The following is a 230686-nucleotide window of genomic DNA, read 5'->3' as shown; positions in this document are numbered from 1 at the left end:
CCATTTATATTTCTAACAAAGAAAATAAGGTACAGCTTATAAAAAGAATTACTGCTGGCGAACTTATACCAGAACTAGTTACATTAAAAGGTTCTATTTTTTCTGAAATAACTCTTAATAGGTTTATTGAAGAAGAAATGCGTCATGGTCGTTTTGATGTAAAAACACAAACGAATAATAGTTTAAAAAATTCTTCAGAAGGCGAACGCAAAAGGGCACTACTAAATCATATTTTAACTGAAAGTAATCCTGATTATATTATTTTAGATAATGCTTTTGATTGCCTTGATATTAACGCTCAAAAACAAATTAAAACTCGTCTTGAAGAATTAAGTTGTACAACAAGTATAGTACAAATAACTACAAGAAAAAGAGATATTTTACCTTTTATTGATGATGTTTTTACTTTAGAAACTGGCGTTTTTAAGGCATTTAAAAGTCATGGTGATTTAGTAGAGAGTTCCAAAAACTATTTTATTGAGGCGTTACCAAAACCATTAATTTTAAATTTAAATGTATTTAACCCGTTAATTAGTTTAAAAAACGTCACTATTAAATATGGAGACAGGCCTATTTTAAACAGTATTAATTGGGACATAAAACCAGGCGAATTTTGGCAATTAATTGGACCTAATGGATCTGGAAAAAGCACTATTTTAACGCTTGTTTCTGGCGATAACCCAAAAGGCTATCAGCAGGATATGACTTTGTTTGGTATAAAAAAGGGTAGTGGCGAAACCGTTTGGGATATTAAAAAAAACATAGGGTTTTATTCCTCAGAAATGTTGCGTGGTTTTAAAAGAAAAGATACTCTTGAAAGTATGATTATTTCGGGGTTTCTAGATTCTATAGGACTTTATAAATACCCTACAGATAGACAAATTAGTATCGCTCATCAGTGGTTGAAACTTTTAAATATGTATCATATTAAAGATAAAAGTTTCCAATTCTTATCAAGCGGACATAAAAGACTCATCTTACTGGCAAGAGCCATGGTTAAGCATCCTCCTTTACTTATTCTAGATGAACCCATAAACGGATTAGATGATCATGATACTAAAATGTTTTCAGAATTAGTAAACAAAATTGCTAAAGAAAGTAAAACGGCTATAATTTATGTGTCTCACAGGAAAGAGGAACATATAAAACCCGATTTTATTTTTGAATTAACACCTGGCAAGAAAGGCTCTACAGGAAAAATCAATAATAGTTTTTCAATAAACTAATTGGTTGATTTTTAAATTTCGTTTAACGGCGTTTATGTATATGGAAAGTTGGAAGTTTGAGTGGGAGGATTTTTCTAAGGAAAATCAGAAGCAATCATACAAAAACAACTAACGTTGGTTAAGCACAAAATAGCAATTTTTTATATATTATGCTGTAAGCAGTTTTTATTTTTTATCAAATAGTACTTCTCCCAATTTTAGTTGAACTTTACCATTCTTTATTTCTTTTGAAAGTGTTGTTAAGTTCATTCCTTTCCCATTCCTAAGATATTCGAGAATTATATTATTAGAAGGTAACTTCGCATTATTACCTGCTATTTTTTTGAAATTTTCGGTTTCTATTGAACTCCATTTCCCAGTTATAATTCTTATTCTGTCTGAGTCAGAAACTTTTATTTTAGCTGTAAAATTCTTTTTAAATTTTATTTCAAGAATATTGTCAGCAATTGATTTTTTTGAACTTTTTGAATCTGTTTTTTTAATCCAAGTCCCAATAATGTCATTTTTGTCTTTTTCAGTATAATAAGCATCAAAGTCTTTTTTAGATTGAGTATTATCAAATGATTTGGGTTTAAATGATAAGATTGTCAAAACAAAAATTAAGATTGTCAATAGTTTAAAGTTTTTCATTGATATGTTTTTGAATTAATTGCTTACAAAGACTTGATATAAAAACGTTTCAATATTTTGCACCTAACGCTAAACGAAGTTATACTTTTTTTCTGATAAAGTCAATTAGCTATAACAATCTATAAAACAACTAAACGGCTGGTCTAATATCTACTTCAACTTTCATTTTGTTTTCACCAGAACTATATATAACACCTTTTAGTGGTGGTACATCATAATAATCGCGCCCATGGGCTACAATAATGTGTTGATTTTTTGGTATTTGGTTGTTTGTAGGATCAAAATCTAACCAACCAAATTTTGGAATATACATAGAGAACCAAGCATGTGAAGCGTCAGTTCCAATTAGTTTTTCCTTTCCTGGTGGTGGCAAGGTTTCAATATAACCACTTACGTATCTTGCGGGTAAACCTACCGACCTTAAGCAGGCTATTCCTATTTGCGCAAAGTCTTGGCAAACTCCTTTTTTCTTTTCCATAACCTCTTTAATAGGAGTGGCAACATTGGTAACTTGCGTGTTAAATTCAAAATCTTTAAAAATGCGCTGCATGAGCTCGAAAGCTGCTTCAAAAACGGGTCTATCTGGTTTAAAAGAAACACTGGCGTATGCTTTAATTTCTGGCGATATTTCTGCAATAAGCACAGACTCTAAAATATACTGTCTAACCTCTAAAATCTCAGGGTCTATACGCTTCATTTCTAGTAAAACTTCCTGTAAGGTGATGTTTTTTCCAATGTCTGAAGTATAAATATCTGGCTGTAATGTAACGTCTCTTAAAACCTTACTTTTTGCTGTTACTTTTAGCTCTTTATGAAATTGTTGTATTGAAAAGCGCGTAATGGTGTTACCAAAAAAATCTGTTTTCTCCGAAATTTCAGTGGGTTCTGGGCTAATTTCTAATTGGTAATCTACTACATTTTGTCCTAAAAAACTTTTTGGTTTTATAGTTGCTATATTATGGCAGAATGTTACACCATTTTGATATTTGTAACTGGTTGTATGAGACAATTTATAGATCATTATTGTAATGGGAAATTCTGATTAACCAACTGTGTTTGTTGGTAAGAATGATTAAAATAAGTGTCTGAAACTGAAAGTGATGTTTTATGAAGTAAATCACTTAGCTTTGATAATGAATATTCTAAGCTTTCTCTTATAAATGTGTTATTGTTTACTTTAGTTAAAGTATCAATATCTAAACTTTGTACTATATTATTTATTTCAGCAATAAGTAATTGGCATTTAGACATGCCGTTGTTTGATTCAGATTGTGGTAATTGATTAATATCCTTCTGAATTCTTGCTAATTGATAGGTTAAAGACCTCGTGTATTTTTTATCTAGAATAATTAAATTAATAACATTATCAATATTTAAATAAGAACGATAGCTATAGCGGTAAATATTTAAACTTTCGTGGCTAGTTAATAAGGCTTCTAGCATTTCATACTCCAGTTGCTCGTCATGTTTAACTACAATAAGTGCTCTACATTTTTCTATGGTTAAACTTGCTTGCTCCATTTGCAACCCAATAAAATATAGTAATAGTCCTTGGTCTACTAAAATACTTTCTTCAATTAAGCCCATAAAAGCAATAAGCTTGGTAATTATATTATCAAGAAGTTTTACAAGAGCAGAAATGGAGTGTTCTTTATTTTTATCGTACTTATTCCATAGTTTTTTTATACCATCAAAAACGCGCCACATATCTTTAGACCATAAATTACGTAACGAGTAATAGGAGTTTGTAAAACTCATTAAAGTTTGCCCTAAACTCCCCATTCTTTTTTCATCAAAAATTAAAGAATTAAATTCTTTTAAGGGGTTTTTAAAAACGGCTTCTTTTCCTTTTCCAACAAAACCCGGTAGGGTATGGGTTATGGTTGTAATGGCTTCAAATATATAGTGTAAACTTTCCTCTTCAGTTTTGTTATTACTGTATTTTAAACTGCTCATGCGGTTTAAACTCATACGTAATAATCGGGATGTAATTAATGCTCTACCTAAATATCTTCCAGACCAAAATAGGTTTTCTGCTGTGTGACTTGGCAAATCATTTATATCAGATATGGTTGTATTCTTGGTAGATTTATCCCATGAATAATTTTGAACAATATCTTCTGGTTGGTCTGTAATAACCCAAAAATCTTTACTAATACCACCTCTTTGGTTGGAAACACGAAGATTTTCTCTTTCGGCAGCAACTCTAACTAATCCACCAGGCATTACACTATAGCTGTCGTCTTTAGCAATTGCAAATGTTCTACAAGCTACTTTTCTAGGTTCTAATTTACCATTTACAAAATCTGGAGCGGTGGAAAATGATATTTTCTCTTGCGCAACAAAATTATATGGTCTTGCATTAATTTCTTGTTTTAAAGTTGCTAGTTCTTTTTCATTTAAAAATTCACAAAAAAAGATGCTTTCTCTGTTAGACCTATCAATACGTTTTACAACAAACTCTGATAAATTGCTTAAAACATGATGACGTTCTTTAGTTTGACCACACCACCAGGAAGCAATTTGAGGTAATATTAATTCTTCATTCAAAAAGTATTTACAAATATTACCCATAAATGGAATTAATCCTGAATTTTCTAAAATTCCACTTCCTATTGGGTTTACAACGGTAACGTTTTGTTGCCTAATTACATCTAATAACCCAGCAATACCTAAATACGAATCTTCTCTTAGTTCTAAAGGGTCCATGTAAACATCATCAACACGTCTTAAAATAACATCAACTTGTTTAAGTTTCTTTAAGGATTTCATCCAAACTTTTCCATTCCTAACAACTAAATCGTTTCCTTTTACTAAAGGATAACCTAAAAAGGATGACATATAGGTATGCTCAAAATAGGTTTCGTTATGAGGGCCAGGAGTAAGAATAACAATATTGGGATTGCTGACATTTCTAGGACTCGAATTTTTCAACATTTGACTGTAATCTTGAAAAAAACTAGCAGATTTTTTTACATTAATATTACTTAAAATATCAGGTAAAACACGCTTAGTCGCTACTCTGTTTTCTAGCGCATAACCCATTCCTGAAGGGGCTTGTGTGCGATCGTTAACAACCCACATACGACCATCTGGACCTCTAGCTAAATCTGCCGAATGAATTAATAAATTCTTAGTAGTATTGTATTGAATTTGGTCGCATTGTCTTAAAAAACCACGATGTGCAAATACAATTTCGTGTGGTATAATGCCATTTTTTATAAGTTCGCGCTTGCCATAAATATCTTTTAAAACAAGGTTTAAAATTTCTGCACGCTGAACAATTCCTTTTTCAACATCTTGCCATTCTTTTTGATGAATTAAAAATGGAACTATATTTAAATCCCAAGTGCGATGAAGCCCTTTAGGGTCGTTGTATACGTTGTAAGTAACCCCATTTTCATCCATTAACCAATTCATCTGGTTTTGGCGCTCAATAAGTTCTTCTGATCCTAATTTGGTAAGATTCTGCAAGAGCATATCCCAGTCTGGGTTTACACTCATATTATCTTTTAAAACTTCATCATAATCTCTTTTTTTAGAGAAATAATTCTGAAATAAAACGTTAGAATCTGTTGTCATTTAATACTTTTATTTTTTCCGCAAATCTAATGTATTTGGGAATTCAAAATTGATTGGATACTCTTTATATTTAAATTTTCTTAAACCTTGTTGTGGTTCAACATTTCTTACAGGAATATCTGTATCTAAATTAGTTTCTTGTATGGCTTCAATTTCACCTTGTGAATGCCCGAATTCCCAGAAACGATTAATACGTCTTGATTCAGCTTCGTAACTGTTTACAGGATATGTTTCATAAGAACGGCCACCCGGATGTGCTACAAAATAAGTGCAACCGCCTATAGAACGTCTGTTCCAAGTGTCTACAATGTCAAAAACCAATGGGGTGTCTACACCAATAGTTGGGTGTAAAGCAGAATATGGGTCCCATGCTTTGTAACGTACACCAGAAACATATTCACCTTTTACAGAAGTGTTTTTTAGATGTACTTTCGTGCCGTTACAGGTTAGCACGTATCTATCGTTATTAAAATTTGAAACTTTTACTTGTAAACGTTCTAAAGATGAATCTACGTATCTGGCGGTTCCTCCTCCAGTCATTTCTTCACCTAAAACATTCCAAGGTTCAATTCCAGCTCTTAACTCTAAATGAATATCGTTTATTTCAACCATGCCATGTAATGGGAAACGGAATTCGAAAAATGGATCAAACCAATCTTCTTTAAAACGATAACCAGCTTTATTAAGTTGCGAAACAATATCTTTAATATCTTCTCTTACGTAGTGTTCAATTAAAAATTTATCGTGTAATTCTGTACCCCAACGGACTAGATTATGCTCATAAGGTTTTTTCCAAAACCAAGCAACTAGTGTTCTAACCAATAAGTTTTGCATTAAACTCATTTGTGCATGTGGTGGCATATCAAAAGCACGTAATTCTAAAATACCTAAACGTCCAGACGAAGAATCGGGTGAATATAACTTATCAATACAAAATTCTGCACGATGCGTATTTCCTGTAAGATCAGTTAGTAAATGCCTAAACAATCTGTCAGTAAGCCAAAACGGAACATCACCATCTTTTGGTATTTGACTAAAAGCGACCTCCAATTCGTATAAGTTTTCCATTCTGGCTTCATCAATTCTTGGAGCTTGACTTGTGGCACCAACAAAAGCACCAGAGAACAAATAAGATAATCCAGGATGGTGTTGCCAAAAGGTTAGTAAACTTCGTAATAAACTAGGTTTACGAAGTAGCGGACTATCAGCAGGTGATGTACCTCCAAGTGTTACATGGTTTCCGCCACCAGTACCAGTGTGTTTACCATCTAACATGAATTTTTCTGTTCCTAATCGTGATTGTTTTGCTTCTTCGTAAAGCGCAAACGTATTTTCAACAAGTTCATCCCAGTTTTTAGCAGGATGTACATTTATTTCAATAACACCTGGATCTGGTGTTATTTTAAGAGATTCTAATCTATGGTCTTTTGGAGCGCTATATCCTTCTAGAACAACAGGGATTGATAAATGTTTTGCAGTGGCTTCAATTGAGGCTAATAAATCTAAAAATATTTCAGCGCTATCTAAAGGTGGTAAAAATAAATATAGTTTGTTATCTCTTATCTCAGCACAAAGAGCTGTTCTTATGAAATAATTGTTTTCAGACGGCTTTAGTTTTTTACCAATAAAATCATAATATCTGTTATTTGCTATTTTTCTGTAACTTGGAAAACGTCCTTTTACACTAAATTGATCGGGGTCATATTTTGGTAGTTCTTCATATGATGGGTTTTCAATAAGTGAATTTAGCGGGAGACGTAATCCAACGGGTGAATTACCCGGTGTTAAAAAAATATGATTTCTTCTAAAAGTCCATTCGCTAGTATACCATCTTTCAGCAGAATTGTTTAATGGCAATACATAACCGATAGCTTTTGATGTGCCTTTTTCTAATATTTCGCCTAATTTTTTTCTAATTAGAGCATTGTCTTTATCTTCTTTTGGGTCTATATCTACTGGCATTTTGCCTTCTTCCCAAAGGAAATAAAAAGCATCTTCATAAGTAGGTAAAATAGTTTTATTTGTAATCCCTAAATACTTTGTAAGTGTTTCTAAAAAGAGCTTATCTGCGTTTTCTGGAACTTTAGGATTCTCAGCAAATAAAGAGAAAAGTGTTTTGTCGTGCCATATATTTCTTCCATCTTTTCGCCAGCATATTTCCATTCCCCATCTTGGTAGCGGTTCTCCTGGATACCATTTACCTTGGGCATTATGCAAAAAGCCTCCTTTTCCAAATTTTGAAAATAAGCGTTTTGTAAGGTCTGCGGCTAGTTCTCTTTTATGTTCGCCATCTGCTGCTGTGTTCCATTCTGGCGATTGCATATCGTCTATTGAAACGAAAGTAGGTTCTCCACCCATAGTAAGCCTTACATCTCCTTTTTCTAATTCTTTTTCAACTTTAAAGCCTAATTTGTAAATCTCGTTCCATTGTTCTTCTGTATAAGGTTTTGTAACTCTGGGAGATTCTAAAATTCGTTTTACAGAGTTTTCAAAAAAGAATTCGGTTTCACATTTATCAGTCATACCTGAAACTGGAGCAGCACTTTCAAATGAAGGCGTACAAGCTAGAGGAATATGTCCTTCACCAGCTAATAAGCCCGATGTGGCATCAAAACCAATCCATCCTGCACCTGGTAAATATACTTCTGCCCAAGCATGTAAATCTGTAAAATCTTCTTCTGGACCAGACGGACCATCTAACGATTTTTCATCAGATTTTAATTGTACTAAATATCCAGAAACAAATCGTGCTCCAAAGCCTAAGTGGCGCATTACTTGAACAAATAACCAAGCATAATCTCTACAGGAGCCATTTTTTCTATTTAGAGTTTCCTCACAGGTTTGAACACCTGGATCCATTCTAATATTATAATTTAAATAGTCGTATATTTTTCTATTAATGTCTATTAGAAAATAGATGGTTTTTCTTGGAGTAAAATCTATAGTTTTTATAAAGTCTTTAAGTAATTTGCCATTATCTGTTACTTCAAGGTATGGGACCAGTTCTTTTTTTATAGTGTCTTTATACTTAAAAGGAAACTCTTCCGCATATTCTTCAACAAAAAAGTCGAATGGATTTATAGTTTTTAAATCGGCAATAATTTCTACATCAATTGTGAGTTCTTTTGTCTTTTCAGGAAAAATTAAACGCGCTAAATAATTACCAAACGGATCTTGTTGCCAATTAAAAAATTGGTTTTCTGGAGTAATTTTTATTGAATATGCTTCTATTGGAGTTCTGCTATGTGGGGCAGGACGTAATCTGAATATGTGGGGTGATAGGTTTACAGCTCTATCATATTTATATTTTGTTTTATGTGAGATTACTACTTTTAAAGCCATATAGTTTGCTTGTTATTATTGATTTTTAGAAAGAAAATAGTTCTTATAAAAATAAACTAATTTTTCGGGTTAATAGATTGATGATTATAAAATTAAGGAGCGAAATTTAAATATTGGTAAGACTACAAATATTGACAGTTTAAAATAATAATATGATTAAATTAAGCTTCAAATAATGTAATATTAGTAACTTAATTTTTGGTCTGTTTGTTATGATTAACTATTGTAAACTCTATTTTCTTGCTCATTAACTCTAATAAAAGTAGTTCGTTTTGTTAGCTCTTTGAGTAAAGATGCACCAACATAGGTACAAGTGCTTCGTAAACCTCCTAAAATATCTTGTAACGTATTTTCTACATCACCTTTAAAAGGGACTTCAACAGTTTTACCTTCACTTGCTCTATAATCTGCAACGCCTCCAACATGTTTTTCCATAGCTGTTGATGAACTCATTCCATAAAATTTCCGATACGGTTTACCTTGTTTTTCAATAACTTCACCACCACTTTCTGAGTGTCCTGCTAGCATTCCACCTAGCATTACAAAGTCTGCTCCTGCACCAAAAGCTTTGGCAATATCTCCGGGTGTTGTACAACCACCATCGCTTATTATTTGTCCGCCTAAGCCATGAGCCGCATCTGCACATTCTATAATTGCAGAAAGTTGCGGATACCCAACCCCTGTTTTAATTCGCGTGGTACAAACTGAACCGGGGCCTATTCCAACTTTTACAATATCAGCACCAGAGAGAAGTAACTCTTCAACCATTTCTCCAGTTACCACATTCCCTGCAATAATTACTTTTTCTGGATAGAGATTTCTAGTGTGTTTAACAAAATCGGCAAAGTGTTCTGAATAGCCATTTGCCACATCAATACATATAAATTTTAAAGATGGATGAAGCTTAATTATAGAAGCCAATTTTAAAGAATCTTTTTCGCTTATACCTGTGCTTACAGCTACATAATTTTCAAAACCTGTTGATGCATTTGAAATAAAAGTTTCCCAATCTTTTATAGAGTAATGTTTATGTATGGCTGTAAATAGTTTTTTATTAGATAATGCTTTAGCCATTTCAAAAGTACCAACAGTATCCATATTCGCTGCCATAATAGGTATTCCAGACCAAGTGGAAGGGCTATGTAAAAATTTAAAATGACGCTCTAAATCAACTTCAGATCTACTTTTTAAAGTAGAACGCTTTGGGCGTATCATAACATCTTTAAAGCCTAATCTTATATCATACTCTATTCGCATATATTCAAATTATTTATATTTAAAAGTACAATTTTACAATTTTAAAATCATTATTTTTCTCATATTTATAACTTATTAATAGACCATAATTGTTCTTGTTAATTTACATAATTATGGATATGTTTGTTTTAAATATTAAACCTTAATGAGTTTTTCGCTAAAGTCAATAAAAAAAATAAAGAAAAGACGCTTACTTTCAATCTTTATTTTTATTTCTATTGTGGCTACTCTTGTATTAGCTTATAGCTTTCTTGAAAAGAAAATTAGTTTAGAAAAAACTGCACTCTCCTTATTTATTATAGTTATTGCTCAAATTCTTGTTCTTCAATATTTTTTTAAGAATCAGATGAAGAATAACTTAATTAAATCTAATTTATACAAACGTATTAATGAGTTGAATGATAATTTAGATGCGTTAAATGAAGTATCAGATCAAAAATCAATTTACTTATCTAGTATAAATCACGAAATTCGTACGCCACTTAATACCGTTCTTGGAATGCTTAAAATGCTTAAGCAAAGTGATTTAGAGGTTAATCAAATGACGAAAGTTGATATAGCTGAGTATTCTTCTAAGTATTTGTCGCAACTATTAAATATGGTATCTAATAATGCTGATATAAATACTGATAACGTTAAGTTGAATGAGTTGGCAATGGATTTAAAGTCTGATTTATCAGAGCTGTTTAAAGTTTTTGAGTATCAGGCTTGGGAAAAAGAACTAGACTTTGAGTTTAAATTTTTGTCGGATAGAAAATCTAATTTTTCTCTTATTGGAGACTCAGTTAGAATTCAGCAAGTACTATTTAACCTGGTAAATAACGCCATAAAATATACCAATTCTGGTTATGTTAGTGTTATAGTTGACCAAACAGTTGAAATTGAAAAAGACCAAGTTGTAACTTTTTATGTAAAAGATAGCGGCATTGGTATTTCTGAGGAAGTTGTAAAGCACTATTCTTCAAATGTTAAAATGTCAAAATCTTCAGCTATTAAAGATTATGTTGCAGGAGGTTTGGGTTTATCTATTTCTAAAAAATTAATTGAGCTCATGGGTGGTGAGTTAAAGTTAGAAAGTAAAGAAGGAGAAGGTTCAACTTTCTATTTTAGTTTGCATTTAAAGAAGACGCTTAATGTAAAATCGGAAAATTTAGAAATAGCACCAATTTTGCAAGAAAAATTCAATATTCTAGTTGCTGAAGATAATAGAATGAATCAAAAAGTAATTAAGTTTTTACTTGAAAAACAGGGAGCCGATTGTACTTTTGCTAAAAATGGATTAGAAGCTGTAGAGCTCTACAAGATTCTGGATTTTGATATGATTTTCATGGATATTTATATGCCAGATATGGATGGATATGACGCAACAAAGGCCATTAAGGCAACAGAAAAGTATAGCAATAATAAAACACCAATTATAGCTGTTTCTGCTAGTGCTTTTGAAGAAGATATTGAAAGTACTAAACGAGCTGGAATAGATGAGTTTTTAGCAAAACCAATAGACGTTTTAATACTTAAAAAAATATTGGTTAAATATTCTCAGAAGGAAAATAATCCTGTATAAAACTCACTTAACAGCAATCATACTAATTTCTACGTTTACATCTTTTGGAAGTCTAGCCACCTGAACAGTTTCTCTAGCAGGAGCTGTAGCTGTGTTAAAATAGCTCTCGTAAACTTGATTTATTTCTGCAAAGTCATCCATGTTGCTTATAAATATTGATGATTTTACTACATTTTCAAAGGTCATTTCAGCAGCCTCCAAAATAGCACTTAAGTTAGTCATTACTTGAGCAGTTTCAGATTTAATATCATCAAGAATAAAAGTTTCAGTTTCAGTATTAAAAGGAATTTGCCCAGAAATATATAAAGTATCGCCGCTTAAAATAGCTTGGTTATATGGACCAATGGGTGCTGGAGCCTTAGGAGTTGTGATAATTTTTTTCATTTTACGAGTTATTATAATTGAATATCTGGTTGCCTTCTTTGTTCGTATTTTAAATCTTGAAGTATACTAGATTTTATTCCAATAAAAAAGTTCCAAGAACTACGTGTACTGAATGGTACCCAACTAAAATTCATTCGCCAACTTAATAAATCTCTTTCAAATCGTAATTGTGTAAACGTAAAACCTGCGTCTTTTAAATCGTATCCAGAAGAGCCTCCTATAGACCATTTATCTGATAACTGAATATCTCCAGAAAACATTATAGAATGTGAAGAAATCTGGTTTTGACGCCTGTTGTTGGAATAGTTAACAGCATAGGCTATACGCAAGCTCCAGGGGACTTTATAGTTATATAATTCGCTTGGTACATCATCTTCATTATCTTTGTCTCTGTTTATTTGTTGATTTGCAAAATCTTCAGAGACTCCAAATAAATCATCTGCACGACCACCACTTCTCAAATTTTCGTCAATGCCTCTATCTTTATCTTTGTTCTTATCTCCTTTTTTACTTGATAAAGACCAACTGGCGTTAAGGCTTGCACTAGTAAGTCTAAATAAGCTACCTCCATTGTCTATATTGAATTTATCAATTTTGTTATTATTATTATCTAAAGCATATGGATCTAGAGTAGCACCAAAATTGATGCTTAATTTATCTTTAAATAGTTGTGTACTACCATTCATTCTTACAGGGCTCCATTGTAGTGAGTCGCCTGCAAAATTATAAGCAGTCGAGAAGTTTAAATTGTTTAAAATAGTTATCTTTTTTGGCTCGGTAGCAGTACTATCTCTATCTCTAACTTTGGCTTCAATATTATTAGATAAAGAAATGCCCATAGAACTTGAGAAATTTCTATTCGGCACACCAAATATACTTTCTTCAAATCGAGTAAAATCAACATCTTCAGTGGTTAATCCATCAGCGCTTACAATTTCAAAAGTATCGTAGTATTTATCGAATGATGGATTTATATTATAACTTATAGATGGACGCATAATATGCCTTATGGCTTTAATTTTAGCATCTTTGCCCTCTTTTTCAAAGTTGAATAATCCGTAAATTGTAGTACCTAAACTCGTGCTAAAGTTGTAGGTTCTAAAGGAGTCAAACCCATTTACAGTCTCTGTTACAACCTCGCGTGCAACTGGGTCGAACGTTTTATCAACAGTTTTAAAGGTCCAAACTTCGTTATAATTACTACTTGCTGTTAAGCTAAAGTATTTAAATAGCTTAAAGTTAGTGCTTAATGGGATATTATGTTGAAATCCAGCTTTGGCATCATCAAACATTTCTTTTTTAAAGAAAAGAGAATCTGTAGTCTGAATTCTATTCTCACCTCTAACGTTATATTGTAAGTTTACGTTTTGGATAATACCTTTTTTTGTACCCGTTTTTGATGCAAAAGGAAAAACTCTACCAACACTACCTTGAAAAGTTGGCAGCGTCATATTAATTTGTTCAGTACTTGTATTTTGAGAGTGAGTAGCAGTTAAACTAAAATTAACTTGTGGCTCACCTTGAAATGTTTTAGAATAAGATACTGAAGACGCTAAAGTGTTATTTAAAAAGGCTCCTGTATTTATTTGATTTAATGAAGACCTATAGTAAGTGCTACTTCCTAAATTAACAGATGCAGAAAAACGTGAACTTGGATTAGCTTTTGAATCTTGACTGTGAGACCACCTTAAATTATAAATAGTGTTTTTTGCATAATCAGGAAAACCACGTTCGCTAGTTATTAAGTTTTCATATCTAAACCCTAAATTTCCTCTATATCTATATCGTTTATTATAGGTGCTTTCTAGTCTCAGACCATAACTTCCATTAGTATAATAATCACCTAAAACAGCTAAATCTATATAATCGCTAATAGCAAAATAATAACCACCATTTTGTAGAAAATAACCGCGGTCGTTTTGTTCTCCAAAAGTGGGTATTATAATTCCAGAAGTGTGTGTTTCTGTTTGAGGAAAGAAACCAAAAGGCAATCCTAAAGGCGTAGGAACATCATAAATGAATAGATTTGCTAAGCCCGTTACAATTTTTTTACCTGGTACTATTTTAGCTTTTCTAAGTTTTATATAGTATTCCGGATCTTCAAGGTTTTCAGCAGTGGTATACTTTGCATTTTTTAAAAAGTAAACAGAATCATTTTCCTTTTTTGTAATTGTGGCTACAACAGTACCTTCTCCTTGTTCTGTTTTGGAGTTATATATAAGCGCTTTTTTACTTTCTGTGTTAAAAATAATGGAATCCGGTTCAACAATATTATTACCTTGTGTAAAAACAGGTTTTTGGTTGTAAGCTCCTGTGGTATCTACTATTCCCTTTGCATAAACTGTGTTTTTTGTATAGTCGATAACAATGCTTCCAGCGGTAATATTCATATCGCCATAGTCAATCTTTGCTTCATTATATAAATATAGTTTCTGTTTTTTATTGCTAAACTTGGTGTAATCAGTAGCACTGTAAACAACTATATTCTCTAGAATTTCTTTCTTAGGCTTAATAGAGTCTGTTAAGGTAGAATCTTGACTTTTTTCAGAGATTACAGGGTCAATTAAAGTGTCAGCTTTTATAAGAGTCGTTTCTTTAACAACAGGTTTAATAGAATCCTGCTGTTTTTTGATGTCTTGAGCGAAGCTAAACGTGTTAATAAACACTGTAAAACTTAATGCAAAAAGTATTTTAAAGTTGTTTGTATGCAACGCTTTTAAATGTATTTTTGTAAAAGTATGGCTCGGTTTTTGAAAAGTCAAAATTACATATATTTTTCTGTGATTGATTTATTAATCAATTAAAAATTTAAAATTAAAATAAACCGAGTTTTTTAGTCGTTAAAATCTCAATATTAAAACTTTTTTTAATTAAGAAAGAAACGATTAAAGAAATTATGTTATATCTCATGAAAACGAACACAATATTACTTTTCGTATCCTTTATAATAGTATTAACATTTTCTTCATTTACAGAAAATGAAAATATTGATAGAAAAGAGAAGTTTATTGTTGTACTTGATGCTGGACATGGTGGGAAAGATCCTGGGAAGCCATCAAAGTATGGATTTAAAGAAAAAGATATAGCTTTAAAGATAGCTCTAAAGATTGGAGAACAACTTGAGAAAAACCCAAATATTAAAGTTATTTACACCCGGAAAACAGATGTTTTTATTGAATTAAAAGATAGGCCAAAAATAGCAAATAATGCAAATGCTGATTTATTTGTTTCTATTCATTGTAATGCACATCATACCCAAGCTTATGGGACAGAAACTTATGTTTTAGATATTGGTAATACTAATCGAAACTTTGAGGTTGCTAAGGCAGAGAATGAGGTTATTTTTTTAGAAGATGATTATGAAAAACATTATGAAGGGTTTAATCCTAATTCACCAGAATCTCTAATTGGAGTAACTTTAGCTCAAGAAGAATATACAGATCAAAGTATAATGTTAGCAAGCTTAATTGAAAATAACTTTGTAAACATTTTAAAACGTAAAAGCAGAGGTGTTAAGCAGGCTAGCTTATGGGTTATTCATCAAACAGCAATGCCAAGTGTTTTAATAGAAACGGGATTTGTAACAAATAAAAGTGAAGGTGCTTATTTGAATTCTAAAAAAGGACAAAATGAAATAGCTCGCGAAATAGCCAATGGAATTTTAGAATACAAAGTTAGTATAGATAAAAATATATCAAATCATTTTTTTGAGGATATTACTACTGAATCTTCAGTCGCTGGTGAAGATGAAATTGTTTTCAAAATACAAATCTCGGCAAGTTCCAAAGCACTTGATTTAAAACCTTATAACTTTAAGGGTTTAAATGATATTTCAAGAGTAAAAGAAGGCGGACTTTATAAATATTTTTATGGGCGCACTTCAAATTACGACGATACAAAAAAGCTAACTGAAGAAGCAAAGAGTAAAGGTTACAACAGTAGTTTTATTGTAGCATTTAAAAATGGCGAAAAAATATCGTTAACTGATGCTTTAAAAACAACCGAAAATTAGATAGATTCTTCTTTAAATTTATTTTAAATTTGTTAATCTAATACATACAGTTTGAAAATATCTAAAGAAATCAAAGTTGCAATACTAGTACTTTCAGGAATTCTACTTTTTATTTTTGGGTTTAATTACTTAAAAGGTCAAAATATACTAGGGTCTTCAAGAACTTTTTATGCCGTATATGATAATGTTGAAGGTTTAGCAGCATCAACACCAGTAACTATTAATGGTTTGCCTGTTGGTAAGGTTATTGAAATTGGCTTTAAGGGAGATGGTTCGGGAAAACTTCTAGTAAAACTTTTGGTAGATAGTGAATTTCAGTTTTCAAAAAACAGTAAAGCAGAACTTTATGAAACAGGGCTAATTGGAGGAAAAGCTATAGCCATAATACCTGCTTTTGATGGCGCTGAAAATGCTATTAATGAATCCTATTTAGATGGTGGTGTAAAAGCTGGTTTAAGCGAATTAGTAAACCAAAGACTTACACCTTTACAAGAAAAAATAGAAAAAATGATGCATAGCGCAGATGAACTTCTTGTAAATTTAAATGACGTTTTTGATGATAATACCAAGAGTAATATCAAAACAAGTTTAGGTGATTTAAAAACAATTATTAGTAATTTTAAGGAAACATCAAAGTCAATTGATGTATTGGTAGTGAGTAATAAAGATAAGCTAGATAGTACTTTATCTAATGTTGATAACATATCCTCTAATTTGTCAAAAATATCAGATTCCATAGCTGATGCCAATATTGGGAAAACAATTAAAAACTTGGAATCTACACTCCAAAATTTTGATAAGATTCTTATTGGATTGGATAAAGGAGATGGCACTATTGGGAAGTTGCTTAAAGACGAAGCTTTATACAATAATTTACAAAACGCTTCAAAAGAAATGGAAGAACTTCTTAGAGATATAAAACTTAACCCTGTTCGCTACAGACGTATTTTATCAAAAAAGGAAATTCCTTATACAAAACCAGAATCTAACTAATAACTAAATGAATTATATTCCTAACATCATTTTTCTAATTATTCTATTAGCTGGAATTGGCTATTTTACTAAAAATGTAAAAAGACTAATTCGAAATATAAAATTAGGTTTAGATGTAGATGTTAGTGATAACAAGCCACAGCGATGGAAAAATATGGCATTCATTGCTTTTGGGCAAAGCAAAATGGTACGTAGACCAATAGCTGGAATTCTTCACCTTATTGTTTATTTAGGGTTCATAATAATTAATATTGAAGTTCTAGAAATTATCATTGATGGTATTTTTGGTACACATAGAATAGGTTTAAAAGTATTATCAGAACCTGTTTATGGCTTTTTAATAGGCTCTTTCGAAGTTTTAGCCGTATTAGTTTTAGTTTCAGTGATTCTTTTTTGGACACGCCGAAATATTATAAAGCTAAAACGCTTCTGGAAAAGTGAAATGACAAGTTGGCCAAAAAATGATGGTAATATTATTCTTTATTTCGAAGTAGTTTTAATGACGCTTTTTTTAGTAATGAATGCTACAGATTTAGATTTTCAAGCCATGAATTATGGTAACGTTATAAGCCAATACATATCACCATGGTTTTCTGGATTACCTGACAATACCCTGCATTTTATTGAAAGAGGTGCTTGGTGGTTGCATATAATTGGAATTTTAATTTTTCTAAACTACCTGTATTTCTCTAAACATTTGCATATTTTACTAGCGTTTCCTAATACATATTATGGTAAATTAACACCTCAAGGAAAATTTAACAATGTTGAAGCCGTAACTAAAGAAGTTAAAATGATGATGGATCCAAATATTGATCCTTTCGCAGCTTCACCAGAAGATTCAGAAAGCGAGGTTCCTGCAAAATTTGGAGCTAGCGACGTTCAAGATTTGAGTTGGGTTAATTTACTAAACGCCTATACATGTACTGAATGTGGACGTTGTACCAGCGAGTGTCCTGCAAACCAAACAGGTAAAAAATTATCACCTCGAAAAATCATGATGGATACCAGAGATCGATTAGAGGAAGTTGGTAAAAATATAGATGCTAATAAAGGTGAATTTAAAGATGACGGGAAACAACTTTTAGACAATTATATAACTCGTGAAGAGTTATGGGCATGTACTTCATGTAATGCTTGTGTAGAGGCTTGTCCGGTTAGTATTGATCCACTTTCTATTATATTAGAAATGCGTCGTTATTTGGTTATGGAGCAGTCTGCTGCACCAGTAGAGCTTAATAACATGATGACAAACATAGAAAATAATGGAGCACCATGGCCATACAATCAGATGGATAGGCTAAACTGGAAAAATGAATAACTCTATAGTACTTTTTCTACTTTTATTTTCTTTGGGTTTTTATAACGTCCATGCTCAAAGTTATAGAAAAGATTCTTTACAGTTTAAAATTTATACTATTACCACGTTTAAGGATTCTAAAGTAAAAGACGTTGTGTTAGATAAGGTTTTTTGTGATTATTGTTCAAATTCTCAATTAATTGCTTTAGGTCAATTAGGACTAAAACAATCTAATAAACTAATAAAGAAGCCAAAAAATAGAATGGTAAATGGAAAAAACCGATTAGCCATTTATTTAAGAATATCAAAGAAAGATTTTGCTAACTTTAAGCAAAAAGATTCAGTTAATTAACCATTAACTTAACAACAATAAGAAGTTAAATTATACAGATAAAGTATGAGCGAATTACTAAAAGTACCAACCATGGCCGAATTTATGGCACAGGGCAAACAACCAGAAGTATTATTCTGGGTAGGTTGTTCTGGTAGTTTTGATGATAGAGCAAAAAAAATAACAAAAGCATTTGTTAAACTATTAAATAAAGCGAATGTTGAATTTGCTGTTTTAGGCACAGAGGAAAGTTGTACAGGAGACCCTGCAAAGCGTTCAGGAAACGAGTTTTTATTTCAAATGCAAGCAGTTACAAATATTGAAGTTCTTAATGCTTACGAAGTAAAAAAAATAGTTACTGCTTGTCCTCATTGCTTTAATACCATAAAGAATGAATATCCAGAATTGGGAGGAAATTATGAAGTAATGCATCATACACAATTTTTAAAAACCTTATTGGATGAGAGACGTTTAACCATTGAAGGAGGAAAGTTTAAAGGTAAACGTATTACATTTCATGACCCTTGTTATTTAGGGAGAGCCAATAATGTATATGAGGCACCAAGAGAATTAATTCAAAAATTAGAAGCCGAATTAGTAGAAATGAAAAACTGTAAGCGTAACGGGCTTTGTTGCGGAGCAGGAGGTGCGCAAATGTTTAAAGATGCAGAAAAAGGAGATAAAGAAGTAAATATAGAGCGTACAGAACAAGCTCTGGATGTAAAACCAGAGATTATTGCAGCAGGATGTCCGTTTTGTAATACGATGATGACTGATGGAATAAAAGCCAAAGAAAAAGAAGGTGATGTTGAAGTTATGGATGTCGCAGAACTTATTGCTAATGCACAAGATTTATAAAATTTCACCATGTTAAAAAAATTGCCACTTTTATTATGCTTATGTCTTGTTGTTAATGTTTTTGGTCAAGACAAAACCAGAGAAGAAATTATTCAGCTTATGGCTGAAGATACTTGTGAATGTATTAAAAATGATACGGCTTCTTTTAGGCCTGATAAATCGATGAGTCAAAAGCAAGTGGCTTTAGGATTATGTTTACTTAAAAGTTATAATAAGCGAAAAGCAGAATCTGAAACCATGAAAAATGATGGTATGGATGATTTTGAAGCACTAGGAGAAGAAGTCGGAATCCAAATGGTATCAGTTTGTGGTGTAGAATTTATGGCTATTTTTAGCGATGAGCAATTAGACGAATTTATTGATGAATCTGAAGAACCCGAAGCTAATATACCGCTTCCACCTGCCTCAAAAAATGAAGATGATTTACAATTAGAAGCTCAATTAACCTCTCTTAATAATGACGTAGTTTCATATTTTCAAGTTAAAGATGCATTTGATAAAACACATACTTTTTTAATAAAAGAACAGTTTGAAGGCTATAAATTATTAAAAAAATCTAATTACAATAAAATATTTAACATTTATTATAAAGAGATTAATATGTTCGATTTAAGCGAAAGTAAATATGTTAAGAAAAAGGTTGTTAAGTATCTAGAAAGTAGAGATTAAAGAATCATGTTAGTAGATTTCAATACATTACCCGAAGATTCTCGAGTTTGGATTTACCAAGCCAATCGTTCTTTTACAGAACAAGAACTTGAAGAAATAAAATTAAAATTAAATGTATTTATAGAAAACTGGACAGCTCATGGTAGCGACTTACAGTCTGGTTATCTAATTAAATATAAGCGTTTTATTATTTTAGGATTAAATCAAAACCTTAATAAGGCTACAGGTTGTTCTATTGACGCTTCAGTACATTTTATTCAGCAATTAGAAAAAGATTATAATGTTGATTTAATGGACAAAATGAACGTGTCTTACAAGCAAGGCGAATATGTCGCCTATAAATCATTAACCGATTTTAGAAAAATGGCAAAAGACAAAGCCATATCTAAAAACACAATTGTATTTAATAATTTAGTAACAAATATTGCTGAGTTTAATGAAAATTGGGAAGTTCCAGCTAGCGATAGTTGGCACAGTCGTTTTGTTAAATAAGTTGTTTATAATCTAAGTTTTTAAATTCCAAAAAAATTTTCATATCTCAAATAGAATAATGATTTTTACAGCTTACTAAAGTGAGTTGAAAATTATGGCGAACGATATTTTTTTATTAAATATTTCTGGGCAAGATAAACCTGGGTTAACATCAAGTTTAACAAGTGTTTTAGCAGAGTATGGTGCAAAAGTTTTAGACATAGGTCAAGCAAATATTCACGATACGCTATCTTTAGGAATATTATTTAAAATTCAATCTGGAAAAAAATCAGCTGCCGTATTAAAAGATTTACTTTTCAAAGCTTACGAACTGGGTATTACGGCTAAATTTAATCCTATTTCGCTTGAAGACTACGAAAAATGGGTAGGACTGCAAGGAAAAGATAGATACATCATTACTATTTTAGGAGAAAAACTAGCTGCTGAACAAATATCAGAAGTTACAAAAGTAATTTCTGAAAAGAATTTAAACATAGATTCTATAAAACGTCTTACAGGGCGTTTATCGCTTATTAAAGAAGTTGAATATCCAAGAGCATCAATACAATTATCTATTAGAGGACGAATTGATAATAAATCTGAATTCACGGAAAAGTTCATGCAAATTTCACACGATTTAGATGTTGATATTGCATTCCAAGAAGATAATATCTACAGAAGAAACAGGCGTTTAGTTTGTTTTGATATGGATTCTACATTAATCCAAACTGAAGTTATTGATGAATTGGCAGAATTAGCAGGTGTTGGTGATGAAGTCAAGGCTATAACCGAATCTGCAATGCAGGGCGAAATAGATTTTAACGAAAGTTTTAAAAGGCGAATGAAGCTTTTAAAAGGCTTGAGTGAAGATGTTCTGCATAATGTTGCTGTTAATTTACCTATTACTAAAGGCGCAAGAAGACTAATTGACACCCTTAAAAGCTACGGCTTTAAAACTGCCATATTATCTGGTGGTTTTACCTATTTTGGGCATTATCTACAAAAAGAACTAGGTATTGATTATGTATATGCAAACCAATTAGAAATTAAAGATGGAGCATTAACAGGAAATTATCTTGGGGAAATAGTTAACGGTGAAAAGAAAGCAGAATATCTTAAAGAAATTGCTGAGAAAGAAGGTATTGATATCAGTCAAACTATAGCGGTTGGAGATGGTGCTAACGATTTACAAATGTTAAATCTAGCAGGATTAGGTATAGCTTTTCATGCAAAACCAAAGGTAAAAGACAATGCGCAAAGCTCAATATCTAGTATTGGTTTAGATGGTGTGCTTTATTTGTTAGGATACCATGATAGACACATCGATTTGATACAATAGGTTATTTTTAAATAAGTTTAATTATATATTCTGTATTAAGAAAGGTTAAAACACCAAACTGAATTTGATTAAACTCAAATTCAGTTTGGTGTTTTAGTTTATTCATTTATTAATAAAGGTGCTTTTCCATCAGTAATAATAACTTTACTATTTGGAGATTGCGAAAGTTTATTAAATGCCTCAATACTTCTAAGTTTAATAATTTCTTCAGTTAATCCTTCGGCAAGTATTTTTTGTGAGTCTCTTTCTGCAGTTGCCTCTATTATTTTTCTATCGGCTTCTAATTTTGCTTGTTGAATAATAAATTCCATACGCATGGCGTCTTGTTCCGCTTGTAGTTTCTGTTCTATGGAACTTGCTAAACCTCTTGGTAATTGTATACTTTTCATAAGCACTGCAATCAATTCAATGCCATCAGCTTGTTTTTCTAAATTAACTAACATCTTAGCTTTAATTTCTTCTTCTATTTTTGCACGCATTCCTGAGTGCATATCTTTTGCATAAAATTGTGCGCATACATCGGAAGAAGCGGACCTAAACACACTAGTAATTATAGACTCATAGCCTTGTCCTAAATTTTCTAGTATACTAGGTATTTTATCTTGTTCTAAACGATAAAGAATTGAAATTTCAGAATTTACACTTAGTCCTTCCTTAGTGGGTAAACTAAGAATAAGTTTAATATTATTTGTTTGTGTAGATTCTTTAATAACTCTACTTGTAAACGGATTGTAGAATATGGTTCCTTGTGTAGAAATAGTTTTAGAAAACTTTCCTAAAGTTTGTTTTACACCAGCTTCACCTGGCCTTACTACAGCACAACTAGAGCTTAATACTACTAGTGCGATTAAATAAATAAATTTCTTTTTCATAACAATTTTTTTAGCAGATTAAATTATTTTAATTTCATTTACTGTTTTTTTTTGAGTGCAAATTATCAATTATCTAAATTTTACAGCTGTATTTTTATTTATTGGTATTTAGAAAGCTGATACTTTACTTTTATCAAAATTAATCAAGTTTTTGCATATATTTTTATTAATATTTATAATGATATTTATAAATATTATTTATGATTATTTAATAATATTTGAGCTTTTTGTTTTGACAAAATAATTTCAAATTCTAAAAAAGGTAGAAAGGCTTATTGTAAAATAATTTTGTTTATAATCTTCTTATAAATCTATCTTAAAGGCTTTTTATCTTCTACTTAAAAGTATTATTTTGGCATGGTTATTACTATTAGTTTAGTTAATTACACAAAGTTCAATTTATTACATTCTATGCGCCACATCTATATAATTGTATTATCTTTTTTCATTACTGTAAATTTATTTGCTCAAACTAATAAAAATCCACTCCTAACGTCTGATTTTCAAGAGCAAAGAAAATGGGTTGATAGTATTTATAATGCTATGACTTTAAAAGAAAAAGTAGGCCAACTGTATATGGTTCAAGTGATGTCTAACCAAGATTTAGCTACTAAAAAACAGGTTTTAAATTTAATAACAGAGCATCATATTGGTGGTATTATTTATTCTAACGGAGGTCCTGTTAGGCAAGCAAAGTTGAATAATGAGTTACAATCACTATCTAAAACCCCGCTTCTTATTGGTATGGATGCTGAGTGGGGATTGAGTATGCGCCTAGATTCTACCTATGCATTTCCTTGGAATATGACTCTAGGAGCAATTAAAGACAATAAGTTAATTGAAGAAACTGGAAAAAAAATAGGAGAACATTGTAAGCGTTTGGGCGTTCATTTTAATTTTGCTCCAGTTGTAGATATTAATACAAACCCAAACAATCCAATTATAGGTAATCGATCTTTTGGAGAAGATAGAGATAATGTTACCGAAAAAGCTTCGTATTTCATGAAGGGTATGCAAAGCGCAGGTGTTTTAGCAAATGCAAAACATTTTCCTGGGCATGGTGATACAGAACAGGATTCACATTACACATTACCAACAATTGGCTTTGATGAAAAACGTATTGATTCTGTTGAGCTTTATCCTTATAGAAGACTCATAAAAGAAGGTTTGTCAAGTGTTATGGTAGCGCATTTAAATGTTCCTAAATTAGATTCTACAGGGTTTCCCTCATCATTGTCAAAACATATTGTAACAGATATTTTAAAAGATTCTTTGGGGTTTAAAGGCTTAATTTTTACTGACGCTTTAACAATGAAAGGTGCTGCAGATTTTGACGAAACAGGTGATATTGATTTAGCCGCATTTAAAGCCGGTAATGATGTTATGCTCATGTCTGAAAACGTTGGCATTGGTGTTTCTAAAATTATTCAAGCATATAATAAAGGCGAGGTTAGTGAAAAAAGATTAGAACATTCAGTAAAAAAGATACTCCAAGCAAAATATAAAGCTGGATTGGCAAATTATGAGCCAATTGGTATTTATAATTTAGTTGAAGATTTAAATAGGCTTGAAGACGATGTACTATACGAAGAGCTAATTGAAAATGCAGTTACTATTTTACAAAATATTAGAGGAGTATTACCAATACGCCAATTAGAAACAAAGAAAATAGCTTATGTAAATTTAGGAAAAGCTTCTGGAGATATCTTTTTCAATGAATTGAAAAAGTATACTAAAGTACACAAGATATTATTTGATAATATTGATGATTTAGAAGGTAAATTACAACCTTATAATACCGTAATTGTAGGATTGCATCATTCGAATAGAAGCCCTTGGGAATCCTACAAATTCTCTGATAAAGAACTTGTATGGTTAAATGAAGTATCAAAGACACATACTGTTATTTTAGATGTTTTTGTTAAGCCTTATGCGTTAATGGATTTGAAAGAAATTGAGAATATAGAAAGTATTGTAGTAAGTTATCAAAACAGTAAAATAGCTCAAGAAAAATCGGCACAACTTATTTTTGGTGCGTTTGCATCAAAAGGTGTTTTGCCAGTTTCAGCAGGAAGTTTTTTTGTTGCAGGAGAAGGGATTCCATCTTTCGGAATTAAACGTTTAGGCTATACGCTTCCAGAACGCGTAGGAATGAGTTCTGAAAAATTAAAAAAAATAGACTCCGTAGCACAATATGCGGTAAACCAAAAAATGACACCGGGTATTCAATTATTAATTGCCAGAGAAGGAAAGGTTATTTACAATAAAAATTTTGGAAAGCACACTTACAAAGGCAAAGAAAAAGTATCATTTGATGATATTTATGATGTTGCTTCTTTAACCAAAATATTAGCTACACTACCTCTTTTAATGGAATTAGTAGAGCAAGGCATTGTGTCTTTAGATGATAAGCTTTCTGATATTTTACCTGAATATAAAGAGTCAAATAAAGCAAACATTACAATAAAAAAAATGTTATCTCATTATGCAAGATTACGACCATGGGAACCATTTTATTACAAAACATTAGATACCATTACAAAACGCCCAAGTAAAAAGTATTACAGAACAGAACGTAGTAATGAATTTAATATTGAAGTTTCTAAAAACCTTTTTTTGCGCTCTGATTATATGGACTCCATACCCAAAATTATAAAAGATTCAGAGTTACTTGATCGTTTAAGATACCGATACAGCGACTTTCCTTATTACATTCTAAAGAAATTTATTGAAGGTCATTACGACAAAACACTCGATGAAATTGTTCAAGACCGTTTTTATCAATCATTAGGAGCGAATTATACAACTTATAACCCTTACAAAAGAATAAGTAATAAGAAGATTGTGCCAACAGAAGAAGATGATTATTACAGATATCAAAAAGTACATGGTTATGTTCATGATATGGGAGCTGCCATGCAAAATGGTATTGGAGGGCATGCAGGGGTTTTTAGTAACGCAAATGATGTAGCAAAAATCATGCAAATGTATCTTCAAAAAGGATTTTACGGAGGTAAACGTTATTTGAAAACTCAAACAGTTGATAAGTTTAATACATGTTATTTCTGTGAAAACGATAACAGAAGAGGTGTGGGGTTTGACAAACCGCAACTAGGAGATGAGGGCCCAACATGCGGTTGTATATCTATGACAAGTTTTGGGCATTCTGGTTTTACAGGCACTTATGCCTGGGCAGATCCTGAGGAAGAAATTGTTTACGTTTTTCTAGCAAACAGAACATACCCAAATGCTGGAAAAAATTTATTATTAAGAGAAAATATAAGAACTGAAATACAGCGTTTAATTTACGAAGCGATAGAAGATTAACAATTTATGAAAATAGGTATAGTTTGTTACCCAACATTTGGAGGAAGTGGTGTAGTAGCTACAGAACTCGGTTTGGAACTTTCCAAGCGAGGTCATGAAATTCATTTTATTACTTATAATCAACCAGTACGATTAGAGCTTTTAAGTAATAATGTACATTACCATGAGGTAAACGTTCCAGAATATCCTTTGTTTCATTACCAACCATATGAACTAGCTTTATCTAGTAAATTGGTGGATATGGTTAAGCTTCATAAAATAGAAATTCTACATGTACATTATGCCATACCTCATGCTTATGCAGCTTATATGGCTAAGAAAATGTTACAAGAAGAGGGGATTTATGTTCCCATAGTTACTACATTACATGGTACTGATATAACCCTTGTAGGTAGTCATCCGTTTTACAAACCTGCTGTTACATTTAGTATCAATAAGTCTGATGCTGTTACAACGGTTTCGCAAAGTTTAAAGGATGATACCATGCGCTTGTTTGATATAAAAAATAATATATCAGTAGTTCCTAACTTTATCGATTTAGACAAATATAATCATGGTTTTACAGATTGCCAGCGAGGTATGATGGCAAATGATGATGAAAAAATAATTACCCATATTAGTAATTTACGCCCGGTAAAGCGTGTACAAGATGTTATTGAGGTATTTTATAATATTCAGAAAGAAATGCCTGCAAAATTGATGTTAGTAGGAGAAGGACCTGAACGTGAAAAAGTCGAAAATCATTGTCAGAGACTAGGAATTTTGGAAAAAGTTATATTCTTTGGAAGAAGTAACGAAATAGACAAGATTTTATGTTTTAGTGATTTGTTTTTATTACCATCACAAACTGAAAGTTTTGGTTTAGCAGCGCTAGAGGCAATGGCGTCTGGAGTTCCTGTTATTTCAAGTAATACGGGAGGAATACCTGAAGTTAATATTCATGGTGTTTCTGGTTACTTAAGTAATGTAGGTGATATTGAAGACATGAGTAAAAACGCTATACATATATTAAGTAATCCTGAATTATTAGTAGAATTTAAAAATAACGCTAGAAAAGAATCTTTAAATTTTGATTTGCATAATATTGTTCCAAAATATGAAGCAATTTATGAAGATACCATGGCTAAGTGTATGGTTTTGTAGATTTTTAAAATGGATTCTAATGTAGATTTAACTATTTGTAATTAAGTGAATTCCACATTAATTCAATCAATTTATTTCCTTGTTCGTTGTTAATAGATGTATCCATAATCATGGTCATTATTAAAATTCCTTCATCCTTTTTTCCAATAGTAGCTACTTCATAAATATTTGTTTCATCTTTATAAGTTAGAATAGCTTTGTCTATATTTAAGGTTTGTTCAGATTTTAACTTTCTCTCATAATCTTTTCTTTCTAATTTAAATCCATAATTAATACTTTCTTTAGTAATTTCATTAATCATCATTTCATTTAAAAAAGTTGGGTTGAAACCTTCGTACTTTTGAATTAAAATCCCCGAACCTTCAGCTGTCATTAGCATAATTTGTTCTACTCCTTCATCTATAATTGTTTTAGAAACTTTAAAATCACTAGGATATTGAAAGTTGAAGAGCGAATCATCGTATACTAGTATATCTTTAGATTTAAATGTAATATTTAAACTCTTATTATCTATTTCTAAAGTGTAAGTACTATCTAATGCTATCTCCAATTCGGTATCATTAATTTTAACAATATAATCTTCTTGAGAGTAGGTGTTTATTGTAACAAAGAATAAAAGTAGGTATGTAAGTTTCATGAAGTATTTTTTAATAATTCATCGTAAATCTATATTTTTTATTTGAATTAGGAGCAAAAAAAAAGCGTATTTAAACGCTTTTTTTTTAAAATTATAATATTAATTTATGTTCTCTTTAATTGTTTTTGAATTTTTTTAATGGCCGATTCTATTGATTTTTCAGGTTCAATAATATTGTATTCGCCCCAAAATTCTGGGTCGGAGAAACCTGAAGTTTTGTCTATTAGTATGGTTGTAGGTCTAATTATATTTTCTTTTACTTTGGCAAATTTTGTATTATTTATTTCCCAATCAGTAATAGCCATTTCACTATTTAATGTATAAACGCTATTAAATAATTTACCTTTCCAATTTACTTTAAAGGTTAATGATATGTTACTGTAAGCGTAATGCCATTTTCCATTTTGCGTTCTGTAATTAACCATGTACTTTGTTTCAGTAGGGTAAACATCAACTTTACGAGGTTTTTTTCTAATATACATCTGGCTAGATAATTCCTTATTCTCAACATTTAAACTATAAGCAGCGCTTGTTAAGGCTAAAGTTTTAGAGTCTATGAATAGTTTACCAAAGTAAAGAGGTGTAGTTATATTTTCTTTTTGTTTAAAATTAACAACATAAACCATATTATTGTTGATTTGAGTGGCTTCTCCAAAGCTAAAATTGTACAGGTCCATGTCTTCAGCAGTAAAAATAAATTCTCGGTATTTAATAATGTCTGTGTAAAGATTACTAAAAGGACCTCCTTGAAGTTTCATTGCTATGGTATCTAATCTAGAATAATCAGTGTTTTTTCTAGACTTTATTAATTCTATACCGTCTCTTTTGTAACTATTATAAGGACTTTTATGTATTTGAACAACAGCTTCAGATAATGATGCATTTCTGCGTCTTTTCTTTATCGTTTCTCTGTAAAACGCTGTCATTAAAGTTTTATCGTTGTTGTATAGAGAGCTTTTCTTTTTAAGAGTTTCTAATACTAGAGTTTTTGCGTTTTTGTAAGTGTCTATCTCAACTTCACTAAGTTGAGTAATGGCCTGTTCTAATTTTATTTTAATACCATTTGTAAGACTAGAAATTGAAACTTCTTTTTTTTCATAACCAAGTCGAGAAATAACTAATACATCTTTAGAAGAAGTATTTGGTATTTTTAAAATAAATTCACCATCAGAGTTTGTAATTGTACTAACATTAGAATTGTTAATTACTAAATCTGCAAATGCTAGTGGAGATTTATTTTTGCTATCAACAACTTTTCCTTTTATTTCTGTGAAGGGAGTTGCCTCAGACTGTGCACTTAAAATGTTTACATTACCTATTATCGATAGGCAAAATAGAAACAGTGTTAGTAAATGGGACTTATTTTTCATAGTTTTTTATTTTATAAATTTTAACATGCTACTAAAGATACAAAAAAGCTAGTAAAAAAGAGAAAAGTATATGTTAATTTTAGTATTAAAATATTGTTTTTTAGTTGTTTATGATTTGTTTTACTTCAATATGGTGCCCTATAATAGTTAGATATTTCATATTAGTTTTTTGTAACTTAATTTAATATTTTTTTAAACTTTTTAGCATAGAATAGTAATGTTTATAGAATTTCACCTTGTATTATATGGACAAAAGGGGGACATAGTCTATTTTTTTTAGTTTATACAATTTATATTAATAGATTAGTAAAACTTAAAACCAAAAAATAACCAATATTTCAATTTTTACTTTTCATCTTTATTTTTATCAGTTTTTAGATAAGTTACAAAGACTAATAGACTTCTGGATTTTAGATTAAATCAGCATTCAGAATCAAGTTAGAGTTACAAACTACTCATTAAAGTTTAGAGATAATTGATTGTTGAAATATTTATTAATGATATGAAGAAACTATTACTTAACTCTTTTATTTTTTTATTCAGCATTGTAAGTGTTAGCCAACAACTTTATATGGAAATTGGTAGTAATGTTTCTGAATTTGATTATAGAAACTCACAGGGGAATCCTCTTAATAATTTGTTATCACAATCCAAATCTTATTTTGGAATGGGTTACAGAAAGGTAATTAATAATGAAAAGACTTTATTTCTATCTCTGGGAGCAACTTATAATAGTTATGGCGCCATTGGTAGTGAGAGTAGTGTAGATAATTATTTTGAATGGGATATAAGTTACTTAGGTTTAAAAGCAGGATTAGGTTTAAAAATGTTTGAGTTAACAGATTTATCTTTTTATGCAAAAGTTTCAGTAGCATCAGAGTTTTTAATAAGAGGCAATCAAACTATAAATAATGATGTTTTTAATTTGGTAGGAGAAGAAGAATTTAATAATAATATATTCTTTGTAAGAGGTGGTATAAGTATGCAATACCCAATATCCAACAGTACTGCTATTTCTGCTAATTACACTTATGGTAGATCAGTGCTAATTAATAGCGGTGTAAGTGCCGAAAAGCTAAATTTAGTAGCGCACCAATTTGGTATAGGTTTCATCATAAATTTACCGTCATGTTATTGCGATTTTTAATACAATAATCAGTTTTTAGATGCGATTTTAGGCATGGACAAAAGTAGGACAGCCATTGTAAGTGCCTAGTAATGTATTAAATTTAGTTAAAGCAAAAAAATTATAATTAATTATTGATTAGAATAAGTTAATGAAAAAGTATTCATTTTTAGTAATAATATTTTGTTCGGTGTTTACAATACAATCACAGGTTGATGGTGATTTAAAAAAATACACAATAAAAAGCTCTAGTTTAGGCTCTAGTGGTTCGTCAAATACATTTTCAACATCTAAAGGTAAATATTTTGTTAGTCAAAGTATTGGACAATCAAGTGTTATTGGTACGTCCTCAAAAGCTGGTTATTATTTAAGACAGGGTTATCAACAACCACCATTTAAAATCAAAATAGTTAATCAGTTTAATAATAACAGTTTACAAGCCAAAGTTTACCCAAACCCATTTAAAGAGTCTATTTCCATTTCTTTTACTGATTTAGTTAAAAGTGACATCTTAGTTTCCGTTTTTGATGTAAGTGGGAAGTTGATATATTCTGAAATATTTTCTGAAGCACAACGTATTGAATTGAATCTTAGTGATATTCCTCAAGGAACATACATTTTAAAACTCGCATCTAACACTAAATCATTCAACTCGAAACTTATAAAAATATAGTATTAAAACACAAATAACCATAATTATGAAACCACTACTAACCATTGGATTATTTCTTTTACTAGTAATTGAATCATTTGCCCAAACTGATGGTATAAATTACCAAGCTATTATTATTGGTCCGGATGCATTAGAACTACCAGGAATAGATTCTGAAGGCAACTATTTACCAAGTACTACTGTAGATATAAGATTTACAATTTTTGATTCTGGTAATGCAATAGAATTTCAAGAAGTACAGACTACAACAACTGACGAATTTGGAAGAATAAACCTAATAATTGGAGATGTAGAGCATGACGATTTTGAAAAGATTAGTTGGGATGGAACCCCTAAAGATTTAAAAGTGGATATTGACTTTAAAAACGGCAATAATTTTGTTGATATGAGCCGAGAAGTACTCACGTTTGTTCCTTATGCGTATCATCGAAATATAACAGCTACTGGAACATTAGATGTGGATGATGACACATTTTTAAATCGAGAACTTACTGTTAATGGTCCAACTAATTTAAATAGTACACTTACTGTAAACGATGGAAATGAGACCTATTTAACAGGAAGCCTAGTGGTTGATAGTCTAGCCAATTTTAATTCTGGACTAAATGTAAATAATAAGAGTACTGTAAATTTATCTGGAGCTTTAATTGTTGGAGATTCCTTAACAGGCCCACCTAATTGGGATGTTGATGCTCCAACCATACTTAATGGAAGTTTAGATGTAAAAGGTGCATCAACTTTTGGAGCTTTAAAATCTGAAACTCTAGAAGTTGCTTCTAGCACAGAGTTAAATGGTGCTGTTCAAATAAACTCTGAAGGAAATCAAGTTAAAATAACGTCTACTTTAACAGGTCCAGATTTAGATATAAATAATTATCCTTTACTGGTAGAAGGTGGTAATCAAGGTATAGCGATACGAGTGAACGTAAATGGAGCTAGAAATGCTAATAATTTTATGTCGTTTTGGGATGAAACATCTGTAGACCAACAACCATATGAACCAACACTTTTAAATGGAGCTATACGAGATATGTTTGATTTATTTGGTGTAGATGACACAGGAATATTTGACGGTTTTAGTCAAAATGCTGAACCTGGTGCAAATACAATATCTGGTATAAGATTACCAAATCCGCAAGGACCAATGCTTTGGGGAAGAATTGAAGGTGAAACTAATCCAAGTGAGTTTTCTAATAATGCTGATTATAATCTAGATCAATTAGGCTCTGTTTACGATTTTGTTGATGGAACTTTAGATTTAGCATGGGAATTAACAGATCTATCTAAGGCAACTTTTAGAGTAACTGCCGCATCTACCAGTAGTACGTTTTGTGCAGGTATTGGAGGCTGCTTTACGGTTCCAATACCATCATTAATTATTTCAGAGTCATCTTCGTTGGCTTTACAAATATTAAAAGTTACAGCTGCGACACTAAATCAAGTTTTTGCATCATATACCTTAAATACATTTTATGATAATAAAAATAGATATCGTGGTGTATCATATGCTTCTGGTGCAGGCGATTATGCTGAATATTTACTCAGAAAGGATGTTGGTGAAAAAATGTCTTATGGAGATATTGTAGGTGTTAATGGAGGTAAAATATCAAAAAATACTTCCGGAGCAGAACGAATGATGGTTATATCTTATAAACCTGCAGTTTTAGGTGCGCTACCCAATGAGAGTCAAGAACAGTTTTTCGAAAAAGTAGCTTTTATGGGGCAAGTTCCAGTAAAAGTAATTGGTATTGTAAATATAGGAGATTATATAATTCCTTCTGGAGGGAACAATGGGTTGGGTATAGCAATATCACCTGAAAATATTACTGCAAAAGACGTTAAAAATATTGTAGGTGTAGCTTGGGAAGCTTCTGAGAACGAATTAAGCTATAACCTTATAAACACTGCAGTTGGCATAAATAATAATGATAATAATCCAATTGTAGAAAAATTAGAAAAACAAGTTTTTGAGCAACAGAAACAATTGAATAATCTTAATGATTTGTTATTAAAAACGATTGAAAGATTGGAAGCGATTGAAAATGGTGAAACCTTAAATGAGTCTGACACTCACACAGTACGTCATTATGAAAATTCGAAAGAGAACATAGATGATTACGGACGTAAATATGAAATACAAGAAGGGTTTATTTATTATGAATTATCAGATAATGATATAGAAGAAGCATTAAAGCTTGCAGAAAAAACTCTAAAAGATGTTGGTGCAAGTAAAATGGAGAATTTTATAATGAAAAAAATAAAAGAAGATTCTGAGTTTAAAGAGAAATTTGTTTCAAAGCTAAAAGATGCATTTAAAACTCAAGTTCATTTCCATAAAGAAGTTAACGAAAAAACTGGATATTAATATTTATTAGAATGTATTGAAAAGTAAAGCAATGAAGAATAATATTCTCATTTTAGTTATATTATTTGTGCCCTATTTTATAGTAGCACAAACAACAGCTATACTTGATGCTAATTTTGAGGATTACCTAGAAACTCATGATGCTAATGGTGGTTTAGTTGATGTTGGTGATGAAAACAGTATGGGAGATGGTATAGCAGGTAATAATTTGGTATTAACAAATAGAATAGACAGTGTTACGCTGCTTGTTATTGATAATTTAAATATAAGCGACTTAACAGGAATTGAAAGTTTTGTTGGTCTAGAAACATTAATATGTTCTAATAATAATATACAAAGTATTGATGTTTCTAATAATACTAGTTTAATATCATTGCTTTGTGGTTCTAACCGGTTAGCAACCATAAATATTTTATCTAATAGCAACCTTGAGGTTTTAGATTGTTCTGAAAATCTAATTTCAGGGTTAAATGTTTCGAGTAATACAAACCTAAGAGAAATTACATGTTCTAACAATAGAATTACTGATATAGATGTTGGTTTAAATACAGATTTAGTATCATTAACAATTTCAAATAACAGACTAAGCAGTTTACTTGTTGGTAATAATATAAATTTAGAAAATCTTTTTTGCGCATCAAATCAAATCTCAACTTTAAATCTATCAGCAAATACCAGTTTAAAAGTATTAGATGCTTCGAATAATTTAATTTCAAGTTTAGATTTAAGCTCAATTAATACTGTTATTTGTCCAGACCCGCAAACAAACCCCGAAACTATTTGTCAAGGTGGTGCTACAATAAATGTGTCTAATAATAAATTAACATCTTTAGTTGTAGCTAACGGTTTTAACGATTTAGTAACATCATTTAAATCTGAAAATAATCCTGATTTATTTTGCATTCAAGTAGATGTTGGCTTTGCCCCAAATGCTAATTGGACGAAAGATGATTGGACGTATTATGGCGAATCCAATTGTCTTGATATTTACACTTATGTTCCAGATGATAATTTTGAAGCTTACCTTGAATCCAATGGATTGGGAGATGGCATAAATAACAACAATTTAGTATTAACGTCTGCTATTGGTAGTGAATTGGCACTCAATATTTCAAACCTAAATATTGAAGATTTAACAGGAATTGAAGATTTTAATGCTTTACAAACACTTAATTGTAGTGATAATAATTTAGATGAAATCAATATCTCGAATAATATAGCTTTAATAAATTTTAATGGTTCAAATAATAATTTAATAAGTTTAGATTTAAGTGGTAACGTTGGTTTAAGTATTTTAGATATTTCATTTAATTCGCTATCAGATTTAGATATAAGTACTAATCTCTCTATCAGTAATTTAAACTGCTCTAATAACAATATACAGTCATTAAACCTAAGTAGCCTTAATGCTTTAACAAATTTTAATTGCGACTCCAACACATTAGAAGTTTTAAATATTCAAAATGGTCAAAATTTAAATCTTACCAATTTTAGTGCTATCAATAACGCAAACCTATCTTGTGTCGAAACAGATACTGGTGCTGTACCTGTTGGTGTAACTTGGGCTATTGACGTAACAGCATCTTATGCGATTAATTGTGGTACTTACGTTCCAGATGATGCTTTTGAGAATTACCTGGAAATTAATGGGCTTGGAGATGGTATAGCAAATAATAATTACGTCTCAACAGCAAGTGCTATTGCTTTTGCAGGCACTTTAAATGTTGCAGGTTTAGGGATTTCTGATTTAACAGGTATTCAGGATTTTACTGCGTTAACAATATTAAATTGCTCTAATAACAATATTATTGAACTAAATCTAGTCGCAAATACAGCACTAACAAGCATCACATGTAATAGTAACGCTTTATTAGAGTTTGTTGATATTAGAAATGGTAACAATACTAATTTAACCGTGTTTGATACTTCCAATAATACTAATTTATTTTGTATTAATGTTGATACTGCTGTAATAGGTAATATTCCAGGTAGTTGGGTTAAAGACCTCAATGCTAGTTATAATGATGATTGTGTAAATAATAGATATACAGCCATTCCTGATAATAATTTTGAACAAGCTTTAATTGATTTAGGAATTGATTCTGGAGCTATAGATAATCAAGTTTTAACAGCTAATATTGAGTATCTTAATTCATTAAATATAAGCGGAAAAAATATTGAAAACCTTGAAGGAATTAAAGCATTTTTATCATTAACAGAATTAGATTGTAGTAGTAATTACTTAGATGAATTAGATGTTAGTGGTATGATTAATTTGGAAAATCTTTTCTGTGGTTCAAATTATTTTTTAACCAATAATACAGCTAATACTGTTGGGTTACTAAATACTTCTGGCACAGATAGTTTAACAAAACTATTCTGTGCAAATAATAATTTGGCTGATTTGAATATAGCGTTAAATACCAACTTAGAAGAACTCGATTGTTCAAACAATAATTTATCGTTTTTAGATATTAGCAACAACAATAATTTGATAGAAATTAATTGTAATAGTAACCATATATCTAATTTTATTACCACAACGGTTGCCAACAATTCATTGAGTAAAATAAGTTGTTCTAATAACAGTTTAAATTCGCTATTAGTAACAAATTATTCTGCATTAACCACTTTGAATTGTAGATCTAATACGTTAGCGCAACTTGACATTACATCTAATGGTGCTTTGGAAGTTTTAGATTTTTCAGATAATGATTTAACAGATATAAATTTATCTGGTAAAACCAATTTAATAGCAGTTTCTGGATCACAAAATGAATTAACCGATGTAGACGATTTACTTTCACCTGTTCTTGAAAATTTAATATTAGACAGCAACCAAATTAGTCAATTAAATGCTGTTGTAGCTAGTTTGCCAACAATTAAATATTTGTCGATAGGCAACAATCAATTAATTGATTTAAATGTTAGTTCTAATACTAATTTAATAGAACTTAACGTACGTGACAACCAATTAACAAACTTGCAATTACCACTAAATTTAAATCAACTTAAAACATTTAATTGTAGTAATAATCAAATTACAGGTGATTTTGATTTATCAACTATGGGTACTGGCGCATGTCCTGCTCAAAATCAAAATAATCCTTTAGATTTTTGTCCAGATTCAATAACTATTAATGTGTCTGATAATCAGTTAGAATTTGTAAATATTCAAAACGGTATAAATACTAATATTTCAAATTTTAATTCGTCTAATAACCCAAACCTAACATGTGTTCAGGTTGATGATGTTAATAATATAGGTGCAAACTGGTTTAAAGATGCTGCCACGGAGTATAGTTTAGATTGTAAATTTGGACAAACCTACGTGCCCGATGATAACTTTGAACAAGCTTTAATTACACTAGGTTACGATTCTGGCACTTTAGATGATTATGTTTTAACTGCAAATATTGAGGTTTTAACTAATTTAAATATTAGCGGACAAAATATATCAGATTTAACAGGAATAGAAGATTTTACAGCGTTGCAGAATTTAGATTTTTCTAATAATACAATCAGTTCAGTACATTTCTCTCAAAACCCAAATTTAATTCAAATTAACGGTTCTAATAACGCATTAACTGGTTTAGATTTAAGTAATAGTACTAATGTTATTGATGTAAATATAGCTAACAATATATTCACAGAATTTGATGCGAGTTTAATTCCAACGCTCCAAGTTTTCAATTGCAATTCTAACCAAATTATAGATTTAGATTTTCAGCAAAATACTGCAATAACGAGTATAAGTTGTCAATCTAATCTTTTGGAAAGTTTAAACTTAAAAAATGGTCAAAACACAAACCTAGCCAATTTAAATGCACAAAATAACACAACGTTAACCTGTATAGAAACCGATACTGGAGCTGCACCTGCTGGGGTTGCTTGGTTAAAAGATGGATTAGCAAATTATTCAATGGAGTGTTATTATGGCGAAACCTATGTACCTGATGATAATTTCGAACAGGCTTTAATAGATTTAGGTTACGATTCTGGTGCGTTAGATGATTATGTTTTAACGGCAAACATTGAAAATATTTCAACTTTAAATATTAGCAATCAAAATATTTTGGATTTAACTGGTATTGAAGACTTTTTAGGTTTATCAAGCTTTAATTTTGAAGACAATAATGTTACAGATGTCGATTTAAGTACTAATACACTTTTAACTAGTTTAAATGCTTCAACTAATGCTATATCTTCTATCGATTTGTCTTTAAATACAAATTTAAGGTCTCTTAATATTTCAAATAATAGTTTATCTCAAATTAATTTAAGCTCAAATACAGCATTAATAACTTTAGATGTTTCGGCTAACATGTTAGCTGAGTTAAATGTTGACGCTTTGGTTGATTTAATAACTTTCGATTGTTCCGAAAATCAATTGGATATGTTAAGCGTTGTTTTAAATTCTAATTTGGTGAGTTTGTATTGTCAATCTAACTTATTTGTTAGCGATCAATTGAATATTCAAAACGGTAACAATCAGAATTTAAACGAATTTAATGCAACAAACAACCCACTTTTAAGCTGTATTTTGGTAGATAATCCGGTTGAAGTTATTTCTAATACAAATGGAGATTACAATAATTGGTTTAAAGATAGTACAACAAATTATCAGTCTGTATGTGATGATGCTGATAATGATGGTGTAGCCAATACAGATGACCAATGTCCGAACACACCTTTTGGAGATGCTGTAGATTTGTTTGGTTGTAGTGTGTTAAATATACCAAACAATAATTTTACCATATTACTTACTGGAGAAACGTGCTTAAATAATAATGATGGAAAAATTAATATTAAAACTCTACAATACCAGAATTATACCGCTAGTTTAACCAAAGACGATTTTTCTAAAACTTACAATTTTACTAATGAGATAGATATTCTTAACCTTTTAGCTGGTACTTACAGACTTTGTATAACTATTGAAGAGTTACCTAGTTTTGAAAGTTGTTATGATATAGTAATAAGCCAACCAGAACCTTTACAAGTTCTAACAGGTAAAAGCAGTGGGCAAAAAGTATCTATTAGCTTGTCTGGGAGTAGTAGTTATAACATTAATTTTAATGGCTTAAAATTTACAACATCAAAACCCTCAGTCTCATTAAGTTTACAAAACGGATTTAATAGTTTAAAAGTTACTACAGATAACGAATGTCAAGGAGTTTACGAAGAAAATATTTTAATTTCAGATAACGTTTTTGCGTACCCTAATCCATTTCAAAATAAAGTTAATATTCATTTAGGGGATATTGATAAAGAACAATTTTCAGTAAGTATTTATTCTTATTTAGGGCAAACGGTTTATTCAAAAACTATAACTAAACAAAAGACAAATAATATAGATGTCGATACAAGTAATTTGTCTTCAGGAATCTATACTGTTTTTATAAAAGACAAGTCTTCAACATCAACATTTAAAATCGTAAAAAAATGAAACGTTTTATATATATAGTCTGTTTGTTTTTTTTAATTTTTGCTTGTAGTAAATCTTCTGTTGATGACTCAAACCCAGAAGGAGAAAATCCTGATGGAATAGATAACCCATCGATAGATAATAGCGTTGAATTGTATTTTCCTCAAGAAAATATGTTGTGTAATTTAGGTACAAATGTAACACCAACTGAAAGTACAGTTAAATTTGAATGGAAGGCTAACGACGCAGATAATTATAAAATAACTATTGAAAATTTGTTTGATGGAAATATTATTACCCAAGAAACCACTACAGATACCATACCAATAGTTTTGCAACGTGCTACACCTTATAAATGGTTTGTAGAATCTCAAAAAGGATCAAAAACCCAAGTCAGCGAAATATGGCAATTTTACAATGCTGGTCCTGGCGAACAATCTTATGCGCCATTTCCAGCAGTTATAAACTCACCTGTAATGGCTGCTTCAATACCTAGTACTAGCTCCGTAACCTTACAATGGACAGGTAGTGATGTTGACGATGATATTGCTGGATACGACATTTATATTGGTAATAATTCTAATCCTCCATTATTTTCAAGCGATTTAAATACTAATGAATTGGTAGTTACTGTATCTTCAGGTATTTACTATTGGAAAGTAATAACCAAAGACGCTTTAGGAAACACTTCAGATTCAGGAGAGTTTCAATTTGAAGTATTGTGATTTTACTTTTCTTTATAACTCTTAACGTATTTTTTAGAATGATAAAAATGGAATAACTGTATATTTACATAATTTTTTAATTAAATATGCATCAAAATTATATTCCGTTTCGCGATACTGGTTACTTTTCATCTTTAATTTGTAACTATTTAGATGAAAAATCAGAATTAAAACCGTTTTATAATCGTTTTCCTAATCTTAATAGCTTTAAAGATCAAATAGAGGAGAAACAAAAAATTTTTTCTACGCAATCTAGAACTGTTTTAGTTGAAAGTTTAAACAAACAATATCAGAATATTGATGCTTCAAAAAGTACACTTCAAAATATTGAATTATTAAAATCTAATAATACTTTTACAATTACCACTGGGCATCAACTTAATTTATTTACTGGCCCATTATATTTTCTCTATAAAATTATTTCTGCAATAAACCTATCCAAGCAATTAAAGGAAATAAATCCAAAATACAATTTTATACCTGTGTATTGGATGGCAACTGAAGATCATGATTTTGAAGAAATTAATTATTTTAATTTTAAAGGAAAAAAAATACAATGGAATAAAGATGCTCAGGGTGCTGTAGGTGAATTATCAACTAAAGGATTAGAACCTGTTTTTGATTTATTTTCAAAAGAATTAGGCAACACCAAAAATGCTAGCTATTTAAAGCTATTGTTTAAAGATGCATACATAAAACATGATAATTTAGCTGATGCTACACGGTTTTTAGCAAATGTATTGTTTAAAGAATATGGTTTAGTAATTATTGATGCCAATGATGCCAAGTTAAAAAAGGAGTTTGCACCTTATATGGCAGAGGAATTGCTAAATAACACGTCTTTTAAAGAAGTTTTAAAAACAAACGATAAGCTGTCTAAAGATTATGGAATTCAAGTGAATCCTAGAGAAATTAACTTGTTTTATTTAAAAGAAAATTTGCGAGAGCGTATTGTCTACGAAGATGAGGTTTATAAGGTACTAAATACCGATATTTATTGGAGCTTGAGTGAGATACAAAAAGAGCTCTTAGAGCACCCAGAGCGTTTTTCGCCAAATGTTATTATGCGTCCTTTGTATCAAGAAGTTATTTTGCCAAACCTATGCTACATTGGTGGAGGTGGAGAGTTGGCGTATTGGTTTCAGTTAAAGCAGTTTTTTAATAAAGTTGAAGTGCCATTTCCTATTTTACTATTGAGAAATTCGGTTTTAATTCAAACAGAAAAGCAATTTGAAAAACTAGAAAAACTGAATATTTCTAGTACAGATATCTTTTTGAAAAGAGATGCTTTTATTAATAGTAAAGTTAGAGAGATTTCAAACATTGAAATTGATTTTTCAAAACAAAAAAACCATTTAGTAAACCAGTTTGAAGAGCTATATGAAGTTGCCAAACAAACGGATAAATCCTTTTTGGGAGCTGTAAAAGCACAAGAACTAAAACAGCTAAAAGGATTGGACAAATTAGAGAAACGTTTGCTAAAGGCACAAAAAAATGCGCTATCAGACCAAGTGTCTAGAATGACAGAGCTTCAAAATGAATTATTTCCCAATGGTAGTTTACAAGAACGCAATGCTAATTTCTCCGAATTTTATTTGGAATATGGCGAGCAACTAATACCTAAACTTATTCAAAGCTTAGAACCATTAAAAGGCGAGTTTTTGGTGTTAACAATTTAATACAAAAAAAAGCAAAGGCTATTCGTCATTATAAAATCAATTGTTACTTTTGCGCATGCAACACGATAAGGTATTAATTTTAGACTTCGGATCGCAATACACACAGCTTATTGCACGTCGAGTTAGAGAACTTAACATTTACTCCGAAATACACCCATTTAATAAAATTCCAAAAAGCTTAGAAGAATACAAAGCAGTAATTCTATCTGGTAGCCCAAATTCTGTAAGAGGTGAAGATGCATTGCATCCAGACTTATCAGAAATTAGAGGAAAAAAGCCTATGCTTGCAGTTTGTTATGGCGCCCAATATTTAGCTCATTTTTCTGGAGGAGAAGTTGCGCCTTCAAATACCAGAGAATACGGTAGAGCGCATTTGTCTTTTATTCAAAAGGGCGAACCATTTTTTGCAAGTATTTCTGAAGGCACCCAAGTTTGGATGAGCCATAGCGATACTATTAAAGCTTTACCAACGGGAGGCGTTTTATTAGCTAGCACTAATGATGTTGATAATGCCGCTTATAAAATTCAAGGTGAAATAACTTATGCTATACAGTTCCATCCAGAGGTTTATCATTCAACTGATGGTAAACAATTGCTAGAAAATTTTCTGGTAAATATTGCCGGTATACATCAAGATTGGACACCAGATTCTTTTGTTGAAGAAACGGTTGAAGCTATACAAGCTAAAGTAGGAGGCGATAAAGTGGTCTTAGGACTTTCTGGCGGTGTAGATTCTACAGTAGCAGCAGTATTACTAAATAAGGCTATTGGAAAAAACCTCTATTGTATTTTTGTAAACAATGGTTTATTACGTAAAAATGAATTTGAGAGTGTTTTAAATCAGTATGAAGGTATGGGTTTAAATGTAAAAGGCGTTGATGCTTCAAATAGATTTTTAGATGCCTTAGCAGGAATAGAGGAACCTGAGAAAAAACGTAAAGCTATAGGAAATGCTTTTATTGAAGTATTTGATGACGAAGCACATAAATTAGAGGATGTAAAATGGTTAGCACAAGGCACCATTTACCCAGATGTTATAGAAAGTGTTTCGGCCACGGGCGGTCCTTCAGCAACTATTAAAAGTCATCATAATGTTGGTGGTTTACCAGATTTTATGAAGCTTAAAATTGTAGAGCCGCTTCGTGCTATTTTTAAAGATGAAGTAAGACGAGTTGGAGCTACTTTAGGTATAGACCCTGAATTACTTGGTCGTCATCCATTTCCTGGTCCAGGTTTAGGAATTCGTATTTTAGGTGATATCACAGCCGAAAAAGTGCGTATGCTTCAAGAGGTAGACCATATTTTTATTAAAGGTTTAAAAGAATGGGGACTTTACGATAAAGTTTGGCAAGCGGGTGCCATGTTACTACCTGTTAACAGCGTTGGAGTAATGGGTGATGAACGTACTTACGAAAAATGCGTTGCACTTAGAGCTGTTGAAAGTACGGATGGTATGACTGCAGATTGGGTAAACTTACCTTATGAGTTTCTTCAAAAAACATCAAATGATATAATAAATAAAGTTAAAGGCGTTAATAGAGTAGTTTACGATATTAGTTCGAAACCACCTGCAACTATTGAATGGGAATAGAAAATGTGTCTTTTTAATTTTTTTGTGTCTCATTTAAGGTTGCTTGTTATTTTTGTTTTGGCATACTATGTGCTTTAGTAAAATATATAAAATGATGCTTGGTGCATCCTTAAAGTAATAATTTAACGTATATATTCATTATAGTAGGTTTAGTTTTTAAAAGAACATCACATGAATAAATTTTTATTAGTACTAATTTTAGTCTTTGTTTTTGGTTTAAACTCAGCTAATGCCCAAAACTTTAGCACACATCAAGTAAAAGAAGGTGAAACTATTGAGGCTATAGCAAAACGATATTTTGTAACACCATTCGATATTTACAGTTTAAACCCAGATGCTAAAAAAGGACTAAAACCTAATACTATATTAATTATTCCTATTTCAAAATCTAAACCTCCTAAAACAACTATTACTAAAGAGTTACAAGGTTTTAAAACACATAAAACTAAACGAAAAGAAACATTATTCGGCATATCTCAGCAATATGATGTCTCTCAAGATGATTTAAAAAAATACAACAAATTTTTATATGCCAACACGCTAAAAAAAGGAGATAAACTTCAAATACCAATTTTTAAAATAACAGAAGTTGTTGAAGAAAATGAAGCTACAAAAACTTACACCGTTTTACCTAAAGAAGGAAAATGGCGAATAGCTTATAAATTTGGAATTACTTTAGAAGAATTGGAAATATTAAACCCAGAAATGGGTGATGTATTAAAAGAGGGACAAGAAATTTTGGTACCTAATATGGAAGATGAGGATACAAAAGAAGTTGACGAGCAATACAGTTATTACAAAGTTTTACCAAAAGAAGGCTTTTACCGTTTAAAACTAAAATTAGGTTTAGACCAAGAACAGTTGGAAAGTTTAAATCCCAGTTTAAAAGAATTAGGATTAAAAAAAGGAATGATTTTAAAAATACCATACTCCAATCTTGCAAACGGTATTATTCAAGCAGATTCTAACAGAATTAATCTTGCAGATAGTATCTCAGATTTTAGTACAAAGAACATTGTAGTTATGCTGCCTTTTAGGTTAAATCGAGTAGATTTTTCAACTGAAGATGACACAAAAAACAGTGTTAAAAAAGATCCTTATTTAAATGTGTCTTTAGATTTTCATTCAGGTGTTTTAATGGCTATAGATTCGCTTAAAACTTTGGGGGTTTCGTTAAAAGTAGATGTGCATGATACAAAATATCAAGTTAGCGAAGTTTCTAAAATAATAGATGATAACGATTTTGAAAATGTTGATGCTGTTATTGGCCCCTTAACTCCAGCAAGCTTTAAAAAAGCAGCTTCAGAATTACGTAAATATAATATTCCAATCATATCGCCAATTGGTAAAAATTTACAGTTGCACGACAATGTTTTTCAATCTAGACCTTCAGATGATTTATTAAAAAGCAAAATTGTAAATTTTGTTAGAACAGATACGTTAGCAAGCAATATTGTTATTATTTCCGACTCAAAACATGAAGACGTTTCAAATAGTTTAAAACGTGAGTTTAATTATGCGAAACAAGTATATTCTAATAAAAACAAGAAAAGTGGCGAAGATGAGTTTTTTGTAACAAAAGAAGATATTGAAACCAATATAATGCCGGGAAATAATATTGTGTTTTTAGAAACCAAAAACGGAGGTTTTGCATCAAATGTAACAAGTATTTTAGCGTCTTTAATTCAAGAAGAAAATAAAGAAGAAGAAAAAGAAAAAATTGATATTATTTTGGTAACTACAAATAACAATTCAGCTTTTGAAAGTAGTGAGGTTTCCAACGAACATTTATCAAAACTTCAGTTTCATTTTGCAACAACATCCAAAACTTATACTGATAATGATGCTTTTGTAAAAAAATATAAAAGTTTATACAATATTACTCCAGATAAAAGTGCTGTAAAAGGTTTCGATTTAACTATGGATGTTGTTTTACGTCTAGTATCGTCAGAAGATTTGTATTCATCTGTTACTAAGGCACCATTAACTGAGTATGTAGAAAATAAATTTGCTTACAAAAAGAAGCTCTTTGGTGGTTATTATAACGATACTGTTTATTTAGTAAAATATGATGATTTAACTATTGTTGAAGTAAAACAATAAGGTTTAAGGGTTATTCGTTTTATTACAAAAATAACCTTTAAGTGTCAAGAATATTTCTTTTAATATTATGTCTTCTTCCTTTTCAAAAAGATGAACCTGTTTTATCTTGGAATGAGTCTTATAAATTAACATGGGCAGATTTTAGAGGCTTGCCAAATAATCAAGTTAGTGCTGCAGCAGTAACCGCATCTGGTATAACTTTTGGATTTTCAGTTAGAGAAACAAATTCGGTTCCTGTTAGTTTTACAACAGAGGTACATGCACATTTTTATCCAGAAAAATCATGGTATAAACCTAAATTAGCAGATGCACATGTTTTAGGGCACGAGCAATTGCATTACGACATTACAGAATTACACGCACGAAAATTTAGAAAGGGAATTAGCCAATTTAAAGTGTCTAGTAGTATTAAAAATAATTTAAGAAGCCTTCATAAAACCATAAATAAAGCGTTGGCTGAAATGCAAAATAGCTATGATGCTGAAACAGATTACTCTAGAAATAATACTGCACAATTAAAATGGAAGCTTTATATTGAGCGTGAACTTGAAAAATTATCAGAATTTAAATCCTTAAATTAAGTTTTGCTTCCAAATAAAGATTTTTTAATAAAATTGGCGCATACGAAAATGCCCTACGGTAAATATAAAGACCGTTATTTAATAGATTTACCAGAATATTATGTGGTTTGGTACAACGCTAAAGGGTTTCCTAAAGGTAAATTAGGCGATATGCTTAAAGAGGTTTACGAACTAAAATTAAACGGTTTGGAAGATTTAATTAGGAATATCCAGAGGCAATATCCTAAATGAGTTTTTTGAGCTATCGTTTAACGACTTGATATGAAATCGTTTTAATGTTTTATATCTAAATGTTAAACGAAGGTAGCAGAAATTTTTTACAAAGTCAATGTTTAAAGCCCTTTTTAGTCTATGCTATTTTAATAAAACCATTGTTAATAACTACAATTTAAATAACTAAAAAACAATTCCGAAATAACTATTTAAATTTTGTAAATTTGCCTGCGTTTACAAGCGCAACATGACAACTACAGCAAAATATATTTTCGTAACTGGTGGTGTTACATCTTCTTTAGGAAAAGGCATTATAGCCGCTTCTTTGGCCAAATTATTACAAGCACAAGGTTACAGAGTTACCATTCAAAAGTTAGACCCTTACATTAACGTAGACCCTGGTACCTTAAATCCTTACGAACATGGCGAATGTTATGTTACAGAAGACGGAGCAGAAACCGATTTAGATTTAGGGCATTACGAGCGTTTTTTAAATGTACCAACAAGTCAGGCCAATAACGTAACCACAGGTAGAATTTACCAAAGTGTTATTGAAAAAGAAAGACGTGGTGAGTTTTTAGGTAAAACAGTACAAGTTGTTCCTCATATTACAGACGAAATAAAACAGCGTGTTCAAATTTTAGGAAACTCTGGCGATTACGATATAGTAATCACAGAAATAGGAGGAACTGTAGGAGATATTGAGTCTTTACCATACATAGAAGCTGTGCGTCAATTACGTTGGGATTTAGGTGAAGATAATGGTATTGTTATTCATTTAACACTGGTGCCATATTTGTCAGCTGCTGGAGAATTAAAAACAAAACCCACACAGCATAGTGTAAAAACACTAATGGAAAGTGGGGTACAAGCCGATGTTTTAGTTTGTAGAACAGAGCATCATTTACCAAAAGATTTACGCCGAAAATTAGCTTTATTTTGCAATGTAAAGGAAGATGCCGTAATACAATCTATTGATGCATCAACAATTTACGATGTACCAAATTTAATGCTCGATGAAGGTTTAGATAAAGTTGTGTTAAACAAATTAAACTTAAAAAGTTCGAAACCAGATATTGATAGATGGAATCAGTTTTTAAAGCGTCACAAAAATCCAAAAACAGAAATTACAATTGGGCTAATAGGAAAATACGTTGAGTTACAAGATTCATATAAATCAATTTTAGAAGCTTTTATTCACGCAGGTGCAGAAAATGAGGTAAAAGTAAATGTGGAGTCTGTACACTCAGAATATATTAATGCTGATAATGCCAAATTAAAACTTGGTCATTTAGATGGTGTTTTAGTTGCACCAGGTTTTGGAGAACGCGGTATTGAAGGAAAAATTGATGCTGTTAAGTATGTTAGAGAAAACAATGTGCCATTTTTTGGAATTTGTTTGGGTATGCAAATGGCAGTTATAGAATTTGCAAGAAATGTTTTAAAAATAGAAGATGCAGATTCTGCCGAAATGAATCCAGAAACAAGCAATCCTGTTATAGATTTAATGGAAGAGCAAAAGTCTGTAACACATAAAGGAGGTACCATGCGTTTAGGAGCTTGGGCTTGCGATTTAAAAAAAGGAAGTGCTGTTAGAGACATATATAAAGCAGAAAATATTTCTGAGCGTCATAGACACCGTTACGAATTTAATAGTGATTATAAAACGCAAATTGAAGAAGCTGGTATGAAAGCAACAGGACTAAATCCAGATACAGGATTAGTTGAAATTGTTGAAATACCAGAGCATCCTTGGTTTGTTGGCGTTCAATATCACCCAGAATATAAAAGTACAGTTGCAAATCCTCACCCCTTATTTGTAGCTTTTGTTAAAGCAGCCTTAAATCACAATAAAAAAAGTAGAGGTGTCAGTATGGCACAAAATTAAAATTGGATAGCTTATTGATTAGCTAAACACATTACTGCCTGTGCGGTAATGTTTTAATTTACACTAACAACCAATGGAAGAAAAGAAATTAGATATCAATTCGATAATAGGGTTTGTACTCATTTTCGGAATTTTAGCTTACATGCTATGGCAAAATCAGCCATCACCAGAAGAACTTGAAGCTCAAGAAAAAGCTAAGCAAGAACAAGTTGAGGCAGAAAAAAAGGCTAAAGCAGCAGAAGATGCAAAAGTTACAACAGCTGAAGATTTTTATCCTGAAGGTATATCAGATTCACTTAAACAAATAAGTCTAAACAATAAATTAGGAGCATTTGCATTTTCAGCAATGCAATCTAACAATGAAGAAACTAGTGTAGAAAGCGATTTATTAGCGCTTACCTTTAGCAATAAAGGAGGGTATCTTACTGAAGTGAGATTAAAGCAATTTGTTGATTATGATTCTATTCCAATTTATTTAATAAAAGATAGTAATGCATCTTTTAATATTAATTTTGGAACCACAGATAGCAGAATTTTTAATACCAAAGATTTACCGTTTGTACCTCAAGTTACTAAAAATGGTAGTGTAACAGTTATTTCTATGAAGCTAAAAGTTTCTGAAAGCCAATTTCTAGAGTATCGTTACGAACTTAAAGATGGTGATTATATGATTGATTTTGCTGTTCGTTCACAGGGACTAAGTAATATCATTAATAGTTCACAAGCCATTAATCTAGATTGGAAATTAAAAGGTTACCGTCATGCAAAAAGTATTTCTTACGAAAATAGGTATACCGATGTGCATTACGATTATGAAGGAGGAAAAGCAGATTACACCAGAGATGGAGAAGATGATATTGAAGATGTAGCTTGGATTGGTTATAAGCAACATTTCTTTTCTTCAGTGTTATTAACAGATACGCGCTTTAAAAATGTAAAAGTAAAAACTGAGAATTTAGTACAAGAGGAAACGATAGATACCGTATTTACTAAAAGCTTCGCAACAACAATTCCTTTAGAATTACAAGGTGGTGAAATCAATCAAGCTATGGATTGGTATTATGGGCCAAGTGATTTTAAAGTTTTAAATACCTACGACAGAAACCTTGATGAATTAGTACCGTTTGGATGGGGACTTTTTGGTTGGATAAATCGTTATGTTTTCATGCCATTATTTGGTTTCTTAGGAGGTTTTATGCCTTACGGAATAGCTATTGTAGTAATGACAATTTTAGTAAAAATCTTATTATCCTTTGTACAGTATAAACAATTCCTTTCTCAAGCCAAAATGAAAATTTTGAAACCAGAATTGGATGCCATTAGAGCAAAGCATAAGGATAATAAAATGAAAGCGCAACAAGAAACTATGGCGTTGCAAAATAAAGCAGGAGCAAGCCCTATGGCTGGATGTTTACCGGCTTTAATACAACTTCCTGTGTTTTATGCACTGTTTCAGTTTTTCCCTTCAGCGTTCGACTTAAGACAAAAATCATTCCTTTGGGCAGACGATTTATCATCTTATGATGTTATAGCTAACTTACCTTTTAATATACCATTCTATGGTAATCACGTAAGTTTATTTCCGTTATTAGCATCTATAGCTATTTTCTTTTACATGCGATTAACTACAGGTCAAAATATGCAGTCGCAGCCGCAGCAAGAAGGTATGCCAGATATGGCTAAAATGATGAAATACATGATGTATTTCTCACCAATAATGATGTTATTCTTCTTTAATAATTATGCCTCTGGTTTAAGTTTATATTATTTTATTTCAAACTTAATTAGTATCGGAATTATACTTGTAATTAAGAATTACATTCTTGATGAAGATAAAATTCATGCTCAAATTCAAGAGAAAAAGAAACAACCAAAAAAGCAAAATCGTTTTCAGAAGAAAATGGCTGATATGATGGAACAGGCTGAAAAGCAAAAGCAAATGCAGCAAAAAAAGAAAAAGTAATTTAAATTATAAAATACAATACAAGCTGTCAAGAATTTTTTTGGCAGCTTTTTTGTTATAAGAAAATTTAAATAATAACGTTTAAAAAACATAAATTCATAAAAACATAATTTTTAAAATGAAAACTATATATAATTTTCTATTCCTACTAAGCTTTAGTAGTATCATTTTTGCTCAAGAGGTAAATCAATTTGATAGCAATGGAAAACGTGATGGTGTATGGAAAAAAAACTTTGAAAACACCAAAGTTTTAAGATATGAAGGTGCTTTTAAAAATGGAAAAGAAATAGGTTTGTTTAAGTTTTATAAAAACATTAATAAAAAGGCAGTATTAACAGCCACAAAGCAGTTTAATGAAAATGACAATATAGCTCAAGTTAAATTTTACACCTCCAGAGGTAAGGTAATTAGCGAAGGACAAATGGATGGTAAAACGTATGTAGGTACTTGGAAATATTATCAAAAAAATACAGAGCAGTTATTAACGTTAGAGCATTTTGATGCTTCTGGTAAATTAGAAGGTGAGCGCTTGGTATATTATAAAAACGGACAAATTGCAGAAAAACAAAACTATAAAAATGGAAAGCTAGATGGTTTAGCTTTATGGTATTCTGAAAGAAATATTGTTTTAAAAGAGTTTTTATATGAAAATGGGGAATTGCATGGTATTTCAAAGTTTTATAATCCTAAAGGTGAATTAATAGTTGAAGGTAAATACAAAAGAAGTAAAAAAGACGGTGTTTGGAAATATTATGAAAATGGAACATTGAAAGAAGAAAAAGATTATACTTACGTTCCTAAATATAAAAAGAAGAAGTAATAAACAAAAAAGCTCCTCAATTTCTTGAGGAGCCTCTTTTTCATAGACAATTATAATCAAGTGATTATTGACTGCCTACAATCAACAAACCAAACTAATCTTTAATTACTACTTGGTAATAATACAGCGTCAATTACATGTACTACACCATTTGTTGCGTGTACGTTTAATAAACTAGCTATTAATCCTGCTGCTGGAGTTGTTCCAGCTGCATCTTGCACTGCTAAATTTGCTAAATCAATAGTAACATTTTGTCCGTTTAACATTCCAATCATGGCGTCTTGTGTTAAATCTGTAGAGAATGCATAAGCACCATCAACAACATGATGAGTTAATATACCAGCTACAGCTGCTGGATCTGTAGCGTTTATTGCAGCTTCGTCTAAACCAGCAGCTAAAAATGCAGCGTCAGTTGGAGCGAAAACTGTGTAAGAATCATCAGCACTAGCAAAGAAATCTGCTAAGTTAGCTCTAGATAGAGCAGCTGCTAATAATGTAAATTCAGCAGGGTCACCACCAGCAAAACCTGCAACTATTTCGTTAATAGTTTGTGTAGGTGGTAATAATGTTCTGTCAATAACATGAACAACTCCGTTAGAACCTGTTATGTTTGTTGCTGTAACAGTTGTTGTTCCGTTTATTGAAACATCATCTCCAGCATTAGTTATGTAAATATCTCCTCCTAAAGTTTCCACTTCATCAGATGTTCCTGTTGTAACTGGCAACATATCTGACATAATAGTACCGTCAATAACGTGATAAGCAAGTACTGCATCAGCACCATTAACATCAGTTACACCAGCAGCTTCAAACGCAGCATTTGTAGGTGCAAATAAAGTTAAGCCATTATCACTTGGTCCATTACCTAAAAGAAGACTTAATATGTCTGTATTTGCAGCTTCTACAGCAGCAATTAATGTTGTAAAGTTTTTGTTAAAATAAGCTGGAGCTACAATAGTCCCAACTATTGGTAATATAGAAGGTGGTACCATTACACTGTCGATAATGTGCACAACACCGTTTGTTGCTAAACCATCTACTTGAGTTACTTGTGCATTTGCTATAAATACACCATTAGCATCAGCAACAACATCAGCATCCTCACCATTAGCCATAGTAATAGTTCCTGTTGTAACAGAAATTGCCGGTAAAGCTGCAGTTGTGTAAACATGATATTGTAAAACATTTTTTAATACGTCTTCTGGAATATCATCAATAGTTTCTTGACCAACTGCTATTCGTAATGCTTCAAAAGCGTCATTATCAGGAGCAAAAACTGTAAAAGTTCCAGTATTACTTAGTAAATCAACTAAATCTGGATATTTTACAAGTGCACTAACTAAACTAGATAGTTGTGGAGTTGCTTGCGCCAATTCAACTATGCTAGCTGTTGGTACAAATTCAATAATTTCATCATCATCGTTACATGATGTTACTAAAATCAATCCTACAAAAAGGAAAGAAAAATTTCTAAGATTTCTAAGTAATTTCATTTTTTGTTATTTATTAGTTATACTTTGTTCAACAAAAGTAAGTATAAGTTAAACATAAATCCAAATTTTGTTTAATAATTTTAACAAAAATTTAAACAAAAATGTATTTCATCGGTTTTTTACTCTATCTAATTATTATTAAAATGGTACTATAATATGTATCTTTGTACCTTAATTTTTAATAATGAAGCGAGTTATTATTGGTCTTTCAGGTGGTGTAGACTCTAGCGTTGCAGCTTATTTACTAAAGCAGCAAGGTTATGAGGTTATTGGCTTGTTTATGAAAAATTGGCATGATGACTCTGTTACGATTTCCGACGAATGCCCTTGGTTAGATGATAGTAACGATGCCATGTTAGTTGCAGAAAAGTTAAACATTCCATTTCAAACAGTAGATTTAAGTGAGGAATATAAGGAGCGTATTGTTGATTATATGTTCCATGAATATGAAAAAGGTAGAACACCAAACCCAGATGTACTTTGTAACAGAGAAATTAAGTTTGATGTTTTTATGAAGATAGCTTTAGAACTTGGTGCAGATTATGTTGCAACGGGTCATTATTGTAGAAAAGGAGTTATTGAAAAAAATGGTGAGACTATATATCAGCTCTTAGCTGGAGTAGACATCAACAAGGATCAATCATATTTTTTGTGTCAATTATCGCAAGAGCAATTATCAAAAGCGTTATTTCCAATAGGTGAGTTAACTAAACCAGAAGTAAGGGCACTAGCTACAAAGTTAGATTTGGTAACCGCTGAAAAAAAAGATTCTCAAGGTTTGTGTTTTATTGGTAAAGTGAAATTACCAGATTTTTTGCAACAACAACTTAAACCTAAAGAAGGTGTCATAGTTGAAGTCCCAAAGGAACAGGATGTTTATAATTCTATTGAAACTAAATTTAATACAATAGAAGAAAAACTAGAATACTTATCTAGAAAAATTGATTATAAAGTAGATTTTGGTAAAATAGTTGGTAAACACCAAGGCGCACATTATTTTACAAAAGGTCAACGAAAAGGTCTAGCAGTTGGTGGTACAATAGAACCACTATTTGTTATAGATACTGATGTTGAAGAAAATGTTATTTATACTGGTCAAGGAAAAGAACATCCTGGATTATATAAAAAAGCATTATTTGTTAGTAATGAAGAATTGCATTGGGTACGAGAAGATTTAACACTACAAGTTGATGAAACTTTACCAGTAAAAGCCAGAATTCGTTATAGACAAGCTTTAGAAAATGCAACATTATATAAAGTGGATAGTGGTATGTATATAGAGTTTGAAAACATGCAATCTGCAATAACTGAAGGTCAGTTTGTTGCTTGGTATATTGAAGATGAACTTATTGGTTCGGGAGTTATCTCATAATTTATTTAGTTGTTATTTCATGGAAAATAGAATATGTAAATTATTCAATATTAAGTATCCTATTATTCAGGCAGGAATGGTTTGGAATAGTGGCTGGCGATTAGCATCTGCATCAAGTAACTCAGGAATACTTGGCCTTATTGGGGCAGGGTCTATGTATCCAGAAGTATTAAGAGAGCATATAAAAAAATGTAGAAAAGCTACCGATAAACCTTTTGGGGTTAATGTACCTATGTTATATCCCAATATCCAACAGATTATGGATATTATTGTTGAAGAAGGTGTAAAAATTGTTTTTACATCAGCAGGAAACCCTAAAACATGGACATCTTGGTTACAAGAAAAAGGCATTACAGTTGTTCATGTGGTGAGTAGTGTGAAATTTGCACTAAAAGCGCAAGATGCAGGAGTTGATGTCATAGTGGCCGAAGGCTTTGAAGCTGGAGGACATAATGGAAGAGACGAAACTACAACTTTAACGCTAATACCCATGGTGAAAGAACAAATAACCATTCCATTAATTGCAGCAGGTGGTATAGCAACAGGTAATGCGATGTTAGCAACTATGGTTTTAGGAGCTGATGGTGTACAAATTGGAAGTCGCTTTGTTGCCAGTGATGAAAGTTCTGCACATAATGACTTCAAGAAGGTTGTAGTAGATGCAAAAGAAGGCGATACACAATTAACACTAAAAGAGTTAGCACCAGTTCGGTTAATAAAAAATAAGTTTTATAATGAAGTCCAAGACTTATATAAAACATCACCAACAATAGAGGAATTAAAAAATCTATTAGGAAGGGCAAGAGCTAAAAAAGGAATGTTTGAAGGCGATTTAGAAAATGGCGAATTAGAAATTGGACAGATATCTGGATTAATCCATGACATTAAGCCTGTGTCTAAAATTGTTGAAGATATAATACTAGAGTTTGAAGAAGCTAAAGATGATATCAGTTTACTATAGTTAAAAATAGGATACAAATCAGTTATCAATTGAGAGCATTTAATTTTATTTTTTCAACATATAAAAATGATTGAGGTTAATGAAAGCTAGCGAAATATTATTATATTTAAAAAAAGAAAATGAAAATCTACTTACTTATAATATTTATGCTTATAACCTTCGCTGGGTATTCTCAGAATTATTATTTGGCGGATGAGGATAGCAACAAAACGATGATAGCTGACATTATTAAAGCAGCCATTACAGAAGGAAGAATAAAAGAAAAACCTTTGATAGTTGTTAATGAGAGAGTTCTCTATGAGAAAGAACTAGATAACTTCGATTTCTTCAAATCGGATATTGTAGTTCTTGAAATTATAGACAAAGGAGATAAACAAATGGCCGGATTCTATGGTGAAAAGGCTTTAAATGGAATACTGTTTATAGAAACAAAGCGGTTTGAGAGATTAGACGAAGTTACTATTTATGGTAAGAGTGTCCTTTTTATCGTAGATGGTAAGGAAGTTTCTCGTAAGAAATACCACAATATATTAGATCCTGATAATGATGGAAGGGCTGACCCTGGTATTCTTGAGTCAATCAGCGTCTTAAGAAAAAAGAAAGACATAGCTAAATATACTCCTAAAAATTACCAGACTGTAGTTGTTGTTGGAACTAGAAAAAATTAGATTATAGAACTTGATTTTAAAAAAGCTAAACGGCAAATCCAGAAAATTTAAAAAGCAAAAAGGAGGAAATTAATTTCCTCCTTTTTTATTGAAACGGTAAGCTATAATTTATTAATCCCTACATAAAATAAAAAGCTCAAAGTGTTTCTGTGCTACCTGTTCTTATTGAGAATACCCTTTTAAGGCGCTGCGAATGTATAAAAACATACTAATAAAATCATCATTAAAAATGTATATTTATTAACATTTGTTAATTTAATGCAAACTATTAAAAGTAATAGGTTTAAAAAAAGCATAGAGTTACTTTTGCAAAATGCATTTAACCAACTATACTAAAGAGTTTAAATACAATTGGAAACTAGCTGCACCAGTAATGTTAGGTATGTTAGGGCATACCTTTGTGAGTTTTGTAGACAATATTATGGTTGGGCAACTAGGTACGGCAGAATTAGCTGCGGTTTCTTTAGGTAATAGTTTTATGTTTATAGCCATGTCTTTAGGAATTGGGTTTTCTACTGCCATAACACCTTTAATAGCTGAAGCAGATTCAGCCAAAGATTTTGCAAAAGGAAAATCGTCTTTTAAACACGGTTTGTTTTTATGTACTGTTTTAGGTGTATTATTATTTTTGATGGTGTTTTTCGCAAAACCACTAATGTATTTAATGAAACAACCTATTGAGGTGGTTGAGTTAGCAATTCCATATTTAAACTTTGTAGCGTTTTCATTAATTCCGTTAATTATATTTCAAGGATTCAAGCAATTTAGCGATGGCCTTTCTATGACAAGGTCTCCTATGTACGCGACTTTGCTGGCAAATATCATCAATATAATTTTAAACTATTTATTAATTTTTGGAAAATTTGGTTTCCCCGAAATGGGCATAGTAGGAGCAGCATATGGAACATTAGTATCAAGAATTGTAATGGTATGGTATTTATGGTTTTTATTAAAGTCTAAAGAAAAATCGAAAGCATTTGTAACCAATATTAAATTTTTTGTCCTTAATAAAGTAATGCTCAAAAAGATTATAAATCTAGGAGCACCAAGTGCCATGCAAATGTTTTTTGAAGTCGCTATTTTTACAGCTGCTATTTGGCTTAGTGGTTTACTTGGTAAAAACCCGCAAGCAGCAAACCAAATAGCCTTAAACTTATCGTCCATGACTTTTATGGTTGCTATGGGTTTAAGTGTGGCATCAATGATTAGAGTTGGTAACCAAAAAGGTCTAGAGAATTATTCCGAGTTACGCAGAATTGCTTTTTCTATATTCCTTCTAGGAATTATATTAGCAACATGTTTCGCAATTATGTTTTTTGTATTTAATGAAACCTTACCAAAATTATATGTGGATTTTGATGATGCAGAAAACCTAATTGATAACACTGAGGTTGTAGGTATAGCATCAAAATTATTAATAGCTGCTGCCTTTTATCAAATTAGCGATAGTATTCAAGTTTTAGTTTTAGGAGCTTTACGTGGCTTACAAGATGTGAAAATACCAACTATAATAACGTTCATATCATATTGGTTAGTAGGTTTTCCAATTAGTTGGTTTTTAGGGAAACAAGATGCTTATGGTAGTTTTGGGATTTGGTTAGGTTTATTGGCTGGTTTAACTACAGCTGCAATTTTATTGTATATTCGATTTAACTATTTGACTAAAAAGTTAATTTTGTCAAACAAAATAACAGATAAATGACTTTACCAAAATTTATATTAGGCGATAATACAGAATACCCAAATGCTATTTTCGTTATTCATACGGAGTTTCCAAGATTTATAATTAACCTTGAAGATGATGAAGTAGAGTGGTTTGAAGACTTTGATGCTGAAGACCAAAAGGAATTAAATTCTGAAACTGAAAATGCAATTAAATTAGCCACTGAGTTTTATGATAATGAAGTTGCTAAATATGAAGAATAATATATTATGATTGAGCAACTTCTAAATTACGATACAGAACTCTTCTTGTTTTTAAATAATTTAGGTTCTGAAACTTGGGATAACTTATGGTTAATAATCACTAATAAGCTTACGTTTATTCCGCTATATGCATTGTTGTTATTTTTACTTTATAAAAAATTTGGACTAAAATCTATGTTAGTTTTTGTTGTAGTTGTTGCCTTAATGATAACTTTTACAGACCAAATCACTAACGTTTTTAAACGCGGTTTTCAGCGTCCAAGACCTTGTGGAGAAGCTGATTTAATAGATCAGATGCGTTTTATTGCTGTACGATGTGGAAAATATGGCTTTTTCTCAGGACATTCATCAAACTCCATGGCAGCTGCCGTATTTGCAGGCTTAATGCTAAAACCCTATTTTAAAAACTTAATATTTATTTTACTTTTTTGGAGTGCGGTTGTTGCTTACAGTAGAATTTATGTAGGTGTGCATTATCCTATTGATATTTTATGTGGAATGACCTTCGGAGCGATTTCCGGGTTCATTTTTTATAAACTTGCTAAATATCTTTTACAGAAATTTATTGAGGTCTAGCAAATAATTTGCTGCTTCAAACGGCGTAGTTTTATTAGCTTCTATCTGATTTAGTTTAGCTACTAGCTCTTTTTTAATTTCTGGACGATTAAAAAACTCAGATTTTAATTGTTCCTCAATAGTTTGAATTAGCCAAAACTTATTTTGTTCACTTCTTCTTTTATTAAAGTAACCATTTGCGGTAGTTAGTTTAACAAATTTTAAAACTAAATTCCAAATACTATCAATTCCTTCATTATTTAAAGCACTGCATAGTGTTACTTTAGGTTGCCATGTTGAAGGTTTTAATGGATAAAGATGAAGCGCTCTATTAAATTCTACTTTAGCTAGTTTTGCTTTTTTTATATTGTCTCCATCAGCTTTGTTTATAGCAATAGCATCTGCCATTTCTATAATACCACGTTTTATACCTTGTAATTCATCACCAGCACCAGATAATTTTAAAAGTAGAAAAAAATCAACCATACTATGAACGGTAGTTTCACTCTGGCCAACACCAACTGTTTCAATAAGTATAACATTAAAACCTGCAGCTTCACATAAAATAATGGTTTCTCTGGTTTTGCGTGCAACACCACCCAAAGAATCTCCTGATGCAGATGGACGAATAAAAGCATTATCATCCTTCACCAAATCTTCCATCCTAGTTTTATCACCTAGTATACTTCCTTTTGTAAGCGAGCTAGTGGGGTCTATAGCTAATACGGCAACGCGCTTGCCTATTGAGGTTAAATGTTTTCCGAAGGCTTCTATAAAAGTACTTTTGCCAACTCCCGGTACTCCAGTAATTCCTATACGAATAGATTGGTTTGCATACGGTAAACAATTTTTAATAATCTGTTTAGCAGTATTTGAGTGATTAGGATTTTTACTTTCTATTAAAGTAATTGCCCTACTTAGGGCAGTAATATTTTTTTTTAAAATAGCAGAGGTTAAGGTTTTTACATCTACTTTTTCTTTCCTTTTTCTTTTTACGTTTTTAATAGACTTTTCGTTGGTGATTTCTGATTGAGAAACACCTTTTTGTTCTTTTAAAGCCGATTTTTTTTCTTTTGCCAAAACTTAGTTTATACTATTTCAAAGGCACAGAAACTTTGGTGTCATCCCAAGCCATTGTTAAAAATAAATTATCTGTAGAGTTATCAAAAGCAATAGTAAATTGTTCCACATTTGAATTTAATTTTTCTACTGGCACGTCAATTTTTAAGGCATCATAATTGGGGTCCCACATGGGTTTCATTTCATTATCTACACCCCAAGAATATTGTTTAGAGTTAAAAATTACAGTCCAAATACTGTCTTTAGGTACGGTCCATAATGTATACTTTCCTGCTGGCAGAGGCATGCCATCTACCTCTAATGTTTCATTGGTCTCAAAAGTAGTAGCTTCATTAGCACCTGTTCGCCATACTTGATTAAAAGGCACTAAAGCTCCAAATATTTCTCTGTCCTTTTTTGAAGGTCTGTTGTAAAATACTTTTAATTTTAAATCATTCAGCTCAAACTTCACGTTGTCTTTTGGACTTAAACGAGAAGCAAAAATGTTTTCAACAAAAACGGAATATAATAAAAGACCTAGTGCTATAATGGATAAAAAAATTAAAACACGTTTTAAGAGGGTATTCATAGAAAGCAATTAAATTTGGATATAAAGATACTTTAAAAGTAACTATTACTAAAAAGCAAACGTTCATTTATTTGATAATGTTATTTAGAAAAAAACTTTTTTTGCAACACTTCATTTTTTTTGTCGTCTTTTAAACGAACTAACCAAATACCCAATAAGATTTTTATATTAGGTATTTTAAACCAAAAGTAAAATTAGCATGTTTCAAGTTGACATTATTGAAAAATGTAAACAAAACAATAGGATGGCACAAGTGCAGTTATACAACCAGTACTGCGACGGTATGTATGTTGTTGCCAAACGATTTTTGAAAGATGCTGCTGACGCTGAAGATGTTGTTCAAGAAGCTTTTATTAAGGCTTTTTCTAAACTTCATCAATATAAAGCTGAGGTTACTTTTGGCGCATGGTTAAAACGTATTGTGGTTAATAAAAGTATTGATTTCTTAAAATCTAAAAAACAACAACTTGTTGATTTAGAGGAGGTGCACCTAAAAGTAATTGATGCTAGTACAGACGACAAATGGTTGGTAGATGATGCTATTACATTGATAGATGTAAAAGCAGCAATTAACAAATTACCAGAAAAGTATCAATATGTTGTGATGCTTTATTTAATTGAAGGCTACGACCATCAAGAAATCTCAGAGATTTTGAGTATTTCAGAGGTCGCTTCCCGAACACAATTATCAAGAGGTAAAGTAAAATTAAAAGAACTGTTAACACTTAAGAGAAATGGCGCGAGATATTAGAGAATTATTTAAAGATGATAAAATGGCTTATGAAAAAATGCCAGAAAATCATCAAGAAAGATTTCTTAAAAAACTTGATGAAGCTCTACCTGAAGCATCTAAAAAGACTAAATATAGTTGGTTTAGTATTGCAGCTAGTGTAGTTGTTTTGTTAGGTTTAAGTATTGGTTTGTATAATTTTTTACAAGTTAAACCAGATGTTTCGCCGGCTGTAGCAGCTGTAAATGAAGCTAATACAAAAACTCTTGGAGATGTGTCGCCAGGTTTGAAAAAGGTTGAAGATTACTATTTGGCTAGCATTAATTTAGAGCTATCTAAAATAAAGCCAACAGACGAAACTAAAGATCTTTTTGATGGTTATTTATCTCAACTCAATGAGTTAGATAACGAATACCAGCGTTTATCGCTTGAGTTAACAGAGGCAGGTCCAACAGAATTAACCGTTAACGCTCTTATTGACAATTTAAAATTTCGTTTAAATCTGTTATATCGTTTACGATCACAGTTAGAACAATTAAGCACTTCTGATTCTATTGATGAGGAAGAAAATGAATTCATCTAAAAAATCAAAAAATGAACAATACAATTATAAAAATTAAATTATTCGTCTTAAGTTTTCTTATTACAGGTAGTTTGTTAGCTCAGAATAAGTTAACCAAATTATCTCAATCTATTAAAGTAGATAAAGATGTTACTATAGACTTAAACACCAGTTACACCAATATTATTTTTGATACTTGGAATAAAGGTAATGTTGAAATTGAGGCTTATATAGAAGGTGAGGAGTTAAGTAAAGAAGAATTAGAAGACGCTTTAAAATCTTGGGATATAGATGTAGATGCATCAACAAATAAGGTCTCAATATCTACAAAAGGAAGTAGAACACACACTTGGGTTTCTGGGCATAATCAAGGCGATACAGATGTTGTTAAAGCGGTATTAGAAGAACTTAAATTCGAGTTAGCAGATTTATCTGAAATGAATTTCGATTTTCACTTTGAAATGCCAGAACTTCAAGAATTTCCAGAAATGCCTGAGCTACCAGAACTACCTGAAATGCCGGAATTACCAGAATTGCCTGAAGGTGTTAACAAAATTATCTTTGATTACAGTGCCTACAAAAAGGATGGCGATAAATATTTAGAAGAATATTCTAAACAATTTGAATCTACTTTTGGGAAAGAGTATGCTGAAAAAATGGAAGCATGGGGCGAGAAATTTGGAGAAGAGTGGGGTGAGAAGTATGGTAAACAAATGCAGGAATGGGCAAAGAGATTTGAAGGTCAGTTCGATAATGAAGAATTTGCCAAAAAAATGGAGTTATGGGGAGAGCGTTATGCAAAGCAAATAGAGCAGAAGGCTAAATTAATGGAAAAGCAAGTTGAGCGTAAAAAAATGCAAAAAGAACTTTTGGCTAAAAGAAATGAAGAGCGTGCAAAAATGCGCAAGGAGCTAGCAGAAAAGAGAGAGAAGCACATGCATGAACGTGAAAAATTAACTCGAGAAAGAAAGGTTTTAATCGAGAAATTAATGCACAATAAAACACACTCTAAAGTAAAGAAAACGATTAAAATAAAAATGCCAAAAGGAGCTAAATTAAAAGTTAATGTTCGCCATGGCGAGTTAGAATTTGCTTCTAATGTAGATAATTTAAGAGCAGATTTATCACACTCAAAATTTACAGCATATAGCATTAATGGGAGTTCTACTTCCATTAATGCTTCTTACACTCCAATTTATGTAACTAACTGGAATTTAGGTGAATTAAATCTAAAATATGTTAAAAAGGCTAATTTAAGTCAAGTAAAAAGCCTGGTTTTAACATCAAATTCTTCAGATGTTACCATTGATAATTTAAACGGTAATGCACTTATTGACGCGAGTATCGGGGATTTAAAAATCTTGGAAATTGATGATGCATTTACTAATTTAAATGTAGTTCTTCAAAATTGTGACGCTGTAATCATGCTTCCTAAAGTAGATACCAATTTTCAGTATAAAGGATTACGCTCAAGATTATCTCATCCTAAAAAAACTTCAAAAGAGAATGTATCTTCTTTCACTTTAAACGATTCAAGTGCAGGAAAAACAATTGCTATAAATGCTAAATATAGTAATGTAATTACTAAATAATTTAGATTGTTTGCTTCAGTTTAGTGCAAAAAAAAAACGCCTTAGAAAAGGCGCTTATTTTTTTTATTACTATCCTGTTTTAGAATTGATACCTAATACTAAAAGCGATATCAAAATCTAAATCGTCTGTAAAATCTCCAAAACCTAATTCAGGTCTAAAATCTAACGATAGCAATAAAGGAATATCAAAATTATATTCTATACCAATATCACCCGCTGCAAAAAGAGCTGTTTCACTTTCTCCATCTAAAATATTTTTTCCATCAAAAGATGCAATTCCTCCACCAGCACCAACATACCAGTTAAAAGATCCATCTAAAGGAAATACCCATTGGTATAATCCAGTTAGCTTAAAGGCATTAAAATTGTTGCCATCTCTCCAACCAAAATCAACTTCTAAACGATTATTGTCACCTAATGCACGTTGGTATGTTACTTCTGCACCTAATCCGTCACTATCCCCTAAACGAAGTCCGATAGCATTTTCAGAAATTTCTTGTGCACTCGATACAAATACAAAGCCTAATAACGCAAATGATAATAAAAATAATTTTTTCATAAATTTTATAGTTTTAGTTCATTAATATATACGGTCATTTAAATAAAAAAGACCATTTCTAAATATTGAATTTACTTTTACAAAAATAACGCCAAAATTGTATTTATATTTACCATTATAATAATTTTTATCAATGTCTCTAAAAGACTTAAAGCAAAAACTTTCGGGAGAGTTACATGATGATGATTTAATGAAATCGTTATACGCAACAGATGCTTCTGTTTACAGAATGTTGCCAATAGCGGTTGCTTACCCTAAAAATAGAGCTGATTTAAAACTACTTATCAATTTTGCAAAAGAGCATAAAACATCTTTAATACCAAGAACTGCAGGAACATCTCTAGCAGGTCAATGTGTTGGAAAAGGAATTGTTGTTGATGTTTCAAAACACTTTACTAAAATTATAAGTTTTGATGAGCAAGCGCAAACTGTAACCGTTGAACCGGGTGTTGTTAGAGACGAATTGAATAATTATTTAAAGCCTTTCGGGTTGTTTTTTGGACCCAATACATCAACATCAAATAGATGTATGATTGGTGGTATGGTTGGGAATAATTCTTCTGGAACAACCTCAATTCAATATGGTGTAACCCGAGATAAAGTTTTACAATTACAAACTATTTTAAGTGATGGAAGTGAAGTTGTTTTTAATGAATTAACCCTTGATGAATTTCAAGAAAAAACCAATAAAACGTCATTAGAAGGAGATATTTATAGTACAATTTTTAATGAATTGAAATCAGAATCAGTTCAAAAACAAATTGAAGACAATTTTCCTAAACCAGAAATACATAGAAGAAATACTGGTTATGCCATAGATGAGCTGATTAAAACGCAAGTTTTTTCAAGAAAAAGTGTACCATTTAATATGTGCAAATTACTTTCTGGTAGTGAAGGCACTTTGGCTTTTACAACACAAATTACCTTAAAATTAGATAAGCTCCCTCCTGAAAATTCTATAATGGTGGCAGCACATTTTAATAGTATTGAAGACTGTTTAAAAGCTGTAGTTCCTGTAATGAAACACAATTTATATAATTGTGAAATGATGGATAAAACCATTTTAGATTGCACAAAACACAACAAAACTCAACAAGAAAATAGACAGTTTATAGTTGGAGATCCGCAAGCTATTTTGATGTGCGAAGTAAAAGCAGATTCTTTAGAAAAAGTTGAGAGTTTAGCTGAAAAATTATTAACAGACCTTACTGAATCTGGTTTAAGTTATGCCAACCCAACACTTAAAGGGGTAGATGTAAACAAAGCAAATAACTTACGCAGTGCGGGTTTAGGATTACTAGGAAATATTATTGGAGACAAAAAATCGGCAGCCTGTATTGAAGATACCGCAGTTGCTTTACCAGATTTGGCAACTTACATTCAAGAGTTTACGTCTCTTATGAAAGCGTACAAACAAGATGCTATTTATTATGCACATGCGGGTGCTGGCGAATTACATTTACGTCCTATTTTAAATTTAAAGAAAAAAGAAGACGTTACTTTATTCAGAAAAATAACAACTGATGTTGCTGTTTTGGTAAAAAAATATAATGGCTCAATGAGTGGTGAACATGGCGATGGTATTGTTCGAGCTGAGTTTATTCCGATGATGATTGGTGAAGCTAACTATCAAATTTTAAAGCGAATAAAAAAATCTTTCGACCCAGATAATATTTTTAATCCAGGAAAAATTGTTGATGCATTTCCAATGGATGAGTCTTTACGCTACCAGGCTAATAGAGAAGAACCAGAAATTGAAACGTTATTAGATTTCTCAAAATCTCAAGGTATTTTGCGAGAAACAGAAAAATGTAACGGCTCTGGTGATTGTAGAAAACTTCCAGAATTTAGTGGTACAATGTGCCCAAGTTATAGAGCCACCAAAAACGAGAAAGATACCACTAGGGCAAGAGCAAATGCTTTACGAGAATTTTTAACCAATTCAGATAAATCGAATAGGTTTAATCATGATGAATTAAAAGATGTTTTTGATTTATGTTTAAGCTGTAAAGCTTGCGCCAGCGAATGTCCGAGTAGTGTAGATGTAGCGAGCTTAAAAGCAGAGTTTCAATACCAGTACCAAAAAGAAAACGGTGTAACGTTGCGCACAAAGTTATTTGCATACAATAATAGGCTAAATACTTTTGCAAGTAAGGCACCAAGAATTGCAAATTTTTTATTTTCTAATGCTTTTACAGCATCAATTTTAAAAGGTTCTTTGGGAATTGCCAAGGAACGTAGCTTACCTCTAATTTCAAAAAAAAGTTTAGTCTACAGAGCTAATATTTCAAATATTAAAGATGTTTCTAGTGCCATAAAAACTGTTTATTTTTTTGATGATGAGTTTACTAAATATCTTGACTCTAGTATTGGACTTGATGCTATTTATCTTTTAAAAGCCTTAAAATATAATGTTATAGTATTAAAAAATGTGGAGTCTGGTCGTACATTTATATCAAAAGGTTTATTGGAAAAAACTAAAGATTTAGCAAATAAAAATATTTCAATATTTAAAAATAAAGTTTCAAAAGATACACCACTAATTGGTATAGAACCTTCAGCGATTTTAACTTTTAAGGATGAATATTTAAAATTAGCAGATGATAAAACTGCTGCGGAATCCATTTCAAAACATACTTTTTTAATTGAAGAATTTATTCAGCAAGAAATAGCGTTAGGTAATATCACTTCAGAACAATTTACTTTAGAGCACAAAGCTATTAAGTTTCATGGGCATTGTCATCAAAAAGCTATGGGGAATCAACTCTCAAGTTTCTCAGTTTTAAATTTACCCAAAAATTATAAAGTGACCATAATACCCAGCGGTTGTTGTGGTATGGCGGGTAGTTTTGGTTACGAAAAAGAACATTACAATATAAGCATGCAAATTGGTGAACAAACGCTTTTTCCTGCTGTAAGAAAGGCAGAAACAGATACTGTTATTTCAGCAAATGGAACGAGTTGTAGACATCAAATTAAAGACGGTACCAATCGTTATGCAAAACACCCAATTACAATTCTTAAAGAGGCATTAATTTGATTTTTTTAAATTTTGATCTACAATAGTAATAGCAGCAATTAAATCCTGCATTTCAAAATCTTCATCTGTCTCATTTACTATAAAAGGTGCCAATTTATCATTGTTGTAATTGTATATTTTCCAGCGCTTAAACTGGTACTCTAAGGCTGTAAAGTTTTCAACCCAATCACCAGAGTTTAAATACATGGTTCTACCGTATTTATTGTCTCGATATTCCATTTTGGGTTGATGTATATGTCCGCAAATAACAAAATCATAACCGTTTTCAATAGCTAAATCAGAAATTATGGTTTCGTAATCATTAATATATTTTACGGTACCTTTTACGCTGTTTTTAATCTTTTTAGACAAAGAATAGCGCTCCTTTCCTCGTTTTTCTAACTGCCAATTATAAAGTTTGTTTAAAAGCGTTAAACAGTCATAGCCATAACCACCAAGTTTAGCTAACCATTTAGCATTTTGAATGGAAACATCAAAAACATCACCATGGAAGAACCAAGCTTTTTTGCCATCTAATTCTAAAACCTTTTTATTAACTATTGATATATTTCCAATTTGTGTATTTGCAAATTTACGTAGCATTTCATCATGATTTCCCGTTATATAAATAACCTCTACACCATCAGATGCCATGGTCATTATTTTTTTTATAACCTTTAAATGCGATTTTGGAAAATACCGTTTATTAAATTGCCATATATCAACAATATCGCCATTTAAAATTAGTTTTTTGGGCTTAATACTGTTTAAATACGTTAACAAATGCTTTGCATGGCAACCATATGTTCCTAAGTGAACATCAGAGATTACAGCAATTTCTATTTTACGTTTTATTTTCAATTAGGGGCAAATTTATTTTCGATGTAAATAACTTACTTTGGTATTACTTAATCATTAAGAGATAATTATCTAAATATGAGTATATTGTTAAGTAATTGTTATGAATTTTATACTCTAAAGAATTGAGTCTTTCTGTCATTTCACTTTCGTATTTCTAAGAATAGATTTACTTTAGCAAAAAAAATAATTATGGCTGGTAATTCCTTTGGAAAACTATTTAATTTAACTACATATGGTGAATCTCACGGACCTGCGCTAGGAGGTGTTATAGATGGTTGTCCTCCAGGTGTAAAATTGGATTTAGATGAAATTCAAAATGAGTTAAATAGAAGGAAACCAGGGCAGTCTGCAATTGTAACTCAACGTAAAGAACCTGATACTGTAAAGTTTTATTCAGGAATTTTTGAAGGTGTTACAACGGGTACATCAATTGGGTTTGTAATTGAAAACACGAACCAAAAATCTCATGATTATTCGCATATAAAAGATAGTTACAGACCAAGTCATGCCGATTACACATACGACAAAAAGTATGGTATTAGAGATTACAGAGGTGGTGGACGCAGTTCTGCACGCGAAACAGCATGTAGAGTAGTTGCTGGTGCGATTGCAAAACAAATGCTAAAGGGTATTGAAATTACTGCTTACGTTTCTGGTGTTGGTACTATGCGACTAGAAAAACTATATTCTGAATTGAATCTTGCCAAAGCTGAAGAAAATATAGTACGTTGTCCGGATGAAGCTATGGCTTCAAAAATGGAAGACTATATTAAAGAAGTAAGAAGCAAAGGCGATACTGTAGGAGGTATTGTTAGTTGTGTTATCAAAAATGTACCAGTTGGTTTAGGGGAACCTGTTTTTGATAAGTTACATGCCGAATTAGGAAAAGCCATGTTATCTATTAATGCCGTTAAAGGTTTTGAATACGGAAGCGGTTTTCATGGAAGCACAATGTATGGTAGCGATCATAATGATGCCTTTAATACTGATGGTAGTACTAAAACTAATTACTCTGGTGGTGTTCAAGGTGGTATAAGCAATGGTATGGATATTTATTTTAATGTCGCTTTTAAACCCGTTGCCACACTTATTCAGGAATATGAAACTATAGATAAAGAAGGCAAAGTTGTAAAAATGCATGGTAAAGGGAGACATGACCCTTGTGTAGTACCTCGCGCGGTTCCTATTGTAGAGGCCATGGCTGCATTAGTAATCGCTGACTTTCATTTGATTAATAAAATTTATAGTTAGGCTTTCTTGATTTTAGATTTAGAATATTGCTAGAAATACTGGTTGTTTCTAAAACAAGCTATTCTAAATTCTTTTAATGTTTTTTGATACACACATTTTACAATGGTTTATTATTGGTTACACATTATTTTCATTTTTGTGGGTTCACGTTTTTTTTGGAAAAATGTACATTTAGAATCGAACTTAACAAGGCATAGGCGTGTAAGTATTTTAGATTGTGAAGCTTTTCGCTTTATGGCTAATTCAAAGTATTTCTATTACATGGATTTAATTCGTTTTGAAATCCTTTTTAGGTCAGATATGTATAAAAGTACCATAAAAAAAGGAATGTTTCCAGTTTTAGGATCTCAGAAAATCATATATAAGAAACCTTTAAAACGTTGGAATAAATTTGATATTACTCTAGTACTAGAAGGATGGGATGACCACTGGGTATATCATCGGCAAGTATTTAAAAGAAATAATGAGGTTTATGCTATTGGTATCACAAAAGTAGGATTTTGGAAAAAGCATAAAATTCAAGATATGCGTGAAATACTCTTAAATAGTGGCGTTAAGAAAAGTGAAATGGTTGTTTCTGACGATATTATAACCCTTTTCAAAAACGATTATAATATCATTAAAAGTACAGAAGCATAGTTTTTGTGTTTCGTTAAATTTACTAAATATTCAAAAATACTTATCTTGTCATTTATAATTCAGACTAAAAAGAGTTTATGAAAAAAATAGCATTACATTGGAAGATTATTATAGGAATGATTCTCGGAATCATTTTTGGTTTTATTATGAATACTGTTGATGGAGGTAAAGGATTTGTATCCGATTGGATTGCCCCGTTTGGCACCATATTTATTAATCTTCTTAAGCTTATAGCAGTACCTTTAATTTTGGCTTCCTTAATTAAAGGGATTTCAGATTTAAAAGATATTTCAAAAATTAAATCGATGGGACTCCGTACCATTGGTATTTATGTTGGTACCACTTTAGTAGCTATAGTTATTGGTTTAAGTATTGTAAATATTATTAAACCTGGTAACGGAATGCCACAAGAAACCATTGAAAAAATTAAGTTAAAATATGAAAACGATGCTGGTGTAACAGATAAATTGATGAAAGCAAGTGCTCAAAAAGAAGCAGGACCTTTACAACCTTTAGTTGATATTTTTCCTAGCAATATCTTCCAATCTTTTGCAGAAGCATCAATGTTACAAGTTATCTTTTTTGCGCTATTTGTTGGAATTTGCTTGTTGTTAATAGGCGAAAAGAGCGCAAAACCATTAGTTGATTTTTTCGATTCGTTAAATGAAGTTGTTATGAAAATGGTAGATTTAATAATGCTTTTTGCACCTTATGCAGTATTTGCTTTATTGGCAAACGTTATTATAGCTTTTGACGATGCAGAAATTTTAATAAAACTGCTGTATTATGCATTCTGTGTAGTTGGCGGACTCATTTTAATGATTGGTTTCTACTTAATTTTAGTGAGTGTTTACACTAAAAAATCGCCAATGTGGTTTTTAAAACAAATTAGTCCAGCCCAATTATTAGCATTTTCAACCAGTAGTAGTGCTGCCACGTTACCAGTAACTATGGAGCGTGTTGAGGAACATTTAGGTGTAGATAAAGAAGTTTCAGGTTTTGTATTGCCTGTTGGAGCTACAGTAAATATGGATGGTACAAGCTTGTATCAAGGCATAGCAGCAGTATTTATAATGCAAGTTATTTGGCCAGAAGGTTTAACATTTACAAATCAATTGGTTATTGTTGCTACAGCTTTATTAGCATCTATAGGTAGTGCAGCAGTACCAAGTGCAGGTATGGTTATGTTGGTAATTGTATTAGAATCTATAGGTTTTCCAGCAGAATTATTACCAATAGGGTTAGCACTTATTTTTGCAGTAGATAGACCTTTAGACATGTGTAGAACCGTTGTTAATGTAACTGGTGATGCTACAGTATCAATGTTGGTGGCTAAATCTTTAGATAAATTACACGAGCCTCAACCAAAAGAATGGGATGATAATTATGATGAAGTAAAATAAATATTTAACTTTAAAATCAACAAAAAAATATAAAAATGAACGTTTGTTTTATAATGTATCCATGGGAGCAAATTGACCCTGAAAATGATACAACACTAGCTTTAATTAAAGAATGTGTAAAACGTAAGCATGGTGTGGCCATGTGTATTCCGGCAGATTTAACAATTAGGAATAGTGTAACATCGGCCACTTGTACGGTAATTGGGCGAATGGAAAAAACACCAAGTTCGTTAAAATCGTTTTATAAAAAAGCAGAGTTGCGTGAGGAAATGCTACCACTTGCAGGATTTGATGTAATTTTCTTTAGAGCCAATCCGCCTTTAGACCCTATTATGCTTAACTTTTTAGATTCTGTTAAGGACGATGTTTTTATTATGAATTCTTTAGAGGGTATGCGTGAGGCAAATAATAAGCTTTATACAGCTGCTTTTGGCGATGCGCATAGCAATATTATACCAGCAACCCATGTATCGAAAAGTAAACGTTATTTAATTAAACAGATAAAAGAATCTACTGCTGATAAAATGATTTTGAAACCGTTAAATGGTTTTGGAGGTTCAGGTGTTATTTTGATCGAAAAATCGGCAATGAGTAATATTAACTCTTTATTGGACTTTTATATCACCAGTGGTGATGGGTCTTCAAATTATGTGATTCTTCAAGACTATATTGAGGGTGCCGACCAAGGCGATGTGAGAATTTTGATTTTAAATGGAGAGCCTGTTGGGGCCATGAAACGTGTACCTGGAAGTGATGATCACCGTTCAAATGTTTCTGCTGGTGGTAGCGTACAAAGACATTCACTTACAAAAGAAGAAAAAGCTCTGTGCAAACAAATAGGTCCTAAACTCGTTAATGATGGACTCTATTTTGTTGGTATTGATGTTATTGGAGGTAAATTAGTAGAAGTGAATGTGATGTCGCCAGGTGGCATTACATACATAAATAAAGTATACAAACTTAAAACGAAAATTGAAGAAAAAGTGATTGACTTTTTAGAAATGAAAGTTTTAGATAAACTTCAAGCTTTCGATAGACGAACAAGACTTAGAAAAACAGTTCAAGATGCTTAATTAATTTTGCATGAGTACGCACATTACATTAAAATCGCCGCTAGTTTCAGTAGAATGGTTGCATGACAATATAGATGCCAACAATCTTATTATTCTTGATGGTACCATTAATAAAAGTTTTGATATTTCTTTAGAGCAAATTCCTAACACTAGACTTTTTGATATTAAAAAGAAGTTTAGCGATACGTCTAACGATTTTCCGAGTGCATTCCCATCTGAAGAACAATTTCAAAAAGAAGCTAGAATTTTAGGAATAAATAATAACAGCGCTATTGTTGTTTATGACGATAAAGGTATTTACTCAAGCGCACGTGTTTGGTGGTTGTTTAAAGCTTTTGGGTTTAATAATGTTGCAGTTTTAAATGGTGGTTTTCCTGCATGGAAAAAGGCTGGATATCCTACAGGACTTATGCAACATTATGATGGAGCGGAAGGTGATTTTGTTACGGATCTTCAATCTGGTTACATGAAGTTTTTTGATGATATTCAACAGGCATCAAAAAATGAGACTTATAAAATAATTGATGCTAGATCTGCAGGAAGGTTCAATTGTACAGAACCAGAACCCAGAGTTGGATTGCGCATGGGAACCATTCCAAATTCAGTTAATTTACCATTTACCAACTTACTAGAAAATGGACAGTTAAAATCTAAAAAAGAACTCGCTAAAGAATTCTACATGGTCGCAGAAAAGGATGATGACATTATTTTTTCTTGTGGTTCAGGAATTACGGCTTGTGTTTTGGCTTTAGGCGCAGAAATTTCAGGATATAAAAACATATCGGTTTATGATGGTTCTTGGACAGAATATGGCACTTTAACTACTGGGAATATGGAACAACCTAAAACATGGACCAAAGATGAATTATTAGCCTACATTTTAATGTATGTATCAAATTCAGATTTAAACGAATCAAGAAAAGAACAACAATATATTTTAAGTCGAGTAGATAAAGTTGTTTATACACGCGTAAAAGAACAATTTAAAAAGGATAGTGATTATACGAGTATTCAGAATATTATAGAAGCTGTGGAAGCGCACGATTATTACCGCAACGATTTAGCCGATTTATTTGCTGACATCAAATTGATGGCATTTGCAGATGGTGATTATGACCCCATGGAACAAATGATTTATAGCCATTTGAAAAAGATTTTAAAGGATGGATAGGTTAAGCATTTCAGAAATCATTTTTAAAATTGAATCTGGAGAGACTTTTGAAGCCGTGGCTTCAGATTATTCTTTAACCATTAAAATTGACGATTATGTGCCTTATGCTTGTGCAGCTATTCATGATGGGCATCAATTTAGAAAAGAACTTTGGGGTAATTGCATCCATACCGAATACGAACGTTGGTACGAGGAAGATCCAGAAACCAAAAATATGGTACGATCGCATCCCATTGTTATTGCGGGTTGCGATTCCCGTTTTGAATACGATTTAAACCGCGCGCCTGATGATGCGGTTTTTGTTACCGCTTGGGGTAAACCATTATGGAAAGCCCCACTTTCTGAAGCTATGAAAACCAAAAGTCTTGAAAAACATGCTAATTTTTTTAAGGTTGTTCATGCTTTAATTGAGGCTTTAGAATCTAAATTTGGGTTTTGTACCGTCTACGATATGCACAGTTACAACTGGAAACGTTGGGATAGGGAAGTGCCTACATGGAATTTAGGAACGAGTAACGTTGATAATGAAAGATTCGGAAATGTTATCGAGTTATGGAGACAAAGTTTATCGGAAATTAAATTTCCTAACGGGATTAAATCCACTTCGCTAATAAACGATACATTTCAAGGTAATGGCTATTTTTTAAAATATATTACACAAAACTTTAAAAATACCTTAGTTTTGGCAACCGAAATCGCCAAGGTGTATTGTGATGAATACGACCAAATTATATTTCCTGAGGTTGTAAAGGCTGTTGAAAAGGAATTGATTACTCGTATTCCTAAGCATGCAGAAAAAGTATATAAGACGTTTAGTTAGATTTTAAATTTGTTAAACGTTTTGTCATTCTTGCGAAAGCAGGAATCCAAATTGCAAATATAATTCTTAAAATAGATTCCTGCCTTCGCAGGAATGACAAAGTAAGTATTAAAGCTAGTTTATGAAGATGGATAATGTAGTTACCAAAACACTTTTAGATATAGATAAGCATATTGATGCGCTAGTTAAGCAAATTGAATTGCTTAGTTATGTAAACCCTTTAAATATAGAAGAAGAGAAAGCACGTTTTTTTTCATCTAAATATTTAACAGACCCTGTTTTTAATTACCCTTCCATAGATTTTGACCGTTTTAAACTTCATAGAAAGTTATTTGAGAGCGATTTAGAAAGTATTGAAGATGCTGAAATTAGCAAACTATACGAAGATATTATTTATCAGTATTCAGGCTTAATTCAGTGTATAGAAACCGTTGGTACCGATAAAAAGTTCTACTACAACTGTTTACACTGTTTTGGTACACCAACCGAAAATGATGTTGAGAATGCTAAATTTATTTTACATTTTGAAGATGAAGATAAAGGCATTCCCAAATTTCAACCAAAATATAGTGCTGCCGAGGCAGAAGTGTTTTTTAAAAACTTTTCTGAAAATTATGATTTTAGTTACCGCATAAAACATTCCGATAAAATTTCGGCCATAGCCATGGTGTTGAATAATATTAAAACCTTGGTTTTAAATACCAACCATACCTATTCTGATAATGAGATAGCCGTATTAACCAATCATGAAATTGGTGTGCATATGGTGACTACCATGAATGGCTTGTTGCATCCTTTAAAAATATTTTCTCATGGGTTTCCTAACAATGAGGAAACCCAAGAAGGTTTAGCGGTTTTTGCTGAATATATGAGTAATAACTTAACCATAAAACGTTTAAAAGAATTGGCGTACCGTGTTATAGCGGTTGATAGTTTAGCAAAAGGCTACTCGTTTTCTAGAACCTTTAGGTTGTTGCATAACCAGTACGATTTAGACCGCGAAGAGGCGTTTTACATAACTGTTAGAGTGCATCGTGGTGGCGGATTTACAAAAGATTACTTGTATTTAACAGGACTTAAAAAGGTGTATGATTATTACCATTCTGGTAAAGATTTAAGCTTGCTTTTAACAGGAAAAGTGTCTTTAGAGTATGTTGATGATATTGAATCGCTAATTACAAAAGGTTTAGCGGTACCTGCAAAACATATTACTGATGCTTATGCTGAAAATAAGAACACCAATAAAAAGGTGGATTTTATTTTACGGAGTTTGAAGTAAGAAACTGGCTTTTTATTCGCAATTATTGTATTCTTTGATAATTTCAAATAGTTCATCGGATTTAAATTGACCTTTATTTATTTTTCCTACTAATGGTTTACAACTAGTGAAATATCTGCTCGCATTTTTCTTAAATGATTTAAAAACATTAGCAAAAAACCTATTGCTAGCATATTTTTCACTTTGCTTTTTTACATAGTATAAATTTTTTTCATTTTGTATAATAGTAGTACTGTTAGGATTTTCGAGATACATATTTTCGTATCCTTTTTTTAGATATAATGAAACTTTTCCCTCTATTAGGATTTGCATTAGTTTCGCATTTTTTTCATTAGTTGGAATAAAAGCATATTTAGCAATTTTACCAGAGTTGGTCTTTACAATAAAATATTCTACCTCTTCTTTTTTAAATTTTGATTTCTTTTTGGAGTTTTTAGCTTTTTTAAAGAAAATTTTATTGGTTCCTCCAACAGCTCTTAAACCAACCAAGTCTTTCGTTGTAGACGAGTTTTCAAATTTTACAACTCCACTTAAAGTATCTTTGCTTTTCAAAACTAATGTTCCCGAATACCATTTATTTGAGAATGTTCCATTTTTTCCAATTGTTACTTGAGAAAATGTATTGTTTGCACAGCAAATAAAAATTAATACTAATAATATTTTTAAAATTTGTTTCATACTATGAATTCTTAATAGTTTTTTAATACCATGATTATCGTGTTTGTGTAAGATTTCGTTAAATGTTTCAGCATCTAATTTAGCAAATACAAACCGAATAGGAAATCCGCGAGGACTTTCGTAAATAGGCTATGACTAGCAATGAATTATACTCGGTGTTGGCATTTCGTTATTTTATTCAGCAGTTTCAAATTCCGAAATTTCAAAACTTTCTCTTTTCTTAAATTTTGACCTCCACATTTCTTTTGTCAGCGTTCCATTATTTATACAAGCAATAATTAATTCAGCCCATTCGTCTTGATAAATATAATCATCGTGTACTTCGTCATAATGACAATAGTTTGTGTTAGTATCAAATGGGTCGTCAATATTATTTGCACTCGCGGGACGAATTTTAAAACAGCAATATAAGCACTTGTGGTCATAATGATTAAATTCAAATTCGATATCTGAATTTATTTTAGTAACTACATCACCAGGTTTTCTTTTCCCAGGATTTATTGCTTCTTTTTTTAAGACCTTATCTTTAATTATTGCTGTGATTTTTTCATAATTCTCTCTGTCGGCTTCAGATATCGAATTCCAATTCACAAATTCCACTGCCAAGTCATTTCTGTTAGTATTTGCAATTTTAGGAACTTGTATTAGTTTAATACTATATTCTTGCGTGTTAAAAACTTCGTCTGATAATGATGTTCTATAATTGTCAATAAAAGTTTTTAGTTCTTTAATTTCTTTGGAAAGAAGTTTTTACTTGCCTGAATTTGTGATTTTTTACGAAGTCTTGAAAATTGAATTGAAAATGAAAGACTCTCATTAAGAGCATAATCTTCTCCAAAAAACTCAATCAAAGTGTTTTCGTAGTTATAAAGTAGAGATTGACATTCTCCAAATATCATAATTCCGATTTCGTCTCTATCGATATGTCTATGCTCAATTTTATTCCTTAATTTGATAAAGAAATTCAAATTTGATTTTACTCCTGCTTCGAGTGTTCCATATTTGGAAATACAGGTTTTTAATTCCCAAGATTTTTTTTCACCATCTATGGTTTGATATCGTCCATTTGAATTTTTATGATAATATTTACTTCCAATTGTATGATTGAAATGTGCGTGAAACAATCTTGTCCAAGCAATTATCATTTGAGTAATAAATCCTTCAACTCTAAAAGGTGTTCTTGGTTTGTTGTAAATTTCGACAGCAAGTAAGGCAGATTCAATAGAACTTTCTAAAGTCGATTTTGTTTTACCTTTTCTTAATGTCATTTAGTTCGGTTTTAATGAATTACAACGACTTAATATAAAACCGTTTTAATGTTCAAATTAAATGATACTGAAACAAGTTCAGCATAAGTAAGCGAAGGTAGAATTTTCTTACTAAAAAATCAATACGTATTTGTACTTATTTTTAGAGTAGTTTTATAAAGAAATAGTAACGGTGTTATCCTCCACGATAAAGGTTTTATCAGTTACTTCTACATCAATAAGACTACCAAAATCGCAGCATTCTTTAACATTAGGTTTTGATGTGTTGTAAGATATACTAGTAACTAATTCAGAATCTATAAGTATTTCTAAAAAGTCTGATGGCCCCTTTTTTTCTATATAAAGGAAGCCTGATGAATTAATAATAGTAAATTGAAATGGATTCCCGGAAGCGTCTCTTAGCATAATAGCTGCCTCTGTAATATTATCTTGAAGAATTATGTTTTCGTTAGTGGTACTATCAACTAAATCGACAAGAAAAAATGGAGCGGCACATGAAACGGTAGAACAATCGGGTAGGCCATCATCAGTTTTACAATTAATGCATAGTGTAATAATTAGAAATAAATAGGCCAATTTCTTTATCATGATTTAATGGGTTTCTTACTAGATGAGTAAACCTTAGAATGGTTGCGTATTTGTAAAAGAAAAGTGCTAAACTATTTTTTAAACACAAACTATTCTAAAAACTTACTTTTTAGTTCAGGCGTAGGAATCATGCAAGCGTCCTTTTTGCCATACCATTTGTAGCGGTTTCGGGCAATAAAATCGTAAACCCAATTGCTTATAAAACTGGGTATAATAAGAAAAATGGATAACATATTTACTGGAAAACCCAATTGAGACGCTACTTTTAAAGCGGCTCTACTTTTGTAGTTAATTTTATCTTTCTCTGGATTGTAAAGAATAATGGAATCTACCTCATTGGTGTCTATATTAAATTTCTCAATAATATTTTTACCAACTTCACTTTGCAAGGGCGCAAACATAAACTGGTTTTTTTTATCTCGTTTTATAACATACAAAACAGAGCTGTTGCAAAGGTTGCAAACACCATCAAAGAGGATTAATTTTTTATCTTTTGGAACACCAATATTCATAATGCAAAGATACCACTTTACAATGTATTTAAGAATTGCATTAAATCGGTTTCTTTAGTCAAATTCAACTTCTTTTTAAGTCGATATTTACTTTTTAATACGCTATCTGGTAATACATTTAGCATGGATGCAATTTCTTTGGTAGAAAGATTCATGCGTAAAAACGAGGCTAGCCGTATTTCCTTTTCGCTTATATCTGCGTAAATATCCTTTAGTTTATTGTCAAAATTGTTGTGTACTTCAGAGAAATAAGATTTAAATACTTCCCAGTCTTTATCTTCAGCATTTTCCTTTTTAAGTAACATAACTAAACGCCTAAACTCCACTTTAAACAACTCTGGCGATTGTTTTATTTTTACTAAGTTTTCTTTTAATTCCTGTATAAAGGTATTTTTCTGAACTAAGTGTAGCGTTTGTGAAGCCAGTTCTTTCTTTTTAAAGGCGATTTCTTGCTTATAAATAGCTTCTTGCTTTTCGCGTTCAATTCTGTTTTTCTTTATGCGTTGCCTGAAACTGATAAATACTAATCCTGAAATGGTTAAAAGCGAAAACATGCCAATGCCATATAGTGTTTTGGTAAGTTTATCGTTTTCTGCTTTAATATTTAGGTTTTTAATTTCTTCTTGCTGTATTGCAATTTCAGATTCTTTTTTCTCGGTTTGGTATTTAACCTCAAGCGCATTTATAGTTTCTAAAGATTCTATTTTATAAAGTGAATCTTTAATCTTGACATAATTTTTATAATAATTTAACGATTTACCTTTATTGTTAAGCATATCATGAGCTTTAGATAATCCGCGATAGCTCGACATAATTCGTGCATTATTTCCTGTAGATTTACTTAACTCTAAACCCGTCTCGTAATACGCTAATGCTTTTTCAGGTTGATTGATATCAAGTAAGGTATTACCAATGTTATTAGATATTAAAATAACATCATTAGCTTTTTTATATTTTTTTGCTATTGATAAACCTTTGTTATAATAGAAAAGCGTAGAGTCATTTTGTCCGGAGTCTTCATGTAAAACACCAATATTGTTGTAGAGAACAGATTTTTTAAAAACTTTAGATCCGCCTTCATATAAGTTTTTTGAGGCGTAATAATATTTAAATGCAGAATCTGGTATTTTTAAATTTTTATAATTCAGTCCAATATTCATCTTTACATTTGCAGTACTATATCTTTTGTTTTTTTCGATATAGATTTTCTCTGCCTTTTTAAAATAGTCATTAGAAAGCGAATAGTTTTTAAGCATACCATGAATATTACCAATACTCACGTAATCTTTTGCTATTATTAAAGGTGACACTTCATCAGCTTCTTTTTCTTTTAAAGAACGTAAAACAGATGCTAACGCAGATTCAAAATCACCAAGATGTCTTTGAACTTCAGCAAGACTGTTTAGGGATTTATGCAAACTTTTTTTGCTATTAACACTATCATAAAAAGCAACCGCTTGTAAATAGTGTTTTTCTGCTTCTTTGTAATTATCAATAGACTTATAATAATCACCAGTATATCTCTCTTTTTGTCCTCTTTTATTAGGGAAGTAGTTTGTTGCATATTTAGAAAAACTATCCAAATAGATTTTTGATTCTTTAGGTTTTTTAAAAGCCGTGGCAACCCATAATCGACCGTAAGTGTCCATACGTTCTTTGTTTGACTCAATATTGCCAAGTGATGCTTTTAAACTATCAATTTTTTTTTGATTTTGCCCAGAAAAACAAAGCGGTATGCTTAGAAATAAAAAAAAGAGAATTTTTCTCATAGTTGAGTTTATTACAGGTTGTTTAGAAATGTATTTAAATCGGCTTCTTTGGGTAAGTTTAACTTCTTTTTAAGTCGGTATTTACTTTTTAATACACTATCTGGTAATACGTTTAACATAGATGCAATTTCTTTGGTAGATAGATTCATTCTTATAAACGAGGCTAACCGTATTTCCTTTTCGTTTATATCTGCATAAATATGCTTTAGTTTGTTGTCAAAATTATTGTGCACTTCAGAGAAATAAGATTTAAATACTTCCCAGTCTTTATCTTCAGCACTTTGCTTTTTAAGTAACATGACCAAACGCCTAAACTCCACTTTAAACAACTCTGGAGATTGTTTTATTTTTACTAAGTTTTCTTTTAATTCTTGTATAAAGGTATTTTTCTGAACTAAGTGTAGCGTTTGAGAAGCCAGTTCTTTCTTTTTAAAGGCGATTTCTTGTTTATAAATAGCTTCTTGCTTTTCGCGTTCTATTTTGTTTTTCTTCATGCGTTGCCTGAAACTGATAAATATTAATCCTGCAATGGTTAAAATAGAAAACATGCCAATGCCGTATAGTGTTTTTGTTAAGTTACTAACTTTAACCTCCTGATTTAAATTTTTAATTTCTTGTTCTTGTAGCGCTATTTCTGTTTCTTTTTGTTCGGTTTGATGTGTTATACGTAGCTCATTTATTTTTGTAATATTTACTTTTTTTGAAGACGAATCTTGAAGTTTTTTATATGTCTCATAATTTGAAAGCGCTTCTTTATAATCGTTTTTAAGTTTTAGAACATTACTTTTTTCCTTGTATATTTCTGAAAGATTTTCAAGGTCTCCATTTACAGAGTTTTCTATTGAAACGTCTAACAAATTGATAGCTTTATTGTATTGGTCTAATTTTTTGAAATAAATAGCTTTTCGGTATTGAAAAGTGGCCAACAGGCCTTTGTTTTGATTGAAATTTGCAATTTCAATACCGCTATCAATTAATTCTTTTGCCCTTTTTTTATCGTCTAGTTCAAAATAAATATCAATTAAATGCGCGTAACTAACCAATAGTATTGATTTGTAACCATTTTTATTAGATATTTCGCTGCTTTTATTTAGGAATTTTAGAGCTTGCGAATAGTCCTTCTTCATCTTATAAGAAATTCCTAAAATATTTAGTATACTAGCTTGAAACTCTAAGTCTTCATAATCTTCATATATTTTTAAAGCTTTTTTACTGTATTTAATAGACGAGTCATAGTTTTCTAAAGAGTTTTCTATAACGGCAATTTTATTATAAGCATCTGCAACCCTAATTTCATTGTTTAAAGTTTCAAAAATCTCAAGACTTTTTAAAACACTTGTTAGTGCTAGTTTATATTGTCCTTTATCAATATTAATTGAGCTTTCGGTATCGTAAGACAAAGCTAAACCAAAGGTGTCTTTAATTTTTTTGTTAAAAGCTAAGTTTTCTGTGTTATATTGTTGCGCCTCATCTAAATTTCCTAAAGATATTTCTAACATAACCAAGCTATGATTAGATAGCGATTGCTGTGTTAAATCATCATTACGTTTTGCTAATTTTAAAGTATTATTTATGTAGTACCTAGCAGAATCGAAATGGCTTAAACTTCCATGTATTATTGCTAAATGATGAGAAGCTTTCATTTCAATATCTGTATTATCAATTTTTTTTGAAAGCGTTAATTGTTTTGTAGCAAAAGAATATGCTTTGTTTATATCTCGGTACAAATAATATGATGTTATTTTATTTCCTGAAAGAAGTTTGGCTTTATCTTCAGTAGTAGTTGAATATACTTGTATTAAACTGTCAATATTTTTTTTGTTCTGTCCAGAAAAACAAAGCGGTATGCTTAAAAATAAAAAAAAGAGAAATTTTCTCATATTTGAGTTTATTATAGGTTGTACAGAAATGTATTTAAATCGGCTTCTTTAGGTAAGTTTAATTTCTTTTTAAGGCGGTATTTGCTTTTGGATACACTATCTGGCATTACGTTTAGCATAGATGCAATTTCTTTGGTAGATAGATTCATCCTAATAAACGAGGCCAACCGTATTTCCTTTTCGCTTATGTTTGCATAAATATCCTTTAGTTTCTTGTCAAAGTTATTATGTACCTCAGAGAAGTAAGATTTAAATACCTCCCAGTCTTTATCTTCTGCACTTTCCTTTTTTAGTAGCATAACCAAGCGCCTAAACTCTACTTTAAATAACTCTGGCGATTGTTTTATTTTTACTAAGTTTTCTTTCAATTCCTGTATAAAGGTGTTTTTCTGAACTAAATGCAAAGTTTGACTCGTTAATTCTTTCTGTTTAAATTCAATTTCTTGTTTATAAATAGCTTCTTGCTTTTCACGTTCAATTTGGTTCTTTTTTATACGTTGTTTAAAACCAAAATAGAGTAATATTGAAACTGCAATAAATGTAAACATGCCACCAGCATAAAGGCCTTTTCGTAAATTGCTTATTTCTACACCTTTGTTTAGCGATTCAATTTCTTGCTTTTGTAAAAGAATTTCAGTTTCCTTTTTTTCGGTTTCATAAATGGTTTTAAGTTCTTCTATTTGGATGTATTTCTTACTTGTAAATAAACTATCCTTAATGGTTTGAGATAATTTTAAAAATTCTAATGCATCATTACTTCTATTTAACCCTTGTAGTATTGTAGAGCGATATTTGTATAAATCTGCAAGATGAGACATGGCACCTAAAGACTCTGAAATTTCAATGGCTTCGTCGTTATGTTTTAAAGCTAACGAGGGATTTTTTAAATGAAACTCTATTTTTGATAGACTATGTAATGTATTTACCAATCCTAATTTTATATTTTCTTCTTCAGCAATAGTTTTAGCTTTTAGTAATATATTTCTAGCCTCAGAATATTTGTTTTGCAGACGTTTAATATCTCCTAGGTTATGTAGTGCATTGGTTAAACTTAGTTTGTCTTCTACTTTTTCAGCGTTTTTAATAGCCAAATCAAAGTACTTTTCTGCTGATGCGTAATCGTTTAGATTTTGATACGAGATTCCAAGAGAGTTATAGGTATATGCTGCGTAAAATGTTTCTTCAAAACGTTCATATATTTCTAGAGCTTCTTTAAAGTATTTTATAGATGATTCATGATTTCCTTGTCCACTTTCAATGTCGCCTATTTGCTTTAAAACATCAGCTTTTCTTGATTCGTGATTTATTTCTTCAAAACAATCAAGTGCTTTAAGTGCCTCAGTCATCGCTATTTTAAAATTCCCTTTTTCAATATAAATATTAGATAAACTGTTATGTTGTGCACCAATAAATTTAGTTTTTGCTTCACCTTCTTTTTCATGGGTTTTAATGAGCTCTATATTTTCTTTAGTAATAGCAGCTGCTTTATCTAAATTCCCTATAGTACTTTCAATGGAGGACAACGAGTGGTTTATAAAAATAAGTCCTCGGGTATTATTTAGCTCTTTAAAGTGTTTTTTAGCAATAGCGTAATAATGTAATGCAGAATCATTTTCATTTCTATTGCCATAATAATCTGCAATATGCATATTGCCAACTGCAATACCTGTTTTGTAGTTTGCTTTTTTTGAAATTTCTAGTCCTTTTAGAGCATAACCTTTAGCTTCTTCAGGTTTTGAAAACATCAATTTTTCATGCAGCCTTGTTAAAATCATTACTTTAACAGAATCGTCTTCTTTTCTAGATTCTAATTCTATTTTTAAACTATCTATAAGTTTTGTGTTTTGTGAATTAAGAAATTGAGAAATTAAAATGAATATGAGTAAGACTTTAAATTTCATGGTGAATATTTTAGCTTCAACTAAGATACTTATTTTATATATTAAATATACTGTCCTAATATATAGATTGAATAGCGTTTGTCTATACTTTGTCTATACTCTTAAAAATTTGAATACGCTTTAAATATAGTAATAGTAAGGGTTTATAGGATTTATTGAAAATTAAAATATAGGCTTGTTTCTATTGAGATTTGGGTTTCTGTCCATTGTTTGTCCATCCTTATAATTGTTATTCAGGGTTTTAACAACCTAGTTTTATAGTGTTGAATCACAAAATTTAGACATTATGAAAACACAGCTATTAACAATCAAACCAACCAAGTTAGGTGCAATTTTATGTTTAATACTATTTACTTTTTTAAGTTGTAGTACCGAAAGTACAGATGATGGAGGAGGAGAACCTCCGGTATCTGAAGACAAATTAAATGAAATCAATAATTTTCTAGCAAGCTTATCTAGCTTTAGTCAAGCGGATGAATCTGGTACCACTTTAATTGGAGAAGAAGCTCCAGAAAGAGATACTGAAGATAATACTTTAGAGTGTGTTGTAAAAAACTATAAGGTGGCTCCAGGCTATAGCGAAATGCTTCTTTTAGACCCAACCAGTGATGTTATTTATCCTGGTGCAATGTTAAAAGGCGAATCTATACCAACAGGAGAATATATTGGTATTAATGGCGGTAGAGCACCAATTACTTTGTCTGTCTCTTTAGAAAATTTAAACGGAAAACCATCAACAATAATTAATAACCCAAGAATTGATACTGTTAGAGAAGGCGTAAAAGACATGCTGCAACAAGGTGTTACGGGGTCTACTGCTGCAAAAATAAACTTTACAACTGAAGAAGTGTATTCTCAAGAGCACTTAAGTGTGGCTTTGGGTGCAAGCTACTCTAAAGGAAAAAACAGCGTTTCTGCTTCATTCGATTTTAGTAAGACTACAAAGAAGTATCGTTATGTTGTTAAATATTTACAGATATATTACACCATCGATTTAACTTTGCCACCTAACAATAACCCAGGTGCGTTATTCACAGATGTTCCCAATTTAGATTCTACAAGCCCAGTTATTGTATCATCTGTTAAATATGGGCGTATGTTGCTTTACAGTGTTGAAACAGACTCTGAACTTACAGAAACAAACGCGGCTTTTAGTGCAGCTTTTAACGGAGGTAACGCTGGGGGTAGTGGTGAATATGATACGTTTTGGAGTAGCTCAATTGTTAAAGCATTGGTTATAGGTGGATCTGGTGGAGATGCTGCCAATGTAGTTTCGGGACCTGCAGGTGTGTTTGAATATATTACTAGTGGTGGCGATTATTCTGCAGCCTCACCAGGATTACCGCTTGGATATACATTACGATATATTAAGAAAGACTTTCCAATTGCAAAAGTTGTTCTTAGTAGCGAGTATGCAATAAGGTCATGCGATTTAGCGTATCCTCAATTTAAAATTACTTTGTTACGTATTTCAACTATAGATACTCCTGGAGGTACAGAAGGAAGCCATTTAGAAGTACACGGTAATGCTAAAGGTAGACTTAATGTTGGTGGTAGTTATGTAAAAAGTGGCGGCAAAGATATTGAAGTTAGTTGGAGCAGAAGTGAAAGCGGTAATCTTAAAATTGATAAAGGCTCGCCGCACACTGTAAACGACTCAGAAACTATAACGCTTTATAGGCCTAATTATGAAACAGATTATGTTTATCTGTCTGGAAGTTTGAAAGATAAAGATGCATTTGGTAATGATAATTTAGGGTCAAGAACTTTAAAGATTAATTTAAATGACATAAATAAGAATCGACCATCTGGTAAAACTTATACACACCGTTTAAATTTTGATGAAAAGGCTGATCATGAAGTTCGTGTTTATTATGATGTTTTAAGGGTAAAGTAGAGCATTTGTTGAGTTAGTAAAACAGTCGGCACTTTAAGTTGTGATTCAGCAACTTGGTGTTGGCTGTTATTTAAAATTTTAATAAAGAAAAAAATGAAATTAAAAATACAATTATATATTTTACTTGCCTTAGTTACTTTAGGTGAGTTGACGGCTCAATCTTTTGAGGTTGATGGCATTAGTTATAATATTTTAAATACAACTGATGTAGAGGTAACTAGCAAAACCAATTGTTATGATGGAAATATAATAATACCATCAACAGTTGATTACATGTCAAATACTTACAATGTAACTGCTATTGGTTATGAGGCTTTTAATAACTGTGATATTACTGAAATTACATTGCCAAATTCCTTAACCAAAATTGAAGATTATGCCTTTAGAGACTGTAGAGATATGAAAGCGATTAATATCCCTGATTCAGTAACAAGTATTGGATTTGGTGCATTTTTATACTGTACAATTATGGAATCTGTTAATATACCTGAAGGAATAACAACAATTGATAGATTTACTTTTGGTTATTGTATTGCTTTGAAGTCCATAAGTATTCCAGAATCTGTAACATCTATTGGTACATATGCGTTTAGCAACTGTTCTGGCTTAATTACTGTAAATTCATATGTAGTATCTCCTATTAATATTTCTGAACATATGTTTTGGAATCTTGACTTATCTGGAATAGTTTTAAATGTACCAGCAGCTAGTGTTACGGCATATTCAAATTCATCTGTTTGGCAGGATTTTGTGGTAATAAATGGAACTTTAAGTATTGATTCCTTAGAAAAAAAATTGGACATAAAGCTATTTCCTAATCCAGTAACGAACAACATTTCTATTTCTGGTTTAAAAACAGCTGAGAACTATAAGATTTATGATGTACTAGGAAAGCAAGTATCTAGCGGAGTGGTTTCTAATAACACTACAATATATATTGAAAATTATGTTAGCGGTTTATATTTTTTAAAAATTGAAAATACCAATGCTATAAAGTTTATCAAAAAGTAAAGATTTAAATAAATACAGTTGGCACCTAAAGTTGGGATTCAACAACTTGGTGTTGGCTGTTATTTTTCACTTAAAAATTATAAAAGGCGATACTTGATATTGAAAGTAAAGTAGATTTAAGTGCGCTGAGCGATGGTTTTTATCTGCTTAGGTTGTATTCAAAATCTAACGAGAAAACCTATAAAATCATGAAAAAATAGAAGTTATTATTTTTTAGCCTCAACTAATTCTAGTTGTTCTAAACTTACATTGGTTGTAAACAAGCCGTAATTAACTGTGGCTTTGTTTTTTTCAATTTTATCAATACTTCCAATAGCCCTTCCGTCAAACATCCGTACTCGGTCGCCAACTTTTAAAATAGGTTTTGGTTTTGGCGTTTCAATAGCTTTTTTCTTTTCTGCCTTTTTCTTTTTGCGTATAACATTTACTTTCTTTTCAGCTTCCTGTTTTACTTGTTGCTCTTTTACTTTTTGAGCTTTCTTTTGTTTTACTGAAACTTTTTTACGCTTAGAATTTTCAATCTGTACTAATTTGAATAATTCAGCCATTAATGCACGTTTCTGCTTGTTATCAAAGTATTTTTCAGCTATGTCATTAAACTTTTGTCCTAGATAAATTAAGCGCTGATTGCTATCATAAAGCTCTTGATAGCTTTCTAGCTTTTTTTGAATTTTGGCATTTATTTCTTCAAGCTTATCAGCTTCTTCAAGTTTTTTCTTTTCGTTTTGTTTTAAAGATTGTCCTGTTTTTTCAAGTCTAGAACGTTCTTTTTGAAGTTTTGCAATAGTGGCATCAAAACGTACTTTACTACGTTCTATTTTCTTTTTAGCACGATTAATTAAGCTGTAAGGAATTCCATTTTTCTGAGCTACTTCAAAGGTGAAACTGCTTCCTGCTTGCCCTATAACAAGTTTAAAAAGAGGTTCTAATGTACGCTCATCAAATAGCATATTAGCATTAAGCATGTATGGTAATTCGTTTGCTAATATTTTCAAATTAGCGTAATGCGTGGTTATAATACCAAAGGCCTCACGATGATAAAATTCTTCTAAAAATGTTTCAGCTAAAGCACCGCCAAGTTCGGGATCACTTCCAGTTCCAAATTCATCAATTAAAAAAAGTGTGTTTTTATTACACTTCTTTAAAAAATAATTCATCTGTTTTAAGCGATAGCTGTAGGTACTTAAATGGTTTTCTATAGATTGGTTATCGCCTATATCACTTAAAATTCTATCAAATAAACAAACGGTACTGCGTTCGTGTACCGGAATTAGCATACCGCTTTGCAGCATAACTTGTAGTAAACCAACGGTTTTTAATGTAATACTCTTTCCTCCGGCATTTGGACCAGAAATAACTATAATTCTACTATCTTCTTTTAATTCAATGGTTTGAGGAAACGTTTTTTCGTTCTTCTCTAAATTATTTAAATAGAGTAGCGGATGATAGGCATCACGAAGATGCATGCTTTTATTTTCAGATAATTCGGGTAAAATACCATTCATTGATTTTGCATATTTCGCTTTCGCTGATATCACATCAATATGTATTAAAAAACTTTGATAGTCTTTTAGTAAGGGTAAAAAAGGACGCATAAAATCTGTTACCTCTTTTAGAATTCGAATAACTTCTTCACTCTCTTCGTATTCTAAATTATTAAGCTCTCTAGAGTATTGCAATGTAGTTTCAGGCTCGATGTAAACAATGCTACCCGTCTTACTGCCTCCCATTATAGAGCCTTTTACTTTGCGCCTATACATGGCTTTTACAGCTAATACACGCTTGTTGTCTACCACAGATTCTCGAATATCATCTAAATATTCTAGGTTATGGTATGTGTTGAGTGCTGAGGAAAAACTAGAATTTATTTTACCTTTTATTTTGTTTATAGATTGTCGTAAATCAAAAAGCAAATTTGAGGCGTTGTCTTTGATGTCACCAAAACGATCTACAATAGCATCAACCTTTTCAATGAGTATTTTGGTAACTTCAATATGAGATGCAAAGGCGTTTAGGTTTGGGTAATATTCTTCAAATTTTTTTAAAAAGACAACAATGGCATTTACAGTGATAGACATGGCTACTATTTTCTTTAGGCCATGTACTTCCAAATAAGTGTTTTCTATATTAAGTAATTGTATTTCTTTATTAATGGTATCAAAACCATGATTTGGTATACGATTGTCGTTATAAAATGATGAAACATATTCATTTGTAAGATGCAATGCAAGTTGTAATTCTTCTCTTGTTTTGTATGGTGAAATTTGTAAAGCTTTTTCGTTTCCAAGAGGCGTTATACAAAGCTCGCTTACTTGCTGTAAAACCGTTTGAAACTCTAAATCTTGTAATGTTTTTTCGTGAATATGTATCATTCTTAAATGCGTACGCTGTAAATAAAACGAAGTGCAAAGTTAAGCAATCTCGCCATGTTTTTTTACAAAGAAAGTGTAAGTGTTAAAATGTTAATTAACAGAGTTTTGGGTTTATTTAACAAAACGGTAACACCTGAATGAATCAATTTCAACTAGTTTTATAATAAATCAACAATCCATCAATCAAACTACAATCAGTAATCAAAGCTCAATTAAATTTTAGTTGAGCTTTTTTTATCCGTGTATCGTTTCAGACTTTCCATAATTTTGTATTACTTCTGCTTCAAAATCTATTAGTTCTTGCCAACGTTTATCGACATCAATATTTTTACCATACTTACGAGCAAAACCAATGAAAGTGGTGTAATGTCCAGCTTCGCTAATCATTAAATCATGATAAAATTTAGAGAGTTCTTGGTCTTTAATTTCTTTCGAGAGTAGCTTAAAACGCTCGCAACTTCTAGCTTCAATCATGGCTGAAAACAATAACCTGTCTACCATACATTGCAACCTATTTCCTCCTTTATTCATAAATTTATAAAGTTCATTCACATAGCTATCTTTACGTTCTCTTCCTAATTTATAGCCGCGTTTTTTAATAATATCGTGCACCATTTGAAAGTGTTCTAGCTCTTCTTGGGCTAAAATAAGGAGATCTGTAACCAAGTCTGTATGCTCGGAGTTTAACGTTATAATGGTTATAGCGTTAGTAGCTGCTTTTTGCTCACACCATGCGTGGTCTGTAAGTATTTCTTCAATATTAGATTCTACAATATTTACCCAACGCGGGTCTGTCGCTAATTTTAAACCAAGCATAATTTCTGTTTTTGTAAAAGTAGGTATTTAAATTTTTTAGCACTCCCACCAAGGCGTCAATATATTTTAAGTAAATAGTTTCTCGGAAATGAGCTCTTATGAACCTATGTAAAACAGGTCTAGCAATAATAGCTGCAATGCTTTATTATTTTTTCTCTAACAATACGACCCAACTAGAAGATTTATTATTAGGAGGGTCGCCAATAGATATGTTATCACCTGATAAAACACTTTTAATAGATGAGTTTTGCAAATCACCTCCATCCATGGGGTTAAACCACTTAGCACTATAAGTATTTGAACCTGAAATGTTTATGGTGGTTGTTCCGCCGTTAGGAAGAAAGGCAATGTAATACTCATTATGGTCAGTTAATAAATAGCCATTGCTTATTGCAGAATTATCATTGTGTAAATTCCAAAACGGTATATTGTTGTCTTCAAAAAAATGTTTAGCATATTTCATTCGCTGATAATATGGAGAGTATAGTGTATAATCATCAATACCAATATCTCCATTATGCGAATAATAATGTACACCAGCTGAACCCGCTATAATACTAGCCCATAGTGCATTTTTAGTCCAAGTTTCTATATTTGGAAGATGATTACTATAGGGCTCAGAATAACGTACTATCCATTCTTTTCCATTAGCAGTTGCTAAATCTTTTACTATTTTTATTTCATCATGACCATGAGAAAACGTTTGGTAATTGGCTTGAAATGAAATTGTTGTTACCGCAGAAGTTTCTGGTAAAGCAGTTAGGGCTGGGTAAAGTGTAAAATCATCGGATGGACCGTTATGTATGGATATTAAGTCATTATATGGACTTAAAGCATCAATATAAGCGGCGGCTTCTTCAACTTGAATTGCTGAGAACTGGTCGCCTCCATTATCCCAATTGGCTTCCTCACCAATGTTGTATATTACATTTAAATAACCAAATCTAGCTACCATTTCTCTGTAGTATAGTTTTCTGCTGTTTGAAAAATTACTTCTTGGCATCTCTTCTTGATCTTCAAACCAATTACTGTTTTCAGTTTCACTTAATACAAATTCTGCAACAACACCCTTGTTGTACATATGATCGAAAACAATTTGCCATTGGTCTAATTTAGAAACATCATAAGTTGTGTAATTTTCTATGCTTGTAAAAGGATAAGCGTTTTTGCCATCTCCTGTTGCATTCATGGTTAAAAAATAATGCACATTCATGCCTTGGTTTGCTAGGTAGTTTACAGCGCCAATGATGCCTTTACCTTTGTTGTTTTTCCAGTTAGGATCTCCCTTGTTATAGTTTGAAGAGACTTCAGAGTAATCATGTCGCGCTTCGGTGGCATCAAAGTCCTCATATTCTAAAAAAGTTTCAGGACTATCAGTTCCAACTTCAAAAAAATAAGAGCCATTATCAAATTGTGCAAAATCTTTATTTGCATATTGTAATTTACCTTTTGCTCTAAAATCATTACCTGTTTTGTCGCTTTCAGTAATTGTTATTTTACCGGAAATACCGTCTATAGAAGTTGCAACGCCATCGTTTATTTTTGTGCTAATTGCAATATTTTCTCCTGTTCTTAAAGAAACCTTGTAGTTCCAAACACCCACTATATTTGGTGTAAAATGAACACGCCATTTGTTACCACTTTTTGCTGATGTTTCTGCTGCATTACCATCTGCTGCATAATACGCAGGTACTACATAAGCATGGTTGTCTGGACTTGTAAACGATACATTCATTCTGTAGTTTAAGTAAGTTTCAGGAGATTCCTCTAGACTAGGGCCTTCAAAAGTTATTGTGGTTTTGTGGTATTGTTTTAATTCGCCAGTTATAATTTGTGAATGTGTAGTACAATTTATAAGTATTAACGATAAGAAGGCAACTAATACAATTTTGAAGTAGTCAATTTTCATAGAAACGATATAGCTTTGATTTTTAGAAGATTTATCTCCTCGGTATAATTATTAAACTTTTTAAAGATAATTAAAATGTGATTCTAATTTATGTAGTGTAAATGATAGTTTAAAAATAACAAGTTTTTAGCTTATGTAATTCCAGATATTTTTATACTTACCAAGTTGTTTATAGGTTTTTAAAAACACTTGATTTTCAGGTAGCGCTAATGATGGATCAATATTTAAGATAGATTTAGCATGATATCTCGCTAACTGCAAAATATCATTATCCTTAATAATATCAGCAATTTTTAGGTTTAAAACACCGCTTTGTTGTGTGCCCATAATATCACCTGGACCTCGCAAACGTAAATCTACTTCAGCAATTTCAAAACCATCGTTGGTTTTAACCATAGTTTCTAGACGGGTTTTACTATTTGCACTTAATTTATGGCTTGTCATTAAAATACAATAGCTTTGTTCTGCACCTCGACCAACACGACCTCTTAATTGATGTAATTGCGATAAACCAAAACGTTCTGCACTTTCAATAATCATTACGGATGCGTTTGGCACATTGACACCAACTTCTATAACGGTTGTGGCTACCATAATTTGAGTTTCACCTTTAATAAACCGTTGCATTTCGTATTCTTTATCTGCAGGTTTCATTTTTCCGTGTACAATAGATGTTTGATATTTAGGCATAGGGAAGTCTCTAGCAATACTTTCGTAGCCATCCATTAAATCTTTATAATCCATTTTTTCATTTTCTTGAATTAATGGATAGACGATATAAATTTGTCTCCCTTTATCAATTTCATCACGAATAAATTTGAAAACATTCAGGCGGTTTTTATCATAACGATGAACCGTTTTTATAGCCTTTCTACCGGGTGGTAATTCATCTATTATTGAGATGTCTAAATCGCCATAAACAGACATAGCTAAAGTTCTAGGAATTGGTGTTGCAGTCATAACCAAAACGTGTGGAGGCGAGGTGTTTTTATGCCATAATTTAGAGCGTTGTGCCACTCCAAACCGATGTTGTTCATCTATAATAGAAAGGCCTAAATTTTTGAATTTAACCTTATCTTCAAGTAGGGCATGAGTACCAATTAAAATTTGTAAATCGCCATTTTCTAAAGATTCGTGAATTAATCTTCTATTTGAAGTTTTAGTTGATCCAGTTAGTATTTTAATACTGATATTCAATTTATTACACCATTCTAATAATCCATTATAGTGTTGGACTGACAAAATTTCAGTCGGCGCCATTAAGCAGGCTTGAAAACCGTTGTCAAGCGCCATGAGTATTGACATGAAGGCTACAATGGTCTTTCCGGAACCTACATCACCTTGTAAAAGTCGATTCATTTGGGCATTACTACCTAAATCGGCACGAATTTCTTTCAAAACACGTTTCTGTGCGTTGGTTAATTCGAAGGGTAAATGGTCTTTGAAAAACGAATTAAAATGCCTTCCAACATGGTTAAATGGAAAACCTTTTATTTTGGATTTATGAATTAAATTTTTGATAATTAATTGCAATTGAATATAAAATAATTCTTCAAATTTTAATCGAAATTGAGCTCTAGAAAGTAGCTCTTGAGTCTTCGGAAAATGTACATTAAAAAGTGCCGATTGTTTATTGATTAATTTTAATTCTGAGCGTAAATTATCAGACAGTGTTTCCGCGAATTTTCCTTTAGTTTCAATAAATAATTGTTGCATGATTTTGTTAATCACACGATTGGTTACACCTTTATTATTCAATTTTTCGGTTGAAGGGTATACAGGTTGCATTGCAGATCTTAGATTTTTCTCATGATCTTCTTGCAATTCTAATTCTGGGTGTGCCATATTGAATTTACCACTAAACCAATTGGTTTTTCCAAAAGCTACATATGTTTTATTAAGTTTTAAGCTATCCTTTATCCATTTTTGGCCTCGAAACCAGACCAATTCCATAGTTCCTGTATCATCTTGAAATGTTCCAACTAAGCGTTTTCCTCGTTTTTGAGCGACTTCTTTAAAGCCTGTAATCTTTCCAATAATTTGAACATCAGCATTATTGCGCTGCAATTGGTTTATTTTATAATATTTAGTTCGGTCTATATATCTGTTTGGAAATAAATTAATTAAGTCTTGATATGTATGAATACCTAATTCTTTGCGCAATAAATCGGCACGATTAGGACCAACACCTTTTAAATAATCTATGGGAGTTTGAAGATTAACAGACATAAAAGCGAATTTAGGGTATTTCGTTTAAGATTAAAAGTGCTATTTTGGTATAATAGTTGTCACTTTGTTTTTATGAAAAATTTACTGCTGGTTTTGTTTCTTATTATATCCTTCTTAGGATTTTCTCAACAGACTGAATATGTTGATTTTAAAACGGCTGATATTAAGATAAATATTGCTCCTAAACATAGATTAATTTCAGGAAGTGCAAAGTATACATTTACTATTTTAAAAGATATAGATTCAGTTTATTTAGATGCAAAGTCTTTTTCGCACATAGAGGGCTTGCTAGAAGATCAGATTTATCATGATTATGATGGTAAACATTTTATTTTAAAAAAAGCGTTTAAAAAAGGTAGCACCTTCAGTCTTAATCTGGATTTTACTACTAACCCTAAAAAAGCGCTCTATTTTGTTGAAAAGGGTGAAAAACCTCAAATCTGGACACAAGGCCAAGGAAAATACACAAGTAATTGGTTGCCATCTATTGATGATATGAATGATAAAATTGAGTTTGATTTGTCAATAACTTTCGATAAGTCTTATGAGGTTATAGCTAATGGACAACTAAAAGATAAGAAAACAAATGATTCTGCCACGACATGGCATTACGACATGAAAGAGCCCATGTCTAGTTACCTAGTTGCTCTGGCTATTGGCAAATACAATAAAAAAGTTGAGTATTCTAAAAGCGGAATTCCTATAGAAATGTATTATTATCCTGAAGATTCTTTGAAAGTCGAGCCAACATATAGATACACTAAACAAATATTTGATTTTTTAGAGGAGGAGATAGGTGTTTCGTATCCGTGGCAAAATTACAAACAAGTGCCAGTAAAAGACTTTCTATATGCAGGTATGGAAAATACAGGTACAACTATTTTTGCAGATAGTTTTGTTATCGATTCCATAGCATTTGTAGATAAAAACTACGTAAACGTTAATGCACATGAATTAGCGCATCAATGGTTTGGAAATCTAGTAACCGAAACGTCTGGAACACACCATTGGTTGCAAGAGGGGTTTGCAACATATTACGCTTTATTGGCAGAGCGAGATATTTTTGGAGATGATTATTACTATTGGCGTTTATACGAATATGCGCAGGAGTTAATAGAACAAGATAAAGCAGGAGGTACCACATCACTTCTAAATCCAAAATCTAGTAGTACCACATTTTACAAAAAAGGAGCTTGGGTTTTACATATGCTTCGTGAGAAAGTTGGCGATAAAGCTTTTAAAAAAGGAGTTAAGAATTATTTAGAAAAGTATCAGTTTAAAAATGTAGAAACAGATGATTTTGTTAGTGAAGTTGAAAAGGTTAGTAGGAGAGATTTAACTGAATTTTTTAGGGTTTGGTTGGAAAGTGAAAGTGTCAATTACGATGCAATGGAAGAAATGTTGTATTTGAATTCAATGTCTATAAAGCAATACCTTCAATACAATTGCAAAGACACTCCTGAATTGTGTAAATCGTTTTTGTTGGAGCAAAAGGATTCATTTTATAAAGCGAGAATTGTTGAAAGTTTAGGAAATAAAATATCTAAATCTACTTTTTTAACTCAGGATATTAAAGTGCGCCAAGCTATAGCAAAAACATTATCTGAAATCCCAGTTGAGTTAAAAGACGACTACGAATCGCTTTTAAATGACAAATCATACATTACTATTGAAGCTGCTTTGTTTAATTTATGGAAAAACTTTCCAGAAGAGCGTCAAACATATTTTGATCAAACAAAAGGTATTATTGGTTTAAACGATAAGAATGTTAGGATTCTGTGGTTAACTCTAAATTTAGTTTCACCAGATTTTGAAGATAAAAACATAAGAAATTATTATCAGGAGTTAATCGATTATACAAGTTCTAAATACGGATTTGAAGTACGACAAAAAGCATTTTTTCATTTGCAACAAATACAAGCTTGTAATGATGTTTGTAAAGAGCATTTAAAACAAGCTACAAAACATCATAGTTGGCAATTTTCAAAATTTGCAAAGTCGATGTTAAAAGTAATAGAAGACTAAAACTATTTACGCCTTTCTGTATATCCTGGACGCTGACAAGCAATACAGCGTGCTAAATACGTTATAGATAATTCATAAACGCCGTTTGTTCTACCAATATTTGAGGTGTTTAAATCATAAGAAAAACCAAAGCGCAGTTTTTCAAACTCCACTCCAACAAATGCATTTACAGAAGTTAGTAAATTTCCATTTGGGTCATTTTTACCTGGGTTTGTTACAGCAGTAGCTCCCAGGAAAAGTTTGTCTAACTTAAAATTAGCACCAATATCTAATCTATTAAATTCACCTTGTTGCATATAATTTGCAGAAACTTGCATTTTGTTGCTATCAAGAAATGGGAACTTGTAATTAGCATGAAGCGAATAAAAAATATCTAAAGGCACATTACCATTTTCAACAAAGGAGATGTTTGGTCTGTTTAAGTGTTTTAAAGACGCTCCAATCCATAAATCAGTATCATTGTATATATCTCTTTTATCGAACACAAAACCAGCTGTAAAGTCGAAAAAGGTTTTATTTCTATTGGCATTTAAAGCAAATGGATCAACTGAAACTGGATTAATAGTTCCGCTATTAATATTTATTTGATCTCCTAAAACTAAACCTTGAAAATTAAAAGATTTTGTGCCAAACCCAACCTCAATAGCTGGTCTGAAAACCCAATCGTTGCCCAAACGCACAAAGTATGCATAGTTTATGTTTGCTTGTAAATGGTTGTAATTAGTATTGTTTTCGTGCTGGTTGATAATACTCACACCAACACCGCTATCTATACTTTCTACCCATGTATTAAAAAAAGCATATTCCGTATTTACTCTTAAATCTAAACTTGGCCATTGTGTACGATGTAATACCCCAAAATAAGTAGCTTCTTCAAAACCAGAAAAGGCAGGGTTAATAGTTTCAGGAACAAGAAAGTATTGTGTGAAAATAGGGTCTTGAGCATTTAGTTTCAAACTAAAGTAACTCATAATAATTAGGATGATTAGTTTTAATCTCATATGATGAATTGCTTTATTTTAATGATGAAAATGAGCCTTCTGTGGTAATTATTTCTCCATAGAAAGTTTTAGCTGTTAATGTGTAATAGTAATTTCCGTTTTCGGCGGGCAAGTCATTTATTTCTCCATTCCAACCTTGTAAGTTTTCACCAGTTTCAGAATATATTAAAGCGCCCCAAGTGTTGTAAACATTAAAAGTCATTTCGCTTAATGCAATAGATTCTGGTACAAAATAATCGTTTATCCCATCATTGTTTGGGGTAAACCCATTTGGCATTATAAGGCTATATCCTTTTTCGATAATTAAAGTTATCACTTGCGTGTAAACACATCCAAAAGGGTAAGTTACGGTTTGAGTTACTATATAGGAACCCTCGCTTGTGTATGTATGAGTTGGATTCTCTTCTGAAGAGAAATTACCATCTCCAAAATCCCATGAAATTGAAACATAATCTCCTGTTGCTGTATTTGTAAATTCAATGGGATCTAATTTTGAATAAAACCCAAAAGTTGTAAATCCTGTTGAACTTTGTGTGAAATCTGGAAAACCTAAAATGGGTGTTTCTACGTTGTAAGAAAAACTTATGGTACAGCCAAAACTATCAGTAACATCAAGAATAACTAAGCCGTTAGCAGTTGGCGTCATAAATTCATTGTTTGCTCCAGAAACCGTGCCGCTAGACCAAGTTAATTGATAAGGAGGAACTCCGCCGCTTGGTTTGGCTTCAAAAGATTGATTCACTGTTCTAGTATCGCAATTAAAATCCGTTATAGTTTCGACATCAACGGAAAGAGGAGCAAATCTATTAACTGTCCATGTTTCTGAAATTTCACAACCATTTGCGTCTGTTATATTTACGGTATAGTCGTTAGGAGGGATGCTGTTTAAATCCTCTGAAGTAGCTCCGTTGGACCATGAGTAGGTTAGTGGTAATGTACCTCCTGTTACTATTAAGTTTATTTCGCCACTGTTAGCTTCATCACAATCTAAAGCATCAGTTACAACCGCAGAAAGATTTAAGGGTGAAGGTTCTGTTATTGTAAATGTTTCAGTAATTACACAGGGTGTTCCATCGGTAATGGTTACCGTGTAAATACCAGGACCTATATTGTTTCGTTCAACACCAGCAGTAGCATCGTCATCCCAGACAAGTGTTACTGGTGCTATGCCGCCTTCTAAGTTTAAAATGATACTGGCATCATTTTCGCCAAAACAAGATACTTGTGTAGTATCTGGTGTTATTCTAAAAATAGGAGCTTCGTCAATAATAATTGTTGCTTGTTTTTCGCAGTTTGTGTTATCTGTGACAGTAATAATGTATCTTCCAGCTGATAAATTGTTTTGAAACAGGCCTGAGCCTAAATTGCTCCAAGCAATTGTATAAGGTGCATTTCCCCCAGAAATATTATTAATAGTTATTGATGCGTTGTTATCTCCGTAGCATTCAATTTCTGTGGCTGTAAAATCAATAATAATGTCGTCTGTTTGATTTAAAATAACTTGTAAATTATCTGTACATCCAGATTTGTCTGTTACAGTTAAGTTGTAAGTTCCAGCAATTAAACCAGTTAAATTTTGAATATTACTTGTAAAACCATTTGGCCCAGTCCAAGCATATGAATAATCGAAAACACCTGGTGTTATTTCAATTTGTCTGCCTCCAACAGTATTCACATCAATAGAGCCTGTAGCGTCACCAAAACAAATAATATCTACTTGATTTACTAAACTAACATCTAGCAAAGGAGGCTCAATTATTTGAAAATTTTGAAAAATTGGTGTACAATTGTTGGCGTCAGTTACTGTAATTTGATAATCTCCAGGACCTAAATTTGATAGATCTTCATCAGTACTAAATGGATTTCCGTCTAGAGTCCAATTATAGGTATATGGAAGCGTTCCTCCAGAAATGTCAATTCCAATACTTCCATCATTTGCATTAAAACACGAAATAGTTTCTGGATCAAAAATAACAGTACTGAAAATAAGTTCATCAGGTTCAGTAATGGTAAAAGTGTCTGTAAATGGGCATCCGCCATCATCGTTTATAATAACTGTGTAATTGCCAGGTTCTAAATTAGAAATGTCTTCAGTTGTATTAGTATATCCATTTGGATCAGTCCAAGAAATTTGATACGGATTGCCAGTTGTGAAAGGAACTCCTCCAGTAATCGATATATCAATAGAGCCGCTATTTGATAAGTAGCAAAGGCTATTTACGGTAGTTTCAGTGATGCTGATTGATGGGTTTACTGTTATTGTAATATTGAAATCTAACCCCGTACAAATTCCAGATATTGGAGTAACGGTATAACGCACTGTAGCTGGATTTGTAGTATTGTTGACTAAAGTTTGACTGATATTTGGTTGACCTAATGTCTCATTTGAAGCTCCTGTTATTGCTCCTGCAGGATTGATTACAGGGTTGGTCCACGTGTATAAAGTTCCTGCTGGTACTGTGTCTCCATTAGAATTATCAGGAATAATATTAAAAGTTACACCGCTGCAAATAGTTTCAGTATCATCACTTATACTAGGTGTTTGATTTACTGTTTGTTCAGAAACATCAGATGTGATTTCTGTACAACCTCCTGAAGAAAATGTAATAATAGCATAATAATAAATTGTGCCAATATTTCCTGAAGGCGGAGAGTAAATATCATTAGTTTCTCCGGCAATTGGAGTTCCTGTTGTATTATTATTTGTTGTATTCGAATACCATTGGTAAGATGGTGTGCCTACGCCATTACTAAAGCTAACTGCAAGTGGTGTAAATGTTTCGGTAAAACAAATAGTTTCAGAAATAGGTTGCGATGTAAAAGCTGGAGCAGCATTAATTATAATTTCTGCTGTATCGCTTGTAGCACTACAACCAGGATTTGCTTGAGTGATTTCGCAATAATAATATAACGTACCAACTGTATTTGTTGGAGGTGTAAATGTACTGTTTGTTGCGCCAGGTATTAAAGTACCACCAGTGTTGGAATTTGTTGTATTGCTATACCATTGATAATCATAAACTGTTCCTATTCCTCCAGAAACAACAACTGCTAAATCTTGCGGAATAGTGTCTTGACAAAGTGTTTGAGTTATCAAGGGTTGTGAGGTGATTATAGGGTCATCAGCAACTATAATTTCAGCAACGTCACTCGTAATATCGCTACAACCACTTCCGTCTAAAGAAATAATAACGTAATAATAGTAATTTCCTGAGGTTGTGAAGGTAGGCGGTGTGTAATTTATATTTGTTGCTCCACTTATTAGAGTGCCTCCAGTATTAGAATTTGTTGTATTACTAAACCATTGATACGTAATATTTCCTGTTCCTCCAGAATGTACTACAAATAAAGGATTTAAAATATCTCCACCATTACAAATGCTTTGTGTTGGTAAAGGGTTTGTGTCTATTTGAATACCGTCTACAATTTCAATTCGAGCGGTATCAGAAATTATTTCATTACAGCCAGCACCGGATGAAAATGATACTACACAATAATAAAAAGTGACACCAACGGGATTATTTGGTGGTGTAAAAGATGCATTTGTTTCTCCTGTAATTATTGTTCCAGTTGTATTATCGTCGATTGTATTACTATACCATTGATATGATGGAGCGCCAGGGCCATTTACTGAAACAGACAATGTTGCAATGGGTCCTCCTAAACAAATTGTTTCCGGAAGTGGTTGCGATGTGAATTCCGGTGCAGGATCTACAGTAATAACAAAAGTTACTGGTACGCCATCACAACCATTAAGAGAAGGAGTGACTGTATAAGTAACATTTTCAGGAGTTGTGTTTGTATTGAATATGGTTTGAGCAGGAATAGTATTTGTATTTCCCGAGGCAAAAAAGCCAGTAACACTAGCGGGAGCAGTTGCAGTCCAGTTATATGTTGTGTTAGTTATATCTGAATTTAAAACAATTTCTGACGCTTCTGTCCCAGAGCAAATGGTTTGTGTTAAGGTGGTGTTTGTAATTGCTGGTATAGGATTAACTGAAAAGTCTTCAGTATCAGTAGTGGTTCCGCAACTTGAAGTCACACTGAAAGTAATCTGATAATTCCCAGGGGTTGCATAACTAATAGTTCCTGGGTTTAATGTGTTTGCAGTTGCTGGCGTTCCTCCTGGAAAAGACCAACTAAATGTTAGGCTTTCAGATGCTGGAGCACAAGAGTTTACTGTTGCTACCGGGTTTATTGATGCATTTCCACAAAAATTTGAAATAGCATTTATTGTAGCAATAGGTGGTTGCTTTACTTCTATAGTTTGAGAAACAACATCGCTTCCGCAAGCATTAGTTATTGTTTGTGTTAATGTGTAAGTTCCAGCATTAACAAAGTTTATTGATGGCGCAGCAGAATTTTCATCTGTTCCGTTCGTAAAGTTCCATTGTCCTGCTCCTGTTCCACAAAATTCAGGAGTATAGGCTACTTCCCAAAGGTAGGTTTCACCTCCACAACTTTGGCTTAAATCTGTTGTATTAGTAGTTTGAACAGGAAGTGGAGAACATCCGTTATTTGTATTTAAAGTGAATGCAGCGGTCAATGCTGGTTCAATACAGATTGTTTTGGTTATGGTATTTGTAACACCACAGGAGTTTTCGGCGTATAATGATACAGTGTAATTTCCAGGTGCAGTATAAGAGTGAGTAGGGTTTCTTAAATTTGATGTTGTGCCATCTCCAAAATCCCAAAAATAACCATCATTAACACTGCAATTGTTACTAAAACCATCTAAAGATGTATTGTTGAATTGCACTAATTCGTTTACGCAACTTATTGGAGGGTCTTCAAAAGCTACTTCAGGTTTTCTTAAAATAATAATTGGGCCTGCTGTTAAATTGGTTTGTCCGCAAGATGTAGTAATTGATAAAAAAACGGTGTATGAGTTAGGGCAACTGGTTTCTGTGTATGTGTGAGGTATTGGAAAATTTTGAGAATTTACAGGGTCTGCTGCATTAAAAAACGTAGATGCTTCAAGTTGTGCTTGTGTAAAGTTTTCAACGGTTCCATCACCAAAATCTACTGTGTAATTAGTGTCTGGTGGGTTTGTTGCCCAAGACCCAATAGCGAATTCAATAGCAGGTACTGGCGTACAAAGGTTTACTGTATTACCAGGATTAACAATAGATCCTGTTGGGTTACTTGAGTTTTTTATTAAATATGTAACCGTATTATCGCAATTGGTTCCTATACCTGTTATTCTCATGTTAAAGGAGCCTAATTGCGTGTAAGTATGGGTGGCAGGAAAAGTTACGTTGTTTTCAATAGCGCTTCCATCTCCCCAATCAACGTTATAAGAATTCACACAAGGGGATATGCCGGTGCCAAATCCAACATTAATAGTGTAAGAGGGGTCTGTTGTGTTATTACCACAATTGTTAAATGGATCAAATCTATTGTCAATATCTTCAAACTGGAGAGAAGGTTTTTCTTGTACAGTAATAATTTTGGAAATGTTGCTGGTACATCCATTGCTATCTGTTACGATTAGTGTAACGTTAGAGTTTTCAGTGCCGCAACCTACATAATTAAATGTATGTGTAGGGTTTGCATTAGTACTTGTTATACCGTCTCCAAAATTCCAGCTGTATGTAAAAGGCCCGTCTCCTGTAATTGTTGATGTAAAATTAATAAGAGTTCCAGCACAAGCGCCATTGTTGTTAAAAGTAAAATCTACTGTTGGTGGGGCGTTAACGGTTATAGTTGCGGTTCCGTTTTCGTTTGCAGTATCATTTGTATTGTCTCTAACAGAAACCAACTGATAAGTAAATGTTCCAGCAGCAGCTGTACTAGCATTAATTGTTGCTGTATTTCCTGTGGAAACTATGGTTTGATTAGCGCCACCATTTACAGTATAAGTAAATGTATAAGGTGCATTTCCTGCAGAACCAGTAAATGTAATTTGTGGTTGAGTGTCGTTCAAACAAACTTCAGCTGTACCTGAAATAGTAGCTGAAGGAGGAAGTTTCTTTTCTGAAAATAAGTTTAACTCCGTTAATGTTTCTAAAGTTTCTTTTTTGTTTTCAATTATATTAAAAGCAAAAATTGAAAGATTTACTACAATAAAAGATAGTGTGGTAAGAAAAAAAATCTTCCTCATATAGTGAAATTATGTTAATAGCTTTCACTAAAATAAATATTCTTTTTAATCAATCATTATCAAAGTATAGAATATGTCACTTTTTTCTATAAAATGCTCATAATAGGGTATGTAATCCTTTTACTATGATAAAAAGGTCAACTGTAGCTTTTTAAATTTATTAATAGTTGTATTTTTGAGTTTATACATTTGTTAATAATTATAGAGTTTGAAGGCATTAGTAATTTCAGGAGGAGGTAGTAAAGGAGCTTATGCAGGTGGTGTGGCGCAATATCTTATTCAAGAAGAAGGACAAGATTACGATATGTTTCTTGGCACCTCAACCGGAAGTTTGTTGGTGCCGCATTTAGCTGCAAATCAAATTGATAAAATTTACAATGTATTTACTAATGTTAACCAGAATAATATTTTTAGTATCAATCCTTTTAATATTCGTAAAAAAGGAAAAAGAGAGTTTGTTTCTGTAAACTTTTTTAACACCCTTGTTCAGTTTGCAAAACGTAAGAGAACATTTGGGGAAAGCAAATCGTTGAGGAGACATATAAAAAAACACTTCACTTTAGAGGAATATAATTTGATTAAAGCGACTAAAGACGATGTTGTTGTAACGGTATCAAATTTATCAAAGAATAGGGTGGAGTATAAGTCTATTAAAGATTTTAATTATGAAGAATTTTGTGATTGGATTTGGATTTCTTGCAACTACATACCGTTTATGTCTTTAGTAAAACGTAATGGTTTCGAGTATGCTGATGGAGGTTTAGGTTGCGTAGTGCCTATTAGAGAAGCTATTTTGCGTGGTGCAACCGAGGTAGATGCGATTGTTTTAGAATCTGAAAGTATGGAGTATAATAAGGTTTTAGGAAAAAATCCATTTTCACTAATGATAAACTTATTTGGTCACTTGTTAGATCAGGTTGAAAGAAATGATATTACTATTGGCAAATTAGCTGCAAAAAATAAAGATGTAAAGCTTAATCTGTATTATACACCTTCAAAACTCACAGAGAACTCTTTAATATTCAATAAAAACTTAATGACTTCTTGGTGGGAGCAAGGTTATAATTATGCTAAGGAAAAATGCGAACATGCCAGGTCTAACGAATTGCGACTAGATTAGTTTACCACATATCAGAAACTTCTTCTTTTATAAAAGATAATGCTGCATCACTAGGAGCACGGCGTTCCATCATTTCAGTTAATATGGTCTCTCTTAATTTATTAGCGGTATCTGTTTTTTCAGATAAATTTGCTTTCCTAATTAATTGAATAGTTGCATTTTTTGAAGCAGTTATAATGCTCCAGCATTTGTCGCTTACATATATTTGTTGCGACAAATTATGCTCAAATTCTTGTTCAATATTTTGTATAAGTAAAGATTCGTAATCTTCTTTATTTGAGGATATTGGGTTGATTCTAACTAATAATTTAGCAGGTGTAATACGCTCCAGAAACAATGCCATTCTTTCATAGGCTTGCAAGCGCAACGGCATAGCATTTACTTGCATATCTTTTTTTAATAAAAAGCGTCTACGACCATCTTCATTCTTAGTGTGTTCTTTAAAAAAATAATAGGCTATTAGTCCTGTAATTACAGTTGGTATAGCGTACAAAAATAAGTCGATGATTTTTACGGTTTCCATTAAATAAAAATTAGTTTTGGGGTTCATGTTTTTTAGTACCGCCTAAATATAAACATTCTTTTAAACTGTTCATGCCTTTAAAAGCGACAGGGGTCTTTTCATACATATAAGTTCTACTGAGATCTTTAGATAAGTTATGGTCATCTACATTAATTTCTATATCACTCATTTTAAGCTGGCAAGGGTGCTCGTAACCTGCGCCATGTGTAATTTCTATTAATTCTTTTTTAAAAGTTTTAAAATATTGTGCTAATCGTTCAGATTTTAATGTGGGGTCAATACCATTTTGTAACCATTTACTTTGTGTAGCTATTCCCGTAGGGCAGCGGTTTGTATGACAAATTTGTGCTTGAATACAACCAATACTCATCATAGCTTCACGAGCTACATTAATACAATCTGCTCCCATGGCAAAGGCCATAGCTGCTTTTGCAGGAAAACCTAATTTTCCACTGGCTACAAAAACAATACGTTCTGATAAATCTTTATCTTTAAATAGTTTATATAAATCGCTAAAACCATAAACCCACGGTAGCGAAACATGATCTGCAAAACTTGGTGGGGCAGCTCCGGTACCACCTTCTCCGCCATCAACAGTTATAAAATCGGGGCCTTTTCCAGTTTTTAGCATAATATCTGCTAGTTCTTTCCATTGGTCAAGTTTTCCTATTGCAGCTTTTATACCTACTGGTAAGCCTGTTTTTTCTGCTATTAATTCAATAAACTCTACCATTTCTGGAACGTTAGAAAACGCTTTGTGATTTGGAGGTGATAATACATCTTTACCTTCTTCAACACCTCGTATTTCTGCTATTTCTTTTGATATTTTAGAACCAGGTAATACACCACCTTTTCCCGGTTTTGCTCCTTGAGATAGTTTTATTTCTATAGCGCGAATAAATGGATTTTTTTCTACAAGTTTTATCATTTTTTCCATTGAGAAACCGCCATCATCGGTGCGAACTCCGAAATAACCAGTCCCGAAATGAAAAACAACATCGCCACCATGACTATGGTAAGGTGATAACCCGCCTTCACCAGTGTTATGGTATGCATCAGCAATTTTCACACCTTTGTTTAATGATTCAACAGCCTTAGCAGATAGTGAACCAAAACTCATTGCCGAAACATTTATAATAGAGGCAGGACGATAAGGTTTTTTTCGTTTGTTAAATTCACCCATTACTTTAGCACAAGGTAAAAATGATTTATCTGTAGTATTAGGATGGTTTTCTGGTAATTTAAAAGGCATCATTGCATTATTTATAAAAAAATGATGATGCGCATAAATATCTCTATCAGTTCCAAAACCTTCGTAATTATTTTCCTTTTTTGCAGAAGCATAAACCCAGCCACGTTCAATACGGTTAAAAGGGAGTTCCTCTCTATTATTAGCTACAAAATATTGACGCATTTCTGGACCAATACTTTCTAGCATGTAACGAATATGACCAACTAAAGGAAAATTATGAATTATAGTGTGTTTCTTTTGAAAAATATCACGAATAGCGACTAAAGCTAAAAAAATTAGTATCCAACACCACCAAGGGATATTAGATAAAAAACTTAAAATAGTATCCATTTTAATTGTTTAAAAAATCAAAAGTTATTTGAGTTAAGGTCTTTACGCCCAAAAGCATACCGCTTTCGTCAATTATAAAATCAGGAGTATGGTGCGGAAAAGCACCTTTTGATTCTTGGTCTGGTGACATGCCTCCTAAAAAGAAATAAATACCTGGTACAACCTCCTGGAAATATGAGAAATCTTCACCACCAGTGGTGGCTTTCATGGTTATAACATTTTCTTCACCTGCTACTTTCTTTAAAGTGGGTAGCATTTTATCTAATAATTCTGGATCATTATACGTGATGGACGTTTGGTTTCTAAATGAAATAGTAGCTTCACCACCATAAGCTTTAGCAATGGTTTCCGTCATTTCTTTCATCCGTCTTTCAATCATTGAGCGCATTTCAGGGTCTAATGTTCTTACAGTTCCAATTAATTGCGCGGTTTCTGGTATAATATTAAATCTCGTTCCTGCTGTTATTTTCCCTACGGTGATAACAGCTGCTTCGTTTGTTAATTTTGCTTCTCTGCTAATAATAGTTTGTAATCCATCAATAATTTTTGCTGAAATTAAAATAGGATCTACACCAGACCAAGGTTGCGATCCGTGTGTTTGTTTTCCTTTTACATCTATTACAAAACGTTCAACCGAAGCCATAATGCCTCCTTTTTTATACTTTAGAGTTCCAACAGGTGTGCCTGCATTAATATGTAATCCAAAAATAGCATCTACTTTTGGGTTTTCTAAAACACCTTCTTTAATCATAAGTTTGGCACCACCTTCTTCTCCTGGTGGTGGGCCTTCCTCAGCAGGTTGAAATATAAATTTTACAGTACCATTAATTTTATCCTTATTTTTAGAAAGTATCTCTGCAACTCCCATTAAAATTGCAGTATGTGTATCGTGTCCGCAGGCATGCATGACACCTGTTTCTGTATTCAAAAAAGTAGTTTTTACTACAGATTTAAACGGTAAATCGTTTCGTTCTGTTACGGGTAAAGCATCAATATCTGCTCTTAAAGCTATTACTTTTCCTGGGTTATTGCCTTTTAAAATCCCTACAACACCAGTTATAGCAATACCTGTTTGAACTTCCATTCCTAAAGACTTAAGGTGTGCTGCAATTTTTTCAGCAGTTTTAAATTCTTTATTTGATAATTCGGGATTTTGATGAAAATGACGTCGCCATTTGATAACTTTTTCTTCAATATCAATAAATTGTTGGTCTAAATTATTCTGCGAGTGGGTTGTAAAAGTTCCAAAGAAAACAAATACTAATAAGATGTATTTCATATTAAACGGATAGAAGTTTTAAAAAATTCAAGCCTAAAGATATTCAAAAATTAATTAAACCGTATAGATGTGCTAATTGTTTATAATTATTAATAATTCCACTTAATTAAAAGCATAACAATGGTTATTTTCACAACATAAAATGAAAATGAATTGGAAAAATATTTAAGTCAATTAAATGAAGCACAATTAGAGCCTACTTTACAAATTGAAGGCCCTATGATTGTGATTGCAGGTGCGGGATCTGGTAAAACACGTGTATTAACTTACCGGATTGCTTACATGATGAGTAAGGGAATTGATCCTTTTAATATTTTATCGCTAACCTTTACAAATAAAGCTGCTCGCGAAATGAAAGAGCGTATCGCTACTATTGTTGGTGCTAGTGAAGCTAAAAATTTGTGGATGGGTACGTTTCACTCAGTATTTGCCAGAATTTTACGAAGTGAAGCCGATAAATTAGGTTACCCAAGTAATTTTACTATTTATGATACGCAAGATTCTGATAGGTTGATTGCCTCAATCATTAAAGAAATGAATCTTGATAAAGATATTTATAAATATAAGCAAGTTCGCTCTCGAATTTCATCATATAAAAATAGTTTAATTACAGTACGGGCGTATTTTCAAAACCCTGAGTTGATTGAAGCTGATACGATGGCACGACGGCCCAGAATGGGTGATATCTACAAAGAATATGTTGAGCGCTGTTTTAAAGCAGGAGCTATGGATTTTGATGATTTATTGCTAAAAACCAATGAGTTACTTACACGTTTTCCTGAAGTTTTGGCTAAATATCAAAACCGATTTAAGTATATTTTAGTAGATGAGTATCAGGATACCAACCACTCACAGTATTTAATTGTTAGAGCTTTATCAGATAAGTTTCAAAACATTTGTGTGGTTGGAGATGATGCACAAAGTATTTATGCGTTTCGTGGAGCGAATATTAATAATATCCTTAATTTTCAAAAAGATTATGATGATGTAAAAGTATTTCGATTAGAACAAAATTACCGTTCTACAAAAAACATTGTAAATGCAGCAAATTCAATAATAGATAAAAACCAAACCAAGCTTGATAAAATTGTTTGGACGGCTAATGATGAAGGTGAAAAAATAAAAGTAAACCGATCATTAACTGACGGTGATGAAGGTCGCTATGTGGCGAGCACTATTTTTGAAACTAAGATGCAAAATCAATTAATGCATAGCGATTTTGCGGTGTTATATAGAACAAATGCACAATCTCGTGCTATTGAAGATGCGCTGCGTAAACGCGATATTCCTTATAGAATTTATGGAGGATTATCATTTTATCAACGCAAGGAAATTAAAGATGTTTTGTCTTATTTACGCTTAATAATTAATCCAGCAGATGAAGAAGCCTTAAAACGTATCATTAATTTTCCGCCTCGAGGTATTGGTCAAACAACAGTTGATAAACTCATTGTTTCAGCTAATGGTTATAACAAAACTATTTTTGAAGTAATGAAAAACATCGAAAAAACAGATGTTAAAGTTAACCGAGGTACCCAAACTAAACTTCAAGATTTTGTAACTCTTATAGAGAGTTACCAAGTGTTAAATCAAACTGCAGATGTTTTTGAATTAGCAGAACACGTTACCAGAACAAGTGGCTTAATTAAAGAATTTAATAAAGATGGCACACCAGAAGGTGTTACCAGAATGGAGAATATCGAAGAGCTTTTAAATGGTATGAAAGATTTTGTTGAAGGGCAAAAGGAAATAGCAGACACCACAGGCTCGTTAGCAGAATTTTTAGAAGATGTAGCTCTTGCAACAGATTTAGATGCGGATAAAGGCGATAGTAATCATGTGGCTTTAATGACTATACATTTAGCAAAAGGATTAGAATTTCCTTACGTTTATATTGTTGGTTTAGAGGAAGATTTATTTCCTAGCGCGATGAGTATGAATACGCGAAGCGAACTAGAGGAGGAGCGTCGTTTATTTTATGTTGCGTTAACCCGAGCAGAAAAACAAGCGTATTTAACTTATGCTTTGTCGCGTTACCGTTGGGGAAAATTAATAGATTCTGAACCTAGTCGTTTTATTGAAGAAATAGATGAACAATATTTAGATATTGTTACACCAACTGAAGAACGCCGATTTAATCCCATGCTTTCTGCTGATATTTTTGGTGATGTTGAACCTAATAAAATTAGATATAAACCAGCAAAGCAACCTACACTAAAAAAAGGGGCTACAAAAAAAGAGCCAACAAAATTTCAAGCTACAACGCCTAAAAACTTAAAACCTGTTGCTAAAACTAATGGAAACACAAATTTATTTGACAGCAAATTAGTAGTTGGTAATGTGGTAAAACATATTCGTTTTGGCACCGGAGAGGTTTTAAAAATTGAAGGGAAAGGAGCAGATATTAAAGCCGAAATTGATTTTCAGCATGGTGGTGTTAAAAAACTCTTGTTACGCTTTGCTAAATTAGAGGTTGTAGGTTAACACGTTTTGTTAAATAACCTTTTAATTTTTTTAAATTGTTAATAATTACCTAAACAGCGAGAGTTTATTTAAAAAATATCATCTAAATTTTAATAATCAAAAAATTAAATTTTATGAGAATTATTCTTTTAATATTATCAGTTTTAAGTTTTAGTTTAATTCATGCGCAACCTGGAGGCGGAGGTCAAGGAGGGCGTTCAATGGGTGGTCAGAATCGAGTTGGAGGTCATCAACAGCAACGTGAGGAAATGCCTGAATTTAATGCTTCTAAAGCAGCAGGAGTATTTAATTATGATATTGATGAGGCCGTAAAAAAAGTAAAACTGAAGACTAAAAAACATGAAGATTTAATTTTAGATACGCGCAAGGCAATTACAAAGTATAACAACGCCATAAACGAAATTGCTCTTTTAAACAAGGATAATTTTGATACGCTTAATGTATACATGAATAGTATTATGAAGTCTTTACGAGCTAGTCGTGGTGAGCAAACATCAGGAGATAACGATAGAACGCAACAACGTGGAAATAGAGGTGCTATGATGAAAATTAGAAAAATCGTTAATAAAAAAATTGAGCCTGTAAAAGCTGCTATTAAAGATGAAGAAATACAATTAAATGCAAATTTAAAACAGATATTTGACGAAAAGCAATATAACCTTTGGTTAAAATATCAGGAAAAAATTAAGAAAGACTTAATGCCTAAGCCAAGAGAAAATAATAATGGAGGTATGCAAAATAGAAGCCGAGGACAGGGAAATAGGCCTAATGGAGGCATGGGAATGCGTTAATATTATTTAACCATACAAACTGAATTGATGTTTCCTTCTCCATCATATTCTTTAACGCTATTATTTGGGTCTGCAATCCATTTTCCGTCAACAATAAATTTGTAATGATGTTTTCCACCTGATAGCGGGATTACATATTTCCAACCATAATCCATTTTGCGCATAACAAATTCGTTTTCATTCCAATTGTTAAAGGAACCAGTTGGTTAGCTCTTTGACTTTCATAAAAATCGGAAAAGTGAACTTTGTTTAATATCATATTGGCCGAACCTGTATCAATAATAAAATTTCCTTTCTTATTTAAAAGTTCAGCTTCAACAACTATCAGGTGATCTATTAATTTAAACGGAATACGAGTTGTATATTCATTTAAAACTTCAGCTTTAGTAAATAAAATAGGATTAGTTTTTATATCTGCTGCGTGTGTAGATATGTAAATAGAAGAAAATAATATGATATAAAATAGCCGTTTTATATACAGAATAGACTAATTTAATACAGATTTGTTACATGATTTAACTTTAGATATTTATTTATGAAAACTTTAGGTTTATTTTAATAAACTAAGAATCTATAAATTGATTAAACATTTTTCTTTATTTCTTAATCATAATAAAAATAATATTTACTTTGTAAAAGACTAAGTAACTATAACTTTATGGCTGAGTTTATTAAAATATACGAAGAAAACCCAAACCCGAAAGCGGTTGAAAAAGTTGTAGCTGTTTTAAAGCGAGGCGGACTTATAATTTATCCAACAGATACCGTTTATGGTTTAGGTTGTGATATTACAAACATAAAGGCCTTAGAACGCGTTGCAAGAATTAAGCAAATTAAACTAGAGAAGGCAAATTTCTCATTTGTTTGTCATGACTTAAGTAATTTAAGTGATTACGTAAAGCAAATAGATACAACCACTTTTAAGATATTAAAACGAGCGCTTCCAGGTGCCTATACTTTTATTCTTCCCGGGTCAAAATCATTACCAAATCCTTTTAAAAAGAAAAAAACGGTTGGTATTCGTGTACCAAATAATAACATCGCTTTAGATATTGTAAAAAGGCTAGGAAACCCAATTATATCCACTTCAATTCATGATGAAGATGAGGTTTTAGAGTATACAACAGATCCTGAACTAATTTTAGAAAAATGGTATGATTTGGTTGATTTAGTTATTGATGGTGGTTATGGAGGTAATGAGCCTTCAACAGTTATTGATTTATCTGATAATGAACCCATAGTTATTAGAGAAGGCAAGGGAGATTTAGAGATATTTTAACCTTTATTTAAAGTAAGTTGCGAAGCATTTTTACAGCAGTTTCTGCAGTGATATCTCTTTGCGGAGAACCAAACATTTCATAGCCAACCATAAATTTTTTAACCGAAGCACTTCTTAATAAAGGAGGATAAAAACTCATGTGCCAATGCCAGTGGTTATTTTCATTCCCATCAGTTGGTGCTTGATGTATACCACTTGAATAAGGAAAAGATGTGTTAAATAATTTGTCATATCCTTTTGTTAAAACAGCAATAGCTTCTCCGTATTTTAGTGTTTCATCATTTGTCATTTTAAGAATGTTTGCCATATGCCTTTTCGGAACAATCATTACCTCAAAAGGCCATATAGCCCAAAATGGTATTAAAACGACAAAGGCATCATTTTCATAAATTATACGTTCTTGTTTTTCTAATTCTTGAGTTAAATAATCGCCTAATAAACTGCTTTTGTTTTTATTATAATAATTTAATTGTTGTGTATTTTTTTTATCTACCTCGTTTGGTAATGTTGATTGGCTCCATATTTGCCCATGAGGATGCGGATTACTACAACCCATAACAGCTCCTTTGTTTTCAAAAATTTGTACGTAATTAATATTTGGGTTTTCTGCTAAAGTTTTATATTCTTTTTGCCACGCCAAAACCACTTTTTGTATGTCTTTGGCATTCATATCTGCCAAACTCTTTGAATGGTCTGGGCTAAAACAAATTACTTTACAAATACCTGTTTCGCTTTCTGCAATTAATAGGGCATCATTAATAGAGAATGTTGGTGAATCGCTCTGGAGTGCTGCAAAATCATTGGTAAATACAAAAACATCATCATATTTAGGGTTTACTTCTCCATTTATTCTTGTGTTTCCTGCACATAAATAACATGTTTCATCGTAAGAAGAACGTTTTTCGTTATTTACAGCTTCATTTTGTCCTTGCCACGGTCGTTTAGCACGGTGAGGAGATACTAAAACCCACTCTCCAGTTAATATATTAAAGCGTTTATGCGAATAATCTTGTAAATCTGTATTCTCCATGATCAATTTAGTTAAGCATTATTATTTTACTATATGTGTACCGTCTGAAAGCTCGATAAAATAGACAGAACATGTTTTATCAAACTTATTTTGGTATGCTTTTGATGCTGTTTTGGCAAAGGCTTCAGCTTCTTTTTTGGCAATTAAATTAATAGTGCAACCACCAAAACCACCACCCATCATTCTAGCACCAAGGACATGTTTGTTTTTCTTTGCTTGTTCTACTAGAAAATCTAATTCATCACAACTTACTTTGTATTGATTAGATAAACCTTCATGAGATTGATATATTAGGGAGCCTAGAGTTTCTAGGTCATTATTTTCAATTGCTTTTGCAGCTTTAACTGTTCTTAAATTTTCTTGAATTACATACAATGCTTTTTGATAATTAACAGGAATCACCTTGTCTATAATGGTTTCTAAATCAGCTTCTGTAGCGTCTCTTAATGCTTTAATTCCTAGCATTTCTGAAATCCTTTCACATGCAGAACGTCTGTCGTTATAAGCGCTATCAGATAAACTATGTTTTACATTGGTGTTAATTAACATCAATTGATGGTCTTTAAAATCAATTTTATATGGTTTAGATTTTACAGTTCTACAATCTAAATGTAAAGCGTGGTCTTTTACTCCAAACATACTTGCGTATTGGTCCATAATTCCGCAATTAACACCAACATAGTTGTGCTCTGCTTTTTGAGAAATTAGAATCATATCATGTTTAGAAAGTCCTAATTCGAACAGTTCATTTAATCCAAAAACAACACTATTTTCAAGTGCTGCAGAGGATGACATGCCTGCACCACCTGGAATATTACCTTTGAAAATGATATTAAAATCGCCTACAATTTTATTTCTATTCTGAATTTCAGCAACCACACCAAATAGATAGTTTTCCCAATTACCCTCGGTGGAAGGTTTTAGTTTATTAAGTTCGAATTCAATTGTACTATCCAAATCTAAAGCTACAGCTGTACAACTTCCAGAGTCACTTTTTTGAATAGCAGCAGCAATACCTTTATCTACAGCTGCTGGAAAAACAAAACCATCATTATAATCGGTGTGTTCTCCAATTATATTTATTCTACCTGGAGAAAAAATCAATAAAGGTTCTGTTTTGAATTTTTTGACAAATGTTTTCTTTACGTCTTTTATTAATTCTGCACTCATAACTAGTTATAATTTATTAGCTTATTTTTAATGTCCAAATGACGTTGTATGATGCCTCTGCTTCTAAAACTTTTAGGCCTATTTGATTATTAAAACTGTCAGAAACACCAGTTGTAGGCTCAATGGCAATAGTGTTTTTCTTTGGGGGTGTATAAATTTGCAGGAAATTATTATCTGCTGAGGCACTAAACTGTAAATTGTATTTTGGAGTTTTAAAAATGACTTTGTCATCATTTAATATCCAGCAATCGTCAAGTTGTTTGTCTTTTATTTCTAAAGCACTATTGTCTTTTATATTAGCAATGCCTGTTGTAATATTGCGATCTCCAAGTTCTATTTTTTCATCACTTATAAACTCTATAGTGCTATTAAAGAGGTTGTTACTTGTAAAATAAGGATGCCAACCTAGTGTAAAAGGAAACGCTTTTTTACTAGTATTCATTGCAGTTATTTCTAAACTTACAGAGTTTAAAGAAAAAGTGTAATCGGCTCTTAACTTATAAGTAAATGGAAAACCAATTGAAGGTTTGTTCTCAATATATTCTAATGAAACCTTGGCATATTTTTCATTAACCTCTTGTTTGATTATTTCAAAAGTTTTATTGTAAACAAAACCATGTATGGCATTTTCCTCTTGTTTATGATTTTTTGTAAGTTGAAATACTTCATTATTAAATTTATACTTTCCATCTTTTATTCTATTTGCAAATGGAAATAAAATTGAAGACGCATAAGTATTAGAATAACTAAGCGGGCTTAAATCTTGGATTATTTTATGATTATTAAGTGTTAGCTCTTGTAAGCTAGCTCCAGCATCTAAATAGATTTTTCCAAAAATAGATTTTTCAGTATGTTCTATTATTAGGGAGTTGCCTTCTTTTTGATGTTTAATTGTATACAATTTAATTTTTTTAAAGTGAGTTTCTAATTATTAAGTTATTAGGATTTTCTATTTGCTCAATTTTTTCATTTAAAACCATTTCTGCAAGACTACTTCCCATTTCAGAAAAATTTGTAGAAATTGTGGTTATTCCTCCTTCTACTATTTCTTTTAGTAGGGTGTCATTATATGAAATAATGCCTATGTCTTCAGATAGAATAAGTTTATTAGTTTTCATTTTTTTTATGATTCTTAATAAGTTTTTATCGTCTGGAATAACATATAATTCTCCTTTTTTGGGAATTTTATGAGTTAAAGAATGTAATACTTCACAGGATAAATTTTTGTCTTTGCAAAACTTAAGAAAGCCTTCAAGCATACCTTGAGGTTGTTTGTCTTCAGAAAACACAAGTAGTAATTTTTTATACCTGTATATTTCATTAAATGCTTTGTTTAAGCTGTTATAAATATCTTTTTTAAAATTTTGATATATCCCGGGATAAGACATTAAATCCTCAGGCATTTGATCCAGAATATAGACTTTATCATTAGGTATTTTTTTTAAAATACTAGAGGTGTTTTTTAAATTCGCAGGCATGATAATATACTGGTTGTAGTCGCCAATATTATTTTCTAGAATATTTTTAAAAACATTAAAATTAAAATGATGGAAATAAATATCTACTTGAATATTTTCATCTAATCTATTTATAAATGCGCTATATAAATCTTCTTTAAACGAATTAAGCTCGTCAAATAATAAGAATATTTTTTTCTTTATGTTAATATTTTCACTTTTAACATAATAGCCTTTACCCACAATAGATTGTATTATTCCTCTATTCTTAAGCTCGTTAAAAGCCACTAAAACAGTATCTCTAGAAAGGTTATGTTCTTCTTTAATAGTATTTATAGATGGTATTTGATCTCCTTTTTTTAAAACACCACGTATAATTGCTTTTTCAATTGAAAAAACTATTTGTTGATATTTAGGAACGCCCTTTTTCTTGTTTATACTGATCATAATAATACAAATATATAAAAAAACCAACCAGTAGGTACTAGTAGGTTTTTACTTTTTTAACTATATTTTTTTTATTGTATATATTTGATTTTTTTAATTGGTAACCAAACTAAATATTTTTTTATGACAGAAGGTTTTGAAATGTGGGACTATATAATTTTTGTAGCCTATGCAATTTTAATCTTAGGAGTAGGTTTATGGGTGTCTCGAGACAAGAAAGGACATCAAAAAAATGCCGAAGATTATTTTTTAGCTAGTAAATCTTTGCCATGGTGGGCTATTGGAGCATCTTTAATTGCGGCAAACATTTCGGCTGAACAATTTATAGGTATGTCTGGTTCAGGATTTGCATCAGGTTTAGCAATAGCTTCTTACGAGTGGATGGCTGCCATAACTTTAATAATAGTTGGGAAGTACTTTCTGCCAATTTTTATAGAAAAAGGACTGTATACTATTCCAGAATTTGTAGAAAAACGTTATTCAACAAACTTAAAAACTATTTTGGCTGTTTTTTGGATTGCTTTATATGTTTTTGTCAATTTAACTACAGTACTTTATTTGGGTGCTTTAGCTTTGGAAACTATAATGGGCATTAAACTAATATATGGTGTTATAGGCTTAGCCATGTTTGCTGCTGCTTATTCATTATATGGTGGGCTATCGGCTGTGGCTTGGACAGATGTTATTCAAGTTATTTTCTTGGTTTTAGGAGGTTTAATTACAACTTATCTAGCATTAAATACTGTATCTGGAGGTGAAGGTTTTATCTCTGGCTTAACCACTGTTTTCGAAACTGTACCAGAACGTTTTGAAATGATACTTGATAAAGCTAATCCAGAATATGCTAACTTACCTGGGATAGGGGTTTTAGTTGGCGGTATGTGGGTTGCAAATCTTTATTATTGGGGTTTTAATCAATATATTATACAAAGAACTTTAGCGGCTAAATCTCTTAAAGAAGCGCAAAAAGGTATTTTGTTTGCTGCTATTTTAAAATTGATTATTCCGTTAATAGTTGTAATTCCTGGAATTGCTGCTTACGTTATGATAAATGACCCAGAAATCATGGCAAGATTAGGCGATGTGGCTTCAAATAATTTACCATCGTTAGAAAAAGCAGATAAAGCTTATCCATGGTTGTTACAGTTTTTGCCAACAGGTCTTAAAGGAGTGGCCTTTGCAGCATTAGCAGCAGCAATTGTATCGTCCTTAGCATCTATGTTAAATTCAACATCTACCATATTTACTATGGATATTTACAAGCAATATATTAATAAAGACGCCGGAGATAAAGCAACAGTAAATATGGGAAGAATTTCTGCATTTATTGCTTTAGTAATCGCGTGTATTGTGGCTCCTTTATTAGGAAACTTAGATCAAGCATTTCAGTTTATACAAGAGTATACAGGTATTGTTAGTCCTGGTATTTTAGCAGTTTTCTTATTAGGGCTATTTTGGAAAAAAACAACAAACAAAGCTGCAATTATTGGTGCTTTAGCTTCTATTCCGATAGCTATGTATTTTAAAGTAGCCCCTAAAGGGTGGTCTAATTCATCTTTCTTTGTAGATGTTCCTTTTATGGATCAAATGGGATATACTTTGCTTTTAACTATGGGAGTAATTGGTGCGTTTAGCTATATACAACATAAAGGTGCTGATGATGAAAAAGGAATTACAATTACAAAAGCGTTGTTTAAAACAAGTCCGTTATTCAATATCGGGTCTTTTGCAGTAATGATTGTTTTAGTTGCTCTTTATGCGTTGTTTTGGTAATGATACATTATTAAAAATAAAACTTTAACTGTTTAAATATAAAATTAGTGAAAATTAAAATACAACTTTTTGAATCACATTTTGGGTACTGTGACAAAAAGTTGTATTTATAAAATAATCCTCAAAATTAAAACCCCTCAGTTTTAAGTTGCTTAGGCAGCACCACGTTTCTGTTTTGCTGCTTTCTTGTTATTAACAACTTCTACATGATATAATTTAGCATTAATCCATGTAGTAGTTCGAATAAGCTTATTGACTTTATCAATATTATCTAATTCGTTGAATATATAGTATACCTTAAGTTCGTCATCCCATTCAAAATAATCTTCTAGTTCTTGCAATAATATTTTTACTGCTCTTAAAGAACGAAAATGTATTACAATGCACCTTTTGTTATCAATAGTGTGGTGCTTTAATTTTATACTTTGAGGGATTTTCATAATTAATATTTAATCAAAACTAGACCTTAATTATAATAAAATCGTATATTAAACGCATATTAAACGTATAATGTACTTTTAATTTTAAATTATGGTAAGAATAGTTAACACTTGTAAGTGCTGTGGTAAAGATTTGGAAGGGAGGTCTGATAAAAAATTTTGTGACCCTTATTGTAAAAGTTCCTATCATTATCAAAAGGGGATAACAGAATCTCCTAGATTTTATAATAGAGTAGATAATCAGTTAAAACTTAATCGTAGATTATTAAAAAACTATAACAAAGCCGGTAAAGCAACTATAAGATCTGAACAGCTTATTAGTGAGGGGTTTAATCCAAATTTTTTCACTCATTATTGGAAGAATAATAAAGGAGATGTTTACTTATTTGTTTATGAATTCGGTTTTTTGAGTAAGATTGAACATGGAGTTAAAAAATATATTTTAATTAAATGGCAAGGGTATATGGAAAAATAGATTGTTATATTGTATGAGTAACCTGAAATAAAAAAACCTCTTGGAAATCAAGAGGTTTTTTAAAGAGTTGCGGAGAAAGAGGGATTCGAACCCCCGGAGGTGTGACCCTCAACAGTTTTCAAGACTGCCGCATTCGACCACTCTGCCATTTCTCCAGTTGAGTCTCATCAAGCTATTTGCCTGAATGCGGGTGCAAATATAACGTCCTTTTTCATTCTATTCAAATAAAAACTTAACTTTTTATCAATAAATTTTATGCATATACCAATGCACATATTTTATATATCAATACCCTAAAAAGAAAATTTCAAACCTTATTTTTGCATAAATTTATTCTGAGGTAATGAACACAATAAAACAGCTTGAATGGCGATACGCAACAAAAAAATTTGATGCTAACAAAACACTTTCAAAAGCTAAATTAGAAATTTTAACACAAGCTTTTAATTTAACTGCAACTTCATTTGGTCTGCAAACAATTAAACTTGTTGTTATTGAAGATAAAGAAATTAGAGAGCCGCTAGTAAAAGCCTCTTACAACCAAAAACAAGTTTTAGATGCATCTCATTTATTAGTTATTTGTATCCAAGATAATGTTGTTGATGCTGATGTAAATAGTTACTACGATAATATAAAAGAGACCCGTAAAACTCCAGACGATATTTTAAAGCCATTCAGAGAAGATTTGATTAAAATGATGGCAACTAAGTCTGTACAAGAACGTCAACAATGGTCAACCAATCAAGCTTATATATCACTTGGAAATTTAATGACAGTTTGTGCTATTGAAGGTATAGATGCCTGCCCAATGGAAGGTTTTGTCCCAGCAAAGTTCGACGAAATTCTTAAATTAGAAGAGAAAGGATTAAAATCAGTATTACTTCTGCCAGTTGGTTATCGGGCAGAAGATGATATGTTTTCAGAATTCAAAAAAGTTAGAAAACCTATAGAAGAAGCAGTTATAACATTATAAGTTATTTGAGAGTTTAGGTAGGAGTTTAGTACTCCTTAATATTCTGTAATTAAAAATAACATTAGTTTTAATATAACTGAAATCTTAAAAATTAAAAGTATCTAATTCAATATTAAAAAATAAAATATGCCAGGATTTGAATTGTTTGGAGATTTAGAACGAAAAGAAGTAAATGATGTATTAAACAATGGTGTACTTATGCGTTACGGTTTTGACGGTATGCGAAATGGCCATTGGAAAGCCAAAGAGCTAGAATTAGAATTGCAAAATACTTTTCAATCTAAACACGTTCAGTTAGTATCTAGTGGTACAGCAGCAGTATCTGTAGCTTTAGCAGCAGCAGGTGTTGGAGCAGGAGATGAGGTTATTATGCCAACCTTTACATTTGTTGCGAGTTTTGAAGCTATTATGATGTTAGGAGCTACTCCCATTTTAGTTGATATTGACGATACATTAGGGCTAAGTCCAGAAGCCGTAGAAAAAGCCATTACACCAAAAACAAAAGCCATTATGGTGGTGCAAATGTGTGGAAGTATGGCGAATATGGATGCTTTAGAAACTATTTCAAATAAGCATAATATACTATTAATCGAGGATGCGTGTCAAGCCATTGGTGGAACTTATAACGGGAAACCTCTAGGAAGTATAGGAGATTTAGGATGTTTTTCATTCGATTTTGTAAAAACCATAACCTGTGGAGAAGGAGGTGCAGTAATTACAAATAATAAAGAATATTATATAAATGCAGACCATTACAGCGACCATGGACACGATCATGTTGGAAACGATAGAGGAGCTGAAACACACCCGTTTTTAGGTTATAATTTTAGAATATCAGAGCTTCACGCAGCAGTAGGCTTAGCACAAGTAAGGCGTTTGCCAAAATTTTTAGAAATTCAAAAACGAAACTTAAATATTCTTCAAGCTGCTTTACAGGAAATTCCAGAGGTTACTTTCAGAACTATACCAAAGGGTGGCGAAGAAAGTGGAGCCTTTTTTAATTTCTTTCTGCCAGATTTAGAAATAGTAAACAAAGTCACAAAAGCTTTTCAAGAAAATGGAATTGATGCATTTTGGAATTATTACAATAATAGTTGGCACTACATAAGAGAATGGCATCATCTTAAAGATTTAAAATCACTCTATCCAATTTCAGCTGAACTGATAAAAGGTTTAGAGTACTTGAAAACTAAAGATTTTTCTAAATCCGACCATTACATATCCAGAAATATATCATGCTTAATAAAGCTTTCTTGGACTGAAGAAGAGGTGCATGATAGGGCAAATAAAATGGCAGATATTATAAAATCAGTAGTTTTAAATAAATAACTTCAATATGTTTAAAAAGGTATTATTTATTAGTTTTTGTTTGCTATCAGTTTTTAGTTTTAGTCAGAATAGAAAACCTCATGTTATAAAATTGTTACCTAATAAAGATGCTCCAGTTAAAGCAGTAGATTTCTATGTTTCAGAGGTTTTAGACAACAGAATTTATAAAGACAATATTGGAATAGCACAAAAAGGCATATTTAATAAAAAAGTACTTTCAGTTTTTAGCAAGCCGTTTGAAGAAGAAATATTAAATTATTTAAATAGTGTATTTCCTCAAAAATCTGAAAAACAATCAGTTACTATAAGAATAAATCAACTTTTAATTTCTGAAAATACGGGAGCATTCAAAGAAACAGGTAAAGCAACAATAAACCTTGACGTTCTTCAAAAAATAGATGATGATTATTTTTTATTAGGAAGTTATTCTGCTTACAGAGAAAAAAATAGTGCAGATGTTACAGGTAAACATGATGATAGAATAAGAAGCATTTTATCAGATTGCATGCAGCAGTTTCAATTTCATTTTAAGTTTGAAAAAGAAAACATTAACCCAAGGCTCATTTCTATAAAAACCAAAGCAAAACCAGCAATTTTTGATGAAGATATTAAGGAAGGTTTTTTTAAAACGTTTAATGAATTATACAATAACACTCCTTTTTTAGATAATAGTATAAAGTTCAAGAATAAAGAAAACCGTTTAGATAAATTATATCTTAGTGATATAGATCATAAACGTGCTTTATATTATGCCTATCATGATGGGGAATATATTTTTTTAAATGCAAGTAGTTTTTCAGGTGAGAAACATTTTGTAAAAACAGAGACAGTAGATAGGTTTTTATTATTTAATGATGCTTTTGTTAATCAGGATGATGCAATTGGTATGTCAATGGCGTTTGGCGTTCTAGGTATTTTAGCCTCTAATAGAAAATCTCACGTACTTCTTGACTTATATACTGGTCAGTTCCATATTCTAAAGGAAAATAAAATAAAGGTTTTATTACGTAATCATCGAGAACTTTATGAAGTTTACAAAAAAAGTAGAGATGATATTTCTGTGATGAAAGATATTCTAGAAACACTTTTTAATAAAGAAGAAGTTGCAGAATTAAGGATGGCACTTAAAAGTTGAAAACTTTTTGTTTTTATTGTCATTGTATGGTTTTTGTTGTGGCAATCTTTTTTTTTCAAATATTCAGAATAACTATAATTGTAATCGAGATTATTAATCCAATACTAAAGATTAATAATTCCCTTTTGCAAAAACAGTTACTATGAAATTACATTACACATTTCTTTTATTCTTTACAATCACATCTATAACTTTCGCTCAAGAACCCGCAACGTTTACTGTTGAAGCTCCTGCAGGTACTCAAAGCGTTAGAATGACGGGCAATTTCTGGTCATGGAATCCCACTGGAGGACCTGTAGCCACAAATAATGGCGATAATACTTGGACGGTAACTTTATTTGCAGGAGGTGGTGAATCGCAATCTGATATGGAATATAAATGGGTGATTGTTGGTGCAGATAATGTAAGTAATCCAATAACTGAAGACTTAATCCCTATTGCGCGAGCTGATGGATGTTCAGGAAAAATTGATTCAGGAGAATTGTTAACAGATAAGTTGACTTTTGCAAATCGATTTTTTGAAGCTTCTGGAAGTGACGATGATAAATTAGATGTGTATAATAGCTGTGGTCCATATACGATTGATATGGTATATGATGAATTGGTATGGTCTGATGAGTTTAATTCTCCTGGAAAATCAGCCATTAACTCTACAAATTGGTTTCACCAAACACTTCTACCAGTAAATGATATGAACGGAGATCCATGTTGTTGGTTTAATGGTGAAGAACAACATTATACAAATCGGATTGAAAACTCTTTTGAAGAAAGTGGGAACTTAAATATTGTAGCAATAAAAGAAACATTTTCTGATCCAAATCAGGGTGGAGCATCTAGAGATTATACTTCAGCGAGACTAAATTCGAAGTTTGCCTTTACTTATGGTAGAGTAGATGTAAGAGCAAAATTACCTAGTGGTAACGGTACTTGGCCTGCAATTTGGACTTTAGGTAAAAATATTAACGAAGATGGTGGTTTTTGGGATTCTAGTTTTGGTACAACAGGTTGGCCAGCTTGTGGTGAGATAGATATTATGGAACACGGTTTAGGAGCAGTAAACAATACATCTAGTGCACTACATACACCTTGTTTTGAGTGTTTTGGCGCTACTAAAAATTACGTTTCTCAAGAAATAAGTGATGTATCTAATAATTTTCATATATATTCAGTTATATGGTCTCCAAACCAGATGACATTTTTAGTGGATAATAAAATATTTTATATTTATAATCCGCCTATTAAAGATGCTAGTACATGGCCTTTCGATAAGGACCAATATATCCTTCTAAATGTCGCAATGGGTGGTGTTGCTGGTACAATTGATCCTGGATTTACTCAAAGTGCTATGCAGATAGATTATGTTCGTGTTTTTCAAGACTCTGCCTTAAGCAATGAAGAAATTAAAAGTGATGAGTTTAAGATTTACCCAAACCCAACAGATAATCTGATTAACATAAAGTCAAAAAGAAATATTGATTCGGTTGAGCTTTATGATATTTTTGGAAAGCTTATTTTATTGCAATCAGAGCAATTTGAATCTATTAATGTTGAAAACCTAAATTCCGGATTATATCTTATAAAAATCTATTCGGAGGGTACAAAAACTGTTAAAAAGGTAGTTATAAATTAATACTTAACATAATCTACAATTTCTAGACCATAACCAATTAAACCAACGCGTTTGGTTTGTTCGGTATTAGAAATTAATTTGAGTTTGTGGATGTTTAAATCGTGAAGTATTTGTGCACCAATTCCAAAGTCTCTAGTATCCATATTAATTCTAGGTGCTTTGGTTATATTATTTTCTTTTTGATTCTCTTTAAGAAACGATAGTCTACTTAATATATTCATAGATTGTGCTTCTTGGTTTATAAATATAATAGCACCTTTCCCTTCATCATTAATAACCTTAAACATATCATCAAGTTGCTTATCTACATTGTTGGTAAGTGTTCCTAAAATATCATTATTAATAAGGGTAGAGTTTATTCTGGTAAGAACTTCTTCTTCGTCTTTCCAAGTGCCTTTAGTTAATGCAATATGTACTTGATTATTGGTGGTTTGTTTGTATGCTCTTAGTCTAAAACTCCCAAAACGTGTTTCAATTTGAAAGTCTTCTTTTTTCTCAATCAATGAGTCATGTTGCATTCTGTAAGCGACTAAATCTTCAATTGAAACAATTTTCAAATCTAGTTTTTTTGCTACTTCAATTAATTCCGGTAAGCGTGCCATAGAACCATCTTCATTCATTATTTCAACAATAACTCCTGCAGGTTCTAAACCAGCTAGTCGCGCAAAATCTATAGCAGCTTCTGTGTGTCCTGTTCTACGTAAAACACCACCTTCTTTGGCTACTAAAGGAAATATATGTCCTGGTCTAGCTAATTCAAAAGGTTTTGTAGATGAGTCTATAAGAGCTTTTACTGTTTTAGCTCTGTCGCTTGCAGAAATACCAGTAGTAACACCATTTCCCCTTAAATCTACTGAAACTGTAAAAGCAGTCTCCATTGGGTCTGTGTTATTGCGAACCATCATATTTAGTTCAAGCTCTTTACAACGGTTTTCTGTAAGTGGAGCACAAATAAGACCTCTGCCATGAGTTGCCATAAAGTTTATCATTTCTGGTGTTACTTTATCGGCAGCAGCTAAAAAATCACCTTCATTTTCGCGATTTTCATCATCAACTACAATAATTACCTTGCCATTTCTTATATCTTCAATAGCATCGTGTATTGTATTCAATTTAAATTGCGATGTTGCAGTTTTTGTCATGGTTTCTATCATCATTTTGCAAAGATATTGCTATTTTAAAGAATCTAAACAATTTTGTTTTAAGTCTTCTTTTATTTTGATGCTAAAGAATGGATAAACAAACATGTATAAAGGGAATCCTAAAATTATATATATTATGCTTTTCTGCTTTTCTTTCTTATTTATATGCTCGTAAAATTTGAAAGAACTCATTATAGATTTAATGTAATAAAAGATATAAATTGAGAATGATACAATGCTAACTTTTATAGATATTGATGCTAATGAAGGTAATTTGTTGTTTTTAAACACAAAAAATAATATCAATAAAAACAAGCCTATTAAATATAATATTAGAGCAAGTTTAGATTGTTTTTTGTAGTTTGAAATAATTTTTTCTGAAGTAATATAGTCTTCGTTTATTTCTAATTCTGTTTTAGATAATTCCTCTATTGAAATGCCTCTTTGCTTTAATGTTTTTATAGATTCAAAACGAACAGCCTCATCATGTCCCAAGGTGTCGTAATTTTTAATAACATCAACTAACTCATCTTTTTTGTAGGATGCTAAAAACTTATAATCAACATTATCTGCTAACTTAATATTTAATGCTTTTTTTAGAGGTTCTATAATATTACCAACTTCAAATAAACCTCTATCGGCAGTTGCACGTTTAGTTAAATAAATTCCTAGAGGAAGCATTACTAGAGTTGAAAACCAACTTGCTAATACAGGATTAAATTCACCATTTTTAGCACTATTTGTAGCAAAAATACCTATAAAGTGATAAGATAGAAACAGCAAAATAGCAATTACCATAGGTAACCCAATACCTCCTTTGCGAATTAAAGCGCCTAATGGTGCGCCAACAAAAAACAAAATGATACAGGCAATAGCCAAGGCAAACTTTTCATGAAATGAAATAATATGTTTGTTAAAGGTTGTTTTTGTTATTTTGTATGCAGCTATTCTTTGGGTTAAAACTTGCTTAGAACTAGTAATTGCTCTTAATGCATCATCAATCAATTTAGACTTCTTTTTAGTATCTAGAATATCTAATATGTTGCCTTTAAAAACAGAGTCATTTTCTGTTTCTAAATCTGTTTTTTTGCCATATTTTGCAAAACTCGAGCGTTGAAATAAATTTCTCGCTACACTTTTTTGATCTTTCTGTTGCTTATCAATTAATGAATCCATCATTTTATCTAAGCCAACAACATCAAGCATACTATACTTATCTGTTTGCGATTTTTCATCAAAATCAACATTATTAAAATCAGATAAATCTATATTCATTATATATTTTTCAAAAGTACTTTTTGCAAAAGGTTTTTTATTTCTGCTTTTTAAACTTTTTGGTATAATATCTTCGTAATAGTTTCCGTCAAATAATATAAGTTGCAGAATATCAGAGTCTTTCTTGTTTTTTAGCTCTCCATTATTAGCTACAATAGTTTTAGTGTTTTTACCATTTGGAGTTTTAATATGTATAACAACGTCTTTTAATAATCTATCATTGTCACCACTTTTTTCAGAAACTTTGATATTAAAATTATTACCAATTGGGTTAAATTGTCCTTCTGCAATAGCAGCGGATGGTTTTGTGTTTTTAATATTTATTCTAAGATTAAGCGAGTTGTATTCCGCCCACGGAATAACGTTATTAGAAAAGAAAAAAGTTGTTACACCTAGTAATACAATAAAAAGACTTAAACCTGTCATGGCTCTTTGTAGAGAAATACCGGTAGATTTCATGGCTGCAAACTCATAGTTTTCAGCAAAACTACCAAATACCATAATGGAGGAGAGTAGTATTGTAAGTGGTAGAACTAACGGAATTAGTTTAGGCATAAAGTATGCTAAAAATTTGGCAATAATAATAGGGTCCAAATCTTTACCCGCTAATTCTTTAATGTACAGCCAAACGGTTTGTAAAATAAAAATCAGCATGAGTATAATAAACACGCTGAAAAAAGTTTTAAGGTATGTAGTTAGTATGTAACGGTCTAATATTTTCACACGTTAAGCCTTAGTCTAATTTATTGATGTAAAAATCTTTGTATTTATTGGCATCAAAGGTAAATAAGGTTTTTGATAAAGGCTCGTTTGTTTTAAAAGAATTAACAGTTAACGTAGTTTTGGTATTGTTTTTTCCAATTTGAATTAAATTGTAAATATGTTTTGTGTTGGCATCAATACCCAAAAGAATTTCTCCTAATTCTGAATTAGAATCTATTGGTGTTAATTTAACATACTGAATTTTTCTGCCGGCAATATTCTGTTGAATATCCATATTGTATGTGTATCCATCTTCATAAAAAGATAACATTTTACTTGGCGTGATAGCATCCTCCTCATTATCGTTTTCTGAAGAAATTGTTACTTCTTCATCTTCGGGACTAATGCTATACATGGTTTTTCCATCAAATAATCTGGTAATACCTAGAATATTTAATTTGTATTTATCACCTTGCAGAATAACATCTCCCTTGGTTTCTTGTTTAATATTTTCAGAAGTGTTTTCTAAAACATATTTAAAATCAATTGAAATATTATCATAATTTTTTACTTTTTCAGAAACTTCATTTAATAAGTCTTTTGCTTTGTTTTGAGAAAAGGCATTAAATGATAATGCAATGAATAATATGAATATTGTTTTTTTCATTTTAAATTATTTTTCGTTTTCTAAAAGTTGGTCTAGAGCTATTAAATCGGGCACTAAAACCTGTCTTGCTTTACTACCTTCAAAAGGTCCTACTATACCAGCAGCTTCTAATTGGTCAATTAATCTGCCAGCTCTATTGTAACCTAATTTTAACTTACGTTGTAATAACGAGGCTGAACCTTGCTGAGCAGTAACTATAACAATAGCTGCATCTTTAAATAGTTTATCTCTATCTGATATGTCTATATCAAGACTTGTGCCACTTTCTTCACCTACATATTCTGGTAATTGATAGGCTTCAGGGTAGGCCTTTTGAGCTCCAACATAATCTGTAATTTTTTCAACTTCAGGTGTGTCTACAAACGCACATTGTACACGAATTAAATCGTTTCCTTGTGTGTAGAGCATATCACCTCTACCAATGAGTTGGTCTGCTCCAGAACCGTCTAGAATGGTACGAGAATCTATTTTTGAAGTTACCCTAAAAGCAATACGGGCAGGGAAATTAGCTTTAATAATTCCTGTTATAACATTAACGGAAGGTCTTTGCGTTGCAATAATTAAATGAATACCAATGGCTCTGGCTAATTGTGCTAATCGGGCAATAGGTGTTTCAACTTCTTTACCTGCAGTCATAATTAAATCTGCAAACTCATCCACAACTAAAACGATATATGGAAGAAACTGATGTCCGTCATTTGGATTCAGTTTTCTGGATTTAAACTTTTTGTTATACTCAGCTATATTTCTACAAAGTGCATTTTTTAATAAATCATACCTGTTATCCATTTCAATACAAAGTGAGTTTAATGTATTGATAACCTTTGTATTGTCTGTAATAATTGCATCTTCGCTATCAGGAAGTTTAGCTAAATAATGGCGTTCAATTTTATTAAAAAGGGTGAGTTCTACTTTTTTAGGGTCAACTAAAATAAACTTAACTTCTGCTGGATGCTTTTTGTATAATAGTGATGTTAGTACAGCATTTAGCCCAACCGATTTACCTTGACCAGTTGCACCAGCCATAAGCAAGTGAGGCATTTTTGCTAAGTCAACAACTAGTGTTTCATTACTAATAGTTTTTCCTAAAGCAATAGGGAGTTGCATTTCTGAACCCTGAAATTTTTTCGATGCTATTACCGAGCGCATCGAAACTATGGTTGAATTTTTATTAGGTACTTCAATACCAATAGTACCTTTTCCTGGAATAGGAGCAATAATACGAATGCCTAGTGCAGAAAGCGAAAGAGCAATATCATCTTCTAAATTTTTAATTTTAGATATTCTAACACCTGCTTCAGGAACAATTTCATATAAAGTAACTGTTGGCCCAATTGTAGCTTTAATACTTGCAATACCAATTTTATAATTACTTAAAGTTTCAACAATTCTATTTTTGTTTTCTTCAAGCTCTTCTTGGTTTATTTTGATGCCTTCAGTATCGTATTTTTTAAGTAAATCAAGTGGTGGAAATTGATAATTACCAAGCTCCAATGTTGGGTCAAACTGACCGAAATCTTCAACTAATTTATTGGCAAGATTATCGGTTTCTGATAGTTCTTCCTTAATATCTTCAATTTTTATTTCAATGTCTTCTTCAGGCTCATTTTCTAAAACATTTACTTCTAGGGCTGCAGAAGGTTTGCTTATTTTTTCTTTTTTAATAACTTCTGGCTCATTGTTATCCAAAGGAATTTCAAAAGCAGATTTTATTGCCTCAGCTTCTTCAGATAAATTATTGTCTAAAGGCACAATAACATCATTATCTAGTTCCGAAAATTCCTCTTTAATATTCCTTTTAGCTGATTTGAATAGATTGGTTATGTTTTCAAAAGTAAGTTTAAAACGAATGGCTAGATAAGTTATTAAACCAAATAATAACAGTAAAATAATTCCAATTTTTCCAATATATTCTTGAAGGAATGTGTTAATCTCAAAACCTATAGTGCCTCCTAATATATCATTTTGTTGTCCGAAGAAACCTAATAAAATGGATATCCATATAACAATTAAAATACCCCAAAACCAATGTTTACGGAGTTTAGATTTGTTCAAGTTCATTAAAACATAAACTCCAGAAAGAAAAACGAGACCAGAAAAAATAAAGGATGCAATACCAAAACCACGTTGGATAAAAAAATTGCTGACCCACGCACCAGATTTACTAAGCCAATTATCAGATTTTATTTCTCTGGATGTAAAATCTACAATAGTACTCTGGTCAGCTTCACCAGTGAAAAAAAATGAAACAAAAGCAATAAAAAATAATATACCACAGATTACTAAAAAACTACCAAAAACCAATTTTTGTTGGCTAGATAGTTTAAAACTGGGGCTTTTAATTTTTTTTCGTGGTGCTTTTTTTGGTTTGGTTTTGCGTTTAGCCATTAATGCGCTCTTATATTTAAACAAAAATACAAATTACTAACGTTTATCTGGTGGTAATAGTATTTAAAAAGCCTTTGGTAAATAAATTATAAAACCAATTATTACAGCAAAAATTGAAGCTATAAAAACAGCTCCTGCAGCAATATCTTTTATAAGCCCTATTTTGTTATGACGCTCCGGGTGAATAAAGTTTGCTATTTCTTCAATAGCTGTATTCATACCCTCTATACTCATAACTAATCCAATAGCTAAAATTTGAACAATCCATTCTTGAGATGATATGTTATAATAAAATCCAGCTGCCGTTACTACTATAGCAATGACAAACTGAATTTTTATACTAGCTTCTGTTTTAAGAAGTAAGAAAGCTCCTTTAAAAGCAAAACCAACGCTTTTTATTCTATTAACAAAAAAGGATTCTTTTTTAGACATTTTATTATTCTACCAGTAGTGCTTCAAGTGCAGCTTTGTAATTTGGTTCCTCTCCAGTTTCAGGTACTTGTTCTGTATAAAGTATTTTACCATCAGCATCAACAACTATAACACTTCTAGAAAGTAATCCTTCAAAAGCTCCACTAGCCATTAATAAACCATTAGTTTTTCCAAAAGTACCAGTTTTAAAATCTGAAAGCATAACTACATTTTCTAATCCTTCTGCAGCACAAAATTGATCTTGTGCAAAAGGTATATCTCTAGAAATACATAATACTTTTGTGTTTTCTAATTCATTAGCTTCTGTGTTAAATTGTCTCACAGATGCAGCACAAACGCCAGTATTAACACTTGGAAAAATATTTAAAACTAATTTTGAGCCTTTAAAATCTGCAAGTGTTTTAGTAGATAAATCTATTGCAACCAATTCAAAATCTTGAAGTTGTGATCCTATTTCTGGTAATTCTCCTGAAGTTTTTACTGGGGTTCCGCCCAAAGTAATATTTGCCATTTTTTTGTTTTTTATTTTGGATGTCTAAAATATGAATATTTAATAGGTTAAACTTAATTATTGTTGATTTTTTGTTACTGAAATTTATCTGTTTTCAGCATAAGCCTTGGTATACATAAAAACTATTAAATATTTTGTTGTAATAAATTTTATCAATTAGAATATCATTTTTAAAAATACAGCTCATGTTTTTTGAAGACAAATAATTCTTAATTTTAAGCATCATAATAATTCTAAATAATAACACACTAAACATTAAAATTTCAACAATGGACAACAACGGAAATTATAACATTAACGGTGACCCAAGTCAATGCCCTTTTTTAAGCGGCGATCAGAAGAAAACTGCAGGTCGTGGAACTAGTAATAGAGATTGGTGGCCTAATGAATTAAAATTAAACATTCTTAGGCAAAATGCATCAAAATCTAATCCCATGGGAGAAGCATTTAATTATGCCGAAGCTTTTAATAGTATTGATTTTGCTGCTTTAAAACAAGATGTTATCAATTTAATGACCGATTCTCAAGATTGGTGGCCAGCAGATTACGGACATTATGGAGGATTCATGATTCGTATGGCTTGGCATAGCGCAGGAACTTACCGTGTTGGTGATGGTAGAGGAGGAGCAGGTTCTGGAACACATCGTTTTGCGCCCTTAAATAGTTGGCCAGATAATGGAAATTTGGATAAAGCCAGATTATTACTTTGGCCTGTAAAAAAGAAATATGGAAACAAAATTTCTTGGGCAGATTTAATGATTCTTGCAGGAAACTGTGCTTTAGAATCTATGGGATTCCCAACGTTTGGTTTTGCTGGAGGTCGTGAAGATGTGTGGGAACCAGAACAAGATATTTACTGGGGAAGCGAAACAGGATGGCTAGATAATGATGAGCGTTATGATACTAGTGATGGTGATTTAGAAGGCCATTTGGGAGCTGTACATATGGGATTAATTTATGTAAATCCAGAAGGGCCTAATGGCGAACCAGACCCTTTAAAATCGGCACATGATATTAGAATTACTTTTGGTCGTATGGCAATGAATGATGAAGAAACTGTAGCCTTAGTTGCTGGAGGTCATACATTTGGAAAAGCCCATGGAGCTGCAGATCCAAGTAAATATGTTGGTGTCGAACCACATGGTGCTTCTATTGAAGAAATGAGTACAGGTTGGAAAAACACTTTTAATTCGGGAGTGTTAGATGATACTATTACAAGTGGATTAGAAGGTGCATGGACACCAAGTCCGACGACATGGAATGATGAATATTTTGATGTTCTTTTAAATTACGATTGGGAATTAACTAAAAGTCCTGCAGGAGCACATCAATGGACACCAAAAAATGCTGATGCCAAACAAGCACCAGCTGCTGGAGGAAACGGAACACAAGCTCTAATGATGTCTACAGCAGATATGGCGCTTAAAAAAGATCCTGGATTTCTAGAAATATCTAAACGTTTTCATAAAGACCATAAAGCTTTTGAAGACGCTTTCTCAAGAGCATGGTACAAATTAACGCATCGTGACATGGGACCGATAGATCGTTATTTAGGGCCAGAAGTTCCTAGTGAAGAATTACTTTGGCAAGACCCAATTCCAAAAGTAGATTACACATTAGGTGATTCAGATATTGAATCTTTAAAGAAAATGATTTTAGCTTCTGGTTTAAGTGTTTCAGAATTAGTAAAAACAGCTTGGGCTTCGGCTTCCACATTTAGAGGGTCAGATATGCGTGGTGGTGCCAATGGCGCTCGTATACGTTTAGAACCGCAGCGTAGTTGGGAGGTAAACAATCCAGAAGAATTAAATAAAGTTCTTAATGTTTTGGAAGGAATTCAAAACGAGTTTAGCGGAACTATATCTATGGCAGATTTAATAGTTCTGGCTGGAACTGCTGGTGTTGAAGAAGCAGCTAAAAATGCAGGTCATAACGTATCTGTGCCTTTCACGCAAGGTAGAGGAGATGCTAGCCAAGAACAAACCGATTTAGAATCTTTCGGTTACTTAGAACCATTAGCTGATGGATTTAGAAACTATATGAATTCGAAATTGAAGGTAGCTGATGAAGATTTATTGGTTGATAGAGCTAATTTATTAACACTTTCTATTCCTGAAATGACAGTTCTTGTTGGAGGATTACGTGTTTTAGGAACAAATTATGATGGATCTGATTATGGTGTTTTTACAGATAATGTTGGAAGTTTAACAAATGATTTCTTTACAAATATTTTAGATTTCACATACACATGGAGTGCAACATCTGATGATGACACTGTTTTTGAAGGACGTGATAGAAGAACTGGATCAGTTAAATTCAAAGGTACCCGTGCCGATTTAATTTTTGGTTCGAATACCGAATTAAGAGCCGTTTGCGAAGTTTATGGTGCTAATGATGGTCAAGAGAAATTTGTAAAAGATTTTGTTGCAGCTTGGAACAAGGTTATGAATTTAGATCGTTTTGATTTAAAATAGAACTTAAGCATATTTATAATTGGGATGAGTAATAGTTTACTTATCCCAATTTTTTATTTTTTAAACGATACATTATGAATGAAAGTAATTTATTTTTCAATATTATAAAATCTGGAAATACAGAAACCATTGAAGCCAAATTAAATCGAAACCCAGATTTAGTAAATATTAAAGATTCAAGAGGGTTTACACCCTTAATTTTTGCATCGTATTTTGATAGTACTGATGCCGTAAAGCTATTAGTAGATAACAAGGCGCCTATTGATGGGGTAGATGCTTCAGGTAATACGGCTTTAATAGGAGTTGCTTTTAAGGGTAATGTAGATTTAGCAGGTTATTTAATAGAGCAAGGTGCTAATATTAATGCTAAAAATAATAATGGGGTAACACCTCTTATTTTTGCAACCATGTATAATCAAGTTAACATGGTAAAATTATTATTAAAACATGATGCTGATAAATCAATTAAGGATAATGATAATAAAACAGCTTTTGATTACGCAAAAGAAAAAGGGTTTGAAGAAATTTTAAAGTTGCTAAATATTTCTTAGAGGTTCGTTTAACGGTTTTGTGTATGGTTAGTTGCGTGGTTAAGCAACTAAATTAGTAAACAAATACGAACCCGAGAAAATTCCGAAGGAATTTTCTAAATAAGCACTTGCCAAAGCAATTAATTATACACGGTGTTACCAAAAGTTTTTATTCGATAGTCTGAAATACTTTCATAATATTTGTATAATTCTTAAATTCTTGTATTTCAGGATGTGTTTCTAAATAGGGTTCAGGACTACTAAAGCCATATAATCTGTACTGGTTACCAACCTTAAATTGAACAATGTAAGTTATAGCATGAAGCACTCCCATTAACTCTTGCGTAATTTCTCCAGTTTCAAGATTAATATGTGTTGGCGCAATATTTATAGAGCTACTTTCTGGCAGATTAAAAATATTATTATCAACTAACTGCTGAAAAATTTCAGCAAGCTTTTGCTTTTGATCATTAATTTTCACAGTTAATTCCTTATTGGTATCCAGATTGTATTTTTTAGCATTCCATTTTCCATCATAGTAAAGAGTAATTAGTGTATCAACTTTCATATCAGGTGCAATAAGAAACCTAATCTCAATAGTATTTTTCGAATTTAGAATTGGCGGTAATACATCTTTAAATATATCATTATCAAAATCCGTCGTATCTGCAAGAACGTTACCTACGAATGTGAAATTTTCAGGTATATTCTGCCCGAACGTAAATGAATTTACAAATAGTAAAACAATAAAGTAAATGCGATTTTTCATTAATTTTTGGTAATGCTTTGATAAAGTTCCGTTTCAATGAACTTTATCTGATGTTAAACGAAGTTAGCTGAATTTTTTCACAAAGTCAAATTTCAATAAAAACGAAAAACCACTTCAATTGAAGTGGTTTTTAATACTAATTTTTCTTTTTATGTTATGTGTCAATCGACCCCATTACGCGTCCCATAAAACTATTTAAAGCTTCTTTTTTTGGTGTACCATCTTTAGTCATTTTATTAACTTCAATAGCACCGTACATATTCGATATTAATTCTCCAATAACGTCTAATTCTTCATCTTTTAATGAAGGTACTTCTGTTAAAGCTTCTAAAGTTTCAATAGTTTCAACTAAGAAGTCTTCATCGTTTTCTTCAATAAAACTGGTTAAATGTTTAATTACTGGTAACTTCATTCACTAAATCTTTTAAAACATCAAACTTATTAGTTTGTACTTGATTTATAAACGCACCGTTTTTAAAAGTTGCAAAGGTTGGTAAATTATCAACCGTAGCTAGCTTTCTACTTTCTGGAAATTTTTCTGCATCTGCAATAACAAAAGTAACGTCTTCTAATTCTGAAGCTAGTTTCTTTACTTTCGGTTTCATAATGCGGCAGTTACCACACCAGGTTGCAGAATATTGCACAACAACAGTATCGTTCTCTGCAATTAAGCTTTGTAAATTATCTTCATTTAATTCTTTTACCATAATTTTTAAAATTTTCAAATTCCAAATTCCAAGAAAATAATATGGAATTTGGAACTTGCTATTTAGATTTTCTATTTCTAGTTAGCATGAGCTGCTAAGTACTCAGCTGTAGCTTTTGCATTGGCACTCATGGCAGTTTTACCTTCTTCCCAGTTTGCAGGACAAACTTCTCCTTTTTCTTGTACGTGCGTTAATGCATCGACTACACGTAAATATTCTTGAACATTTCTACCCAAAGGCATGTTGTTTATGCTTTCGTGTTGTACAACACCATCTTCATCAATTATGTAAGTTGCTCTGTAAGTAACGTTATCGCCTTCAACTTGAACAGTTCCAGTTTCTTCATCATAGGTTTCGTTAGTGATATCTAAAATACCTAAAATGCTGGATAAGTTTCTGTTACTATCTGCTAAAAGTGGGTATGTAACACCTTCAATACCGCCATTATCTTTTGCAGTACTTAACCATGCAAAATGAACCTCAGGCGTATCACAAGACGCACCAATTACAATGGTGTTTCTTTTTTCAAATTCACCTAAAGCTGCTTGAAATGCATGTAATTCTGTAGGGCATACAAAAGTGAAATCTTTTGGATACCAGAATAAGACTACTTTTTTCTTGTTATTTACTGCTTCTTCAAGAACATTTACTTTAAAAGTATCTCCCATGTCGTTCATGGCATCTACATTTAAGTTTGGGAATTTTTTTCCTACTAATGACATATTTTTAAAATTTTATTTTATTAATTATTAGGCTAAATTAATACCCTTAAAAAGCTATTAAAATAAAACTTGATTATAAAATCTTATGTAATGATAGGACTTCTATATGGCGAAAAAAAAGCGATGAGTTTTTTGTGAAATATGTAAAAAGGGCATGTGAATATTATCAAATTCACATATGTAATTAAGGAGGTTTAAAGATTATTTAGAACTAGATAATTGCCTTATTTTTATTGAAAAAGCTGCAAAAAGTAAGGTGGTAAATGGGCTTAACCAGTTAAAAATGGCATATAAAAAATATTCGCCAACACCAACACCTAAAACTCCAGATTGATATGCACCACAAGTGTTCCAAGGTATTAATACAGAAGTAACGGTTCCAGAATCTTCTAAAGTTCTACTTAAATTTTCGGGCGCCAAACCTTTATCTTCAAATGCTTTTTTAAACATTTTACCTGGAATTACTATGGCTAAATATTGGTCAGAAGCTATGGTGTTTAAACCCAAGCAACTAATTACTGTGCTTGCAAATAACCCAAAAACAGATTTTGCTACTGATAATAGTGCATTTGTTATTCTAGAAAGCGCTCCTATACCATCCATAATGCCACCAAATACCATAGCACAAACTATTAAATAAATTGTCGAAAGCATGCCTTTCATACCGCTGGCAGAAAAGAGATCGTTTAGTTTTTCATTTTCTGTAGTTATTTGTGTTTCTGTAAAAATAGAAGTTACTATTGCAGAAATATTGGAATCTCCCAAACCATTCAAAATATCTGATTGGAAAATAAAAGCAAAAACTCCAGCTAGTAAAACTCCTGCGCTTAAAGCTATTAAAGGCTTAGTTTTTAAAAGGATTAATCCTATAACTGCCAACGGAACTAAAAACAGCCAAGGTGAAATATTAAACGTAGCATCAATAGTTAATAACAAATTACTAACGTCTGTACTTCCCGTTGTAGTTATTGTTGCGCTTAAAACTCCAAAAACAATCAGTGTAACAATTATGGTTGGTACGGTTGTGAAACTCATGTAGCGTATGTGCGTAAATAAATCTGTTCCAGCCATAGCAGGGGCGAGGTTGGTAGTGTCACTTAGTGGCGACATTTTATCTCCAAAATAAGCGCCAGAAATAACAGCACCTGCAATCATCCCTGGGTTAATTCCTAAAGCTGTACCTATGCCAACAAGTGCTATACCAACAGTTGCAGAGGTTGTCCATGAGCTTCCTGTGGCAATTGAAATAACTGCTGATATTATAACGGATGCAGGTAAAAATATCTCAGGACTTAAAACTTGTAATCCATAATATACCATAGCAGGAATAACACCACTTACTAACCACGTACCCGCCAATGCACCTACCAAAAATAATATCATAATTGGGATAAAAACACTTTTTAAATTTTCCCATATTTCTGTTAGCATTCTCTCAATTGAAACTTTATTAAAAAAGCCAACAATAGCAGCAATGGTACCACCAACAAGTAAAATAAGTTGATTGGAATATTCTCCTAATAGTTCACCATCAGCAAATATGATATTATAGAACAATAATGCCATAAGTAAAACAACTGGTATTAAAGCTTCTAAAAAGTTAAGCTCTTTATTTTCTATAATATTTTGGTCATTGGCTTTAAATTCAGAGATATTTTGGTCGTCTTTCATCTAGGTTTTTTTTGATACGTAATGTTACGATTTTATTAATTTCTATCAAAATCATGTGACTTATTTCATTATTTGTGTCTTAACTAGTAATTAATTGAAAACGTTTCGCATATTATTTTGAAAGTATTATCTAATGTCATAGATTTGAGTGTAAAATGAAAAGATTTCTCTCACTGTTTGTTTTTATTACGTGTTTTAACCTATATGCTCAAGTAGGCGTTGGTACAACCATGCCAGACTCGACCTTAGATGTTAATGGGTCGCTATCTTTAAATATCACTACTACATCTGGTAATCTTACATTAGATGACACAAATCATACAGTAGTACTTTCTGGAAATCATAATATTACCTTGCCTGCAGCAAATACTTGTGCTGGAAGAGTTTATATAATTAAGAACCCAACTACAAATACGCCTACTATAACCTCATTTAATGATTTAAACGGAAATGCATCTACAACACTTAATAGCCAAACAACAATAAGTATTCAAAGCGACGGAACCAGTTGGGAGCAAATAAGCACAAGCCTTATTACTTACGAAAAAGTTGTTATTTGGGCAGAAGAAGCAGCAGATTTAGCTAATAATCAAATGGAATGGAGTTTTGCAAATGGCGATACGGGTTTTATTGGAATTCCTCTTCCTGAAGATTGGGAGGCCTATGCAGTAAGTTTTCATGCAGATAATACATCCAATGGTTCTAATACTATGCTTATGGCTGTTGTGGATATATCTGGTAATGGTGCATTTACAGAGTTTTTCAGATTTACAGCTTCTGGAGCCAACGATAATATGTCTTACACTGAAGTATTAGCAACACCTGTGGCTATTCCAGCAGGAACTACTTTAGGCTTTAGGTCTATCACTGAAACGGGTAACATTAACGGTGCACGTGTTGCCGTATGGCTTAGACGCATCCCTTAAAATTCATATTAATGTCTAAAAAAGTTAGTAACTTCGCTGGCTTAGATGGATTCACTTACTCAAATTGTTTTAGGTGCTGCTTGTGGAGAAGCTGTGCTAGGAAAAAAAATTGGAAACAAAGCCTTACTATTTGGAGCTATTGGTGGCACTATTCCAGATTTAGACGTTCTAGTTGGGGGTTGGCTTTATGGAAACGAAATTGACGCCATGTTATTCCATCGTGGGTTTATGCATTCTATTTTGTTTTCCGTTTTAGCATCTTTTTTGTTGGGTTTGATAGTTTATAAACTGTATAATTCAGGAAAGCGAAGAGATTCTACAACTCAAAAAGATTGGATTAGTTTATTCTTTTGGTCTCTTTTCACACATCCTATTCTTGATTGTTTTACACCTTATGGCACACAACTTTTTGCACCTTTTTCTAATTACCGGGTTGCACTAAATAATATTGCAGTTGCAGATCCATTTTACACTATCCCTTTTTTGTTGTGTTTAATAGTTTTAATGTTTTTTAAACGAAAGTCTTTAAAACGAAGATTGTATTTAAAAATTGGTATAGCTATTAGTTCAATTTATATGTTGCTAACGTTATGTAATAAATTATATGTTGATTATATTTTTAAAAAATCATTAAAAAAATCTAATATTGTCTTTACGAGATTTAGCACGCAGCCATCCATTTTAAATAATATTTTATGGTATGGAATAGCCGAGGGCGAAACAAATTATTATGTTGCTTTTTATTCTTTGCTAGATTCAGAATCTTATTTCTTGAATTTTGAAAAACTTCCCAAAACCAGAGTTGAAGAATTAAAAATGCAAAAGGATTTAAAACGTTTGGCGTGGTTTAGTAATGATTACTATAGTGTAACTAAAACTGATAAAAGCACATTTAGTTATTTTGATTTACGATACCCTGTTTTGAATGATAATTCTAAAGCGCCTATATTTCATTTAGAATTATTTAGAGATAAAAACCGATTGAATATGATTCCGTTTGAACCCAATACAGGAGACTTTAATAAGGCTATTAAACTTCTTTTTGCGCGAATGAAAGGAATATAAAGCTAGACTAAATCTATTTCTTTTTTACTGTTAATAATATTTAATTCTTCCATACATTTTCGCATCATTTTATAAGTTCTCTCAATATCTGCATCTAAACCAATTGAAAACCGAATTAAACCATTACTTAACCCTATTTCTTTTTGTTCGTTTTCAGGAATTTCTGAAGATGTAGAGCTGCCTGGAGCGCTAAACAGTGTTTTATAAAATCCAAGGCTAACAGCTAAGTATCCTAAATTTCTATTTTGCATGAGTTCCATTAGTTCGTTAGCTTTTTCTAGAGAACCTACATCAATAGTTAACATGCCACCAAAGCCATAAGCTTCATTCATCATACTTTTAAACAATTTATGAGAAGGGTGGGATTTTAACCCAGGATAAACAGTTTTTAATCCATCAGCTTCAAATTTCTTAGCTAAATACATTCCATTTTTACTGTGTTGTTGCATTCTTATATGCAGTGTTCTTAAGTTTTTTAATATGGAAGCAGCACGTAAACTGTCCATAGTTGAGCCCATAAGCATTGATGCCCCATCATTTACATTTCGTAATTCATCTATAAAATTTTGAGTACCGCAAACCACACCGCCAACAGTATCGCTAGAGCCATTTATAAATTTTGTTAAACTATGAATTACAATATCTGCACCTAGAACAGCTGGTGATATTGATAATGGCGAAAATGTATTATCCACTATCAATTTTAAATTGTATTTTTTAGCTAATTCTGCCAACCCTCTAATGTCTGCTACTTCTAAAAGGGGATTACTTACAGATTCGCAGTAAATAATCTTGGTGTTTTTGTTTATTGCATTTTCAACAATATTCAACTTGGTAATATCTACAAAACTAGTTTCAATGTTAAATTTTGGAGTAAAGTTTTTAAGAAAAGCATAGGTACCACCATAAATAGTTCTACTCGAAATAATATGGTCTCCTGCGCTACAAAGTTGCATGATTACAGGTGTAATTGCTCCCATACCTGAAGCAGAAACATTTGCAGTTTCTGTACCTTCCATAGCTGCCAAAGCTTCTCCTAAATATAAGTTTGAAGGTGTAGAATGGCGCGAATATAAGTAACACCCATCTGCATTTCCTTCAAAAGTATCAAACATAGTTTTTGCGGAAAGAAATGTATAAGTAGACGAATCAGAAATAGAAGGGTTAACACCTCCAAACTCACCAAAATACTGTAAGTCTTGAATATTATTTGCGGGTTTAAAAGCCATGTTATTTGATTTATTTTAATACAAAATTTAATGTTTTTAGATTAAAAAGCAATTATAAAGTGTATTTTAAGAAAATAAAACTATAATATGTTATATTTATAGTTTATAAAACATTTAGTATACTGTTTAAAAGTGTTTTAGTGAAATATTTTCAATTATGATATTTGATGCCACAGATAAAAGGTTATTAGAATTTTTGCAACAAGACAGTAAGCAAACTAACAAGGAACTCTCAAATAAGTTAGGTTTATCTGTTACTGCCGTTTATGAGCGGATTAAAAAGTTAGATAAAGAAGGGTATATTGATGGCTATATAGCTGTTGTGAATAAGGAAAAAGTAGATAGGAATTTTGTGGTATTTTGCCATGTTAAATTGGTTAAACACAGTCAGGATTTTGTAATTCGTTTTGAAAAAGAGGTTAAGCAATTACATGAGGTTTTGGAGTGCTATCATTTAAGTGGAGATTACGATTATTTATTAAAAGTTATAGTTAAAGATATGACAGCTTTTAGGGAATTTATGGTTGATAAGTTAACTAGTATAAATCATATTGGAAGTACACATAGTATGTTTGTTATTAATGAAGTAAAATATAGTACAGCAATAAACTTTTAGATGCAATCAATACCATACAAGTGTTTTGAACTTTTTTTAGTTTTTATACTAATACCAGTGAGTTTTACAATAAATTATTCCCCTTGGATTAAATTAGGCATCGGTTTTTTTGGTTTTGTTTATGTAATATATGTTTTATTGAAAGTAGAGAATTTGAAATTTAAGATTTCGAAACACTTAAATTGGAAAATTTTCTGGAAAACTACAATTATTAAATTTGCTATAATAGCTTTGATTACAACAGTATTTGTCTGGACTACAAATAGCAAGTTACTCTTTAATGTTATGCTTAACAAACCTTTACAATGGCTTGTAATATTATTTATTTACAGTTTTTTTTCTGTTTACCCACAAGAACTTATTTACAGAACGTTTTTCTTTAAACGATACAGTATGTTATTTAAAAGTGATAACTTATTTGTTTTTATAAATGCGATATTATTTTCTTTAGCACACATATTTTTTAAAAGTAGTTTAGTTCTTTTTTTAACATTTTTAGGCGGTTTATTATTTGCTATAACTTACAAACAAACAAAATCTACAGTATTGGTTTCTATCGAGCATGCTATTTATGGTTGTTGGCTTTTTACTGTAGGCATGGGAACCATGTTAGGCTTTCCCTCGTAATACTTTAAATAAAATCTTACATATTAAAACTTTTTACTATTTTTAAACAGCTATTATTAACCAAAACTAAATAAACATGAAAAAATTGGCTTACATTATTTTAGGATTTATTATTGGGGCAGTATTAACGTATTATTTTTGCCCAAGAGACTTAGGAGAAGAAACTTTACATACTAAAATTATCAAGCCAAAAGGCCTTGTTTCACCGGGTCAAGCAAAAAAACTAAATGATAATTGGACGAAATTTAGAGAAGCCGCGGTAGATTCTGCTGCAAAAAAACAAGGTAGAAATAAAGATAATCGTTCTACTTGGTGGTCTATTGAGGATATTGAGAACTACATAAAATTTGCTAAAAACCAGACAGATAGTCTTAAATACAACCTAACTGGTATTCGAGTGTATTCTGGCGTTTATGGTGATAATGCAGGTAGAACTAAGAAGAACTTATCTACGATGTTTTTAATACCAACGGTTAAAAAAGGAAAAGCGGAAGCTAGTATGAATCCATTTAATATGATGTTACAAAAAGGGGATGATTGTGAAGAATGTGATGGTTTAAATGATGGGACTGGTGGTAACAACAGCTATCCTAATTAATTTGTGGAAGAATTTTTACTAAACAATTACAATTTATTAACGCACTCTGTTGAAGCTATGGCTGCTTTAACAGGGTTACTTTTATTTAAGTTCTATAAAAATACTAAGGCTAAATACTTTATTTTTTTTTTAGCTTACCTCACTATATGTGATTTTATAGGTGGTTATACTAAATTAGTATACCCAGATAAGTTTTTTCATTTTTTGATTGGAACTTTAATTCAGAAAAACTACTGGTTTTCAACACTCTATTGGAAAATAGGAGCCATTATGTTTTTTGCTTTTTATTATAGAAAAATTTTAAGGATCGATTCATTTAAATCTATTATTAAGTATACAAGTTATTCATTTCTTATTTTTTCAGTAATTTATGTGCTAATACATTGGAACGCATTTTTTAATAGTTTTTTCCCAATAATTAGTGTTTTAGGAGCTATTATTGTTTTTTTGTGTACGGTATTTTATTTTATTGAAATTTTATTAAGTGATAAGATCTTAACTTTTTACAAGTCTGTTAACTTTTATATTAGTTTTGCAATATTCATTTGGTGGCTAATAATAACTCCTATTGTTTTTTATGATAATTACGGGGCTTATGAAGTAGGTGTTTCTAAAAAAGATTTTAATTATTTGAGATTAAGGAGTATCATATATTTATTGGCTAATATAATTATGTATTCAACATTTACATTTGCATTAATATATTGTAGACCAAAATTAACTAATGATTAATTATTTAAATCTTTTTTTAACCCAAACTAAGTCGGTTTCAACTGCATCAGAGCGTTATTTATTGGTGTACATGATTATGGTTTTAATCATTGTTACATCATTAGTAGTTGTGTTTTTTATCGTTTTTCAAAAACGAAAAAATAAATTGCTTTTAGATAGAGTAAAAGAACAACAAGCTTTTGAGAAAGAAATAACAAAAGCACAAACTGAAACCCAAGAGCAAACTTTAAAAAATATTGGTTGGGAATTACATGATAATGTTGGTCAGCTTTTATCTTTTGCCAGTATGCAACTTAGTATTTTAAAAATGCAGGTTACTGATGATGAGGTAAAAGATAAATTTAAGGACACCTCCGAAGCATTAAGTAATAGTTTAAAGGAAGTTCGTGCGCTTTCTAGAACACTTAACAATGATGTTATTTTAAACATTGGTTTTGAAAAGTCTGTTACAAATGAGTTGGACAGGCTTAAAAAAATGAAGTTTACATCCGCAGAGCTAAAGATAACTGGAGAAAAAGTTGATTTTAAAGACCGAAAACATGAAATAATTATTTTTAGAATTCTTCAAGAGTTTTTGTCTAATACAGTAAAATATTCAGAAGCAAAAAACATAAGTATTACTTTAAATTATAAACCCGAAAACTTAATTATAATAGCTACCGATGATGGTAAGGGCTTTGATATTAATGAGATAGAGCAAGGCTCTGGCTTAATTAATATGAAAAGTAGGGCAGCCTTGATTAATGCTAGGTTAGAGTTAAATTCTAAACCTAATGAAGGTGTTCAATTAGTTTTAGATTATCCACTATCTTAATTACCCAAAATACTTAAAAACTTTTTTTAATAGGCTCATTTTCCCTTTGTACGGTGGGTATCTAAACGAAGGGTCGTACCAATTACCACGTTTTATAATAGGTTTAGCATTAGAGAATGTATCAAACCCGTGTTTTCCATGGTATTTACCCATTCCGCTTCCACCAATGCCACCAAATGGTAAGCGATGATTTCCAAAGTGAATCAATAAATCATTAATAACACCTCCACCAAAACTGAATTTTTTAATGGTGTTTTCAACAAATTTTTTATTATTAGAAAAGACGTAGAGCGATAACGGGTGATCTAAATTCCAAATAATTTTTTCAATATCTGTGTCAGTTTCATAAGTTAATATTGGTAAAATAGGTCCAAAAATCTCTTCTTGCATTATTTTACTATCTAAATTAGGTTCATCAATTATAGTTGGCGAAACATAACAGTCATCTTTATGTATTTCACCACCAAATACAATGTTTTCATTTTTTATTAATGTTTCTAAACGCTTTGTATTTGTTTCATTAATTATTCTTGGATAATCGGAAGATTCCTTTGGGATTTCCCCATAGCGCCTTATAATTTCATTCTTTAGTACATTAATTAAATCTTGTTTAATGTTAGATTTCACTATAACATAATCTGCAGAAATACAAGTTTGGCCACCGTTTAATAGTTTCCCCCAAACTAACCTTCTAGCTACTAGTTTTAAGTTTACAGAATCATCAATTATACATGGCGATTTACCACCAAGTTCTAGAACAACAGGAGTTAAATTTTTTGCAGCAGCTTTTGCAACAATTTTGCCCACTTTTGTACTTCCTGTAAAAAAAATATAATCCCATTTTTGAGCTAATAATTCTGTAGAAATTTCAACACCGCCTTCAATAGAAATTGCTATGTTTTCAGGAAACACATTTTGGATGATTTTAGTTATGACTTTTGAGGTGTTTTGTGTTAATTCACTGGGTTTTAAAACAACTGTATTACCAGCTGAAATAGCCATAATAAATGGCTCCATGGCTAGTAAAAACGGGTAGTTCCAAGGGGCGATTACAAGAACGTTTCCGTAAGGTTCTGTATAAATATAGTCTTTAGAGGGAAAGGTTAATAAAGAAGATTTTATACGTTTTGGTTTTGCCCATTTTTTTAGATTTTTAATGGCTAAATTTAAACTGGAAATAACTAAAGCAAATTCACTTAAATAGGTTTCAAATTCAGATTTTTTAAAGTCTTTTTTTAACGCTTGTATAACAGATTGCTCGTTATCTAGAATTTCAGCTCTTAAAGCATTTAATAAGGTTAATCTATAATTTATATCTTTAGTTTTCTGAGAATTGAAACAATCTCGTTGATTATTTAATATGTCAAGAATATTTTTCAAACTAAAGCTTTTTCTAAAGGTATTTAAATTATACTAAACAAGCGTTCCAAATTGCATCATTTGGTAAAGGTGCATTTATAGAAATAGATTCTTTTTTTACAGGATGAATAAATTCTATATGTCTAGCATGTAAACTTATGCTAGCATCTTTATTACTTCTGTCAAAACCATATTTTAAATCACCCTTAATAGGGCATCCTATATTTGATAATTGAACTCGTATTTGATGATGTCTACCAGTTTCTAAATTAACTTCGAGTAAATAATAGTTATTTAGTTTTTTTAAGACTTGATAATGAAGAATTGCTTTTTTACTATTAGGAACCTCTTTAAAGTAAGCTCTAGATTTATTGTTTTTTGGGTTTTTAACAAGCCAATTTACGAGAGTGTCTTCTTGTTTAGGAGGTTCATTTTTTACAATTGCCCAATATGTTTTACTAATTTCTTTTGAAAGGAATAATTTATTTAACCGAGGTAGTACTTTACTAGTTTTTGCGAAAATAATGAGTCCTGTTGTTGGCCTATCTAAACGATGAACTGTTCCTAGATAAACATTTCCTGGTTTGTTATATTTGTCTTTAATATATGCTTTAACAACATCGCTAAGTGGTTTATCTCCTGTTTTATCGCCTTGTACAATATCACCCGCACGTTTATTTACAATTATGATATGGTTGTCTTCAAATAAGACCTCTAGGTTAGATTTGTTAGACAAAACTTTAGACATATTAGATTTTTAAGGTGGATTTAAACTTAGAAATCATTTTTATAATCTCTGTTAACTCTTTGTCTAAATCATTTAATTCTAGCTCAGAAATAAATCTTAAATCATAAGCTATTAATATTTGTGTTTCAATTTCATAGGCAGACCCCAAAGTCATTTCAAGAAATCTTGAAAAATCTTTATTAGATTTTCTTGATGAGCCCTCAGCTATATTTGATGGTATTGATACTGACGCTCTGCCTAATTGATTTGTTAAACCAAGTTTTTCAGAGTCTGGAAATTTAGATGTCATTGAATAGATTTGAGAACAAAACAATCTACTTCGTTTCCAAATTTCTAAATCTTTAAACTTGTGCATCTAAAATTCGTCTAATTAATCTAAAAATATAAGTTATCTCAATTAATATTGTTCACTTTCATTAGGGAAATCTTGTGTTTTTACATCATCAACGTATTGAGAAATTGCTTTAGTCATTTCTTCATACAAATGTAAATACCTGCGTAAAAACCTTGGGTTAAACTCATGTGTCATTCCTAACATGTCATGTAAAACTAAAACCTGTCCATCTACATGTGGTCCAGCTCCAATACCAATTATAGGAATACTAACACTTTCAGCTACTTGTTTTGCTAAAGCTGCTGGAATTTTTTCTAGTACAATTGCAAAACAACCAATACGCTCTAGCATTTTTGCATCTTCTAGTAGTTGTTCAGCCTCTTGTTCTTCCTTAGCACGAACGGTATATGTGCCAAATTTATAGATAGATTGAGGAGTTAATCCTAAATGGCCCATTACAGGAATACCAGCGTTTAATATACGTTTTATGGATTCTTTTATTTCCTTACCACCTTCAAGTTTTACTGAATGAGCTCCACTTTCTTTCATTATTCTTATGGCAGAACGAAGCGCTTCTTTAGGGTCACTTTGGTAACTTCCAAACGGTAAATCAACTACAACTAAACATCTATCAATAGCACGAATTACGGAAGATGCATGATAAATCATTTGATCCAAAGTAATAGGTAATGTAGTTTCGTGACCAGCCATAACATTACTAGCAGAGTCACCAACTAGAATAACGTCTATGCCAGCGCCATCAACAATTTTTGCCATGGTATAGTCGTATGCCGTTAACATTGATATTTTTTCGCCAGTGGCTTTCATATCAACTAACGATTTTACGGTAACACGTTTATATTCTTTTTTAGCTGTAGACATTTGTATTTTGTTTAGTTCGCTTGTAAAAATACTAAATTAACAAGATACTGTTAAACTTTTCTTTAAGTGGTATTATAATTAAATATGATACTATAAATTAGATTTAAAATATTGAATATGAAGATAGTAATAGTATTCCTGGTTTTTTTATTTACAATTTCAATTACTGCGCAAACTGATGAAGAAAGTCTAGTAAAAGCTTCAGTAGATACTTTTTTTGAAGGATTTCATAAAGGAGATACAGCTTTGATGAGAACTGTAATGGCAGATAAAATTTTGATGCAAACAGCATATAAAAACAAAGAAGGTAAAGATGTTTTGGTATCTGATGAACCAACTAAATTGATAAATGCTATTGCTACTAGACCAGATACACAAAAATGGGATGAGCGTTTGTTAAGTTATTCTATACAAATTGATGGTAATATGGCAAATGTTTGGACGCCTTATGAGTTTTGGTTTAATGGTGAATTTAGTCACTGCGGAGTCAACTCATTTCAGCTATTTAAAGATGGTGACCAATGGAAGATTATTTATTTGATTGATACTCGTAGACGCTCTGATTGTAAAAAGGACTAGTTAACAATCCGACAAATAAACACCAACTGCTAAACCACCTTCAGAGGTTTCTTTGTATTTAGAATGCATATCTTTTGCAGTTTCCCACATAGTATTAACCACTTTATCAAGAGGAACTTTTACGTTTTCTGGAGAAGTATCTAAAGCCAATTCAGCTGCATTAATAGCTTTTATTGCTCCCATAGCATTACGTTCTATACACGGAATTTGTACCAAACCACCAATAGGATCGCAGGTTAAACCTAAATGATGCTCCATGGCTATTTCAGCAGCCATTAATACTTGTTCTGGTGTGCCACCTAAAAGCTCACATAAAGCACCTGCTGCCATAGCTGATGAAACTCCAATTTCTGCTTGACAGCCTCCCATGGCAGCACTTATTGTAGCTCCTTTTTTGAAAATACTTCCAATTTCACCCGCTACTAGAAGGAAACGTTTGATATCTTCAAAATCTCCATCATGATTTTCTATAACTAAATAATACATTAAAACCGATGGAATAACACCCGCACTTCCATTAGTTGGAGCCGTTACTACTCGACCTAATGAGGCATTAACTTCATTAACTGCCAAAGCAAAACAACTTACCCATTTTAGTATTTGACGAAATTTAACTTCAGTATCTCTAATAGCGTAAATCCATTCGATAGGATTATTATATTCTATAGAGCCTTTTAAGTTTTGATGTATATCAAATGCCCGACGCCTTACATTTAAACCTCCTGGAAGATTACCTTCTGTATGGCAACCAGTATACATAGAATCGAGCATTGTATTCCAAATACGTTTCAATTCTAGATCAATATCTGTTTCTTCTCTAATAGATTTTTCGTTTTCTAAAACGACCTCTGAAATGGGTTTATTTAAAGTATTACAAAATTGAAGTAATTCTGAGCCTTTATCTATCGGGTAAGGAAATGAACATTTTATTTCAAAATTTCTTTTTGAATTTTTGCGTTCTTCTTTTACAACAAAACCACCTCCAATAGAGTAGAATGTAGAAGTTGTTTTTTTTCCATTACAAATTGCTGAAAATTTTAATCCATTAGCATGAAATGGTAAAAACCTTTTATTAAATATAATATCTGTTTTTGGTATAAAACCTAAAGTCTTTTCATTATTAAAAGATAAAGTATTAGTGTTTTCTATGTTTTTAATGATTTCACTAATCTGTTCTGTTGGAATGGTTTCTGGATTAGCACCATTTAAACCGAGCATTATGGCATAATCAGTGGCATGTCCTTTTCCTGTTAGTGACAAAGAACCATATAAATCGACTGCTATTTTTTCAACCTTTTCAAATTTATTAGCATGTTTTAATTCTTGAATCCAACGTTCGGCAGCACGCCACGGACCAAGTGTATGCGAACTGGAAGGGCCAATACCAATTTTTAGCATGTCGAAAACTGAGATACATTCCATATGGCTTAAAGGTTACAGTTGAACAAATATATCAAATAGAACCTTCTAGCTTTCAGTTTTTGTAAATAAAAAAGCACTATCAAATTAATGAAAGTGCTTCAATTATATTTATAAATTTTTTACTCTATGATTAGATAAATTTTATCTGATTTCGAATGACTCTATGGCACTAGCATCCATAATTAAATTAAAATCAGAAGTGTCAAGACCATCAATATTAATTGCAGGGACTACAACAACTCTAAAAACTTGGTTTTGAGTCCAAGTATCATCCAATGTATTAAAATCTACTGTCCCATCTAAGAAGAACTTTACATCCTGTTGTGTAAAATCATAATTGTAAACTAATATACCGTCGTTAAAATATTCAGTTTGTGTTAGCAGTCTCCAAATAGGCTCTCCAGCATCAGTTTCCCATTCAATGTAAACTAAAGTTACATCAGAAGGAAAAACTTCAAAACCATATGGTTCTGTAAACTGGAAATTATTATCCGCATTAAAATTAACTTCAATTTCAAAAGCAGAAGCAAAGACAAGGCCACCGTCTTCTCCATCAATCCCATCAAAACCATCAAAACCTGGAGGTCCTTGTTCTCCTGTACAAGATGTTAATAATAAGGTAAATACTGTGATAAAAGATAAAATTCGTTTCATGTTATTAAGATTTTCTTGTTATGTATCAAACTATATACCAAAGTGATTGTAATTTTATTAATTGTTTAAAATAAATTTATGACATCATGTCACATTTCTTGTCATGGCATAATCATTGACTTATACTAATCGAAATTTAAAATGAACATTCAACACTAATAAAAAATATATTATGAGTAAAATTATTGGAATCGATTTAGGAACAACCAACTCTTGCGTTTCTGTGATGGAAGGTAATGAGCCTGTTGTAATCCCAAACGCGGAAGGTAAACGTACTACGCCATCGGTGATTGCTTTTGTAGAAGGAGGAGAGATTAAGGTTGGTGATCCGGCGAAAAGACAAGCGGTAACAAACCCAACAAAAACAGTTTATTCTATTAAACGTTTTATGGGTAATAAATATTCTGAGTCTAAAAAAGAAGCAGAACGTGTACCTTATAAAGTAGTAAAAGGGGATAACGATACGCCTAGAGTTGACATTGATGGTCGTTTATATACGCCACAAGAATTATCGGCTATGATTCTTCAAAAAATGAAGAAAACGGCTGAAGATTATTTAGGAACTGATGTAAGTAGAGCTGTAATTACAGTGCCTGCTTATTTTAACGATAGCCAACGACAAGCGACTAAAGAAGCTGGTGAAATTGCTGGTTTAAAAGTAGAACGTATTATTAACGAGCCTACTGCTGCAGCTTTAGCATACGGTATGGACAAAAAAGGAACTGACCAAAAAATAGTGGTTTTTGACTTTGGTGGAGGAACACATGATGTATCAATCCTTGAATTAGGTGATGGTGTATTTGAAGTACTTTCTACGGATGGTGATACACACTTAGGTGGTGATGATGTAGATGAAAAAATCATTAACTGGTTAGCAGATGAGTTTAAGGCTGAAGAGTCTATGGACTTAAGAGAAGACCCAATGTCTTTACAACGTCTAAAAGAAGCTGCTGAAAAAGCAAAGATTGAATTATCATCTTCTGCGCAAACAGAAATCAATTTACCATATATTACAGCTACTGCTAGTGGACCAAAACACTTAGTACGTACATTAACACGTTCTAAATTCGAACAATTAATTGACGATTTAGTAAAACGTACTATTGAGCCATGTGAGTCTGCATTAAAAGCAGCAGGTTTATCAAAATCTGATATTGACGAAGTTATTTTAGTAGGTGGTTCTACACGTATTCCTGCAGTACAAGCAGCGGTTGAGAAATTCTTCGGAAAAGCACCAAGTAAAGGTGTAAATCCTGATGAAGTTGTATCTCTTGGTGCTGGTATCCAAGGTGGTGTTTTAACTGGTGATGTTAAAGATGTGTTACTTTTAGATGTAACGCCATTATCTCTTGGTATTGAAACTATGGGTAACGTATTTACGAAGCTTATTGATGCGAATACTACGATTCCTACTAAGAAATCGCAAATATTCTCAACAGCGGCAGATAATCAGCCTTCAGTAGAAATTCACGTATTACAAGGTGAACGTGCTATGGCGGCAGATAACAAAACTATTGGACGTTTCCATTTAAGTGATATTCCACCAGCAAGACGTGGAACACCACAAATTGAAGTAACGTTTGATATTGATGCTAATGGTATCATTAAAGTATCTGCGGAAGATAAAGCGACTGGTAAAAAACAAGATATTAGAATTGAAGCATCTTCAGGTTTAAGCGAAGAGGAAATCGAGAAAATGAAAGCAGATGCTGAAGCAAATGCTGAAGCGGATAAAGCTGCAGCAGAAAATGCTCAGAAATTAAATGAAGCTGATTCTATGATTTTCCAAACTGAAAAGCAATTAGAAGAGTTTGGTGATAAATTATCTGATGATAAGAAAAAACCAATTGAAGAAGCTTTAGAAGAACTTAAGAAAGCTTATGAAACTAAAGATATAGAGGTTATTACACCTGCTTTAGATAAAATAAATGAAGCTTGGAAAGTAGCATCTGAAGAAATGTACAAAGCACAGGCAGAAGCCCAAGGTGGTGCACAACCAGGTCCTGAAGCAGGAGCAGGTGAGCAAGCTCAAGCTGAAAGCAATGATGTTGAGGATGTTGACTTTGAGGAGGTTAAATAATAGCAGATTATTCTGAGTTCTTTCAGAATAACATAATACAAAACGCAATCATTTATTTGATTGCGTTTTTTTTATAGCGTAATTCTTATTATAATTGCTGTCTTAACCTTAACCAAATCGAAATCATGAAAAAATTAAGCATTTTATTTTTTGTACTATCAACCATTTTAGTTTCCTGTTCTAGTGATGATGACGGCGCTAATATTTCAGCTAGTATAGTTGGCAAATGGATAGCTACTGATATTGAATTTGAAGGAGATATTTCAGCTGTAGTTGAAGGAGAGAGAATCAATTTTACATTTACTGGTGAACCTACTGATCTCGATCATTCTCTTACATTTACCGAATCCCCCAATGAAGTTGTTTCTGAAGGTGGATTTGATTTAGAAGTAACAACAAATCTAGGTGGCTTCACTGATACTGAAACTGTAGAGGGAGAATCTATAGTTGAAACAGGTAGTTGGGAACAAAATGGCAACCTACTGACTGTAGCTAATTCTGGAGAAGGTGGTGATATTGAAATTTTTGAGTTAACAGCAACAAGATTGATTATCGGGACAGAGGCATCTGAAACAGAGACTATTGATGATATAGAAACAACTCTAAACTCTACCTTTAAAATAATTTATATTAGAGAATAATATTAATATAACAAACGCAACCTTGTTGGTTGCGTTTTTTTATTCGTTTAATTCTTTATTTACTATTTCTATTAGCTTGTAATTTAGTGAACTACCATCTTGAGGAGGATTTTCAATTTTAATTTTTTTCACCTTTAATTGGTATCTATAACCTTCTTCATAAATTTCATCAAAGCCTTCAATGCTGTTATAAAACAATTGCCAGTTACTTTCATTAATTGTTATTCCCTCTTGAACTCGATAACAGGTACGCTCTTCTAATCCAACACAACTTACGCGTTCGGAATCAACCCAAAAGGATTCAATCAAAACAGAATCGTCAGATGAACATGAGAAATTAGCAAGAATTAATAGGATTACTAAAATAGAATACCGTTTCATAGTTTGATTTTATATAATGATGAAAGATGTTATAAAAGGTTGCGCTAACTAACATTATTTTTTTGATAGTTTTATAGTAACTGCAAAACCCATACTTTTGGTACCTGAAAAAATATGATGTCTTTTTCTATAAAACTTAAATCAAAATATACTCCAAAACGTTTAGCCATAAAACTAAACGCTAAAGGCGAACAGTTTGTTTTAAAAGGCCATCCTTGGGTGTTTTCAAATAATATTGCTAAAATAAATGATAATGCTAAATCTGGCGACTTAGCAATTGTTTTTAGTAAAAATAAAAATCGAGTTATTGGCTTAGGTTTATATGATGCAAATTCTCCAATCAGAATAAAAATGCTTCATAGTAGTGCAGAGAAAGTAGAAATTAATGCTACTTTTTTTAAAAATATAATTGAAAAAGCTTTTAGCAAAAGGCTGTCTTTACTAAAAACAAATACTAACAGTTACCGCTTGTTATTTGGCGAAAACGATGGATTTCCAGGGTTAATAGCTGATGTATACGCGTCAGTATTAGTGGTGAAAATATATTCTGAAATTTGGTTGCCTTATCTAGAAATTATTATTCCTAATTTACAACAAACATCAAAAACAGAAACTGTAGTTGTTCGTTTAAGTAGAAGTTTAGAAAAATCGAAATCGCATCAACTTATAAATGGCGAAGTCGTTTATGGTTCGCTAAAAAATGAAGTTGTAGAGTTTGTGGAACATGGTGTTAATTTTTCTGCGAATGTTATTAAAGGTCATAAAACAGGTTATTTTTTAGATCATCGCGCTAACAGAAAACAAGTAGGCGAGTGGAGTAAAGGTAAAACAGTTTTAGATGTTTTCTCTTATGCAGGAGGGTTTTCAGTTCATGCGTTAGCAAACGGAGCTAAAGAGGTTACAAGCTTAGATATTAGTAAGCAAGCTCTAGAAATTGCCATTGAAAATGGAAAATTAAATTCCTATTCAGGACAGCACAAAATAATAGCTGGTGACGCTTTTGCAGAATTAAAAAAGTTTATTAAAAAGCAAATTACTTTTGATGTTGTAGTAATAGACCCACCAAGTTTTGCTAAACAAGCTTCGGAAATTGAATTGGCTAGGAAGAAATACGCTCAACTAGCCGAATTGGGAGAACAGCTTACAGGCAGAAATGGACTGTTAGTCTTAGCATCTTGTTCCTCCAGAGTATTGGCTGAAACGTTTTTTGATATTAATAACCAAGTATTATCTTCTACACATAGAAAGTACGATTGTATATTAAAAACACTACACGATACAGATCATCCAATCAGTTTTCCTGAAGGCGCTTATTTAAAATGTGGCTATTATCGTTTCTCAAATTAATAGGTATATCATCTAATTTGTTATGCATGCATAATATTTGTTATATTTGTTGAAATCAATTTTTACCATGGAAACAAAATTAACTGAACTTCTTAGCATTAAATATCCTATTATTCAAGCACCCATGTTTTTAGTTTCTAATGTGTCTATGGTTAAAGAAGCTATGTTTGGTGGAATAGCTGGTTGTATTCCTGCATTAAATTATAGAACTTTAGATGAATTAAGGATGGCCTTACGCGAATTAAAAGCAGCTAAACCTAAAGGTGGCTCGTTTGGTTTTAATCTTATTGTAAATAAATCTAATGTTAAGTATAAAGGCCAATTGGAAGTCATTTGTGAAGAAGGTTGCGACTTTATAATAACATCATTAGGAAGTCCAGAAGAAACCATTAATCAAGCTCATAAAGCAGGTATTAAAGTGTTTTGTGATGTAGTAGATTTAAAATTTGCAAAAAAGGTTGAAGGTTTAGGCGCTGATGCTATTATTGCTGTAAACAATGAGGCAGGAGGTCACCGAGGCGATAAATCTCCTGAAGTATTGATTAAAGAATTAAGTACAAATTGTAATATTCCTGTAATATCAGCCGGTGGTGTTGGTTGTAAAGCTGATATTGATGAGATGTTAAGCTATGGTGCAGAAGGCGTTTCAGTTGGTAGCCCATTTATAGCATCGGTTGAAGCTGGTGTTACGGACGAATATAAACAAGCATGTGTTGATTACGGAGCAAAAGATATTATAATGACAGAGCGTATTTCTGGAACACCTTGTACGGTTATAAATACACCTTATGTTCAAAAAATTGGAACTAAACAAACCTGGTTAGAATCTGTTTTGAATAAAAATAAGAAACTTAAAAAATGGGTAAAAATGATTCGTTTTTCAATTGGAATGAATGCTACTAAAAATGCAGCCACAAAAGCAACTTACAAAACAGTTTGGGTTGCTGGACCGAGTATAGAGCATACCAATGCTATTCTACCTGTTAAGGATATAATTTCTAAGCTTACCAAGTAGATTAGGTTTTCATCAATTTCATTTTTTTTATTATTTAAACGTATATAAACTTTTGCCTATCTTTGAAAGGTTAATAAAGGTTTAGCTAAAAGCTATTAATAAGGAATTGTGTTAAAATCGCAAGCTGTCGCGCAACTGTAATTAATTATTTTTTATAATTATAAGCCAGATACTTCCCTTTTTATTTCTAATATAAACTGTGCTTTCGCGATTTGAAGCTAAGTGAGAACTTTCATTAAAATATTTTTTGAAATATTTAATGTTGTTTTGCTTCTTTTTATTCGCTGCACTAAAAAAAGAAGTTATGAAAACCTTTAAAAAAGTCTTAAGAACACCACTTATCTGTTGGGATATTTATGCAATGCATCTATCATCATAAGCTAAAAACTTTAACAAACAAACTGAAATAGAAATTTTAAAAGAGTTTCAACAAAAATTTAATTGGTGTTTAGATATTGAAACGCTTCTAGAAAGTAGTGAGTTTGAAGCACTGGTATTAACCGATAATAATCAAAATATTAAGTGGGTTAACAAAGGCTTTACTAAAATGACGGGTTATCCTGCTAACTACACTATAGGAAAAAAGCCAAATTTTCTTCAAGGTGAGCAATCATCATCAAAAACTAGAAAAATTATCAGAACTCAATTGCAATCTGGACATTCTTTTAAAGAAGAAATTATAAATTACAGGAAAGATGGCAAGCCTTACAAGTGTGAAATTAAAATTTATCCCCTAAAAGATGAGAGCAATGAAATTGTTCATCTTTTGGCTTTAGAGAATGCCTTAGATATATGATATATTCAATAATAATATTAAGCCTTTGATTGTAAAGCGTTTTATTTGTATGTTTTTTAGTCATTAGGTTTTATTAATATTACAAATGTATTTATTAATTGAAACAGATACTTTTCCATTGTTGCTGTTTTAAATAAATTTTCAATTAATTTGATTTAATGTGTAACTTACAGGAGTAATGTTGCGTCTTACTTCAGAATCTAATAATCAATCAAAAAACATCTTATGAAATCAATTTCAAATTTTAAACTGTGGAAAACAAGCGGGCTAATTCTAGTCTTATTAGTTTTTTCAAGCACCGTATTTTCTCAATCCAAAGTCGATAAAATCAACGAACTTATTAGTAAATATGCAGAGTATGGTAAGTTTAATGGTTCTGCCTTAGTAGCTAACAACGGTAAAGTTATTTATAAAAAAGGGTTCGGAATGGCGAATATGGAATGGGATATTCCCAACACATCAGATACTAAACATCGTTTAGGTTCTGTAACAAAACAATTTACAGGGATGCTTATTTTACAATTAGTAGCAGGGGGTAAATTAGATTTACAAAAGCCAATTACAACCTATTTGCCAGATTATCCAAAGGAAAACGGCGATAAAATTACAACCCATCATCTTTTAACACATACATCAGGAATACCTAACTACACATCGTTTCCTGGATTCATGCAAAATGAAACTCGAAACCCTTACACGCCAGAGGAGTTTATCAAGAAATTTCAAGATAAAGATTTAGAATTTACTCCAGGAGAAAAATTCGCGTACAGTAATTCAGGTTATTTTTTACTTGGAGTTTTAATTGAAAAGTTAAGTGGAAAAACTTACGAAGATATGCTCCATGAAAAAATATTTAAGCCATTACATATGGATGATACTGGTTATGACCATTTTGGAGATATTTTAAAAAAGCGTGCCACAGGTTATGAAAGAATTACTACAGGTTATGAGAATTCTAGATATTTAGATATGTCAATTCCATATGCGGCAGGTTCTATGTATTCTACAGTTGAAGATTTGTATAAATGGGATCAAGCACTATACACAAATAAACTACTGCCACAAAAATATATGGACATGTATTTTAAACCTTATATTCCTGCATGGGGAAATAGTCATTATGCTTACGGATGGGGTGTTGGTTATAGTAAAATAGGAAAATCTAAAGATAGTATTTACACCATTTCTCATGGTGGCGGTATCAATGGTTTTAACACCAATATTTCTAGAGCACCATCAAATAAATCTCTGGTTGTACTTTTTAGTAATACTGGAGGCGCTCCACTAAATTCTATAACGCGTGCTATATATGGCATTTTAGATGGTAAAGATTATAATATGCCAAAAAAATCTTTAGCAGATGAATTATATACTGTCATAGAAGATAAAGGTCTTGAAACAGGATTAAAGCGTTATAATACTTTAAAGGATTCTGATGCTTATAGTTTAAATGAGCAAGAAATGAACGCTATGGGCTATAAATTAATGGGTGCTGGTAAAACTGAAGCTGCAGCTGAAGTATTTAAACTTAATATAGATGCATTTCCAAAATCATCAAATGCTTATGATAGTTACGGTGAAGCCTTAATGAATTTAGGTAAAAATGAAGCATCTATTAAAAATTACCGAAAGTCTGTAGAATTAGACTCAAGTAACCAAAACGCTATCGAGTTTTTAAAGAAAATGGGCGATGATGTAAGCGATTTACAAAAAGAAATTGTGGTTCCTGAAGCGATTTTAGAAACCTATGTTGGTAAATATGAACTCATGCCTGGTTTTATTTTAGATGTTACTAGAGAAGGCAGCCAATTAAAAACACAAGCCACGGGGCAACCTGTTTTTGATATTTTTCCTAAAAACGAAAATGAGTTTTACTTAAAAGTGGTTCAAGCCCAATTACAGTTTAATAAAAATGAAGCTGGAGTAGTGGATAGTGTAACCCTTTTTCAAGGTGGGCGAGAGATTACAGGTAAACGCGTAGAAGAATAATAGTTTTAAAATATTGAAAGAAAACCTCTCGTTATGGGAGGTTTTTTTGTTTATAAGTGTTTATAACTCATATGTAAAATAGTTCTTTTGTTGTATGAAAAATTCTAACTTCGCTTATCAATCGATATCGTTCATTGAAACGGAACGATATCTTTACGTTGTGGTTAATTTATGAAACGCCTAATAACAATATTTATATTTTCAATTAGCATCAATATTGCTAATGCTCAATTCGATGAAAATAATGCGATTTATTCAACTGGTGAGCTGAATCTAGGTAATTATATAGGATTTGACATTAACCTGAATTATGTCTATAAAGAAAAATACTCTTTCAAAGTTGGATACACTGGGAATATCCGAAAACCAAAATCACAACCTGAAAATTACACATCTGGTTTGACTGGAATATTTCTTTTTGGATTAGCTAATCCTTATGACCAATTTGAAAATTATCAAATCGGTTTTGGAAAAATATATAACCTTAATAAAAGTGGAACTATAAGAGCAAACTTATCACTTGGATTAGGCTATTCAACAATAAGAGAACCAGAAAATTGGCAAATGATTAATGATGCTTTTTTAGCGGAGAATTATACTTGGGATTATCAAAAGCATAACACGGTAAGTTTAATAATAAATCCTAAAATAGAATTTCCATTCACAAGATTTTACGGATTAACAATTTCGCCTATGTTACAAATAAATAAAGACAGAACTTACTTTGGAGTTGGAATTGGACAAATGATTGGATTATTGAGAAAAAGAAAAAATTAACCACTACACCGTATAAAAATAATGCTTAGTTTAGTTTTTAATCAAAGGTTAGTGAGTTTTGCTAGCTTCTGATTTTCCTTCGGAAAATCCTCGCGCACAAAACCGCACTATTCTTATACAATCACGATAACCGCACCTCCTAAAAACCTTCAAAAACTTCAGTTTTCAATATTTCCCATTCTTCTTTCAAAATGCCATAACAACAGGTATTGCGTCTAATGCCATTCAGCATAACTACATTTTTGCGTAATATGCCTTCAAACTGTCCGCCAATTTTTTGTACTGCTTTTCTAGATGCTGTATTGCGTTCATCAACTCTAAATTCAACTTTCTCAAAGCCTAAAGTTTCAAAAGCATATTGCAGCATTAAAAACTTCATGTTTTTGTTTAATCCTGTTCCTTGAAATTCTCGCCCTATCCAAGTGGCACCAATATGTAAAACCTTATTATGCCAATTAATGTTCATGTAACGCGAGGTTCCGGCGTAGGTTTCGGTTTGTTTATCAAAAATAATAAAGGGTATTGCCGTTTTGCTTTCATACCAATTTAATGCGGTTTGTACGTAGGCTTTTAAATCTTCGGGCGTATCAATTTTACTTGGCGAGTATTGTACCAAGTTTTTTTGATTAGCAATAACAGATAAATGTTTGTAATTATTTAAATCTAAAAGTGTAAGCTTTACACGATTGTTTTCTAGAGTTGGTACTTTCATTTAATTATAAAATGTATTTGTTAAAACTAACCAAAAAGACCCAAACCATTAGTGGTGTATTTCGTATTTTAGCATAGCAATTTTAAATGTAAAATATTTATGAAATTATCCAAAGAAATCGTGAAAGAAAAGTTTAAAGACATGTGTAAAAACACATTAATTGAGACTTTAGAAATTGAGATGATAGATTTTGGTGATGATTTTTTAATTTTAAAAATGCCCGTAACGTCTAAAGTACATCAACCAGACGGTGTTTTACATGGTGGTGCTACGGTTGCATTGGCAGAAACCACAGGAAGCTTTGCTGCAGAGTTGTTATTAAATACTAAAGACTACTTTGTAAGAGGTATAGAAATTTCTGCAAATCATTTAAAAAGTATACGTGAAGGCAACGTTTACGCCAAAGCAAAATTTATACATAAAGGTAAAACCACACAGTTATTTGAAATTCGGGTTACTGATGATAATGATAACTTAATTTCGCTTTGTAAGCTAACCACAATTTCTCTTCCTAGAACTAAATAGCCTGTATGATTTCAGATGATTTTTTCGAGCAGATAAAGCAGCAATTTGATAATAAGTTACCTTTTGTAGCATACAGAAAACCAAATCAAGAACAGCTAATTGCGCGATTACAATACAACACTGATTTGTATTTTGTAAAAGATTTTTCGGAACAAGGTTTTGTGTTTTCTCCTTTTGAAAATATTGAAGAAACTGTAATAATACCCAACAAAGCTTCTAAAGTAATTTACGGTCATCAAACGTACCAAGACCCTTTAGATATTGATAAAAGTAAATTTGATGAATCTAGCTTGGAAAACTCAAAAGCAAAACACATCAATTTAATACAAGAAGGTATTGAGGCTATAAAAAATTCGGAACTAAAAAAAGTAGTTTTATCAAGAAGAGAAACCATCGATTTAAACGAAAAGAACCCAATTGAAATTTTTAAAAATCTTACTAAACATTATAAATCGGCGTTAATTTATTGCTGGTATCATCCTAAGGTTGGTCTTTGGTTAGGCGCAACTCCAGAAACTTTATTAAAAATTGAAAATAGTCGCTTTTCAATTATGGCTCTAGCTGGTACGCAAGATTTTAAAGGCGATTTAAATGTAAAATGGCAAACGAAAGAAATTCAAGAACAGCTTTATGTAACAGATTTTATTGTAGATAATTTAAAATCGTCTGTAATTAAAATTGAAACTTCAGAAGTGGAAACGGTTCGAGCAGGAAACCTGTTGCATTTGCGAACACTAATTTCGGCCCAATTAAAGCCAAATACACCATTAAAATATATTATTGAAGCGTTACACCCAACACCTGCAGTTTGTGGATTACCAAAGGCAATAGCCAAAGACTTTATTTTAAAAAATGAGCATTATAATCGAGAATTTTACACAGGTTTTCTTGGTGAATTAAACGGCGAAACTGTTAAAGCACCACGTTCTGGAAAAAGAAATATTGAACACAGAGCATATACTGTAACCAAAAATAGCACACAACTTTATGTAAATTTGCGTTGTATGCAAATTAAAAATAATCAAGCTATTATTTATGTTGGCGGAGGTATAACCGAAAGCTCTAATCCTGAAAGTGAATGGCAAGAAACCATATCCAAATCCTTAGTTATTAAATCTATTCTTTAAGTCGCTTTTTTTAATACGCTATTTTGTATTTTTGTATAACAAAATTGCTAAATGATTTATCCAAAAATTCCACTTGCGCAAACTGTAGTACAGCTTTGTAAATTAAAAGGAATAAAACACATAATAATTTCTCCGGGTAGCAGAAATGCACCATTAACTATAGGTTTTACAAACGATCCTTATTTTAAATGTTATAGCATTGTAGATGAGCGTTGTGCAGCTTTTTTTGCTTTAGGTATTGCACAACAATTGCAAGGACCAACCGCAGTTGTTTGTACATCGGGTAGTGCATTATTAAATTATTATCCGGCAGTTTCTGAAGCATTTTACAGTGATATTCCTTTGGTGGTTTTATCTGCTGATAGACCAAAACATCTAGTTGGTATTGGTGATGGACAAACCATAAACCAGAAATACGTTTTTAAAAATCATATTTTATATTCAGCAAATTTAAAGTTGGATTTAAAAGATGAAAAGAATGTTCCTTTAAATGAAGAACTGCCTATAATTAAGAATCTTGAAGATAAATTAGAACGTTTTTTAGGTTTACAAAAAAGTATTCAAAGCCATAACGAAGAGGAAATTAATGTGGCTATAAATCATGCACTTATTAATAACGGTCCTGTGCATATTAATATTCCGTTTGATGAACCTTTGTATGAAACGGTTAATGCGCTTAGTGTATCACCAGAAGCTGATGATGTTAAGCCTAAACCAAGAGCTATTGATGATTACACACTAAAAGACTGTTTAGAGTATTGGAATGCTTCTACAAAAAAAATGATTTTAGTTGGTGTAAATAAGCCAAATAACATTGAGAAAAAATGGTTGGATGAACTAGCTGAAGACGATAGTGTTATCATATTTACTGAAACAACATCTAATCTGCACCATAAAGATATCTTCCCAAGTATAGATCAAATTATTGCGCCTTTAAATGCGCAAAAAGAACAAGATTTACAACCAGATATTTTAATCACTTTTGGTGGATTAATTGTTTCTAAAAAAATAAAAGCGATTTTAAGAAAAAACAAGCCAAAACAACATTGGCATATCGATGTTAAAAAAGCCAACGATACTTTCTTTTGTTTAACTAAGCATATAGAAACCACTCCGAATCAATTTTTTGAAACACTACTTCCCAAAATAACGCATTATGTGAAGAGTGATTACAAGGATAATTGGGCTTCCATTAAACAACAGCGTTTAAAAAAGCATGCTGAGTATTTAAATACAATTCCGTTTTCAGATTTCACGTTTTTTAATTCGGTTTTAAAGTCAATTCCAAATAATGTAATACTGCAGGTTAGCAACAGTTCCGCAATTCGTTACACACAACTCTTTAATTTAAATAAAACTCTGGAAGTGTATTGTAACCGAGGTACAAGCGGTATAGATGGAAGTACATCTACAGCTATTGGTTGTGCTGTTTCAAATATAAAACAAACCGTTTTTATAACTGGAGACTTAAGTTTCTTATACGATAGTAATGCTTTATGGAATAATTATATTCCAAATAATTTTAGAATTATTGTTATAAATAATAGAGGAGGAGGCATTTTTAGAATTCTACCGGGACATAAAAACACCGAAAATTTCGATACCTATTTTGAAACCAACCACCATTTAACAGCAGAACATTTAAGTAAAATGTATGGTTTTAAATATGAAACGGCTACAAATGTTAATGATTTAGAAGACTGTTTAAAAACGTTTTACAAGAAGGATAAACAGCCTAAACTTTTAGAAGTATTTACACCTAAGGCCATTAACGATGAAATTCTATTAAATTATTTTGAGTATTTAAAGTAATAATGTGACCAATTAAGATAAAATGTGTCTAAAAAATAGGTATATTTAGAAAGTATTTTACGAACACATTAAAAAGACATTATTATGAGTAAACGAGATGATTTAATTGCTAAGTACGCAGCTGATTTAAAAGACAAATGCGGTGTAACTGCAGACATGGATTTATTAACTAAAGTAACAATTGGTTGTGGTCCATCAATTTACAATGCAGATTCTTCAACAGTTTCAGGATCTGATGCTTCTGAATTAGCAACTGTAAAAAACAATTTTTTAATAAAAAAATTAGGATTAGCAGATTCTTCTGCTTTAGATGAAGGTATTGCAAAAGTTATGGAGCAATATGGTCAATCTAACAGAAATAAATATAGAGCAGTTGTTTACTATTTGCTTACAAAGCATTTTGGTAAAGAGTCTGCTTACTAGACTTAACCGTAACATGTTTTAAAGCGTTGCATTATTGTAACGCTTTTTTTATGGTTAAAAATTGAATATGATTACCTTTGCGGCATGATAATATTAGGGCAAGTAAATACTTTAGAAATACTTCGTGAAACTGACCACGGTGTTTATTTAATTGATGAAGATGACAATGAGGTGTTGTTACCCAATAGGTATGTACCTCAAGAATTTAAAATTTGGGATAAGCTTGATGTTTTTGTTTATTTAGATAATGAGGAACGACCAGTAGCCACAACCGATATGCCTTATATTATGCGTAATGATTTTGCATTATTACGTTGTAATCAAGTTACGGATTATGGTGCTTTTTTAGATTGGGGATTGGTTAAAGAATTATTTTGTCCGTTTAAAGAGCAAGCTTTTAAAATGAAACCAGGCGGATGGTACTTGGTACATTGCTATTTAGATGAAAAGACTGATAGATTAGTAGCATCTAGTAAAACTAATCGATTTTTAGATAATAAGGATTTAACAGTTAGTCAGTTTGATGAAGTAGATCTAATAGTTTCACATCCATCAGATATTGGTATGAATGTTATTGTAAACAAAACGCATTTGGGCTTAATTTACAAAGACCAGATTTTTAAAGATATCAGTGTTGGAGATAAATTAAAAGGTATTATTAAAAAAATAAGACCAGGTAATAAATTAGATATCAGTTTAGGGCAAATAGGTTATCGAAATATAGAACCCAATGCAGATAGAATAATGAAAGAGTTAGAAGATAACAGTGGTTTTTTAAATCTAACAGATAAATCGAGTCCTGAAGCTATAAAAGATGCTCTTCAAATGAGTAAAAAGAACTTTAAAAAGGCGGTTGGAACCTTGTATAAAAAACGTTTAATAGAAATAAAATCAGACGGTTTATATCTGGTTTAGAATTTTTACAGATGATAAATCAAGATACCATTGTAGCTTTAGCAACACCCTCAGGTGCAGGAGCAATTGCGGTTATTAGATTATCAGGAAATGATGCTATAACCATAGCAGAGTCTCAGTTTAAATCAGTATCTGGCAAACAACTTATTAAGCAACAAACGCACACTATTCATTTGGGACACATAATAGATGGAGAAAAAACTATAGATGAAGTTTTATTATCTATTTTTAAAAATCCAAATTCATATACTGGAGAGAATGTAGTTGAGATTTCCTGCCATGGCTCTAATTATATTCAGCAAGAAATTATTCAATTATTTTTAAGAAAAGGTTGTAGAATGGCAACTGCAGGCGAGTTTACACTTCGTGCATTCTTAAATGGAAAATTAGATTTATCTCAAGCAGAAGCCGTAGCAGATTTAATTTCTAGTGATAATGAAGCATCTCACCAAATAGCTATGCAACAAATGCGGGGAGGGTTTTCTTCTGAAATTTCTAAACTTCGTGAAGAACTTTTAAATTTTGCATCCTTAATAGAGCTCGAACTAGACTTTGCTGAAGAAGATGTTGAGTTTGCTGATAGAACACAATTTAATGATTTAGTTGAGCGTATTCGTTTTGTATTAAAACGACTTATAGATTCTTTTGCTGTAGGTAACGTTATAAAAAATGGAATTCCAGTTGCTATTGTAGGCGAGCCTAATGTTGGAAAGTCTACACTTTTAAATGCGCTTTTAAATGAGGAACGCGCCATAGTTTCAGACATTGCTGGTACAACTCGAGATACTATTGAAGATGAAATCTCAATTGGAGGTATTGGTTTTCGATTTATAGATACTGCTGGTATTCGAGAAACTAAAGATGTTGTTGAAAGTATTGGTATTAAAAAAACTTTTGAAAAAATAGATCAAGCTCAGGTAGTAATATATTTGTTTGATGCATCAGACTTCAAAACATCAATTGGAACATTTCAAATTGAAATTGAAAAAATTAAAAACAAGTATCCTCAAAAACCACTTTTAGTTATAGCTAACAAAATAGATAAAGTTTCAGACGAAGAAAGAAGAAAGCTAGATATTGCTTTAAGTAAAGTTGAAAACTCAAATTCTATTTCCTTATCAGCTAAAATAGGCGTAGGAGTAGACATGTTAAAAGAAAAGCTACTGAGTTTTGTTAATACCGGAGCGCTGAGAAATAATGACACTATTGTTACTAATTCTCGTCATTACGATTCATTATTAAAAGCCTTTGAAGAAATTGATAAAGTAAAACACGGTTTAGATACTGGTTTATCAGGTGATTTATTAGCAATCGATATCCGTCAAGCTTTATATCATTTTGGAGAAATTACTGGCGAAATAACTAATGATGATTTGTTGGGTAATATTTTTGCTAACTTTTGTATTGGCAAATAGATAGTAATTTATTTGATCTTGTTTTAAGTTAAGCGGCTATATATCAATTCTTTGTTGAATGTTATTGTTAAAAAAGGAATGTCCCAAATTTTTTTGGGACATTTTAATTATTTTCCTTTTCACAAAAGCACTTGAGTTTAGACCTTTTGTATATATGGATGTAAACATGGGGCTATTTTTCAAAAGTCAACATATCAGTACCACCATTTCCACCACTTATATCAATCAATTCTATTTTTGTGGATGAGGCAGAAACAATATCCCAATCATCGTTTAGATCCTCAAAATCGTTAGTTTCAGGAACGGGGAACGAGATATTAAAATCAATATCATCATTACTATTGTCATCATCGCTACTATCATCATTAGTAATAGACCATGTTCCATTGACCGTGTTTGTCCCATTTGTGGCAACCAAAGTTCCATCATTATTGAAACTAAATGTATAACCTGCAAAATCTGCAGTTTCATCTTGACCAGAATCATTAAAATTTGTGATTCGCCATGTGCCAGATTTGGCTACAGATTCTATTTGTGCGATTTGCTGGCTGTTGTTGTTTAATTCATCATTGTCATTTGAACAATTAAAAGACATAAACGAAAGACTCAACATGAGTATTAAACTGTAAAAAAATGTTTTTTTCATAATTCCTATTTTTTGATTATTAGTTAGGTTGATTAGGAATATTATACTTCACTAATTAATCTAAAACCTCACTTGAATTTTTTATTCGTGATTCTTTAATTACAATCACTTACAAACTCTAACTCATTTTCTCCCGACTCAAATTCAATGGCAGCTTCACCAGGTTCTTGCTCAATTTCGTGAAGCGTCCAAGTACCATTAAAGTCTGTTAAATCTGCTATATTAATTGTAAACGAGATATTATTGCCTTCACCTGAAGCTTCCCAGGTGCCGTTAAATGTATTAGAACCTTGAGTCACTGCTATTGTTCCATCATTTTTAAATTCAAATGTATATCCTTCATAGTTGTCTTCAAGTTCTGTATCGTTAAGCTCTAACTCATCTACAAACCATTGTGTACAATCGGCAAAAATGGAGTCTAAATCGTCTGTAGTACAGTTATCACAATCGTCATCGTTATAATCGTAGTCATCATCTTCATCACAAGTATCATCAGCCAGTTCTATAGCATCTTCTAATTCCTGAATAGTATTGATAACCTGAGTAGTATCGTCAGGGAATACTACGGTAATTGGAAAGTTTATTGTAGCAGCAGCAAAGTCATCCAAATCTTCTATAAAATCATACATATCATTATCATCATTGATGGTAATCGTATTGATTAAATCGTTGTTTTCATCAAAAACCGATGCTGTAATAGGATATTGAAAATCAATACACTCAATATCATCGTCATCTTCATTTTCATCATTACAATCCTCAACATAAGTTTCAAGGTCATCAAAGCTATTAATGGTAATTTCGGTAAAGTCAGCTAACACAATTGTAACAGGAAAAGAAATATCTATCAAATCGTCATCATCATCAAATTCATCTAGAATATCTTCTAAATCCTCATAATCACCAATTTCATTGATGGTGATAGTGATACTGTTGACTGTAATGGTTATGGGTAATTTAAACGTAAAACAATTTGCATGATACACTATATTATCAACAGAGCCATCATTTAATGATGTTTTGCTCATTAAACTGGCAATTGTTGAGTTAGATGCAATTGTTTCTTCTACAGGAGGGTCAATGGCTAAATCCTCTTCTGTTCTACAAGAAGTAAATATCAGAATAAAGGCTAAGACTAAAAGAAAAGGTGTTCTCAATGTTTTCATAACTAAGTAAATTAATTTTCAATTTTTTTAAAGGCTATCAAAATAACCTCTTTATTCTTAAAACAATCCACTTTAAAAATGTCCCAAGAAAAAAAATTTATTTTTTTTTTATCTTTCAATTTTATAATTCAATAGCTCAACATTTTGCCAAAATCACTACACCAAAACATCTGCGATAAAATTCGCTTTTCAAAACTTTATGAAAAGTATGCACAGTCGTTGAGTAATATTCTTTTTTATAAGTATGGTGAGTTATTAAATCCATCTGATAAAGTTCAGGAAGCATTTATTAAGCTTTGGGAAAATTGCTCAAAGGTTAGACCAGAAGCCGCTAAGACGTATTTATATACTACTGCCAACAATATGATGCTGAATGAAGTTAAGCATCAAAAGGTGGTTTTGAAGTATCAACAAGTAAAACCAAAGGACTATACTAATGAGTCTCCAGAATTTGTATTGCGTAAAAAAGAATTTTTAAAACGCTTTGAACGTGTTTTATCAGAATTAAAAGAAGAAGAGCGTGTGGCATTCTTGTTAAACAAGGTGGATGGTAAAACGCATAAGGAAGTTGCAGAAGTTTTAGGCATCACAAAAAAAGTGGCTGAACACAGAATTTATGCAGCTTTAAACAAACTAAAAGACAACCTTGAAGAACTAAATTGAAAATAATTTTGGGACAATTGTACTTTAAGTTGTTTTAATTATATAACAGCATGTTATGGACAAAGAGAATTTAGTAAAAAAATGGTTAAATAATGACCTGTCTGACATAGAGGCAAAGGCTTTCAATGCGTTGGAAGATGCTGACTTATATAAAGAAATTATTGAGGAAGCACAACGGTTTAGTAGCAATATAAATGCTAAAGTTGAGTCTTTTGATGTGTTGGATAACAAATTAGTTTCTAAAAAAATTGCTTCTACAAATTGGATAAAGGTTGTTTCCAGTATAGCTGCTGCTCTTGTTGTTGGTTTTGCTTTGTTTACGTTAATAAATAAAGACCAAATAAGCTCGTTTAAAACTGATTTAGCTCAAAACGAAACCATTACGCTACCAGATAACTCAATAGTGAGTCTAAATGAATTATCTGAACTAGAATATCTCAGTTCCAATTGGAACAAGAATAGGTCATTACAACTTAAAGGAGAAGCTTATTTTGATGTTGAGAAAGGAAAACGTTTTGATGTACATACAAATTCAGGAAAAGTTAGTGTTTTAGGTACTGAGTTTAATGTTTTATCCAGAGACAGCATTTTTAAGGTATCGTGTTATGAAGGTTTGGTGCAAGTAACATATAATAATGAAAAAGTTAAGTTACCAGCAGGAACGGAATTTGTCTTACATTCAGGAAAAGGCGTAAAATCCAATATTGCCATTGCCGAACCGTACTGGCTTAAAAATATGAGTGTTTTTGAAAGCGCATCCTTTATAGAAGTTGTTAAAGAACTTGAACAACAATACAGTATAAATGTTGAATACTCATCTGAAATAGACCTGAACTTCACAGGTGCCTTTGAACATAATAACCTTGAAAATGCTTTAAAATCTATTACAAATCCCCTTGATTTGACTTACACAATTCAAAACGCCAACAAAGTCATAATAAGGAATGGGCAAGATTAAAGTTTATGCATTTTTATTTCTGTGTTTTGCCTTATTAGCTAAATTGCATGGTCAAGATACAAAAGAGCCTCTTCCCGTTTCAAAAGTGTTTGAGCAAATTGGTCAAATTCATGGCATAACTTTCAATTATGAAAGTAGTCTTTTAAAAGATATTTATGTTATCCCTATAGAAAAAGAAACAAACTTATCAGCTAAAATTAAGAATCTTGAGAAGCAGACAAACCTTGTCTTTGAAAAAGTAAGCGAGGTAGTTTATACCATTTCAAAAATTATTCAGTTATGTGGCTATATTAAAGATTCAGAATTAATAATGCCAATTGAAGGCGCAACCGTTAAAAGTAAGTTTGGGTATGCAATAACTGATGAGAACGGTTATTTTGAAATAAAGTTGAAATCTCCTAATGAACCTTTAACCATAAGGCATATAGGATTCAAGACGATTGAACGTCAAGTACGCTATTTTAATTTAGTTGATTGTGGTACAATAACAATGTTTGTTCAGCAAGAAACCATTGCACCTGTACTTATTGAAACCTACCTTGTTAAAGGTATTGACAAAAGACGGGATTGGACGACATCAATTGACTATACCCAGTTTAGTCTTTTACCTGGTCTTATTGAATCTGATGTACTGCAAACCGTTCAGGCATTACCTGGTATTGTAAGTGTTGATGAAACCGTCTCTAATATCAATATAAGAGGAGGTTCTCATGACCAGAATCTCATGTTGTGGGATGATATTAAAATGTATCAAACAGGACATTTTTTTGGTCTCATATCGAGTTTTAATCCATCCATGACCCAAACGGCTAGAGTTATTAATAATGGTTCTGATGTTTCTCTTACAGATGGTGTTTCGGGTACAATACACATGCAGACAGATAAACAGGTTGATTCACAGTTTAAAGGAACATTTGGGCTTAATTTTTTAAATGCAGAGTTATTTACTAACATTCCAGTAGGTAATAAATCTTCCTTACAGGTTGCCTCAAGAAAATCTATAGATGATTTGACCAGAACCCCAACATACGACGTTTATTTTGATAGGATAACCCAAGATACTGAGGCAGAAAACAATGCTTCCAACGTAACCAATTCCGACCAAAACTTCAATTTTTATGATGTGTCATTCCGATGGCTTTATCAGCCTACTGATAAGGATTTTATCAGGTTAAATTTTTTATTGGTTGATAATAATTTAAATTTTAATGAAACTGCAAATATTAATAGCCTTAGTGTAACAAAGGAAAGTGGTATATCCCAACACACTGTTGCAGGAGGTTTAAACTATAGAAGAGTATGGAATAGTAAACTATCTACTATCCTTAACATTTATAATACTGATTATGAATTACAAGCAATTAATGCCGATGTTATAGAGGGGCAAAGCTTTTTACAAGAAAATGTAGTTTCTGAAACAGGAATAAACCTAGAAGGTAATTATATTCAAAATGTGTGGCATTTTAAACTTGGATATAATTTTTTCGAGACCGAAGTCATTAACTTAAATGATGTTGACTTACCAAGATTTGTTAGACGAGATGAAGAAGTATTGAGAGAGCACGCAGTTTTTGGTCAAATAGGATACGAGCATCCTGAAAATGGATTTTCAGTTAGAGGTGGTTTAAGAACAAACTACCTTACCAGATTTAATAAACTAATTTTTGAGCCTAGGTTAAATATAAGAAAACCAATTGGGAAGTATTTTGAGATTGAGGCACAAGGCGAATTTAAGCATCAAAGCACCTCTCAAATAGTCAATTTTCAAAATGACTTTTTGGGTATAGAAAAAAGGAGATGGCAATTAACGGATAATAATAACATTCCTGTACTTCAAAGTAAACAACTCTCATTTGGCATGGTTTATAAGAATAGTGGTTGGTTATTAGATGCTAAAGGGTATTACAAGACTGTAGATGGTATTACCACACAGAGCCAAAGCTTTACCACAAAGTATGAGTTCACAAAAACTAAAGGCAGTTATGATGCTTATGGTCTTGAACTTTTAGTTAGAAAGCGGTTTGATAATTTCAGTAGTTGGCTGAGTTATTCCCATATAAATAACACCTACTTTTTTGAAACTTTAGATGAATCTGAATTTCCAAGTAATTTTGATATAACTAATGCCATAACTTTTGGCACAACATATAGCAATAATTCTTGGAACATTTCTGCTGGATTAAATTACAGAACAGGAAAACCAACCTCAATTCTGCAGAGTGGTAACGAAATAGTTGATGATGAGATAAATTTTGGTCGAGCCAACAATGAAAAATTAGAAGATTATTTTAGACTAGATGCTTCGGCAATTTATAAGTTTAAAATTAGTAGAGTCTTCAGGTCAGAAATTGGAGCATCCGTTTGGAATATTACCGATAGAGAAAATACCATTAATAATTATTATAGACTCAATCAAAATGATGGAGTAGATAAATTTTCGAGATTTTCTTTGGGGCTAACAACTAATGCTGTGTTTCGATTATATTTTTAAGTAGACTTTTTATTTCGTTTTCAGTTAACTGATATTCAGTATCTTGAAATGTTTCACTAAAAAAAACCAAAAAAATCTTGGGACATTTATTGAATTAGTTGTTTTAAAATAAAAGTGTTTAACCTAAAATTTAAAAAATGAAAACCTCAAATTTTACACTACTTGGAATTTTTATGATAATGACAGTATTTACTCTTAGTACTACTTCTTGTTCTAGCGATGATGGGCCAACCGTTAATATAACAGTAAATGAAGGCCCTAGTGGAGACATAGGCGGTGACTTTACAGGAAATGGTGGTAACGGAAGTAGAACTATTAATTGGACTAATAACCTTGCAACCGCAGATTATAATGCCGATATTACATCATCTGCTACAGGAACATTTGTTATGACCGTTGCAGATGCTAACGGAACTGTGGTTCTTGAAAGAAATTTAGTTGGTGGTACAGAACCTGATTCCTTCTCTGGTGTAACAAGTGCTGGAGAGCCTGGAAATTGGACTGTTACCATTACATTGTCATCTTTTAACGGAGATGGAAGCTATTCATTAAGTGCCGGAAATTAATCTACAAAATGGTTTAGTTTAAAAATACCATCATAATTGATGGTATTTTTATTTCTCGATTGGTTATAATATTTTTAATTGTAAAGAATAAGTCTACTAGTTTAATTGGTTTTTTCTCTTTAATCTTGCACGCAGAATATAAAAGCGAAAACTTCAATAAGTGTTGTTTCCAATTTTAGTTAAAAATTACAAATGAAAATTAAAATCAGTTTAAAGACCCTATTTTTTTTGTGGTCTTTAATGACGTGGTCACAAAATGAAAATGTAACACTATCAGGCAAAATAAATGATGATACTTTAAAAGAACCATTAGCTTATGTGAATGTAATTTTAAAGAAGGATACTCCAGATAAGACTTTTGTGTCTGGTGTGATTACTAATGAAGAAGGTATATATACCCTTGAGAACATCAATCCTGGAAATTATATTTTAGAAGTATCCTATATAGGCTATAAAACACATTTAGATACCATTTTCGTTGGTTCAAATTCACAATATTTAGACTTAGGTGTTATTTCTTTAAAAGAAGAAGCTTCACAATTAGATGAAGTACTAATAACCGCAAAAAAAGATGCCGTAAGTGGTAAAATGGATAAAAAAACCTTTTCGGTAAATGCCAACATTGCCCAAAGTGGTGGTTCTGTTTTACAAACCTTGAAAAACTTACCAGGTGTAACAACCCAAGAGGGAGAAGTACAACTACGTGGAAGCAATAAAGTGCTTATTTTAATAGATGGCAAACAAACGGCTATTACAGGTTTTGGAAGTCAAAACGGTTTAGACAATATCCCTGCAAGCACTATTGATAAAGTAGAGATAATAAATAATCCCTCTTCAAAGTATGATGCCAATGGTAATGCTGGTATTATAAACATTATTCTAAAGAAAGAAAATCAGAAAGGTTTTAACGGTACATTGGGTTTAACAGCTGGTTTAGGGGCTTTATGGGAACGCAAAGAAAATTTTCCAGGTATTAGGCCTCAATACAGAGCAACGCCTAAAATAAATCCATCTGTTGTACTTAACTACAGACAGCACAAGGTCAACTTCTTTTTTCAGGCCGATAACTTATATACGGAAACCTTAAATAAAAATGAGTTTGTAAAGCGTACCTATAATGATGGTACTGTAATAAATCAGCAACTTAAACGCAACAGAGACACCAATTTTTTTACATCAAAAGCAGGATTAGATTGGTTTTTAAATGAAAACAATACCTTAACACTATCTGGGCTTTATAGCAATGAAAGTATTAAGGATTATGGTGACCAACCATTTTACGATGAACAAATTAATAACCAATTGAGGCTTTGGCAGTTTCTGGAAGATGAAGTTTTAACAGCGGCCATGTTTTCTGTAAATTTTGAGCATAAGTTTGCACAACCAGGACATAAGCTAAATGTAGCCTTTAACTACACGTTTGATAGGGAAGATGAAAAATATTTTTTCACAAATGCAACCCCTTCATTTAATACAGAGGAATCATTTTTTCTTATCGCCGACCAAAAAGTAGCCGATTTTTCAGTAGACTACTCCAAACCCTTAAAAAACGGAATATTGGAAACGGGACTTAAATTCCGTAATAGAGTCATACCTACAGACATGCAGTTCAATCCTTCTGATAATAACTCCGTTTTGGATACAGGTGCAGATGGTCTAGCTGAATACAAGGAAATAATACCTGCTGCCTATCTTAATTACATTTATGAAACTGAAAATTGGGAAGCTGAAGCAGGTCTAAGAGTAGAATATGTGAATTTAGATTATGAAGTAGACCCAAATCATAATACATATCAAAGTGATGGATATAACTATTTTCAACCGTTTCCAAATGCAAGAATAAGTTATAAGATAGATGACAAAAATAAATTATCAGCCTTTTATAATAGAAGAGTTGATAGGCCTGATGAAGTAGATATTCGTATTTTTCCTAAGTATGACGATGCAGAAATAATAAAAGTAGGAAACCCTGCTTTAGACCCACAGTTTACCAATACTTTTGAAATTGGATATAAAAACCAATGGACTAAAGGCTATCTATATACAGCAATATATCATAGAATAACGGATGGCACTATCACTAGGATAGCAACATCTCCAGATAATTCTAACTTAATATACAACGTTTCTCATAATGCAGGCAAAAGTTATAATACAGGCCTTGAGGTTGTTATGAACAAGAAATTATCCGAGCATTGGTCAGCTAACCTAAATATGAATGGGTATTACAATAAAATAGATACCTTTTCCGTACTGAATCAATATCCCTCTGAAAGTATATTTACTGCTCCAGAACAAACGGTTTGGTCTGGTAATGTTAAGTTTAATCTCATGGCTACATTACCAAAGAATTGGGAAGCGCAAATAACGTCAATCTATTTAGCTCCTGATGTTATTCCACAGGGAGAAATAAATTCAAGATTTTCGGTAGATTTTGGTATTAAAAAAACAATCCAAAATGGCAAAGGAGAATTATTCTTTAATGCCACAGACTTATTTAACACATTGGTCATTAAAAAAGAAATTGATGGGGAAACCTTTAGTTATACCAGTAGTGATTATTATGAAACACAAGTATGGCGTATTGGATATAAATTTAAGTTTTAATGAGTTAAAAATGTGGTAGTAAAGATTAATTCCTTAAATATTGTGTTCTTAATAGGTCTTATGTTTCTAATTTCATTTAGCAAATTGGAAGCTCAGAATGATTCAATCTCTAAATCTAAAAACAGTTTTTGGAAACAAGCTGCCATACCATCAATTCTTATTGGCTCTTCTCTTGTAATTACCAATAGTGACTTTGAAATGCACTTACAACAAGATTTTGGGAATAGTGATTTTAATACTACCATCGATGATTATACCCGTTTTGTTCCCTTAGCACAAATGTATGCAGCAGACATAATAGGAATAGAATCCAGAAGCCATTGGTTTGACCAAACAAAAAATGCCACTATTTCTTTATTAATCACAGACTTCGTAACAACAAAGCTAAAAATGAGTATTGACAAAACACGTCCGAGCGGTGCCAATAATAATGCATTTCCTTCAGCTCATACAGCCTATGCCTTTACATCTGCAACAGTGCTTTATGAAGAATTTAAGAATACCAGTCCGATATTAGCTTATAGTGGTTATGCCTTTGCAATTGCAACAGGATATTTACGTATTGCTAAGGATGCCCATTGGTTTTCAGATGCTTTATTGGGTGCAGGGATTGGGATTGCTATTACTAAACTGGTGTATCATTTTGACTATCTTTTTGCTTGGAATCCTTTTAGGAAAAAGGATAATATTATGATTACTCCTTTATATGATGGTCAAGGAATTGGGGTAGTGGGGGTGTTAAAATTTTAATGAAAAAAATAGATGAAATACTTTTACAAATTTAATTCATAAAGCAATAGCCCTATTTGGGTAAGATACTGAAAAAGTAACCGGCAGTAAGAGGCTTACGAGAATTTACCAGATTGTTGCCAATACGACTGCGAAATGGTAATGAATCAATAGCAAAATATATGCAGTTTCAACTAATTGGCTTGAATCTTGTTACAACAACAAAAGTGGTGGGGTAATTTTGACAGAATTCCCTTTTTAATTACTTTTATTTATTAACAATGAAAATGAAGAAAATATTACCAAACTAAAAAAATAGTTTCTATTTTTTTGTGTCATATTTACACCTCATACTACTTAAACCCTTACAAAATAAGGAAAGTTACATATTGTATCGGGAAGTAAGTATTTTATTTAAGAATACCTTGTTTGTAGTTACGGGGCGATTTTCCCATAAAATTCTTAAAAATTCTTGAAAAATACAATGGATCTTCAAAACCTACTTCAAAACTAATTTCTTTAATACTCATGTCTGTATAATTTAGTAATTCGCATGCTTTCTGAATCTTTTTAAGATTAAAAAAGACTAACAAAGGATATCCCGTTTTAGCTTTAAAAATAGTGTGAAGATATGATTTTGAGTAATTAAATTTAGCGGCAATAACATCAAGGGTAAGTTTTTTGTCAAGATTATTTGCTAAAAACTCTATTATGGAATTTACAGTTGTATGGTCTGAGTTGCCTTTAACGTTAGACTCAAAATCATGATAAACAAAATAGCTAATAAAGTTTAATGTTAGCAGGTTTGCATATTCAAGATGGTTTTCTAGATAGTTACTGTTAAATAATGCAAAAATCTTTTCAAATAAATTAATTCTTTCTTTCGAAAAAGGTATATTTTTATAATTATCATTTCGCGTGCTTTCATACCTTTTGTAAAGCTTATCGGCTAATGTGCCGTTAAAGTGAAACCAATAAATGCTCCAAGGATCATTAGTATCCGCTTTGTATTCATGCATGCAGTTTTTAGGAATTATATAAAACTGATTTGGATTTATAACAGTTTTTATTTTATTTAAGTGGATTTCGCCCTTTCCTTTTGTACAGTAAATAAATATGTGTTGCTTCGCGCCTTTTTTCCTAAGACGATAATGATGGTCTGCTCTTGGATAATATCCTAAATCGCTAACATAGAAATTACTTGTTATTGGATTCTTTTTAGAAATATTTGTAATCGATTTAGGTAATGCAAGCATTTTCTGCCCAATAAACCCTTCTTCTATAATTTTGCTTTCATCCTCCATTATAATTATAATTTAAAGTCAGTTTTTAAAAAAAAGCATTCTCATTTTAGAGTAAAAATGTGAAGTTTTTTATCTAAAATGAAATTGTATTATTCTAAATCAATTCAAATAAAAAATTACTAGAACTATAAACATTATCTTCTAATACAATCTTAAAATGTAAATTCTTGTGATTATGTGTATTGATAATAAAATATCGTAATAATATTTTATTCACATCAACAATATTAATAAAAATTTTTACAAGTTAAGTGTTTTTATCCATGTTTAAGATTTTTTTGTCTATTACTCATTCGATTATTGTATCATATCTTTGTTATAATCCAATATAATGTAATTAAACTTTAAGGAAAACAATGCATAAGACTGCTGATTTTGACAATTAATGATTTTGGATAAGTTTTTTATAAAAAACCATATTTACAAATAATAAGTAATTTCATGTTAAAATGTCTATGTTTAAGGATTTCTTGAAAATAGTAAACTAAATAAAAAATGATGAAAACAACTAAATTAAAATTGCTAGGAGGCATTAGTCTAATATTTGCTATAATATTAGTAGCTAGTTGCGACAATGATGATTCTGTAAGTGTAGACTCAACACCAGAATTTCAAACAATATTACAAGAGATTTCCACTTTACCAGGTGAAGAGTTTATTTTTGAAGGTATCGTAACAGATCCTGCAGGGATTAAAACTGTAAATTTTAAGTATGATTCTTGGTTTTTAGATAAAACTATAGAAAAAGACTCTTTGCCAGAAACATATATAATATCCTACAAATTTAAGGTACCTGATGATGCTGAAGAGTTTAGTGTGCATACCATACCAGTTACAATTACTAATGCGGGCGACGTTGCAGTAACCAGAGATGTTGTAGTTACTTTAGATAAAGATATATCAGCTCCAACAATAACTATTAATGCACCTGCTGATGGAGCTACAATATTAATGAGTGACAATGATGATGAAATAGAGCTTAATATTGATTTAATTGATAGAGAATTATCTACGTTACAAATTGAGAGTGAAATTTTAAATGAAGTGATTAATATTTCGGGTAGTAGTTATAATTATACGAATTCAATAAATGTTGAAACGCCAGGGAATTATACTTTTAATATTTCGGCTACTGATGCTACTGGGAATGAATCAACTACATCTGTCTCTGTAAGCGTAGTTACCGACTTACAGTTTAATGCTATGTTTTTAACTGATGAGACTAATGATGCCGATTTAAATCAAGATATTTTCGGAATACCATTTACAACTACAGGAAGTCAAGCTACAGGAGAAAATGGTTATGTGTTTACAGCACGTTATTACGCTTCATCTGCAAATTCTGAAGTTCGATTTATACCTCAGCAAGGATCTTTTTCACCTTTTGCTTTTGGAGCAGATGCTAATAATCCCGGGAAATTAACACTTGGTCAAGATGCAACAGTAAATCCTATAACTATACCAGATGTAGGATATTATGAAATAGCCATGGATGTTAGAGATTTAAGCTACACCATTTCACCATACACTCCAACAGATTCAGCCTTTGATCAAGTTTATGTTTTGGGTAGAGGTATATATATTGATGCTGCTACATCAACTTGTACCAATAATAATGATGGAAGCACACAATGTTGGAATTTTAACTCTGGCAAACCATTTACACAAGATTCAATTAATCAGTATTTATGGACCATTGATGTAACTATTCAAGATCAGCCAAATGATGCAGGTGCAAATGGGTTTATTTTAAATGCAAATCCAGGAGGATGGGCACCATTTTGGAGAGTGGATGTTGCTGGAGGAGATCCTTCTAGAGCTATTCCTGGTGGTGGTAATAATTATGTGTTTGATGATAGTGTTTTGGACAAGGACTACACGTTCGTATTTGATACGCATCTTAATAGAGTTGTAATTAAGGGAAGGTAATATGCTTTTTAAAAGCTTAGAGAAATAAATAACAAACAAACTAAATAACATAATAAATGAAACAACTAGTTTTAATTTTTATAAGTACGCTGTGCTTAAGTTTTACTGTAGCTTCCCAAAATAATGTCACAGGGAATATAACAGACGATCAAGGACAGCCAATACCAGGTGTGAATATTCTTGAGAAAGGAACAACCAACGGATTTGTTTCCGATTTTGATGGGAATTATTCAATATCTGTAGGTGATAATGCTACCTTAGTTTTTAGCTATATAGGCTTTAAAACTCAAGAGGTAGCTGTAAATAGTAGAGGTACCATTAATATAAGTATGGTAACCGATAACGAGCAATTAGCGGAAGTTGTGGTTATTGGTTATGGAGCTGTTAAAAGAGATAAAATTGCTACCTCCATTTCCTCTGTAGATGGCGAAGAAATATCCAAACAAGTAGCAAGTAATGCTGCTGAGGCCCTTCAAGGTAAAGCGGCAGGTGTTCAGGTATTATCTTCTGGAGGATCTCCAGGTGCTTCACCCAGAATATTAGTTCGTGGTATCACAACAGTTCTTGGTAATGCTAGCCCATTAATAGTTTTAGATGGTGTTTTACAAGCAAGTGGTACTTCATTAAATTCAATTAACCCAAGAGATATTGAAAGTATGGATATCTTAAAGGATGCAGCAGCTTCAGCCATTTATGGATCTAGAGCATCAAATGGCGTTATTTTGATTACAACAAAAAGGGGTAAAGCTGGCAAAACAGTTGTTAATTTTGATTTTAATTATGGTGTACAAGGCTGGGATAAGGTAGAGGTTGCTGATGCTCAAGAATATATAGAAGTTTATAATGCAAGAAGAATAAATGATAATGCTGATCCTTCAGTTTTACTAAATCCAGATGACTTTGGTGCTGGTACAGATTGGTGGGATGAAGTTGTTGAAGATTTTGCACCTATTGTTAATGCCAATTTAAGAGCCTCTGGTGGTAGTGATAATATTAAATATGGAGCTAGTGTTAGTTTCTTTGATCAACAGTCAAACTACTCTAAGGGTAATTACCAAAGAGTTACTGCTCGTTTTAATGTAGATTTTAAAATATCTGATAAAATTACCTTAAAGCAAGATCTTACGCCCAGAATTGAAACTTTTGAAAACACACCAAATTTATTATTTAATTCATTAAGGATAGACCCTATTACACCTGTGTTTATTCCTCAAAGTGAACGCGTTGGACGTAATGAGTTTAGTATTTTTGGATTATCAAGAAATCTGGTTCCCAACCCTGTTGGTCAATTAGCAAGGCAATTTGCTCAGAATGATTTCTTTGCCTTAGTTTCTAATACACAACTGGAATATAAAATATCGCCAGATTTCACTTTTAACTCACAATTAGGTTTTACAGTTTCTAGTCTAACATGGGAAGTATTTAATCCAGAATATTTTATAGGACCAAATCGACAAAGGGAAATTAATAATTACACAAAAAACGTAACTCAAAATTTTAATTATGTAATCAATAATACGATTACTTTTGATAAGACTATTAATGAAAAGCATTATTTAAATGTTCTAGGTGGTATTTTATTTGACTCAGAAAGCACAAATTATCTTCGAGGCTTTAGAGATGGAATTCCTAGTAATACTAATCAAAATTTATGGCAACTAGATGCTGCAGAAGGTGAAACGGTAAGAGCATTTGGTAATGAAGGAACTCAAAATATACTTTCTGGTGTTTTTAGAACCATTTATAGTTTTGATAACAGGTATACGCTTAATGCTTCCGTTAGGGTAGACCAATCTTCACGTTTTCCAAAAGATGGAAGAACAGGCATATTCTCTAGTGTTTCATTGGCTTGGGACATAGATTCTGAAGACTGGTTTAAAAGTGAAGCTATTAACAATTTACGTTTAAAAATTGGAGTAGGTGAACTAGGAAATCAAAACATAAGTAGAGATGGACAGTTTTTTGCAATAGGTTCTGATAGTTTTGTTTTTGGTGGGGAGCGAGTAGTCTCTAATTTTTTATCACAATTCGGAAATACAAACTTACAATGGGAAACCGTTAGAGACAAAAACTTTGGTGTTGATTTAGGATTGTTTAACAATGAAATAACTTTATCTGCAGAATACTATGTTAAAACTTCTGAAGATTTATTAAATCAAGTTTTATTGCCTAATTTCACAGGTGTACCTGGAACTGTAGCTCAAAACGTAGGTAGTATTGAATCAAAAGGTATTGATATTGCTTTGGGATATAATAAAAAATGGAACGATTTCACTTTAGGACTTAATTTAACATTATCATCAAATGAAAGTACTTTAGTTGAAGCAGCTCCAGGAAACGAGGTGATTTTAGGACAAAGACGACCTACTTTAGGAAACCGTTTTGTAAAAATAACCGAGTTAGGTGAAATAGTTGGTTTATTTCAAGGTTATAAAAACGATGGTATTTTTCAAAACCAAACAGAGTTAAATTCCCATACTTCTGAGGATGGTACTATTATTCAACCTAATGCGCAAATTGGTGACTTGCGTTTTGTAGATCAAAATGGAGATGGTCAATTGGATGATGAAGATTTGGTGACTATAGGAAATCCATTTCCTGATTTTTTTGGAGGTTTAAATGTTAACATGCAATACAAAAAGTTAGACTTATCTATGCAATGGTACGGAACTTTCGGTAATGATGTATATAATGGTAATTTGGAATATATTCGTGCTGGTACACAAAATCTTAATGTACTTGCAGGTACAACGGATGTTGTATGGACACCAACAAATACAGATGCCAGATTTCCGAGACTTACGGAATTAGATAGAAATGGTAATTATCAAAATCCATCAGATTTGTTTATTGAAGATGGCTCTTATTTAAGATTACGTAATATTCAATTAGGATATAACTTTAATGTCAAAGGTTTTCAGAGATGCAGATTGTATGTTTCTGGACAAAACCTCATAACCATTACAGACTATAGTGGGTTTGACCCAGAAGTGCAGTCTGGAGGGATTATAAATGGCTTAGGAGTAGACTTTGGAAGAAACCCAGTAGCTAAGACATACTTATTAGGATTAAATTTAACACTATAAAAATTATGAAAAAGATTGTATTATTTTTAACAATTATTACAGCTCTGGTGTATACTAGTTGTGATAAAGAAGAGTTTTTAGATCAACCCATTCAAGGTAGACAGCAACTAGATGATTTCTTTTCTAGTGAACAGAATGCAGAAAATTTCGTCAACAGTATTTACAGAAAGGTAAATGGTGAAAGTTGGTTTCAAGTTAATTTTCAACGACAAATTAATGAAATGGCAACTGATGATAATTGGGCAGGTAATACACGTCAGCCAAGACCTGATATAACGGGTATTTCTCAATATAACGTATTTGCTGGATCTAGATATTTTGTGCTTTTTTGGGAAAGCCACTATATTGGTATAACTCGAGCAAATATTTCATTAGATCGTATTCCTGATGTAGATATAGATGAAGATAAAAAAGCGCGCCTACTAGCAGAAGCAAAATTCTTGAGAGCATTCTTTTATTTTGATTTAGTAAGAAATTTTGGTGGTGTACCGTTAGTAACTTCTTATAACGAAATTTTACAGCCCTCAATTAATGACAAAGAGCGTTCTTCAGTAGAAGAAGTATATGCCTTTGTAGAACAAGATTTAATGGAGGCAATGGATGACTTGCCTCTTAAAAGCGAATATGCAGCTGCAGATTTAGGAAGAATAACTAAAGGTGCTGCACGCTCTTTATTGGCTAAAGTTTACTTGTATCAAGAAAAGTGGGCTGAAGCCCAGACTATGGCTAAAGTGGTTATGGATTCTGGAGAATATAGTTTAGAACCAGACTTTGCTGATCTTTATAAAGTGGGTAATGCTCATGGTATAGAATCAATATTTGCTATAGAATTCATAAATAATCCAACATTTACTGAAGTAGGGGGGCAATTCTCTATTACCAACGGAAGCCGTGGCGACCGTGGTTGGGGTTGGGGATCACCAACAAGTGATTTGGAAAATGCATTTTTAAGCGAAGGAGATAATATAAGGTTAAGATCTACAATAATTAAACATGGAGAACCTGTTTTTGGAGACCCAGCTGTTACGTCATTTGATGGTGAACCTTCCGAAAATAAGTCTGGAAGAACCAATAGAAAGTACTACACACCCATTGCTGATAGACCAGAGCCATATGCGAGAGGTCAAATACCTGGGCAATATATGCACATAAGATTGGCTGATGTAATTTTAATGCATGCAGAAGCAGCATATTTTAATGGAGATGAAACATCAGCAAAAAATTCTTTAGCGCTAGTTAGAGATCGGGTAGAATTGGATACAAATATGTCTTTATCTGGAGATGCTTTAAGAGATGCTATTTGGAAAGAGAGACGTCTAGAATTAGCGTTAGAACAACATAGACTTTATGATATTAGAAGACAAAAAATAAATGGAGTCCCTAGAATTGCTTCAATATTAGGGCCTAACGGAACATTTGTAAAATATAATACTGAAGAAAGTACAGATCCATTTGAAACAACTAACCTTCTTGAACCTCAGAATAGCGGAACTTTATTTGATCCTAATATTCATATGCTTTGGCCTATTCCACCAGATGAGATTCAATTATCAAGAGGAAAAATAACGCAGAACCCTGGTTATTAACATTTTAAATTAAAAGTATGTTTAAGTTTTCAAAATACTTTTTACCTTTTTTGTTTGTTACATTGCTTGTTGGATGTAGTTCAGACAGTGCTACTGATCCTGATGATCCAAAGTTTAATGTTCCTGAAGAAGGCATAACGCTTAACTTAAACACAACTTTTCAAGTTATAGATCATTTTGGAGCTTCGGGCGGTTTTCAAGACCAATGGGTTGGAAAATGGCCTGAAGCTACTAAAAACCAAGTTGCTGAACTATTTTTTAGTACAGAAACAGATCCTCAAGGAAATCCAGAAGGTATCGGTTTGTCTTTATGGAGAACAATAATTGGAGATGGTGCAGCAGATCAAGTTAATAGTGGTTTTTCTGCTTCTAATTGGTTTCGTGAAACAGAATGTTATTTAGATGCCAGCGGTAATTACGATTGGACAAAACAAGCTGGTGAACAATGGTTTCTTTCAAAAGCAAAAGAATACGGCGTGAATAAATTTACGGCTTGGGCCACTGCTCCACCTTATTTTATGTCTAAAAATGGCTATGTATTTAGTACTCCAGATGTTCCTACATTTAATTGTGAACCTGATAAATATGATGATTATGCTAATTTCCTTGCAGATGTTGTAAAGCGTTATGAGGGTCAAGGTTATAATTTTGTAACTGTCTGCCCATTTAATGAAACACAATACGAATGGAACGCTGAAGTAGGTAGTGCGCAACAATCTGGAACAAGAGCAACAAACGCTGAAGTAGCAACAGTTACAAGAATTATTGACGATGTATTTACTCAAAAAGGGGTAAATGCCAAAATAATGATTCCAGAAGCCGCACAACTAAAATACTTATTTGAAGGTTCAAGTAATACTGTAAATCAGGTGAATACATTTTTTAACAGCTCTAGTCCTAATTACATTGGTGATTTACCAAATCTTTCAAAGTATATTGCAGGACATAGTTATTTCAGCAATGGAAGTACAAACGAATCATTAAGGCAACGTAAATCTTTAAATACTACTTTAAAAAGCTTTGGTTTAGAATATTGGCAAACTGAATATAGTCTTTTAGGAACGGCTTATCAACAAGGAAAAAACATATCAACATTTACAGAAATAGACTATGCATTATGGATGAGTCGTATTATTCATACTGATTTAGTATTTGGTAATGCAACAGGTTGGAGTTTTTGGACTGCATTAAATAGGTCAACTTTTGGAGATCATCCATTTAGATTTAATCTTGTTTTATATCAACCAAATGCCAATAATCCTTCACACACTGATGGTACATTTGAAGATAATAAATTGTTATGGGCACTTGGTAATTTTAGTCGATTTGTAAGACCTGGAATGGTGAGGTTTGATATTAATGACCCAGATTATAATGATAATACTTCAGTTGAAAACTTTATGATTTCTGGATATAGAAATACATCAAATAATGAAATTGTAATTGTTTGTATAAACAATACCGATAATAGCAGAGCAATTTCGTTTGATAATTATGTGACAGATTTTGAAGTGGAAAACGATCGTTTCGAATCATATACAACATCTTCTGGTAGCAATTTAAGAAAGTCTACAATGCAATTTGATGCTATTTCAATACCAAGTAAGTCTATAGTAACGCTTAAGGCAATTATTAAATAAATTATTACAAGTTTTATCATCACAAAAAAAATCAAGTAAAAAAGTTTTTACAGAAGGTTTTTAAACTAAAAAAAAATATATGTTAAAGATTAGAAGAATTATAGTATTAACCATAATAGGAGTAATATTTTCATGTAGTTCTAATGAGGCCACAGATCCAGATGATCCAAAGTTTGGAGACCCTGACGATAATAACAATCCTCCCGTTGCAGTAAGCGCAGATATTACATTGTCTGTAGATGCTACTGATGGAATAGACATAAATCCATTATTATTTGGCGTAAATAATGACTGGAGACAAATACCAGATAATACGTTTTCAAATTTTTCTGGAACGTTAAGCAATATAGGTACTACTGTAGTTAGGTATCCTGGTGGTTGGGAGTCTGAATTTTATGCATGGACAAGTAACACTACTCCGGGTTGGAATAATACACCATCAACTCCAGGTGCATCAGTCTCTACTTTAAAAAGTAACATCTCTAATTTTAGTATTGTATTACCAACTGTTGATGCTATGAATACTAGTGTTGGGTCGGCACAATACAATGCAGCTATAGCAAATCTCAAAGCTAAAGCAAGAGAGGCTATAAATGTATCAAATATAGGTAATGGGATTGTTGAAATAGGAAACGAGTGGTGGTTACAATTTGCAGGAGGAGGCCCTAGAGCCCAAAAATTAGATAAATATGTTAATGTGGCTATGGATTTAGCTGAATATATTGAAAGAGAGTTTCCTAATCGAACATTTAAATTATTAATAAATGGAGATTATACGCAGCCACAGGAATTTACAACAATGAAAAATAAATTTACTAAGGCTTACGATGCTATTGATGGGGTAGCCCTTCATACTTATACTGGGTATAGCACAGATACGCATAATATTGCAGATTTAGAAAAACGTATTATTGATTGTGCTAATAATTTTAATCCTGATAAAAATTTCAAGTATTTATCAGAATGGATGCCTTCAAGAGATTACAATGAAAGAGCATTGTACATGGAGGCAGCTAACATAATTCCTGATATTATTCAGATATATGCCAGAACAGGTTCTGAAGCAGCTGCGTTTTGGCCTCCAATAAACACATCTATACCTGGCTTAGGATTAACAAATTGGAATTATACAAAAGTATTTCCAACAGGACAAATTTTAGGAGATATGGCAGAGTCGTTCAGAGGAAAAGCATTAAAAACAACTTCAAATAAATTTCATTTAGCAGCAGCACTACAAGATGCTAACACTATGGTGCTATATATAACGGGTGCTAAAGAAAGTGGTAAAAAGGTAGCTGTTAAAGTAAATGGATTTACTGTAACTTCAATAGATAAAGTAGAACGTTTTGTACCTGCTGACTATAGTGATACAGCTAAAGCAGAGTCTTACATTGAACAAACAGCAACTGCGCAATTATCAACAAATAATGAAGTTGTATTCGATTTGAATAAGGAAGGACTTTATCAAATTTATAAAATAACTATAAAAGGTAATTAATACTCGTGCCAATAAACTTAAAACATAGTATGAATAAGTTAAAATCATCATTTTTCATGATAGCACTTATTCTATGTTTTTTTAGTATACTGTCTTGTAAATCATCATCTTCAGATTATAATATAATTTCGATTGATACAAATACAACATATCAAACGATGGAAGGTTTTGGTGCTTCAGACGCATGGCGATGTCAGTTTGTTGGAGACAATTGGCCTGAGTTAAAAAAAAACCGAATAGCAGAACTTTTGTTCAGTAAAGAATTTGATGAAAACGGAAACCCTAAAGGTATCGGACTTTCTATATGGCGTTTTTATATTGGTGCAGGTACTACTGAACAAGGTGAAGATTCAGATATAAAAAATGAATGGCGAAGAGCAGAATCATTTATTGACGCTTATGGAAATTATGATTGGAGCAAACAAAAAGGACAACAGTGGTTTTTACAAAAAGCCAAAAATTATGGTGTAGATAAGTTCTTAGCATTTTCAATTTCAGCACCAGTTCATTGGACTAAAAATGGAAAAGGATACAATAGTGATTTAATTAGCGGTAAACTTAACATTCAAGATGATAAATATGACGACTACGCTACATTTATGTTTGAGGTTATAAAACATTTTGATTCAACAGGTATTTCATTTAACTATCTAAGCCCCATTAATGAACCCCAATGGGAATGGGAGAAAAAATCACAAGAAGGCACACCTGCTACCAACTCAGATATTACAAAATTAACTCATTTACTTAATCAACAAATAGATGAAAGTAATTTAAATACAGAAATTGTTTTAGCCGAGGCAGCAGATTTACGTTGGTTATATTCTTCATTTAATAAGCCTAAAAGAGGCAATCAAATTGATTATTTCTTCGGAGAAAACGGGAAAGTTGAAAATTTAAAACGCGTAAAAAAAACAATATCAGGTCACAGTTATTTTACAACATGGCCAGTGGATAGTCTAATTCAAATTCGTCAAAAACTAAATAAAGAGTTAAAGAAACATAACGTAGACTATTGGCAAAGTGAGTTCTGTATTCTCGAAAATACCGATGATATTGGCGGAGGAAACAAAAGAGATTTAGGTATTGATACAGCACTTTATGTTGCTAGAGTTATACATGCCGATTTAACCTTAGCAAATGCCAGTTCTTGGCAATGGTGGACTGCACTAACAAATGCTGATTATAAAGACGGTTTAATTTATCTCGATTCTGGTGATAACTCTGATTTATTCAATTTAGATAAAATAAAATATAATGGTGATTTTCATGATTCTAAACTCCTTTGGGCTTTAGGGAACTATTCAAGATTTGTAAAACCAGGGATGGTTAGGGTAAATGTTGAATCTGATGAAAATGAAGTGTCAATTATAAAGCAATATAAGGATATTATGTTGTCAGCATATCTGGATAAAGAAACATCGGAAATAGCAATTGTAGCGATTAATTACAGTAATAAGAATAAAGCTATAGATGTTTCAAACTATAATATTAATGAAATATATGTGACATCTTCCATGAAGAATTTAGCAAAAAACGTAATACAGAATAAACAAATAATATTAGAGGCACGTTCTATTAGCACATTAATAGGAAGTATCTTATAAATACAAAGAAGTCTATATGAATTTTTTAAAAATCAAATTAGTTAAGTTTGAGTTAGTTTTAGTTTATTGTCTTTGTTTTGCAGCCATTTTGTTTACTGGCTGCAAGGACAAGGACGCTAAAGAACAAACTGAAATTGAAAAACCAAATATAGTTTTCATTCTAGCCGATGATCTAGGAGCACATGACCTTAGTTATTCAGGAAGTAATTACTATGAAACTCCTAATATTGATGCTATTGCTAATGAAGGTGTTCAATTTACACAAGGCTATGCAGCGTGTCAAGTATGCAGTCCATCAAGGGCTAGCCTTATGACAGGTCAATATACAGCACGTCATGGAGTTACTGATTGGATTGGAGCTGCCACTGGCGAAACATGGGGAGACTATTATAATACTAAAATAATGCCTCCTGAATATGCTCATGCATTGCCCGACGAAAGTATTACAATAGCTGAAGCATTAAAAAGCAATGGATATAAAACATTTTTTGCAGGAAAGTGGCATTTAGGAGATGAACCTTACTCTCCTGAAAATAATGGATTTGATATTAATATAGGCGGTTGGGAAGTAGGTGGGCCTAAGGGAGGTTATTATGCACCTTGGAAAAACCCTAAACTTGATTATAAATACGAAGGCGAGAATTTAACCAAAAGATTAGCTTTAGAAACGGCAGATTTTATAACTCAAAACAAAAATGAACCATTTTTTGCTTTTTTATCATTTTACGCTGTTCATGGACCAATAGAAACAACCGAAGCTAAATGGAAAAAGTATCGAGAAAAAGCTGAGGCACAGGGTATTCCAGATTCTGGGTTTGTAATGGAAGCTAGATTACCAATTAGAACAGTACAAGACAATCCTGTTTATGCAGGTTTGGTGGAATCAATGGATGATGCTGTAGGTGTAGTTTTAAAACGATTAAAAGAGCTTGGGTTAGATGATAACACAATAGTTGTATTTACATCCGATAATGGAGGAGTAGCTAGTGGAGATGCATTTTCTACAACAAATTTCCCTCTAAGAGGCGGCAAAGGTTACCAATGGGAAGGTGGTATTAGAGAGCCTTATTTGATAAAAGCACCTATGTTAAAAGCTACACCAAAATCAGTAGATTTTCCTGTTTCTGGAATAGATTTATATCCAACACTTTTAGATTTAGTAAATGTTGAAAAGGATGATAACCATGTAGTAGATGGCGTAAGCTTAGTTCCACTTTTAAAAGGGAAATCGCTCGATACAAGACCGCTATTTTGGCATTACCCACACTACGGAAATCAAGGTGGAGATGCTGTAAGTATTATCAGAAAAGAGAATTATAAATTAATCCATTATTGGGAAGATGGGCATGACGAATTATACAATTTATCTTCTGATCCTGGAGAGAAAAACGACATTTCAAGAGATCAAGTTGAAATAGCTAAAAATTTAAGAACCGAATTGGATAATTATTTATCTAATGCAAATGCCAGAATCCCTGAAGTTTATGCTAAATACGATCCTGTAAAAGCAAAAGTTACACAAGAAAATAGAAGAACAAAAGTATTACAACGTGTGGAAAAACAACGTAAAGACTTTTTAAGCAAAGACTTCAATCCAAATAATAATTGGTACGATAGTAGCTTAAACACAAAAGACTAAACGTTTAATTAAAAGGCAACAGCAACTAACCAACCAAACTAAAATTATGTCCAGTACGAAATTTAACTTTACATACCTACTTTTTTTAGCACTTGTATCTGCTATGGGAGGTTTTCTATTTGGCTACGATTGGGTGGTCATTGGAGGAGCAAAACCGTTTTACGAACTCTTTTTTGATATCAGTTCAGAACCGACATTGCAAGGTTGGGCCATGAGTAGCGCATTGATAGGTTGTATTTTTGGTGCTGTAATTTCAGGTTTTGTAGCCGATAAATTTGGTAGAAAGTTGCCTTTAATTTTAGCAGCAGCTTTATTTACAATTTCAGCTTTTGGTACAGGATATGCAAATGAGTTTACACCATTTATTATTTATCGTCTTATAGGAGGTTTAGGTATTGGTTTAGCATCAACGTTATCTCCTATGTATATTGCAGAAATAGCACCTGCGAAATATAGAGGTCAGTTTGTAGCTATCAATCAATTGACTTTGGTAATAGGAATTTTAGCAGCACAAATCGCTAACTTTTTTATAGCTGAATCCATACCAGAAAATTTTTCACCTAATGAAATATTAAGCTCATGGAATGGGCAAACAGGTTGGCGTTGGATGTTTTGGGCAGAATTAATTCCTGCAATTTTATTTTTTGTATTAATGTTTATTGTCCCTAAAAGTCCAAGATTTTTAGTTAAAATAAATAATAATGAGGCCGCTAAAAATGTATTAACTAAAATTGGGGGAGAGGCTTACGCAGAGCAAGAATTAGCTAGTATTCAACAAACACTTCAAGAAAGTGGAACGTCTAAAATTAAGTTTTCAGATTTCAAAAGCTCAAAGATTAAACCAATCCTAATCATCGGTATTGTATTAGCCATATTTCAACAATGGTGTGGTATCAATATCATTTTTAATTATGCCGAAGAAATATTTACCGCTGCAGGTTATAGTGTAGGAGATATGCTTTTCAATATCGTGATTACGGGTAGTGTGAATTTAATATTTACGCTTGTAGCTATGCGAACTGTAGATAGTTGGGGACGAAGAAAGCTAATGCTTTTAGGTTCAATAGGTTTAGGTGTTGTATATCTTATTTTAGGAGGCGCGTATTATATGGAGTTTACAGGATGGCCGGTGCTTGTTTTAGTGATTACAGCAATAGCTATTTATTCCATGTCTTTAGCTCCAATTACTTGGGTGGTTTTATCAGAAATATTTCCAAATAAAATACGCGGCGTTGCCATGTCTATCGCAACATTTGCATTATGGGTAGCTTCTTTTATACTCACATTCACATTCCCCATTTTAAATGATGCCTTAGGTGCTTCAGGAACATTTTGGGTGTACAGTTTCATTTGTATTCTAGGATTCTTATTTATAAAAAGCAAATTACCAGAAACTAAAGGGAAAAGTTTAGAAGAAATTGAATTGGAATTAACTAAAGATAAGTAAGCTATACAGCGTATGAAAGTTATATTGAAAAGACATATCATATTAGCATTAATACTACTTTTAAGTTTGAATTTTTCGTGCGCACAACAAAAAAGCGTAGTAGCATCAAATAAAGCAAACCCATCACAGTATTTAGATTCACTAAAAACCAAATTGAAAGTAAAGTGGCCTAAAAACCATACTATAAATTTAGTGTTTCACGGGCATTCGGTGCCAACAGGATATACCACAGGAGGTGTTTTAGATAGACTGAATGCATATCCTTATAGAACCTTAAAAAAAGTAAACGATTTCTACCCGTATTCGGTAGTAAATACCATTACAACTTCAATTGGTGGAGAACAAGCAGAACAAGGTGCAAAGCGTTTTAAAGATGAAGTTTTAAATCACAAACCAGATGTACTTTTTATCGATTACGGATTAAACGATAGGAGCATAGGATTAGAACGTGCAAAAGTAGCATGGGAACAAATGATACAAGACGCATTAGCCTATGGTACAAAAGTGATTCTGTTAACACCTACACCAGATTTAAAAGAAGATATTACTTCTGATGAAACTCCTTTAGCACAGCATAGCGAACAAATTAGAGCATTGGCAAAAAAATACAATATTGGTTTGGTAGATAGTTATGCGCTGTTTAAAGCATTGGCTGAAATTCAACCATTAAGAGGCTATATGTCACAAAATAACCATATCAACCAAAAGGGACATCAGTTTGTTGCCGATGCCATTTTTGAATATTTCAAACTTTAATAGAAAAAAAGAATTTAAATACAATGAAGTTTTATAAAACCATATATATCTTAACTATTTGCTTGTCCATACTTGCACTTGTTGCCTGTACAGATAATCAGCAAAAAGAAATGGATTTAGCTGGTGAATGGAACTTTAAAATTGATGCATTAGATGTTGGAGAGCAAGACAATTGGTTTAATACTACTTTAAACGATGTTGTGAAATTACCAGGATCAATGGCAGAAAATGGTAAAGGAAATGATATTACTGTAAACACAAATTGGACTGGTAATATGTGGAATGATAGTTTGTGGTACAAAGATCCGAAGATGAAAAAATACCGCCAGAAAGGAAATGTAAAAATACCTTTTTGGTTACAACCTGTAAAGGATTATAAAGGTGCTGCATGGTATCAAAAAACAGTGGTAATTCCTGAGGATTGGAATAATCAAAACATCAATTTACATTTAGAGCGTGTGCATTGGGAATCTACAGTTTGGGTAGATGATAAAAAAGTAGGTATGCAAAATACCTTAGCTACTTCGCATGATTATAGTTTAACAGATGTTTTAAATCCCGGCGAACATACTATTTCTATTCGTGTTGATAATAGAATAAACGACATTGATGTTGGTAAAGATGCACATAGCATATCAGATAATACACAGAGTAATTGGAATGGTATTGTAGGTGATATCAAACTTTCAGCTTCACCAAAATTAGCTTTAGGAACTATAAAATTATATCCTAACGTTTCAAACAAAACGGTAAAAGTTGTCGCGCAGTTAAACAATTCTTCGAATTCAAAAAGTGCTCAATTAATTCTTCAAGCAAAAGAAAAATTTGTTGACGGTACTGTTATACAGGCACAGAAAAAAGATATTCAAATTACAGAAAATAAAGAGGTTGTTTTAGAATACAATATGGGCGATAACCCAAAACTTTGGGATGAATTCAACCCAAATCTTTACGAAATGCAAATATCTTTAGAATCTGATGCAGGAACAGATACAAAACGTATCAATTTTGGAATGCGCGATTTTAAGGCTGAGGGTACCATTTTTAAAATAAATGAACGTCCTATTTATCTAAGAGGAACGTTGGAGTGTGCCATTTTTCCAAAAACAGGGTATCCACCAACTGATGTAGATTCTTGGAAACGAATTTTCAAAATTATTAAAGCACACGGTTTAAATCACATGCGTTTTCATTCTTGGTGTCCTCCAGAAGCAGCATTTATTGCAGCTGATGAAATGGGAATTTATATTCAAGCCGAAGCATCTGCGTGGTTGGCTAATTTAGGTGATGGTAATCCCGTTGATAAATGGTTATACAAAGAAGGAGAAGCGATTATTAATAAATACGGAAACCATCCATCTTTTGTAATGATGACGTATGGTAACGAGCCAAGTGGTAGGCATCATAAGGCATACTTAACCGATTATGTAAATCATTTTAAAAAATTTGACGATAGACGTTTATACACTAGTGGCGCAGGTTATCCTTATTTAGATAATATGGATTACTACAATCATAGAGGTCCTAGAATTCAAGGTTGGAATGAAAACTTAAAGAGTATCATCAATGCAAAAGCACCTCAAACCGAATTCGATTGGAGCACCTTTATCGATAAAACGCCAATGCCTTATGTAAGCCATGAAATGGGGCAATGGTGTGTGTATCCCAACTTTAAAGAAATGTCAAAATACACAGGCGTTTTAAAACCGAAGAACTTCGAGATTTTTAAAGAAATTCTGGAAGAAAATGGCATGGGAAAATTAGCCGATAAATTTCTTTTAGCTTCTGGTAAATTACAAACGCTGTGTTACAAGGCAGATATTGAAGCTGCTTTAAGAACAAAAGGAATGGCAGGATATCAGTTACTAGATTTACATGATTTTCCTGGTCAAGGTACGGCTCTAGTAGGTGTTCTAGATGCATTTTGGGATGAAAAAGGCTATGTGTCTCCAGAAGAATTTAAAGCATTTAGTGGTAAAACTGTTCCATTAGCACGCTTAAAACAGCGCACATTTAAAAATACAGATACGTTGTCTGCAACCATTGAAATTGCACATTTCGGTGAAGAAGAATTGAAAAACACTACACCAAAATGGGAGTTGACAAAGTCTGATGGAAGTCTTTTTTCAGAAGGAAAATTAAATACAACTGATATTCCAATGGGTAACGGAATTGAATTAGGTACAGTTAATCAATCTTTAAATACGATTACTGAAGTACAAAAACTTACGCTAAATGTTAGTGTAAATGATTTTAAAAACAGTTGGGACATCTGGGTATATCCAGAAGAAAAACCAGCAATTGATAGCAAAATTGATTTTAGGGTTTTTTCTAAGTTAGATGCTAAAACTATGGCATATTTGAATAATGGTGGAAACGTATTGTTGAATATTACCAAAGGCGATATTGCGCCTGAATACGGTGGAGATATTGGCATAGGCTTTTCAAGTATTTTCTGGAACACCTCTTGGACCAAAGAGCAAAAGCCACATACTTTGGGTATCCTTTGTAATCCAGAACATCCTGCATTAGCAAATTTTCCAACGGAATACCATTCCAACTGGCAATGGTGGGATGCCATGAGTCATTCTAATGCCATTATATTTGATGATATGCCCGACATAAATCCGATAGTTAGAGTTATAGACGACTGGTTTAAAAACAGAAAAACAGCGTTAATTTTTGAAGCTAAAGTAGGTAAAGGAAAACTATTGTTTTCTGGAATAGACCTGCACACTAATATAGATGAAAGATTAGAAGCGCAACAATTATTATATAGCCTTAAAAGTTATGTAGCAAGTGATGCCTTTAATCCTGAAACGACTATAGAAATAGACCAAATAAAGAAATTATTAAAGTATTAATACACTAATAGTTAGTGTAGCATAAATCATTAGAATATGAAAACTGTAAAAGCCTGGGAAGAAAAAGTAATCATTCCTACTTATGAAGTTGGAACTCCTGAAAAATATCCTGTTTTTTTAGAGAAACGCGTATATCAAGCTAGTAGTGGTACTGTGTATCCGCATCCTGTGATAGAAAAAATTAGTGATACTAAAGTAGATAAAGAATGGAATGCCATATTTATTGAAAACGATTACATCAAATTAATGATTTTACCAGCTTTAGGCGGCAGAATTCAAAGAGCGTATGATAAAATTAGAAAGCGTGATTTTGTGTATTATAATCATGTGATTAAACCAGCGCTAGTGGGTTTAACAGGACCGTGGATTTCTGGAGGTATAGAATTTAACTGGCCTCAACACCACAGACCAAGTACCTACGATCCAACAGATTTTTTCATAGAAGAAAATGAAGATGGTAGTAAAACTGTTTGGGTGAGTGAGTTGGAGCGTATGTTTCGTACGAAAGGTATGGCTGGTTTTACCTTACATCCAGACAAGGCGTACATCGAAATAAAAGCACATTTATACAACAGAACACCACATCCGCAAACCTTTTTATGGTGGGCAAATCCTGCGGTGGCTGTGAACGATCATTATCAGTCTGTTTTTCCTCCAGATGTAAATGCGGTGTTTGACCATGGAAAGCGTGACGTTTCAGAATTTCCAATTGCAAAAGGAGAATATTACAAAGTAGACTATTCACCAGGAACAGATATTTCTAGATATAAAAATATTCCTGTGCCAACTAGTTATATGGCAATTACCTCAAAATACGATTTTGTAGGAGGTTATGAAAACGATTCAAAAGGAGGATTACTTCACGTTGCAGATCATAATGTATCGCCAGGAAAAAAACAATGGACTTGGGGTAACGGAGAATTTGGTAAAGCATGGGACAGAAATTTAACAGATACAGACGGACCATATATTGAATTGATGTGTGGTGTTTATACAGATAATCAGCCAGATTTTTCGTGGATGCATCCGTATGAAGAAAAAAGCTTTAAGCAGTATTTTATGCCTTACTATAACGTAGGTGTTGTAAAAAATGCAACAAAAGAAGCTTTGGTAAATCTAGAAATGGTAGATGGTAAAGCTTTGGTGAAAGTTTACGTAACATCAACTTACGATAATTGTGTAATTACGCTAAAAGCAGGAGGTAAAGTTTTACATGACGAAGTTTTAAATCTTTCTCCAGCAATAGGCTTTGAAAAAGCCATAGATATAAATGGTTTTACGTTTGATGATTTACAAATTTCGGTAATTGATGCTATAGGGAAAATATTGGTTTCTTGGGAACCAGATAAAGATTTGTCTGATGAAATACCAGAACCAGCTAAAGCTGCAAAAGATCCTAAAGATATAGACACTGTAGAAGGTTTGTATTTAAGAGGATTGCACTTAGAGCAATACAGACATGCCACTTTTAATGCCACAGATTATTATGAAGAAGCTTTAAGAAGAGCGCCAAAAGATGTGCGTTGTAACAATGCAATGGGGCTTTGGCATATGCGTAAAGGACAATTAGAAACATCTATTGCTTATTTTGATACCGCTATTGAAACCTTAACGAGTCATAATCCAAATCCATATGATGGAGAACCGTATTTCAATAAAGGATTAGCTTTAAATTTCTTAGGAAAAAAAGAGGAGGCTTATGCAAGTTTCTTTAAGGCGTGTTGGAATGCACAATGGCAAGACGCAGGTTACTTTAACCTAGCTCAAATAGATTGTTCTAGAGTTGATTTAGAGAAAGCTTTAGATTTGGTAGACAGGGCTTTAATAAAAAACTGTCACAACCATAAGGCAAGACATTTAAAAGTTGTTATTTTAAGAAAACAAGGTAAAATAGAAGCTGCTAATACATTAATAGAAGAATCTTTAGCTATTGATAAATTTAATTTTGGTGTTTTATATGAGCGTTATATTTTATCAAATAAACAAGAAGATTTAGCAACTTTAAAACACATCTTAAGAAACAATGCGCACAATTATATTGAATTTTCTTTAGATTATGCCATGGCTGGTCAGTTTAATGAAGCTATTTCATTATTAAAAGTACATACCAACGCTAATGATAAAGTATATCCTATGGTTTATTATTTTATGGGATGGTATTTTACTCAAAAAGGAGATAATGCAAATGCGTTAGAAGCGTACAAACAGGCTTCTCAAATGCCAGATATCTACTGTTTTCCAAATAAAATAGAAGAAGTTTTGGCATTGCAAGCAGCATGTAAAGCAAACCCTTCTGATGCTAAAGCATTTTACTATTTAGGTAATTTTTGGTACGCTAACAGACAATATGTTGAGGCTCAAGAATGTTGGGAAACATCAGTAAAATTAGATGATCGTTTTGCAATTATTCATCGTAATTTGGCATTGTTGTATTATAACAAAACCAATCAAAAAGAATTGGCTGTACAACATTTAGAAAGTGCTTTTGAGTTAGACAATACAGATGCTAGATTGTTAATGGAACTTGATCAGTTGTATAAAAAAATTAATATTTCTATAGATAAACGCTTGTCTCTCTTAGAGCAATATATAGGTTTAACCAATTCTAGAGATGATTTGTATTTAGAGCGAATTTCTTTATACAACTTAAAAGGAGATTTTGAAAAAGCAAAAGAGCTGATAGAAAATCGTCAATTCCATCCTTGGGAAGGTGGTGAGGGTAAAGTGCCATTTCAGTATTTAACATGCTACACAGAATTGGCTAAGAAAAATATCAATTTAAAAAACTTTGATTATGCCATTGAGTTGTTAGAAGCAGCTAAAACATATCCTCATAATTTAGGAGAAGGTAAATTGCATGGTACTGTAGAAAATGATATTGATTACTGGTTGGGCTGCGCTCATGAAGGTTTAGGAAATTCGGATAGAGCAAAAGCATATTTTGAATTAGCATCTGAAGGCTTAAGCGACCCAAGTCCTGCTATTTTTTATAATGACCAACAGCCTGATAAAATTTTCTATCAAGGTTTAGCATTGCAAAAATTAGGAAGAACTGATGAGGCGAAAATGCGTTTTGAAAATCTCCTTAATTACGGTAAAGATCACATGAATGACAATGTGAAATTAGATTATTTCGCCATCTCATTGCCGGATTTATTGATATGGGAAGAAGACTTAAATGTGATTAATAAAATACATTGTAACTATTTGATAGGTTTGGGGCAATTAGGCATGAATAATGATTGTAAAGCTACTGAAGCCTTTGCTAAAGTAACAGATGTCAATCTATCGCACATTCCAGCAAATATTCATGCAGAACTTGTAAACGCATAATGAATTAACACGGATGAATTTTAAATTCCATTTTAAAAGTGTATTACTGATACTGTTTTTTATAGCTAGTAACTCTGCATATTCACAAAAAGACAAGCCTAATATCGTCATCATTTATGTTGACGATTTAGGTTATGGAGATATTGGAGTGAATGGTGCTATTGGAGTTAAAACGCCCTATATCGATACCCTTGCTGAAAATGGATTGAATTTTACCGATGCCCATTGTAGTGCTTCAACATGTACACCATCTCGCTATTCATTGTTAACAGGCAGTTACGCGTTTAGAAATAATGCAGCCATCTTAGAAGGAGATGCCCCTTTAATTATTGACACCACAAAGGAAACCTTACCAAAAATGTTACAAAAAGCAGGGTACACTACGGGTGTAGTTGGTAAGTGGCATTTAGGTTTAGGAAAAGGAAAAATAGATTGGAATAAACGCATTCCCTTAGGGCCAAAGGAAGTAGGATTTGATTATAGCTTTTTAATTCCCGCAACAGGAGATAGAGTACCGTGCGTATTTCTAGAAAACCAAAAAGTAGTGGGATTAGATTTAAATGACCCTATTACGGTAAGCTACGGTACAAGAATTGAAGGTTACCCTTGGGGTTTCAAGCATCCAGAATTATTAAAACAACATACAGACCCATACCATCAAGGAGCTGTTATAAATGGCATAAGTCGTATTGGTTACATGAAAGGCGGAAAAGATGCCCTTTGGGTAGATGAAGATATTCCGTTTGTACTTTCAGAAACAGCAAACGGGTTTATAGAAGACCATAAAGAAAATCCATTCTTTTTATATTTCTCATTACACGATATTCATCAACCAAGAATTGCAAATATCAAGTTTGTAGAAAGCAGCACCATGGGGCCACGAGGCGATGTGATTGCTCAAATGGATTGGTGCGTAGGTCAGATAACCGAAAGCTTAAAGAAAGCAAATGTTCTAGAAAACACCTTAATTATTTTTACAAGTGATAACGGGCCTATTCTAGATGATGGCTATTTAGATTATGCAAGAGAACTAGTGGGCGAACATAAACCAGCTGGTATTTACCGTGGTTCAAAATATTCGGTTTACGAAGCAGGAACAAGAATGCCAACCATTGTGCATTGGCCAGAAAAAGTTAAACCAGGTACAAGTGATGCGCTATTATCTCAAGTAGATTTATACAAATCTTTAGCGTGCTTAGTAGGTCAAGATGTTGAAAAAGGAGCTGCGCCAGATAGTCAGGATTTTTTAAAATCGTGGTTAGGGAAATCAAAAAAAGGACGTGAGTTTTTATTGGAAGAAGCCTATACTTACGGTTTACGAATGGGGAATTGGAAGTACATTAAACCTAAAAACAAACCTGTACCCAATTGGATTGTTCAAAAATTTGTAGATCCTGGATTTAGAGAAGAAGTACAATTATTCAACTTAGAAGACGACCCTTTAGAAAGTAATAATGTTTACAAAGCTTATCCAGACATTGTTAAAGTGATGGAAGCAAAAATCAACGAAATTTTAAATTAATAGTATAGCAATATCGCTATTTAATAAGGCAACAAAATGCGAACACATTATTTATTTATAATATGTTTATTTTTTGTTTTTAGTTGTAAAACTAAAACAGAAGAACGTCCTAATATATTATGGATAACCATTGAAGATACCTCACCACAATTTATAGGTTGTTACGGTAATACGAACGCGAGTACTCCAGTAATCGATAAATTGGCAGGAGAAGGTGTACGTTTTACGAACGCATTTTCTACAGGAACTGTATGTTCTGCCAGTAGATCCACAATAATCACAGGTGTTCGAACTTTTAAAATGGGTACAGGTCATCAAAGAAGTCAGTATCCAATTCCAGATGAAATCAAAGGCTTTCCTTATTATTTAAAAGCATTGGGATACTACACCACCAACAATTCTAAAACAGACTACAATATTGCCAACGAAAAGGATTTTATAAAAGAGGCATGGAACGAAAGTTCAAACAAAGCCACATGGAAAGGTAGAGCAGAAGGACAACCATTCTTTTCGGTATTTAATTTTGCTGAATCGCATCAATCAAGAACCATGTCGTGGACTTTTGAGCAGTATGAAAAGCATGTTTGGAATCATCTACCTGAGGAAGATAGAATTGCAGATGATGCATTTGATATGCCACCATTTTATAACGATACACCCGAAATGCGCAAACAATTTGCTAGGGTGTATAATTCCATTAAACTTACGGATAATAGAATAGGTGAATTGCTTCAACAGCTAGAAGCAGACGGTTTAAGGGATGATACTATTATTTTCTTTTATGCAGACCATGGTGAGGGTATTCCAAGAGCAAAAACCAACGGTATTAATTTAGGATACCGCGTACCATTTGCAGTTTGGTTTCCTGAAAAATTCAAACATTTATCGCCTTGGGAAATTGGAGAATCTACGGAAGAGCTTGTCAGTTTTGAAGATTTGGGACCTACTATGATTAATTTGCTGGGAGGTAAAGTTCCTGATTATATGAAGGGTATCAATTTTTTCGGTGATAATTCAGAAGAGAAAAATAAGCAATTACTGTTGTCAACAGATAGAGTTGATAACGGCCCAGACTTAGTAAGAAGTGTTACTAACGGTAGATTTGTGTATTCCAGAAACTTTATGCCATTTATCCCTGAAGTACGTTATATCAATTATTTGGAAATCGCCGATATTACTAAACATATGCGTAACGATTTAAAAAGGGGTAAGCTTAATTACTTTCAATCTCGCATTTTTGATGAACGCCCTTATGAAGTACTTTATGATATTGAAAACGATATTTGGGAGGAACATAACTTAGCAGAAAATCCAAAATATAAGTCCGTTTTAGAGGGTATGAGACAGTTTTTAGATAGCACGCTTTTAACTTCTAAGGACGTCTTATTTATACCGGAGTACGACATGGCTAGAATATCAGAAACGCAAACCCCTTATGAATACCGTTTGGATGATGCCAAATATAATTTTAAGGAGATTTATGGAGCAGCCTTGTTATCTGGTAAAAAAGTTACAGAGGTTGCAAAAACTCAAATTAACTTGTTAAAGAACGATAACGACATGGTGAGGTATTGGGCAAGTATTGGGTTGATGTCTCAAGATAAATCGCTTTTAGAGGCTTATGAAAAAGAATTGAAGGAGCTGCTTGAAGATGATTACCTTCCTGTTTCTATAACTGTTGCGGCAATTTTATATAAAAAATTCAAGAACAAACAAGCTTTGGAGGTTTTAAACAATTTTGCTAAAAGTGACGATTGGACTTTGGCTTTAATGTCCATTAATTACATGCTCTATGTTCAAGATAGACTACCTTTTGAGTCAACAATTAAAGCATTACTTCAAAACCCTAAGCTTAATTCTCATGTTAAAAGTGCCTGCTTAGATTTTATAGAAAGCCAAAGATTAAGAACTGAAATTTAAACTTTAAAACTACTTAACTAAAACATAAAAACGATGAGAGTATTTCAAACCACAATTATAGCTTTGTTACTCATTTTAACTGCTTGCTCACCAAAGATAGAGGATATTGATTTATCTGGTGAGTGGCAAGTAAAGTTAGATTCAACCAGTATTGGAATTACAGAAAACTGGGCTTCATCTAAACTTCAAGGTACGCCGATTAGTTTACCAGCCACTTTAGATGATGCAGGTTTAGGAACACCAAATAAATTGGAGCCAGCAATTAACAATTATGTGATGTCTAATTTAACAAGAAAGCATCAATATATAGGAAAGGCTTGGTACCAAAGAGAGATTGAAATTCCTAATTCTTGGGAGAATAAAACCGTAACTCTAAAATTAGAGCGCGTTCTATGGGAATCAACGGTATATTTAAATGGTGAAAAAATAGGTTCGGCGAATAGTTTAATTGGTAAACATAGTTTTGAGTTACCAAAAAGCGTTACTTCAGGGAAACATTTGTTAACAGTGGTTGTAGACAATTCTAATAAGTTTCCAAACATAAACGTAGCAGGAAATCGCTATCCAGATAAAGTGAATCAGGATATGGCTCATGCCTACACCAATCACACACAAATTAAGTGGAATGGTATTCTAGGAGATATGACGCTTGAGGCGTCAGCATCAAACCAGCCAACAAATATGCAGGTGTATCCTAATAAAGATTTAAAAACACTAAAAGTTACTTTTGAACAACCAACAGCCACAGAAGACAAGGTTGGTATAGTAATTCAAAAATTAAATGGTGAAGAAGTTTACAATGCGCAACATAATGTTTCAAAAGAAGCAAATGATTTATTTGTATTAAACTTAAACAAACCAGAAGGACTTGAATTGTGGGATGAATTTAATCCGAATTTATACACTGTTTCAGTTAGTACCAATACAGGAAATGTAAGTACAGATTTTGGTTATAAAGTGGTTGATAATAACAATGGAGACCTCACTTTAAACAACCAGCGTATTTTTTTAAGAGGTAATTTAGAGTGTGTTATTTTTCCATTGACAGGGCATCCACCGATGGAAAAAGAAGAATGGGCAACCTTGATAAAACAAGCTAAGGCGTATGGTTTAAATCACCTGCGATTTCACTCTTGGTGTCCACCAAAAGCGGCATTTGAAGCAGCAGATGAAGCTGGGTTTTACTACCTTGTAGAATTACCACATTGGAGTTTAAAAGTTGGTGAAGATGAAAACACGACACAATTTTTAAGAGCTGAAGGTCAAAAAATACTCAAAGATTATGGAAATCATCCTTCGTTTCTTTTTATGGCTTTAGGTAATGAGCTTGAAGGCGACGAAAGCTTGTTAAACAGCATGGTTGCTGAATTAAAAGCAAAAGATGATAGACACATGTATATCACTACAGTTTATTCTTTTCAGCCACATAGGAGAAAATCAACAATGGGGAAAATACCACAACCAGAGGATGATTTCTTTATTACGCAGTATACAGACAAAGGATGGGTTCGTGGACAAGGTATTTTTAATGATAAACCACCTCATTTTAATGCAGATTACTCATCTACTAGCGAGCATATAACGAAGCCTTTAATCTCACATGAAATCGGGCAATACTCGGTATATCCAGATATGAGTGAAATTGAAAAATACACTGGTGTTTTAGAGCCGTTAAACTTTATAGCAGTAAGAAACGATTTAAAGAAAAAGGGCTTGTTAGAATTCGCACCAGATTTTACACATAATTCTGGAAAGTTAGCTGCAATTCTTTATAAAGAGGAGATTGAACGTGCTTTAAAAACCCCTAGCTTCGATGGGTTTCAGTTGTTGCAATTACAAGATTTCCCTGGTCAGGGTACAGCTTTAGTAGGCTTACTTAACGCGTTTTGGGAATCTAAAGGTGTTATTTCAGCAGAAGAATTTAGTCAGTTTAATAGTGAGGTAGTACCGTTACTTAGTTTTGAAAAGGCTGTTTATGAGAACGGTGAAACGTTTAAGGCTTCAATAGAGGTGGCCAATTTCTTTAAGCCAATGCAAAATCAAAATATTGTTTGGAGTATTACGGATGAAGCTGGCAGTGTTTTGAGTAACTCTCAAGTTAAAGATGCTAATTTGACTATTGGTAATAATACCAATTTAGGCGAAATAGCTTTTCAAATCAATACAGATAAAGCCAAAAAACTAAAAGTAGAAGTGAGTTTAGAAGGTACAAAATATAAGAATTCATGGAACATCTGGGTATATCCTAAAGATGTTAATTTAACCCATAAAGATATTGTTGTTACGTCATCTTATGCCGTTGCTGCGCAAGCGTTAAAAAAAGGAGATAAAGTCTTATTAAATCCAGATTTTAAAACTCTAAAAGGGACTCAAGGTAGATTTGTACCTGTGTTTTGGAGTCCTGTTCATTTTCCTAATCAACCAGCAACAATGGGAGTTTTTGTTGATACAGAACATCCAGCGTTTAATGATTTTCCAACGGATACGCATAGTAACTGGCAGTGGTGGGATTTGTGTATTAATTCAAAATCTGTTATTACAGACGACTTGGATATCACACCCATAGTAAGGGTTATTGATAATTTTGTAACCAATCACCATTTATCAAATGTGTTTGAAGCTAAAGTAGGTAATGGTACATTAGTGTTTTCGTCTATAGATTTAATATCAAATCTAAATGAAAGACCAGTAGCAAGACAGTTGCGCCATAGTTTATTAGAATATATGACTAGCGATGCCTTTTCACCATCAAAAACAGTTTCTATGGAAGATTTACAAAGGATAAAATTAGATAAGAAAGAAGGTAGATTTTCTGCTGAGGATATATATAATTAAATGAATAAAAAGAATTTAAAGTTATCACACCTTTTAACAAGCGCACTTATAGCTTTAATTGCACTTATTACAGGCTGTGAAAACATACCCGATGAACGTCCAATTTACAGGGCTTCTATTTGGGAAAATCCAGAGTGGGAAAATCCAGAAATTTTTCAAATTAATAGAGAAGCGCCCAGAGCTACTTTTTATAATTTTTCTTCAAAAGAAAACGCTTTGGAGTTAAGTGATTGGAAACAATCTGATGTTTATAAATCGCTTAACGGCACATGGCATTTTTATTATTCTGATAGTGTTCAAGTTAGGCCTGAAGATTTTTATAAACAAGACTTTAGCATAAAAGGTTGGGACACCATTATGGTGCCTTCAAACTGGGAAATGCAAGGTTTTGGACTGCCTATTTATACAAATATTGTGTATCCTTTTCCAAAAAATCCACCATTTATATCACACAATATCAACAATGTGGGAAGCTATAAGCGCAATTTTACAATTCCTGCCTATTGGAAAAATAAGGATGTGTATTTACATTTTGCAGGAGTTAGTGGCGCAATGTACGTTTACGTAAATGGTAACAAAGTAGGTTACAGCGAGGGCAGTAAAACTCCAGCAGAATTTAATATTTCAAAATACGTTAAACTAGGGGAGAATCACATTGCGGTTCAAGTATTACGATGGTCTGATGCTAGTTACATTGAAGATCAAGATTTTTGGAGATTAAGCGGAATAGAACGCGATGTATATTTAAGAGCAGACAATCCCATTGCAATTAACGATTTTAGAGTAGGTAGTGATTTAATAAACAACTATAAAGACGGAGTGTTTAGCTTAGATATTGAACTAAAGAATACTAAAAATTCGATTGAAAACAGAACGCTGAAAGTGGAACTTCTCGACGCTAAAAACAACATAGTTTTTAGTGATGCTAAATCAGTAGAAATTGCACCAAATACGACGAGTATTAAGTTTGAAGATATAATTCATAATGTAAAGTCATGGACTGCGGAAACTCCAAATTTATACACCGCTATTTTAACGCTAAGTAATTCAGAAGATAAAGTAACGCAGGTTACATCTGTAAACGTTGGGTTTAGAAATATAAAAATTGAAAACAATCAGTTCTTAGTAAATGGCAAGCCTGTTTTGATAAAAGGCGTAAATCTTCATGACCATGATGAAACCACAGGGCATGTAATAAACGAAGAATTAACCGTTAAAGACTTAAGGTTAATGAAGCAGAATAATGTAAATGCTATTCGCTGCAGCCATTACCCAAAAAATCCATTTTTCTATGCACTTTGTGATAAATACGGATTTTATGTCATAGATGAAGCAAATATTGAAACGCACGGGATGGGAACAACCAACCAAGGTTTAGATAAAAAGCCAGAACTTAAAAAAGTGCATCCTGCATATCGACTGGATTGGAAAGCGGCACATTTAGATAGAACTGTTAGAATGTTTGAACGTGATAAAAATCACCCTTCAATTGTAACGTGGTCTTTAGGTAATGAAGCAGGAAATGGCGATAACTTTTTTGCAACCTATAAATGGTTAAAGGCAAACGACTCAACGCGACCAACACAGTACGAAGGCGCAACGAAATATGAGAATACAGATATTCAAGCACCAATGTACGATCGTATTCCACAGCTCATAAAATATGCTGAAAACAATCCGAAACGCCCATTAATTTTATGCGAGTACTCACACGCTATGGGAAATAGTTTAGGGAATTTTAAAGATTATTGGGATGTTATTCGAAAATACGACGTACTTCAAGGTGGTTTTATTTGGGATTGGGTAGATCAGGGGCTTGAGGCTGAAACTGAAGACGGACAAAAATATTGGGGCTATGGCGGAGATTTTGGGGCAGCACATTTACAACACGATGCTAATTTTTGTTTAAATGGTATTGTAAACCCAGACCGTACACCACATCCAGGATTAGAAGAACTTAAAAAAGTATATCAAAACATTCAGTTTTCAGATGTGAATTTTAAAACAGGTCAGGTAAAAGTAACTAATGAGTATTTTTTCACCAATCTCAATAACTTCAACATCAATTGGGAATTATTTGAAGAGGGTGAGCAAATTGAATCTGGTACAATCGGTGTCATAGATGTAGCACCGCAATCATCTAAAGTTATAAGGTTTAATTTACCTGTTTTAGATTTAAGTAAAAAAGAATATACGCTCAACTTTTTAGCTTCAACCCATGTGGAATTACCTTTATTATCAAAAGGTTTTCCAATAGCTAAAGCACAATTTATAACGGGTACTTACCTGCCTAAATTCATGGAAAATGTTAGTGATAAGCTTCTATTGTCTTTCAAAGAATATCAAATCACTTTCAAATCTAAAACCGCTACAGTGAGTTTTGATAGAACATCTGGAAAACTATCAACTTTAGATTATGGAGAAGGCAACATCATGCTACAAGGTGTAACTCCTAATTTTTGGAGAGCAACTACAGATAACGATTACGGATTTAACATGCCAAAGCATTTGGATGTTTGGAAAGAAGCTACCGAAAAGCAGACGTTAGTTTCTATGCAAGTAAAAGATAACAAACGGGTTTTAGATATAGATTCAAAAACGCAAATTGTTAATTTCGAAAGCTGTTCCGTCAATCTTGAGTTAGTTTATAAATTACCTAACGATATTGCAAAAGTTAAGATGAATTATAAAATTGACGCTTCTGGACAACTTACAATTACAAATACGTTAGCCGATGTTAAAACCGATTTACCTATTATCCCACGCTTTGGAACAAATTTTATAGTCAATAAAGCCTTTGATAGTGTTAATTGGTACGGTAGAGGCCCTTTAGAAAACTATCAAGATAGAAAAACATCACAGTTTGTTGGTAAGTATAAAGCTTCAGTTTCAGACTTGTATTATCCATACATAAGACCTCAAGAAAACGGCTACAGAGCAGATGTGCGCTGGGTAACCTTTACCAATGCTAAAGGACAAGGCATTAAAATAATAGGTCCTAAATTTTTAAGTTTTAGTGCACACCATCAATACAATTCAGATTTTGATGCGGGTAAAACCAAACAACAAAGACATACTATAGATATTGTAGAACGAGATTTTACTAATATCAATATAGATAATGAACAAATGGGAGTTGGAGGCGATACAAGTTGGTGGACACGACCTCTGGAACAATATCAAATTAAAGCAAAACCACAATCGTATTCTTATAGCATTTTGCCTCTGCGGTAAATTGAACGTTCAAAAAAATCAGTGTAGATGAAAAATTGTTTTGCCGTAGTTGCACTATTAATATTTATTGCTTTTGGATGTAAATCAAAAACTGAAAATGAACATCTCCAAAATCAGAAAGCAGAACAGCCAAATATTATTGTCATTTTAATTGACGATGCAGGTTATGTAGATTTTGGTTTTATGGGTAGTAAAGATATACAAACGCCACACATTGATGCTTTAGCCAAAAGTGGTGTAATATTTACAGATGCGCATGTAAGTGCTACAGTTTGTGCACCATCAAGAGCAGGATTAATAACAGGGAAGTATCAACAGCGTTTTGGTTTCGAAGCTAACGGCACTGGTGGAATAGGTTTGAGTGATGATGTGGTTACAATAGCCGATGTATTTAAAAGTAACGGTTACATTACGTATGCTTTAGGAAAATGGCATTTAGGCGAGGAAGCGTCAGACCATCCAAACCAACGTGGGTTTGATGAGTTTTATGGGTTTCTGGCGGGGAGCCGTTCTTACTTTCCATTAGAAAATCCATCAAAAGAAAAAATGTTACAGCGCAATGGAGAACGTGTGATTTTTGAAGGTTACATGACAGACGTTTTAGGCGATCAATCTGTAAAATATGTAGAGGCTTCAAAAGATAAACCATTTTTTATGTATTTGTCTTATAACGCGGTGCATACGCCAATGCATGCCAAACATGAAGATTTAGAAAAGTTTAGTAACCATCCGAGAAAAGAATTGGCAGCCATGACATGGAGTTTAGACGAAAACATTGGTAAACTCATAAAAAAACTCGAAACCTCAGGAAAAAGAGATAATACTTTAATCTACTTTTTAAGCGATAATGGCGGTGCTCATAACAATCAATCCTCAACAGGACCATTAAAAGGCTGGAAAGGTAATAAGTTTGAAGGTGGACATCGCGTACCGTTTGTGGTGAGTTGTCCAAAAATGATTGAAGGCGACAAAACTTTTGATGGCTTAACATCTTCCTTGGATATTTTTGCAACGTCTTTAAGCGCTTCTAAAATTGAAAAACCAGAAACTTTAGAATTAGATGGTGAAAACCTTTTACCATATTTAAAAGGCGAAAAGCGAGGCAACCCACATGAGAGTTTGTTTTGGAGAAAATTAGAAGAATCTGCTGTTAGGAAAGGCGATTTAAAACTCATTAAACTTGATGGTTATGGGACAGTATTATATGATTTAGATTCAGATTTAGGCGAAAGCAATGATCTTTTAGAAACAAATAGAGAAGCATTAAAAATGCTTCAATCTAAATACAATCGTTGGGAAACACAACTCATAGCACCATTATGGGATGAAAGCAAGCCTTGGATGGATGTTACCTACCATATTCATAAACAGCTTATGCAAAATAAAGAACCAGAATACAAAGATATTTGGAGTGCTACCTTTAAAAATAGAAATAACTTCTAATAGATAACGACGTAAAATCTCTTTGATTTTAATCCATATTAAAACTCTTAAAACACTACTAGTTTTTTGTAAAACCAATTAACAAATAATTACATGTTTATTGTTTAAATATAAATCTATTTTATAAAACAAAAATACAGTGTTTTTGTGTATGTATTTCTTAAAACAATGATTTAAAAATTATAAGAATATCATTTATTCACATGTGTTTTTTTGTCAAACATTGATTTTACACAGAAAATATGCTTTTGTAATATATCTTTTTGTATATAACATAGCATTAGTAGTATATTTTAAATATAGTTTGCAATAAATAAATTAAGTGTTATTGTACATGTTTAAAGTAATTTGCTTCATGTTTTTCCTTTATGTTTCTTCTAATTTTACACAACTGCACTAAAAAAGGCATTATTATGAAAAAGAACTATTTATTGGGACTGTTTTGCATCGGTCTCATCACTACATTATTTCTGTTTTTTGGAAAAGGGTTTTTAAAAAAAAATGCTGACTCTCTAGAATACGATTATGGTACAGATAATGAGCATTATGAGGAAGAAACTCCAGAGGAAATAGCATACGAGATGGCTATGGATGCAGAAGCTCTGCCTAAAGCGTTTGATTATTCTACGCTAAAAGGTGATGATTTAAATGATTATAATTCTTGGTTAACCGAAGCTGAAAAAGGAGGTTTTAAGTTTAGCACAAAACAAGATTTTTTAAATTATTTTAAATCGGCAAAGCAAAATATGTCAATGCCACCACCTGATAAGTATTTTTATGCAAATCAAACGCTTTCAGGAACTTGGGATCAGAAGTATCTACACATGACCTCTACTACAAACCCTGGCTACAGCGAAGGCGGTTTTAGAACAGATGGCTCTTTGTATGATCCTGTAAATGAGGAAATGTATATAGTGTCCTTCGCAGGTCACATATACAAAATTGATGAAAATGCTTCAGTAAAATGGTCACTTAGAAATCATAGCAAAAGTTTTGAAGGCGATAAGTTTAATGGTGTAAATCTGCCTGATGGTTCGTTTAGATTATTGAATCAAAAAACTACTGGTGGTATGGAGTTCTCTGATGATGAAGGAAGAACTTGGATGGATGCTAACGGTGCTTTTTTTGAAGGTAGTGCAAATTATACAACATTAGTAACAAAAAAAGATGCCAGTAAGCGTATAGTTGCGCATGGTGCAAAAAGAAATTCTGCAGATAGTAACGCATGGTATGATTATGTTTACATATCTACAGATTATGGCTTAAACTACACAACATCAGCTTTAAATTTTAAAAGCGATACGTTTGATGTTGAAATTTTGAAACCTCATGGTAGTAGAGATGTATACCTACTTGCAAGGCGTACTAGCGATTCTAAGTTATTTGTGTATAAAATGGGAGAAAACGATGCTGATTTCTCTTTAATTCATGAGCCTACTACTACTGTTGGAGCACTTGACTCTGTTCAGGGAACAACGGTATCTGGGATTACACATTTTTATATTAGTTATGGTAATACTACAATTTTTTATTCTGGTGATGAAGGGGCTACTTGGACGCAAAGTGTCACTTCAAGCGATACTGGTAGAAACATTTCAGAAGTTCACCCTACTCAACCAAATATTGTTTTTAAAGGTTTTGTAGAGTTATGGATATCTACAGATTTTGGTGTTAACTGGACAAGAAACCAGCACGTGTTAAGTAATAATGATATTTATGTTTGGGATTTACAACACTATAAAACATTCGATAAAGAAGATGGTGGATTCATCACTATATCAGGATATGATTTTGGGACGTACTATTCTACAACGCCAGAAGATTGGAATTCTTGGGTAAGCGTTAGTAGAGGCAATCCAACCACCATGTGTTATGATGCAGAAACAAGCGAAAAATATAATATAGTTTATACAGGAAATCAAGATAGGGGTTCTCAGAGTTTTTCTGGTGATAATGACTATGATAAGTCAATTCCTATACCTGCCGCGAGAGAAGCGAATACTGATGTTTTAAGAGTAACAGTTGCTAATGGAGGAGAATCCGCTTGGTATTGGTACTATTTTGGAACTATTGGAAGAAGCGATGTTACCAATGGTGGTAATTTTAGAACAGTTACCAGAACGGATTTTTACGGCAATTGGGCGGCCACGAGTATGATACCCTCTCCTGTTGATAGTGAAGATGCGGTCTATATCCCTTGGGGAAATGCGTTGCAAAAAATAATATACAATGGATCTGCTGTTGTTAGGGAAATTCATCCATTTGAGTTTAGTGGTCCTATTTCTAGTTTTGGCTATTCTAATTTAAATAAAAGTAGATGGTACGTAGGATTAAAATCTGGTCAATTAATGTATTCTACAGATGGTGGTAGTTCTTTCACTGCTTCAAATATTTCTGGTGGTGGTTCTTGGCCACAACAAGATGATTCACATAGAAAGCGAAGACAGGTTATTGCAACAAGCCCTATCGACGAAGCTACGGTATATTATGCTGGTAAAGGTAATAGCTTTTTAATATCAGTTGATGGTGGACAAACATTTACTACCCATAATAATGGGTTAACTGTAGATCGTATCACTGAGCTGGATGCTTCTCCAAATGGTCAGTTTGTTTTTGCGTCATGCGAATTTGATGGTGCCTGGGTGTATTCTGTACAACAAGACAAATGGTTTAAAATGGATGGTTTAGATGTGCCAAGTGCTATTGGTTACACTGATGTGCAATTTATTGAATCTGAAAATGCAGTGCGTTTTGCTACATACGGTAGCGGTGTTATAGATTTTATATTAGATCAAGACTTTTCAGAAGTTTTTGTAGCAGCAGATAATTTTACTATTGAAACTATAGATGAAACATGCCAAGGTAAAAATGGACAAATATCTATAAGCACAAAATTTAGACATAATTACGAAGTTACAATAGCAGGCAATGATTATAGTTTTGACGATGTTCTAAATATACCCAACTTAGATCCAGGATCTTACGATATATGCATTGGTATAAAAGACACAAATTTTCAATATTGCGTTAAACTTGAAGTAAACGCTTCTGATCTTTTAACTGGTAAGATAGAATCAACTAAATCTGGTAAGGCTACGGTTAGTATTAAATCAGGTACAGCTCCTTATAAAGTGTTTGTGAATAATAAACAGATTTTAGAAACTTTTGCAACATCTTTTACTATTGCTGCCAACGAAGGCGATATTATCAATATTCAAGCTAAGGCTACATGTGAAGGTAAGTTAACTCAAGTTATGGGAGAGTCAAATGTTTTAAAAGCCTACCCAAATCCAGTTATAAGTGAATTTGAATTGAGTATTCCAGAAACCACAAAATCTAATATAGATATTGAGTTATATTCTATTTCCTCTGGATTAATTGCAAAAAAAACATATTCTGTAATTGGAGGACGTGTGATTATGAATATGCAAAATTACCCTTCAGGTATATATTTTGTAAGAGTGGGCACTGACACACCAAAGACACTTAGAATAGTAAAAAAATAAAAAAAGAAAGTCATGAAAAATTATATCTATATAGTTTCATTTTTAACCCTAATATTAACTTCATGCTCATCAGGAGGTGATTCAGATGGAGGGGAAGTTGCAGAAAGTAAGCCAACCTCACCAGTATTAATTTTTCCAGCGCAAAACCAATTGTGCACAACAAATGTTTTGAATTTTGAATGGCAAGCATCTACAAACGAAGATGGTAGTTCAGTAATATATATTTTGGAGATTGCTAAGGATAATCAGTTTAACAACAAAGTTGTTGATGAGGTGCTAACATCATTAACAAAGATTATTACTTTGGAAAAAGGTTTTGCTTACTATTGGAGAGTAAAATCAAGAAGTACAAAAAGTGTAGAAAGCGATTATTCTCCAACAGCACAATTCTATACAGAAGAAGTACCAAATAGTAACCATTTGCCGTTTTCTCCAGCACTTGTATCACCGTTTTTAGGACAGTTTTTAGATTCTGGAGCAACATCTGTAAATATTGAATGGACAGCCTCCGATGTTGATGATGATCCTTTAACATTTGATGTTTATTTTGGTAAAGATAAAGATGCACTTACTGTTATAGCAGAAAATACAGACGTAAATAATATTAATGCTAATTTAGATACTACTAATGCTACTTATTATTGGAAAGTAGTAGTAAAAGATGATAAAGGTGCTTCAGTTACAGGACCTACTTGGTATTTTAATAATTAAAATATTAACCAACTAAATTTAATAACTATGAAAAAAATAAATAATTTTTATAACAGCGGTGTAAGCCTTTTATGCATTTTACTTTTGGTTTTAAGTTCTTGTTCAGAAGACGGAAAGACTTCTCCAGATGATGAGATGTTTGATGATGGAGATGATAATCCAACAACTGTAGTAAAACCACTTTTAAACTCTATAAATACTAGTGATTGGATACTAATGTTTGAAGATAACTTTGATAAATTTGAACCTACAAAATGGACAAAAAATAATTCTACAAGAAGTAGAGCTGCTAGACCCGGAGTAGGAATTAATCAATGGTTTTGGAAACCAGAAAATGTTACTTATAAAGATGGGAATGTAATGTTGAAGAGTGAAAAAGTTGCAAATGATGTATTACATTGCGGAGGTATTTTTACTAACAACTTATTTGAATTTAAATACGGCTATATTGAAGCTAAGATAGATATTGCAGAAACACTATTTGGTACACATACTGCACTATGGTTGCAGGGTGATAATATGGGTAATGTAGATGGCACTGGTAATGATGGAGCAGAAATTGATGTATTTGAATCAGCTTGGATAGGAGATTTTACTAAAAGTGTAGTTCATATAGATGGTTATGGTGCTGACCACAAAGCTAATACTAGACGTTATGAAACCCCAGGGATTCATTCAGGATACCATACCTATGGTTTATTGTGGAATGAGGATATGCTGGAGGTGTATTACGATGGTGAGTTCAAAACAAGATATCAAGGTATCTGGGTACCAAAAGTAGAAGAGTTTTTATGGTTATCAACAGGTGCAAGTTTTGGAGGTGCTGCTAACACCAATTTTACTTCTCGAAAAATTGGTGAATATACTGAAGCCAAAGTTGATTATATTAGAGTTTGGCGTATGGATTGATTAATATAAAGTACGAACATAAAGGTAAAAAACCTTATTAATAAAAGCTATTTAATTTATTAAATAGCTTTTTACATGTTTATACTTAATAGTTTATCGTATTAATTTTTCATTGTTCTGTATAATAGTGTGTTATAAATATTGGTTGAAATTTTGTTTTCTAATAAAAACAGTAATATCGTCTAGGTTTTGCTAATTATCATCCATTTAAACATCATGAAGTTTTTCTAAATTTAAAAGATAATTAACAAACTAAATTTATAGATATTATGAAAAAAATTACTTTTTTAAATTTATTATTATCGCTCTGCGTGCTGTCTAGCTTTGGACAAACCATGGTTAACGATTTTGAAGCGACTGTAGTTACAGGAGTAGAACCTCTTTTTGGTGCCGCAGCGACCGTTGTTGCTAATCCTAGTATATCAGGTCTTAATACAACAGATAACTGTCTTCAGATCGGAAACACTGGAACAAATTGGTTTTCACTCGTGAGAATTAATGTAAATCCAGATTTAGCAATATCAGGTACGGAAACAAAATTTCTAAGTGTATTGGTTTATAGAACAACAACTGATATGGCATGTCGTTTTAATGCCACTGCTGATGATGATAATGGAAGCAATCCAGGGGTAATAAGCGCTATTAATGCTCATTCTGGTGCTGATGCTTGGGAGCAAATTATAATACCAGTAGAGTTTCCTAGAGATTCTGGCACTTTTAGTTTAGGGACTCTTTTTACATTAATTTTCCATGCAGATATTAAAGGTTTTTCTAACGCTGCTGCTGGTCCTTTAGATAATGCTGGAGGGTCGCTATTTGTAGATGAATTACAGATATTAGATTCTAATCCTCTACTAAGTACTGATGATTTTACGTTAGAGAATAATATTTCTATTTACCAAAATGTTTCTTTAACTAATTTCAGAATTGAAACAAAACATAATATCAATATCACAGATGTTTCACTTTATGATATACTAGGTAGTAAGGTAAACAATATTTCTAAAATTGATACACACGAGTATGATATGAGCAACCTATCTAGTGGCTTATATATTGTTAAAATTCGTGATGACAGAGGTGAAACTTTTAGCAAAAAATTAATAAAACAATAAGTTTATATTTTAGTTTTTGAATAGAATTCCTCGGGTCTATAGCTTTAGTCTCGAGGATTTTTTATTTCTGATTCTGTATTGAATTTATGTGCTTATAGTTATTTCTAATATTTGAAGAATCTCTTATCACTAATTCGGCATCTAAAATTATTTTATTCAAAGTTTGCTCTATAGTCTTTTTTGTAGTGTAGGATAAAAAAGTTAAAGCCGCTTGTTTGCCAATTTTAGCGCTATGTTGGTTAATACTAGAAATTGATGGAGTAGTCATACTTGTAAACGGTTCATCACCAAAACCTACTAGAGCTATGTCTTGTGGTACTCTAATTTTTTGTTCGTTTAGTAATTGTAATGCTCCTAAAGCTGCATAATCACTAGCAATATATACTGCATCAGGCCTATTTTCAAGCTTCAGTAATTGTAACATTTGTTTTTTTCCATCTTCTATGGTAAGACTACTTTCAATGAGTAGTTCATTATCAAGAGGTAATTTATGCTTGCTAAGTGCATCAATATATCCTCTAATTCTATTATTAAAAATACGTGTGCGTTTATAACCACCAATATGAGCAATTCTTTTACAGCCTTGTTTCACAAGGTGTTCAACAATAATATGGCTGCTATCGTAATCATTAATACCTATATAGTCTACATTTAAGTCGTTCTCTCCACGATCAAAAAGAATAAGAGGAATTCCTTTAGCTTTTATTTTTTCGTAATATTCTAAATCAACTGTTTCATTTGCCATAGAAGCTATAATACCATCAACTTGAGTAAATAAAAGTGTATCAATATTTGCGCATTCTTTTTTATAAGATTCGTTAGATTGGGTAATAATAATATTATAACCTTCTTTATTTAAAACTTCTTCAATGTTTTGAATTACAGAAGAGAAGAAGTTACTATTAGTTCTTGGTACAATTACGCCAACTAATTTACTTTTGCCTTTTCTTAAAGCACTAGCAAGATGATTTGGCTGATAATTTAAGTTTTTAGCAACTTGCCTTACGGCTTTTTTTGTTTTTTTACTTATTCTAGAATCGTCATTGAGTGCTTTAGAAACTGCAGCAGCTGAAATGTTTAACACATTAGCAATATCTTTTATGGTCGTTTTCTTTTTGATATTTATTTTTTTTATATATTTGCGTACGCTTAATCGTTTAAGCAAATGTAGTTTATTATTTTTTTGAATCAAAATCATTATTAAATATAAGGTTTTGATTTATTTTTAAGTATATGGTTAAACGATTAAGCAATAGCTAAATAATTTAAAATAATACTAATTAGAATGAGTAAAGTAGTAACATTTGGAGAAATCATGTTAAGATTGGCTCCACAAGGTTTTTTAAGATTTTCACAAGCTAATAATTTTGATGCAATCTATGGAGGTGGAGAATCTAACGTGGCTGTATCATTAGCAAATTATGGTGTTGATGTAGATTTTGTAACGCGTTTACCAAAAAATGATATTGGTGAATGTGCTATGATGGAAATGCGTAAAAGAGGTGTAGGTGTAGATAAGATTGTTTGGGGAGGAGACCGTTTAGGGATATACTTTTTAGAAACAGGAGCTGTATCTAGAGGTTCTAAAGTAGTTTATGATAGAGCACATTCTGCAATCGCAGAAATTGAATCAGGAATGATTGATTGGGATGCTGTTTTTGAAGGTGTAGATTGGTTTCACTGGACTGGTATTACACCAGCAATTTCTCAAGGTGCTGCAGATGTATGTTTGGAAGCTGTAAAAGCAGCTAGCGCAAAAGGTATTACAATTTCTACTGATTTAAATTATCGTGCAAAACTTTGGAAGTATTGTAGCGATACTCACAGAGAAAAGGTAATGACTGAAATAACGTCATACTGTGATATTGTTTTAGGAAACGAAGAAGATGCAGAAATGCACTTTGGTATTAAGCCAGAAGGGATTTCAGTTCAAACTCAAGGACATGATGTAAAAGCAGAAGCATTCTTATCAGTTTGTCAGCAAATGATGGAAAAATTTCCAAGAGCTAAAAAAGTGATAACCACATTGCGTGGTTCTATTTCTGCTTCTCATAACACATGGGCAGGTGTTTTATATGACGGAAAGAAAATGTATGAAACACGCCAGTATCAAATTACTGATATTGTTGATAGAGTAGGTGGAGGAGATTCATTTATGGGTGGATTAATTTACGGATTATTAAAATATCCAGAAGACGACCAAAATGCATTAGACTTTGCAGTTGCTGCATCATGTTTAAAACACACTATTAAAGGAGATGCTAATTTGGTAACAGTTTCTGAAGTAGAAAAATTAATGGGTGGCGACGCTTCTGGTCGTGTAGCTAGATAAAATTTATAAAAATGGCACAGTTTACAAGATTAGAAGTAGCGCAAGCTATGAAAGAAACAGGAATGATTCCTTTATTCTTTAATAATGATATAGAATTAAGTAAAAAAGTACTAAAAGCATGTTATGATGGTGGTGCTCGCTTAATGGAATTTACTGCTCGTGGAGATTTTGCTCACGAAGTCTTTGGAGAATTAACTAAATACGCAATTGCTGAATTACCAGGAATGATAATGGGTGTAGGTTCTGTAACAGATGGTGCAGCGGCTTCACTTTATATGGCTTTGGGTGCAAATTTTATAGTAACTCCAGTTTTAAGAGAAGATATAGCCATAGCATGTAATCGTAAAAAGGTATTATGGTCTCCTGGTTGTGGTACTTTAACAGAAATTGCTAGAGCAGAAGAATTAGGTTGCGAAATTGTGAAATTATTCCCTGGCGATATTTATGGGCCACAGTTTGTAAAAGGAATTAAAGGTCCGCAACCATGGACAAGCGTTATGCCAACAGGTGGAGTTTCGCCAACTGAGGAAAATCTTAAAGGTTGGTTTGATGCCGGTGTAACTTGTGTAGGTATGGGATCGAAATTAATATCTAAGGATATTATTGCTAATGAAGATTATGCGAAACTAGAGCAGGATGTTAAAGCTGCCTTAGCAATTGTGAAGTCTGTTAGAAAGTAATTTGTATTTATAAATATTTAAAAAGAGTTGCAATAATCTATTACAGCTCTTTTTTTATACATAATATTAAAGACCATTATCCTCCTTTATTAAAGGAGTTTAACATCATTTTTAGCTCAATATCTTCTTTAGTAAAATAAAAAAATCCTTAAAATAATCGACAAAACGCTTGTTTTTTACGTTTAATTACATAAATTTGCTTTTTAAACCCTTAAATCGTAAACATGAAAATCAAGATTATTTTGTTCAGTTTTAGCCTACTTCTATTCACAAGTATTAGCTTTGCACAAAAAAATAAGGCACCTAAAAGTATTATACCAGAAGGAGTTTCAATAAAAAAATACCATAGTAAGGGAGAGTTGGAACGTATGCCAAAGGGTGAGTTATTGGGATTATATACTGAACGTATATCAAGTCTTGTTAAGTTATTACCATACATAGCATTTGCTACTAAACCAGGAATTACAATGTCTACTTTAGGTATTCCTAATGACAATGACAATAGAAAAATTTTAGATAATCAGTTTGAAGCTACAGATACTTTTTTAGAATCTACTCTCGAATTTCATGAAAGAATTTTGCCCTATTCTGATACTACTAATCTAATTTCTGCCATATTGTTTTATGAAGAAACTATGAAGTCGTTACATGAGTATAGTGAATTTCACTAGTAAAAAACCTTCAATAATCTTTTAATGAAAATTGTATTTTCATACAGTTTTTGATGAAATTTTATAACTGATTCTTTGATTAAGAATCAGTTATTAATTTTAAATCTACACTTTTAAGTTATATTTTAAGCTTATTCAAACCACTATTAATCGTTAAATAATGTATTTCATCGATTATTTTCTATGTAAAATATTCAAAATATTGCATTTTAACGAAATAAATGGTATTTCATGGATAATTATACTATTTTTGACTTAAGTAGATAAATAAATAAGATTAGTCCAAAACTATAAATATTTAGACATGAAAAACTTTACCACATCGCTATTAATATTTCTGTTTATTATTGGGAATATTTTTGCTCAACAGGAAAAAGGAATAATAGGCACAGATAATTGGCTTTATAACTGGACAGAATTTAGCCCAAATCAAGAGGATTATGGTGAGCCCACTCAAATTCTAACAGGCAATATTACTAAAGACACTAGATTAACAAAGCGTAATACCTATTTACTTTTAGGTAGTGTTTTTGTAAAAGATAGTGTTACTCTTACCATAGAACCTGGTACCGTTATAATGGGCGATTATGCTTCAAAGGCATCTTTAACTATTGCAAGAGGAGCAAAGATTATTGCAGACGGACAAGAAACAGACCCTATTATTTTTACTTCAAACAGAGTTGTTAAAAGACCTGGAGATTGGGGTGGATTAATTATACTTGGTGATGCTCCAACTAATAAATTTGGTAATGGATCTGTGGCAAGTTATCATTCAAATTTAGACTCATCTTCTTACCCTAGTACAAATTTTGGCGGACAAAACCCAAATAGTAATTCTGGTATTCTAAGATATGTTAGAATAGAGTATTCAGGTAAAAGATTAAAAAATGTAGGATATTTTAATGGTTTGTTACTAGCAAGTGTAGGAAACGAAACTATATTAGAAAATATTATGGTTAGTCATTGTGCTGGTAATTCTTTTAAGGTATGGGGAGGTGAAGTTAATTTAAACAAAGCTGTATCCTATAAATCTAATGGCAATGATTTTAAATTTAATTATGGAACCCAGAGTGTTTTAAGTAATTCTTTGGCTGTAAGATCACCTTACGTGTCTAGTAGTGATGGTGCAAGATGTTTACAAGTAATGTCTTATAATAAAAAAGAGGAAGTAGATTTTTCTAAAAAGAGTACAAGATTGATTGCTAAAAACTTAACGTTAGTAAATGATAGTGATGATTTAAATTCTGATATTGAAAAAGGTCTCGTAAAGGAAGCTGTATATGTGTCTGAAAACGCATCACTTGATATGAATAAAAGTGTTATTTCTGGTTTTAATCCTGCAGTGTTGTTTGAAGAGAAGATTATAGTTAATCAAGAAAACTTGGAGAAAATTAAGTTTACAGACATGTACTTTAATAATTGTAAAGGAAACATTTTTGTAGAATACAATTCTAATAATGAAGATTTAGAAAATTGGTATGGTAATAGTGCTTTTTTTAATGTGTATTCAAAAAGTAGTAATTCAGAAACATTTATTGATTTGAATAACAGTAAAAGACCAGATTTTAGATTAAGAATAAATAAAATTAAAGCTTCTAAAACGCAATATGCGTCAGAGAACATTATAGATAATAATTAAAAATAGAATAATAAATTATAATAATAAGACCCCAGATCTTTGTATTTAATATTTATATGGATATCAGTTTGGAAATTTCTTTTTAGTTCTAACTCTTTTTGAGTCTAGAGCTGCAATTGTTTCTAGAGGTTTTATTAGAAAAGCAACTAATACCTATGAGGAACTTTACTGTTTTTTACATCATCCTTTTTCTATCTATAGTTTATACTTCTAATGCACAAATTGTTATTAGTACTCCTAGTCTAGGTTTTACTCAAGCTTGTGCAAGTCCGTCTTTTAATACTTATAATGTAACATTTTCTTTCTCACCAGATTCAGCATTAGCATCAACAAACCAATTTATAATAGAACTTTCAGATAGCTCGGGAGATTTCAATAACGCTACTGATATTTATACTTCGCCCCAAGGCAGTATTACAACTTCACCAGCTACTTTAACATTTTCGGTGCCAACATCAATTGCCGGTGAATCATATAGAATAAAAATAAAAAGTACAGCACCAGTATCTTCAAGTTCTAGATCTGTTCCTTTTGCAGCGTATTACAAAATACAAGACACGCCATTTTCAATTAATAATTTAATTTCAACAGGAGCATATTGCTCGGGTAGTAGTTATTTATTGTCAATAGATAATCCAGGTGGAGCTATGAACGATTCGCCTCTTCAATATCCATCACTTACTTTTAATTGGTATAAAGAAACGAGCCAAACTACATCAGTTTTTGTGTCTCAAGGTGAAACTTTATCTGTTAATGAACCTGGAACATATTTTGTTGAAACCAACTACGGTAGTTGTACTTCAAATTCATTTTCAAACCGTGTAACCATTAGTGAGGCAAGTTCTGGAGCATCATCAGAGATAAGCTCTAGCTTAGGAAACCCATATTGTTCTAGTCAAGGAAATACCACTTTAAGTGCCATAAATGGTGAAAGTTACCAATGGTTTAAGGATGGTGAACGAATTTCTGGAGCAACAGAACAAATGTATACAACTAATGAGGCAGGTGTTTATTCTGTTAATATAGATTTGGGTGATTGTAATGTTAACACCTCAATAAATCTTGAAAATTCTGGTTTTACAAGTAGTATTGATGTGCCGGAAAGAAATATGATTAATGATGGCGAAACTTTAGTGGCTACAGTTACAACTGACGCTTTTAACCCAGAATTTAAATGGTATTTAAATGAAGAAATAATTTCCGGAGCAATAACAAATTCTTATGAAGCTACACAAAGAGGTAGCTACAAAGTTGTTATAACTCAAACATCTGGTTGTCAATCTTCAGTAGAATATACTTTTGTTGTTACAGAAGCTTTTCCGTCGGTAGATAATATTCCTAATTTAATTAGTCCGAATGCAGATGGAATAAACGATACATGGATTATACCGCAAGAATATGTAAGCGGTACAAATACAGAAATAACAATTTTAAGCTCGCAAGGAGAAATTGTTTTACAAACGAACGACTACCTTAATAATTGGCCAGAGAATAGTATCGATTTTAATGCTGTTAACCCTGTATATTATTACATCATAACAACAGAAAATAATCAAACCAAAAAAGGCTCAATAACAGTAATAAAGTAAAATGAAATTATATGTACTACATATCATCTTTCTTTTATGTTTTACACCATGGCTCTATTCTCAAGAAGATGGTGTGGTTGCTTTTGACTTACCTGTTAGAAACTCACTAAAATTTAATAGATACGCCTTGAACCCAACGTTTAGTTTTGTAAGAGAGCAAAATAAGTATTTAAGTTTTACAAATAAACGGCAATGGGTTCAGTTTGATAATGCACCACAAACATATTTATTTAGTTACTCTGGAAGATTTAGAGAGAATATTGGAGTAGGTTTAGGTTTCTTTCAACAAAATTATGGTGTTTTAACTACTTTTGGTGGTATTGCCAATTTTGCATACAATGTTAGTTTAAATAGAGATAGTAATTTAACATTTGGTATGAATGTAGGCTTTTATAATAGTGGAATAAATGAAAGCGATGTAATTACTAATTTTCCCGATTCTTCTCTGAATAATATACCTTCAAACTCATTACTTACAGTAAACCCCGGTATAAATTACGGAACTACTTTTTTCGATTTCGGTTTATCAATTAACAATTTAGCAGCATATAATTTAACAACTTCTAAAATTATTGAGGAGAATCCTGAGCAAAGTATTCAAGGACATATAATGTATACGGGCTATTTAAATAGTCGCGGGTTTTTAGATGAAAGTAAGTTTACAACATTATTTATGTCTGAGTTTAAAAGAGAGGAAACAGTACTTTCAGGAATTATGATGCTTACAGTACCAAAAGGAATTTGGGCACAAGTAGGTTATAATACACTTTATGGTATTTCTGGTGGAATAGGACTTAATATTACAAATCAAATTGCTTTAGAATATAATTATGAAAAATCTATTGGTGATTTTTCAGCATTCGGAAATTCTCATGAGATAACACTGGCATATAGGTTTAATAATAAATATAGATATAATTATAATGGAGACGATGATGAGACTGCCTTACTAATCTCAACAAAAAAATCAAGACCATCAGCCGTAAAACGTAAAACCAGCAATAAAGCAAGAGATAATAGAAAAAAAGATACTGATGCTATTGTTAATGAAGTAGTTATAGAAAATACTGAAGAAGGCAATAAATTAGAACTAGACCAAGAAAATAAGCTTAAAGCGGAAGCTGAAGCCAAAGAAAAATTATTAGAAGAGCAAAAAGCTGAGGCAAAAGCTGACAAAGACGCTAAATTAAAATTAGCGGAAGAGAATAGGTTAAAACAAGAAGCTGAAGCTCGAGCAAAACTAATAGAAGAACAACAAGCTAAGGTTAAAGCTGAGGAAGAGGCTAAGTTAAAATTAGCAGAAGAGAATAGATTAAGAGAGAATGCTGAAACTCAAGCAAGACTGAGAGAAGAGCAAGAAGCTAAAGCCAAAGCTGAAGAAGAGGCTAAGCTAAAATTAACAGAAGAGAATAGATTAAGAGAGAAGGCAGAAGCTCAAGCAAAACTAATTGAAGAACAACAAGCTAAGGCTAAAGCTGAAGCTGAGGAAGCAGAAAGAATTAAGCAGCAAGAATTAGATGCTGTTATGATTATTAAACAAGCCAAAGATCGTGAAGCTCTAGAGATGGAAAGCTTAACTAAACTAGGTGAAAACTCTAGAATTAAGCAAGAGAAGTTACTAATTTCATTAAATGACAAAGTTGCTATTAAACAGCAAGATCTTGATGATTTAAAAGAAGAAAATGATTTAAGTGAAAAAGGCATTTACAGTGAACCAAAAGCATTTAAAAGTGTTAGTTCACAAAATGCAGTAATAGAAACATTACAGTTAGAATTAGATAGTTTAATTGATTCTCAAAAGCAAAAAATATCTAAATTAGAGAATTTATATAGTGAAAGAATTAAAAATATTAAAGACGAAACAGATCCTGTTAATAAATTCTATCTAAATAAAATTAAAGAGTTTAAAGCTCAGCAAATAGAAACAATAAAGGCAAAAGAAAACTTAATAATCTCATTAGAGTCAATTAAAGTAGCTACTGAGGTAGAAAGAAAAAGAAGAATAAAACGTGCAGCTTATGACAATCAAGAAGTACGTTATCAAAAAGATAGATCTGCTTTAAAACAAATAAAAGAGTCTACAGAAGTAACTTCTGAGGTTCTAAAAGAAGAAGATTTTGATTTTGGAGAAGAACAAAGTAATATACAAATTGTAAGTAATGTTCAAAATACTGAAAGTGGATATTATTTAGTTATTGCAGTTCATACTGATGTAGAAAAAAGAGACGAATTTTTAAGAAAAGCTGTTAAATCCGGACGATCAGATATAGATTTCTTTTTTGATGTAAACACAAGTAAATATTATATATACTACAATAAATTTGATGATATTGATAGTGCTAAAAATGCTATTGATAGTAAATCAAACGCTGCATATAATAGTAAGATGTCTATGGTAAAAATTGTTAATGAATAAATAACGACCTTTCTATTTATATATTTTAATGTAGGTTTAGTATTACTTATATGAAAATTATAATCGTTGAAATGCATATTTAAGCGTTGTTTAGCTTAAATTTCTTCTGAACTCAACTTATTTACAAATAAAATCACGATATTTATCACGTTTAAAGTCATTAAATATAGGTGAAATTACCTTTGTGTAGTTTTATTCTTATTTTTTAATACTTAAAATATTTTCTTTTTAAATGCCCCAATTTAAAAAGAAAAGTAAAACGCGATTGAGTATGAGAAAAACTACTTATGTAAATTCTGGATTTATTGTTTTTTTAGTTCTGTCATTACTTTTCAGTACAAATGTATTTGCACAACTCCCAGTGCCATTTACTCCAAGGTTACCAGGAGGAAGTATAAAAGTAAAAGGAGATGTTGTATTAATTGGTAATGGAATAGTTACGGCAAGAGATTTACCATTACCGTATAACGGTACAGACATAAATAATAATAATGATGGTGTTTATGTAAATGTAGCAAGTGGTGGAGATCCATCTATTTTTAGTTCAAGTAGTGCAGACTTATTTATAAATAACTCATGTAAAAGAATTCTATATGCTGGTTTATATTGGGCATCTGTTTATCCTCTGGAAGTGGCAAACAATAGGGCAGTTCAATTTGAAGGTACACCTAGGTTAGAAGATTGGAATCAAATTAAGTTTAAACTTCCTACAGGTGGTTTTATTGATTTAGTCGCAGATAATAATACAGACCCAGTTGGTGAAGAGGATGATATTATTTTTGATGGATATGAATACTATGGTCCAGGCGTGGAAAATTCATTTAAAGATTCTCCAATAATTTGTTATAAGAACGTAACAAACTTATTACAAGGTTTACCAGATGCAGATGGAGAGTATACAGTGGCAAATTTAAGAGCTACTCGTGGAATTAGACGAGGTGGATGTTCAGCCGGTTGGACTTTAGTTGTAGTTTATGAGAGTCCTATTTTGCCAAGTAAGTTTATTTCAACTTTTGATGGTTATGCAGGTGTACAAAATACAACCGAACTTGATATTCCTGTATCTGGTTTTCAAACATTACCAGCTCCATTACCAGTAAATTCAAATATTGGTGTTTCGGCTTTAGAGGGAGATATTGGTATTACTGGAGATTCATTTCAATTTAAGGCAAGTACATCAGGTTCATACACAGTTTTAAGTGATGCACTAAATGGAGCGAACAATTTTTTTAATTCAACCATTACCAAAGACGGTGTACATGTTCTTAATAGAAATCCAGCTAGTTTAAACACCTTAGGTTTAGATATTAATAATTTTAACCTGCCAAACCCTCTTAATTCGGTATTACCAAATGATGCAACTGCGGGCGATTTAAAATTAACAACAAATGGAGATGGATATGGCGTATTCTTGACATCTTTTGCGGTAGAAATCATAGAACCAAATATAGTTCTTACAAAAATAGTTGAAGATGCCACAGGTACCGATATTGGTAACCAATTAGTTGATCTTGGCGATGAACTAAATTATGTTATAGGGTTTCAAAATACAGGAAATGATGATGCAACAAATCTTATAATTAGAGATGTTCTTCCTATCAATGTGACCTTCAATTATCCTGCTGACATATCTTTACTTCCTCCAGGTGTTACAGTACAAAGTTATAATGCTGCAACAAGAGAGCTAATTTTTAGTGTTGATAATTCAGTAGTTGAAGAAAATGATCCTGTTCAGGAGATTCGATTTAAAGTTACAGTAGTTACCTCATGTAGTTTGTTAACTGATGCTTGTTCAAATATTATTAGTAATCAAGCTTACGTAACCTATAATGGTACCACTGATCCTACTTTTTTTATATCAGATGATCCTAGTTTTAGCTCTAACACTGGATGTTTAATAACACCTGCTGCCACAAATTTTTTAGCAGACCTTAATTGCGTATTTGAGGAAGAGGTTGTGCTTTGTGGAGCAACAGCAACTTTAACAGCTGGAGATGGATACGATAGTTATTCTTGGTCTACAAGTCCTTCAGGAACTCCTGTTATAGGCACAAACCAGTCAATTACAGTGTCATCTACTGGTACATATTATGTACGTAATACAGCTATTGCACCTTGTCAATCTATTGATCAGGTATTTGAAGTTATTACATTTGGAGCTGGTGTAACTAACCCTGTAATTCCATTTGCGGATGAAGTAGTTATTTGTCCAAATGATGGAAAAGAATTACCAAATATTTACTTGTGTGGAGCAAATGATTCAGTATTTATTCAGACAGGAATAACAGATACAACTTCAATAATATGGGAAGTTTTAGATGAGACTAGTTGTTCCGTAGTTACTAATATAGATTGTGCAAATGAAGACCCAGCTTGTAATTGGAATCAAGTACAGACAGGTCCAGATTTTACTGCTAACACTGCAGGTCAATATAGATTAACATTAAATTATGAAGGCGGTTGTTTTAATCAATTCTATTTTAATGTTTATACAAATCTATTGGTACCCACAGTAACTTCAAGGGATATAATTTGTTCAACTCCGGGTGAAATTATTGTAGGTAGTGTGCCAACTGGTTATGAATATAGTATTGATGGTGTAAACTATCAACCTAGTAATGTGTTTTCAATTACTACACCAAATATTTACAATGTTTATGTAAGACAAATTGGTGTTACTCCAAACCCTTGTGTTTTTTCTGTTCCTGATGTACAAATTAGAGAAAGAGATTTTAACGTTTCAACCATAATTACTCAACCATTTTGTAATGGTGGACAAGGAAGTGTTATTATTGCAGCAAATGACGCAAGACCACAATATTTTTATGCAATTTTTGATGGCGCTACACTCGTTAATAGTGTTGGACCAATTACAAATAGCGATTATACTTTTAATAATTTAAATCCAGGAATATACACTATAAATGTTTCAACTGAAGATGGCTGTATTTTTACAGATGATATTGAAATAATTAATCCACCATTATTAGAAGCTACTTCAGCTTTAACAACTCCTTTAACATGTACTGATGGAGAAATAACAGTATATCCGGTGGGAGGTACAGCTCCGTATTTTTATTTTGTAAATGGAAGTTCGGTTTTTCAAACAACACCAATTATTAGCGTGCCATCAGCAGGTGTATATGATGTACTTGTAGTAGATTCTAATAATTGTTCTGCAAATACTTCTATTACTGTTAATGCTACTCCAGAGCCAGATTTCACAATTTCTAAAACAGATATTTTATGTGCCGATGCAGTTAATTCTGGTAGTATCAATTTTAATGTAATAAATGCAAACGGAAATACTTTAGAGTATAGTATAGATAATGGCGTTACATTTTCTAATTCGCCTGTTTTTAATGGGTTATCAGCAGGAAATTATGAAACCATAGTCCAATACACAATAGGTGCGGATGTTTGCACATCTGCGCCCCAAACTATTACTATTAATATAGCTGATGCCATTTCTGGAATAGCAACACTTACAACACCTTACACTTGTATTACAAATGGTGTTATTACAGTTTCTGGGGTAACTGGGGGTACTGCACCTTACTCATATAGTATTGATGGAGTTAATTTTCAACCTGGCTTAACCTTTTCTGGATTAACAGATGGAACGTATAATATTACTATTCGAGATGCTAATAATTGTACATTTTTAACAGCACCTGTAACCATTGATCCTTTAAATCCTCCAACAGATTTATCATTTGCTGCTACACCTCTTACTTGTCCAGCTATTACATCTGATATAACTTTAACAGTTACAGGAGGACTATTACCTTTAGAATATCAAATTATTTCACCTGCATCAGCATCAACTGTTTACCAAACATCAAATATTTTTAATGGTTTATCACCAGACACATATACGTTTCGGGTGAGAGATGCTAACGATTGTATTTATACAGAATCGTATACAATAGCACCGTTACCTCCATTAACTTTAAATACAATTATCTCTAAAGATATAGACTGTACCGTCTCACCAGATGGTATTGTAACTGGTAATATCACTGGAGGAACAGCCCCTTTCACTTATCAAGCGTCTTTTAATGGTGGTACTTATGGAACTTCTACATCAGTTACAGGAACTACATTTACACACGCAGCTCCAACAGATGGTACATATCAATTCTTAATAACAGACGCTAATGGATGTACTGTAGAATCTGGTTTGCAAACACTTAATCCACCAGTGGCTGTAACAGCTTCAAATAGTGTAATTAACCCAACATGTGATGGTTATAATGATGGTTCTATAATATTAACAGGTTTAACTGGTCAGGCTCCGTTTACTTATAGTATAGATGGAGGAGCTACTTTTGTTTCTTCTAATGTATTTGGTGGTTTAGTAGCAGGAACTTACAATTATGTGGTTAGAGACAGTAAGAGTTGTGACGCATCTGGAACAGTTAATTTAACAAATCCTTTACCTATAAATGTTACGATAAATAGAAACCCTGTACAATGTATTACAAATACAAATGTACCAGGTAGTTTAAATGTGACTATTAATTCTGGAGGAGTTGCACCATTTGTTTACACATTATACGATAACACATTTACACAAATTGGAGCAAGTGTTACTACAGCATTAACAACGAATACGTTTTCAGGCTTATCATTTGGCGATTATTATGTGACTGTAGTTGATTCTAATGGATGTGAATACGGAAGTAATGCACAAAGAATAGAAACACCACCGAGTATTAATTTAATTGCTAATACAACAACAGGTTCATGTGTAACAGGAGCTACCGTAGATATTTCAGTGGTTTCTGGTGCAGGTCCATTTACGTATTCAATATTTGGACAACCTGCTACTAGTTTTGGTCCTACGACATCAACTACCCATACTTTTTCTGGGTTAAATCATGGTGTTACTTATCAATTTCAAGTTATAGATTCTGGAGGTTGTTTTTCAACAATAGAGGTTACAACACCAATATTATCTGCAATAGATATTAATTCAATTACAACTACAAATGTAAGTTGTAATGGAGATAATAGTGGTGTAGTTAATTTTACTGTTTCAAATTACGATGCCTCAGTAACTTCATTGTATTATGAAGTACAAGACGAATTAACAAACACACCAATTATCCCTGCTCAAAATGGAACGTTTACTGGGTTAACAGGTGCTTCTGTTAGTGGTTCTATTGCAGGTTTACCAGCTGGGAATTATACGTTATTTGTAAGAGAGGCAGATGGTACATTATGTACGGCTTCAGAGACTTTTAGAATCACTCAACCTATTCAACCACTTTTAGCAGCTATAAGTTCAGAAATTAATGCTAATTGTAATGTTGGAGCACAAGTTACTGTAACTACAACGGGAGGAACAGGACCTTATCAATATGCTGCTGGTGCATTAGGCTTTGTACCAACCTTAGCAGATTTCGGTTCTAGTAATGTGTTAAATTTAGATTACGTAATTAGAACTAATTGGGATATAGTTGTAAGAGACGCCAATGGTTGTGAAACAAGAATTAATGAAGTTATAGATATAGATCCAGAACCTGTTATTACTGCAAGTTTAAATAATCAGTGTACAGTAACAGAGGGTAATTTTGAAATAGATGTTACTTTAACATCTCTAGGAATTGCACCTTATACGTATAGTATTGACGGTGGTGTGTTTCAATCATTTACCGCACCTTTTACGGTTTCAAATTTATCATCTGGAACTCATACTATTGAAGTACAAGATGCTAATGGTTGTGGTAATTTAGTTTCAGTAGATATTGAAGCCCCAATAGATTTAATTCCTAATATATCAGCCTTACCAACTTGTAATGACGATGATGGGGAAATAACAATAATTGGATCTGGAGGGTCTGGTACTTATACTTATTCAATTTTACCTAATCCAGCTTCAATTAGTTTGTCAGGTAATATTTTTTCTGGTGTGCCTTCGGGAACATATACCGTTACCATTACTGATGCTATTACAAGTTGTTCAGCTAACGTTTCTGTATTTGTACCAGCTGCTATTCCAGTTACATTTACAACAACATCAACTCCAGTAACATGTTTTGGTGATAATGATGGAACTATTGGTATTAATATTACAGGAACTTATACAGGGCCTTATAATTATGAAATTTTTGACAGTACATCTACATCAGTATTTGGAGTGATTTCTGCAAATACGTCAATAAATCCAGAAATTGTTTCAGGACTTCAAGGT

Annotated in this window: 172 protein-coding genes, 1 tRNA gene, 2 pseudogenes and 1 riboswitch (2 of these 176 only partly in view); of the genes and pseudogenes, 112 read left to right on the top strand and 63 right to left on the bottom strand. The window is 32.0% G+C overall.

Annotated elements, in window-relative coordinates; translation table 11 throughout:
* On the top strand, window positions 1–1226 hold the 3' portion of the coding sequence (locus ABD939_RS13695; protein WP_345169848.1) for an ATP-binding cassette domain-containing protein. Its footprint begins 16 nt before the window's first position; only the last 1226 of its 1242 coding nucleotides appear in the window; its start codon lies off the left edge, out of view; its stop codon occupies window positions 1224–1226.
* 165 nt (window positions 1227–1391) lie between these two features.
* Here the strand turns inward: ABD939_RS13695 and ABD939_RS13690 are convergent, their stop codons facing one another.
* The 5 genes from ABD939_RS13690 to ABD939_RS13670 all read right to left on the bottom strand — a co-directional run bounded on the left by ABD939_RS13690 (window position 1392) and on the right by ABD939_RS13670 (window position 10037).
* The gene (locus tag ABD939_RS13690) at window positions 1392–1856 is read right to left on the bottom strand and encodes a hypothetical protein (RefSeq protein WP_345169845.1); all 465 of its coding nucleotides are present in this window, start codon (window positions 1854–1856) and stop codon (window positions 1392–1394) included.
* Window positions 1857–1986: 130 nt separating this feature from the next.
* Entirely contained in the window at window positions 1987–2865 is an 879-nt protein-coding gene (locus tag ABD939_RS13685; protein WP_345169843.1) for a transglutaminase family protein, read from the bottom strand.
* Between the two features lie 11 nt (window positions 2866–2876).
* Entirely contained in the window at window positions 2877–5438 is a 2562-nt protein-coding gene (locus tag ABD939_RS13680; protein ID WP_345169841.1) for a circularly permuted type 2 ATP-grasp protein, read from the bottom strand.
* Window positions 5439–5447: 9 nt separating this feature from the next.
* The gene (locus ABD939_RS13675; RefSeq protein WP_345169838.1) at window positions 5448–8780 is read right to left on the bottom strand and encodes a transglutaminase family protein; all 3333 of its coding nucleotides are present in this window, start codon (window positions 8778–8780) and stop codon (window positions 5448–5450) included.
* Between the two features lie 216 nt (window positions 8781–8996).
* Window positions 8997–10037: a GMP reductase gene (locus ABD939_RS13670; RefSeq protein WP_345169835.1), complete on the bottom strand. Its 1041-nt coding sequence runs from the start codon at window positions 10035–10037 to the stop codon at window positions 8997–8999.
* A 145-nt stretch (window positions 10038–10182) separates the two neighbouring features.
* Here ABD939_RS13670 and ABD939_RS13665 point away from each other — a divergent pair, with 145 nt between their 5' ends.
* On the top strand, window positions 10183–11601 hold the full coding sequence (locus ABD939_RS13665) for an ATP-binding protein (RefSeq protein WP_345169832.1): 1419 nt from the start codon (window positions 10183–10185) through the stop codon (window positions 11599–11601).
* Window positions 11602–11604: 3 nt separating this feature from the next.
* Here the strand turns inward: ABD939_RS13665 and ABD939_RS13660 are convergent, their stop codons facing one another.
* The gene (locus tag ABD939_RS13660; RefSeq protein ID WP_345169830.1) at window positions 11605–11985 is read right to left on the bottom strand and encodes a Rid family detoxifying hydrolase; all 381 of its coding nucleotides are present in this window, start codon (window positions 11983–11985) and stop codon (window positions 11605–11607) included.
* Window positions 11986–11996: 11 nt separating this feature from the next.
* Window positions 11997–14747, bottom strand: a complete 2751-nt coding sequence (locus ABD939_RS13655) for a putative LPS assembly protein LptD (protein WP_345169828.1) — start codon at window positions 14745–14747, stop codon at window positions 11997–11999.
* A 146-nt stretch (window positions 14748–14893) separates the two neighbouring features.
* Here ABD939_RS13655 and ABD939_RS13650 point away from each other — a divergent pair, with 146 nt between their 5' ends.
* The 8 genes from ABD939_RS13650 (at window position 14894) to serB (ending at window position 21958) form a co-directional block, all read left to right on the top strand.
* Entirely contained in the window at window positions 14894–15997 is a 1104-nt protein-coding gene (locus ABD939_RS13650) for an N-acetylmuramoyl-L-alanine amidase family protein (protein ID WP_345169827.1), read from the top strand.
* Between the two features lie 51 nt (window positions 15998–16048).
* On the top strand, window positions 16049–16990 hold the full coding sequence (locus ABD939_RS13645; protein WP_345169826.1) for an MlaD family protein: 942 nt from the start codon (window positions 16049–16051) through the stop codon (window positions 16988–16990).
* A 7-nt stretch (window positions 16991–16997) separates the two neighbouring features.
* A complete protein-coding gene (locus ABD939_RS13640; RefSeq protein WP_345169825.1) occupies window positions 16998–18311 on the top strand; it encodes a 4Fe-4S dicluster domain-containing protein in 1314 nt (437 codons plus the stop codon).
* A complete protein-coding gene (locus ABD939_RS13635) occupies window positions 18304–18642 on the top strand; it encodes a hypothetical protein (protein ID WP_345169823.1) in 339 nt (112 codons plus the stop codon). The genes ABD939_RS13640 and ABD939_RS13635 overlap by 8 nt, the downstream gene beginning before the upstream one ends.
* A gap of 45 nt (window positions 18643–18687) precedes the next feature.
* Complete coding sequence (locus tag ABD939_RS13630) at window positions 18688–19479, top strand: (Fe-S)-binding protein (protein ID WP_345169821.1); 792 nt, start codon at window positions 18688–18690, stop codon at window positions 19477–19479.
* Between the two features lie 9 nt (window positions 19480–19488).
* Window positions 19489–20148 (top strand): hypothetical protein, encoded by a 660-nt coding sequence (locus ABD939_RS13625; protein ID WP_345169820.1) that lies wholly within the window; start codon window positions 19489–19491, stop codon window positions 20146–20148.
* A 6-nt stretch (window positions 20149–20154) separates the two neighbouring features.
* On the top strand, window positions 20155–20640 hold the full coding sequence (locus tag ABD939_RS13620) for an ABC transporter ATPase (protein ID WP_345169818.1): 486 nt from the start codon (window positions 20155–20157) through the stop codon (window positions 20638–20640).
* Window positions 20641–20734: 94 nt separating this feature from the next.
* Window positions 20735–21958: a phosphoserine phosphatase SerB gene (serB, locus tag ABD939_RS13615; RefSeq protein ID WP_345169817.1), complete on the top strand. Its 1224-nt coding sequence runs from the start codon at window positions 20735–20737 to the stop codon at window positions 21956–21958.
* Window positions 21959–22056: 98 nt separating this feature from the next.
* Here the strand turns inward: serB and ABD939_RS13610 are convergent, their stop codons facing one another.
* Window positions 22057–22830 carry a prohibitin family protein gene (locus ABD939_RS13610; RefSeq protein ID WP_345169812.1) on the bottom strand — a complete coding sequence of 258 codons (774 nt, stop codon included), beginning with the start codon at window positions 22828–22830 and terminating at the stop codon, window positions 22057–22059.
* A gap of 411 nt (window positions 22831–23241) precedes the next feature.
* On the opposite strand from ABD939_RS13610, the gene ABD939_RS13605 reads away from it, so the two are divergent.
* Both ABD939_RS13605 and bshA read left to right on the top strand, forming a co-directional pair.
* Window positions 23242–26157: a serine hydrolase domain-containing protein gene (locus tag ABD939_RS13605; protein WP_345170160.1), complete on the top strand. Its 2916-nt coding sequence runs from the start codon at window positions 23242–23244 to the stop codon at window positions 26155–26157.
* A 6-nt stretch (window positions 26158–26163) separates the two neighbouring features.
* Window positions 26164–27300: an N-acetyl-alpha-D-glucosaminyl L-malate synthase BshA gene (gene bshA, locus ABD939_RS13600; protein ID WP_345169810.1), complete on the top strand. Its 1137-nt coding sequence runs from the start codon at window positions 26164–26166 to the stop codon at window positions 27298–27300.
* A gap of 31 nt (window positions 27301–27331) precedes the next feature.
* On the opposite strand, the gene ABD939_RS13595 is transcribed toward bshA, so the two are convergent.
* Together ABD939_RS13595 and ABD939_RS13590 are read right to left on the bottom strand one after the other, a co-directional pair.
* Window positions 27332–27937: a hypothetical protein gene (locus ABD939_RS13595; RefSeq protein ID WP_345169807.1), complete on the bottom strand. Its 606-nt coding sequence runs from the start codon at window positions 27935–27937 to the stop codon at window positions 27332–27334.
* A 104-nt stretch (window positions 27938–28041) separates the two neighbouring features.
* Entirely contained in the window at window positions 28042–29307 is a 1266-nt protein-coding gene (locus ABD939_RS13590; RefSeq protein ID WP_345169803.1) for a carboxypeptidase-like regulatory domain-containing protein, read from the bottom strand.
* Window positions 29308–29809: 502 nt separating this feature from the next.
* On the opposite strand from ABD939_RS13590, the gene ABD939_RS13585 reads away from it, so the two are divergent.
* From ABD939_RS13585 to ABD939_RS13525, 13 genes are all read left to right on the top strand, one after another.
* Window positions 29810–30454, top strand: a complete 645-nt coding sequence (locus tag ABD939_RS13585) for a hypothetical protein (protein WP_345169802.1) — start codon at window positions 29810–29812, stop codon at window positions 30452–30454.
* A gap of 130 nt (window positions 30455–30584) precedes the next feature.
* Window positions 30585–31106, top strand: a complete 522-nt coding sequence (locus tag ABD939_RS13580) for a T9SS type A sorting domain-containing protein (protein ID WP_345169799.1) — start codon at window positions 30585–30587, stop codon at window positions 31104–31106.
* A 25-nt stretch (window positions 31107–31131) separates the two neighbouring features.
* Window positions 31132–33471 carry a hypothetical protein gene (locus ABD939_RS13575; RefSeq protein WP_345169794.1) on the top strand — a complete coding sequence of 780 codons (2340 nt, stop codon included), beginning with the start codon at window positions 31132–31134 and terminating at the stop codon, window positions 33469–33471.
* Between the two features lie 31 nt (window positions 33472–33502).
* Window positions 33503–38920: a T9SS type A sorting domain-containing protein gene (locus tag ABD939_RS13570; RefSeq protein ID WP_345169791.1), complete on the top strand. Its 5418-nt coding sequence runs from the start codon at window positions 33503–33505 to the stop codon at window positions 38918–38920.
* Window positions 38917–39624, top strand: a complete 708-nt coding sequence (locus ABD939_RS13565) for a hypothetical protein (RefSeq protein ID WP_345169786.1) — start codon at window positions 38917–38919, stop codon at window positions 39622–39624. Before ABD939_RS13570 ends, ABD939_RS13565 begins: the two co-directional genes overlap by 4 nt.
* An 86-nt stretch (window positions 39625–39710) precedes the next feature.
* The gene (bshC, locus tag ABD939_RS13560) at window positions 39711–41303 is read left to right on the top strand and encodes a bacillithiol biosynthesis cysteine-adding enzyme BshC (RefSeq protein WP_345169783.1); all 1593 of its coding nucleotides are present in this window, start codon (window positions 39711–39713) and stop codon (window positions 41301–41303) included.
* A gap of 55 nt (window positions 41304–41358) precedes the next feature.
* Window positions 41359–42894 (top strand): glutamine-hydrolyzing GMP synthase, encoded by a 1536-nt coding sequence (guaA, locus tag ABD939_RS13555; protein ID WP_345169778.1) that lies wholly within the window; start codon window positions 41359–41361, stop codon window positions 42892–42894.
* Window positions 42895–43065: 171 nt separating this feature from the next.
* A complete protein-coding gene (locus ABD939_RS13550; RefSeq protein ID WP_345169775.1) occupies window positions 43066–44997 on the top strand; it encodes a LysM peptidoglycan-binding domain-containing protein in 1932 nt (643 codons plus the stop codon).
* Between the two features lie 41 nt (window positions 44998–45038).
* Window positions 45039–45578 (top strand): DUF922 domain-containing protein, encoded by a 540-nt coding sequence (locus ABD939_RS13545; RefSeq protein WP_345169771.1) that lies wholly within the window; start codon window positions 45039–45041, stop codon window positions 45576–45578.
* 3 nt (window positions 45579–45581) lie between these two features.
* Window positions 45582–45809: a DUF3820 family protein gene (locus ABD939_RS13540; protein WP_345169767.1), complete on the top strand. Its 228-nt coding sequence runs from the start codon at window positions 45582–45584 to the stop codon at window positions 45807–45809.
* Window positions 45810–46038: 229 nt separating this feature from the next.
* Window positions 46039–47679, top strand: a complete 1641-nt coding sequence (gene pyrG, locus ABD939_RS13535) for a CTP synthase (RefSeq protein WP_345169763.1) — start codon at window positions 46039–46041, stop codon at window positions 47677–47679.
* Window positions 47680–47752: 73 nt separating this feature from the next.
* The gene (gene yidC / locus ABD939_RS13530) at window positions 47753–49642 is read left to right on the top strand and encodes a membrane protein insertase YidC (RefSeq protein ID WP_345169761.1); all 1890 of its coding nucleotides are present in this window, start codon (window positions 47753–47755) and stop codon (window positions 49640–49642) included.
* 118 nt (window positions 49643–49760) lie between these two features.
* Window positions 49761–50462 (top strand): toxin-antitoxin system YwqK family antitoxin, encoded by a 702-nt coding sequence (locus ABD939_RS13525; RefSeq protein WP_345169756.1) that lies wholly within the window; start codon window positions 49761–49763, stop codon window positions 50460–50462.
* 101 nt (window positions 50463–50563) lie between these two features.
* On the opposite strand, the gene ABD939_RS13520 is transcribed toward ABD939_RS13525, so the two are convergent.
* Window positions 50564–51955, bottom strand: coding sequence for a fasciclin domain-containing protein (locus ABD939_RS13520; protein WP_345169752.1), 1392 nt, complete (start codon window positions 51953–51955; stop codon window positions 50564–50566).
* Window positions 51956–52139: 184 nt separating this feature from the next.
* Here ABD939_RS13520 and mnmA point away from each other — a divergent pair, with 184 nt between their 5' ends.
* The 6 genes from mnmA (at window position 52140) to ABD939_RS13490 (ending at window position 57458) form a co-directional block, all read left to right on the top strand.
* Window positions 52140–53327 carry a tRNA 2-thiouridine(34) synthase MnmA gene (gene mnmA, locus ABD939_RS13515; RefSeq protein WP_345169748.1) on the top strand — a complete coding sequence of 396 codons (1188 nt, stop codon included), beginning with the start codon at window positions 52140–52142 and terminating at the stop codon, window positions 53325–53327.
* 19 nt (window positions 53328–53346) lie between these two features.
* Window positions 53347–54288: an NAD(P)H-dependent flavin oxidoreductase gene (locus tag ABD939_RS13510; RefSeq protein WP_345169745.1), complete on the top strand. Its 942-nt coding sequence runs from the start codon at window positions 53347–53349 to the stop codon at window positions 54286–54288.
* Window positions 54289–54407: 119 nt separating this feature from the next.
* Window positions 54408–54956 (top strand): hypothetical protein, encoded by a 549-nt coding sequence (locus ABD939_RS13505; protein WP_345169741.1) that lies wholly within the window; start codon window positions 54408–54410, stop codon window positions 54954–54956.
* 313 nt (window positions 54957–55269) lie between these two features.
* Window positions 55270–56658: an MATE family efflux transporter gene (locus tag ABD939_RS13500; protein ID WP_345169740.1), complete on the top strand. Its 1389-nt coding sequence runs from the start codon at window positions 55270–55272 to the stop codon at window positions 56656–56658.
* Window positions 56655–56882 (top strand): hypothetical protein, encoded by a 228-nt coding sequence (locus ABD939_RS13495; protein ID WP_345169739.1) that lies wholly within the window; start codon window positions 56655–56657, stop codon window positions 56880–56882. Before ABD939_RS13500 ends, ABD939_RS13495 begins: the two co-directional genes overlap by 4 nt.
* 6 nt (window positions 56883–56888) lie before the next feature.
* Complete coding sequence (locus ABD939_RS13490) at window positions 56889–57458, top strand: phosphatase PAP2 family protein (RefSeq protein ID WP_345169738.1); 570 nt, start codon at window positions 56889–56891, stop codon at window positions 57456–57458.
* Here ABD939_RS13490 and meaB read toward each other — a convergent pair.
* Both meaB and ABD939_RS13480 read right to left on the bottom strand, forming a co-directional pair.
* A complete protein-coding gene (gene meaB / locus ABD939_RS13485) occupies window positions 57435–58517 on the bottom strand; it encodes a methylmalonyl Co-A mutase-associated GTPase MeaB (protein WP_345169736.1) in 1083 nt (360 codons plus the stop codon). The two genes, ABD939_RS13490 and meaB, sit on opposite strands and share 24 nt — an antisense overlap.
* 13 nt (window positions 58518–58530) lie before the next feature.
* Entirely contained in the window at window positions 58531–59085 is a 555-nt protein-coding gene (locus ABD939_RS13480; protein WP_345169734.1) for a DUF2911 domain-containing protein, read from the bottom strand.
* Window positions 59086–59284: 199 nt separating this feature from the next.
* On the opposite strand from ABD939_RS13480, the gene ABD939_RS13475 reads away from it, so the two are divergent.
* Genes ABD939_RS13475 through ABD939_RS13465 form a run of 3 tightly spaced genes read left to right on the top strand, consistent with a single transcriptional unit; the run spans window position 59285 to window position 61969 of the window.
* Window positions 59285–59836 (top strand): RNA polymerase sigma factor, encoded by a 552-nt coding sequence (locus tag ABD939_RS13475; RefSeq protein WP_345169730.1) that lies wholly within the window; start codon window positions 59285–59287, stop codon window positions 59834–59836.
* The gene (locus ABD939_RS13470; RefSeq protein WP_345169725.1) at window positions 59820–60398 is read left to right on the top strand and encodes a hypothetical protein; all 579 of its coding nucleotides are present in this window, start codon (window positions 59820–59822) and stop codon (window positions 60396–60398) included. Before ABD939_RS13475 ends, ABD939_RS13470 begins: the two co-directional genes overlap by 17 nt.
* A gap of 11 nt (window positions 60399–60409) precedes the next feature.
* On the top strand, window positions 60410–61969 hold the full coding sequence (locus ABD939_RS13465) for a hypothetical protein (RefSeq protein WP_345169721.1): 1560 nt from the start codon (window positions 60410–60412) through the stop codon (window positions 61967–61969).
* Between the two features lie 79 nt (window positions 61970–62048).
* Here the strand turns inward: ABD939_RS13465 and ABD939_RS13460 are convergent, their stop codons facing one another.
* Window positions 62049–62528, bottom strand: a complete 480-nt coding sequence (locus tag ABD939_RS13460) for a hypothetical protein (RefSeq protein WP_345169717.1) — start codon at window positions 62526–62528, stop codon at window positions 62049–62051.
* A 133-nt stretch (window positions 62529–62661) separates the two neighbouring features.
* Between ABD939_RS13460 and ABD939_RS13455 the strand changes: the two genes are divergently transcribed.
* Window positions 62662–65568 (top strand): FAD-binding and (Fe-S)-binding domain-containing protein, encoded by a 2907-nt coding sequence (locus tag ABD939_RS13455; RefSeq protein ID WP_345169712.1) that lies wholly within the window; start codon window positions 62662–62664, stop codon window positions 65566–65568.
* Here the strand turns inward: ABD939_RS13455 and ABD939_RS13450 are convergent.
* Window positions 65560–66408, bottom strand: a complete 849-nt coding sequence (locus ABD939_RS13450) for a UDP-2,3-diacylglucosamine diphosphatase (protein ID WP_345169707.1) — start codon at window positions 66406–66408, stop codon at window positions 65560–65562. The genes ABD939_RS13455 and ABD939_RS13450 overlap by 9 nt on opposite strands.
* Before the next feature lie 189 nt (window positions 66409–66597).
* Between ABD939_RS13450 and aroC the strand changes: the two genes are divergently transcribed.
* The 7 genes from aroC to ABD939_RS13415 all read left to right on the top strand — a co-directional run bounded on the left by aroC (window position 66598) and on the right by ABD939_RS13415 (window position 74044).
* Window positions 66598–67659 (top strand): chorismate synthase, encoded by a 1062-nt coding sequence (gene aroC / locus ABD939_RS13445; RefSeq protein ID WP_345169703.1) that lies wholly within the window; start codon window positions 66598–66600, stop codon window positions 67657–67659.
* 102 nt (window positions 67660–67761) lie between these two features.
* Entirely contained in the window at window positions 67762–68298 is a 537-nt protein-coding gene (locus ABD939_RS13440; RefSeq protein WP_345169700.1) for an acyl-CoA thioesterase, read from the top strand.
* 77 nt (window positions 68299–68375) lie between these two features.
* Complete coding sequence (locus tag ABD939_RS13435; RefSeq protein WP_345169696.1) at window positions 68376–69701, top strand: dicarboxylate/amino acid:cation symporter; 1326 nt, start codon at window positions 68376–68378, stop codon at window positions 69699–69701.
* A 35-nt stretch (window positions 69702–69736) separates the two neighbouring features.
* Complete coding sequence (gene gshB / locus ABD939_RS13430; protein WP_345169694.1) at window positions 69737–70774, top strand: glutathione synthase; 1038 nt, start codon at window positions 69737–69739, stop codon at window positions 70772–70774.
* 10 nt (window positions 70775–70784) lie between these two features.
* Window positions 70785–71945, top strand: coding sequence for a sulfurtransferase (locus tag ABD939_RS13425; protein WP_345169691.1), 1161 nt, complete (start codon window positions 70785–70787; stop codon window positions 71943–71945).
* Window positions 71938–72765 carry an N-formylglutamate amidohydrolase gene (locus tag ABD939_RS13420; RefSeq protein ID WP_345169688.1) on the top strand — a complete coding sequence of 276 codons (828 nt, stop codon included), beginning with the start codon at window positions 71938–71940 and terminating at the stop codon, window positions 72763–72765. The genes ABD939_RS13425 and ABD939_RS13420 overlap by 8 nt, the downstream gene beginning before the upstream one ends.
* A 121-nt stretch (window positions 72766–72886) precedes the next feature.
* Window positions 72887–74044: a peptidase MATCAP family protein gene (locus tag ABD939_RS13415; protein WP_345169685.1), complete on the top strand. Its 1158-nt coding sequence runs from the start codon at window positions 72887–72889 to the stop codon at window positions 74042–74044.
* A 12-nt stretch (window positions 74045–74056) separates the two neighbouring features.
* Here ABD939_RS13415 and ABD939_RS13410 read toward each other — a convergent pair whose 3' ends face one another.
* From ABD939_RS13410 to ABD939_RS13375, 8 genes are all read right to left on the bottom strand, one after another.
* On the bottom strand, window positions 74057–74722 hold the full coding sequence (locus ABD939_RS13410; protein ID WP_345169682.1) for a hypothetical protein: 666 nt from the start codon (window positions 74720–74722) through the stop codon (window positions 74057–74059).
* Window positions 74723–74896: 174 nt separating this feature from the next.
* Window positions 74897–75328, bottom strand: a complete 432-nt coding sequence (locus tag ABD939_RS13405) for a hypothetical protein (protein ID WP_345169679.1) — start codon at window positions 75326–75328, stop codon at window positions 74897–74899.
* A 113-nt stretch (window positions 75329–75441) separates the two neighbouring features.
* Window positions 75442–75990 (bottom strand): DUF3644 domain-containing protein, encoded by a 549-nt coding sequence (locus ABD939_RS13400; RefSeq protein WP_345169675.1) that lies wholly within the window; start codon window positions 75988–75990, stop codon window positions 75442–75444.
* A 153-nt stretch (window positions 75991–76143) separates the two neighbouring features.
* Entirely contained in the window at window positions 76144–76578 is a 435-nt protein-coding gene (locus ABD939_RS13395; protein WP_345169670.1) for a hypothetical protein, read from the bottom strand.
* 89 nt (window positions 76579–76667) lie between these two features.
* A complete protein-coding gene (locus ABD939_RS13390; protein ID WP_345169666.1) occupies window positions 76668–77090 on the bottom strand; it encodes a thiol-disulfide oxidoreductase DCC family protein in 423 nt (140 codons plus the stop codon).
* 17 nt (window positions 77091–77107) lie between these two features.
* Entirely contained in the window at window positions 77108–78859 is a 1752-nt protein-coding gene (locus ABD939_RS13385) for a tetratricopeptide repeat protein (RefSeq protein ID WP_345169663.1), read from the bottom strand.
* Window positions 78860–78870: 11 nt separating this feature from the next.
* Window positions 78871–80739 (bottom strand): tetratricopeptide repeat protein, encoded by a 1869-nt coding sequence (locus ABD939_RS13380; RefSeq protein WP_345169658.1) that lies wholly within the window; start codon window positions 80737–80739, stop codon window positions 78871–78873.
* 11 nt (window positions 80740–80750) lie between these two features.
* The gene (locus ABD939_RS13375; protein ID WP_345169655.1) at window positions 80751–82640 is read right to left on the bottom strand and encodes a tetratricopeptide repeat protein; all 1890 of its coding nucleotides are present in this window, start codon (window positions 82638–82640) and stop codon (window positions 80751–80753) included.
* A 286-nt stretch (window positions 82641–82926) separates the two neighbouring features.
* On the opposite strand from ABD939_RS13375, the gene ABD939_RS13370 reads away from it, so the two are divergent.
* From ABD939_RS13370 to ABD939_RS15745, 3 genes are all read left to right on the top strand, one after another.
* The gene (locus ABD939_RS13370; protein ID WP_345169650.1) at window positions 82927–84537 is read left to right on the top strand and encodes a thiol-activated cytolysin family protein; all 1611 of its coding nucleotides are present in this window, start codon (window positions 82927–82929) and stop codon (window positions 84535–84537) included.
* Window positions 84538–84630: 93 nt separating this feature from the next.
* Window positions 84631–85548 carry a leucine-rich repeat domain-containing protein gene (locus ABD939_RS13365; protein ID WP_345169646.1) on the top strand — a complete coding sequence of 306 codons (918 nt, stop codon included), beginning with the start codon at window positions 84631–84633 and terminating at the stop codon, window positions 85546–85548.
* 89 nt (window positions 85549–85637) lie between these two features.
* Window positions 85638–85748: a T9SS type A sorting domain-containing protein gene (locus ABD939_RS15745; RefSeq protein WP_425550295.1), complete on the top strand. Its 111-nt coding sequence runs from the start codon at window positions 85638–85640 to the stop codon at window positions 85746–85748.
* Window positions 85749–85754: 6 nt separating this feature from the next.
* Here ABD939_RS15745 and ABD939_RS13360 read toward each other — a convergent pair whose 3' ends face one another.
* The 4 genes from ABD939_RS13360 to recG form a co-directional block, all read right to left on the bottom strand.
* Complete coding sequence (locus tag ABD939_RS13360; protein ID WP_345169641.1) at window positions 85755–87920, bottom strand: endonuclease MutS2; 2166 nt, start codon at window positions 87918–87920, stop codon at window positions 85755–85757.
* Window positions 87921–88154: 234 nt separating this feature from the next.
* A complete protein-coding gene (locus tag ABD939_RS13355) occupies window positions 88155–88736 on the bottom strand; it encodes a MiaE family protein (protein WP_345169639.1) in 582 nt (193 codons plus the stop codon).
* Window positions 88737–88881: 145 nt separating this feature from the next.
* Entirely contained in the window at window positions 88882–90645 is a 1764-nt protein-coding gene (locus ABD939_RS13350) for a glycoside hydrolase family 140 protein (RefSeq protein ID WP_345169638.1), read from the bottom strand.
* 126 nt (window positions 90646–90771) lie between these two features.
* A complete protein-coding gene (recG, locus tag ABD939_RS13345) occupies window positions 90772–92874 on the bottom strand; it encodes an ATP-dependent DNA helicase RecG (protein WP_345169637.1) in 2103 nt (700 codons plus the stop codon).
* Between the two features lie 72 nt (window positions 92875–92946).
* Between recG and ABD939_RS13340 the strand changes: the two genes are divergently transcribed.
* Window positions 92947–94899: a M1 family metallopeptidase gene (locus ABD939_RS13340; protein ID WP_345169634.1), complete on the top strand. Its 1953-nt coding sequence runs from the start codon at window positions 92947–92949 to the stop codon at window positions 94897–94899.
* Between the two features lie 2 nt (window positions 94900–94901).
* Here the strand turns inward: ABD939_RS13340 and ABD939_RS13335 are convergent, their stop codons facing one another.
* Together ABD939_RS13335 and ABD939_RS13330 are read right to left on the bottom strand one after the other, a co-directional pair.
* A complete protein-coding gene (locus tag ABD939_RS13335; protein WP_345169632.1) occupies window positions 94902–95900 on the bottom strand; it encodes a PorP/SprF family type IX secretion system membrane protein in 999 nt (332 codons plus the stop codon).
* A gap of 13 nt (window positions 95901–95913) precedes the next feature.
* Window positions 95914–102003, bottom strand: coding sequence for a PKD domain-containing protein (locus tag ABD939_RS13330; protein ID WP_345169630.1), 6090 nt, complete (start codon window positions 102001–102003; stop codon window positions 95914–95916).
* Window positions 102004–102211: 208 nt separating this feature from the next.
* Here ABD939_RS13330 and ABD939_RS13325 point away from each other — a divergent pair, with 208 nt between their 5' ends.
* On the top strand, window positions 102212–103123 hold the full coding sequence (locus ABD939_RS13325) for a patatin-like phospholipase family protein (protein ID WP_345169627.1): 912 nt from the start codon (window positions 102212–102214) through the stop codon (window positions 103121–103123).
* A 1-nt stretch (window position 103124) separates the two neighbouring features.
* Here the strand turns inward: ABD939_RS13325 and ABD939_RS13320 are convergent, their stop codons facing one another.
* The 3 genes from ABD939_RS13320 to ABD939_RS13310 are packed head-to-tail and all read right to left on the bottom strand — an operon-like array spanning window position 103125 to window position 106507.
* Window positions 103125–103646, bottom strand: coding sequence for a DUF7935 family protein (locus tag ABD939_RS13320; RefSeq protein WP_345169624.1), 522 nt, complete (start codon window positions 103644–103646; stop codon window positions 103125–103127).
* A 10-nt stretch (window positions 103647–103656) separates the two neighbouring features.
* The gene (locus ABD939_RS13315) at window positions 103657–105228 is read right to left on the bottom strand and encodes an FMN-binding glutamate synthase family protein (protein WP_345169622.1); all 1572 of its coding nucleotides are present in this window, start codon (window positions 105226–105228) and stop codon (window positions 103657–103659) included.
* 1 nt (window position 105229) lies between these two features.
* Window positions 105230–106507 (bottom strand): amidohydrolase, encoded by a 1278-nt coding sequence (locus ABD939_RS13310; RefSeq protein ID WP_345169619.1) that lies wholly within the window; start codon window positions 106505–106507, stop codon window positions 105230–105232.
* Between the two features lie 153 nt (window positions 106508–106660).
* Here ABD939_RS13310 and ABD939_RS13305 point away from each other — a divergent pair, with 153 nt between their 5' ends.
* Together ABD939_RS13305 and ABD939_RS13300 are read left to right on the top strand one after the other, a co-directional pair.
* On the top strand, window positions 106661–108991 hold the full coding sequence (locus tag ABD939_RS13305; RefSeq protein ID WP_345169616.1) for an ATP-dependent helicase: 2331 nt from the start codon (window positions 106661–106663) through the stop codon (window positions 108989–108991).
* 113 nt (window positions 108992–109104) lie between these two features.
* A complete protein-coding gene (locus ABD939_RS13300; RefSeq protein WP_345169614.1) occupies window positions 109105–109782 on the top strand; it encodes a hypothetical protein in 678 nt (225 codons plus the stop codon).
* Between the two features lie 2 nt (window positions 109783–109784).
* On the opposite strand, the pseudogene ABD939_RS13295 reads toward ABD939_RS13300, so the two are convergent.
* A pseudogene (locus ABD939_RS13295) lies at window positions 109785–109973 on the bottom strand (glycogen-binding domain-containing protein); the annotation flags it as partial.
* 467 nt (window positions 109974–110440) lie between these two features.
* Between ABD939_RS13295 and ABD939_RS13290 the strand changes: the two are divergent.
* On the top strand, window positions 110441–111061 hold the full coding sequence (locus ABD939_RS13290; RefSeq protein ID WP_345169611.1) for an L-threonylcarbamoyladenylate synthase: 621 nt from the start codon (window positions 110441–110443) through the stop codon (window positions 111059–111061).
* 7 nt (window positions 111062–111068) lie between these two features.
* Here the strand turns inward: ABD939_RS13290 and ABD939_RS13285 are convergent, their stop codons facing one another.
* Genes ABD939_RS13285 through ABD939_RS13270 form a run of 4 tightly spaced genes read right to left on the bottom strand, consistent with a single transcriptional unit; the run spans window position 111069 to window position 115165 of the window.
* Entirely contained in the window at window positions 111069–112091 is a 1023-nt protein-coding gene (locus tag ABD939_RS13285) for a UDP-glucose--hexose-1-phosphate uridylyltransferase (protein WP_345169608.1), read from the bottom strand.
* Between the two features lie 21 nt (window positions 112092–112112).
* Window positions 112113–113261, bottom strand: a complete 1149-nt coding sequence (galK, locus tag ABD939_RS13280) for a galactokinase (protein WP_345169605.1) — start codon at window positions 113259–113261, stop codon at window positions 112113–112115.
* A gap of 16 nt (window positions 113262–113277) precedes the next feature.
* Window positions 113278–114162 (bottom strand): aldose 1-epimerase, encoded by an 885-nt coding sequence (locus tag ABD939_RS13275; protein WP_345169601.1) that lies wholly within the window; start codon window positions 114160–114162, stop codon window positions 113278–113280.
* A 10-nt stretch (window positions 114163–114172) separates the two neighbouring features.
* Window positions 114173–115165, bottom strand: a complete 993-nt coding sequence (locus ABD939_RS13270) for a GntR family transcriptional regulator (protein WP_345169598.1) — start codon at window positions 115163–115165, stop codon at window positions 114173–114175.
* 123 nt (window positions 115166–115288) lie between these two features.
* Between ABD939_RS13270 and ABD939_RS13265 the strand changes: the two genes are divergently transcribed.
* The gene (locus ABD939_RS13265) at window positions 115289–116938 is read left to right on the top strand and encodes a sodium/sugar symporter (RefSeq protein WP_345169595.1); all 1650 of its coding nucleotides are present in this window, start codon (window positions 115289–115291) and stop codon (window positions 116936–116938) included.
* Window positions 116939–117090: 152 nt separating this feature from the next.
* Here the strand turns inward: ABD939_RS13265 and ABD939_RS13260 are convergent, their stop codons facing one another.
* On the bottom strand, window positions 117091–117378 hold the full coding sequence (locus ABD939_RS13260) for a hypothetical protein (RefSeq protein ID WP_345169592.1): 288 nt from the start codon (window positions 117376–117378) through the stop codon (window positions 117091–117093).
* A gap of 91 nt (window positions 117379–117469) precedes the next feature.
* Here ABD939_RS13260 and ABD939_RS13255 point away from each other — a divergent pair, with 91 nt between their 5' ends.
* Window positions 117470–117853: a hypothetical protein gene (locus ABD939_RS13255; RefSeq protein WP_345169589.1), complete on the top strand. Its 384-nt coding sequence runs from the start codon at window positions 117470–117472 to the stop codon at window positions 117851–117853.
* Window positions 117854–117923: 70 nt separating this feature from the next.
* On the opposite strand, the gene ABD939_RS13250 is transcribed toward ABD939_RS13255, so the two are convergent.
* Window positions 117924–118008, bottom strand: a tRNA-Ser gene (locus tag ABD939_RS13250).
* Window positions 118009–118196: 188 nt separating this feature from the next.
* On the opposite strand from ABD939_RS13250, the gene ABD939_RS13245 reads away from it, so the two are divergent.
* From ABD939_RS13245 to ABD939_RS13230, 4 genes are all read left to right on the top strand, one after another.
* Window positions 118197–118826, top strand: a complete 630-nt coding sequence (locus ABD939_RS13245; RefSeq protein WP_345169586.1) for an NAD(P)H-dependent oxidoreductase — start codon at window positions 118197–118199, stop codon at window positions 118824–118826.
* A gap of 126 nt (window positions 118827–118952) precedes the next feature.
* Window positions 118953–120155, top strand: coding sequence for a DegT/DnrJ/EryC1/StrS family aminotransferase (locus ABD939_RS13240; RefSeq protein ID WP_345169583.1), 1203 nt, complete (start codon window positions 118953–118955; stop codon window positions 120153–120155).
* A gap of 7 nt (window positions 120156–120162) precedes the next feature.
* Window positions 120163–121290, top strand: a complete 1128-nt coding sequence (locus ABD939_RS13235; RefSeq protein ID WP_345169579.1) for a hypothetical protein — start codon at window positions 120163–120165, stop codon at window positions 121288–121290.
* Between the two features lie 142 nt (window positions 121291–121432).
* The gene (locus ABD939_RS13230; RefSeq protein ID WP_345169577.1) at window positions 121433–122920 is read left to right on the top strand and encodes a family 16 glycosylhydrolase; all 1488 of its coding nucleotides are present in this window, start codon (window positions 121433–121435) and stop codon (window positions 122918–122920) included.
* Here the strand turns inward: ABD939_RS13230 and ribB are convergent.
* The 6 genes from ribB to tpx all read right to left on the bottom strand — a co-directional run bounded on the left by ribB (window position 122917) and on the right by tpx (window position 130037).
* Window positions 122917–124062 (bottom strand): 3,4-dihydroxy-2-butanone-4-phosphate synthase, encoded by a 1146-nt coding sequence (gene ribB / locus ABD939_RS13225; RefSeq protein ID WP_345169572.1) that lies wholly within the window; start codon window positions 124060–124062, stop codon window positions 122917–122919. The two genes, ABD939_RS13230 and ribB, sit on opposite strands and share 4 nt — an antisense overlap.
* Before the next feature lie 30 nt (window positions 124063–124092).
* Complete coding sequence (locus tag ABD939_RS13220) at window positions 124093–125991, bottom strand: LptF/LptG family permease (RefSeq protein ID WP_425550292.1); 1899 nt, start codon at window positions 125989–125991, stop codon at window positions 124093–124095.
* A 79-nt stretch (window positions 125992–126070) separates the two neighbouring features.
* Window positions 126071–126706: an outer membrane lipoprotein periplasmic chaperone LolA1 gene (lolA1, locus tag ABD939_RS13215; protein ID WP_345169566.1), complete on the bottom strand. Its 636-nt coding sequence runs from the start codon at window positions 126704–126706 to the stop codon at window positions 126071–126073.
* A gap of 6 nt (window positions 126707–126712) precedes the next feature.
* Window positions 126713–129094, bottom strand: a complete 2382-nt coding sequence (locus ABD939_RS13210; protein WP_345169561.1) for an FtsK/SpoIIIE family DNA translocase — start codon at window positions 129092–129094, stop codon at window positions 126713–126715.
* A 63-nt stretch (window positions 129095–129157) separates the two neighbouring features.
* A complete protein-coding gene (locus tag ABD939_RS13205) occupies window positions 129158–129526 on the bottom strand; it encodes a diacylglycerol kinase family protein (RefSeq protein ID WP_345169557.1) in 369 nt (122 codons plus the stop codon).
* 4 nt (window positions 129527–129530) lie between these two features.
* On the bottom strand, window positions 129531–130037 hold the full coding sequence (tpx, locus tag ABD939_RS13200) for a thiol peroxidase (RefSeq protein WP_345169554.1): 507 nt from the start codon (window positions 130035–130037) through the stop codon (window positions 129531–129533).
* Between the two features lie 269 nt (window positions 130038–130306).
* Between tpx and katG the strand changes: the two genes are divergently transcribed.
* Complete coding sequence (gene katG / locus ABD939_RS13195) at window positions 130307–132511, top strand: catalase/peroxidase HPI (protein WP_345169550.1); 2205 nt, start codon at window positions 130307–130309, stop codon at window positions 132509–132511.
* Between the two features lie 74 nt (window positions 132512–132585).
* On the top strand, window positions 132586–133062 hold the full coding sequence (locus ABD939_RS13190; RefSeq protein WP_345169547.1) for an ankyrin repeat domain-containing protein: 477 nt from the start codon (window positions 132586–132588) through the stop codon (window positions 133060–133062).
* 148 nt (window positions 133063–133210) lie between these two features.
* Here the strand turns inward: ABD939_RS13190 and ABD939_RS13185 are convergent, their stop codons facing one another.
* From ABD939_RS13185 to nhaC, 5 genes are all read right to left on the bottom strand, one after another.
* Window positions 133211–133810: a hypothetical protein gene (locus tag ABD939_RS13185; protein ID WP_345169544.1), complete on the bottom strand. Its 600-nt coding sequence runs from the start codon at window positions 133808–133810 to the stop codon at window positions 133211–133213.
* Between the two features lie 154 nt (window positions 133811–133964).
* A complete protein-coding gene (locus tag ABD939_RS13180) occupies window positions 133965–134222 on the bottom strand; it encodes a DUF6952 family protein (protein WP_345169541.1) in 258 nt (85 codons plus the stop codon).
* Entirely contained in the window at window positions 134203–134517 is a 315-nt protein-coding gene (locus tag ABD939_RS13175) for a thioredoxin family protein (RefSeq protein WP_345169538.1), read from the bottom strand. The genes ABD939_RS13180 and ABD939_RS13175 overlap by 20 nt, the downstream gene beginning before the upstream one ends.
* Before the next feature lie 77 nt (window positions 134518–134594).
* Window positions 134595–135239, bottom strand: coding sequence for a peroxiredoxin (locus ABD939_RS13170; RefSeq protein ID WP_345169535.1), 645 nt, complete (start codon window positions 135237–135239; stop codon window positions 134595–134597).
* 201 nt (window positions 135240–135440) lie between these two features.
* The gene (nhaC, locus tag ABD939_RS13165) at window positions 135441–136910 is read right to left on the bottom strand and encodes a Na+/H+ antiporter NhaC (protein WP_345169532.1); all 1470 of its coding nucleotides are present in this window, start codon (window positions 136908–136910) and stop codon (window positions 135441–135443) included.
* A 155-nt stretch (window positions 136911–137065) separates the two neighbouring features.
* On the opposite strand from nhaC, the gene ABD939_RS13160 reads away from it, so the two are divergent.
* Together ABD939_RS13160 and ABD939_RS13155 are read left to right on the top strand one after the other, a co-directional pair.
* Window positions 137066–137836, top strand: a complete 771-nt coding sequence (locus tag ABD939_RS13160; RefSeq protein ID WP_345169530.1) for a hypothetical protein — start codon at window positions 137066–137068, stop codon at window positions 137834–137836.
* Between the two features lie 45 nt (window positions 137837–137881).
* Window positions 137882–138901: a metal-dependent hydrolase gene (locus ABD939_RS13155; RefSeq protein ID WP_345169527.1), complete on the top strand. Its 1020-nt coding sequence runs from the start codon at window positions 137882–137884 to the stop codon at window positions 138899–138901.
* 2 nt (window positions 138902–138903) lie between these two features.
* On the opposite strand, the gene ABD939_RS13150 is transcribed toward ABD939_RS13155, so the two are convergent.
* Window positions 138904–140130, bottom strand: a complete 1227-nt coding sequence (locus ABD939_RS13150; RefSeq protein ID WP_345169523.1) for an aminotransferase class I/II-fold pyridoxal phosphate-dependent enzyme — start codon at window positions 140128–140130, stop codon at window positions 138904–138906.
* A 157-nt stretch (window positions 140131–140287) separates the two neighbouring features.
* Here ABD939_RS13150 and ABD939_RS13145 point away from each other — a divergent pair, with 157 nt between their 5' ends.
* The 5 genes from ABD939_RS13145 (at window position 140288) to ABD939_RS13125 (ending at window position 143517) form a co-directional block, all read left to right on the top strand.
* Window positions 140288–140746, top strand: a complete 459-nt coding sequence (locus tag ABD939_RS13145) for an Lrp/AsnC family transcriptional regulator (protein ID WP_345169521.1) — start codon at window positions 140288–140290, stop codon at window positions 140744–140746.
* Between the two features lie 57 nt (window positions 140747–140803).
* Window positions 140804–141373, top strand: coding sequence for a CPBP family glutamic-type intramembrane protease (locus ABD939_RS13140; RefSeq protein ID WP_345169519.1), 570 nt, complete (start codon window positions 140804–140806; stop codon window positions 141371–141373).
* 76 nt (window positions 141374–141449) lie between these two features.
* Complete coding sequence (locus ABD939_RS13135; protein WP_345169516.1) at window positions 141450–141971, top strand: hypothetical protein; 522 nt, start codon at window positions 141450–141452, stop codon at window positions 141969–141971.
* 3 nt (window positions 141972–141974) lie between these two features.
* Window positions 141975–142703 carry a hypothetical protein gene (locus tag ABD939_RS13130; protein ID WP_345169513.1) on the top strand — a complete coding sequence of 243 codons (729 nt, stop codon included), beginning with the start codon at window positions 141975–141977 and terminating at the stop codon, window positions 142701–142703.
* The gene (locus ABD939_RS13125) at window positions 142696–143517 is read left to right on the top strand and encodes a sensor histidine kinase (protein WP_345169511.1); all 822 of its coding nucleotides are present in this window, start codon (window positions 142696–142698) and stop codon (window positions 143515–143517) included. The genes ABD939_RS13130 and ABD939_RS13125 overlap by 8 nt, the downstream gene beginning before the upstream one ends.
* Here ABD939_RS13125 and ABD939_RS13120 read toward each other — a convergent pair whose 3' ends face one another.
* The 4 genes from ABD939_RS13120 to panB are packed head-to-tail and all read right to left on the bottom strand — an operon-like array spanning window position 143518 to window position 146840.
* Complete coding sequence (locus ABD939_RS13120) at window positions 143518–144897, bottom strand: aldehyde dehydrogenase (protein ID WP_345169509.1); 1380 nt, start codon at window positions 144895–144897, stop codon at window positions 143518–143520.
* 28 nt (window positions 144898–144925) lie between these two features.
* Entirely contained in the window at window positions 144926–145624 is a 699-nt protein-coding gene (locus tag ABD939_RS13115; protein ID WP_345169506.1) for an RluA family pseudouridine synthase, read from the bottom strand.
* 1 nt (window position 145625) lies between these two features.
* Complete coding sequence (locus ABD939_RS13110; protein WP_345169503.1) at window positions 145626–145979, bottom strand: four helix bundle protein; 354 nt, start codon at window positions 145977–145979, stop codon at window positions 145626–145628.
* A 42-nt stretch (window positions 145980–146021) separates the two neighbouring features.
* Complete coding sequence (gene panB, locus ABD939_RS13105; protein ID WP_345169500.1) at window positions 146022–146840, bottom strand: 3-methyl-2-oxobutanoate hydroxymethyltransferase; 819 nt, start codon at window positions 146838–146840, stop codon at window positions 146022–146024.
* A gap of 117 nt (window positions 146841–146957) precedes the next feature.
* On the opposite strand from panB, the gene ABD939_RS13100 reads away from it, so the two are divergent.
* Window positions 146958–147419 (top strand): nuclear transport factor 2 family protein, encoded by a 462-nt coding sequence (locus ABD939_RS13100; RefSeq protein ID WP_345169497.1) that lies wholly within the window; start codon window positions 146958–146960, stop codon window positions 147417–147419.
* Here ABD939_RS13100 and ABD939_RS13095 read toward each other — a convergent pair.
* Window positions 147420–148772 (bottom strand): annotated as a pseudogene (locus ABD939_RS13095) (L-serine ammonia-lyase); the annotation flags it as partial.
* Window positions 148773–148982: 210 nt separating this feature from the next.
* Window positions 148983–149495 (bottom strand): hypothetical protein, encoded by a 513-nt coding sequence (locus ABD939_RS13090; protein ID WP_345169490.1) that lies wholly within the window; start codon window positions 149493–149495, stop codon window positions 148983–148985.
* 172 nt (window positions 149496–149667) lie between these two features.
* Here ABD939_RS13090 and dnaK point away from each other — a divergent pair, with 172 nt between their 5' ends.
* Both dnaK and ABD939_RS13080 read left to right on the top strand, forming a co-directional pair.
* Window positions 149668–151575, top strand: coding sequence for a molecular chaperone DnaK (dnaK, locus tag ABD939_RS13085; protein ID WP_345169487.1), 1908 nt, complete (start codon window positions 149668–149670; stop codon window positions 151573–151575).
* A gap of 125 nt (window positions 151576–151700) precedes the next feature.
* Window positions 151701–152216: a lipocalin family protein gene (locus ABD939_RS13080; protein WP_345169484.1), complete on the top strand. Its 516-nt coding sequence runs from the start codon at window positions 151701–151703 to the stop codon at window positions 152214–152216.
* A 39-nt stretch (window positions 152217–152255) separates the two neighbouring features.
* Here the strand turns inward: ABD939_RS13080 and ABD939_RS13075 are convergent, their stop codons facing one another.
* Entirely contained in the window at window positions 152256–152597 is a 342-nt protein-coding gene (locus tag ABD939_RS13075; protein ID WP_345169481.1) for a DUF4377 domain-containing protein, read from the bottom strand.
* A gap of 117 nt (window positions 152598–152714) precedes the next feature.
* Here ABD939_RS13075 and ABD939_RS13070 point away from each other — a divergent pair, with 117 nt between their 5' ends.
* The 5 genes from ABD939_RS13070 to ABD939_RS13050 all read left to right on the top strand — a co-directional run bounded on the left by ABD939_RS13070 (window position 152715) and on the right by ABD939_RS13050 (window position 158521).
* The gene (locus ABD939_RS13070) at window positions 152715–153944 is read left to right on the top strand and encodes a class I SAM-dependent rRNA methyltransferase (protein ID WP_425550294.1); all 1230 of its coding nucleotides are present in this window, start codon (window positions 152715–152717) and stop codon (window positions 153942–153944) included.
* 67 nt (window positions 153945–154011) lie between these two features.
* Window positions 154012–154959, top strand: coding sequence for an NAD(P)H-dependent flavin oxidoreductase (locus ABD939_RS13065; RefSeq protein ID WP_345169475.1), 948 nt, complete (start codon window positions 154012–154014; stop codon window positions 154957–154959).
* A gap of 60 nt (window positions 154960–155019) precedes the next feature.
* A riboswitch (cobalamin riboswitch) is annotated at window positions 155020–155154 on the top strand.
* A 211-nt stretch (window positions 155155–155365) separates the two neighbouring features.
* Window positions 155366–155755, top strand: a complete 390-nt coding sequence (locus ABD939_RS13060; RefSeq protein WP_345170159.1) for a PAS domain-containing protein — start codon at window positions 155366–155368, stop codon at window positions 155753–155755.
* 225 nt (window positions 155756–155980) lie between these two features.
* Entirely contained in the window at window positions 155981–157744 is a 1764-nt protein-coding gene (locus tag ABD939_RS13055) for a serine hydrolase (protein WP_345169472.1), read from the top strand.
* A gap of 171 nt (window positions 157745–157915) precedes the next feature.
* The gene (locus tag ABD939_RS13050; protein ID WP_345169468.1) at window positions 157916–158521 is read left to right on the top strand and encodes a hypothetical protein; all 606 of its coding nucleotides are present in this window, start codon (window positions 157916–157918) and stop codon (window positions 158519–158521) included.
* Window positions 158522–158660: 139 nt separating this feature from the next.
* On the opposite strand, the gene ABD939_RS13045 is transcribed toward ABD939_RS13050, so the two are convergent.
* A complete protein-coding gene (locus tag ABD939_RS13045; RefSeq protein ID WP_345169465.1) occupies window positions 158661–159233 on the bottom strand; it encodes a GNAT family N-acetyltransferase in 573 nt (190 codons plus the stop codon).
* Between the two features lie 99 nt (window positions 159234–159332).
* Between ABD939_RS13045 and ABD939_RS13040 the strand changes: the two genes are divergently transcribed.
* From ABD939_RS13040 to mnmE, 6 genes are all read left to right on the top strand, one after another.
* The gene (locus ABD939_RS13040; protein ID WP_345169462.1) at window positions 159333–159758 is read left to right on the top strand and encodes a PaaI family thioesterase; all 426 of its coding nucleotides are present in this window, start codon (window positions 159333–159335) and stop codon (window positions 159756–159758) included.
* 5 nt (window positions 159759–159763) lie between these two features.
* Window positions 159764–160885, top strand: coding sequence for a chorismate-binding protein (locus ABD939_RS13035; protein ID WP_345169459.1), 1122 nt, complete (start codon window positions 159764–159766; stop codon window positions 160883–160885).
* Window positions 160886–160936: 51 nt separating this feature from the next.
* Window positions 160937–162697, top strand: a complete 1761-nt coding sequence (gene menD, locus ABD939_RS13030; protein ID WP_345169456.1) for a 2-succinyl-5-enolpyruvyl-6-hydroxy-3-cyclohexene-1-carboxylate synthase — start codon at window positions 160937–160939, stop codon at window positions 162695–162697.
* Window positions 162698–162781: 84 nt separating this feature from the next.
* On the top strand, window positions 162782–163120 hold the full coding sequence (locus ABD939_RS13025; RefSeq protein ID WP_345169453.1) for a DUF2853 family protein: 339 nt from the start codon (window positions 162782–162784) through the stop codon (window positions 163118–163120).
* 84 nt (window positions 163121–163204) lie between these two features.
* A complete protein-coding gene (locus ABD939_RS13020; protein WP_345169450.1) occupies window positions 163205–164035 on the top strand; it encodes a CvfB family protein in 831 nt (276 codons plus the stop codon).
* A gap of 11 nt (window positions 164036–164046) precedes the next feature.
* Window positions 164047–165450: a tRNA uridine-5-carboxymethylaminomethyl(34) synthesis GTPase MnmE gene (gene mnmE / locus ABD939_RS13015; RefSeq protein WP_345169448.1), complete on the top strand. Its 1404-nt coding sequence runs from the start codon at window positions 164047–164049 to the stop codon at window positions 165448–165450.
* 172 nt (window positions 165451–165622) lie between these two features.
* Here mnmE and ABD939_RS13010 read toward each other — a convergent pair whose 3' ends face one another.
* A complete protein-coding gene (locus tag ABD939_RS13010) occupies window positions 165623–166096 on the bottom strand; it encodes a hypothetical protein (protein ID WP_345169446.1) in 474 nt (157 codons plus the stop codon).
* A gap of 95 nt (window positions 166097–166191) precedes the next feature.
* A complete protein-coding gene (locus tag ABD939_RS13005) occupies window positions 166192–167262 on the bottom strand; it encodes an META domain-containing protein (RefSeq protein WP_345169443.1) in 1071 nt (356 codons plus the stop codon).
* Between the two features lie 144 nt (window positions 167263–167406).
* On the opposite strand from ABD939_RS13005, the gene ABD939_RS13000 reads away from it, so the two are divergent.
* The 6 genes from ABD939_RS13000 to ABD939_RS12975 all read left to right on the top strand — a co-directional run bounded on the left by ABD939_RS13000 (window position 167407) and on the right by ABD939_RS12975 (window position 175297).
* Window positions 167407–167925 carry an RNA polymerase sigma factor gene (locus ABD939_RS13000; protein WP_345169441.1) on the top strand — a complete coding sequence of 173 codons (519 nt, stop codon included), beginning with the start codon at window positions 167407–167409 and terminating at the stop codon, window positions 167923–167925.
* Window positions 167926–167980: 55 nt separating this feature from the next.
* Window positions 167981–168883 carry a FecR family protein gene (locus ABD939_RS12995; RefSeq protein WP_345169438.1) on the top strand — a complete coding sequence of 301 codons (903 nt, stop codon included), beginning with the start codon at window positions 167981–167983 and terminating at the stop codon, window positions 168881–168883.
* A complete protein-coding gene (locus ABD939_RS12990) occupies window positions 168870–171374 on the top strand; it encodes a TonB-dependent receptor (RefSeq protein WP_345169436.1) in 2505 nt (834 codons plus the stop codon). The genes ABD939_RS12995 and ABD939_RS12990 overlap by 14 nt, the downstream gene beginning before the upstream one ends.
* A 137-nt stretch (window positions 171375–171511) precedes the next feature.
* Complete coding sequence (locus ABD939_RS12985) at window positions 171512–171940, top strand: hypothetical protein (protein WP_345169433.1); 429 nt, start codon at window positions 171512–171514, stop codon at window positions 171938–171940.
* A gap of 192 nt (window positions 171941–172132) precedes the next feature.
* Entirely contained in the window at window positions 172133–174547 is a 2415-nt protein-coding gene (locus ABD939_RS12980) for a TonB-dependent receptor (protein WP_345169431.1), read from the top strand.
* Between the two features lie 60 nt (window positions 174548–174607).
* Entirely contained in the window at window positions 174608–175297 is a 690-nt protein-coding gene (locus tag ABD939_RS12975; RefSeq protein WP_345169428.1) for a phosphatase PAP2 family protein, read from the top strand.
* 389 nt (window positions 175298–175686) lie between these two features.
* Here ABD939_RS12975 and ABD939_RS12970 read toward each other — a convergent pair whose 3' ends face one another.
* Entirely contained in the window at window positions 175687–176580 is an 894-nt protein-coding gene (locus ABD939_RS12970) for an AraC family transcriptional regulator (protein WP_345169425.1), read from the bottom strand.
* 495 nt (window positions 176581–177075) lie between these two features.
* On the opposite strand from ABD939_RS12970, the gene ABD939_RS12965 reads away from it, so the two are divergent.
* The 20 genes from ABD939_RS12965 to ABD939_RS12870 all read left to right on the top strand — a co-directional run bounded on the left by ABD939_RS12965 (window position 177076) and on the right by ABD939_RS12870 (window position 215160).
* A complete protein-coding gene (locus ABD939_RS12965; protein WP_345169422.1) occupies window positions 177076–178509 on the top strand; it encodes a hypothetical protein in 1434 nt (477 codons plus the stop codon).
* A 56-nt stretch (window positions 178510–178565) separates the two neighbouring features.
* On the top strand, window positions 178566–181595 hold the full coding sequence (locus ABD939_RS12960; RefSeq protein WP_345169418.1) for a SusC/RagA family TonB-linked outer membrane protein: 3030 nt from the start codon (window positions 178566–178568) through the stop codon (window positions 181593–181595).
* Between the two features lie 5 nt (window positions 181596–181600).
* A complete protein-coding gene (locus ABD939_RS12955; RefSeq protein ID WP_345169416.1) occupies window positions 181601–183181 on the top strand; it encodes a RagB/SusD family nutrient uptake outer membrane protein in 1581 nt (526 codons plus the stop codon).
* A 17-nt stretch (window positions 183182–183198) separates the two neighbouring features.
* Window positions 183199–184821: a glycoside hydrolase gene (locus tag ABD939_RS12950; RefSeq protein WP_345169413.1), complete on the top strand. Its 1623-nt coding sequence runs from the start codon at window positions 183199–183201 to the stop codon at window positions 184819–184821.
* A gap of 79 nt (window positions 184822–184900) precedes the next feature.
* Window positions 184901–186319 (top strand): hypothetical protein, encoded by a 1419-nt coding sequence (locus ABD939_RS12945; protein ID WP_345169410.1) that lies wholly within the window; start codon window positions 184901–184903, stop codon window positions 186317–186319.
* A gap of 29 nt (window positions 186320–186348) precedes the next feature.
* Window positions 186349–187926, top strand: coding sequence for a glycoside hydrolase (locus tag ABD939_RS12940; RefSeq protein WP_345169407.1), 1578 nt, complete (start codon window positions 186349–186351; stop codon window positions 187924–187926).
* Window positions 187927–187942: 16 nt separating this feature from the next.
* Window positions 187943–189565, top strand: a complete 1623-nt coding sequence (locus ABD939_RS12935; RefSeq protein ID WP_345169405.1) for a sulfatase — start codon at window positions 187943–187945, stop codon at window positions 189563–189565.
* 7 nt (window positions 189566–189572) lie between these two features.
* On the top strand, window positions 189573–191012 hold the full coding sequence (locus ABD939_RS12930) for a sugar porter family MFS transporter (RefSeq protein WP_345170158.1): 1440 nt from the start codon (window positions 189573–189575) through the stop codon (window positions 191010–191012).
* A 12-nt stretch (window positions 191013–191024) separates the two neighbouring features.
* Entirely contained in the window at window positions 191025–191768 is a 744-nt protein-coding gene (locus tag ABD939_RS12925) for an SGNH/GDSL hydrolase family protein (protein ID WP_345169402.1), read from the top strand.
* Window positions 191769–191791: 23 nt separating this feature from the next.
* On the top strand, window positions 191792–194632 hold the full coding sequence (locus tag ABD939_RS12920) for a sugar-binding domain-containing protein (protein WP_345169399.1): 2841 nt from the start codon (window positions 191792–191794) through the stop codon (window positions 194630–194632).
* Window positions 194633–194668: 36 nt separating this feature from the next.
* Window positions 194669–197965 (top strand): DUF5107 domain-containing protein, encoded by a 3297-nt coding sequence (locus ABD939_RS12915; protein WP_345169397.1) that lies wholly within the window; start codon window positions 194669–194671, stop codon window positions 197963–197965.
* 13 nt (window positions 197966–197978) lie between these two features.
* Window positions 197979–199487, top strand: coding sequence for a sulfatase family protein (locus ABD939_RS12910; RefSeq protein WP_345169394.1), 1509 nt, complete (start codon window positions 197979–197981; stop codon window positions 199485–199487).
* 36 nt (window positions 199488–199523) lie between these two features.
* Window positions 199524–201407 carry a sulfatase-like hydrolase/transferase gene (locus tag ABD939_RS12905; protein WP_345169392.1) on the top strand — a complete coding sequence of 628 codons (1884 nt, stop codon included), beginning with the start codon at window positions 199524–199526 and terminating at the stop codon, window positions 201405–201407.
* A gap of 33 nt (window positions 201408–201440) precedes the next feature.
* A complete protein-coding gene (locus tag ABD939_RS12900; protein ID WP_345169389.1) occupies window positions 201441–204242 on the top strand; it encodes a sugar-binding domain-containing protein in 2802 nt (933 codons plus the stop codon).
* Window positions 204243–207476 (top strand): beta-galactosidase, LacZ type, encoded by a 3234-nt coding sequence (gene lacZ / locus ABD939_RS12895; protein WP_345169386.1) that lies wholly within the window; start codon window positions 204243–204245, stop codon window positions 207474–207476.
* Between the two features lie 27 nt (window positions 207477–207503).
* Window positions 207504–208919 (top strand): sulfatase-like hydrolase/transferase, encoded by a 1416-nt coding sequence (locus tag ABD939_RS12890; RefSeq protein ID WP_345169383.1) that lies wholly within the window; start codon window positions 207504–207506, stop codon window positions 208917–208919.
* 413 nt (window positions 208920–209332) lie between these two features.
* Window positions 209333–212425 carry a T9SS type A sorting domain-containing protein gene (locus ABD939_RS12885; RefSeq protein ID WP_345169380.1) on the top strand — a complete coding sequence of 1031 codons (3093 nt, stop codon included), beginning with the start codon at window positions 209333–209335 and terminating at the stop codon, window positions 212423–212425.
* A 12-nt stretch (window positions 212426–212437) separates the two neighbouring features.
* Window positions 212438–213136 (top strand): fibronectin type III domain-containing protein, encoded by a 699-nt coding sequence (locus ABD939_RS12880; protein WP_345169377.1) that lies wholly within the window; start codon window positions 212438–212440, stop codon window positions 213134–213136.
* A 27-nt stretch (window positions 213137–213163) separates the two neighbouring features.
* Window positions 213164–214045: a glycoside hydrolase family 16 protein gene (locus tag ABD939_RS12875; RefSeq protein ID WP_345169374.1), complete on the top strand. Its 882-nt coding sequence runs from the start codon at window positions 213164–213166 to the stop codon at window positions 214043–214045.
* A 269-nt stretch (window positions 214046–214314) separates the two neighbouring features.
* Window positions 214315–215160: a T9SS type A sorting domain-containing protein gene (locus ABD939_RS12870; RefSeq protein WP_345169371.1), complete on the top strand. Its 846-nt coding sequence runs from the start codon at window positions 214315–214317 to the stop codon at window positions 215158–215160.
* Window positions 215161–215221: 61 nt separating this feature from the next.
* On the opposite strand, the gene ABD939_RS12865 is transcribed toward ABD939_RS12870, so the two are convergent.
* Window positions 215222–216358, bottom strand: coding sequence for a LacI family DNA-binding transcriptional regulator (locus ABD939_RS12865; RefSeq protein ID WP_425550291.1), 1137 nt, complete (start codon window positions 216356–216358; stop codon window positions 215222–215224).
* An 87-nt stretch (window positions 216359–216445) separates the two neighbouring features.
* Here ABD939_RS12865 and ABD939_RS12860 point away from each other — a divergent pair, with 87 nt between their 5' ends.
* From ABD939_RS12860 to ABD939_RS12830, 7 genes are all read left to right on the top strand, one after another.
* Window positions 216446–217492: a PfkB family carbohydrate kinase gene (locus ABD939_RS12860; protein ID WP_345169368.1), complete on the top strand. Its 1047-nt coding sequence runs from the start codon at window positions 216446–216448 to the stop codon at window positions 217490–217492.
* Window positions 217493–217503: 11 nt separating this feature from the next.
* Window positions 217504–218172: a bifunctional 4-hydroxy-2-oxoglutarate aldolase/2-dehydro-3-deoxy-phosphogluconate aldolase gene (locus tag ABD939_RS12855; protein ID WP_345169365.1), complete on the top strand. Its 669-nt coding sequence runs from the start codon at window positions 217504–217506 to the stop codon at window positions 218170–218172.
* A 224-nt stretch (window positions 218173–218396) separates the two neighbouring features.
* On the top strand, window positions 218397–218843 hold the full coding sequence (locus tag ABD939_RS12850; protein WP_345169363.1) for a hypothetical protein: 447 nt from the start codon (window positions 218397–218399) through the stop codon (window positions 218841–218843).
* Window positions 218844–219147: 304 nt separating this feature from the next.
* Complete coding sequence (locus ABD939_RS12845; RefSeq protein WP_345169360.1) at window positions 219148–220482, top strand: hypothetical protein; 1335 nt, start codon at window positions 219148–219150, stop codon at window positions 220480–220482.
* A gap of 155 nt (window positions 220483–220637) precedes the next feature.
* Entirely contained in the window at window positions 220638–222071 is a 1434-nt protein-coding gene (locus tag ABD939_RS12840) for a T9SS type B sorting domain-containing protein (RefSeq protein WP_345169357.1), read from the top strand.
* Between the two features lies 1 nt (window position 222072).
* Complete coding sequence (locus tag ABD939_RS12835; RefSeq protein WP_345169354.1) at window positions 222073–224487, top strand: PorP/SprF family type IX secretion system membrane protein; 2415 nt, start codon at window positions 222073–222075, stop codon at window positions 224485–224487.
* A gap of 271 nt (window positions 224488–224758) precedes the next feature.
* Window positions 224759–230686, top strand: partial view of a T9SS type B sorting domain-containing protein gene (locus tag ABD939_RS12830; protein ID WP_345169351.1) — the 5' portion only. 2343 nt of this gene lie beyond the right edge of the window; 5928 of the gene's 8271 nt are visible here — the first part of the coding sequence; its start codon is at window positions 224759–224761; the stop codon falls past the right edge of the window.

Origin of the sequence: Algibacter aquimarinus, assembly GCF_039543265.1 — a bacterium.
Taxonomy (GTDB): domain Bacteria; phylum Bacteroidota; class Bacteroidia; order Flavobacteriales; family Flavobacteriaceae; genus Algibacter_B; species Algibacter_B aquimarinus.
The sequence above is the reverse complement of the archived record's forward strand: the minus strand, read 5'-3'. Positions and strand labels throughout refer to the sequence as shown.

Bases quoted from the DNA above. Each gene is read 5' to 3' on its own strand.
- ABD939_RS13220 (WP_425550292.1), bottom strand. From the start codon at position 125,991: ATGCTGATTTTTATTTTACAAACCGTTTGGCTGTACATTAAAGAATTA.
- ABD939_RS13525 (WP_345169756.1), top strand. From the start codon at position 49,761: ATGAAAACTATATATAATTTTCTATTCCTACTAAGCTTTAGTAGTATC.
- ABD939_RS13025 (WP_345169453.1), top strand. From the start codon at position 162,782: ATGAGTAAACGAGATGATTTAATTGCTAAGTACGCAGCTGATTTAAAA.
- ABD939_RS13290 (WP_345169611.1), top strand. From the start codon at position 110,441: ATGGCTGAGTTTATTAAAATATACGAAGAAAACCCAAACCCGAAAGCG.
- ABD939_RS13355 (WP_345169639.1), bottom strand. From the start codon at position 88,736: ATGCTTGGTTTAAAATTAGCGACAGACCCGCGTTGGGTAAATATTGTA.
- ABD939_RS13070 (WP_425550294.1), top strand. From the start codon at position 152,715: ATGTCTTTTTCTATAAAACTTAAATCAAAATATACTCCAAAACGTTTA.
- ABD939_RS12865 (WP_425550291.1), bottom strand. From the start codon at position 216,358: ATGATTTTGATTCAAAAAAATAATAAACTACATTTGCTTAAACGATTA.
- ABD939_RS13580 (WP_345169799.1), top strand. From the start codon at position 30,585: ATGAAAAAGTATTCATTTTTAGTAATAATATTTTGTTCGGTGTTTACA.
- nhaC (WP_345169532.1), bottom strand. From the start codon at position 136,910: ATGAAAGACGACCAAAATATCTCTGAATTTAAAGCCAATGACCAAAAT.
- ABD939_RS12960 (WP_345169418.1), top strand. From the start codon at position 178,566: ATGAAACAACTAGTTTTAATTTTTATAAGTACGCTGTGCTTAAGTTTT.
- bshC (WP_345169783.1), top strand. From the start codon at position 39,711: ATGCATCAAAATTATATTCCGTTTCGCGATACTGGTTACTTTTCATCT.
- ABD939_RS13075 (WP_345169481.1), bottom strand. From the start codon at position 152,597: ATGAAACGGTATTCTATTTTAGTAATCCTATTAATTCTTGCTAATTTC.
- dnaK (WP_345169487.1), top strand. From the start codon at position 149,668: ATGAGTAAAATTATTGGAATCGATTTAGGAACAACCAACTCTTGCGTT.
- ABD939_RS13005 (WP_345169443.1), bottom strand. From the start codon at position 167,262: ATGAAAACATTGAGAACACCTTTTCTTTTAGTCTTAGCCTTTATTCTG.
- ABD939_RS12945 (WP_345169410.1), top strand. From the start codon at position 184,901: ATGTTAAAGATTAGAAGAATTATAGTATTAACCATAATAGGAGTAATA.
- ABD939_RS12925 (WP_345169402.1), top strand. From the start codon at position 191,025: ATGAAAGTTATATTGAAAAGACATATCATATTAGCATTAATACTACTT.
- serB (WP_345169817.1), top strand. From the start codon at position 20,735: ATGGCGAACGATATTTTTTTATTAAATATTTCTGGGCAAGATAAACCT.
- ABD939_RS13300 (WP_345169614.1), top strand. From the start codon at position 109,105: ATGAGAATTATTCTTTTAATATTATCAGTTTTAAGTTTTAGTTTAATT.
- ABD939_RS12885 (WP_345169380.1), top strand. From the start codon at position 209,333: ATGAAAAAGAACTATTTATTGGGACTGTTTTGCATCGGTCTCATCACT.
- ABD939_RS13620 (WP_345169818.1), top strand. From the start codon at position 20,155: ATGTTAGTAGATTTCAATACATTACCCGAAGATTCTCGAGTTTGGATT.
- ABD939_RS13500 (WP_345169740.1), top strand. From the start codon at position 55,270: ATGCATTTAACCAACTATACTAAAGAGTTTAAATACAATTGGAAACTA.
- ribB (WP_345169572.1), bottom strand. From the start codon at position 124,062: ATGACAAAAACTGCAACATCGCAATTTAAATTGAATACAATACACGAT.
- ABD939_RS13415 (WP_345169685.1), top strand. From the start codon at position 72,887: ATGAAGATGGATAATGTAGTTACCAAAACACTTTTAGATATAGATAAG.
- panB (WP_345169500.1), bottom strand. From the start codon at position 146,840: ATGTCTACAGCTAAAAAAGAATATAAACGTGTTACCGTAAAATCGTTA.
- ABD939_RS13210 (WP_345169561.1), bottom strand. From the start codon at position 129,094: ATGGCTAAACGCAAAACCAAACCAAAAAAAGCACCACGAAAAAAAATT.
- ABD939_RS12850 (WP_345169363.1), top strand. From the start codon at position 218,397: ATGAAAATCAAGATTATTTTGTTCAGTTTTAGCCTACTTCTATTCACA.
- pyrG (WP_345169763.1), top strand. From the start codon at position 46,039: ATGACAACTACAGCAAAATATATTTTCGTAACTGGTGGTGTTACATCT.
- katG (WP_345169550.1), top strand. From the start codon at position 130,307: ATGGACAACAACGGAAATTATAACATTAACGGTGACCCAAGTCAATGC.
- ABD939_RS13035 (WP_345169459.1), top strand. From the start codon at position 159,764: ATGATTTCAGATGATTTTTTCGAGCAGATAAAGCAGCAATTTGATAAT.
- recG (WP_345169637.1), bottom strand. From the start codon at position 92,874: ATGTCTGTTAATCTTCAAACTCCCATAGATTATTTAAAAGGTGTTGGT.
- ABD939_RS13385 (WP_345169663.1), bottom strand. From the start codon at position 78,859: ATGAGAAAAATTCTCTTTTTTTTATTTCTAAGCATACCGCTTTGTTTT.
- ABD939_RS12840 (WP_345169357.1), top strand. From the start codon at position 220,638: ATGAGGAACTTTACTGTTTTTTACATCATCCTTTTTCTATCTATAGTT.
- ABD939_RS12905 (WP_345169392.1), top strand. From the start codon at position 199,524: ATGCGAACACATTATTTATTTATAATATGTTTATTTTTTGTTTTTAGT.
- ABD939_RS13145 (WP_345169521.1), top strand. From the start codon at position 140,288: ATGATATTTGATGCCACAGATAAAAGGTTATTAGAATTTTTGCAACAA.
- ABD939_RS13595 (WP_345169807.1), bottom strand. From the start codon at position 27,937: ATGAAACTTACATACCTACTTTTATTCTTTGTTACAATAAACACCTAC.
- ABD939_RS13020 (WP_345169450.1), top strand. From the start codon at position 163,205: ATGATAATATTAGGGCAAGTAAATACTTTAGAAATACTTCGTGAAACT.
- ABD939_RS13625 (WP_345169820.1), top strand. From the start codon at position 19,489: ATGTTAAAAAAATTGCCACTTTTATTATGCTTATGTCTTGTTGTTAAT.
- ABD939_RS12940 (WP_345169407.1), top strand. From the start codon at position 186,349: ATGAATAAGTTAAAATCATCATTTTTCATGATAGCACTTATTCTATGT.
- ABD939_RS12845 (WP_345169360.1), top strand. From the start codon at position 219,148: ATGAAAAACTTTACCACATCGCTATTAATATTTCTGTTTATTATTGGG.
- ABD939_RS12975 (WP_345169428.1), top strand. From the start codon at position 174,608: ATGTTTCTAATTTCATTTAGCAAATTGGAAGCTCAGAATGATTCAATC.
- ABD939_RS12860 (WP_345169368.1), top strand. From the start codon at position 216,446: ATGAGTAAAGTAGTAACATTTGGAGAAATCATGTTAAGATTGGCTCCA.
- ABD939_RS13255 (WP_345169589.1), top strand. From the start codon at position 117,470: ATGGTAAGAATAGTTAACACTTGTAAGTGCTGTGGTAAAGATTTGGAA.
- ABD939_RS13465 (WP_345169721.1), top strand. From the start codon at position 60,410: ATGAACAATACAATTATAAAAATTAAATTATTCGTCTTAAGTTTTCTT.
- ABD939_RS12880 (WP_345169377.1), top strand. From the start codon at position 212,438: ATGAAAAATTATATCTATATAGTTTCATTTTTAACCCTAATATTAACT.
- ABD939_RS13330 (WP_345169630.1), bottom strand. From the start codon at position 102,003: ATGAGGAAGATTTTTTTTCTTACCACACTATCTTTTATTGTAGTAAAT.
- mnmE (WP_345169448.1), top strand. From the start codon at position 164,047: ATGATAAATCAAGATACCATTGTAGCTTTAGCAACACCCTCAGGTGCA.
- ABD939_RS13455 (WP_345169712.1), top strand. From the start codon at position 62,662: ATGTCTCTAAAAGACTTAAAGCAAAAACTTTCGGGAGAGTTACATGAT.
- ABD939_RS13380 (WP_345169658.1), bottom strand. From the start codon at position 80,739: ATGAGAAAATTTCTCTTTTTTTTATTTTTAAGCATACCGCTTTGTTTT.
- ABD939_RS13635 (WP_345169823.1), top strand. From the start codon at position 18,304: ATGAATAACTCTATAGTACTTTTTCTACTTTTATTTTCTTTGGGTTTT.
- ABD939_RS13610 (WP_345169812.1), bottom strand. From the start codon at position 22,830: ATGAAAAAGAAATTTATTTATTTAATCGCACTAGTAGTATTAAGCTCT.
- ABD939_RS13150 (WP_345169523.1), bottom strand. From the start codon at position 140,130: ATGGCTTTTAAACCCGCAAATAATATTCAAGACTTACAGTATTTTGGT.
- ABD939_RS13190 (WP_345169547.1), top strand. From the start codon at position 132,586: ATGAATGAAAGTAATTTATTTTTCAATATTATAAAATCTGGAAATACA.
- ABD939_RS13370 (WP_345169650.1), top strand. From the start codon at position 82,927: ATGAAAACACAGCTATTAACAATCAAACCAACCAAGTTAGGTGCAATT.
- ABD939_RS13180 (WP_345169541.1), bottom strand. From the start codon at position 134,222: ATGAAGTTACCAGTAATTAAACATTTAACCAGTTTTATTGAAGAAAAC.
- ABD939_RS13490 (WP_345169738.1), top strand. From the start codon at position 56,889: ATGATTGAGCAACTTCTAAATTACGATACAGAACTCTTCTTGTTTTTA.
- ABD939_RS13650 (WP_345169827.1), top strand. From the start codon at position 14,894: ATGAAAACGAACACAATATTACTTTTCGTATCCTTTATAATAGTATTA.
- ABD939_RS13505 (WP_345169741.1), top strand. From the start codon at position 54,408: ATGAAAATCTACTTACTTATAATATTTATGCTTATAACCTTCGCTGGG.
- yidC (WP_345169761.1), top strand. From the start codon at position 47,753: ATGGAAGAAAAGAAATTAGATATCAATTCGATAATAGGGTTTGTACTC.
- ABD939_RS13665 (WP_345169832.1), top strand. From the start codon at position 10,183: ATGAGTTTTTCGCTAAAGTCAATAAAAAAAATAAAGAAAAGACGCTTA.
- ABD939_RS13135 (WP_345169516.1), top strand. From the start codon at position 141,450: ATGAAAAAATTGGCTTACATTATTTTAGGATTTATTATTGGGGCAGTA.
- ABD939_RS13315 (WP_345169622.1), bottom strand. From the start codon at position 105,228: ATGGATACTATTTTAAGTTTTTTATCTAATATCCCTTGGTGGTGTTGG.
- ABD939_RS13425 (WP_345169691.1), top strand. From the start codon at position 70,785: ATGAGTACGCACATTACATTAAAATCGCCGCTAGTTTCAGTAGAATGG.
- ABD939_RS13660 (WP_345169830.1), bottom strand. From the start codon at position 11,985: ATGAAAAAAATTATCACAACTCCTAAGGCTCCAGCACCCATTGGTCCA.
- galK (WP_345169605.1), bottom strand. From the start codon at position 113,261: ATGAGTGCAGAATTAATAAAAGACGTAAAGAAAACATTTGTCAAAAAA.
- mnmA (WP_345169748.1), top strand. From the start codon at position 52,140: ATGAAGCGAGTTATTATTGGTCTTTCAGGTGGTGTAGACTCTAGCGTT.
- ABD939_RS13040 (WP_345169462.1), top strand. From the start codon at position 159,333: ATGAAATTATCCAAAGAAATCGTGAAAGAAAAGTTTAAAGACATGTGT.
- ABD939_RS13340 (WP_345169634.1), top strand. From the start codon at position 92,947: ATGAAAAATTTACTGCTGGTTTTGTTTCTTATTATATCCTTCTTAGGA.
- ABD939_RS13125 (WP_345169511.1), top strand. From the start codon at position 142,696: ATGATTAATTATTTAAATCTTTTTTTAACCCAAACTAAGTCGGTTTCA.
- ABD939_RS13270 (WP_345169598.1), bottom strand. From the start codon at position 115,165: ATGATCAGTATAAACAAGAAAAAGGGCGTTCCTAAATATCAACAAATA.
- ABD939_RS12935 (WP_345169405.1), top strand. From the start codon at position 187,943: ATGAATTTTTTAAAAATCAAATTAGTTAAGTTTGAGTTAGTTTTAGTT.
- ABD939_RS13605 (WP_345170160.1), top strand. From the start codon at position 23,242: ATGCGCCACATCTATATAATTGTATTATCTTTTTTCATTACTGTAAAT.
- ABD939_RS13320 (WP_345169624.1), bottom strand. From the start codon at position 103,646: ATGGAAACCGTAAAAATCATCGACTTATTTTTGTACGCTATACCAACT.
- ABD939_RS13575 (WP_345169794.1), top strand. From the start codon at position 31,132: ATGAAACCACTACTAACCATTGGATTATTTCTTTTACTAGTAATTGAA.
- menD (WP_345169456.1), top strand. From the start codon at position 160,937: ATGATTTATCCAAAAATTCCACTTGCGCAAACTGTAGTACAGCTTTGT.
- lacZ (WP_345169386.1), top strand. From the start codon at position 204,243: ATGAATAAAAAGAATTTAAAGTTATCACACCTTTTAACAAGCGCACTT.
- ABD939_RS13565 (WP_345169786.1), top strand. From the start codon at position 38,917: ATGAAACGTTTTATATATATAGTCTGTTTGTTTTTTTTAATTTTTGCT.
- tpx (WP_345169554.1), bottom strand. From the start codon at position 130,037: ATGGCAAATATTACTTTGGGCGGAACCCCAGTAAAAACTTCAGGAGAA.
- ABD939_RS13495 (WP_345169739.1), top strand. From the start codon at position 56,655: ATGACTTTACCAAAATTTATATTAGGCGATAATACAGAATACCCAAAT.
- bshA (WP_345169810.1), top strand. From the start codon at position 26,164: ATGAAAATAGGTATAGTTTGTTACCCAACATTTGGAGGAAGTGGTGTA.
- ABD939_RS12970 (WP_345169425.1), bottom strand. From the start codon at position 176,580: ATGGAGGATGAAAGCAAAATTATAGAAGAAGGGTTTATTGGGCAGAAA.
- ABD939_RS13585 (WP_345169802.1), top strand. From the start codon at position 29,810: ATGAAGAAACTATTACTTAACTCTTTTATTTTTTTATTCAGCATTGTA.
- ABD939_RS13475 (WP_345169730.1), top strand. From the start codon at position 59,285: ATGTTTCAAGTTGACATTATTGAAAAATGTAAACAAAACAATAGGATG.
- ABD939_RS12920 (WP_345169399.1), top strand. From the start codon at position 191,792: ATGAAGTTTTATAAAACCATATATATCTTAACTATTTGCTTGTCCATA.
- ABD939_RS12985 (WP_345169433.1), top strand. From the start codon at position 171,512: ATGAAAACCTCAAATTTTACACTACTTGGAATTTTTATGATAATGACA.
- ABD939_RS13285 (WP_345169608.1), bottom strand. From the start codon at position 112,091: ATGGAGAATACAGATTTACAAGATTATTCGCATAAACGCTTTAATATA.
- ABD939_RS13185 (WP_345169544.1), bottom strand. From the start codon at position 133,810: ATGAAAAATCGCATTTACTTTATTGTTTTACTATTTGTAAATTCATTT.
- ABD939_RS13360 (WP_345169641.1), bottom strand. From the start codon at position 87,920: ATGATACATATTCACGAAAAAACATTACAAGATTTAGAGTTTCAAACG.
- ABD939_RS12875 (WP_345169374.1), top strand. From the start codon at position 213,164: ATGAAAAAAATAAATAATTTTTATAACAGCGGTGTAAGCCTTTTATGC.
- ABD939_RS12910 (WP_345169394.1), top strand. From the start codon at position 197,979: ATGAATTTTAAATTCCATTTTAAAAGTGTATTACTGATACTGTTTTTT.
- ABD939_RS12900 (WP_345169389.1), top strand. From the start codon at position 201,441: ATGAGAGTATTTCAAACCACAATTATAGCTTTGTTACTCATTTTAACT.
- ABD939_RS13205 (WP_345169557.1), bottom strand. From the start codon at position 129,526: ATGTCTAAAAAAGAATCCTTTTTTGTTAATAGAATAAAAAGCGTTGGT.
- lolA1 (WP_345169566.1), bottom strand. From the start codon at position 126,706: ATGAAAAAAACAATATTCATATTATTCATTGCATTATCATTTAATGCC.
- ABD939_RS12955 (WP_345169416.1), top strand. From the start codon at position 181,601: ATGAAAAAGATTGTATTATTTTTAACAATTATTACAGCTCTGGTGTAT.
- ABD939_RS13265 (WP_345169595.1), top strand. From the start codon at position 115,289: ATGACAGAAGGTTTTGAAATGTGGGACTATATAATTTTTGTAGCCTAT.
- ABD939_RS12965 (WP_345169422.1), top strand. From the start codon at position 177,076: ATGATGAAAACAACTAAATTAAAATTGCTAGGAGGCATTAGTCTAATA.
- ABD939_RS13365 (WP_345169646.1), top strand. From the start codon at position 84,631: ATGAAATTAAAAATACAATTATATATTTTACTTGCCTTAGTTACTTTA.
- ABD939_RS13440 (WP_345169700.1), top strand. From the start codon at position 67,762: ATGGTTTATTATTGGTTACACATTATTTTCATTTTTGTGGGTTCACGT.
- ABD939_RS12870 (WP_345169371.1), top strand. From the start codon at position 214,315: ATGAAAAAAATTACTTTTTTAAATTTATTATTATCGCTCTGCGTGCTG.
- ABD939_RS13640 (WP_345169825.1), top strand. From the start codon at position 16,998: ATGAATTATATTCCTAACATCATTTTTCTAATTATTCTATTAGCTGGA.
- gshB (WP_345169694.1), top strand. From the start codon at position 69,737: ATGAACGTTTGTTTTATAATGTATCCATGGGAGCAAATTGACCCTGAA.
- ABD939_RS13395 (WP_345169670.1), bottom strand. From the start codon at position 76,578: ATGATAAAGAAATTGGCCTATTTATTTCTAATTATTACACTATGCATT.
- ABD939_RS13590 (WP_345169803.1), bottom strand. From the start codon at position 29,307: ATGAAAAATAAGTCCCATTTACTAACACTGTTTCTATTTTGCCTATCG.
- ABD939_RS13690 (WP_345169845.1), bottom strand. From the start codon at position 1,856: ATGAAAAACTTTAAACTATTGACAATCTTAATTTTTGTTTTGACAATC.
- ABD939_RS13570 (WP_345169791.1), top strand. From the start codon at position 33,503: ATGAAGAATAATATTCTCATTTTAGTTATATTATTTGTGCCCTATTTT.
- ABD939_RS13470 (WP_345169725.1), top strand. From the start codon at position 59,820: ATGGCGCGAGATATTAGAGAATTATTTAAAGATGATAAAATGGCTTAT.
- ABD939_RS13310 (WP_345169619.1), bottom strand. From the start codon at position 106,507: ATGAAATACATCTTATTAGTATTTGTTTTCTTTGGAACTTTTACAACC.
- ABD939_RS13550 (WP_345169775.1), top strand. From the start codon at position 43,066: ATGAATAAATTTTTATTAGTACTAATTTTAGTCTTTGTTTTTGGTTTA.
- ABD939_RS13065 (WP_345169475.1), top strand. From the start codon at position 154,012: ATGGAAACAAAATTAACTGAACTTCTTAGCATTAAATATCCTATTATT.
- ABD939_RS12855 (WP_345169365.1), top strand. From the start codon at position 217,504: ATGGCACAGTTTACAAGATTAGAAGTAGCGCAAGCTATGAAAGAAACA.
- ABD939_RS13100 (WP_345169497.1), top strand. From the start codon at position 146,958: ATGAAGATAGTAATAGTATTCCTGGTTTTTTTATTTACAATTTCAATT.
- ABD939_RS13055 (WP_345169472.1), top strand. From the start codon at position 155,981: ATGAAATCAATTTCAAATTTTAAACTGTGGAAAACAAGCGGGCTAATT.
- ABD939_RS13420 (WP_345169688.1), top strand. From the start codon at position 71,938: ATGGATAGGTTAAGCATTTCAGAAATCATTTTTAAAATTGAATCTGGA.
- ABD939_RS13240 (WP_345169583.1), top strand. From the start codon at position 118,953: ATGCCAGGATTTGAATTGTTTGGAGATTTAGAACGAAAAGAAGTAAAT.
- ABD939_RS13080 (WP_345169484.1), top strand. From the start codon at position 151,701: ATGAAAAAATTAAGCATTTTATTTTTTGTACTATCAACCATTTTAGTT.
- ABD939_RS13010 (WP_345169446.1), bottom strand. From the start codon at position 166,096: ATGAAAAAAACATTTTTTTACAGTTTAATACTCATGTTGAGTCTTTCG.
- ABD939_RS13350 (WP_345169638.1), bottom strand. From the start codon at position 90,645: ATGAAAATTGACTACTTCAAAATTGTATTAGTTGCCTTCTTATCGTTA.
- ABD939_RS13520 (WP_345169752.1), bottom strand. From the start codon at position 51,955: ATGAAATTACTTAGAAATCTTAGAAATTTTTCTTTCCTTTTTGTAGGA.
- ABD939_RS12915 (WP_345169397.1), top strand. From the start codon at position 194,669: ATGAAAACTGTAAAAGCCTGGGAAGAAAAAGTAATCATTCCTACTTAT.
- ABD939_RS13245 (WP_345169586.1), top strand. From the start codon at position 118,197: ATGAACACAATAAAACAGCTTGAATGGCGATACGCAACAAAAAAATTT.
- aroC (WP_345169703.1), top strand. From the start codon at position 66,598: ATGGCTGGTAATTCCTTTGGAAAACTATTTAATTTAACTACATATGGT.
- ABD939_RS13175 (WP_345169538.1), bottom strand. From the start codon at position 134,517: ATGGTAAAAGAATTAAATGAAGATAATTTACAAAGCTTAATTGCAGAG.
- ABD939_RS13480 (WP_345169734.1), bottom strand. From the start codon at position 59,085: ATGAATACCCTCTTAAAACGTGTTTTAATTTTTTTATCCATTATAGCA.
- ABD939_RS13335 (WP_345169632.1), bottom strand. From the start codon at position 95,900: ATGAGATTAAAACTAATCATCCTAATTATTATGAGTTACTTTAGTTTG.
- ABD939_RS12950 (WP_345169413.1), top strand. From the start codon at position 183,199: ATGTTTAAGTTTTCAAAATACTTTTTACCTTTTTTGTTTGTTACATTG.
- ABD939_RS13400 (WP_345169675.1), bottom strand. From the start codon at position 75,990: ATGACATTAAGAAAAGGTAAAACAAAATCGACTTTAGAAAGTTCTATT.
- ABD939_RS13155 (WP_345169527.1), top strand. From the start codon at position 137,882: ATGGATTCACTTACTCAAATTGTTTTAGGTGCTGCTTGTGGAGAAGCT.
- ABD939_RS12980 (WP_345169431.1), top strand. From the start codon at position 172,133: ATGAAAATTAAAATCAGTTTAAAGACCCTATTTTTTTTGTGGTCTTTA.
- ABD939_RS13260 (WP_345169592.1), bottom strand. From the start codon at position 117,378: ATGAAAATCCCTCAAAGTATAAAATTAAAGCACCACACTATTGATAAC.
- ABD939_RS13235 (WP_345169579.1), top strand. From the start codon at position 120,163: ATGTTTAAAAAGGTATTATTTATTAGTTTTTGTTTGCTATCAGTTTTT.
- ABD939_RS13410 (WP_345169682.1), bottom strand. From the start codon at position 74,722: ATGAAACAAATTTTAAAAATATTATTAGTATTAATTTTTATTTGCTGT.
- ABD939_RS13375 (WP_345169655.1), bottom strand. From the start codon at position 82,640: ATGAAATTTAAAGTCTTACTCATATTCATTTTAATTTCTCAATTTCTT.
- ABD939_RS13435 (WP_345169696.1), top strand. From the start codon at position 68,376: ATGAAAAAAATAGCATTACATTGGAAGATTATTATAGGAATGATTCTC.
- ABD939_RS13230 (WP_345169577.1), top strand. From the start codon at position 121,433: ATGAAATTACATTACACATTTCTTTTATTCTTTACAATCACATCTATA.
- ABD939_RS13170 (WP_345169535.1), bottom strand. From the start codon at position 135,239: ATGTCATTAGTAGGAAAAAAATTCCCAAACTTAAATGTAGATGCCATG.
- ABD939_RS13045 (WP_345169465.1), bottom strand. From the start codon at position 159,233: ATGAAAGTACCAACTCTAGAAAACAATCGTGTAAAGCTTACACTTTTA.
- ABD939_RS13460 (WP_345169717.1), bottom strand. From the start codon at position 62,528: ATGAAAAAATTATTTTTATTATCATTTGCGTTATTAGGCTTTGTATTT.
- ABD939_RS13090 (WP_345169490.1), bottom strand. From the start codon at position 149,495: ATGAAACGAATTTTATCTTTTATCACAGTATTTACCTTATTATTAACA.
- ABD939_RS13390 (WP_345169666.1), bottom strand. From the start codon at position 77,090: ATGAATATTGGTGTTCCAAAAGATAAAAAATTAATCCTCTTTGATGGT.
- ABD939_RS12835 (WP_345169354.1), top strand. From the start codon at position 222,073: ATGAAATTATATGTACTACATATCATCTTTCTTTTATGTTTTACACCA.
- ABD939_RS13680 (WP_345169841.1), bottom strand. From the start codon at position 5,438: ATGACAACAGATTCTAACGTTTTATTTCAGAATTATTTCTCTAAAAAA.
- guaA (WP_345169778.1), top strand. From the start codon at position 41,359: ATGCAACACGATAAGGTATTAATTTTAGACTTCGGATCGCAATACACA.
- ABD939_RS13050 (WP_345169468.1), top strand. From the start codon at position 157,916: ATGAAACGCCTAATAACAATATTTATATTTTCAATTAGCATCAATATT.
- ABD939_RS13160 (WP_345169530.1), top strand. From the start codon at position 137,066: ATGAAAAGATTTCTCTCACTGTTTGTTTTTATTACGTGTTTTAACCTA.
- ABD939_RS13670 (WP_345169835.1), bottom strand. From the start codon at position 10,037: ATGCGAATAGAGTATGATATAAGATTAGGCTTTAAAGATGTTATGATA.
- ABD939_RS13115 (WP_345169506.1), bottom strand. From the start codon at position 145,624: ATGTCTAAAGTTTTGTCTAACAAATCTAACCTAGAGGTCTTATTTGAA.
- ABD939_RS13630 (WP_345169821.1), top strand. From the start codon at position 18,688: ATGAGCGAATTACTAAAAGTACCAACCATGGCCGAATTTATGGCACAG.
- ABD939_RS12995 (WP_345169438.1), top strand. From the start codon at position 167,981: ATGGACAAAGAGAATTTAGTAAAAAAATGGTTAAATAATGACCTGTCT.
- ABD939_RS12890 (WP_345169383.1), top strand. From the start codon at position 207,504: ATGAAAAATTGTTTTGCCGTAGTTGCACTATTAATATTTATTGCTTTT.
- ABD939_RS13675 (WP_345169838.1), bottom strand. From the start codon at position 8,780: ATGGCTTTAAAAGTAGTAATCTCACATAAAACAAAATATAAATATGAT.
- ABD939_RS13510 (WP_345169745.1), top strand. From the start codon at position 53,347: ATGGAAAATAGAATATGTAAATTATTCAATATTAAGTATCCTATTATT.
- ABD939_RS13110 (WP_345169503.1), bottom strand. From the start codon at position 145,979: ATGCACAAGTTTAAAGATTTAGAAATTTGGAAACGAAGTAGATTGTTT.
- ABD939_RS12990 (WP_345169436.1), top strand. From the start codon at position 168,870: ATGGGCAAGATTAAAGTTTATGCATTTTTATTTCTGTGTTTTGCCTTA.